Raw genomic sequence first — 230,686 nt, forward strand, 5'->3', positions numbered from 1 at the left:
CATTACAGCCAAGCAATTACTTAACAATCAAATTACCAAAGTTGGTCCTATGATGCTGCATGAAGCCGTTGATGCCAGTGACTTTATTAGCGATTTAGAACAAGCAGGAGTTGTTGCAAGCCTCACCCTCTCTGGATCAGACAAAACTGCTAAACAGGAGGCCGCATGAGCAAAAAAATCATCGTCTTAGGGGGCACTGGTGAGTCAGGCAGGCGCATCATTCATTTACTCAGTGCGCGTCATCCTGATCTAAAACTGAGCTGTGCAGCAAGGCGAACACCAAAGGCAGGAGTAATACCAGATCACATAGAATATGTCGCTTTTGATATTAACGACCAAGCCAAAAGTATTGAAACTTTGCAACAATTTAACTTAGCAGTCATTGCATTAGGCCCTATGGATAAATTTGCCATGCAAGCACATCAATTGTGCCTAAGCGCGAATATTGATGCTGTCGATATCAACGACAGTCTGCATGCAGCGGAGCAAGTGCTTACACTAAACACTGAGGCCAAGTCAAAGCAGCGCCTGCTGCTTACTGGCATGGGCTTCTCTCCAGGGATTTCTACATTATTATTGACTGAGCTTGCTCACAAAAAAGCGTCAGCTAAAGGACACTACCAGTGTCGTTTATATATGGGCGCCGCGTATGGTGGCGGTGAAACCAGCCCTCAGGCAATTTTAGCAAGTTAATACACCTTGGCAAGACGAACAACATCAGTTTGCCTTCCCTGCCCTGAAAAAGCCTGCGGACCTTATTCCATTTGCAACACCAGAAGTGGCTGGGCTTAGCTGTGAAGATGTTGCCGAAGACTTAGATATTAAGCACCTTGATAGCCGTTATCATATCCAGCACTTAACGCTTGGATTTGCGAAATTCATGAGTAAATATCGTCTTGGAGAGCGCAAGAATGCGTTTTTCTCGAATATGTTCTTTAATAACGGTCAAAAGCTTAAAACGAAAAAAGACTCCGACCCAGACACTTGCTTGTGGGTATACCCAGACAATGCTCCACAATCAGGATTGATATTACATGGCGTCGTTTCTTCTTACGAGCTTACAGCCAAAATGGCATGTGTGGCCGTCGAGTGCTGGCTAAATAACGCATTTTCTACAAGCTATGGTGTAACAGCAGTAGAGCACCTAACTTATGATACGCGTCAAGTATTGTTACAAACGCTTGCGCTTTATGGTGTAACAGCCAAACCAGCAAACGAACAGAACATCCATCAAGCGGATCAGCAGTTTGGTTGGGTAGACAGTGTTTCGTCAGACATAAATAGTCTAAGAAACTTAGGTTTAAACTGGTATACCGTGACCAAACAACACCCAAAAATGGCCAAGCGACAACAAGAGTATCTTTATAAATCACAGATTTGGCATGCACTCAAAGCAGCCACAAATACATTCAGTTTTACTCGGTTTGTGATCTCAACTTTGCTTGCCTGGCAACGTGATGGAAAGCGCCTACAGCATTGGCGAGATAAACATCCGGGTGAATACAGTGAGATATGGCAATCCATCACACGCGATATGAGCATGTTTACCTCCGGTTACGCCAATGCCAGAAAAGTATTAGGCAAAGAGCAAGCCTATCGGTTGTACCGCGAGATGTTTTTAGCAACAGGCAAAATGGAAATGCGCTGGCTATGGCCAAATCCTGAGTCCTTTAATATGTTCGCTCAAAAAGAAGATGCTATTTTAGAATACTGGCTAACTTGGCTACGAAATTACGCTAAACTTGGCCTATTTACGCTTAAAGAGTCAATAAATGGTTCGCAAGCGATTACCATTTCAATCACAGATTGTGCATATGCTGCAATGTTTAAAGAGCTGGGCTGCCCTGAGCTTGTAAACATGGTGAGAGAAATGGAGCAAGAAGCACTAACCTTTTTAGCAAGCCAGAGTAATTTAGATATTACTTGGAACATCAAAAGTGATGGCGCAGCAGACATAACCTTGAACAAAGCTAAAAAGCTCCAAGCCGTGAGCTAAGTTCCTACTCAATAAGGGTATGACTTTTATTCACGGTGAAGCGAGTAGTTTTAGCTATTTATCCAGAGTTCAGGTTATTTAGTATGCTTACTCTGACGATAACGACACGCCATTGCGGCTTGGTTCGCGATCAACCCAAAACAAGGCGTTGAGATTTAATGTGCATGGGCTCCTGAACCAAGTTCAGGCTCCCAAATGTGTAACTTCACGATCTCAGGAGCGCGATGTTTGTGCTAGTTGGTCAAATTAAATTGCCAACGATGGTAGGCGCCAAGTTTAGCCGAGCTTCCTTAGGAAGCACGTCAAACTGTTTTCTAAATGCCACGCTAAAATGACTAACATTGCTGTAACCCAACGAGATTGCCGTTTCAGTCACATTATTGTCCTTCAGTAAATTCATTGCTTTGTGCATTCTTTCTTCTTGGAAACAGCCGTACACGGTATTATTAAACAATGCCTTGAAACCTTTCTTAAGCTTGCACTGGTTTAACCCAACCGCCTTAGCCACATCTGAAATCGTCGGGGGGCTGCTCAAATCAGCAAGCAAAAAGTCTCTTGCTGCCATAAGCTGCTTTTTCTCTCGAAGTGGGATCTGGTTACTAATATCAACTGACTTAAGCGCGGTGAGATGCCAATATAAATAATCTAGAGTCGCAGAATGTAATAGAAGTGGTTTGCTTTCCTGCTCTTTTATCAGCTTATAGATGCGATTTGCACATGCACTGACTTTGCGACAAGGACCACTTTGCTTCACAAAGAACGACATATTCTTGCCAAGATCAATGCCACTGAGCTCTTCACCAGCAAGCTCAGCAAGTACTTCTGGCTTTATCATGATTTCTAGATTGCTAAAATCATTGCTGTGATATGCACAGAAACTCTCACCACTTGAAAAGCCAATATTGAAGTCTCCGCACTTACATTGTAAAAGTTTATTGCTTACTGTCGCTTCGAACTTCCCCGCCAGAACACTATTTAAATGAATATACTGGTCATCGCCAGGGAATACGTGTTTGGTATCGGCAGCCCCCATATCTTGTGCTGTAGATAAGCTGACTGAAAGACCGGGCATCAACTGTACAAAGTTATGTCCAACCGTACTTTCAATTTGCTGCTGTTCATTCACTATGTTTATTTCAATGTCACTGCAAAAAGTCATTTTAAAACCTTACCTATCCTTTGCCGTATCACCCTGACATATCTCTAATTAACACCTCCACATCCTTTGCAAGACCTTTGGAGGATACATATATTATCTAGAATCACCACAAATGAGACTATATCACAACATTATCGCAAATAAAAACAATTTTCATTTACAAGTATTGTACAGTAATCACCCATGAAAATGATATATTTGGCACCTAATGGCTATTTCGTTGCCGTGCCATCATGACATTCTAAAAGTCTTATGTGCCTTTACACTTTAAAACCACAGACTTGATTTAGTGTACTCGTTCATTGTTTTACAAACGGTTCGCGGATCCTTTGTAACCATTGAACATCTTGTTGTTCAACGGCTTTAATTGAGATAAAACAAACTATTGCTCTAAGTGACGCTTCAGCAATAGTCAGAGCATCATTAGCGTCATTTTTATTACCAATAAGAAAAGGTGGGGTGACTTTACATTATGGCTGAGCTTTTCAATTCAGCGTCCCACGGATTAACACCACTGAGAGAGATTTGGATACATATTCATCACATTACAAGAGATGTCCCCCCATCGCAGTTCCTGTTCATAAAAAGCACATGATCGGTGGTGTGGGGGCTGGAAGTTAGAGACCTCCGGCTACCCGATTATGTGATAGCTGCTCACTCTGGCAGCCCCTCGAATTCTGGCACAGAATCTAAACCTTTATCCCAAAAAGCTTTGCTAGATGCAAAGATGTGAGCTGTTGGTGACATAGAGACCTCTGTATCCAAACACCCGGCGGGAATGCTGAGCAGATGTAATGGTCTAATGAAACTGGACAGGTTTATAGCGTAAAATGAGCTAAACCCAAAAGGTATCACTATGACCAGAAAATCAAAAGTAACACTCAGTGCACAACAAAAACTTGAATATGCCAAATTAATGGTAGAAGAAGGTTATACCAATAAGCAAATTGAAGAGATGTCTGGCGCAGGAAAGTCAGCAGTATCACGTTGGAAGCAACAATATCTATCTGAGCTAGATGGTAAGAGCCCGGGAAATGTACAAGCACTCACACCAGAACAGCAACGTATTCAATTGCTAGAGAAGCAGCTACAGCGAGCTTTAAGGGATAATGATATATTAAAAAAAGCCACCGCTTTCTTCATTCGCGACAATCAAAATTTAAAGTAATTAAAGCGTTGAAGAAAGCGACCCCAAGCTATACGGTATCTGAGTTGTGTCGTGCTTTAGAAGTCAGTACAAGTAGTTATTACTATGCGCCCGTCGCGCCAAATAAGTCAGAGCAGGCACTGCTGGAGTTAATTAAATCTATCGCTGACGATTCTGGTTATACGTATGGTAGACGCAGAGTGAACGTTGAACTGAATGCGTTAAATCATACGATTGGAATATATAAAACAGCGGCACTGATGAAAAAGTTGAATATAAAAGCCATCAGGCCGAAGAAAAAACATTACTACCCTAACTCAGGTGATGAACATAAGTACGCACAGAACCTCTTAAAACGAGAGTTTAACCCTGATTCACATAACACGCATTGGGTCGGTGATATTACCTATAGTGTGCTCGGAGTTCAGCACTAGCAAGGATTGCTTTAATGAACTACAAGTCTATTTGAAATGCGTAAATTAAATAGCAGAAGCTAGCTAATTTGCGTCGCTACTTGGTTGTGCAAGTAGTTGAGTCTGGGCAGCGGTGACTCATTGTATGCTAATGAGGTGACGTAACCTGCTGACAACGGGAAGTGAGGCGAATTCGTTAAGCCAAGATGCTTCTCTAGACTGAGTATTGGACGGATGAAGAACATGAACCGATTAACCCGCATCTGTGGGCTGAAATGTCGCCACTGCCTACACGAATTAATAGGCAGTATGATACTAATAGAGTGTTATAGGTAGGTGCATTCTATTCGATTTAGTAGATGACAAATATGCATCTATTAATGGACAAAAGTTTACGTCACAATTTAAGCGTTTGAGTATCATCACCTTACAGCACGATAAGGTTAAAGACTGCGATCGGCATCCCCCCCAATATGTTTGAGTTCAAATAGGTGAACCGAGGAAGGCTTGCAGTGAATGTTAAGGGAGCAAGACCCCGATGACACGCAAGTTGGCGGAGCGTTCGTAGTAGTCCGAGATGGGGAAAGCCCATTACATGGCGAAGGGGCGCAGTTTAATTGATTTGCGTGAGCAAATTATCTGACCTTAATGGGGTGAAGACCTTTGATAATCAGTGAAATGCAACGTAAATTAGCAACATGGACAGCAACCGATAAAACGCATCGCGTTAATCGATTACTGCGCCTTATCAGTCACCCGCAATGGCTTTGCCAAGCGGCCGAGGTAACGCTTTCTTCAAAGGGGGCCAAAACACCTGGCATTGATGGGATAACGAAAATTCATTTACAGGCTAATCTGAATGACTACCTAGATGAAATCAGAGATGATTTACTCTCAGGTAATTATCAACCTATGCCTGCCAGAAGAATTTATATTCCTAAAGCCAATGGGAAGCAACGCCCTTTAGGTATACCAACCTTAAGAGACAGGATAGTGCAACGTGCCATGCTCATGGCGATGGAACCAATATGGGAAAATGACTTTCATTCATTATCTTATGGTTTTAGACCTGAGCGAAGCGTTCATCATGCCATTCGTACAGTTAAGCTACAGCTAACTGATGCAAATGAGTCGAGGGGACGTTGGGTAATTGAAGGAGATCTATCAAGTTACTTTGATACAGTTCACCATCAATTATTAATGAAATGTGTGCGAAAGCGTATTAGTTGCCAGAGATTCAATAAATTACTTTGGCGATTTATAAAGGCAGGTCACATTGAACGTAATTTATTCTGTGCTACAAGCGAAGGTGTACCACAAGGTGGTGTTATTTCTCCACTGCTATCAAATATCATGCTCAACGAGTTTGATCAGTATTTGGATAAATGTTACTTAGGCAAGAAAGCACGTAAAAATCGTTGGTACTGGAATCGTACTATTCAAGATAAGCGCAGTATTGCACTAAAGGAAAATAGACAATGGAACCCTGCGGTTGCTTATTGTCGTTATGCCGATGATTTTCTCGTGATTGTCAAAGGTAATAAACAACAAGCAGAAGCAATTCGTGATCAGTGTCGAAACTTCCTTGAAGGTAAGCTAAAACTTACGCTTAATATGGAGAAAACCCATATTACCCATGTAAATGATGGGTTTATCTTCCTTGGACATAGGATTATTCGAAAGCGTGGACCAAAAGGTAATATGCGTGTGGTGTCTGGTATTCCACATGGTAAAGCTAAAGCATTTTCTCATTCATTGAGCCAAGCTTTATCAGGAGATCATAGTTGTAGCAAGATAGACAAAGTTGAACAGCTCAATCGTAAACTTAAGGGCTGGTCACAATTTTATCGACACACTGATTATACCGCTAAAGTTTACAGTAAAATTGATCGTATTATTTTCTGGAAACTTGCTAAGTGGTTGGCGAGGAAATATCGCTGCTCTATTAAGTCATTAATGATGAAATGGATCAAACGGCCAACGCCAAATCAGGCAACGACATGGGTGTTGTTTGGTGAAAGTAATCGCGGTAATTTATGTGGTGCATCACTATTTAGGTTAGTGAGTAGTCCTAAATTACAATTTCGATGGCGATTACCCGAATCAAACCCATATCTTAGAGATGAAATTAGAAACACCGTCACGTCTCGCTATAACGATGTTGCAATGGCTGTTAGCCACAATTAAGCGGAGAGCCGTATGCGCTGAAAGGTGCACGTACGGTTCGGAGAGGAGAAGCAGAGAAATAGTTCGACTACGCTCTGCCTCTTACTCTACTTGAAAGAGGGCTGACTTCTACTCGGTGCTCAATTGCGAAATTTGAGTAATAAGACTTTTAATGAGGGAAAGCAAATGAAAGAAAAGGTGCAAACCAAATCTTGTGCGCCCACAACCAATGGGGGGTGGCACAGCATAGACTGGATGACTACCAACCGAAAGGTTAAGTCATTACAGGCAAGGATCGTAAAGGCTCAAAAGGAAGGCAGGTATGGTAAAGTTAAAGCTTTACAAAGACTGCTAACCCACTCTTATTCTGCCAAAACCTTGGCAGTAAAAAGAGTGACAGAAAACAAAGGTAAGAAAACATCTGGCGTTGACAAGGAAACTTGGAGCACACCAGAAGCTAAATGGAAAGCCACTCTATCATTAACCAATACAGGGTATAAGGCAAAACCGCTGCGCAGGGTCTCAATCCCTAAAGCAAATGGTAAGCTAAGACACCTAGGCATACCAACGATGCGTGACCGAGCTATGCAAGCACTTCACTTACTAGCCTTGGAACCAGTATCAGAGTGTATGGCTGATAAAAATTCATACGGCTTCAGACCTCAAAGAAGCTGTGCGGATGCCATTGCATACTGTCACGTAATTCTGAGCAGTAAACGATGCGCTCAATGGGTGTTGGAAGGTGATATAAAAGGATGTTTTGATCACATCGATCATGAATGGCTGCTCAACCAAATCCCAATGAATCAAAAGATTCTCAAGGAATGGTTAAAGGCAGGAGTAGTGGATGGTAACTTATTCTCTAACACAGACGAGGGAACACCACAGGGCGGAATTATCTCGCCCGTACTCGCCAACATTGCATTGGATGGAATGGAACACCTGATAGAAACTATATCAGGTGTAAAACATAGGGTCAGTGGAAAAACCAAACTTAAAACGAATCCTAACAAAGTTAATTTTGTGCGATACGCTGATGATTTTATCGTCACAGGGTCTTCCAAAGAACATCTGGAATCAACTGTGAAACCAGCACTAATCCAATTTCTCAAAGAAAGAGGTTTAGAACTATCTGAGGAAAAAACCAAAATCACACACATTGACGAGGGATTTGATTTTTTAGGTCAAAATGTACGTAAGTACAAAGGTAAACTGTTGATCAAACCATCCAAAAAGAATACCAAAAATTTTCTAACCAAAATTCGCTCAACTGTAATGGTCTAATGAAACTGGACAGGTTTATAGCGTAAAATGAGCTAAACCCAAAAGGTATCACTATGACCAGAAAATCAAAAGTAACACTCAGTGCACAACAAAAACTTGAATATGCCAAATTAATGGTAGAAGAAGGTTATACCAATAAGCAAATTGAAGAGATGTCTGGCGCAGGAAAGTCAGCAGTATCACGTTGGAAGCAACAATATCTATCTGAGCTAGATGGTAAGAGCCCGGGAAATGTACAAGCACTCACACCAGAACAGCAACGTATTCAATTGCTAGAGAAGCAGCTACAGCGAGCTTTAAGGGATAATGATATATTAAAAAAAGCCACCGCTTTCTTCATTCGCGACAATCAAAATTTAAAGTAATTAAAGCGTTGAAGAAAGCGACCCCAAGCTATACGGTATCTGAGTTGTGTCGTGCTTTAGAAGTCAGTACAAGTAGTTATTACTATGCGCCCGTCGCGCCAAATAAGTCAGAGCAGGCACTGCTGGAGTTAATTAAATCTATCGCTGACGATTCTGGTTATACGTATGGTAGACGCAGAGTGAACGTTGAACTGAATGCGTTAAATCATACGATTGGAATATATAAAACAGCGGCACTGATGAAAAAGTTGAATATAAAAGCCATCAGGCCGAAGAAAAAACATTACTACCCTAACTCAGGTGATGAACATAAGTACGCACAGAACCTCTTAAAACGAGAGTTTAACCCTGATTCACATAACACGCATTGGGTCGGTGATATTACCTATAGTGTGCTCGGAGTTCAGCACTAGCAAGGATTGCTTTAATGAACTACAAGTCTATTTGAAATGCGTAAATTAAATAGCAGAAGCTAGCTAATTTGCGTCGCTACTTGGTTGTGCAAGTAGTTGAGTCTGGGCAGCGGTGACTCATTGTATGCTAATGAGGTGACGTAACCTGCTGACAACGGGAAGTGAGGCGAATTCGTTAAGCCAAGATGCTTCTCTAGACTGAGTATTGGACGGATGAAGAACATGAACCGATTAACCCGCATCTGTGGGCTGAAATGTCGCCACTGCCTACACGAATTAATAGGCAGTATGATACTAATAGAGTGTTATAGGTAGGTGCATTCTATTCGATTTAGTAGATGACAAATATGCATCTATTAATGGACAAAAGTTTACGTCACAATTTAAGCGTTTGAGTATCATCACCTTACAGCACGATAAGGTTAAAGACTGCGATCGGCATCCCCCCCAATATGTTTGAGTTCAAATAGGTGAACCGAGGAAGGCTTGCAGTGAATGTTAAGGGAGCAAGACCCCGATGACACGCAAGTTGGCGGAGCGTTCGTAGTAGTCCGAGATGGGGAAAGCCCATTACATGGCGAAGGGGCGCAGTTTAATTGATTTGCGTGAGCAAATTATCTGACCTTAATGGGGTGAAGACCTTTGATAATCAGTGAAATGCAACGTAAATTAGCAACATGGACAGCAACCGATAAAACGCATCGCGTTAATCGATTACTGCGCCTTATCAGTCACCCGCAATGGCTTTGCCAAGCGGCCGAGGTAACGCTTTCTTCAAAGGGGGCCAAAACACCTGGCATTGATGGGATAACGAAAATTCATTTACAGGCTAATCTGAATGACTACCTAGATGAAATCAGAGATGATTTACTCTCAGGTAATTATCAACCTATGCCTGCCAGAAGAATTTATATTCCTAAAGCCAATGGGAAGCAACGCCCTTTAGGTATACCAACCTTAAGAGACAGGATAGTGCAACGTGCCATGCTCATGGCGATGGAACCAATATGGGAAAATGACTTTCATTCATTATCTTATGGTTTTAGACCTGAGCGAAGCGTTCATCATGCCATTCGTACAGTTAAGCTACAGCTAACTGATGCAAATGAGTCGAGGGGACGTTGGGTAATTGAAGGAGATCTATCAAGTTACTTTGATACAGTTCACCATCAATTATTAATGAAATGTGTGCGAAAGCGTATTAGTTGCCAGAGATTCAATAAATTACTTTGGCGATTTATAAAGGCAGGTCACATTGAACGTAATTTATTCTGTGCTACAAGCGAAGGTGTACCACAAGGTGGTGTTATTTCTCCACTGCTATCAAATATCATGCTCAACGAGTTTGATCAGTATTTGGATAAATGTTACTTAGGCAAGAAAGCACGTAAAAATCGTTGGTACTGGAATCGTACTATTCAAGATAAGCGCAGTATTGCACTAAAGGAAAATAGACAATGGAACCCTGCGGTTGCTTATTGTCGTTATGCCGATGATTTTCTCGTGATTGTCAAAGGTAATAAACAACAAGCAGAAGCAATTCGTGATCAGTGTCGAAACTTCCTTGAAGGTAAGCTAAAACTTACGCTTAATATGGAGAAAACCCATATTACCCATGTAAATGATGGGTTTATCTTCCTTGGACATAGGATTATTCGAAAGCGTGGACCAAAAGGTAATATGCGTGTGGTGTCTGGTATTCCACATGGTAAAGCTAAAGCATTTTCTCATTCATTGAGCCAAGCTTTATCAGGAGATCATAGTTGTAGCAAGATAGACAAAGTTGAACAGCTCAATCGTAAACTTAAGGGCTGGTCACAATTTTATCGACACACTGATTATACCGCTAAAGTTTACAGTAAAATTGATCGTATTATTTTCTGGAAACTTGCTAAGTGGTTGGCGAGGAAATATCGCTGCTCTATTAAGTCATTAATGATGAAATGGATCAAACGGCCAACGCCAAATCAGGCAACGACATGGGTGTTGTTTGGTGAAAGTAATCGCGGTAATTTATGTGGTGCATCACTATTTAGGTTAGTGAGTAGTCCTAAATTACAATTTCGATGGCGATTACCCGAATCAAACCCATATCTTAGAGATGAAATTAGAAACACCGTCACGTCTCGCTATAACGATGTTGCAATGGCTGTTAGCCACAATTAAGCGGAGAGCCGTATGCGCTGAAAGGTGCACGTACGGTTCGGAGAGGAGAAGCAGAGAAATAGTTCGACTACGCTCTGCCTCTTACTCTACTCAGGAACCATCAAGGGTGGAGCTACTTGGCCTGTGTGTTAGACTTATCAACGAGGGAAGTTGTAGGGTATGCCTTATCAACAAGCCCAAATGCTGAATTGGCTATAGCAGCATTGAATAATGCTATTAAGCGTCAACAGCCGGTTCTTAATCAACTGATGTTTCATTCCGATCAGGGGTGTCAGTATTCTGCGGCCTCGTTTAGAGCTCGGTTATCACAACTAACTATAACGCAAAGTATGAGTCGTCGAGGTAATTGTTGGGATAATGCAGTAATGGAGCGATTTTTTAGAAGTTTAAAAACAGAGCGACTGAATCGCCTGTCATTTATAAATCATCATTCAGTTATAAGTGAGGTGGACAATTATATTCAGTTTTACAATTACAAACGTAGGCATTCTACGCTTAATTATATGACGCCACATCAGAAATATAATGAATTAAAAAATGCCGCTTAGAATCTCTACAGAATTTGTTGACCATTACAAGACCTACCTCATGAATGCTTGGCATTGCGGAGCCGCAGAATTTACAAAAACTTTTCTTGTGACGAGTGCCTGGAAGCGTGAAGGTAGTCACAGAATCTGAGCCCGCCAACCAGGTCAACTTAGCTGACTTCGAAAATAAATTGGCCGTATGAGCAGACCCTGTATCCTTTTGGCAATGCTGACAATGACACAGGTAAAAACCGTCGAACTTCCCTTGCACTTCAAATTTTGCATTGCCACACAGACAAGAACCATAATAATCAGTCATCAAGCTTCCCTCTATTTTCTGTAACACAACGCTTTGGAGCGGCTGGAGCGCAGCGTAGCCATCCCAGCAGCGTTAGCGGCGACAATAGCGCCTTATTATGTTTCATTACGGCTACGCAGTAATTTACTAAGCTCTTGCTTAGATTGTTCTGGTGTTTTGCCAGCCGTGTCCAAAACAATATTAGCCGTATGCCATAATTGATATTCCCTTAAAATTACGCTTTCCCAGTTAGGAAGTACAAGATTTGGAATATCCGTTTTTCGGTTTTCTACTCTGATTCGATGTTCTGATGTATTTGAGCAGATGATTTCTATTTCTTTATAAGGTGCCTCAGCTTGTTTAGCTATGCTTATCCATGCTTGCCGAGACTCCCCAACTGGATTGGTAGAGTCAGCTACTACAGAGAGACCGTTTCGTAAATTGTCCAATGCTGTAGAAAACGCAATTTTATAGCCTTCATCGTAAAGATTTTTAAAACCTGCATTACGTAATTCTTGTTCAATGGTGTCGATGCGAATGTAAGCCGCACCGATAGACGACGCTAAATATTTAGAAAGTTCGCTCTTGCCTGTTCCAGGCAAGCCACCGAATATATACAGCATCGAAATCTCCGAATTTCACCTGAACCAACGCCCAGTTAATTTGTGAGTCAAATGCTGACGGGCGATTTGCTCCGCAAATGGTATGACAGTTTTGACGAATCAAAATTCAACAACTTGTTAGTTATCTGATATACCAACTATTTTACTACGTCTTTCCATAAGAACAACGTCACGCCAAATGTCATTCATTTTTCCAAGTTTTTCACGAACACCAAGCTGGCGAAAATCGTTATTCTCGTGGAGTTTTATACTACTTATATTTTCTGGAAAAATGGCAGCTTGTAACATCCACACATTATTTTTTTCGGACTCTAAAATTAGATGCGATAGTAATTTTTGACCTATACCTTTGCCTTGAGCACTAGCTGCGACATAGACACTAACCTCCGCAACTCCAGAGTAGACTTCGCGGCTTGAAATTGGCGAAAGTGCAGCCCAACCTAAAACATTATCATGCTCTACAGCTACAATACGAGAATGTTCCAGCATTGAAGCATTCCACTCATCCCAGCTTTTAGCAGTGAGTTGAAATGTAGCATTTCCAGTATCAATTCCTTGCTGATAGATAATTTTTACGAAGGGATAATCGATTCGATCAAATTTTCGGATAAACACAAAATGCTCCAATGGCAACTAGCGAGCCTGTAGAATAACTCGTTTTTAATTTATTTTTATTGATGGTTTAACCATAGCTGAGTTGCTATTTTGATTCAATCGTTTACTTCGATTTCACATAAAATATAAAAAGAAGGTTTGCTGTTGTTTTAATTGGCATTTTGGCAGGTGTTACAGGTGTCTGAGTGGCTTTTTTGAGGAGCTAAAAGTACCTTTACTAGTGTATCGTATTTTCACATACCAATTTTAGCCTTCAAGTTCATCCTCATTTACTTCTCATTCCCTTCTCTTTGTGCAAAAAAATTTAGTGAATTATTCACAAAGAGGTTGAGAGGCGCTGCGCTTTAGAGGGCAATAAGTAAATGCTGTGCTAATAACGTAAGGGTTTTTGCGGATCGCTCCCTATATGTTTTTGCCATAAGCTACTTGCTTAACTGGTGCATAGACAGACGAAGTCAACGAATTTGTTTATTGATTTAGAATTGACCGTCCATTTATAAAAACGGTCAAAAAGAACACGAGTGCCTATTGACAGAGTTAAGGCTCATATGTGTTAGGTGCTATCTGATCTAAATCGGATACTCAAATTCACCGATATAGATTAACTCAAACCCATCACCGCTAATTGATTTAGGGTTCTCTATTTCAGATTTTGACACAAACAATAGCACGTTAGCATCTGTTAAATTACATTCTGAAGCCACCTTTGCAACTGCTTCTGACCAATGTTCAGAATACGAATACGGACTGAAAAACTCCGCTACAGTAGCGCCATCATCTCTTGCGCCCATTTCCATAAAATCATGATCAATGAAAAGCTCATCTTGAGAACCACAAAACGCAGACAATGGCTCATCATCATCTTCTCCGTAGTGTTCCTCTAGAAATGCATTGTATTTCCAGTGATCCGAAACTCTCCCCAAATAAAAATGTGATACTTCAGTTTTACTCATAATTTAGTTCTCTGGTACACCAACGCCGCCATATGGGGCGCGAAAATGCTTGGCTATACTTTGCGACGAAGGAACGCAGCCAAGCGTTTTGCGTCCCTGCCATAATGACCTTGTTATTTGCCCGTGCTACAATCTGAACTTTGTAAATATTGATTTCGCAACCCAAAGCACAATGGTATAAATAAGCACTAAAGTAACAAGCATTCCCGACAACCCTAAAATGACAATATGAGTTGGTATTTCTCGCAATGGTTTATTAACGTCAACACCCAATACATTTCCCGTATAGTGAACTAAATACACGAATGAGAAAGTGGCTAAAAAAACTAGAAACGTATATACGAAATAACGAATTATTTTAGCCTTGAAATTGGGTGCTGCATCAAACCTGTAGTTAAATTTATTCAAGAATTCCGGAATCCTTGTAGGGCAACGAGCCTGTAGAATAACTCGTTTTTAATTTATTTTTATTGATGATTTAACCATAGCTGAGTTCCTATTTTGATTCAATTGGTTACTTCGATTTCACGTAAAATATAAAATAGGGCTTGGTGTTGTTTTAATTGGCTTTTTGGAGGTGTTTGAGTGGCTTATTTGAGGTGATAAGTGCCTACCCTTATTAGTGCAGTATGTTTTACGCATGCTAATATTAACCTTCAAGTTCATCCTCATTTACTTCTCATTTCCTTCTCTTTGTGCAAAAGATCTTTAATTGAATTATTCACAAAGAGTTAAGAGCCGCTGCGCTTTAGAGTAATACAGATTCTAGCCCCAAAAGTATTTGCGCGGCGGGGGACATTACTACCGAATAGCCAACGCTAATCTGCTAACGGTGGATTTAGATCTCTGGATCAGTCGTAGGATAAGTATGTGCTACTGGCGGCAATGGCGCTATTTATAAGAAATAGCACGCACTAAAGTGCGCAGTTTAATAAAACTGGGGGTCAGCGAACGACTCGCCATAGCATGTGGTATCACCAGTACCAAAAGTAGCGCTTGAAAGCGAAGGCCCTTGTAGAAGCTCAAAAACAAAAGGAATTAATATTGCGCTAGGCAATAACTACTTAGCTTCACAAGGTTTAGTGTCATTGAGAGATATTTGGATCAATATTCATTACGGGAGATGAACCGCCCATTGCACTTCCTGTTAATAAAAGCGCATGATCGGTGGTGTGGGGGCTGGAGGTTAGAGACCTCCGGCTACCCGATTATGAGTTAATTAGGTTTAGAGCGATGAAACTCTTTTCTAGGTGCTATTTGTGCTACACGAGAAGCAGTAACACCATATTTTTTTGCCACAGCATCTGAGCGTTCACCGCTTGCGACTTCTGCTTGGATAGCTTGATTTCGTAGACTCATTACTTGCTGTTCTAGCCTGGCAATATCTTGTCCTTGGCTTTCAATAATCTTGTCGTGAGTTTCAACTCTATTTTCTAATTCCTCTTGCGCCTTGGCGATGGACTCCAAGGCATTGAGTATATGATTTTTCTTTCTGGCCATGTGCAACTCTCTCTGACTTAAACTGATTTAATTGAGTGCCTAGATTAAATCAATTTAAGTGAGCGTGCAACAAATTAAATGGATTTAATTAAATTGGCTTAATTTTATGAATCTGGAGGGGGGGGAGGGAGACTCATAACATTTTAGTATTTATGCGACACGCAGTTTGTGTTGCATAATCGCTTGTTGGGCTGAGGCGCTACCTGCTCGGTGTGTCAGAGTTGGTGTTATTTATGCTATGGGTATTTGCTTTTTAGGACCTAAGCTATATCAAGCCAATTTAATTTGGCGTGCCTGTCGTATCTAAGCTGTCCCTGCGTTACTCAGCGTTTATTATGTATCCATTAAACCTAATGTTTAACCGTTAAGCAATTATATTTTTCGTACGCACAGTCGTTACTGACCTGACCTGAGCAGTTCAGCAGGTTAACGAGTTGATTTGATGCAGCAAGCAAGGCTGCTAACTCGTTCTAACTATTTCATTCGTCATTCGTCGCAATATCTAAATTTATCACACCAATAAATCGCAAGATGCCAATCTTGCATGTTTCCCGATCGTATCACTTGAGTAGTTGCGACTTACATAAACACAAACTTCAATGTCTGGTTATCACTCTTAGCCGAACTTCGTCAAAGTGGCAAAAGGCAAATTGAACCTCCTTTTTTAATTTTTATTCGCTGTTATTTTTTCGGCAATCGCATTCGTGTAAGCGTATTATCAGTTAAAACATAGTGGTGGAATAAGGCAGCGGCTGCATGTAGTCCAATCAAGTAATAGCCAATTTCCCCTGCAGTTTCATGCAGCCCTTTGATGGTTTTAGCTAAGTCTAAATCTTTACTGGCCAATGGCGGCAGCTCTAGACCAAAAAACGGAATTGGTTTGCCTGCCGTGCTCAAAATTAACCATCCAGCAATAGGCATAGCAAACATGAAACCATACAAAATAAGATGCACTAGTTTGGCCAGGTTATTTTGCCACTTAGCTGGCTCTGGTTTTATATCAGGAGCCGAACCATCTACTATGCGAGCAACTAGCCTAACGCTTACTAAGGCTAAAACCGATAAACCAAGCATAAAATGCCACATTTTAAAGGCATCTCGGATTGTAGTCCCTTTGTCGAATAATTCGCGCAGTTCAATGCTTGCGTACACAGCGACAATCAATATGAACATAAGCCAATGCAAAGCAATGGAGAGCGTATTGTAATGAGTTGTTGTGTTTTTTAAATTCATAATGCCTCTCGAAAAAATGTAGCGTCCTCATCAACCTAGCTCTTATGTTTTGGGAGCTTGAAAAGGTAGCCTCTCCCCTTGTACGTATTAAATACTCCACTATAAAGTAACCTATCGTTACTAAGTATTTAGTGATCTAAAACATAAATTTATATTTTAAAACTATGGTTAAATATGGTTGGTTAAGCGTAAACAGTGAAACTTAAAATAAACTTAAGTGATTGCATAACAAAATAACAACCGTTGGTTACCTTTCGAGAAGTATTTGCTAGTTAAACTAATAGCTTATGGCTTAGCACTTTACTAAAACCCCGACCAATGTGGTCAGGGCTATTAAAAGTGGTACCAGCGGCCGGACTTGAACCGGCACGCCTTGCGGCAGGGGATTTTGAATCCCCCATGTATACCAATTTCATCACGCTGGCATCATTTTTCTTTAACCTTCTAACATGAGAAGATAAAGAAAAACCACTTTAGAGCTAAGACTTATCAAACCGTCTTCGTCTCTATGGCAAGCATTATACAAACAATCAGAGGAGCAGCAAGCGTTTTTTACAAAACCCTGATCAACCGCTTAACAATTAAGCAACCATTAACATTCGCTCATTAAAGCGAGCTACGCTACAACTAGTATTTGTCTCGCTATTTGCTAAACTAGCGCGCAACTTAACTTTGTGAGTGTGTTTATGTCTGGTGAATTTCCACGTGCGGGCTTTTGGCGTCGCTTTGCTTCATTGATTTATGATTCTTTAGTCGTTATCTCATTATCTATGTTGACTGCCATTTTATATTTTGCGGCTATTCAGAGCTTAATTGCACTAGGCTTTATCCCACAAACTGAAGATCCTGCGGCCTTTATACAAGACTCTCCGTTGCTATATGGTATTCGTAGTGTCTTATTTGTTGGTGTAAATGTTGTATTTTTTGCTTATTTTTGGACTAAGAGCGGGCAAACGATTGGTATGCGGGCATGGCGTTTAAAAGTACAAACGCGTGATGGTGAGCTGATCAGCTGGTCACAAGCGGTTATTCGCAGCATGTCAGCCCTGCTTGGTTTGGGTAATTTAGTGGTGTTAGTTGATTTTAAAAACAAGCGTGCACTGCAAGATTATATTTCTAAAACCGAGGTTGTTGCGCTAACTAAAGAAGAAAACAAACGAATTTATCGCTCATTAGATTAAATTTTTTAGGAGCTAGCGATACATCTAGCTCCGTGCGTTATTAATTGCGCTTATTCAGCAAGTAAGTAGCAAAACCAATGAAGATAATACTCGGTAGAGTAGCACCGATAATTGCTGGAATTTGATAAACCATTACCACAGGGCCAAATATTTCATTGGTTAAGTGAAATACGATCCCCGTAACAACTCCCATCACAATCCTTGCCCCCATGGTTACTGTACGAAGTGGGCCAAATATAAACGACAGCGCTACCAGCAACATCACAGCAATTGATACTGGCTGCATTATTTTGCGCCACAGCGCTAACTCATAGGTACTGGTGTCTTGCTCATTTTGCTTTAAATAACCTAAATATGACCACAACCCTGTAAATGATAGTGACTCAGGCTTGACCGATACCACACCGAGCTTTTCAGCGGTCAGTTGTGAATCATAAAACTCTTCATCTTGCTGCTGAGTATTAATTTGCTCTTCGCCCAATTGCACTTTATTTACATCGCGCAATAGCCAACCATCTTTGCGACTTACGGCTTCTCGCGCTTTGGTGATTTGCGTAAGTTGCAATGATTTATCAAAGTGATACATATTTACGCCATGCAATACGCCGTTTTGGTCAACATCTTCAATATTAATAAAGTTATTACCATCTTTGGCCCATACGCCTTGTTGTGCATTAAACACATCACCACCATGAATAGCGTGGTTACGCATTTCTTTTGCTTTAAGCTGTGCAGCCGGTGCGCCCCACTCGCCCAGTGCCATCATGCAAAGCGCCATAAATATTGCAGTTTTCATTACTGAGATAATTATTTGCAAACGCGACATACCCGCGGCTTGCATCACCACCAACTCACTGTTTGAGGCAAGCGCTCCCAAGCCAGTTAAACCGCCGATGAGTGCAGCCATGGGGAAAAACACCACTAAGTCACCTGGCATGCTATACAAGGTATAAAGTAACGCGGTTGCGATATCGTAACTACCTCGACCAACTGATTTAAGCTGCTCAATAAATTTAATTAAGGTGCTTATCCCCACCAATACCATCAGCGCAAAACCAGTGGTTTGCAAAATACTACGGCCTAAGTACCAATCAAGCATTTTCATCATGCGCCTAACTCCCGCTTGGTGATGACAGCTTTAAGCCAAGCACCGAGTGGCCGTCCTTTGATAATCAAAAAACCTCCTATAAATAGTGCTGTAAAGTGGATCCACCATAAGCCAATCGACGGCGGGATCTTGCCATCTTCAACAGCAAATTTTGCTGCATTAAGTAAGATAAAATAACCTAAATATAAGCTGATTGCAGGGACTAATTTGGCAAATTTACCTTGGCGTGGATTAACCACACTCAAAGGTACCGCCAATAAAGTTAGCAAAGGAATAGAAAGTGGGATTGCAATGCGCCATTGCCACTGCGCTACAGCTTCAGAACCCTTCATAGCGAGTAAGTCGATAGTGGGGACGGCTTCAAGTTTTCGGCGTTGGTGTTCAATCTCTTGTTCGCGTATTTGTACGCTGTAGCCGTCAAACTCGGTTAAATTGAGTTCAGGGGTTTTGCCATCGGTTTCGTAACGCTTACCATCACTAAGCACTAATTGCTGCTCACCATTTTCTTGCTCTACCACCACTCCGCGCTCAGCATAAACTAAACGGGCTAAGTTGTCTTTTTCGCTGTCTGGTAGCTGGGCTACAAACACCTTATTTAATTCTTTACCGCCATTTTCAATGTTATGAATAAACACCACGGCTTTTTCATTGCCTGTTTGCTGGAATCGCCCCGCCCGTAATGCCGATAACCCAGCATCCGCTTTGGCTTGTTCTTTTAATTGATATTCTTGTTCACTCGCCCATGGTGCAACATATAACGTGAGTATGGCGGCTAATAATGCTAGTACCACACTTGAAATTAAAGTAACACGCACGACATACCACTCACTCACCCCGCAGGCTTTTAACACGGTCATTTCACTGTCGGCATAAATTCGACTATAGGCGAGAATGATCCCTAAAAAGATACTAAGCGGTAATATAAGTGACGCCAGTTGTGGTAACTTGAGTGCAATCATCGATAGCACTAGCTTAGCAGGAATGCCGCCTTCAGAGGCATCGCTTAAAATAACAACAAACTTTTGTGACAAAAAAATTGTCATCAAAGTTAAAAATACGGCGACCTGAGACTTTAAAACTTCAGTGGTCAAATAACGGAAAATTAGCAATGATCGCCCCTGTTAAACATGGTGTTTCACTTCAAGAGTAAGAAAATTTGAGTAAACTTAAGGTTTTATTATATGTCATCAGCATTATACCCAAACCACCTCAAGATGCGAGTTTCAGTTGGAATTAAAAGCGATTTAGGCAAGGCATTGATTGCAGGTAATAGTGGTTCTATTGTTAAAATCAATAACGCAGTATAAATCGCTTTTAAACCAACCCCCTGGGCGTTTCACAGACACTTACTCTCATCGTTGTTACTTCTTAAAAGGGACTGCCATTCTTGCAAAGTAACGCCTTGATATTAAGCCCCTGTGAAACGCTGAATTCTGCATCTTGAGGTAGCTTGGGTATAGATATCCTACCTAGCAACTCGATATATTGTCGCATTAGTGGTATTGATGGCTACAAAAGTATAAAGTTCAAATACACATAATGAGTCAGCATTTATAAGCTAATATTAATGTAAGTAACTGGGTTTTTATTATATTGCCCTTATTTAAGGGTTAAATGACTCAAAATTAGGAGTGACAATGGAATTTAGCGTAAAAAGTGGTAGTCCTGAAAAGCAACGTAGCGCATGTATAGTAGTTGGCGTTTATGAGCCACGTCGTTTATCCCCCATTGGTGAACAACTCGATAAAATCAGCGATGGTTATATCTCTAATTTATTACGCCGTGGTGATCTTGAAGGTAAACCAGGGCAAGTATTGTTATTGCATCATGTACCAAACGTACTAAGTGAGCGCATACTACTGGTTGGTTGTGGTAAAGAGCGTGAGCTTGATGATAAACAGTACAAACAAATTATTTCAAAAACCATTAATACCCTTAACGAAACAGGGTCAATGGAAGCGGTATGCTTTTTAACCGAGCAACATGTAAAAAGCCGCGATACGTATTGGAAAGTCCGCCAAGCAGTCGAAACCACCCAAGATTGCTTATATACCTTTAATCAATTAAAAAGTAAAAAAAGCGACCCGCGTCGCCCGCTACGTAAAATTGTGTTTAACGTACCCACTCGCCGCGAATTGACGATTGGTGAAAGCGCCATTGAACATGGTTTAGCCATCGCTGCGGGTAGTAAGTTATGTAAAGACGTAGCGAACATGCCACCAAATATCTGTAACCCAGCGTATTTAGGTGAACAAGCACAAGAGCTTGCCAGCAATTTCGATAACATCACTGTTGATATTATTGGTGAAGATAAAATGGCCGAACTGGGTATGAATTCATACTTAGCGGTGGGCCGTGGTAGTGATAACGAATCGGTTATGTCGGTTATCAACTACCAAGGTGGCGCGAAAGATCAAGCCCCTATTGTACTGGTTGGTAAAGGCTTAACATTTGACTCAGGCGGTATTTCACTCAAACCTGGCGAAGCCATGGACGAAATGAAATACGATATGGGCGGTGCAGCAGGGGTTATTGGTGCAATGCGTGCCTTAGCACAAATGCAATTACCGATTAACGTGATTGGCGTGCTGGCTGGCTGTGAAAACATGCCAAGCTCAAATGCTTACCGCCCAGGTGATATTTTAACAACTATGTCGGGGCAAACGGTTGAAGTACTCAATACTGACGCCGAAGGCCGTTTAGTGTTATGTGATGCATTGACCTATGTTGAACGTTTTGAACCTGAAACCGTGATTGACGTAGCCACATTGACCGGCGCTTGTATTGTGGCACTGGGCGCTCATGCAACCGGTTTGTTATCAAACCATAACCCGCTTGCTCATGATTTATTAAAAGCATCAGAGCAAAGTGGCGACCGCGCATGGCAATTGCCACTTTGGGATGATTACCAAGATCAACTGGAAAGTCCATTTGCTGATTTTACCAACTTAGGCGGGCGCGCAGCAGGTACAATTACCGCCGCATGTTTCTTATCTAAGTTTACTAAAAAGTATAATTGGGCGCATTTAGATGTTGCAGGTACAGCGTGGCGCAGCGGTAAAAATAAAGGGGCGACGGGTCGTCCTGTGCCGATGCTTACACAATATTTACTAAACCGTGCTGGCGTAAGCGAAACCAGCCAAGATTAAACATCGCGTTTAGCAATCTCTTCAACTCATTATAAGGCGCCCTCTGGCGCCTTATTTATTCTTCATTTATCGGTGTATTAATTGAAGCAAAACGCGTTATATGGCAAAATCCCTGCTTTGATTTAAGTATTATTTTCAATACTGTGGGAAGCCCCGATACAATGAGCATGAACGCCCAATTTTTCGTTCTAAAGCAACAAGATGAATCAACTGCTCAGGCAGATGTTCTCTTTAGCTTAGCTGCAGATATCGCAGGGCAACAATATCGCCTTGGTCATCGCATCTTTATTTATGTTGATGATATTGAAATTGCCCATGCCGTTGATGAAACTATTTGGTCATTCGACCCCGACAGTTTTGTGCCTCACAACCTGCAAGGTGAAGGTCCAAAAGGCGGAGCGCCCGTAGAAATTGGCACTACCCCACCGGTTGGTAATCGTAAAGTTTTAATAAATTTGGCCACACAGCTCCCGGATTTTATTCGTCGCTTTAACCAAGTTTTTGATTTTGTGCCCGTTGAAGCCACAGCAAAACAAGCCGCCCGTGAGCGCTTTAAAAAGCTGCGCCAACTCGGTGCCAACATCACCACGCAAGATATTAATAGCTAACATACCTTTTGTATAAATAGCTAACTAACTCATTTAAGTACTTATTTAAGGTTCTGTGTAATGGATAAAACCTACAATCCGCAAGATATTGAACAGTCGCTATACCAAGACTGGGAACAAAAAGGCTACTTTAAACCATCAGGTAAAGGCGATGCCTATTCAATTATGATCCCGCCACCCAATGTCACCGGTAGCTTACACATGGGCCACGCGTTTCAAGACACCATTATGGATACCTTAACGCGTTTTAAACGTATGCAAGGTAATAATACCTTATGGCAAGTAGGTACTGACCACGCAGGTATCGCCACACAAATGCTGGTTGAACGTAAACTTGCTGCCGAAGAAGGCAAAACACGTCATGACTTAGGTCGTGAAGCCTTCATTGATAAGATTTGGCAGTGGAAAGAGCAATCTGGCGGGACTATCACTAAACAACTTCGTCGCCTTGGCGCATCGGTTGATTGGGATCGTGAACGCTTCACTATGGATGACGGCTTATCAGAAGCCGTTAAAGAAGTATTTGTACGCTTACACAAAGAAGATTTGATTTACCGTGGTAAGCGCCTAGTAAACTGGGATCCAAAACTACACACCGCGATTTCTGATCTAGAAGTTGAAAACAAAGATAAACAAGGCCACATGTGGAACTTACGTTACCCATTGGCTGATGGTGTTAAAACCCAAGACGGTAAAGACTACATTGTCGTGGCAACCACCCGTCCAGAGACTATGCTTGGCGATTCAGGGGTTGCTGTCAACCCAGATGATGAGCGTTATCAAGACTTGATCGGTAAAGACATTTTATTACCGATTGTTAATCGTCGGATTAAAATCGTTGCTGATGAACATGCCGATAAAGACAAAGGCACAGGTTGTGTAAAAATCACTCCTGCTCATGACTTTAACGATAACGAAGTCGGTAAGCGTCATCACATGCCAATGATCAACATCTTCGATAAAGACGCGGCCATTTTAAGTCAAGGCGAAACCTACACCTTTGACGGTAAAGAGCTTGAGTTTGATGCACCAATTCCAGAGCGCTTACACGGTCTTGACCGCTTTGATGCTCGTAAAGTCATTGTGGCTGAGTTTGAACAGCTTGGGTTACTTGAGAAGATTGAAGATCACGCTTTAACCGTACCTTACGGCGACCGCTCAGGTGTGGTTATTGAACCACTGCTTACCGACCAATGGTATGTACGTGTTGCACCACTGGCTGAGCCTGCAAAAGACGCAGTGAAAAATGGCGATATTCAATTTGTACCTAAGCAATACGAGAACATGTATTTCTCGTGGATGAACGACGTACAAGATTGGTGTATTTCGCGCCAGTTGTGGTGGGGCCATCGTATTCCTGCTTGGTATGACAGTGAAGGTAACGTTTTTGTTGGTCGTGATGAAGCAGAAGTTCGCAGCGAAAACAGCATCGCCGCTGATGTAGTGCTCACACAAGACGAAGACGTACTGGATACCTGGTTCTCATCTGCACTGTGGACCTTCTCTACGCAAGGTTGGCCTGAGAATACTGATGATTTAAAAACCTTCCACCCGTCTGACGTGTTGGTAACCGGTTTTGATATTATCTTTTTCTGGGTGGCGCGTATGATCATGATGACTATGCACTTCATCAAAGATGACAACGGCAAGCCACAAGTGCCATTTAAAACTGTTTACGTTACGGGTCTTATTCGCGATGAAAATGGCGATAAAATGTCAAAATCAAAAGGTAACGTACTTGATCCAATCGACATGATTGACGGTATCGACCTTGAGAGCTTAGTAACCAAACGCACTAGTAATCTGATGCAAGAGAAAGTTGCTAAAAAAATCGAAAAAGATACTCGTAAAACCTTCGATAACGGTATTGAAGCACACGGTACTGATGCGCTGCGCTTTACGTTAGCTGCTATGGCATCTACGGGTCGTGATATCAACTGGGATATGAATCGCCTTGAAGGTTACCGCAACTTCTGTAATAAGTTATGGAACGCCAGCCGTTACGTGCTTATGAATACTGAAGAGCAAGATTGTGGTTTTGCAAACGATGCAGCAAAAGAATACTCACTGGCTGATCGTTGGATCTTAGGCCAATTCGAGTCAACAGTTAAAACCTATACTGAGCACTTAGACAACTACCGTTTTGACTTAGCAGCCAATACGCTTTATGAATTCACTTGGAACCAATTTTGTGATTGGTACTTAGAGCTTACTAAGCCAGTATTATTCAAAGGCAATGAAGCACAACAACGTGGTACGCGTCATACGCTTATTACTGTGCTTGAGAGCCTGCTGCGCTTAATGCACCCAATGATGCCATACATCACAGAAACTATTTGGCAACGTGTTGCGCCATTGGCTGGCCTTGAAACTGCAAACACTAGCATCATGGTTCAAGCCTTCCCTGTTTACACTGCAGCAAACGTTAATGCTAAAGCAATGGACGATTTAGAGTGGGTTAAACAATTCATTCTCGCCATTCGTAATATCCGTGGTGAAATGGATATCAGCCCGAGCAAGCCATTATCTGTACTACTTGCTAACGCATCAGATGAAGATAAACGCCGCATTGCAGAAAACGAAAGCTTCTTAGCTTCACTTGCTAAGATTGAAGCGTTTACTTTACTTGAAAATAAAGATGTGGCACCAGCTTGTGCAACATCGTATGTTGGCAATCTTGAGATTATGATCCCAATGGCGGGCTTAATTGACGTTGAAGCCGAGCTTGCACGAATTAACAAGCAACTTGAAAAAGCAGAAAAAGGGCTAGCCCAAGTGCAAAATAAACTCGCTAACGAAAAGTTTGTTAACAACGCACCTGAAGCGGTACTTGCTAAAGAAAATGAGAAGCTGGCAGAGTTCTCGGATGCGAAAGCAAAACTGCTTGAGCAAAAAGCGAAGATTGAAAGTCTATAATATTTATACAAAGCATTTAAAAAGCCGCGTTACTTTATAGTAACGCGGCTTTTTTGTGTTCTAGGTTCTAGGTTCTAGGTTCTAGGTTCTAGGTTCTAGGTTCTAGGTTCTAGGTTCTAGGTTCTAGGTTCTAGGTTCTAGGTTCTAGGTTCTAGTCAAATATTAAAACGTGTAGTTATACTGTGCACCAAATAAGTACGCATGGCCTTTTGATTCAAAGCCCCATTGCTGACCTTGGTCATCAGATTCAGTAAAGTTTTGTGTTTTACCACGTAAAATACTCATACCAATATCTAAGTTAGCTTGATCACTCATCGTGTAGTTAACACCAAATGAATACCAAAAACGGTCTGTATCTGGGATCGAAATCGACATATGATTTTTATCAGCAGGAGATTCATCATATGCAAGGCCTGCACGTAATAATACGGCTTCATTAAACTGGTAGTCTCCACCAATTGAATAACGCATTGCATTTGAGAAGTTCTCATTTTTTGAAAAACCTGGCTCATCACGCCCATCAACATCTGCTTGTAAATTTTGGAAACTACTCCAGCCAGTCCACATCACACTGTAATGTAGGCCTGCTTTTTCATCTAACTGGTGCGAGCCTGAAAACTCAGCAATTGCCGGCAACGTAATCTCAACACGACCAGGAAGGCTTGCCCCACCAGAGCCAACACCTAAGCCAACTGGAAGCTGACTTGAAAACTCGCCTTCAAAAGTAATATCTGTTTCGCTACGATAGTTAAAACCAAAACGACTATTTTCATCAAGCTGGTACATACCACCCACATTCCAACCAAACCCGTAGTCGTCCCCCTCTAAATGCACGGCCTCTGTTTGTGATGGAATAGCAAATCCTGGAGGTAACAAACCAGCTTGCGATAGTTGATCGAACTGAGCTTGAGTTTGTTCTGACGTAGCGCCAAAGTTACGAATGATTTTCGCATCTGCGTATACATAGTTAAGGCCAAGACCTACACTAAATTGCTCATTGATTTTATATGAACCACTTACGTTCATATTTACTGTCACGATCTCAGTTTCACCAGCAAGCTGACCTGCTGGGTAATCCGCATCAAATTCTGTCGCTAAACCAAAGTTTGAAAACGCACCAAAGCCCACTGCAAATTTGTCATCGATAGGCATTACAAAATAACCAGCTGGAACAAACGCTGCTGGCGCAATGCTACTGTCGTTAAGTTGTCCTGGGTTTACTGAGGCATTACTTGCTTCAGTGCCACGAAGGCTCACATCTGGAACAACTGCAATACCAGCAACACTTAATTGCTGCTCTTTAAATACCGACATTAATGCAGGGTTACGTGCAACCACTGACGCATCATCGGCCACTGCCGCTTCACCTGCGTATGCACGGCCAAGGCCTGAAGCATTTTGCTCAGCTAATTGAAAAGCCGCTGCAAACGTATCTGCAGACATAACAGCAAGTGATGCTGCGATTAAAGTTTTTGTAAATTTCATTATGTTACCTTAACCAAACTAAGCGCTTGGGTTCCCATGTGTTGTATCTAATTATTAGGAGTAAGTTACTTCAAAACCTTAGCACATTACCTTATTTTTTAATAAAAAACTGTAACAATTCGTTAAAAAACCCCACTTAAACAAGTTTTTAACAGCAATATAACAACATTTTAAAGCACATCGGACAAGATACACCAAAAACCCAATTGCAATTAATTATCATTTGTGTTGACTTGATTCTAAAGGGTAATTAGACTGAGCAACAAGATTCAGTTAAGGGAGTGAAGCTGTGGAAATAGCATTAATTATTGCTGCATTAGCTTTTTGTGGCGTCAGTGTGTATTGCTTTTGCAAGGCTAATTTTTGCGCCTGCACCAGAGCTGGCGACTGCGATAACCCTGTAAATCATTATTGGTTAGGCGCTATTATTTGTGCTTCGGCGGCATTATTGTGTTGTTGCGCTGCATTACATACAGAAAATGGTACTTTATTGTGGATGATCTTAATGACCAGTTGCTTTAGCGGGGCATTACTTTCAGCGAAACACTCTGCAAAAAATCGCTGCACTAAATCAATAACCAAACAGCCTAAACCAGCAGATGCTCTTTTAACAAACGAGCCAAATTAAGCTGGTAATCTAACGGTTTTATACTGGCGACGATTTTTAAATCATGCTCAGCCGAGGTTAAATCAACGTCTTTAGCAGTAACGTGGTGTTTATGCTTGGCATTATAAAAAACTTTTACTTTCGGTTGAATCGGGTTTTGATGATTGCCCTCTGTCACTAACGCCAACCGTTCATTGGTTAGTTTCACAATGGTGCCCACAGGGTGCACACCTAAGCATTTGATGAAACGCTGTACCAACTCACTATCAAACATCTGTTTATTCGCCAATAAATAACGCAACGCATTAATTGGCTCATCACCTAATTGGTGAGGTCTGTCAGCAGTCATCGCGTCATACACATCAACAATAGCCATAATACGCGCAGGTCGACTGAGTTTTTCTCCCTGTAAACCACGCGGATAACCACTGCCATCTAAGCGTTCATGATGATTGACTATCATATCAAGCATCAATGGCGTAATACCCTTCTCACCTTTAACTAATCCTAAGCTTTGCGCAACATGCTTTTTAATTGCTTGCATCTCAAGCTTATTTACCTTTTCGGGCTTGGAAAAAATCCCTTGCGGCAACTTGGCTTGACCTAAATCGTGCAGCAAAGCGCCCATGGCAAGCTCATGCACAATATTTTCTTTATAACCTAAATACTTAGCAAACACAGTAACAAAAATGGCGCAGTTGGTCATATGTCGCCAATTGTACATATGTTTATCTTTAAGACGGGTCAAAATAGTCATTGCGTTATGGTTACGAAATACCGAAGACACGATATCTTTGGCAATATCATCAAGCAATGCGATATTCATTTTTAAACCTGAAGTAACATCACCATATAAGCTTTGTAAATTACGATTATGTTGATCATAGCTGACGGTCGCTTTAGCAAACTCTTGCTCAACTGAGACAATTTTTTTTATTTTTGCTTTTTTGGGCTTAATGTCAGCTTTAGTAACAAGCTCAGCATCAGGTTTAAGCTGGTATTTGGTAGGAACACTTACATCACTTTGGGTAAAATCTATCAGCAGCTCTTGCACCCCTTCGGACATTAAGCGTTTGATAATCGATTTATCGCGAACTAAGCCACGAGTTTTGATTTTTATACTATCAACACCCTCAAATTGCTTGCTAACACTATCAACAAACATGCCTGGTACGAGTTCAGAAATTGGCAGGGTAATAAGCATATAAAGTGATTAATTCATTTCAAACAATAATAGTTACTGATTATCAACGATCCACTACAAATGTCTATAACAAAAGTAACGAATACGAAATAAGCACTAGGAAATGGCAAGTTGGCGAGTAGATCTAGATCCTAGCGGCTAGGACCTAGTAGCTAACACATTACTCTTGGAAGTAAGTACCCCAACCGTCGTATTCTACGTCGGTATCTATAGCGAGTTGCGCAAGTTTATCAACGTCTTCCATGATTACGTCAACATCAAGCTCAGCTTCAACAACAATGTCAAAACCCCAAATCTTACTACCATCCTCAAGCTCAAGTTCTGCCGGCTCTTCAACGTCATAGCCAAGTTTAAATGCAGCTAATGCAGCTTGTTCAAGCTTTACGAAGTCTTCGCAAACAAAGTGGTGTTCAACTTCATAAAGGATCTCTGGATCAGAGCCATCTTCTAATAACGAAGTTACGATGTCTTCACTAATTTCACGCCAATTTTCCATTACTTTTCTCTCACTTGAGCATCTAATTCAGTTATTCTAGCAGCCATTATGCTATGAATACGCGTTGCGTGTTCACGCGCCCCGATTGTTTTATCAAGCGGCTGTGGTGCTAACATGTCGATGTAGATTATACCATTGTCCCAACGATTTAGTTTAATGGTTTTATGTGTGGTGCTCATACAAACTGGCACTACAGGTACACCTGCATTTAATGCCGTATGAAATGCCCCTGTTTTAAATGGCAGTAAGCCACGGCCATAACTACGCGTTCCTTCAGGAAACATCCAGACCGATAGGCCTTTTTGCCTTATTTTATCGGCTGATTTAGAAATTGTGCCCGCCGCTTTCGAACGATTACCACGGTCAATTAAAATATTGCCCGATAACCAATATAACTGACCAAAAAACGGGATCCACTTGAGGCTTTTTTTACCTAAACTAACGCAATTTTTAGGTACTACGGCCGGTAAAGTAAAAATATCATAGTTATTTTGGTGGTTTGCAACATACACCGCTGGGCCACATTCTAATGCGTCCGGGTGGCGTGTAATGACAAGTTTTACCCCGAGCATGTTAGCCATTGAGCCAAACCAACTGGCTACAATATGTACATTATTTATATGAAAAGGTTTTACTAAACAAAGGAGTAAACCAAATATACAGCTTAGTAAAATAAATAGTGCCATGATCAAAATACGAATAATAGCTAACAAAAAACACACTCCAAAAATAATAACGCCAGCATTATAGCGTTATTTTAGTTGCTAAACGAGCGTTTAGCGCACACTTGTAAGCTTAAATTAATTTCTTACTTAAAAACAAACGGCCTGCAAAAGCAGGCCGTTTAATTTTAGTGACAAGTTAAATGTTACTCTGTTTCTGTTGGCTCAATCTCATCATCAATGACGGTTAGCTCAACCACCGCTTCATCAACGCGTTGTAAACCACGAGGCAGTTTATTACCACGACGGCCTCGTTCACCATGATAGTGCTCTAAATCGCTTGGTTTAAGGGTGAGCTTACGCTTGCCCGCATGCAAGGTCACACTCGTCCCCTCTGGCACCACCGCCAGCACTTTTACAAACTCTTCACGTGCTTGTACTTTAGCGCTTGGGATCGAGATAATCTTATTGCCCTTACCTTTACCAAGTTTAGGTAGATCACGTAATGGGAATAACAACATGCGCCCTTCGTTCGAAATAGCCATACAGTAATCGTTAGCTACGTCATTCACCCTGATCGGTGCCAATAAATGGCCACCTTTTGGTACACTGACTAATGCTTTGCCGTTTTTATTTTTGCTGACTAAATCAACAAAATCAGTAATAAAGCCGTAACCCGCATCCGATGCCATCAGCAACACTTGCTTATCTTCGCCCATCACGACATGCTCAAAATTAGCACCTGCGGTGAGGTTAAAGCGCCCTGTCATTGGCTCACCTTGGCTTCGCGCCGACGGCAAACTATGCGCATCGGTGGCAAACGCACGCCCTGCTGAATCTAAGAACACCGCTGGTTGATTACTCTTACCACGGGCAGAGGCTTTATAGGCATCACCTGCTCGATAACTAAGCCCTTCAACATCTAAGTCATGGCCTTTACCAACCCGCGCCCAGCCTTTTTCTGATAGCACCACGGTTACAGATTCTGATGGGATCAAATCTTTTTCGCTTAATGCTTTTGCTTCAAGACGCTCTACAATCGGAGAACGACGATCATCGCCATATAACTCAGCGGCTTCTTGAATTTCTTTTTTCAATAACGTCGACATACGACGATCAGAGCCTAACGTTTGCTGTAATTTATCACGCTCTTTGGCAAGCTCATCTTGCTCACCACGAATTTTAAACTCTTCTAACTTAGCTAAGTGACGTAGTTTTAATTCAAGGATTGCTTCGGCTTGGATATCGGTGATCCCAAAGCGCTCCATCAGCACAGGCTTTGGCTTGTCTTCACTACGAATAATTTCAATAACTTCGTCGATATTTAAAAAGGCTGCGAGTAAACCTTCTAAAATATGTAAACGAGCCAACACTTTATCTAAACGATATTGCAATCGGCGGCGTACTGTTTCACGGCGGAACACCAGCCACTCAGTTAAAATAGTGCGTAAATTTTTTACCTGCGGACGGCCATCAAGGCCAAGCATATTTATATTAACACGATAATTTTTTTCCAAGTCTGTAGTGGCAAATAAGTGCGCCATTAACGGCTCCACTTTAATGCGATTAGAACGAGGAATGATCACGATGCGGGTTGGATTTTCGTGATCTGATTCATCACGTAGATCAGCAACCATAGGCAGCTTTTTCGCATTCATTTGCGCCGCAATTTGCTCTAAAACTTTACCACCTGAACACTGATGTGGCAGCGCAGTGATAACGATATCGCCATGCTCTTCAGTATAGATAGCACGCATTTTTATCGAACCACGGCCGGTTTCATAAATTTTACGAATATCAGCTTTTGAGGTAATGATTTCCGCTTCTGTTGGGTAATCAGGCGCTTGTACATGCTCAAGCAATTGATCTAAATCAGCTTTAGGGCTATCTAGTAATAAGCAACAGGCACTGGCGACTTCGCGTACGTTATGAGGTGGAATGTCCGTTGCCATACCAACAGCGATACCTGTAATACCATTGAGTAAAATATGTGGTAAGCGTGAAGGCAGTACTTGTGGCTCGTCCATGGTGCCATCAAAGTTTGGCGTCCAATCAACGGTGCCTTGGCCAAGTTCTTTTAACAGTACTTCTGAGAACTTAGATAAACGCGCTTCGGTATAACGCATGGCTGCAAATGACTTTGGATCATCCGCCGCACCCCAGTTCCCTTGCCCATCGACTAATGGGTAGCGATAGGAAAATGGTTGCGCCATTAATACCATGGCTTCGTAACAGGCGCTATCACCATGTGGGTGATATTTACCTAATACATCACCGACAGTACGGGCCGATTTTTTATATTTAGCTGCCGCAGATAAACCCAGTTCACTCATCGCGTAAATAATACGACGTTGTACGGGTTTTAGGCCATCACCAATATGCGGCAATGCTCTATCCATGATCACATACATGGAATAGTTTAAATAGGCGTCTTCGGTAAAACGTCCCATTGTTTGTTGTTCAATTCCTTGCATTAGCAAGGTATCTGTATCACTCATCAAAGCCTACCTAATTTTTTTTATAGCTTACACGGTAGATCACATTGGCATAATCATCGGAGATCAATAAGCTGCCATCGGCAAGTTCTGCAAAAGCAACCGGACGACCCAATGTTTCTTCGTTTTTCATAAAGCCCGTAATAAACGGCGTGTATTTTATCACACGTCCTTGCTCAATGGTGGCAACTGCCACTTTATATCCAGATTTTTTACTGCGGTTCCACGAACCGTGCTCAGCCACAAAAAGTTGCTGTTTATAATTAGCCGGAAATTGCTTACCGTTATAAAAATGAATGCCAAGAGGCGCCACATGTGCGCCTAATGCTAAAGCTGGTGCACTGTAATCAGCAATATTCTTACCTTTACCAAATTCAGGGTCTAAAATCGCACCTGCATGTACGTACGGGAAACCAAAATGCTCGCCTTCCACCGTTAAACGGTTTAACTCATCAGGAGGTAAATCATCGCCCATCATATCTCGGCCATTGTCGCTAAACCACATTACCTGCGTACTTGGGTGGAAATCAAAGCCCACAGAGTTACGCACGCCTTGAGCTAACGTGGTCATTTGTTTGGTATTTACATCCAATGAAAAAATACGACCGAAGCGTTCATCTTCGCCGCAGATATTACAGGGTACACCGACAGGAATAATCAACTCACCGGTTGGTGAAAAACGCAAAAACTTCCAACCGTGGTGACGCTCACTAGGCAACGCATCGTATACCACTTCATATTTTGGTGCTTTTAATTGCGTATCAATGTTTTTAAACCGAATAATACGGTGCACTTCACCGACATATAAATCCCCCTCTTTAATCGCTAAACCCGATGGCATGGTTAAGCCACTGGCAACAAGTATTTGTTTATCTGCAATGCCATCACTATTGTGATCAATTAACGCATATACATTACCTGCTTTACGCGAGCCAACATACACAATGCCTTTTTTAGATACAGCTAGTTGTCGTGCATTTTCTACGTCACTGGCGAATATGTTTATTGAAAAACCATCTGGAACACTCAGTTCTTGAATGATTTCTTTTGCTGCTAAGGGAGTACTTAGCAACCCTACCGCTAGTAGTGATATTAGTAATTTATTCATCGGTTTCTACCCTATTTCGGCCACGCTCTTTTGCTGCATAGAGCGCTTTATCTGCGTTTTTTAATAAATCTTTAAATGAGTGTAATTGCGCTCTTTTTTGCGCTACACCAAAACTTGCGGTGATTTTAATAACATTTTCACCATCGTTTATTGGTGTTTTTTCTATATCACTTTTAATGCGATAAGCAATTTCCGTCGCTTCTACAAGGGGTGTATTATTTAGCACCACTAAAAACTCTTCGCCACCAATACGGCCAAGAATGTCATGTTCTCGAATTGCTCGCTGCGCTGTCTCTGTGATGCTTTTTAATACCAGATCCCCAGCAGGGTGGCCAAACTCATCATTGATACTTTTAAAGTGATCTAAGTCAAAAATTATCAAACAAAAGTTGTGATTATCGCTTTTTAGCTCTAACCACTGTGACTCGGCAAAATCCATAATTTTACGTCTATTTGCCACGCCAGTTAAAAAATCTGTATTCGCCAGCACACTAAACTTGCGTTTTAATCGATACTGTCGCCACGAAAACAATAACAACAATAAAAACAACAACAGCACGCTGAACATAATGGTATTTTGTAATGCGTGCTGCTGTTTAATTTCTTGTAAGGAAAACTCGTTTAGCTCTTTATCTTTTTTAAGTAACTGCTTTTCTAATTTAACTTGTTTAATATCAAATTCTACTTTATGGCGTGAACGAGCTATCTCTCGAACCTTATTATAGTGCTGTTCATTTAACGCGATAAAATCTTGTTGATACTTATAAGCTAACCGGTAATCATTTTGCTGTACAGCCAGCTCTGTCTGTAAATTGGCCAGTTTTAATAGCGACGTAATACTATTTTCTATCGGTATTTGCTCAGACAGCAACTGCGCTTTTGCTAACGTTTTTGCAGCTTGATCCGTTAAATTTTGCGCAAGCTCAATTGCCGCTTGAATATATAAGTGATTTGCAATGTTCGCGACATCTTCAAGCTTATCGAAATACTGGCTACTAAGTGAAAGATAATGATTTGCTTGCGCTATATCTTGCTCTAACAAATACGCTTCAGCCAAGATTATATAACCGTAGTACACTAAGTTTTCATTTGCTACTTGGCCGGCCATTGCGAGCATTTTTTGGCTGCTAGCAATGGCTTCTTGGCCACGTTTCATTTTTAAATATATTTTAGCTGAGTGGAAGTACGACACTAAGCTATCAAACATTAAGTCATTTTTTAAAAAATAGGCCAATGCCTTTAGTTGCAATTCCAGCGCTTTGTCGTAATCAAATAAATACTCATACGATTTAGCCATGGTTGATTCAATATAGGCTAAATCGAGTAAGTCACCGCTGCGTTTAATAATCTCATAGCTTTTATAAAAATAGTCTAATGCTTTAATATCATCATGATTATAAACATAAAAGCTTGCTAACGCGCCGTAAACTTTACTTTTTAGCTTTTCATTTTCTAGTTGTTCGACTTGCTGCTCAGCAGTATTTAAAATCGCTAACGATTTATCAGCCTGACCCGAATAGCTATAAATAGTGGATTTAATTAAATAGTAACGGATCAGTGATTCATTATTTAATACGGTCAGCTCATTGGCGAGCAGCCTCTCCAGCGCGATAGCTTTACTCAATTCCCCCAGTAATAAGTAATTATCGGCCAAATGAAGTTGCAATTCGCTGCGCTGTATGGCCGATAAGTGAGTACTGTGTTGTTTTATTAAATGCTCTAAAAATTCAGCGGCGTCGCCTGGGTCTTGAATACTTTTTTTATGAGCAAGCTCTAACTGTGTAGTTAACCATTTTGCATCCAGTACCGGCTGCTGTGCTGCGTTTAAAGTAGCGCAATATAAATACAAGCAGGCAAAAAAGCTGAGCAATGAAACACGCGAGTGTAAATAATTAAAACACCTTCCTTGTTGTATTTGCATATTTACACCCTGGTTTTATTACACTTGAGCACGATTTCCATGATCTTCTAACCATTGACGACGATCTGATGAACGCTTTTTCGCAAGCAACATATCCATCATTTCCATGGTTTCAACTTCATCTTCCAATGTTAGCTGTACTAAGCGACGAGTATTTGGGTCCATAGTCGTTTCACGCAATTGCAATGGGTTCATTTCACCCAAGCCTTTAAAGCGCTGTACATTCACTTTGCCACGTTTTTTCTCTGCTTCGATGCGCGCTAAAATGCCCAATTTTTCATCTTCATCCAGCGCATAATAAACGTCTTTACCAATGTCGATTCTAAATAATGGAGGCATAGCAACATACACATGCCCGCTTTTCACTAAAGTTGGAAAATGACGCACAAACAAGGCGCATAGTAAGGTTGCAATATGTAGCCCATCGGAGTCAGCATCCGCTAAGATACAAATTTTATTATAGCGTAAAGAAGAAATATCATCTGAATCAGGATCAATTCCCAGTGCCACTGAAATATCGTGCACTTCTTGTGATGCTAAAATTTGCCCTGATTCAACTTCCCAGGTATTCAAAATTTTACCACGTAGCGGCATTATGGCCTGAAACTCACGATCGCGAGCTTGTTTGGCTGAGCCACCCGCTGAGTCACCTTCCACTAAAAACAGTTCGGTGCGGTCATTATCAGCAGCACTACAATCGGTTAGTTTTCCAGGCAAGGCTGGACCTGCTGTAACTCGCTTACGCACCACTTTTTTAGCCGCACGTAAACGCTTTTGGGCATTTGATATACATAATTCAGAGAGTAACTCAGCAGTGTCGGTATGTTCGTTCAGCCATAAGCTAAATGAATCTTTCACAACCCCAGATACAAATGCTGAACACGAACGCGACGAGAGTTTTTCTTTGGTTTGACCGGCAAATTGTGGATCTTGCATTTTCACCGATAAAACATAGCTACAGCGTTCCCAAATATCATCTGGGGTGAGCTTAACGCCACGCGGCAATAAGTTACGAAACTCACAAAACTCACGCATTGCTTCAAGTAACCCTTGGCGCAGACCATTAACATGGGTACCACCTTGCGCTGTCGGTATTAAGTTCACATAACTTTCAGCGATAGATTCGCCGCCCTCTGGTAACCATACAACAGCCCAGTCAGCGCCTTCGGTTGAACTTGAAAATTCACCAGTAAAAGGGTCTTGTGGTAAAACTTCGTAGCCTTTAACGGCTTCGTTTAAGTAATCTTTTAAACCCGTTTCGTAATACCATTCTTGGGTTTCTTTGGTTTGCTTGTTGGTAAACTTAATACGTAAACCTGGGCATAATACAGCCTTGGCTTTAAGCAAATGATGCAGTTTCAGTAATGAAAAGTTAGCTGAATCAAAATAGCTGGCATCCGGCCAAAAACGTACGGTAGTACCGGTATTTCGCTTACCGACTGTGCCAATAACGTTTAAGTCTTCAACTTTATCGCCATTTTCAAATGCCATCATGTATTGCTGTGCATCACGGCGCACAACAACTTCAACCCGGGTGGATAATGCATTTACAACAGAGATACCAACTCCGTGCAAACCACCAGAAAACTGGTAATTTTTATTAGAGAATTTACCACCGGCATGCAGTTTAGTGAAAATTAGCTCAACCCCTGGAATACCTTCTTCAGGGTGAATATCGATGGGCATACCACGACCATCATCACTGACTTCAAGTGAGTTATCTTCATGTAAAATAACATCAATTTTTGTGGCATGACCAGCCATGGCTTCATCGACACTGTTATCAATAACCTCTTGTCCTAAATGATTAGGGCGAGTGGTGTCGGTGTACATGCCTGGACGGCGTTTAACAGGTTCTAACCCATTTAATACTTCAATGGCTTCGGCGTTATAATTTTGCTGACTCATAGTTTTTATCTTTTATGCGCTTAGCTATGTTTTACGTGATTTTAAGAAAATCTACAATACTAGCAATGGCGTCGTCAAAGCCAACAAAGCTATGATCACCACCAAATTCAATCCGTTGCTTGCATTGTGAATAATATTTAACGGCCTGCTGATAATCCAATACTTCATCGCCTGTTTGCTGTAGTAAATACAGTAATGATGGGCGCTTTAAGTAGGGTATCGACAGTGACTTTAACGCGTTAATATGACTATTATTGAGCTCGTAATGGCTATCCTGATAGGGATTATAGTTCGCCCCTAACAATGAACTCAATAACAAATAAGGCTTAACAGCAGGATTGATCAGCGCTGCTGGTAACTGATATTTTTGCGATAAATAAGTGGCGTAAAAACCACCTAAAGAACTGCCAAGTAATACCGTATTTGGCGTTAATAATTGTTCAATTTGAATTATCGCATGCAGCGGTTCATGACTTAATCGCGGCACACAATAATCAACGTCATAGTGTGCCATATACTCACCAAAGCGCACAGCTTTAAATGATTTTTCACTGCTATTAAAGCCATGAATATAAATTACTCGTTGAGCCATATTAGCTCCGAATCAACAGCCACTTCATCGCTTGACTTAGTTATCGTTAATAACCGATAGCCTGCGCCTAAATTTTGCTGCTGCCATTGCGCCGTGTTTTTAGTAAATTGCACTGAACTTGCAGGCGTTGCCACCACATCAATATTTCTGAATTGAAATTGGTAGTCATTATGAACATGACCGTGAAACAGATGCCTAACCTGCCCACTATTTTGTAATATGTTAAGCAATTGCGGGCCATTTTCAAGCATGTGTTTATCTAAATAGCCATTGATTGGCAATGGATTATGATGGCAAAAAACCACACTCGGTAGCGATGTGCTTACTAATAATGTAGTGATTTCATTTAAATGCGCTTCACTGACCCACCCTGCAGGCGTGGGTCCTTTGGAATTAATAAGTAACACTTCAAAGTCATTGGCAATTAACCGTTTAGCATTACTTATTTGCCCGCTTGAAATGTGTTGCAAGGCAGCTAGTTCATCGTGATTACCTGGCACCCAAAATACCTGACAGGTGAGCGCTGAATCAGCTATCAACTGAGCAAATAGTCGATATGATGCCATACTGTGATCTTGAGTTAGATCACCACCAAAGATCACGGCATCTAATGACTGCTCTGCCATGTGCGCCAACACACAAGAAAAGTGCTCTGCCGTATTAACCCCAAAATACTCCCCTTGTGGGTCGGCAAATAAATGGCAATCGGTTATATGCGCTAAACGTAGTTGACCGCTATTGAAAATAGCATATTGATCAAACCAAGCCATTATTCACATCCCAATTAAGGACCGCTCGGCCACTGTCAACACACGCCACTAACCAATCGTACAAGAATGCATTGAGTTGATATTTTTCGTCTTTTTGATGCATTTGCGGATTCGGGTAGCCATACGATGGTTTAATTCTTTGATGGTAGTCATGGTGAATTATTTCAGCCACTTTTGCATCATGATACAAACGCACGGTTAAAAATAACGGATTAAAACCTTTTAACATCCCCGTTAATTGCGTGATAGAAATATCCATAGTGTACTTTGCACAACCATCCACTTTAATTGCAAACTGATTATTGCCTAATTGCACTTGTCGAGTGCTACCTTGTTTGCGCTCATTAGGCAGCAACTTTAACGCGCGTAAGTAGTTATGCTCACATAACGTCAAGTATTTTGGAAGACTTTGAATATATCTTTGTTTCACTGCAAGTGCTGTCACGTTACCGCCATAAAATTAGAAGTTAAGGGTAGTCTATTTATTCATTATACGTTCGCGATTAAGCGCTAACCACTGTAATGAAATAACCGTAGCAGCATTATCTATTTCACCGCTTGCTAAACGTGCCATCGCCTCATTAAAACTGATGATATGTGTTTTTATATCTTCGCCTTCGGTTTCAAGCCCATAAACACCACTTTGCAGCTGGCTTAAATCCGTAACAGCAAGGTAAAGGTGCAGCCGTTCGGTAGTACCGCCAGGACTTGAAAGATACGATAACATAAATTCCAGCTCTTGCAGCTCTAGTCCAGCTTCCTCTAGTGCCTCGCGTTTGACGACGGCTTCATAATCAGTACAGCCATCCGTCATACCGGCTATACACTCTAACAACCATGGCGACTGTTTGCTCTTTATCGCACCGATGCGAATTTGTTCTATCAGTAACAAGTTATCTGAGTGAGGATCATACGGTAAAACTGCCACAGCGTCACCGCGCTCTAGTATCTCACGGCTTATCGTTGCGGATTGCCCACCGGCAAATAATGCATGCTCAAACTGATATAAATTTATTTTAAAGAAGCCGCTGTAAAGATTTTTTACTGGTGCAATGGTTACATCATTTTTGGTAAATTTAGCTATGACTTTGTCGGTCATTCATCTTCCTCATTTAGTTTTTTAACTCAAAAAGTTTGTGCTTTATTATATTCTGTTACACTTGTTTACGCTGTTTTACGCAATTTTTTTTTGTTATTAAGTAAAACAGGTTACCATGCTTTTAGAACGAAAATTGTCTAAGGACTGAACGAATAATGAAAAAGAACATCCTTGCTGCGCTGATCGGCTTATCTTGCGCATTAACTGCTACAGCATCAAATGCTGAAGACTTATTACAAGTTTATGAAATTGCAACAGCTAACGATCCGACTGTGTTAAAAGCAAAAGCGCAAGCCGACGCACAAGCTTATAACAGCGACCGCGCGATGAGTACATTATTACCACAAATCAATTTCTCTATGGGTTATGACAAAACCGACAGCTCATCATATACAGGTACTGATGCTGCGGGTTACGTTCATACTGACACAGATTCGGATTCATTTAATCGTGGACTGACACTAACTCAAACTCTTTTTGATTTAGGCGCATGGAATTCATTAGGCATCGCAGACAAACAAGCATTGCAAGCCACTGCTCAGTACGACTTTGCAAAACAAGATCTTATTGTTCGTGTTGCTGAAGGCTACTTCAATGTATTAAGCGCGATTGATAATTTAGAATTTGTACAATCTGAAAAACGTGCAATCGAGCGTCAACTTGAACAAACAAAGCAACGTTACGCTGTAGGCTTAACTGCAATTACCGACGTACATGAAGCACAGGCGCAGTACGATAACTCTGTAGCCCGTGAAATCGTGGCTAAAAATGGCGTTGAAACAGCCCGTGAACAGCTTCGCGAAATCACCGGTAAATACCACGCTAAGCTTGATATGTTAAATACTGAGACCTTCTCTACAGTAAAACCTTCTAAGCAATCTACTGATTACATTAAGCTTGCAGAAGAAAACAACTTAAATCTGCAAGTATCTAAAGTCACTGTTGATATCGCTAAAGATCAAATCGATTTAGCGCAAGCAGGTCATTATCCTAAGCTGACTTTAGACGCCAGTTATGGTGATACATTATCTGATACAAATAGAAACACAGCACGTCCACGTGGCGATACTACCAAGATTGGTATTAACTTTAGTGTGCCTATTTATTCTGGTGGTGCAACCACAGCAGCGACCGATCAAGCACGTGCGTTTTATGTAGCTGCAAGTGAAGACCTAGAAGCAAGCTTACGCGCTGTAACACGCAATACGATCACCTCTTATAATCAAGTGGTATCTGATATCGCTACTTTTAAAGCCCTTGAGCAAGCTGTGGTTTCTGCTGAAAGTGCATTAAAAGCCACTGAAGCAGGTTTTGAAGTGGGTACTCGTACTATTGTTGACGTCTTGATCAGCACACAAAACCTCTTTAATGCAAAACGTAACCTTGCAGATGTTCGCTATCGTTACGTCGTATCAACGCTTCGCTTAAAGCAAGCGGCGGGTACTTTAACTAGTGATGATTTACAAGCCATCAATCAAGGTTTAAAAGCAATCCAATAAAGATAAGCTTAACATTACTCATTTAAAAGCCAGCAACTTGCTGGCTTTTTTGTATTTTTTTATTCATCCAGTTAAACTAAGTTCTTTTCAAATATGAGATATTTCTGTGGTCAACTCTTCTGCATTTAAATGGTCTTTTCTAGGTCCGCGTTATTGGCTTACTTGGCTTGGTGTATTTATCTTATATACAGTGTCTTGGTTGCCGTCTAAGTTGCAATTATGGCTAGGTAAGCAGCTTGGTCGCTTAGTGCACCGCACTATGAAAAAACGTCGTCGCATTGCTGAGGTTAATATAAAACTATGCTTTCCTGATATGCCAGTTGAAAGGCAACGTGCACTAGTTAAACAGAATATGGAAAACACAGGTATTGCGACCCTTGAAACAGGTATGGCATGGTGGTGGCCAAATTGGCGAATAAAGCGCGTGTATGGTTCAGTGAAAGGGCTGGAACATTTTGCGCGGATCCAACAATCTGGGAAAGGCGTGCTATTGCTAGTTCCTCATATTCTACACCTAGAAATAGCCAGCCGTGTTATGGGCCTTAATCATCAAGGCATTGGCTTCTACCGCCCGCATAATAACCCGCTAATGGAGTTTTTTATGACCCGCGGTCGGTTGCGCTCGAATGAATATTTAATTGGCAAACGCGATGTAAAAGGCCTATTGAAGGCACTTAAAGCTAAAAAAGTCTGTTACTACTTGCCTGATCAAGACTATGGTCGAAAACGCTGTGAATTTGCGCCATTTTTTGCAGTCCCAGATGCGGCAACAACCACTGGCACCTTATTATTTTCAGCCAGCAAAAATTGCGAAACGGTCAGCTTAACCAGCCGTCGTGATGAACAAGGAAAATACCATTTAGAAGTACTGCCTGCACTGGAGAATTTCCCCAGCGGTGATAATAAAGCTGATGTCACCCGAGTTAACCAACGAATAGAGCAAGCAGTTAACGTTGCTCCCGAACAATACATGTGGCTGCACAGACGCTTTAAAACACGTCCAGATATCGATGCCCCCTCTTATTACAAGTGACAACGCCGCTGTAATATGCTTTTATTAACAAATATAAACACAAGAGTATGAGTCATGTGGTTTTGGGTTAAGCATTTATCACTAGCTGTCATTTTAATTGCTGCAGCACTTTATTTTTTATTAGGCCATGGCCCTGTCATGGATATGAAAGATACAAAAAATGCCGCAGCGCAAGGCTTATCACGCTTTTATTCTTCATTACGTAACCAAGTTAATAAAGATAATGAACGCGATAAATACGTACTGAAGCTCCCTGCTCCTGATTTAAATATTGATGCAGCATTAACCGAGCGCGCTAAAGTGGTTGAACCTTCGTCACCAAATTGGACTGGGAAATTTATCCCGAGACGTTTTGAAAACGGCTCCACTTTAAAAAAAGTGTTATCTGACTATGCACGCAATGAAGACATCGTATTGTATTGGTATTTAAGTAAAGATTATGTGGTAAAAGATCACTTTAGAGTGGATAGTGATTTCAACTCCACCCTTTACCAAGTCGGTCGCGCCATCAATGATGACTTTGAAAACGAGGTTTATACCTTCTTTTGCTTTAAGCAACGGGCAGCGGTGATCACTGAGCTGCCCTCTGAATATGTGCGCGAGAATTGCAAGCGACTAAGAAGTTAAGCAGTTAATTCAAAGACCTGCTGCCATGCATTGCTGACAAACCCGATATGTGTGGCAAACTCTTGTTTTGCAACACAACGTCCCTGCTGATCTAAGCTTAATACGTGGTAGCGAGAGCGATAGTCAATATAGGCTGCGATCAAGCCTTGCTTGGTTTCTTTACTAATACAACCAAGTCGAGCTGCATCGGTTAAAATTCTGACATTATCTGAATACGTTGTCAGCTCATCAAAGCGGTGCGCATTATTGAGCACTAAGTATTGCGTTAAAAACTCAATATCGGCAATGCCACCAGCATCTTGTTTTAAATCAAACTCAGTGTCATTGCCCTTCGCTAAGTGGGTGCGCATTTTTTCACGCATGGTGATCACATCTTCTTTGAGTTTTTGTGGATCACGCTGCTGGCACAAAATACCTAAGCGAATTTGCGCAAATCGCCGTTGCAATTCAGCTTGTCCAAAAATCATTCGTGAGCGAACCAGAGCCTGATGTTCCCACGTCCACGCTTGAGTTTGCTGGTAATGATTAAAGCTTTCTAAATTGATTGCCATTAACCCTGAAGCGCCTTCTGGGCGTAACCGAGTATCCAGTTCATATAAAATACCCGACGCAGTACGTATATTAAATAAATGCATTAACCGCTGCGCCAGTTTTAGATAAAACTGACGTGAATCAATCGCTTTGCTGCCATTAGTTTGCTCTGAACCATCACTGTTATGCACAAAAACTAAATCGAGATCAGAATCATACCCCACCTCAAAGCCACCGGTTTTACCATATGCGATTACTGCAAAGCCCTTATGCTCATCATCAGTATTCGGTGGAGTCCCAAAGCGCTGCGCCATTTGTTGCCACGCAAGGTTAACAGCTTGTTCTACAATTGCTTCGGCCAATGCGGTTAGATGATCGCTTACTTTCATCACATCTAACACACCCGTCGCATCAGCGGCAGCAATCCTTAGCTGATGGGTTTGTTTAAACTGACGCAATGCTTCCATTTGCTGTTCTAAGTCTGCGCTATCAATACGTAAAAAATACTGTCGTATTTCGTCTTTATACGCACTTAATGGTGTAGGCTTATACAGCACCGCAGGATCGATTAGCTCATCAAGTAAGATCGGGTAGCGGGAGATATGTTCGCCAATCCATTTACTATGACAGCACAATGAAACAAGCTGCTTTAATGCGCCAGGGTTTTCATACAATAATTCTAAATACGCCGTGCGTGAAATAACCTTGCTTAGTACTTGGCAAAGCATACTAAATACCTCGCCCGTTGCGTTGCTATCTGCAAGTTGCTTCAACATTAACGGCATCAATTTATCGAGGATATCGCGGCCACGGTGGCCAATTTTAGTTTTTGTTAATCGCGACCTAAAGTCTTCGAGCGGTATTTGCCAAGCATCATTTGGCTGCTCTAAGGCACTAATATCAGTATGCTCCCAGGCACTGATATACGCACTTTCACACGGATCGACAGGCTCACTTTCAAAACCAATAACTTGTTCAAACTCGCTATGTATGCCAGCCATTATGGTATTAATTGTGGTTAAAGTAGCGTTAAAGTCAGCTTGTGATAGTAAATAGTTTAATCGCTGTTGGTTGAGTTCATCATCTGGCAATGTTTGCGTTTGTTGATCGGCAAAAATCTGGAGATACTGCTCTACTCGTCTTAAAAATAAATAATTATGGCGGAGTAACTGCGCTTCATCTTCAGCAATAACTTGAATGTTCTCCAGCTCCGCCAGTGCTTTTAGCAACGACTGCGTTTGCAGATTGGCTTCTCGCCCGCCTCTTACCATTTGTAGTGCTTGCACCACAAATTCGACTTCACGGATCCCCCCAGCCCCTAATTTTATATTGTTAGTCAGGCGTTTACGGCGCACTTCTTGGGCAATCATTTGCTTCATTTTACGCAGCGATTCAATCACTGAAAAATCAATATAACGACGATACACAAACGGCTTTAAGAGCTGATAAAACTCATCACTATACTGAGTTTGCGGGCCAATTAACCGCCCTTTGAGCATGGCGTAACGCTCCCATTCCCGGCCTTGATCTTGATAATAATCTTCTATTGCGGTGAAGCTCATTACCAAAGGGCCGCTTTCGCCAAATGGCCGCAGTCGCATATCCACTCTAAATACTTGGCCATCAACAGTGACTTGATTAAGTGCGGCAATCAGCTTTTGCGCCACTTTAGTGTAAAACACTTGCGCTTCTAAAGAGCGACGTCCGCCTTGGGTTTTCACACTACGTGGATAAGAAAAAATTAAATCAATATCTGACGAATAGTTTAATTCTTGGCCGCCTAATTTACCCATACCTAGGATCATCATCGCAAGCGGTTGTTGCAGCTCATCCAATGGTTGACCATTAACGATTGCAACCTGAGCGAACGCCCAATTATTGGCACTATTAATTAACTGATCAGCAAGTGCTGAAATATAGCCAATGCTATCTGCTATGTCATTGCTATAACACAAATCTAAACACGCTACTTTTAACCAATAGCGCTCACGATAACGGCGTAAAATTTTATGACACTGCGCTTCATCCACCTCTGCCAAATTTAACCCTTGGAATGGATTTGGGCTATCACGCAAACTCATTTGTGTATCACAAAGTAACATCTCAATTAACTGCGGTTGAGATTGCAAACAACGCCATGCAAAGTCACTCAAGCCGATTAAATTAATAATTAACTCACTGGGTGATTGCTCTGGGTAGAGCTGCACAAAGCGCTCGCGGCCAAGGGTGTTTAGTACTGCTGGAAGTTGTTCGCCTAGTGTCATCAAATACTCTCTTTTATATCCGTCGTAACCGTACTAGAATGATTAACATAATAATAACCACTCTAGGTTCTCAATGTCATATTTATCTTTATCTAACACTAGTTTACTCGCGATTGCTATCTGTTTTACGGTTATTTGCCTAGCTGTTATTTGTTTGCGGGTAGTAAGTCAGATCAAGGCTAAACAGGCTTTAAAAGAAGAGTTAGCCCAGCACGATAACTTTGCAATGGGGATTAGTTTTGCGTCAGAGATCAGCGTGGTGATCGCCACTATGGCGTTCTTATTTGACGAAATCAATATTAGCGCAGCCCAATCAAATCCGCTTAAGATGGTTGTATTGATAGTGCTTTTATTCACTTTTATCAAAGTAGGGCATCTAATACACCGAAAATGGATTTTGCATCGTTTTAACGAAGAGGCCGCCATCTTAAAGAAAAATGTCTGTGCGGCTTTAGTTGACTCCGGTATGTTGATCGCTAACTGTATTATTACATTAGGGCTTTATAGCTGGTCCCATACTCAAGGGTTTAGCAATTTACTCATCGCGTTTGTTAGCTTCTTTTTGCTGCAAGGAATTTTTGCTCTAGAGAGCAAGCTACGCGAATATCGCTTTGCTCGCGCGAATCAAGGGGCTTCATTACAGAATAACTTTAATTTAGAAAACACCTCTATCGGCATCCGTTATGCGGGGAAGTCTATCGGCCTTGCATTAGCTATCTATGCAGGCCTTGCCAGTGCCACTTTTCATAGTGGCAAAATGGTAGAGAATTTATTCACATTAGCTTTACATTGCGGCACTATGTGGTTATTACTGTATCTATTAACGACTATAATCAAGTTCATTTCACTGCCAAACATTGATACTGCGCTTGAAATTGATCATCAAGATAATATTGGCGTAGCCTGCATTGAATTTGCTGTTTTCAGTGCAATAGGCTATTTACTAATAAGCATGTTTTCAATTTAAGCTTGGAAATGTTCGAATACGTGGGGCCTTATGCCGTTTGAAGTAAATAACTATCTACTGATCGACAATGACAGTGAATTCAGTCGGCAATTTACTGAGCACTACTTTGCTCGGCCACACGGAACCCGCCCCAGTACCCTAGTCGTAGCAGGTACGAATACCCGTCAGTTGGTGAAGTTAATGTTTGATGAGTTAATCAAAGATTATTGCTACTGCGACTTTAGCAATGAAATTAGCGTGTCAGAACTGGCAAGCTACTTACATGAACACCATGATATTGCTGGCGTGCTGTTTAATCAAACGGACTATTTGTTAGCTGATGATAAACAACGCTTTATATTCAACTCGTTACATTCTGTACGATTTTTAATTAAAGAAGCAGAAGATGGTTATCTGTTTGAGCCTGTCGCCGATATAGCACAAAACAACCACCTGTCATGCCAAACTGAAATAGCTGAAACCCCACAAGATTTAGCTGCATTGTGTGAAAAGCTTAATAACTAATCTTACAACTCACACAATTAGTATTTGCACCAATGAGATGACTTACATACCATAACGCCATTAGCTATTTTTGTTGAAGGTCAGCATGCGAGTTCCTCATATATATCAAGCAAGTTCCATTGTAATAGCCACTCCACTGCAGTTAGAGGATGATGCCGCAGGCCATATTGGTCGCGTATTACGGATGAAAGTTGGTGAGCATATTTCATTGTTCAATGGTGAAGGTGGCGAATACCTTTGCGAACTCATTGAAGTCGGTAAAAAATCAGTGGTGGCAATGCCGCTTAAATTTGATGACAAAGATGTTGAATCACCACTTAGCATCCACTTAGGGCAAGGTATTTCTCGCGGCGATAAAATGGACTTTACCATTCAAAAGTCGGTTGAATTAGGGATCACTGAAATCACGCCTATTTTTAGCCAGCGTTGTGGGGTTAAATTAAGCCCTGAGCGACTTGCCAAAAAACACCTACAATGGCAAAAAATAGCCATTGCTGCTGCCGAGCAATCAGGCCGCAATAGCATCACCACCATTCACCCACCGATTGATCTTAGCCAATGGCTTGCGCAAAAGAGTGATGAAATTAAACTCACCCTACACCCTCGCGCCGAGCACAGCATCAAAACAATCAAGGTGCCAAGTGCTGGCGTGCGCTTTTTAGTCGGTCCTGAGGGCGGCTTTACCGATGAAGAAATTGCCCAGACCAAACAGCAAGCGTTTGTTGATATTCGTATTGGGCCACGCGTACTACGCACAGAAACGGCCGCTTTAACGGTCTTAAGTGCATTACAGCTACAATTTGGCGATTTAGCTAATTGAAAATAGCTAAACCACCCTCATATCAATAGCAATATATTCAGTAAGGCAACGAACATGGCAATTAAGTTAGGTATAATTTCAGATCCGATCAGCGGATTTAACATCAAAAAAGACACCGGTTTTGCAATGATGATGCAAGCCCAAAGCCGTGGCTATGAAATTTACTATATGGAAATGAACGATCTTTCATTACGTAAAGGTAAAGCGTATGCCACAGCCGCCAAAGCAACCGTGTTCGACGATGAGCACCATTGGTATGAGCTTGAAGAAAAAGCCAGCATCGCACTTGCTGATTTAGATGTGATTTTAATGCGTAAAGATCCGCCATTTGATACTGAATACATTTACGCAACTTACATTTTAGAACGCGCCGAGCTTGAAGGTACACTTATTATTAATAAGCCACAGAGCCTACGTGATGCGAACGAAAAGTTATTCACCGCCTGGTTTAGTGAGCACACACCTGACACTTTAGTAACCCGCTGTAAGCACCAGATCCGCGCATTTTTGGCCGAGCATAAAGACATTATCCTAAAGCCTTTAGATGGCATGGGTGGTGCGTCTATCTTCCGCGTAAAAGAGGATGATGCCAATATTGGGGTTATTTGCGAAACCCTCACCGAGCACGGTAGCCGTTTTGCCATGGCACAGAATTATATCCCTGAAATCAAACAAGGCGATAAGCGCGTATTGGTAGTTGATGGTGAAGTGATCCCATATTGCCTTGCCCGTATCCCACAAAATGGTGAAACGCGCGGCAATTTAGCCGTTGGTGGCCGTGGTGAAGCACGACCAATCAGTGACTCAGACCGAAGAATAGCTGAAGCCGTGGCACCGACATTAAAAGCCAAAGGGCTAATTTTTGTTGGTCTGGATATTATTGGTGATAAGTTAACCGAAATTAACGTTACAGCACCTACGTGCGTGAAAGAAATTGAAGCCGCTTATGATATTTCAATTACAGGGCGCTTATTTGATGCCATTGAAAGAAAACTAAGCCATACTTAAATTTACTAACAATAAAGGGGTATCGTTATGCAATCATTAGAAAATCATTTTTTAATCGCAATGCCATCAATGCAAGACCCTTTTTTTAAACGTGCTGTCGCGTATATTTGTGAGCACAATGAAGACGGGGCTATGGGGCTGGTGATCAATCAGCCTATCAATATTACTGTCGGTGATTTACTCGACAAAATAGAGATTGATAACGACAAATCGACCCAAGCTGCCAGTGTGGCAGTGTTTGCTGGCGGGCCGGTAAAAACAGATCGTGGTTTTGTATTACATTCACCAAAATCCGGTTACAGCGCAAGCCAAGAACTCAGCAGCGAAATAATGATCACTACATCCAAAGATGTGCTGGCAAGTTTAACCACCGCTCAGGCGCCAGAACAGTTTATTATTACACTTGGCTATTCTGGTTGGGAACAAGGCCAACTTGAACAAGAATTACTGGAAAACGCTTGGCTAATTATAAAAGCCGACCCTGATATTATTTTTAACACACCGATCGAGCAGCGCTGGGAAAAAGCAGTCGCGACACTCGGTTTTGATATTAGCCAATTAAGTTCAGAAGCTGGCCACGCATAAGCGTGGTCAGCCACCTATTTAACGCACAGAGATAACATGACTAAAAAACAACTAAAGCCCAAAGGTGAGCGTACCGTGATGGGCTTTGATTTTGGCACCACCAGCATTGGTGTTGCGATTGGCCAAGAGTTAACAGGTACCGCATCAAGTCTCACTGCGATTAAAGCAAAAGATGGCATCCCAAATTGGGATTTTATTAAAAAGCATGTCGATGAATGGCAACCTGATTTACTCGTCGTCGGTTTACCGCTTAATATGGATGGCACCAACCAAGAAGTCACCTTTAAAGCTAAAAAGTTTGCCAACCGCTTACATAATCACTATGGGCTGCCTGTAGAGACCCAAGACGAACGTTTAACCACCGCAGATGCTAAAGCACGTTTATTTGAACAAGGCGGTTATCGTAGCTTAGGCAAAGGTAATGTGGATAATATGTCGGCCGTGATTATTTTAGAAAGCTTCTTTGAGCAAGCTTACGGGTAAGTGGTAAGTTAATGATCAACTTATCTGACAGCTGAGGTATAAACCCAGCTTGATAATTAAAAGTTCTATTAAAGCCACCTAAGTGCGAAGCTTGCTGCGCGATGATCATATCGACATCATCGCGTATATAAATGTAAATTGGTTTATTGACCTTTAGGCTCTAATCCGTCAATGGTCACTCCCTGTAAAAAACCAGCGCCTTGTTGTTCGTTGTTTCTGAGCTTAATCATCAAACGTAAATCATTTGGTGAATCAGCATGATGTAATGCATCAGCGTAGTTAATTCGCTGCTGTTTATAAAGCTCAAAGAGCGCCTGATCAAAGGTTTGCATACCCATATCTTTCGCTTTAGCCATGGCTTCTTTAATACCGCCAATATCCCCTTTTTTGATAAGCTCGCCAACAATCGGGGTGTTCAGCAAAATTTCAATTGCCGCGACCCGGCCATTACCATCAGCGGTAGGCACTAATTGCTGGGCAATAATCGCGCGTAGATTTAAAGATAGATCATATTTTAGCTTGTCGTGCTTTTCTTTTGGCACTAAATGCATGATACGGTCGATAGCTTGGTTGGCATTATTAGCATGTAACGTAGCTACACATAAATGCCCGGTTTCAGCAAAGCTCAAGGCGTATTCCATAGTCTCTTGCGAGCGAATTTCACCAATCAAAATGACATCAGGAGCTTGGCGTAGTGAGCTTTTAAGCGCTGACTCAAAACTTTCCGTATCTAAACCGACTTCACGCTGAGTGATAATACTTTTACGGTGTTCATGAACAAATTCAATCGGATCTTCAATAGTCAAGATATGGCCACGTTGATTACGGTTACGATAACCTAATAACGCCGCCAACGAGGTTGATTTACCAGTGCCTGTGCCCCCCACAAATAACACCAACCCCCGCTTTGCCATGATCACATCGGTCAGCGTTGAGGGTAGGCCAAGCTCAGTTACATCTGGAATTTTTGTAACAATACGGCGGATAACCATGCCGGCACAATCTCGTTGCCAAAATGCTGAGATCCTAAAGCGCCCTTCTTCGGTGGCAATAGCAAAGTTGCATTCTTTGGTATTATGAAACTCGGCTTTTTGTTTTTCACTCATCGCAGATTCAACTAGCTCAAGCGACTCTTCGTCTGATATTTTTTCGTCGCCTAATGCAATCAGCTCACCATTAATCTTTGCGCTGACCGGTAATTGACTTGAAACAAATAAATCAGAACCCTGCTTTTCAAGCATCAAATGTAAAAAGTAATCTAGAGAATGTGTCATTACTGCTCCTTAACCACCAAAGTTATTTTTATCTTGTGCTTTAGCACGCGCTTCAGCATTGGTAACTACACCGTGGTTTACTAAATTAGTTAAACATTGATCCATGGTTTGCATACCTTGCGATGCGCCAGTTTGAATCGACGAATACATTTGCGCAATTTTATCTTCGCGGATCAGGTTACGAATGGCCGGCACTGCAATCATAATTTCATGGGCTGCGACTCGTCCCCCACCAATTTTTTTCAGCAGGGTTTGTGAAATAACCGCCCGCAATGACTCAGAGAGCATTGAGCGGATCATGCTTTTTTCTTCACCTGGGAATACATCGATAATACGGTCAATGGTTTTTGGCGCTGAAGTTGTATGCAAAGTACCAAACACTAAATGACCGGTTTCAGCTGCGGTCATAGCTAGTCGAATAGTTTCTAAATCACGCAACTCACCCACCAAAATAACATCAGGGTCTTCACGTAAAGCACTGCGCAGTGCATTAGAAAAACTATGTGTATCACGATGCACTTCACGTTGGTTGATAAGTGATAATTTATTGTCGTGTACAAACTCAATGGGATCTTCGATAGTTAAAATATGATGATGTTTATGCTGATTAATATAATCGACCATCGCCGCCAAGGTCGTTGATTTACCTGAGCCAGTTGGGCCTGTTACCAACACCAGACCACGTGGCGTATCGGAAATAGTTTTAAAAATATCTGGCGCGCCTAAATCATCAAGTGTCAGGACTTCACTAGGAATTGTACGAAATACCGCGGCAGGGCCTCGGTTAGAGTTAAAGGCATTGACACGAAAACGTGCTAAATTTGGCACTTCAAACGAAAAATCCACTTCTAGGTTTTGTTCGTAGTCCTTGCGTTGATTATCGTTCATAATGTCGTAAACTAGGCTGTTCACATCTTTGTTTTCCAGCGCTGGTATATTAATACGTCGCACATCGCCATCAACACGGATCATTGGCGCAACCCCTGATGATAAGTGTAAATCGGATGCTTTGTGCTGCACACTAAAGGCCAATAATTCGGTAATATCCATTTATGACTCCACAACTAACTGATAATTATATGGTTACAATAGCAGAACGGCTTAAATCCGCCTATGCTAGAATTGCCCTCGCGGCAAAAAAACATCATCGTAACGAACGTGATGTCTGCTTGTTGGCAGTATCAAAAACCAAACCTGCTGATTTTATTTTAGCGGCTTATCAACAAGGTCACCGAGAATTTGGTGAATCATACGTGCAAGAAGCTGTTGATAAAATAACCCAACTAGCAAATTATAGCGATATTGTTTGGCATTTCATTGGCCCAATTCAATCAAATAAAACGGCAGCGGTAGCTGAACATTTTGATTGGGTGCAGAGCATCGAACGTGAAAAAATAGCAAAACGTTTAAACGAGCAAAGACCAACAGATAAAGCCCCGTTAAAAGTACTGATCCAAGTGAATATAAGTTTAGAAGCAGCTAAGTCAGGCTGCCACCCGGATCAACTTGATAGCTTAGCTGAATATATTCAGCATTGTCCAAATTTAGAATTACGTGGGGTAATGGCGATACCAGCCAAAACTGACGACAACCTGCAACAAATACAATATTTTGAGCAATTACGGGCTTGCTTTGATAGACTTAAAGCCCAATATCCTCAAATAGACACCTTGTCGATGGGGATGAGTGGCGATGTAGAGGCTGCAATTGCAGCAGGCTCAACCATGGTACGCATCGGCACGGATATTTTTGGCCAACGAAGTTAAGGTGATAACTAAGATATGTCAGATAAAACAATTGCATTCATAGGCACAGGTAATATGAGCTACGCCATTATTGGCGGCATGGTAAAAAAAGGATTTGCTGCATCAAATATTATTGCAACAAACCGTAACCCAGAAAAACTCGCTAAGGTAGCAGCAGATTTCGGGGTTAAAACCACCGCAGATAACAACGAAGCACTGCGTGATGCCGATCTTATTGTGTTATCTGTAAAGCCACAAATGATGGGCGATTTATGTCAATCATTTCAAGATTCAGGTATCGACTTTAGCGATAAGCTATTTATCTCTGTTGCAGCGGGTCTGACCGTTAAACGCTTACGTGAAATGCTTGGTCAAGACGTTAAAATGGTCCGTTGTATGCCAAACACGCCATCATTACTTGGCCGTGGTGTATCAGGCTTATTTGGCGCTGGCGAAACGGCGCAAGAGCACGAATTTGTACGGCAAGTATTTGAGTGTACGGGCATTGCTGTGTGGGTTGAGCAAGAATCCCAGATTAACGATGTTATTGCCGTAACGGGCTCATCACCGGCTTACTTTTTCTTATTTATGGAAGCCATAGAAGAAAAAGCCAAAGCATTGGGCTTTAGCGATGAAGACGCACGTCGCTTAGTGCAGCAAACCGCATTAGGTGCAGCTGAAATGGCAGTATCGCAGCCTGAAATTAGTATTTCACAATTGCGTGCTAACGTGACTTCTAAAGGCGGTACTACTCACGCGGCAGTTGAGCATTTAAAAGCACAGGGCCTAACGGGTACTGTAGCCGATGCCATGGATGCCTGTATTGCGCGTGCTGAGCAAATGGAACAAGAACTTTAAAAGCATCTCTAAGCTTTTAGCCCTATTTATGTTTAAGGTTTTTAATTAAGGTACGTTATGAACGCCATGCAATTTTTAATAAGCACATTATTCGATCTATTTTTAATGGTCGTTTTAATGCGCTTTTGGCTACAAGCCGCCAAAGCTGACTTTTACAATCCATTAAGTCAGTTTGTGGTTAAAGCCACTTCATTTGCTGTTAACCCACTGCGTAAAATTATTCCCGGTTTTGGTGGGCTAGACTTAGCCTCATTATTGCTGGCGTTCATTGTCGCTGTTGGGAAAATTACCGCACTGATCTTTTTAGTCGGCGCGACATGGGAAGTTGGCTTTGTATTATTCAATGCCCTAGTAACGGTAATTAAAGAAGGCTTAAACTTACTATTTTGGGTGTTGGTTATTCGCGCATTATTAAGCTGGGTAAGCCAAGGCAACAACCCAATCGAAGCAGTTTTCCATCAATTAACAGAGCCAATGCTAAGACCTATTCGTAAAGTATTACCTCCGTTGGGCGGCTTAGATTTATCAATTTTAGTGTTAATTATTGCACTGCAATTTGCCCAATTTTTGTTTATGGATTTAATTCGTTAAGCACATTATTCTCACCGAGGCCTATTTTTAGGCCTCTTACTTAAGAGCTTCCGATGAAAAAAATAGTCAGTATTTTATTCTTTGCATTAGCAGGTATTACATTCAGTGCCCACAGTGAACAAATGCAAGGTGCACAATATAAAGAGCTAGGCCCGTGGCAAGTTCACTACATTGCCTTCCCGTCGACCTTTATTCAACCACAAATAGCCAAAGCTTATGATCTTGAGCGCAGTGGTTATAAGGGCATTGTAAATATTTCAATTTTGAAAAATGATACTGATGCAACAGCGCAAACAGCCATCCTAAAAGGGACTGCGAGGAATTTACTCGGTAATAAACAAACCTTAGATTTTAAAGAAGTGATTGAAGGCGAGTCAATTTACTATCTTGCGCAAGTTAATTTTACCAACGAAGAGGTTCTTCGCTTTGACGTTGAAATACAGCAAGGTAACCAATTTCAAAAGCTGCAATTCCAGCAAAAATTTTATGTAGATTAAACCATGAAAAAAACCTTAGTATTAGCCACCGGTAACCAAGGCAAAGTCAACGAGTTAGCACAAATGCTAAGCCCGCTTGCAATCAACGTTGTGCCGCAAAGCGACTTTAACGTGCCAGAAGTGCCCGAAACAGGCACCACCTTTGTTGAAAATGCCATCATTAAAGCTCGCCATGCGGCAAAAATCACTGGCCTGCCAGCTATAGCCGATGACTCAGGTTTAGAGGTTGATGGATTAAACGGCGCACCGGGTGTTTACTCAGCACGTTATGCAGGCGAGCACGCCAGCGATCAAGATAATATTGATAAGCTATTAGTTGAGCTTGCTGATAATCCTAACCGCAGTGCACGGTTTTGGTGTGTGTTAGTGCTTATGCGCCACGCCGATGACCCTACCCCACTGATTTGCAGTGCTAGCTGGGAAGGGCAAATTACGCAAAGCCAAGATGGTCAAGGTGGCTTTGGTTATGACCCGGTTTTTTATGTACCAGACCTTAACTGTACTAGCGCGCAATTAACTAAACAGCAAAAGAACGCTGTAAGCCATCGCGGAACAGCATTAAAACAGTTACTGTCAGGGCTTAAGCTCAAAGGCGGCCTGTGAATTTACCGCCGCTAAGTTTATATGTGCACGTGCCGTGGTGCGTGCAAAAATGCCCTTACTGTGATTTTAATAGTCATGGTCAAAAAGGCGATATTCCTGAAAAAGGATATGTGCAGCATTTAATTGATGATTTAAAAACTGACTTACACTTAGTGCAAGGACGTAAAATTCACTCCATCTTTATTGGTGGCGGCACGCCTAGCCTGTTAACCGGTGAGGCCTACGTTAATTTATTAACGGCGGTGGATTCATTAATTGGCCTGAGTGAAAACTGCGAGATCACCCTAGAAGCCAACCCGGGCACTGTTGAAACCGGGCGTTTTAAAGAATACGTAGCCGCTGGCATTAATCGCATTTCGATTGGCGTGCAAAGCATGCAAAATGACAAGCTAAAAGCACTGGGCCGTATTCATGGTGCCGATGAAGCGACTTATGCCGCGGAGCAAGCCCATGAAGCTGGTTTAAACAGCTTCAACCTTGATTTAATGCACGGTTTACCAGGGCAATCTGTTGAAGATGCACTCAGTGACTTGAAAAAAGTGATCGCTCTTAATCCACCGCACATATCTTGGTATCAATTAACAATTGAAGCCAATACGCAATTTGCTTCTAAACCGCCAGTTTTGCCAGCAGATGACACTTTATGGGATATTCAAGAGCAAGGCCAAGCACTATTAGCCGATGCTGGCTATCAGCAATATGAGATATCTGGCTATGCAAAACCAGGCTACCAATGCCAACACAACCTAAATTATTGGCGCTTCGGCGACTATTTAGGTATTGGCTGTGGTGCCCATGCTAAGGTAACGGATGCTAAAACAGGTATCATTACCCGTACTGAAAAAGTGAAACATCCACGTGGATACATGGATTTAGCAAAGCCCTATTTATTTAAACAGTGGCAAGTAGAACAACATGACTTACCGTTTGAATTCTTTATGAATCGCTTACGGTTATTTGAAGCATGCCCAATTAGTGATTTTACGGCGTTAACACAATTACCGCTGCAAAGTCAGGCTGATGCATTACAACAAGCAGTCGCAAAGGGTTTGCTTGAGCAAACGGAGAGTCATTGGCAGGTAAGCCAAAAAGGTCATCGTTTTTTAAATGATCTGCTAGAGTTATTTGTGTAATTACCAAACAGGTAATTACTGATTTTAATAATAATTAATAACCATTAATGGTTTCTAACAACAAAAGGGAAAACATGCGTAAACTTACCTTTATCGCCGCCGCAGTGGGTATTGCACTGTTAGGTGGTTGCCAGCAAACACCTGAGCAATCAAGCACACCCGTTGTACAAACACAGCCTGTGCAAAGTGAAATAGACAAAGCCAATGCATTTTTCGAAGATACCTTTAACCGTGATGTGATGAGCAGTCCGGTTTACCAAACCTATATGGGTATCAAAAAAGATTACGATAAATGGGACGACGGCAGCGAAGCTCGCGTGCAAAAAGATCATCAACAAACCAAAGATGATTTAGTTGCTTTAAATGCGATTAACCGTGACTTGCTAGATGACACCACAAAAGTTAGCTATGACTTAAAAAAACAAGACCTTGAAGAGAGCATCGCGGACTTTAAATGGCGTTACCACAACTACCCGGTAAACCAAATGTTTGGTACTCACTCGATGATCCCAGCATTTTTAATCAATCAACACCAGATTTCTGATGTTGCCGATGCCAAAGCCTATATCTCACGTTTAAATGGCGTAACGACTGTTATTGACCAACTGATCAAAGACTTAGAAGTACGTGCTGATAAAGGCATTATCGCCCCTAAGTTTGTGTTCCCACATGTCATTGATTCAAGCAAAAATATCATTCACGGTGCGCCGTTTGAACAAGGTGAAGACTCAACTTTACTTGCTGACTTTAAACGCAAAGTAACGGCACTTGAAATCGCTCAAGCTGATAAAGACGCGCTAATTACAGACGCAGAAAAAGCCCTAAAAGCTGCTGTTAAGCCATCTTACTCTAAGCTAATTAATTATTTAGCACAGCTTGAAAAACGTGCAGATGATCGCGATGGGGCATGGAAGTTCCCTGACGGCGAAGCGTTTTACAATAATGCGTTAGCGCGTACCACAACCACAGATTTAACCGCGAAAGAAATTCATAGCATTGGTTTAGCTGAGGTTTCACGTATTCATGATGAAATGCGCGAAATCAAAGAAAAAGTCGGCTTTAAAGGCGATTTAAAAGCGTTTATGCAGTTTATGAAAACCGATAAGCAGTTTTACTTACCAAACACTGAAGCTGGTAAGCAACAATACCTCGATGAAGCGACGGCACTTATCGACAATATGAAATCACGCTTAGATGAACTATTTATTGTTAAACCTAAAGCTGACATGATTGTAAAACGTGTTGAAGCATTCCGTGAAAAAGCAGCGGGTAAAGCATTTTATCAACAACCTGCACCGGATGGCTCACGCCCAGGCATTTACTACGCCAACCTTTACGATATGGAAGCAATGCCAACTTACCAAATGGAAGCGCTGGCTTACCACGAAGGTATTCCTGGTCACCACATGCAAATTGCTATTTCGCAAGAACTTGAAGGTGTGCCTAAGTTCCGTAAATTTGGTGGCTACACAGCCTACATTGAAGGTTGGGGTTTATACTCTGAATTACTACCAAAAGAAATGGGGCTATATGAAGACCCTTATTCTGACTTTGGTCGCTTATCAATGGAGTTATGGCGCGCATGCCGTTTAGTGGTTGATACTGGTATCCATGAAATGAAATGGACTCGCCAACAAGGTATCGATTACTACGTAAATAATACGCCTAACGCGACGTCTGACGGTGTGAAAATGGTTGAGCGTCACATTGTAATGCCTTCACAAGCAACGGCTTACAAAGTAGGTATGTTGAAGATTTTAGAGCTTCGTGAAGCTGCGAAAGTTAAACTGGGTGACAAGTTTGATATTCGCCAATTCCACGATGTAGTACTTAAAAATGGTGCTGTGCCACTAAACGTACTTGAGAGCTTTGTTGATCAATGGGTTGCAGACAAACTAGCAGCTTAAGCATGATTGCTTGATAACATCTACAAAGGCCGTATCTGCGGCCTTTTTTATTGTCTGAATTATTGTCTGAATGATAGATAAACACTTGACCAGTGAAGGAGTTAGGCTAGGATAGGTTGATAAAACGAAGAAGAGAGCAACAATGGACGCCTGTATTAACCAACTAAACGCACAAATGCAACAGCATCAGTTACCAGCCATTGTTGATTCATTTGTGCGTTTAACTGATGCGCAGCAAACACTGCAATTACTGCATTTGTATGAAAGTGCCCAGCGAATGAGCGTAAAATATGCTTATTTGCAAAACATTGCGAGTAAAATATTATCCCAACATGTGTTGCCCAAAGAGCTAATAGCCAATATTCAGAGCTTAGACAAGCTGAGCTTTTTCACCCCCGGTTTAAAATTTAACAATAACTTTGCCCAGCAAAATACCCAGCAACAAAATGTATTACATAGCCTGTTTAGTAATTGTTCTGGCAGCAATTTACCTTTTAATTATGTTCGCTCATTAATGTTATTTGAAAGCAATGAAAGCTTGTTACAGGCTGTTCAGCAAGTGGATCAAAATGGCCTCACCGCCGTTGCAAGTTATATCGCCAAAAATCCAACCGAGCATAACTTACCTAAGCATGAGTTCTCAGCTCTTTTGGCACTAATGGAAGTTGAATTTAAACAAACTCAGGGCAATATCAACACTGCCGCCTTCTTAAAAGCGTTACTCACATTATGCCAAGCAAGCCCAACTAAATCGCTTAGTGACTATAAAATATTACTCAGTGGTGCGTATTTACGCTGTAAAACAGAGCAAATTGATCGCTACCTTGCACAACATAAATAATATTAGTCAGATAAATAATATTAGTCAGATAAATAATATTAGTCAGATAAATAATATTCAACACTGGTTACAACGCGTACTTTTTTAATTTGTGGCGTGTTTGAATCGCGGTCGATAATGCTAAACTGGCCTTGTCTTGCGGTGCGGATTTTACCAAGTTTTGACTGTGAGTCTTTGGCAAACTTAAGAGCAACTTCACGGGCTTTCTCAGTGGCCTCTTGCACCATTGCTGGCTTGATATCATTTAGCCCAGTAAACATGTACTCAACGCGGGTTTCATAGTTATCCTGCACGATAGCAATTCCTTGCTTGGCCAACTGCCCCACCTTTGTTAAAGCATTTTGTACTTTATCGGGTTGCTGTGAATACACAGTGATATTAGCACGGGCAATATATCGAAATTGCTGATTTTCAGCACCGTATTCGCGCGCCTGTTTATCAACAATTGATTGTTTGCTTAAGCTTATTTCTTGCTCATCAAAACCATGCAACTTTAAAAAAGCGACCACCGCAGAGCTTTTTTGCTCAACCCGCTCGACTAATTTTTCTAAATTATTATCAGCGTCGCTAAATTGCACCGGCCAAATAACGGTATCGGCAACAACTTCACGCTCGGCAAGGCCTTTGACTTCAACGGTGCGCTCCATATTTTTTACATCAAGTGCCGCAGATTTTAAAATCCATCCGCAACCTAAAATAGCAACACTTAATACCGCGGCTCCCAGTAACTGGTAATATCCATTTGGCTTATTCATTTAGATTCCTTTGATAATTATCAATGTAAATTGGTTTGATGCTCGAAAAATCAACCTAAACAGGTTACATTGAGCAGTATAGTTTAGCAAAAAGATTCTCTGCATCACTTGCCAAGAAAACACATAACCCGCAAGGAAAAGCCATGAGCGTAAAACGCATTAGTCAGTTTTTTAACCCGACATCGGTTGCCGTGATTGGTGCCTCAAATAATGTTTCTCGGGCAGGGTTTGTGGTGATGCGTAACTTATTGCAGGGCGGATTTAACGGCCCAATAATGCCAGTAAGCCCAACGCACAGCGCCGTGCATGGCGTGTTAGCATACCCTTCAATTGCAGCACTGCCGAAAATTCCAGATCTTGCAGTGATCTGCACCAACAAACACACATTGCTGACAATTATTGCCGAATTAGGTGAGTTTGGCTGTAAAAATGCTGTGGTGATCGCAGCGGGACTCAATCATCAGCAAAAAACAGCACTGCAAGAAGCCGCTAAACAAGCCAAAGTGTCATTACTTGGCCCTAATTGTTTGGGTTTATTGATCCCCCATATTGGCCTCAATGCGAGTTTTTCTCACACCGTTGCCAGCGAAGGTAAAATAGCCTTTGTCTCACAGTCAGCGGCTGTTTGCTCCACCATTTTAGATTGGGCTAAAAATAAAGAAATTGGCTTTTCCTATTTTGTTTCTGTGGGGGACTGCTTAGATATTGATTTTGCAGAGCTGCTGGACTTTTTAGGTCGCGATGCGAAAACCAAAGCCATTTTATTATATATCGATAATATCGAAAACATTCGTAGTTTTATCTCCGCCGCTCGCGCTGCTGCGTTTAGTAAACCGGTGATCGCCATTAAAACCGGAAAAACGGCCGCAGGGGCACTCGCCGCAGAAATTCACACCGGCGGAAAGCAAAGCTCTGATGCCGTATATGATGCTTTGTTCCAACGCGCCGGTATGTTGCGGGTAAATGATCTCACTGAGCTGTTTGCTGCCACACAAACCTTGGCTATGCATCCTAAGTTATTAAAAGTCGAACAACTGACCATTTTAACCAACGGCGGTGGCCCTGGTGTGATGGCCGTTGATAGTTTATTACAAAGTTCCGGTAAGCTTGCACAATTGAGTGAAGAAACCCGATGTGCGTTAAACAAGGTGATCCCACAATCAGATATGACGTCAAACCCGGTAGATATTTTTGGCGATTCAGCCCCGGCCCGTTATCAGCAAGCACTGGAAATTTTATTACATGCAAAAGAAGTTAAAAACTTACTGATCATCCACACGCCATCGGCATTAGCCCCCAGTGAAGACTATGCGTTGATCATTGCGCAAACGCTCAATAAGCTGCCGAAAATGGCCCGTCCTTATGTGATCACAAACTTTATGGGTGAAGATGCCGCCTACGCCGCGCGTCGCTTATGCAGCAACTACGGCATTCCTACCTACCGTACCCCTGAGGGTGCTGTACGTGCATTTATGCACTTAGTCAGTTATCGCCGTAACCAAAAGCACTTAACACAAACCCCTGAGTCAAACACCGATGATGCAACAATCAATAAACAAGCTGCAAAAGCCATCGTTAATGAATTTTTAGCAGAGCAGCAAAGCTATTTATCCACCCATCAAGCCAGCCAAATATTGGCTCATTATGGGGTTGAATGTATTCAAACCGAGGTGGCCTACACGCCAACAGAAGCTAAAGAGCAAGCCATAGAACTAGGCTTTCCTGTGGCACTGAAACTGATAAGCCCTAGCATTCCATCAAAATCAGAAGTCGGTGGCGTAGTTCTTAACTTAAACGATGCGCAAGAAGTTGAGCAAACCGCCTTTGCAATGCTACTAAGAATAAAAAACACCTACCCAGATGCGATTATTGAAGGCTTTTCACTACAAAAAATGGCGCCGCGTGCAGGCGCAAATGAACTGCGTATCGCAATTAAAACTGAAGCTAACTTTGGCCCGGTTATTTTACTTGGAGAAGCCGGCACCGGTCTGGAATTTGCTCAAGCCGCAGTAGCTCTCCCCCCTTTAAACATGAACTTAGCTAAATATTTAATTGCCGCAGCTCATGATAAGGGCGTGCTTAAAGATCGCGTATTACCAGAAAAAGTAGATAAGTATCGCCTTTGCGCACTGCTTACCCGCATTTCTCAGCTAGTGATTGATCAACCCGATATCACATCTGTAGAGCTAAACCCAATCTTAGCCAGTAACGGCCAATTTTTAGTACTCGATGCCACCATGACCTTAAGTCGATATCAAGTACAATCGCATCGTAAGCGCTTATCAATCCGCCCCTACCCGATTGAGCTGGTACAACAGGTTACTTTAAAAAATAATAGCCAAGCAATACTGCGTCCGATCAAACCCGAAGATGAGCAAGCACACCAAGAGTTTGATCAGTCACTTAGTAAAGAAGATCGCTACAAACGCTTCTTTGGTGAACTGCCGCAATTTAACCACGATCAACTGGCGAAAATGACGCAAATTGATTACGACCGAGAGATGGCATTTATTATCACTCAAGACAACGCAACACTTGGTGTATCTCGGGTATTAATGGACCCTGATAAAGTGCATGCCGAATTTGCCATTGTGGTACGCTCAAACAGCCAAGGGCTTGGCTTAGGAGGCTTGTTGATGCGAGCTGCCATTGAATATTGCCAAAGCCAAGGTGTACAATTTATTGAAGGTATCACCCTGCCAGAAAATACTGGCATGATTGAATTAGCCCGCAAACTAGGCTTTAAGATCAGTCGTGACTTTGAAGAAGGCAGTATCAACATGGTGCTTGCTTTAACGCCAATAAATAAACACGGATAAGCATTTGAAAAATTTACGACAACAAACCGCCTTGTTACTTGAAGGTAATGGTGAATATCGCAAAATCGGCCACATTATTGATGTATTTTTAATAACCCTAATAATGATTAATGTGGTTGCCATTGTACTTGAATCTGTCGTTAGCCTAGCCCAACACTACAAGCACGCATTTTTAATGCTAGAGATTGGCTCCGTTAGTATATTTGCTATCGAATATTTATTACGCTTTTGGTCATGCGTTGACCGCGTAGAATATAAAAGCCTAGAATGTAGTAACTTTAAACGCCGCTTAAAATACTTATGCTCGCCATTAGCGGTGATAGATTTACTAGCTATCCTACCTACCCTATTGATGATGTTTATCACCTTTGATTTACGCTTCTTGAGAGTGTTTAGGTTGCTTAGGATCTTTAAGTTAACCCGATATTCACGGGCTATGCAGCTACTATTACAGTCATTTCGTGATGAAAGCGGCTCACTGATTGCCGCCTTTTTTATTATGGCTGTGGTGCTCATTTTAGCCTCTTGTGGCATTTACTTAATCGAACATGATATACAACCAGATAAATTTGGCTCCATTCCAGCAGCAATGTGGTGGGCAATGGCAACTCTCACAACGGTAGGCTACGGTGATGTTGTCCCCGTCACACCGCTGGGCCGAATTTTTGGTGGCGTTATTACATTACTGAGTATGGGAATGGTGGCTATTCCGACGGGTTTATTGGCTTCTAGCTTTTCAGAACAATTACGCAAACGTCGGGTACTTTTTAGTGATGCCGTGCATGAATGCCTACATGGCGGCAAGCTAGATGATGATCAGCTAGAGCATCTAGAGAATTTGCGCTGTAAGCTTGGTCTCAGTAAGCAAGAAGCAAACAAAGCCATTAAATCTCAACTGAGCCAACGCACTAAACACCTTTATTGTCGTCACTGCGGTGAACGCCAAGACTAGCTATTAGTCCTCGTTCAACAACGACTGCCAGTCTTTATGTAATAGTGCGCTTACATCATCCCCAGGGATTGGTTTACTGAATAAATAGCCCTGAAATAAATTACAGCCTAAGTTACGCAAAAAGGCCAGCTGTTGCTTAGTTTCTACGCCTTCTGCGACGCATTCTTTACCTAAGCTTTTCGCCAATGCCAAGGTTGACTGAATAATCGCTTCATCATCACTATCTAAACCAATATCGGTTACAAAACTACGGTCAATTTTGAGCACATCAATGGGAAAGCGCTTTAAATATGTTAAAGAAGCATAGCCTGTACCAAAGTCATCCAAATATAAACGACAACCTAACGCCTTCAATTTCGACATACTAGCCAGCGCTTGCGACGAATCGTGCATCAATACAGACTCTGTAATTTCAAACACCACGGAGGAAGCAGCCACATCGGCGTAGGCCAATGCAGAGCTGATCTCTTCAACTAAAGATTTATATTCAAAATCTAAAGCAGACAAGTTAATAGATATATATAAATCAGGTCGTTGTTGTTGCCACTGCTTAAGCTCTATCAGTGCTCTGGCTAAGGTTTGCAGCATAATTTTGGTGATCAGCCCAACACTCTCAGCCGCAAGCGCAAACTCTTGTGGTTTATAAGTGGTGTTTTCTGGCCAACGTAACAATACTTCAAGTCCATCGGACTGATGAGTTTTTGCATTAACAATCACTTGATAATAATTGCAAAATTCGTAATTTTGATAGGCCTGATTTAATTGCGATTCTAAGTGCAGTGCGCGTTGAACATGCTGATTCATGTATTGCTTATAAAATTGATAACACCCTTCCAAGCTCTTTTTAGAGTGGTAAAGTGCTATGTCAGCAGCTTTAATTAAGCCTTTTGCATTTAGAGCATCATCAGGAGAAATGGCAACACCAATACTTAAACTGATACTTATAGCCTGTTCATTAACAATAATATTGTCATTCATGCTGGCCATTAATTTAACGCACAATAAAACCACTTCTTCTATTTGCTGAATACCTTCAACTAACAACATGAATTCGTCGCCACTAAAACGAGCAACACTATCTTTGGCTTGTAAACGTGATTTTAACCGCAGTGCCACGGCTTTGATGATCTCATCGGCAGCTTCATGTCCTAACGAATCATTAAAATATTTAAAGCGTTTAATATTGATATTGAGAAGTGCTGTTTTTGAGTTTTGCGCTTTTGCTTGTTCTAGTGCATGCTCAACTCGGTCATTAAATAAAGTGCGATTTGGTAACCCCGTTAAGCTGTCGTAATTTGCCAATACAAACAACTCATTTTCAGCCAGCTTTTGTGCGTTAATGTCGGTCAGGATCACAACATAGCTCTCTAAGCGTTGCTCAGTATCAGCCACAGCACTGACCTTGATTAATACATGACGAGGTTCACCACTGGCTAGGTAGACGGTATCTTCTGCAGAAAAATGTTCACCAGCTTGTAGCTCTTTCATAACACGCAGATAATTCACTCTGACACTACGGCTTAAACCTAGATGTAATGAACAGCTAGAGCGATGCTCTACAGGGAAATCAAATGCACTTTGCAGTGCTTTGTTAGTGGCTAGAATTCGTAAACTTTTATCTAAAATAAACACCCAATCGCGGGTTTGCTCAAAAGCAGCACCAAATAAGCGCGCATGCTCTTCAAACACTAATTCACGGGTCATATTAGTGTATGTGCCCGCAACTTTATCTGGCGTACTACCTTGCCATGCCACCACTTTGCCAAAGTCTTTGTACCAACGCCAATGCCCTGACTTGTGGCGCAATCGGTAAGTACAGTTAAAGTAGCCCTTTTCGGTAGATAAAAACTCTAGCCACTCAATGCGGAAGTTTTGTTTATCTATCGGGTGAATTTTTGCTAAATAGTCATCCAGATTTACCGATTCAACATCATAGCCTAATTCATTTTTAAGCCGTGGTTGATAGATGATGGGACTTGATGATTGCCAGTCCCACACCCCTGAGCGGCTTCCTTCTAATGCTAATTTTAGCCGCGCTTCACTTTCTTGGCTTTCTTTATGCGCTGCTAATAACAATTGCTGTATTCGATTACGACGCATTATCCAACTGGCAATTAATACGATAAACACGACTGCGTAAAGTGCTATAAACTGCGGCGCTCGCCATAGTGGGTATTTAACTACAATATCCAGTACTGCTGGTTGCGTATAGTCACCTGTCAGTGGATCTTTAGCCCAGATTTTTAATTGATACTCGCCAGGATTAAGTTTTGGAAATAACACGCGATTATTATTACGAGTATACGATTTTTGCCCATCAGAGAGTTGGTACTCATAAATAATACGTTCTTGATAATTAAATGCCATGGCCGAAAAAGCCACTTCTAGCCCTATATCATCATGTTCTAAGGTTATTTTTTTGATTGGCTGCTTAAGATCTGTAGATAATTCACGGGACATTAAATCAATGCTAGTGATATTAACGTGGTCAATTAAACCATGCTTGGGATGATTATCATTTGGGTAAAAGTAGCTAAACCCCTTTAACGTGCCATATACTATTTGTCCCGTTTTTAAACGGGTAAATGCACCACTATTAAACTCAGTAGAGATCAACCCTTCTGATGTAGTAAATTGTTGAAAGTGTTTATTCTCTGGGTTTAGTCGCCAAATACCTTTATGACTGCTCATCCAGATCATACCAGTATCATCTAGCACCATATTGTACATTAAAGTGCCAAGCTTATTTTTATCTAAGTCAATGGTATAAAGTAATTTATAGGTCGTTGCATCCAGACCAATCAAACCAAAATTGGATAAGCTGATCCACAGCACATTGTTATTATCTACGATATAGGACATCACGTTAACTGCAACGTTTTCATGTTGTTCTGGCACAGTATAAATTTTTGTTAAAGCAAATGAATTCGGATCGACCAGATAAAGTACCCCTGCATTATAAAACAGCGGTGAATCAGGTTTGCTAGATAGTGGAGGAAAAAAACCATACGCTAAAAACGGCTCAAAGCTTTCAAATTCACCGCCTAAAGGGGTTATTTTTTGGCTATCAATATTATAAACAAATATGCCATGATCGGAATGAACATAAAACAAGTCTCCATTAGGCATCAACATAGAGCCATGTACCCAACCAGCTATTAAATGCTGTTGACTAGGATCCGCTGTTTTGGCAGGAGAAATTTCATGGCTATGTGGATCAAAACTAAACATGCCGCGATTAGTCCGCAGCCACAACTTATTTTTATACGGAGTTATCTCGTAAATATTAAATTCAGTGGTAAATAAATCGGCTTGGTAGTCTTTTAAAAAGACTTCTCCGTGCTTGGTTTTTAAATCAACGGCAGTTAAACCGTTATGGGTCGCTAACCAAAGTTTATTTTCAAACTCAGTTATTCCCCAAATTGAAGGGTGAGACAAGCCATCACCTGAGAGCATAGTGGCATTAACATTTTCAAAGTGGTAATTATCATAAGGCAAATAAAACGCCCCATCACTTTTAGTGGCAGCCCACATTGCACCGTTTTTATCTTTAACTATATCTATAATACTTGGATCGACCAGTGAGTATTTACTTTCTTCTAATCGGTTATTTTTAGTCAATTCGCCTGTAGCTAGATCTAACTTGAACAAGCCCTTATCAGTTCCCAGGTCAAGTACACCATGTTCATTGATTATTTTCCAAACATTTAGATCATCGAATAGCGTTTTATTTTTAAACGGGATATCTGGGCGCTCAAACATACTCGGTAAATCGCTGATATCCACTTGATATAGACCGCGTACAGCACCCACTAACAGTTGCTCATTTTCACCTATTGCAAACGACTTTATGTAATTTTGATAAACATGATCAGGCTCTGCGCTTAAGTGTTCTAACTTTCGGTATTGCCCTGTCTCTATATGATAAACATAAGCGCCACTACTCGCAGCGATAAAAATATAGCCTTTATAATGCAATAAATCGCGGATCATACTTCTGCGAGTGCGATCTGGTAATTCAAAAACAGTTTCAATTTGCCCCGTGGCTAAATCAAGACGAGCAAAATCCCAGCCACGGCCAATCCATAATGATTTCTCATCCGTTGCAACCATAGTAAATACAGACTGACTTAAGATTTGTTCTTCACTGACGGGCTTTGATAAAAACTGCTGATAACTATCGGTACTTGGGTCATACCGAAATAGCCCAGCCACTAATGAAGCAATCCAAATATAACCGGCAGGGTCTTGATAAATAACATCAATAATCGCTTCATTTAACTCGCCATTAGGCCCTGCTACATGGACTACTTGATAACCATCGTAACGATTTAAGCCACCTTCAGTCGCCAACCATAAATAACCACTGTTATCTATTAACATGGTACTTACATAGCTTTGTGATAAACCTTCACTGGGCGATAAACGTTTTACCTGCGCAATAGCAACTTGGCTTGCAACAATAGATGCGACTAAGCAAAATAAAATACAAGCCTTAAACCATTTACCCATCTAAATTTCCACGTCTTTGTTTTAACAAATTAATACTGCATGGCTACTATATTGCGTTGTTGATAGACAGCAAATAGTGTATCCAAAGCTGATGGTAATGTTAGCACAAAGTTAAACCCGATTGATTTATAAAAATCAGTTAACTCTGCATAAGCAAACGTATAAACATGCGAGTTTTGCTCAACTAAGGCATACTTTAGTAGCTGTTTTGCAAGCCCTTGACGACGTCTAGTTGGTGCCACCAACACGGTAGATAAAAATAAATAGTCACTGCGATTTTGAATTCTGCATGCCGCGACAATAGCAAAGTCATGATAAGCAACCCAGACTTGATCGTGTTTGGTCGCTCGACCACGAGCATTATGTTGACTGTAAAACTTATTAACTAAAGGTGTTTTAATCGCTGCTAAACGCTCAAAACGTAGTGTGTTCATCAGCTTTGCATCGTTGCTAGATATTGCTCAAACTGTTGTTTCAAAAACATTTGTTCTGCCACTGGCCGGCTATGAATAGTATTGTATATTTGCTCACGAGTACTCTTGCCACGCTTAATTTGATAAGCCCAGAACGATGCTTCGTAATCTAATTGTATTTGATATTTTTGTTCACGTGGTAGTAAGCATAAGTTAAACGACATAAATTACCTGTTTTTACTAATCATAATGATGTGAGTATACCATCGGAGTCACGGCTAAACTTGCGCTTTTTGGCTTTTAAACGTAGATTGGTGGCGTTTTTGCCCTACTATGGAAACGCTGTGATTAAATACATTCTTCAATGCATAGTGCTTTGTGCTTTACTGACGCCATTTTGCACTTTAGCAAAAAACCAACATATGCTCTTTAATCGCCCAGCAGATACCCCACAAGCTCGCTATGTTATTGAATTGATGACCTTAGCCTATAACGAGCTTGGTTATGATTTACATATCATTGATTTTAATCACCAAAGTGCGTTATCCGCAGCCAATAATGGTACCCTTGACGGTCAACTAGGGCGTATTTCAACTATTAGCCAGCAGTATACAAATCTACATGCAGTTAACTTTCCACTGTTTGAGTTTAACCTTGTACTATTAAAAAATTGCCAACAATGTACCTTTGAACAAATTGACAGTATTGCCATACAAGTTGGTTACCCAGCAGCACAAAGTTACTTAAATGAGCATCCATTTATTGGCGATGTAATTAACGTAAAAAGCGTGACTGCCCAGCTCAATTTACTCACCCAACAAAAAGTGCAAGGGGTATTATTACTCGACTTTTTATTATCGACTAAGCACCCTCACTTTGATGTTAATCAATTTCAAATGGAAGTACTTGCACCGATCAAGAGCTTTCACTTTCTAAACTCCCGCCATAAAGCATTAATACCGAAACTTGAACAGCAACTGCATAAACTCAATGAAAACGGCACGATACGTTTACTCAGAGCTAAGTATAACCTTGATTAAAAACCAAAATCATCCTGCTTAGGTGAAACTGGCTGTTCAGTATTTGCTTTGTGTTTTTGTAAGTAACGCTTATAGCGTTGTTGGCATAAACTGATTACCTGCTTTTTTTCAACATTTGAAAATGAATTCCAACCAAAGCGTTCTTCACGACTGCGATAACAGCCTTTACAATAGCCTCGGTTATTGACCTCACAAATACCTTTGCAGGGACTAGGAATCTCAAAAATTTCAATTTGTTGCATAGCCAGCATCAGTCAATAAAGAATGCTTTGAGTATAGCCCGTTTTTTAAGCGAAAAAAAACCGTAACTTATTATACGGTTTTTAAAACTGTGTTGTTTTTATACGGCTTTTATAACTATGCTGCTTTGTTATTGCTCGTGTTCGCTACTATAAAACTCAGCTTTGCGATGAAAAGGCTTTGCATACATCGCTAATACAAGAGGTTTAAGTTCCTCAGGCACGTTTGCCATGCGTTGCTCAAATGCTTTTGCGTCACTTTTATCAATCACGGCTTGCTTACAACCACCAGCAATATAATTGCCAGGATGTAAGAAAAACGAATCAACTATTTGCTGATCAATCGTCTTTGCTAATCGCTCTGGCGAATCACAATCTGCATCAATGGGTTGTCCAAACGCTAAATGTACATGTCCTTTAGCTGCACTGAAGCCCTCAACAATGCTGGCAATATCTTCGCCAGCCGATTTAACATATTTACCGTGATGTTGCTTATGATAAAGCTCTTTCGCTTTTGCTATGGCACAAGGCTCATATTGATAAGAGATGGATACTGGAACAATTTTTAGCTCACGAACATATTCAGAAAATTCTTTCTTTTGCTTACGACCATTTAATTGCAACATTTTCAGTAACGCCGGATCGGTTTGATCAAAACCATCTTTCGCACGACCTTCTTTTTGGGCAATCCAAATTGAATCACCACCAGCAAGTGAATCATAAATATAGGCTGAGAGCTGCGACAGAGCTTTTAGCATCTCTTTCGGCGCTTTAGCTGAACGCTTCACTATAAAACTTTTATTAAGGCGCATTAGCTCAGTAATATATGGGATCTGCAGTAAGTTATCACCAATAGCGATGCGCACAGTTTTCATATTATGGCTAAACAAACCCCAGTTAACTAATGCAGGATCAAGCACGATATCGCGATGGTTAGAGATAAATAAATAGGCTTGCTTGGGATCCAGTTGATCTAAACCAGAAAAGGTAACTTCTGAGGTCGTGCGCTTAACCAATAAAGCTAAATATTTCGCGACTTCTTGCTGTACTTGCTCAACAGAGTTAACACCGCCCCATTTTTTTTGTAATTGGTGGCGAACTAAAAAACGCGCTAAAAATGGCACTGAGGATATAAAGCGCGGCAAATTATATTTTGCTAATACATCAATAAATGCGTTATCTGCAATCAAACGAGTAACTGAGGCAGCTACTTCGTCGTCGTTGTAAGGTCTTATATCGGCGTACTTATCCACTAATTCACTCATTACTGCATCTATAAAGTTAAAAAAACGGCACGTAAAATACGTACCGTTTATATTATTGGTTCGATTATAACTCAGGCAAACTAAAATGCGAACTAAGTCACACTATTGCATTTTCATGCAAACTCATATGCGCTCTTAAAAGTACTTATAGAACATTCAATTAAGCAATGCTCTTACCAGTTACCTTTAGCTTTGCTTGCGATGCTATGACAACTAAACGCAGGATAAGTGCCATTAAAATTACACCACAAACAACGCTTAGCCAATGTGGCAGGACTTGATGCTCTTCACCTAGTAGTGGGGTAACGACAAAGCCAAACTCCGTTACTAAATAATCCGTTAAAAAACCAAAAATTAACGCCACACCAATAACCCCTATTAAATAGGCGGCTACAGCACGCTTACCAAGCTCATTTGCCACAACGCCTAATGTAGCGATATTTGTTGCTGGCCCTACGAGCATAAACACTAACACCGCCCCCGGCGATACTCCGCTCAATAACAAACCTGCAGCAATAGGCGTAGACGCGGTGGCACAAATATACATTGGAATACTAATCAAAATCACCACCAGCATAGCTAAAATGCCACTGCCCCACTGGGTTAAAAATGACTCTGGCACATAGGTTTGGACCAGTGCAGCAAAGAATAAACCAATCATTAACCAGACCATGGTATCTGATAGTAGTTTGTTGCAGCTAAAACTTATCGCTTGTCGCATCTTCTGCCATTGACTTTGTGGTGCCGCGTTTGGTGTATCACAACAACTGGTTTTAACTTCAGGCTCCGCCGATTTAGGCGCACAGCAACTGGTTTTAGCTTCAGGCTCCGCTGGTTTAGCCGCACAACAACTGGTTTTAGCTTCAGGCTCCGCCGGTTTAGCCGCACAACAACTGGTTTTAATGTCAGCTCCCGCAGCGGGTTTTACTTGCTGTTTATCGTCATCACGCCCAACTAGTACACCTGCAACAATAGCACTGCAAATCGCAGCTATGGGACGAATAATCGCCATAAAGGGGCCTAATAACACATACGACACAGACACTGAATCAACACCCGTTTCAGGCGTCGACACTAAAAACGCTGTAGTCGCACTTTTTGAAGCACCTGCACGTCTTAAGCCTATCGCAGCAGGGATAACACCACATGAACACAACGGCATTGGTGCACCAATTAATGCCGCTTTCACTGTGGTCCAAAACCCCTCTTTGCCTAAATGTTTATTTAAAAAATTGGCTGGTAAATACACATTTAATAAGCCAGCAATCAGTAAACCAAGCATTAACCAAGGGGCAGATAATAAAAATAACTGCCAAAAATTATTGAGTAAGTCCATCGATGTCCTCCAAAGTGGTTAATATTGAACAGTTATCAGCGGGCTCTTGTCCACCACAGCATTTATCAGCAAGTACCGATAGTGATTGATGAAAACGTGTTAGTTCAGCAATACGTTCTGCAACTAGATCACGTTTTTGTATCGTTAAATCTTTTACTTCATGGCACGAATGCTGGTGTTTTTTAAATTTAATTTGCAGCAACTCTTTGATCTCTGCCAAGCTAAAACCAACATTTTTAGCACGCAAAATAAACTTCATTTGCTTCAGTGTAGCCTCCCCATAATCGCGATAACCGGCCTCGGTTCGACTTGATGGCGTTAACAAATTGTGTTTTTCATAGTATCTTAGGGTATCTGTTGAGACACCTAACTGATTAGCAAACTCACCTATTTTCATTTGTGTCTCCAATGAGTGTATTATCAACTGATTCCAACTATAAACCTTAGAGTACACACCAAGGTCAAGTATTAAAATTATTTTATTTAATAAGGACAGCGCATGAATATCACCCTTCTCGATACGGCCACATTAGCTGGCACATCACTTGAGCCTTTTCAATCACTTGGCAATTTCACCAGCTACCCGCTAACCAGCCCAGAGCAAGTAATAGCACACAGTGCTGATGCTGATGTATTGATCACCAATAAAGTAGTCCTTAATCGCGAAACATTGACAAAACTCCCTGCATTAAAGCTCATTTGTGTTGCCGCAACTGGCACTAATAATGTTGATTTAGTCGCCGCTAAAGAGCTTGGCATTGCCGTTACCAATGTTGCAGGCTATTCAACACCTTCTGTAGTCCAACACACCTTTGCTTTAATCACTAACTTACTCGGTAATACCCACCGCTATATTGCTGATTGCCAACAAGGCTTATGGCAACAAAGTAAGATGTTTTGTCGCCTTGATTATCGTTTTAATGATATTGGCGGTAAAACCTTAGCAATTATCGGTTATGGTGCGCTTGGTAAAGCGGTTGCAGATGTTGCAAAAGCATTTGGTGCAAATGTGATCATCAGTGAGCGTAAAGGCCACAGCCCAAGAGCAGGCCGCACTGAATTTTTTCAAGCGATTAAATGTGCCGATATCATTAGCATTCACTGCCCATTAACGGATGAAAGCCGCGATTTAATTAGCAGCGAAGAGCTGGCAATGATGAAACCCAGCGCCATTTTAATTAACACCGCGCGCGGTGGTATTGTTAATGAAGCACAGTTAGCGCAGGCATTAGCGAATAAACAAATCGCAGGGGCTGGGTTTGATGTGTTAACCAAAGAACCAGCGGCAGATAATAATCCATTAGCCATTTACGATGGCGATAACTTAATTTTAACCCCACATATTGCTTGGGCGAGCGAGGAGTCAATCATTCGCTTGGTTAAACAAGTGAGCCTGAATATCAGTGCATTTAGCCAAGGCGAAAGTTTAAACAGATTGGTGTAATAAACTAAATTTTAGCTTTATACACGATACAAGGTGGTGAAATACAATTTACCACCTTGCAAATAAAATACTAAACATATGATTTTTAAATAATAAAAACATTGGCAGACTCTTTGCTATGAATAAGCAAATTAATAATCACTATTTAGTATCAGGATAAAACAATGAAAAAAGTACTTTTAATTGCCGCCCTTACAGCCCCACTTCTTACTGGTTGTGTAATTGCCGTATCAGACGGTGAAGCAGAAACGCATTGGGCAGGTAATAATTCAAGCTGGGAAAAGCACCATCAATCTAATCGTGAAACTATTGCATCATTAGGGCTAGATACCAGCTATCAAAGTGTTTTAAATCAACTTAAAACCCCTGATTTTACTGAGCTACTAAAAAAAGACGGCGATGTATATCAAGTACTATTTTATGCCACTCAAAGCATTCACTCAGATAGTAAAACAACAAAAGATGAATGTACACCGTTGGTATTTAAAAATGATAAATTAGTTGGTATTGGTGCCTCAGCACTGCAAATGCTGACAAACTAAGTAACTACAGCATTTATTGGGCGCTAATTTGATTGCGCCCTAACTTTTTCGCATTATACAAACCGGAGTCAGCTTCTTCTAACAATGCTTTTTCAGTGTAAGCTTGGCTACTCTCACTAGAAGCAATACCGATGCTAATGGTGACGTGTGTAGCGTTTAAAGACGCATTATGTTCAATATTCAAATCATTAACGGCGTTACGTACCTTGTTGGCAAAAGCGATTGCACCTTGCTGATTGGTTTCTGGTAATACGGCCACAAATTCTTCACCGCCGTAACGCGCAATAAAATCACCGCTACGCTCACATTGCGCGGCTAACGTTTTTGCCACTGTTTTTAAACATTCGTCTCCAGCTCGGTGGCCATAGTAGTCGTTATAACGTTTAAAATGATCAATATCTATGAGTAAAACGCACAAAGGAGAGTTGTTACGCTTACTTCTACGCCACTCTCTTTCTAAGTTCTCATCAAAATAACGTCTATTGGGTATTTCTGTTAAGCCATCAATAGAGGCAAGTATTTCTAGCAAATCATTTTTTTGCTTAATTAATAACTGGTTCCGCACTCTAACTTTCACAATAGCGGCACTAAATGGCTTACCAATATAATCCATTGCGCCGAGCTCTAGCCCCTTTACCTCATCTTCATGACGGTTGTTTGCAGAGATAAAAATAATAGGAATAGCCTGGCTTATACTGTTCTCTTTTAGCTGTACGAGTACTTCATAACCATTCATACTAGGCATCATGATATCTAAAATGATTAAGTCTACTTGCGTGTGTTTAACAAACGCCAGCGCGTCTTCACCGCTTGTCACTAAGTAAACATCATGCTCATCGCTTAAGGTTTTTTCTAAAATGATTCGGTTAAGCGCATCGTCATCTACAATTAATATTTTTGCTTTCTTCAACATTTACTGAGCCTTGTATTTGAATATATCTATTTACCTGTGCTAATTCGAACACCAGCTGAGTCAGGTATGATTGCTCAACGTGTTGCGACTTTCTAAGTCTACTTTCTAATTGCTGAGCGGCAGCACAAAGGCGATTAAATCCTAGGTTTCCTGACACCCCTTTAATACTATGCACTAATCGTTCCAAACCATTTTCCAACGTTGAAACATGTAATTGCTGTAGATGACTATCACACAATTGTGCAAACTTTTCTAACATAACTTGCAATAAAGTATTATCGTCAGAGAATTGAGATAATGCAAAAGTACGATCAAAAAACGGACTTTTCGTAATTTCCAGCTCATTGATTGCAGTTAATAAAGTCGCTGCAACGACAGGTTTGGTGAGATGTTTGTTCATTCCCGCAGCAAATGAACGCTGCTCATCGGCCAGCTCACTGTGTGCAGTAAGCGCAAAAATAGGTAATTGTTGATGTGTATACTGTTGTCGCAATAAAGCCGCAGCTTGTAAGCCATCAACTTCTGGCATCTGAATATCCATCAAAACCAGATCCGGCTTTACTTGTGCTACTAAATCAATCCCTGCCATCGCCGAATTTGCAGTCATAACATTAATATTTGCTTGGCTTAAAATATTGCTAATAATATCTAAATTAAGTTGATTATCGTCAACCACTAACACCAGTGCACCAGCAACCTCAATGCTAGGCATTTCCATTGCAATATCAAGTTTATCACCGCCCTTGAACGGTGTTGCCTGCTGTTCAATAGTGAAGGTGATTGTGAAGAAGAACTCACTGCCTTGGCCTTTCTCACTCACCACGTTAATTTCTGATCCCATTAACGCCACTTCATGTTTTACTATAGCAAGTCCTAAACCGACACCTTGGTGGGTACGCGTGAGCGATTCATCACCTTGGGTAAATGCATCAAATAATCGACTCTGGTCGGTTTTATCAATCCCTACCCCCGTATCTTTCACCGTAAAACACAGTGTTTGCTGGGCATGAGTAATATCAAGGGCTGTTATTTTAAGTGTAATAGTACCTTGATCGGTAAATTTCACCGCGTTGGTTAGTAAATTACCGAGTACTTGTTGCAAGCGAATATAATCACCAACAAGGTGAGGGGCTATTAACGGGTCCACTTCAATATTAAACGCAAGCCCTTTTTGCTGACAAAGCCCGATCAATAGACTCTCACAGCTATCTAGCAGCGCGACTAGCTCAAAATTAACCAGGTTAAGTTGCGCTTGATTGTTCTCACTTCGTGCAAAATCAAGCATCCGATTGAGCATGGTTAATAAGCTTTGCGCAGCCGTTTTTGCCTGCAAAGCATGTTGTTGCTGTTGCGTTGTTAAACCTTGTTGGATAACCATATCAATCAAGCCCGTCACTCCATTAAGCGGGGTACGGATTTCATGGCTTAAATTTGCAATAAAACGGCTTTTTGCCTCGGTTGCCCGCTCTGCATCTTGCTTAGCCTGAGTGAGTGCACTGATATCTTGAATATGAATAACATAATAATAAGGTGCTTGCTGCTCATCCCATACTAAAGAAACACTCAGCTGCCACCAAAGATTAAACTCCTCTTGCCCTAAGGTCAGGTGATACACCTTCTTTTTCTCAGTCAGTAATAAGGCTAATATCGAGGCTATTTCTTGCCATTGTTGTTGTGAAAATAACTGTTCTAATAATAAGTTAGGCGCTGCTTTATCGATATCAAAAATCTTGCGCGCAGTCCTGTTAAGCTGTAGCACAGTATGCTCAAGTGACAATAAGATCACCCCATTGGCAGCATATTCAATGGCACTGCGAAATTTAGACTCAGAAGCTGTTAATGCCAACAAGGCATGCTGTTGCGCAGTGATGTCGCGGCCAATTCCCATCGAGCCTAATAACTGATTTTGCTCGTTATAAAATGGCGCTATGGTTAATTGAAATGTTTGTAGTTGGGTTTCAAGGCGTTGCTCAGCTTTCGTTTTGGTTGTTAATACCTGTTGCTCCAACTCACTAAGCTTGCCACTATCATCACTAATATCACATAACTGCTGGCCCACTAGCTGCCCTTGTTCAACCCCAATGTATTGCTCATAAGCACGGTTGCAACCTAAAAATGAACCATCAATATTTTTAAAGTAAATTAAATCAGGCACACTATTTAGCATGCTATTAAGTAAGGCTAAATGTCGCTCTTTAGCTTCATAACTGCGTGCCAACTCTCGGGTTTTAATTTTAACTTGGTCATCGAGTTCGCTGTTAGCTTGTTGTAAAGAATCAACAAGCTGCTGATTTTTATTAAGCACCCACTTGATCCGGCTAAACCATGGCTGCCAGTTAACTGGTATTTGATAATTGCCGCGAGCTTTATAATGTGCCTCATTTTGTTCAAGGTACGCCATTAAGTAAGTCATAGGTTTGACAAAAATACGTTGACTCAACCATAGTAAGGTGGCGAACATCATCACTAAAAATAGACATAGAAAAACAAATTCAATGACGACATAGGTAACTATCGGTGTGATTAACTCGCTGTGAGACTCAAAGTACGCAGCATAAATGGGGAGTTGTTTTTGCGCCTGAATGAGAGTGATATTATCAACCCCTTGAGCACGTTCATCAGCAAGACTTGCCGAGGGCCAATGCTGCACTAAAGGCACAGCCGTTTTAATCTCATTTAGCGAACTAGCAATAACCTTTTGCTGATCGTTTAAAAAGATATATTCACCACTGCTGGGGGATATTTTTTGTAGCCAATTGGAAACGGCGGCCAAGTCATAAATCAAAATAATGTAATCTTCACTACCCTGCTCACGCGCATGGCCAATCGAAAAGTAATTTTTACCCGCTATTTCGATAATCGCACTCGATGCTAACGAGTTTCCAACAAGCATAGGCCGAAGGTGACCATCAAGCACTTGAGTTAACATTATGCTATCGCCATCGAAACGGCGCTTGATATATACGAAACCTTGCTCATTAACGTACGCAACCGCAGCTAAAGATTGAATTAACGATAATGCGGTATTAAAAGCCGGTCCAAGGGCGATAACTTGCTGCCATTGTGCAATTGCATTCGCCGTGGAAGAAAATTTGCCCTGACCGACAATTTCACCACCACCGCCGGGAATTTCCCGGTAGTAATAATCATCTTGCTGATTAATCCCCTCAAGCCACTGTTGCTCAAATTGATAAGAAAGGGGTTGTTCATATTGCGCAAACAAGGTGCGGATCAAGCCATCAGCCCCCTTCATAGCATGCTCAACTTGCGCTGCTAAATTGGCAAAATCGGCTTCACGTTTATCAACAGCACGCTCCAACTTAATTTTGTATAAATGTAGGCACAATAAAAAAGCCACTAGCAATGGCACAATAAGTGCCACTGCTAGTGAGCGGTAGTAATGTTTTAAAGGTAGAAAGTTCAATCTACAGTCCGTTGCTCGGCGCTAAACTTGTGAACAAGGTTAGCGAGCCAAGCGAGACTGCGCAAGCTATAAATTTTCCTCCGCAAACGAAGCTAATCGACTTCTTACTACGCCATTTAAATTCACCGTGGCACTGCCTTCAAAATCTTTAAAGCGCTCCACAATATAGGTTAATCCAGATGTCACTGGGGTTAAATAGTTACTGTCTATTTGCGCAAGGTTACCCGAGCAAATCAACTTTGTGCCTTCGCCACAACGGGTAATAATGGTTTTTAGCTGCGAGGCGGTTAAGTTTTGGCTTTCATCTAAAATCACCACCGCATTTTGAATGCTGCGACCACGCATAAAGTTCACCGATTTAAACTGTATGTTGGCCTTTTCCATAATATAGTTACGGCTTGAAATAGGATTTTCGTCGCCTTTGTGTAATACCTCTAAGGTATCGGTGATCGCCGCTAACCACGGCGCCATTTTTTCCTCTTCGGTACCTGGTAAAAAACCAATTGATTCAGCTATTTCAGGGGTGTTTCGGGTGACGATTACCTTATCGTAAATGCCTTTTTCAACCACCATTTCTAGGGCGCAGGCAAGCGCGAGTAATGTTTTACCACAGCCTGCGGGGCCAGTTAAAATAACTAATTCAATGCCGGTATCAAGTAACGCATCCATTGCCATGCCTTGGTAGATATTTTTTGGTTTTACTCCCCATGCAGATTGATGCATAAGCCGTTCAACGCCGATATCTTTGAGCATAATATGTTGCTCATCATACGACTTTACTCTTGCCGCAAAGTGGCCGCTGTCGTCCAGTAAATATTCGTTACTAAATACATCGGGGATCAAGCTCTTTGCCACTTTATGAAACGTATCACGGCCATGTTGCTCGGTCTCGCATTCCCCTACATGTTGCCAAAAGTCACCCTCTATTTTTTTATAGCCGCTACTAAGTAACGCAATATCATCGATTAATTGATCAGTACGATAATCTTCAACAAACTTAAGTCCTGCGCCTTTTGCTTTTAAACGCATGTTGATGTCTTTAGTTACTAGCACGACCTTGCAGTGCGGGTGTTGCTTTTGTAAATGTACGGCGCAGTTAATAATACGGTGGTCGTTTTCATTACCCGGTAAACCAGAAATTGAATCAGCGAATAAATGATCGTTAACAATGATTAAAGTGCCTGCGGATGACGCTTTAGCCTTTTTATTACTAGGTAATGCTACCCCTTGCAGCATTTGTTCAGGGCTAGCGTCTTTGAGTACTTCATCCAAACCACGAATAGCCACACGGGCATCGCGGCTGACATCGTGTTTTCGGTCTTTAATATGATCCAGTTCCTCTAAAACTGTCATAGGGATCACTACGTCGTGTTCTTGGAAAGATAAATAAGCGAGGGGCTCGTGGAGTAATACATTGGTATCTAGCACATACATTTTACTATCAAGGTTCGAAGCTTTTTCCATAGCACTTTCCTTACGTTTTATGATTTTTATGCTATACCCAACTAATTAAATAAAACGGGTGTGTATTCCACCCTGAAAAATTTAATTGCTAAGGTATATTCTAAGTTTAGCTTAGATGTCATAAAAGTCTGTTTTATGACAAACCTTTTTTTGTTTTGAATTAATCCCCTGAAGCCTGCGCTTAAATAGGAATAATTCACAGTTGCTAAATTAATTAAAAGTGAGCTAGTTCGCACCTTGCAGTGGTGTTAGCTAACAGGTAACATAGCCGCCTTTTTCTTCATAGACGAGACATACATGAATTTTTCCTTAGGTCAGCGTTGGATCAGTGATACAGAGTCAGATTTAGGATTAGGCACAGTGGTTGCCCTTGAAGGCCGTCAGGTCAGCATTTTATTTCCCGCCAGTGGCGAAAACCGTGTTTATTCAATGCTAGAAGCACCGGTTACTCGTGTGGCATTTAATCCAGGCGATGTGATCAAAAGCGTTGAAGAATGGGAACTTACAGTCGAGTCAATTGAAACGATAGGCGAACTTCTTTGTTATCATGGCACCCGTGTTGATAACGGCGAACAAGCACAACTAAAAGAAACCTTTTTAGATCACTTTATTAAATTTAATAAACCACAAGACCGCTTATTTGCCGGCCAAGTAGATCGTTTTGACCGCTACACCTTACGCTATCAAACATGGCAACATCAATTTGAACGTCAGCAATCGCCAATTAAAGGCTTGATTGGTCAGCGCGCAAGTTTAATTCCGCATCAGCTTTATATTGCGCAAGAAGTGGGTAAACGTTTTGCGCCACGCGTATTACTTTCTGATGAAGTAGGCCTTGGTAAAACCATTGAAGCGGGGATGATTTTACATCAACAAATTATCAGTGGCCGTGCCAGTCGTGTACTGATTGTGGTGCCTGAAAATCTTCAGCACCAATGGTTAGTAGAAATGCTGCGTCGCTTTAATTTACACTTCTCAATTTTTGATGAAGAGCGCTGCGATGAAGCCTTTGCTGATTCACCTAATGTGTTCGACACCGAACAATTAGTGCTTACCAGCCTTGAGTTTTTGACCAAGAAAAAACGCTGGTTTGAGCAAGCCACCATGGCTGAGTGGGACTTGCTGATTGTTGATGAAGCGCATCATTTAAGTATCAATAACGGCAAACCAAGCACTGAATATCAACGCATGGCTGAACTGAGCCAAGATATTCCAGGCCTAATATTACTTACTGCAACGCCTGATCAACTTGGTCACCGTAGTCACTTTGCACGCCTACAATTACTCGACCCTGATCGCTTTTACGATTACGACGCCTTTGTGGCAGAAGAAAGTAATTATAAGCATGTGGCAGAGGCGGCCAATCAATTACTGCAACAGCAAGCACTGGATGACAACGCCAAAACCACGCTGATTGAGCTATTAAAAGAAACCGATATCACCACAGTGCTTGAACAAGCACAAAATGGCGATACTGCGGCCCGTAAAGAAATCTTAGCCATGTTATTAGATCGCCATGGCACAGGTCGTATTTTATTTAGAAATAGCCGTAGCGGCATTGATGGCTACCCTAGCCGCAAATTACATGCTTACCCTATGGCAATGCCAAAGCAATATAAAACAGCCATTTCAGTGTTAGGTAATATCAGCGGCATTCAAAATGCAGAGCTGAGCGCGCAACGTGCTCTATTCCCTGAAAAGATTTTCCAAGAATTTGAAGGCGAAAGCGCCAGTTGGGGACAATTTGATCCGCGTGTTGATTGGTTGATCGACACCCTAAAAACTCTAAAACGCGAAAAAGTACTGCTGATCTGTGCCAAAGCAGAAACCGCAATCAGCCTTGAGCAAATCTTACGTGAGCGTGAAGCAATTAAAGCGTCTGTTTTCCACGAAGGAATGACGATTATTGAACGAGACCGTGCAGCTGCGTTTTTTGCTGACGAGTACGACAACGCACAAATATTACTGTGCTCTGAAATTGGCTCTGAGGGTCGTAACTTCCAGTTTGCGCATCACTTAGTGTTATTTGATTTACCATTGAACCCTGATTTACTTGAACAACGTATTGGCCGCCTTGACCGTATTGGCCAAACTCAAGATATCAATATTCATGTGCCGTACTTTGAAAACAACGCCCAAGAAGTGTTACTACGTTGGTATAACGAAGGCTTAGACGCCTTTGAAACCACCTCTAGTACCGGCCAATTATTATATAAAGAGTTCAAAGATGAGCTGCTTGAGTTTATTGCTGCGCATAACTGTGATGAAGACGAGTTAGAGCCATTACTAGAGCAAGTTGCCAAACAAAACGCCGTACTGCGTAAGCAAATGGAAAGTGGGCGTGACCGATTACTTGAATTACACTCATCGGGCCAAGGCGCAGCTGACTCGCTGGTTGTCGATATTGAAAAATTAGACAACCAGTTTGAACTGCCAAGCTATATGATCAACGTGTTTGACACCTTCGGTGTTAGCCAAGAAGATAAAGGTGAAAATACCATTATCTTAAAACCGACTGAGCATATGTTAAACCCATCATTCCCAAGCTTAAAAGACGACGGTATGACAGTCACGTTTGACCGTGATACAGCGCTTGCCCAAGAAGATGTTCATTTTATTAGCTGGGATCACCCTATGGTGCAAGGCACTTTAGACATGATTTGCGATGATGATTTTGGAACCGCCTCGGTCGCACTGCTTAAAAACAAAAAGTTACCGCCGGGTACCTTCTTTGTTGAGCTAATTTACGTAGCGGCAGCCATGGCACCAAAAGCATTGCAAGTAGGCCGCTTTTTACCACCGACGCCAATTCGTATTTTATTAGATAAAGCCAGCAACAACTTAGCTGATAACGTCGGATTTGATGGCTTTAACCAGCAGCTTTCAGCGGTAGGCCGTCAAACAGCAAGTAAACTAGCAGGCGCATTACAAAGTGCGATTCATCCAATGCTTAAAACAGCCCAAGATATGGCACAAACTAAGCTAGAGGTGATTAGAGCCGCAGCACTTGAGCAAATGCAACAATCACTCAGTGAAGAGCAAGCGCGTTTAGCGGCGTTGAAACAGATCAATCCTAATATTCGTGAAGAAGAGCTAACCTTCTACGACAAGCAACGCACCGAGCTGACAAGTTATATCGGCAAAGCACAGTTGCAGTTAGATGCCATTCGCTTAATTGTGGTATCGCATTAAGCACATCCTGTAGCAGCGATTTTATATCGCGACAGAAGTTGTGCCGTGGCTGAATTTTATCCCGTGCTTACATTTTACATTTGCGCGGGGTAAACCCGCGCCTACAAGGTATAACACATTCGTAGCAGCGATTATATCGCGACAGCGAGCCGTTCTGTGGCTGAATTTTATCTTGTATTTACATTTTACATTTGCGCGGGGTAAACCCGTGCCTACAAGGTATAACACATTCGTAGCAGCGATTTTATATCGCGACCGGAGCTTTGCCGTGGCTGAATCTTATCCCGTGCTTACATTTTACATTTGCGCGGGGTAAACCCGCGCCTACAAGGTATAACACATTCGTAGCAGCGATTTTATATCGCGACAGCGAGCCGTTCTGTGGCTGAATTTTATCTTGTATTTACATTTTACATTTGCGCGGGGTAAACCCGTGCCTACAAGATATAACACATTCGTAGCAGCGATTTTATATCGCGACCGGAGCTTTGCCGTGGCTGAATCTTATCCCGTGCTTATATTTTGCATTTGCGCGGGATAAACCCGCGCCTACAAGGTATAACACATTCGTAGCAGCGATTTTATATCGCGACAGAAGTTATGCCGTGGCTGAATTTTATCCCGTGCTTACATTTTACATTTGCGCGGGGTAAACCCGCGCCTACAAGGTATTGCAAATTCGTAGCAGCGATTTTATATCGCGACAGGAGCTATGCCGTGGCTGAATTTTATCCCGTGCTTACATTTTTACATTTGCGAGGATAAACCCGCGCCTACAAGGTATTACAAATTCGTAGCAGCGATTTTATATCGCGACATGGGCAGTTCCGTGGCTGAATTATATCCCGTGCTTACATTTTTACATTTGCGAGGGTTAACCCGCGCCTACGAAATATTACACATTCGTAGCAGCGATTTTATATCGCGACCGGAGCTTTGCCGTGGCTGAATCTTATCCCGTGCTTATATTTTGCATTTGCGCGGGATAAACCCGCGCCTACAAGGTATTACAAATTCGTAGCAGCGATTTTATATCGCGACAGGGGCTTAAACATAAACACAATCCCAATATGGATAATCAGCTACATTTTTAACCAAGCCAGCTCTTAGTGGATTCGCGATTATATAACGCGCATTATTAATCAAATCATCCTCATCTCGAATTAAATGGTCGTAATATCCTTTTTGCCATAACTTATAAATACCAAATTCACGGCATACAACCGCTGTTCGTCCTTTAAAGCAACGGATTATTTGTGGTAAAAGGGTGTTATTTAGCAACTGGAATTGCCAATGGATATGATTTGGCATAATACTAAAGGCATTAGATTTTAGGTGTTTTTGTACTTCCAATAACTGCATTTGTTTTATAATTTGGCGATTAAAATCCAAACTTACAAAGTAATTACTGCGATTATGTGTAACGAGGGTAATTGCATAAAAATGATTTGATAAAGAAACCCGTCCCTTTCTTAAATTTTGAGATTTATACATCTACCAATCCTTGTAGGTAAAGTATAAAAGTAGAACAAAATTCAAACGTTGTTAAATTTGCAGCTCATTTAACTTGATACTGCGCGGGGTAAACCCGCGCCTACAAGGTATTGCAAATTCGTAGCAGCGATTTTATATCGCGACAGGAGCTATGCCGTGGCTGAATTTTATCTCGTATTTACACTACCATATTTGTGCGGGGTAAACCCGCGCCTACGAGATATTGCACATCTCGTAGCAGCGATTTTATATCGCGACAGCGAGCCGTTCTGTGGCTGAATTTTATCTTGTATTTACATTTTACATTTGCGCGGGGTAAACCCGTGCCTACAAGGTATAACACATCTCGTAGCAGCGATTTTATATCGCGACAGAAGTTGTGCCGTGGCTGAATTTTATCCCGTGCTTACATTTTACATTTGCGCGGGGTAAACCCGCGCCTACAAGGTATTACAAATTCGTAGCAGCGATTTTATATCGCGACAGAAGTTGTGCCGTGGCTGAATTTTATCCCGTGCTTACATTTTTACATTTGCGAGGGTTAACCCGCGCCTACGAAATATTACACATTCGTAGCAGCGATTTTATATCGCGACAGAAGTTGTGCCGTGGCTGAATTTTATCCCGTGCTTATATTTTGCATTTGCGCGGGATAAACCCGCGCCTACAAGGTATAACACATTCGTAGCAGCGATTTTATATCGCGACAGGGGCTTAAACATAAACACAATCCCAATATGGATAATCAGCTACATTTTTAACCAAGCCAGCTCTTAGTGGATTCGCGATTATATAACGCGCATTATTAATCAAATCATCCTCATCTCGAATTAAATGGTCGTAATATCCTTTTTGCCATAACTTATAAATACCAAATTCACGGCATACAACCGCTGTTCGTCCTTTAAAGCAACGGATTATTTGTGGTAAAAGGGTGTTATTTAGCAACTGGAATTGCCAATGGATATGATTTGGCATAATACTAAAGGCATTAGATTTTAGGTGTTTTTGTACTTCCAATAACTGCATTTGTTTTATAATTTGGCGATTAAAATCCAAACTTACAAAGTAATTACTGCGATTATGTGTAACGAGGGTAATTGCATAAAAATGATTTGATAAAGAAACCCGTCCCTTTCTTAAATTTTGAGATTTATACATCTACCAATCCTTGTAGGTAAAGTATAAAAGTAGAACAAAATTCAAACGTTGTTAAATTTGCAGCTCATTTAACTTGATACTGCGCGGGGTAAACCCGCGCCTACAAGGTATTGCAAATTCGTAGCAGCGATTTTATATCGCGACAGGAGCTATGCCGTGGCTGAATTTTATCTCGTATTTACACTACCATATTTGTGCGGGGTAAACCCGCGCCTACGAGATATTGCACATCTCGTAGCAGCGATTTTATATCGCGACAGAAGTTGTTCCGTGGCTGAATTATATCCCGTGCTTACATTTTTACATTTGCGAGGGTTAACCCGCGCCTACGAAATATTACACATTCGTAGCAGCGATTTTATATCGCGACAGAAGTTATGCCGTGGCTGAATTTTATCTCGTATTTACACTACCATATTTGTGCGGGGTAAACCCGCGCCTACGAGATATTGCACATCTCGTAGCAGCGATTTTATATCGCGACAGAAGTTGTGCCGTGGCTGAATTTTATCCCGTGCTTACATTTTACATTTGCGCGGGGTAAACCCGTGCCTACAAGGTATAACACATTCGTAGCAGCGATTTTATATCGCGACAGAAGTTGTGCCGTGGCTGAATTTTATCCCGTGCTTACATTTTACATTTGCGCGGGGTAAACCCGCGCCTACAAAGGCCTGCCTTTGTTGCGCTTGCCTAATAAATACGCATCGCGAAATTTCATAAAATGCTGCTCAAGCTTTGTTGCAGCATCATCCTCCCCAGCTAATGCTAACACCATAATAGCCACTTCAGCCGTACCAAGTTGATGAGCATGAGGGGCAATTCGCAAACGATAATCTGAGAGTTTTTCAGCGGTGATCGACAGCACTGGCAAACTATCAAGATAAGGACTTTTGCGGATCATTTTTTTCGCTTCACGCCATGTGCCATCTAAAAAGATAAACAAGGGGCGTTTATTTGGCTGGGTTTGCACTTCGGTTATTACACGCGTGGCATCTTCAACATCCGTGGCAGGAAAAATCACCATAGGCTGATATTGTGGGTCGCTCAATAACGCTAATAGCTTTGCATCAGGCTCGGTTCTGTCCCAGCGAAAAGCATAGTTGTTAGGGACTATTTCAGCAATCAACCGCCCGGTATTAGAAGGTTTAAAGCTTTCGTTATGATACATCAGCATACAAACCGCAGCATCACATTGTGCCTGCTCTACACCGTCACAAATACAATAATGTTTTGCAATTAAGCATTGCTCACAGCGATCCATTTTTCCGCCACGGGCATTAAACTCTCGGCGAGATTCGCTAATTTGCTGAGCGCGCAAGGCAAGTACTGAATTAGCAGAGCGGTTAGTCACGTGGTTTATCACCTAAAAAAGTACCTAAATTTGTTCGGCGGATATTATAACACATTTGCGCAGGGTAAACCCACGCCTACGTATTGGTAGCAGCGAGTTTACCTCGCGATAAAGCCCATTATTTACCACTGAGGGCACAAAGGCGCTGCGCGCTACACAGAGAAACCAAATTAAAAAATCACTTATTTCTTCTCTGTGTTCTCGGTGGTGAATTAATCACTAAACGAACTTTAATCTAATTGCGCGGGGTAAACCCGCGCCTACAAGGTATTACATATTACACACCCGCGCCTACAAAACAAAAAACCCAAGCCTAGGCTTGGGTTTTTTAAACAATTAACTAAAAGAACTTACTTCTTCTTTTTAACTGCTTTTTTGTTTGGTAAATCAGTGATCGAACCTTCAAAGATTTCAGCTGCAAGGCCGATTGATTCGTTCAATGTTGGGTGAGCGTGAATAGTAAGTGCTAAATCTTCGCCATCTGCGCCCATTTCAACCGCTAGACCGATTTCACCCAGCATTTCGCCTGCGTTGATACCAACCATAGCGCCACCGATAACACGGCCACTTTCTTTATCAAAGATAAGTTTAGTTTGACCTTCAGTACGAGCAGATGCAATGGCACGACCTGATGCAGCCCACGGGAATACCGCAGTTTCGATGCTTAAGCCTTGCTCTTTTGCTTCTTTCTCAGTTACACCAACCCAAGCGATTTCTGGATCAGTATACGCGATTGAAGGAATGCATTTAGGGTCAAAGAAGTGTTTTTGACCTGAGATAACTTCAGCAGCAACGTGTGCTTCATGAACCGCTTTGTGTGCAAGCATAGGTTGACCAACAATGTCACCGATCGCGAAGATATGATCAATATTTGTTTTAAGTTGCTTATCAACATTGATAAAGCCACGCTCATCAACGTTAACGCCCGCTTTGTCTGCATCAAGCAGTTTACCGTTTGGTGTACGACCAACAGCAACTAGTACTTTGTCATAACGTACTGGTTCAGCCGGGGCATTTTTACCTTCAAACGTTACATATAGGCCGTCGTCTTTTGCTTCAACGCCTGTCACTTTAGTAGAAAGCATTACATTGAACTTTTTGCTCACGTACTTTTGGTAAATCTTGATAACGTCTTTATCAGCCGCTGGTACTAGTTGGTCAGCAAATTCAACTACGTCGATTGCAGAACCAAGCGCACGGTACACAGTACCCATCTCAAGACCGATAATACCACCACCTAATACAAGTAGTTTTTCTGGTACGTCTTTAAGCTCAAGCGCGCCAGTTGAGTCAATTACACGGTCATCTTCTGGGATGAAAGGTAAGTTAACTGGTTGCGAACCTGCTGCGATAATAGCGTTATCAAAGGTAATGGTTGTTTTACCATCTGCGCCTTCAACATCAAGGGTGTTGCTGCCAGTAAATTTACCATAACCGTAAACCACTTTAACTTTACGCATTTTAGCCATGCCGTCTAGGCCGCCAGTTAACTGACCAATGACAGACTCTTTCCATGAACGGATTTTGTCTAAGTCAATTTGTGGGGCGCCAAAAGTAACACCATGAGATGACATTTCAGCAGCGTCATCAATTACTTTAGCTACGTGTAAAAGTGCTTTTGAAGGGATACAACCCACATTAAGACATACACCGCCTAATGTGTCGCGAGATTCTACTAGTGTAACTTCTAAGCCCAAGTCAGCAGCACGGAAAGCCGCAGAATAACCACCAGGACCACCGCCTAGTATAACAACTTGAGTTTTTAATTCGTTGCTCATGCTTTTACCTTAATTGTTTGAACGGGACACTGCCCTAAAGTTTAACTGCCATGTTTCTGCAAGGCAGAAAGGGAGAGCAGATCAAAAATTTATGCAAGATAGACAAAGATTGTATCATTGCAAATGGTAAAAATCCCAGCAAAAAACAACTGGCTGGGATTTGATTCTATTTATTTAGTTAGATGCATCAATTAGTGCATTACATTACTAACTGGCGTATATCGCTCATGTAACTTGCAAGCGTTACAGTAAAGCGTGCCGCTAGTGCACCGTCAATCACCCTATGGTCGTATGACATTGAAAGTGGCACCATTAATTTAGGTTCAAATTCTTTGCCGTTCCATTTCGGTTTCATTTCAGATTTAGATACACCTAAAATTGCAACTTCTGGCGCGTTTACGATTGGCGTAAAGGCCGTACCACCGATACCACCAAGGCTTGAGATAGTAAAACAGCCACCTTGCATATCAGACGATGTTAGCTTGCCGTCACGCGCTTTAACCGATACTTCCATCAGTTCACGTGATAATTCAATGATGCCTTTCTTATCTACATCCTTAAACACTGGTACAACTAAACCGTTTGGCGTATCAACTGCAACACCGATATTGATGTACTTTTTAAGGATTAAGCTTTCACCATCTGCAGATAACGACGAGTTAAATGTTGGGAACTCAGCTAATGCTTTTGCAGCTGCTTTCATTACAAATACAAGTGGCGTAATTTTAACACCTAGCTTTTTCTTCTCGCTAAGGGCATTTTGCTCTTTGCGGAACTCTTCAAGCGTGGTGATATCAGCTTCATCAAACTGGGTAACGTGAGGGATTTGCACCCAGTTACGGTGTAAGTTTTTACCTGATAGCTTTTGAATGCGAGACAGTTTCTTCTCTTCGATTTCACCAAACTTAGCAAAATCAACTTTTGGCCATGGAATTAATCCAAGCTCACCGCCTCCAGCATTGCCGTTACCAGCAGATAACTGACCAGACTCAACTTGCTTAACTAAGTTCTTCACATAGTTTTGCACGTCTTCTTTAACAACACGGTTTTTACGCCCTGAACCTTTAACGTTTGCAAGGTTAATACCAAACTCACGGGCTAAACGGCGCACAACAGGCGATGCATGAGCATACGCACTGTTGTTCTCAAAGCTTTCATTACTTGCTTTTTCAGGTGCTGCTTGTGGTGCTGGAGCAGATTCTGCTTTAGCCGCAGGTGCTGATGCCGGTGCCGGTGCCGCTTTTTCAGAAGCAGCAGGTGCACTGCCTGCAACTTCAAATACAAAGATAAGTGAACCGGTCGATACTTTATCGCCCGCGGCTACTTTAATCTCTTTTACTGTGCCTGCAAACGGCGCTGGTACTTCCATTGCCGCTTTATCGCCTTCAACGTTTAAGATTGATTGATCTTCTTCAACCTTATCGCCTACAGCAACCATCACTTCAGTGACTTCAACTTCATCACCGCCGATATCTGGCACGTTAACTTCTTTACTGCTCGGCGCAGCACTTTGTGCAGGCGCAGATTCAGCAGCTGGAGCGGCCTCAGCTTTAGCTGGCGCAGACTCACCACCGGCAACTTCAAAAACAAACACTAAAGAGCCTGTTTTTACTTTATCGCCAGTGGCAACTTTGATTTCTTTAACAGTCCCTGCAAACGGCGCTGGTACTTCCATTGCCGCTTTGTCGCCTTCAACGTTTAAGATAGATTGCTCTTCTGTAACGCTGTCACCAACTGCAACCATCACTTCGGTCACTTCAACTTCATCATCGCCGATATCCGGTACAGTAACTTCTTTCGTTGATGAACCTGAAGAGGCAGCGGGTGCTGCGTCTTCAGATTTAGCCGCAGCTTCTGGCGCTTTTTCTTCGCCAGCGCTTTCACCTTCGAATAAGAATACTAAAGAGCCCGTAGTAACCGTGTCACCCACGTTTACTTTGATTTCTTTAACAGTACCTGCTTGCGCAGCTGGTACTTCCATTGATGCTTTGTCGCCTTCAACGGTTAGTAGTGATTGGTCAACTTCAACTTTGTCACCAACGCTTACTAAGATTTCGGTTACTTCGACTTCATCGCCACCGATATCTGGTACATTAATTTCAATACTCATTGCAAACCTCTTATGCGTACAGTGGATTAAGTTTGTTAGTGTCGATGTTGAACTTTTTAAGTGCTTCAACCACAACTGACTTCTCAACCTCACCACGTTTAGCAAGTTCAGATAACGTAGCAACTACAACATAGCCTGCGTTAACTTCAAAGTGACGACGTAAGTTTTCACGGCTATCAGAACGACCGTAACCATCGGTACCTAATACTTTGTAGTTGCTGCTTGGAATGAATGAACGCGCTTGTTCTGCGTAGTTTTTCATGTAATCCGTTGCGGCAACAGTCACTGAGTCATTCAGTACACTGGTGATGTAGGCAGTCTTCTGTTCGCTTTCAGGGTTAAGCATATTGAAACGCTCAACATCTTGCCCTTCACGAGTTAATTCGTTGAACGACGTTACTGAATACACATCAGATGCAATACCGTAATCTTCACTTAAGATAGCTGCCGCTTTACGTACTTCAGTCATGATAGTACCTGAGCTCAATAGCTGCACGTTGGCTTTTTTGCCTGCGTAGCTTTCAAGCTTGTAGATACCTTTACGAATACCTTCTTCAGCACCTTCTGGCATTGCAGGTTGCGCGTAGTTTTCGTTCATAAGCGTTAGGTAGTAGTAAATATTTTCTTGGTCTTCACCGTACATACGACGAATACCGTCTTGCATAATTACCGCTACTTCGTAAGCATAAGTTGGATCGTAAGAAATACAGTTAGGTACTGTGTTGGCAAGAATATGGCTGTGACCATCTTCGTGCTGTAGACCTTCACCATTTAGCGTGGTACGACCCGCTGTTGCACCTAATAAGAAACCACGTGCTTGTTGGTCACCTGCCATCCATGCCATGTCACCAACACGTTGGAAACCGAACATTGAATAGTAGATGTAGAATGGGATCATTGGTAAATCGTTAGTGCTGTATGATGTTGCCGCAGCAACCCATGAAGACATTGCACCTAACTCATTGATACCTTCTTGCAATACTTGGCCTGATGTTGCTTCTTTGTAGTAAGAAACGATATCACGGTCTTGTGGTGTGTAGTTTTGACCATGCGGGTTATAAATACCGATTTGACGGAATAAACCTTCCATACCAAAGGTACGTGCTTCATCAGCAATAATTGGTACGATGTTTTTACCAATGCCTTTATCTTTTAATAAGATATTCAGTGCACGAACAAAGCCCATAGTGGTAGAGATATCACGCTTTTGCTCTTCAAGTAGTGGCTTAAATGCTTCTACTTCTGGTAACTGTAACTTTTCAGAGAACTTAGCAATACGGGTTGGCGTGTAACCTTTCAGGTCATCACGACGAGCGTGTAGGTATTTATACTCTGGAGAACCTTCTTCAAGGGTCAGGTATGGTAGCTCTTTGATTTCTTCATCAGACACTAAATCTTGTAAACCTAAACGTGAACGTAAATGAGCCACATGAGTCATGTCCATTTTTTTCACTTGGTGCGCGATGTTTTTACCTTCAGCCGCTTCACCCATGCCGTAACCTTTTACAGTTTTAGCTAGAATAACAGTTGGGCGATCTTTAGTTTCTTCCGCTTTTTTAAATGCAGCGTATAGTTTTGATGGCTCATGACCACCACGCTTAAGGGCAAAGATTTCGTCATCTGTCATATCAGCCACAAGTGCTGCTGTTTCAGGGTAACGACCAAAGAAATGCTCACGTACGTACGCGCCATCTTTCGCTTTATAAGTTTGGTAGTCACCATCGATGGTTTCGTTCATCAATTGTAGTAGCTTACCTGTGGTATCTTTAGCAAGTAAGATATCCCAGCCGCTGCCCCAAACTACTTTAATTACATTCCAGCCAGCGCCTTTAAATAGACCTTCAAGTTCTTGAATGATCTTACCGTTACCCATTACTGGGCCGTCTAAGCGTTGTAGGTTACAGTTGATCAGGTAGCAAAGGTTGTCTAGCTTTTCACGGGCAGCAAACGAGATAGCACCGCGTGATTCTGGCTCATCCATTTCACCATCACCAAGGAAAGCATATACGCGTTGGTTTTTGGTGTCTTTTAAGCCACGGCCATCTAAGTACTTTAAGAAACGCGCTTGGTAAATAGACGCGATAGGACCAAGGCCCATAGATACCGTAGGGAACTGCCAGAACTCAGGCATTAACTTAGGATGCGGGTATGAAGGTAGACCATTACCATCAACTTCTTGGCGGAAGTTATCTAACTGCGCAGCAGATAAACGACCTTCAACAAATGCACGCGCATAAATACCAGGAGAAATATGCCCTTGGTAATAAACTAAGTCACCGCCGTCTACTTCGTTTGGTGCTTTAAAGAAGTGGTTAAAACACACTTCATAAAATGCAGCAGACGACTGGTAAGACGCCATATGGCCGCCTAAGTCGAGATCTTTTTTCGATGCACGCAATACAATCATGATTGCGTTCCAACGAATAATAGAACGAATGCGGCGCTCAAGGTTTACATCCCCAGGGTATGCAGGCTCTTGATCTACCGGGATCGTATTAACGTAGTTAGTATTGATACCGGTTGGCATATCAACACCGTCTAAACGGGCTTGCTCTAATACTTGCTCAAGTAAAAACTGAGCACGTTCAACACCTTCTTCACGCACAACTGATTCAAGAGCTTGTAACCACTCTTGTGTTTCTAGCGCGTCTACGTCAATTTTATTGACTTCAGACATATGGAGGTTTCCTTATGTTTAAAATACGAATGTTCTTAATTAGTACTGTGGTAATCATTGTTGCCATATGCAGTACTTGCTTAAATTATTGATCTTTTACTGTGTTTGTTAATTTTGTTTGGTGCGTCTTAAACTACGTTCAATTCGCGAATGCTCTTTACCAGCTTCCAATAATGCTTCTTCAATGAAAGCTAAGTGAGCATTACTGGCAAGTCGCGCCTGCTCGGGATTCCCTTCAATCACTGCATCCATTAATAAACGGCGATGCTCAGCTAAGCGCGAACTGATATGCGGCTTTTCTAACAATACCGTTAAATTCTGTAAAACATTTTGTTCAAGTAATGCCTGCATACCACGCACTAAATGCAGTAGCACTACATTATGTGACGCTTCTGCAACACTAAAGTGAAACGCATTAATTGCTTTGGCTTTTTGCTGTAAATTATCATGTGCTACGGCAATACAATCAAAGCTTTGCTTCACTTTATCAAAGTCCGTACTAGTGCCGCGCAGCGCGGCATAATAAGCGGCAATCCCTTCTAATGCATGACGAAACTCTAATAAATCAAATTGCGATTCAGGATGCTTACTGATCAAATCAAAAAGCGGATCAGTGAGCCCTTCTTCGAGCTGATTTTTTACAAATGTCCCGCCACCTTGGCGACGTGTTACTAAGCCTTTTGCCTCTAGCTTTTGAATCGCTTCGCGCAGTGAAGGACGAGACACTTCAAATTGCTTGGCTAATTCACGCTCTGGCGGCAGTTTCTCTCCGGGAGCTAATGAGCCCTCAAGAATCATATTCTCAAGTTGCTGTAAAATAACATCCGATAGTTTTGCTGCTTTAATCTTTAAAGACATTAATCAACGTCCGCATTGTAGTGGGAATATAGCCTGAATAATTCAAACTTGTGCCCATTGCCTAAACCAAAAGGTAAATTGGTCATACCAAATTTGAGCCATACGTTATCAAAAAGCAAGTTTGCTGTCAATTTACCGAAGCCAGCTGTCGATAATCCAGCCTAACGCATTTAGCACAAAGATTAAACAGTATGAGATAAAGCCAGAGTTTGGGAAGGGTTTAAACAGAAAAAACAAATGGTCTGACCAGGCAATTAAAACCTAAAGAAGAACTAACGCCACGGGCTTCGAGCTGCGAATACACCCAAACACCTAGCCACTACTTTTATAGTTACTTCTCTAAAGCGCAGCGCCTCTTAACCTCTTTGTGAATAAATCACTTAAAACCATTTTGCACAAAGAGAAGTGAATGAGAGCAAATGAGAAAAACGCCACAGACTTCGAACAACAGGCTACAGCATCTTTCACCTTTGTAGGAGAGCGCTTTAGCGCCGATTAACTTTTACACAATTCATAAACAATCACGGCTAAAGCCTGTTCCCACAAAATAAAGTACACCTAGCACCTAGTCACTTCCCTAGTACCTTTTATTACTTCTCTAAAGCGCAGCGCCTCTTAACCTCTTTGTGAATAAATTTTAATTGCGCGGGTAGCAGCGAGTTCACCTCGCGACAATGGAATGCCATTCACGGTGGCAAGTCACTCGCCTACAAATAATGCCCACCGCGATCCTGTAGGTCGTCATTTATAGCGACAAGAATATTTCACCACCGAGGGCTGGAGGCGCTGCGCGCTACACCGAGAAGACAAAAGTAAAATTAATTACTTAAAACCATTTTGCACAAAGCGCAGCGCCTCATAACCTCTTTGTGAATAAATTTTAATTACGCGGGGTAAACCCGCGCCTACGCCGGTAGCAGCGAGTTTACCTCGCGACAATTACTTCCCTAAAACCTAGCAGCTGTTTATTTACGCTAACCCACCAAATAAAGTGAGCAAGGCAATCAGCACTAAATAAAACAATACATTGCGTTTTACTAGCTTCATCATACAGGTTGCTTCATACGCGCAGCCAAAGTGCTGTTGTTCTATTTGCTCTGCAGCAAGCGCGGTATTAGTTACCACCTTACGATTACTCACTGAAAAATCGAACACATACTGCAACCAACAACTGGTGCCTTTATTGAAATTACCAATTACTAAGTAACCAAAACTTGCGATCCTGGCCGGTAGCCAATCAAGCCAAAATAATAATGTATGAATTAGTTTAAAGCGATTCGCATAGGCAACTTTATGGTCGTCACGCACTAAATCAGCAAAAGTACGTACCAAGGCATATAACACTGCACCAGGCACACCTAAAACAACAAACCAAAAAATCACCGCGCAATAAAAACGAAAGTTTACCCAAGCCAAGGTTTGGCCAAAGGTTTCTCCACCTATTTCATCTTCGGTTTTCTTTTGCCCCATCTGCAATGCATATAAGGTAGCGGCTTGCAGATCGTCACGGGTTAACGCATTGAGGTACGACTTATATAAAGCACGTTGTTTAGCACAACCAAAGCAAACTAGCAGCACTGCAACATTAATAGCTAACTGCCACAATACAAAATCAGATAAGGTAAAAATAACGGCAATCAGTAATACAGGCAAAAATAACCAGATCATAAAACCGGCGGGTGAATTAAATAAACCTTGTTCGCTTAATTGTTTTTTCGAGTGCGTTAAATAGCCTTGTGCGTAATAACTTATTTGCCAATAATCAGAACGAGCACCTAAACGTTCTAAAATTAGAGCAATTATTATAGAAATTAAGATCATATTTTTTCATTCCAAATTGGCGCTAGTTAAAGCTGATTAAAATATAGTTATAGTGCAGCAAAATAATGGTTCCAATCAAAACTGTCACCTGGGTCAGTTTTTCGCCCAGGCGCAATGTGACAATGCCCTACAATACGCGAGCGAGTGATTGCAGGATATTTATTTATCAACGCCTTAGTCAAAGATTGTAATGCATTATATTGATTTTGGGTATACGCCGTTGTGTCTGTGCCTTCCAGCTCAATACCAATACTAAAGTCATTACATTGGTTGCGCCCCAAAAATTCAGAGCGCCCAGCATGCCAAGCACGTTTACTAAAAGGCACGTATTGCACTATTTCACCACTGCGTTTAATAAAGCAATGCGCCGACACTCTCAGCCCCGCTAAATCTGCAAAGCTCGGGTGTGCTTGGCAATCAATGCATCCCATAAATAAATCATCAACAAACGGCGTGGCGAACTGCCCTGCTGGCAAAGAAATATTGTGAATGACTAATAAAGAAATATCGTCATCATTCGGACGCTCATCAAAATGCGTGCATGGTCGTTGTATCGCCGTATCAACGACGCCAAAAGAGTTTATTTTCATAATGAGTCTGTAAACAAATACATAGTCAGATGCTAATAGATTTCCAAACAGAATAACAGCAAAGCAATAAAACGCAGCAACGGGCTGACCCGCGCCTCTCTTATTTTTAATTTTACCCCAAGACAATGACGATTTTACTACCAAAATTTGGTCGTTGTAGGTCATGCTTTAGCGCGTCAATATCAAAATAATTAAAGAACTTTTATTTAATTACGCGGGGTAAACCCGCGCCTACGTCGGCCGGTAGCAGCGAGTTTACCTCGCGACTGTTTTTACATTTACACAGATACACTATTTCACCACCGAGGCGCTTTGCTACACCGAGAAGACAAAAGTAAAGTTAATCACTATTACCTATTGGTTTTTCCTCTGTGAGCTCGGTGCTCTCTGTGGTGAATAAATCACTAAAAGACTTTTGCACAAAGAGAAGTGAATGAGCGTAAATGAGAAAAAGCGCCACGAGCTTCGAACAACGATTTTCGAATACACCTAGTCACTTCCTAAAACCTAGAACCTCACTCTCTAGAACCTAATCAAACTTATAGCTTCAGCCTTCTCTTTCACTTTCAAACCATGTAAAATTTGTGCAATTTCTTAATTATAATGAGCTTTTATAATGTCTATCCCACACAGCCTATTAAGCCAACTTGTTAAACTTGCCCTTGATGAAGATTTAAACTATCAAACGGCCGAGCAAGGCGATATCACCGCACAATTAATTCCCGCGGCGCAACAAGCCAACGCTAAAGTGATCACCCGTGAAGATTGCGTGTTTTGCGGTAAAGACATTATCTTAGAAGTATTTAAACAAGTAGACCCAAGTGTTGTAGTAAATGTACTGGTTAATGATGGCGATGCAGTAAAAGCAAACGATACCTTATTTACCGCAACAGGTTCTGCCCGCGCTATTTTAACCGCTGAACGTACCGCACTTAATTTTGTACAAACCTTGTCAGGTACTGCAACTACCACAGCGCATTATGTAAAAGAGCTTAGCGGCACCACCACGCAACTACTCGATACCCGTAAAACCATACCAGGGCTTAGAGCACTGCAAAAATACGCAGTAAAATGTGGCGGTGGTGCAAATCATCGCATTGGCTTATTTGATGCGTTTTTAATAAAAGAAAACCACATCGCTGCCTGTGGCGGTATTGATAACGCAGTAGCGCAAGCAAAACTTAATCACCCAAGCAAACCAGTAGAAGTGGAAGTTGAATCACTTAATGAGCTAGATCAAGCCATTACAGCGGGTGCTGATATTATAATGCTGGATAATTTTAGTGTTAAGCAAATTCAGCAAGCGGTAGAGCTTACCAATAAGCGCGCTAAGCTTGAAGTGTCAGGCAATATGACCTTAGAAACACTGCGCACTTACTCACAAGCGGGCGTTGATTTTATCTCCAGCGGCGCGCTTACAAAAAATTTACAATCAATTGATTTGTCTATGCGTTTTGAGTAATTATTCTTTTGTATTAGAATTTTATATTTACCTAATCCGTTGACAATTTGAGCAAAAAAGCATTAAATACGCCGAAAGGCTTATTCTGTAACAAACTGTTAATTTTAGTACCTCAGATACTAAAAAATAGTGTTAACATAAGCCTCTAGGATTAATTAAATTACATAAAACTAATCCTAAAGAGTTGTTTTTAGCTGTTGTTTTACTTTGCACTGCTTTTTTAGATAAAAGCCCCGAGTAAAATCACCCGCACTGAACACAAGTATCAAGTGTAAAAATTTTTAAATTTCGATGAAATGCAGCTAACGCCGCTTTCAATCAGCAGTTTTAGTGCTAAAGTAGTTCTAACACATTAATTTTAATAAATGCTAAAACTTATCTGCAACTTTCTAGTTAGGGGTTAGTAATTTAGCGATTAAAAAAACCGTAAGATAAAAAAGTTACAGTAGTTCACGTGGCACCCCACGCTAGTTACTAAAATAGTTTTTAACTTACAAAAACACTATCCTTTAGGAGAGGAACATGGAAAAAATGACACAACAAAGTCAAAAGGGTTTTACCCTAATTGAATTAATGATTGTAGTAGCAATCATCGGTATTTTAGCAGCTATTGCATTACCACAATACCAAGATTACACAGCTAAAGCTCAAGCTACAGCCTGTTATCAAGAGATCACACCACGGCTAGCGCATTTTAATCCCAGATTCTAACAGGGTTGAGCGATAATCATCGTCTAGCCCTGCCATTTTCTTTTTTCTCGCCATACTGGCTGTTTTAGTTGTATCTTGTTTAAATAACGCCATGGCTATTTTTCTCATTACGTTAAAAACAAGGGGTCCTTGCTTCTTACGGATTCTTGATTCATCTTCCCTAAAGTTCATATCCAACATCCAATGCATACTTTCAACCTGCCAGTGGCTTCGTACCGCATTAAGTGCTTGCTCCGCACCTAACGCTAACGAACTAATATACCAACGCGTTTCTATCGTGTCTGTACCTGATGATTTATCGTGAACCTCAGCGGTTACTTGAATAACACTCTTTAAGCCAGACCATTGGTAGATTTTATCTAACCAGCTTTTATCAATAAGCAATTGCTGACAAACCCTTGTTTCAATGCGCCCATGCCCTGAGCTTATTTCGGTATGTTTATCATAGTTGCTATTGGTCAATCCTTCGCGCTCACTCTTGTGCCACCAAGCTTCTAATTCACTCTGCATACCTGAATGGTTACCTTTGAGCGCTAGGATATAATCAGCTTTTTGTTTAATTATTTGTTTCGCTATTTCTTGCTGGCAGCCCATAGCATCAAGTGTAATGATGCTATTTTCAATATCTAGCATGGTGAGTAACTCAGGTATGGCTGTGATTTCATTTGTTTTGCTATCAACGGCTGTTTGCCCTAAAACTAACTGGTGTTGGCAGCTCCATGCACTGACGGTATGTAAAGCACTTTTTCTATCTTTGGTTGTAAATGAACGACGTGCAGTTTTTCCATCCATAGCAATAATATCAGCACCCGTGGTTTCAATAAGTGAAGATATCCAAGATTGAAATGCATGCTCTATTTCATCTGATTTTAACCGACAAATGACACGGGCTATGGTGTCGTGTCTTGGAATACCCGCGTTGAAAGCGCCATATCTTTTTAACCAATCAAGTTTTAGATGCCCAAAGTCTTCAATATCCTCCCATCCTTGTGCACCGGAGATTACTGCACTAATGGCTAAAAGGAGAATATCGATAAGCTCATGCTTTTTACAGCGTTCAATGCGAGGATCGGTAATTGAATTAAAGTGTTTCAGAAAAGTAGCGCTCATATTTTACGTGACCAAGGTGATTATTATGCCTTGATCTGATCACTACATATTCTATAAGTTCAATTTATAATGATCTTGCCGTGGAGATCACACCAGGTAAAACTCAATTTGAGATTTTAACACTTGAAGGAGCAACTATAACTGACACTACAGATATTGGTTTAGGTGCTCCAAGTGCTTGTGAAGATCACACCATTGCAGCTAGTTCAATATCTGCAAAATTAAAAGGTAGCGCACCTATAGATTCAGGTTCCTTGACACTTTCAAGAAACACAACTACAGGCGCTTGGACATGTACCTATAAAGACGTGTCTGATGACGATAAAGACCTACTACCTGCTGACTGCAGAGTAGAAGGCTCATAACATTAAGAACTAGCCATCCAGTAGGATGGCTTTTTGATTTTAGTGGATATTTTTGTATTGTAAAAAAGTTAAAATAATTCTGAATGCTCTTTAATTTTACAAAGTATGTATATCGATAATAAATTGAGTTTTTAATGTCAAAAAAACACACTCCTAACGATACCTCAACCTTTCAATGGGTTGGAGTTAGTGCTCGAGGGAAAAAGCTTGAAGGTGAATTAACTGGCTCTAGTGTAGCCCTTGTCAAAGCCCAACTACGAAAACAAGGCATCACCCCATCTAAAGTAAAGCGTAAAGCCAAGCCTTTGTTCGGCGTGCGCATGCAGGCTATTACCCCCAAAGATATTGCTTTAGTGACGCGGCAAATTGCCACTATGCTAATGGCGGGCGTCCCGTTGATTCAATCAATAGAAATGATTGGCACCGGCGCTACTAATAAAAGTGTTAGTAAACTGATGGCAACTATTGGCGATGAAGTTAAAGCCGGTCAACCGCTATCATTAGCGCTTAGAAAGCACCCCCGTTATTTTGATGATTTATATTGCGACTTAGTGGCCTCGGGCGAGCAATCTGGCGCACTGGATAAAATATTCGATCGCGTTGCGCTTTATAAAGAAAAATCAGAAGCGCTGAAATCAAAAATTAAAAAAGCCATGTTTTACCCTATAGCGGTATTGGTAGTGGCTCTGATTGTTACCTCAATTCTACTTATATTTGTAGTACCACAATTCCAAGATATTTTTGCTGGTTTTGGTGCTGAACTTCCCGCATTTACTTTAATGGTGATTGCCATCTCTGAGTTTATGCAAGAATATTGGTGGATGATGCTAATTGCCATTGTTGGCTTTGGCTGGGCTTACAAAGAAGCACTACTAAAAAGTAAAAAGCTGCGCGATGCTACCGATCGCGCAATTTTGAAGCTGCCTGTGATTGGTATGATTTTAAATAAAGCCGCGGTGGCACGTTATGCCCGTACACTTTCGACCACTTTTGCCGCAGGTGTGCCATTAGTTGATGCCCTCGATTCTGCAGCTGGCGCCTCTGGTAACGCGGTTTACCGTTATGCTATTTTAGATATTAAAGCTGAAGTAAGCTCAGGTAACCAAATGAACTGGGCGATGCGCAATTCTAAAATATTCCCCGATATGGTAATACAAATGGTGGCCATTGGTGAAGAATCAGGCTCTTTGGATGATATGCTGGCAAAAGTTGCGACGATTTATGAGCAAGAAGTTGATGATGCAGTAGATGGTTTATCAAGCCTTTTAGAGCCGCTTATCATGGCTGTGCTTGGTGTATTAGTAGGTGGTTTGATCATCGCTATGTACTTACCTATCTTCCAACTTGGGTCGGTTATATAAAAGGCCCTAGGTTCTAGGGAAGTGACTAGGTGCTAGGTGTACTTTATTTTGTGGGAACTGGCTTTAGCCGTGATAGTGTTTGAGGTTATGTGTTAAAGCCAATCGGCGCTAAAGCGCTCTCCTACGGTTGTGAAAGTATATACAGTCGCGAGGTAAACTCGCTGCTACCAATGCGTAGGCGCGGGTTTACCCCGCGCAATTAAAATTTATTCACAAAGAGGTTAAGAGGCGCTGTGCTTTAGAGAAGTAATAAAAGGTACTAGGGAAGTGACTAGGTTAAAGGTTACTTTATTTTGTGGGAACAGGCTTTAGCCGTGATAATGTTTGAGGTTATGTGTTAAAGCCAATCGGCGCTAAAGCGCTCTCCTACGATTGTGAAAGTATAAACAGTCGCGAGGTAAACTCGCTGCTACCAATGCGTAGGCGCGGGTTTACCCCGCGCAATTAAAATTTATTCACAAAGAGGTTAAGAGGCGCTGCGCTTTAGAGAGCTAATAAAAGGTTCTGGGGAAGTGACTAGCTGCTAGGTGTACTTTATTTTGTGGGAACAGGCTTTAGCCGTGATTATTTTTGAATTGTGTTAAAGCCAATCGGCGCTAAAGCGCTCTCCTACGATTGTGAAAATATAAACAGTCGCGAGGTAAACTCGCTGCTACCAATGCGTAGGCGCGGGTTTACCCCGCGCAATTAAAATTTATTCACAAAGAGGTTAAGAGGCGCTGTGCTTTAGAGAAGTAATAAAAGGTACTAGGGAAGTGACTAGGTTAAAGGTTACTTTATTTTGTGGGAACAGGCTTTAGCCGTGATTATTTTTGAATTGTGTTAAAGCCAATCGGCGCTAAAGCGCTCTCCTACAAAGGTGAAAGTATATACAGTCGCGAGGTAAACTCGCTGCTACCAATGCGTAGGCGCGGGTTTACCCCGCGCAATTAAAATTTATTCACAAAGAGGTTAAGAGGCGCTGTGCTTTAGAGAAGTAATAAAAGGTACTAGGGAAGTGACTAGGTTAAAGGTTACTTTATTTTGTGGGAACAGGCTTTAGCCGTGATAATGTTTGAGGTTATGTGTTAAAGCCAATCGGCGCTAAAGCGCTCTCCTACGGTTGTGAAAGTATATACAGTCGCGAGGTAAACTCGCTGCTACCAATGCGTAGGCGCGGGTTTACCCCGCGCAATTAAAATTTATTCACAAAGAGGTTAAGAGGCGCTGCGCTTTAGAGAAGTAATAAAAGGTACTAGGGAAGTGACTAGGTTAAAGGTTACTTTATTTTGTGGGAACAGGCTTTAGCCGTGATTATTTTTGAATTGTGTTAAAGCCAATCGGCGCTAAAGCGCTCTCCTACAAAGGTGAAAGATGCTGTAGCCCGTTGTTCGAAGTCTGTGGCGTTTTTCTCATTTGCTCTCATTCACTTCTCTTTGTGAAAAATGGTTTTAAGCGACTGATTCAAAAAGAGAATAAGAGGCGCTTAGCTTTAGAGAAGTAATTGTAAAAATAGCGGTTAGGTTCTGGTTGTAGGAAGTGGCTAGGTGTATTGATAACCCGTAACCCGTAGCCCGTGGCTTTCTCTTCTCTGTGTAGCGCGCAGCGCCTCCTGCCCTCGGTGGTAAAATAGGTTTGTTTGTGTAAATGTATAAACAGTCGCGAGGTAAACTCGCTGCTACATACACGTAAGCGCGGGCTTTTAGTAGTTTTTAGATTTTAGGTTTTAGCGAATGCAAAATTTCTTTCTCGATATAATCACAGTAATGCAAAGCCAACTGTGGTTTTATTTACTCACAGTTGGCTTAGTTAGCCTATGTGTTGGCAGTTTTTTGAATGTAGTGATTTATCGACTGCCACTGATGATGCAGCGCGAATGGCAAACAGAATGCCGTGTTTTATTAGCTGATGATTTAAAGCCGACCAAAGCAGCTAATACAGAGGCTGCATTCAATCTAGTAAAGCCCAACTCGACCTGCCCTAAATGCAAAACGGCAATTAAGCCATGGCAAAATATTCCTGTTATTAGCTGGTTATTATTAAAAGGCCGCTGCGCTAGTTGCAGTAACCCAATTTCGATTCGTTACCCCATAGTGGAAATGCTCACTGCTATTTTAAGTTTAATAGTCGCCTATATCTTTGGCGCGACAGAGCAAGCACTACTGTATATTTTAATTACTTGGGTATTAGTCGCGCTGACCTTTATTGATATTGACCACATGCTGCTACCCGATCAACTTACCCTACCACTCGTTTGGCTAGCACTGATTGCAGCTGTAATGGGTATTACAATTTCACCTACTGATGCGATTATTGGTGCAGCGTGTGGTTACTTAAGTTTATGGAGCGTATTTTGGCTATTTAAACTGATCACCGGCAAAGAAGGCATGGGTTATGGTGATTTTAAATTATTAGCTGTATTCGGTGCCTTACTGGGTTGGCAATCTCTACTCACTATTGTTTTATTATCGAGTGTGGTGGGCGCCATTATCGGCATTGCACTACTAACTATTCAGGGTAAAGACAAAGCCACACCTATTCCGTTTGGCCCTTATCTCGCCATTGCTGGCTGGGTTACCTTATTATGGGGCACACAAATCCAAGCATTCTATTTTAATTGGTTAGGTTATTAATATGGTAGTTGCTGCTAACAAACCAATTAAAAATTGGGTTTTAGGACTGACTGGCGGTATTGGCTGTGGTAAAAGTGCCGTAAGCGCTATGTTTGAACAGCTTGGCATTACTGTTGTAGATGCTGATATTATCGCTCGCCAAGTTGTTGCGCCAAATAGCAATGGACTAGCAGCCATTAGCGAGCATTTTGGCACAACGGTATTAAACCCCGATGGCAGTTTAAATCGCGCTAAGTTACGAGAAATTATTTTTGCCGATAACGCACAAAAAACCTGGCTTAATAATTTACTGCACCCACTTATTCGTGAAAAAACACTTAATGATTTAAGCACAGCTAACAGCGCTTATGTTGTACTTGTTGCCCCCCTATTATTTGAAAATGGCCTTGATCAATATTGCGATCGCACGTTAATAATTGATGTGCCTGTAGAAATACAGATTTCACGCACTATCGAACGCGATAACATTGACCGCCAGCAAGCGCTCAGTATTATTGCCGCGCAAATGTCGCGCGAGGATAAACTCCACCGCGCTGACGATGTGGTTGATAATAATCAACCGTTGGCTTTAGTCGCCATTGTGATACAACAATTGCATACGCAGTATTTAACACTGGCTGCGAAAAAATAAACTAAATACCTAGATAAACAAAAACTTTTCAGCTTTTTGTTGGCAAATTACCTTAAATCGACAAGACTAATGTTATACCATTCTTTTTTCTGATAAATTGCAGGCTATAAAAGGATCTAACCAAGGTGCGCAATGAATATTAATTCACCATTACTTAGAAAGTTTATTACGCTTGGCCGTATTGACGCAGAAACAGTCAAACTCAAACAACGTGAGTATGCCTCAACAGCTGAGCTGATCGCTAAATGCAGCGGTATTGATGGCCATGAACTTGCCGAGCAATGCATTGATTTATTCCGAGTTCCCTATTTTGACCTGCGTGATTTTAATGTAGAACTGATCCCAAAAGAGTTAGTTAAAGAAAAACTGATCAAAGAACATCACATTCTCCCTCTCGTTAAAAAAGGTCGTAAGCTTTATATTGCCGCCTCTGATCCGACTGATTACGGCGCCTTTGAGAATTTTGAATTTAGTACTGGGCTTTCGTGTGAAGTCGTGGTGGTTGATTATCGTCAGCTCGAAGCAAAAATTGAGCAACTACTTGATGCCTCAGGCAGCTTGCACTTAAGCGATGAAGAATTTAAAGAATTCAGTGATCTAGATGCCGATGGCCCACGCGAGCAGCAAAACAACGGTGAAGATGAAAAAGACGATGCGCCAATTATTGTCTACATCAATAAAATTTTGATGGATGCAATTAAAAAAGGCGCCTCAGATTTACACTTTGAACCCTATGAGCATAAATACCGCGTACGTTTTCGTATTGATGGTATTTTGCATGAAATGGCCAGCCCGCCAAACAGCTTAGCTACGCGTTTATCGGCACGTATAAAAGTAATGGCACGTTTAGATATCGCTGAAAAACGTAAACCACAAGATGGCCGTATCAAGTTAAAAATCACCGAACGTAAAAGCATTGATTTCCGGGTAAGTACCCTGCCGACCTTATGGGGCGAAAAAATCGTAATGCGTATCCTTGATTCATCAAGTGCAATGTTAGGCATCGATGTACTTGGTTATGAACCTGAGCAGAAAAAGCTCTATATGGATGCGCTGCAACAACCACAAGGCATGATCTTAGTTACCGGCCCTACGGGCTCTGGTAAAACGGTTTCGCTTTACACGGGTTTGAATATTCTTAACCAGCCGGAACGCAATATTAGTACCGCAGAAGATCCGGTTGAAATCAACCTCGAAGGGATAAATCAAGTACAAATTAACCCGCGCGCCGAGATGACCTTTGCCAATGCGCTAAAAGCCTTCTTACGTCAAGATCCTGATGTGGTGATGGTGGGTGAGATCCGAGACCTTGAAACTGCTGAAATTTCAATAAAAGCGGCGCAAACGGGTCACTTGGTAATGTCTACCTTGCATACCAACTCAGCACCAGAAACCCTAACGCGTTTACTTAATATGGGCGTGCCTGCGTATAACGTGGCCAGCTCAATTAGCTTGATCATCGCACAGCGTTTAGCCCGTCGTTTATGCCCAAAATGTAAAGCACCTGAAACGTTGCCAAGTGAAGAGTTACAACGCCAGGGCTTTAGCCCAGAACAAATAAGCGAACTCACTTTATTTGCTCCCAAAGGCTGTGACAGCTGCACCGATGGCTATAAAGGCCGGGTAGGTATTTATGAAGTAATGCAAATTACCCCTGAAATTGCGCAAATTATTATGCGTGGTGGTAACTCATTAGAAATAGCCGAGGTATCATTGAAGGCTGGTTTTAATAATTTACGCTTATCAGGCCTACGTAAAGCCGCCGCCGGTATGACCTCGCTTGCAGAAATAAACCGCGTTACTAGTTTTTAAGAACTCAGGTTCCTAGGCTTTAGGTTCTAGGAATCGCAAACAATATATATGAGAAGATGTTATGCCAACAGTTGTAAGCTGCCCAACGTGTAAAGCCCAAGTAGAATGGTCAGAAAAAAGTCCGCACCGCCCTTTTTGCTCGAAACGCTGTCAGTTAATTGATTTAGGCGAATGGTCGTTTGAAAACAATAAAATCTCCGCGCCAATTACCTCAGCGGATGATTTAAGCCAAGATATGATTGAAGATATTGAAGCTATGCTTGCTAAAAACGACGATGATTTTTTCAAGTAAGCAATTGAAAAATAGGGACTAGGTTCTAGGGAAGTGACTAGGTTAAAGGTTACTTTATTTTGTGGGAACAGGCTTTAGCCGTGATAGTGTTTGAGGTTATGTGTTAAAGCCAATCGGCGCTAAAGCGCTCTCCTACGATTGTGAAAATATAAACAGTCGCGAGGTAAACTCGCTGCTACCAATGCGTAGCCGCGGGTTTACCCCGCGCAATTAAAATTTATTCACAAAGAGGTCAAGAGGCGCTGCGCTTTAGAGAAGTAATAAAGGTTCTAGGGAAGTGACTAGGTTAAAGGTTACTTTATTTTGTGGGAACAGGCTTTAGCCGTGATAGTGTTTGAGGTTATGTGTTAAAACCAATCGGCGCTAAAGCGCTCTCCTACGATTGTGAAAATATAAACAGTCGCGAGGTAAACTCGCTGCTACCAATGCGTAGCCGCGGGTTTACCCCGCGCAATTAAAATTTATTCACAAAGAGGTTAAGAGGCGCTGCGCTTTAGAGAAGTAATAAAGGTTCTAGGGAAGTGACTAGGTTAAAGGTTACTTTATTTTGTGGGAACAGGCTTTAGCCGTGATAGTGTTTGAGGTTATGTGTTAAAACCAATCGGCGCTAAAGCGCTCTCCTACAAAGGTGAAAGATACTGTAGCCCGTTGTTCGAAGTCTGTGGCGTTTTTCTCATTTACGCTCATTATCTTCTCTTTGTGCAAAAATCTTTTAATGGCTTATTCACAAAGAGGTCAAGAGGCGCTGCGCTTTAGAAAAGTAATTATAAAAGTAGCGGCTAGGTTCTAGAAACTGACTAAGTGCTAAGTGTATTTATCCCACAGCTCGAAGCCCGTGTTTTTTCTCATTTACTCTCATTCACTTCTCTGTGTAGCGCGCAGCGCCTCCTGCCCTCGGTGGTAAAATAGGTTTATCATGTAAATGTATAAACAGTCGCGAGGTAAACTCGCTGCTACAAATACGTAGGCGCGGGTTTACCCCGCGCACATTGCAGCTAAGCATCTTACCTTTGTAAGTTAACCAAGCTGCCAAACTAAAAACACCAACGCAAAGCCAACTAAATAGATCAGCCCGAGCCAGCTCAAACCGCGTATCGCTGTAGAATGTTGAATGCTTGGCTCTGAGCGTACTAAACTAAAATTCAACCATGCAAAAATAGGTGTAGTCACAAATGCGAGTGTCATGGCAAAAGTGAGCATCGGGCCAAGGGCTGATTTAAAAAACAAGATCACCGCCATACCGGCAAGTGACTGTAAAATTAGCCAAATATTTAGGCTGTGCTTGCTTTGCTTACAACCAAGCAGTTTATGAGATTCGTTAAGTGTTCGTGCGTAACCATCCAGCACTGTAAGGGTAGTACCAAACATACATAAAAATGCAATTACCGACACCAGCGGTCGTGCCCACTCGCCGATAGTCAGGGCGTACATATCAATCAGCTGCTTAGCAAACGCCACACCACCAAGCTCTATTTTAGTACTTTGCCCATATTGCACTAATACACCAAGAGAGAAAAACACTAACGCTAATATTGCGGTTAGCCAGTAACCCAAATTAAAATCAAATAACCCCTGCGCTCTCGTTACCGTTTGTTGGCTTTGCTTTTCTTTTAGCCACAATGAGCTTAAAGCTGAAATTTCAATCGGGGCAGGCATCCAACCCATTAGTGCCACCATAAAACCAAGCATGGCAAGCTCGTAAGGTGATGGGCCAATATAATCAACAGGCGCCATTGGGCCGTTACTAAATGCAATAACAAGGGCAATCACTGTGGCAAGTGTTAATAACGCCATAATCGCTTTGGCAACGTTATCTAGCGCTTTAAAATGCCCGAGTAATAAAATAACTAAGCACACAGCTAATATTAACCAACATAATAAGGTCACTGAAATAGTGATCGGCAACGCATAATGCAGCAGGCTTGCGGTGAGCAATAAAACCCCAGCGGTATTGACCACCGCGGCAATGATATTCAAACCGATAAAGCTGTAAAAAAACCACGGTCCTTTACTTTGATACCCTTCGACTAAGCTTTTTTTGGTGGCTAGCGTGTACTCAATACCAAAGCGGAAAAACGGATACTTAAGTACGTTTACCACTACAATAAGCCAAAATAGTTGCCAGCCAAAAATGGCGCCAGCTTGGGTTGATGCGACTAGATGTGAACCGCCAATGGCAGCGGTGGCCATTAAAATACCTGGGCCTAATGCGTTTAAACGAGTTTGCCAAGTTGATACTGCTGCTTGCATGTGTGTGCTTACTACATTGTTTTTATTAATAAGTAAGTTACAGCGTTTTAGTGTGGATTGAAAGTGAGAAAATTAGTGGAAGATGAAACGGTTTGCTAGATCCTAGTTACCTAGAACCTAGCGTATTTATTAATTAACGTAGGTCCATTTCTTGAATAATTTCGTGAGCAATTTCAGGTGTTGTACTCACTGGTTTCTGGTGTAAATTGGCTTTAATTTGTCCTTTTCGATGCTTTAGTGCCGCATCGAGTTTTTTAGCCGCGTTTGCAATTGCTGGGTAAAGAACGTCGTTCTCGCCTTTTACAGATAAACGCGCGCCTTCGTATATGGTGCTAATTTCTGCTTGGAGCTTGTGGTGCTCTTTTGAAAGAATGATATCGAGTGCGATCAGAGATGGAAAATGGCTCGCAATTTTTGAAAACTTTTCGTTGATGTGTTCTCTAATAGAGTCAGTAACGTCAACATGGTGACCAGAAAGATTAATTTTCATAGGGTATCCTTTTTTTTGTTACCTCATAACTAGTATTGGGGGCTATTTAGATTAACACAAGGAAGAAAAGCATAAATATGAAATTTATTTGTTATTAAAGATGATGCAGATCAATTTGGTCGCATTAAATATGCAAAAGCCCGCGCGAGGCGGGCTTTGTAGCCTAGTCACTTAATTTGTACATTAAGTGTACGAACAACAATAATCGGCAAAGTCAGTCACTTTTACTTGGAAAGTTACGTTAGCATCAACATTAAACGACTCCCCCGCTGACATGGTTTGCCACTCACTTTCACCTGGCAGTAATACTTGCCACTGACCGCCGTTAAGCTCCATTAATTCTTTTTTACTGGTTGCGAATTCAAATTCACCCGGCTGCATAAAGCCTAATGTTTTCGTGCTGCCATCTGCAAAAATTACCGTACGGCTTGATACCTTACCGTCAAAATACACGTTCGCTGTTTTAACCACACTTACATTATCAAACTGAGACATCCTCACTCCTGTTTATTTAAGTTTATAATTTTAATTAATGACACAGTGCCTGATACTTAAAAAGCTTGCAAGAGAAGAGTCATAGTAATGAAAAATACTCACTTGAAACACAATTATGAAGTGAAAAGTATAAGGTTTTAGGAGCTAGCAACTAAACTAAATAGCTTCGAGCGACGGGCTGCGTGTTTCGAGCTGGTTGGTGGTAGTTGTAAATTTGTTGGTGTGACTGAAACTTCGGCGTTGCTAGAATAAGCGGTGGTGAACACAATTATCAAAATTGGGGCCACCTACAAAACCACGGTAAAACGCTTTGGCTAAGTTAAATATGCTTTAAATTATCAGTAATTAAGTTATCGAGGTCAGGAGGTAAATCACAGAGCTTAATTGATTCCATAATCCGCTGTTGTGATTCGAGCGCATGTTTATCCCATTTTTTATGCTTATGAGAAAGATCAACACGATGGTTAAACTCAACCTCTAAAAAAGCATGTTCACTTAATGGCAAACAATAAAAATCTTGACGAGAGAAAATATTATTCCTTTTTACTTGATAAAACACCCATTGGCGATTATTAATCTTAACCTCTTTAGCTGCCGGTAATGGTGGATACCCCCGAGTCTCAATACGCCCTAAAATTTCTTCTTCGAGTGCTCCACCCTGCCAAGGGTTTGCTCTTTTACTCGATTCTAACGTGGTATCATTTTTAACTGCGGTATTTCTGCCATCAGGCCCCCAATGGAAGTTATCATATGATTCAATAACAAAATGTTTTAATTGTCTGATATCAAGTACATTTATTTCTGATGTTTGTTTAATCCGTAACTGGCAACTAAGCATGCCATACTCACTACTTGGCAGATAACTTATTGGTGGCAAGTACATCCAGTTTTTAGTAAGCATATGTACATATACGTGGTGTAAATAATCTTGCTTATGCTGATTAAACCAACTTTTTGAATTATAAGGAAACGATATATCAATGGTAGACGGTACAGCAGCAACATTACTGCTAGGCACATCAAGGGTTAACAGCTTATCTTCTAAAATGAAGCGATAGTGGATACAGTTGTCGAAACTGGGCCCACCTACAAAGCCACGGTAAAAAGCTTTGGCTAATTTGATCATAATCGCGCATCCGTTGCTGGTAAGGTTTTAATAAACGTTCTCACAATATCGGCCTTGTCATTATAACCCAGCATTTGTAATTGGTCGGCATAGGTCGCTAGGCCTAAAAACGGCAAAGTATGGGGGCTGGCACCAACATCGCCACCTGTAACTAGGCCTTTAAATTTCATCGAACGCACCAAACTGCTGGATGATATTTTACTGCGGTCAGCTAAGTTAGGCACTAAATCATAAGGGTTGTTACGCACCGCGACTACTTTTAATCCGGTACTATGGGCAATGCGTTTTAAGCGCTCGATATTTGACCCAGAGCCATGTACAGCTAACTCCTGACCTGTAAGTGGTTTACCGTAATGAATACGATAATGCTCCAACGCTGCGCAAAAAATTATTGCCCCTTGACTGTGCGCCAGCCATTTTACCTGTTTACCTTGTTGGTTATTTTGTGCCAGCACAGCCGCTAAATGCTGAGCATTATGGGATTTAGTGCCTGAGCGTTTATCAAACGCGCACTCAATTAAGTCAAGCTTTGCATAGTCAGTGGGATTATGAAATAGCGTATAGGCTTTTATACCATCCCCCTCATAAGCTCTATCAAGGTGGGTACCCATTAACCACATCGCTTTGGTTAGCTCATTTTGCATACCATTGACCGCCGCATGCTGTGTTTTTATTTGTGTAGTAGGAGTTGGAATTGGTTCCCAAGCACCTTGTACTTTCTTTATTCCCTCATCGTTCATTGCTTTATCGTAAGTATCATTGCTACGCCTTTTCACCTCATAAAGCATAGTGCGTTCTGCAGCAAAGTTATTTTTAGCTCCCTCTAATTGTTTATCGAAAAGTACATCTTCTAAATTGATAAAGTTATTTTTAAGTGAGTATTCTATTAAAAAATGATAATTACGAAATGGGTATTGTGTTCGCCATAAACGGCGCAGTGGGTTACGGCTATGCTTGATTGAGTTTTTCGCGTTCGGATTAGCGCATATTTGAATGATATCGGCACTGACCATTTTTAAGTCATAGTCATTGAGCTGCGATAACATAGCCAATGCTTGGCAAGTAAATTTAACTTTAGTAAACGGGAAATTAACTGGGAACTTAACACCGAAATCACGACAGTTAAGGGCATCAAGTGGAATAACAGAATGAGCATTAATGGTTTTATTGAGTTTAGACCAAGACATATTTCTTCCTTGTAAATGAGTCTGTGCCTAAAATAATACTTCAAATGACTTGTTAGAGCAAAAATTATTTAATCCAGTACTCTACGTTAACTCGTGCTTTTTCAGTCTCAGCGTACATTTTTGAATGTTAATTTGTTAGATTAAAAACCAGCTCCTCAGTGGTGAATTATATATTAAACCTAGGACCGACTTTAGTCGGGAATCTCATAATGAAACATTCATAGCTGAAGCCATTTCCTACAGGACTTTATATTCTAGAAAACACAAAAAAACCCGCGCTGCGTTTAACACAGTGCGGGCTTTTAAATTTCAATCGTAAAGCTTAAAACAATTCGTTGGCTTTGTTTACGATGTTTTCTACCGTGAAGCCAAAGTGCTCAAACAGCTCATTAGCTGGGGCTGATTCACCAAAGGTGGTCATCCCCACTACTGCGCCGTTTAGGCCTACGTATTTATACCAGTAATCAGCAATGCCTGCCTCTACTGCTACGCGGCGTGAAACTGCAGCTGGTAATACGCTTTCTTTGTATGCAGCATCTTGTGCATCAAATACATCGGTAGATGGCATTGATACAACACGTACTTTTTTACCTTGCTTACGCAGTTCAGCGGCTGAATCTTGTGCTAATTGCACCTCAGAGCCAGTTGCGATTAAGATAAGCTCAGGCTCACCATCACAGCTCAGTACATAACCACCTTTTTTCACATCGCTTAATTGCTGTGCTGAGCGAGTTTGCTGCTCAAGGCCTTGGCGAGTAAAGATAAGTGATGTTGGGCCGTCTTTACGTTCAATGGCTTGTTGCCATGCAATTGCAGACTCAACTTGGTCACACGGGCGCCAGTTAACAAGGTTTGGCGTTAAACGCATGCTAGCAATTTGCTCTACTGGTTGGTGAGTTGGGCCATCTTCACCTAAACCAATTGAATCGTGCGTGTATACAAAAATACTTGGCACTTTCATCAACGCAGCCATACGTACTGCATTACGTGCGTATTCCATGAACATTAAGAAAGTAGCGCCGTAAGGAATAAAGCCTTTATGCAGTGCAATACCATTCATAATCGCTGACATACCAAACTCACGTACGCCGTAATAGATGTAGTTACCGCTTGCGTCATTCGCTTCAAGGCCTTTCGAGCCTTTCCAAATTGTTAGGTTAGAACCGGCTAAATCTGCAGAGCCGCCCATAAATTCAGGTAATAACGGGCCAAATGCGTTTAGTGCATCTTGCGACGCTTTACGCGATGCAGGATTTGCTGGGTTTGCGTCTAGTTGCTCAATATACGCTTGTGATTTTTCAGCCCAATCAGCTGGTAGCTCTGAGCTTGTGCGGCGTTTAAATTCGGCGGCTAATTCTGGGTGTGCAGCGGCGTATGCGGCAAATTTCTCATCCCAGCTAGCTTCAAGTTGCTTACCTTTTTCTTTGCCATCCCACTCGCTGTATATATCAGCTGGGATTTCAAATGCCTCGCCAGTCCAACCAAGGAACTCACGAGCAGCTTTAATTTCGTCTTCACCTAGTGGTGCGCCGTGACAATCATGGCTACCTGATTTATTTGGTGAACCGTAACCAATTACTGTTTTACAACAAATAAGCGTTGGCTTGTCAGTCACACTGCGTGCTTCTTCGATGGCTGCGCGAATTGCATCTGAATCATGGCCGTCAACATTACTTACTACATGCCAACCGTAAGCTTTAAAGCGTGCTGGGGTATCATCACTAAACCAGCCTTCCACTTCACCATCGATTGAAATACCGTTGTCATCCCAAAACGCCACTAACTTACCAAGGCCTAATGTGCCGGCAAGTGAACAGGCTTCATGAGAAATACCTTCCATTAAGCAACCATCGCCTAAGAACGTATATGTGTGGTGATCAACAATCTCATGGCCTTCACGGTTAAATTGTGCCGCTAATGCTTTTTCAGCAATCGCCATACCGACTGCATTTGTGATCCCTTGACCAAGTGGGCCCGTAGTGGTTTCAATCCCTGGTGCATAACCGTACTCTGGGTGACCAGGTGTTTTTGAATGCATTTGACGGAAGTTTTTAATTTCCTCAATTGGCAAATCATAACCACTTAAGTGCAATAGAGAATAAATAAGCATTGAACCGTGGCCGTTTGAGAGTATAAATCGATCTCTGTCTACCCACTCTGGATTTGTTGGATTATGATTTAGATAATCGCGCCATAGTACTTCTGCGATATCAGCCATGCCCATAGGGGCTCCAGGGTGGCCTGATTTGGCCTGTTGTACTGCGTCCATTGATAAGACGCGAATAGCATTTGCAAGTTCTTTGCGAGACGGCATGAATTCTCCTACCTTTAACTGTATTTGCGCTGGTTGTTGTGTGTTTTTCAAGAACACCCATTCTTACTTATTGTGGGGGCTGTGTGCAATTAAAAACCCTGATTAAATTGGCTATTATGAAAATTTTTTAAGAACAAAAAGTTATTAGTAATTTTATTTAGACGTCTAGGCGTAAAAACACTATGCAACTATGGTTGTTTTAGATAAAATACGCCCCTTAATTTTTTAGCGCTCTTACCGACGTTTGTGAAGCGCAATATTTGTGAGCAGAAAGACAATGGCAAAACATTTATTTACTTCTGAATCTGTTTCTGAAGGTCATCCGGATAAAATCGCGGACCAAATCTCTGACGCGGTACTTGATGCCATCTTAGAACAAGATTCTCATGCCCGTGTTGCGTGTGAAACTTACGTTAAGACTGGTATGGTTATGGTTGGTGGTGAAATCACTACTAGCGCATGGGTTGATATTGAAGAAATCACTCGTAAAACTGTACGTGAAATTGGCTACACGCATTCAGACATGGGTTTTGATGCTGATTCTTGTGCAATTTTAAACACTATCGGTAAGCAATCACCTGATATCAACCAAGGTGTTGACCGTACTAGCCCTGAAGAACAAGGCGCTGGTGACCAAGGTTTAATGTTTGGTTATGCATGTAACGAAACTGAAGTATTAATGCCTGCACCTATCACTTACTCACACCGTTTAGTACAGCGTCAAGCGCAAGTACGTAAAAGCGGCGAGCTAAACTGGTTACGCCCAGATGCAAAATCACAAGTTACATTTGCATACGAAAATGGCAAGCCTGTAAGCATTGATGCTGTGGTACTTTCTACTCAACACAGTGAAGACATTTCACAAAAAGATTTAGTCGAAGCCGTGATGGAAACTATCATCAAGCCAGTATTGCCTGCAGAGCTTATCTCTAAAGCAACTAAGTTCTTTATCAACCCGACTGGCCGTTTTGTTATCGGTGGCCCTATGGGTGACTGTGGTCTTACTGGTCGTAAAATCATCGTTGATACTTACGGCGGTATGGCTCGTCACGGTGGCGGTGCTTTCTCTGGTAAGGATCCATCAAAAGTTGACCGCTCAGCTGCATACGCTGCACGTTACGTTGCTAAAAACGTGGTTGCTGCTGGCCTTGCTGATAAGTGTGAGCTACAAGTGTCTTACGCAATTGGTGTTGCAGAGCCTACCTCAATCAGTGTTGAAACCTTTGGTACAAGTAAATTAGAAGAAGCTCGTTTAATCGAACTTATTCGTGAACACTTTGACTTACGCCCATACGGCCTAATCCAAATGCTTGATCTTGAGCGCCCAATTTATCAACCAACAGCGGCTTACGGCCACTTTGGTCGCGATGAATTCCCTTGGGAGCGTACTGACAAAGCAGACGCACTTCGCGCAGCCGCTGGTCTTTAATACCAGCCTCTGGGTGAATGCAGAAAAAGCGCCAATTGGCGCTTTTTTTATGCCTGCTGATTATGTGCTTTAAGTAATTTATTCACAAAGAGGTTATGAGGCGCTGCGCTTTAGAGAAGTAATTGAAAAAATAGCGGCTAGGTTTTAGGAAGTGGCTAGCTACTAGAGGGTATTCGAAGCCAGTGGCGTTTTTTCTCATTTGCTCTCATTCACTTCTCTTTGTGCAAAAAGGTTTTTGACGCTGAGTATTATTTGTAGGCGAGTGGCTTGCCACCGCGAAGGATAAAATGTTTGTCGCGAGGTAAACTCGCTGCTACCTAACGTAGGCGCGGGTTTACCCCGCGCAATTAAATAAAGTTATTAATATCTTCTCTTCTCGGTGTAGCGCGCAGCGCCTCCTGCCCTCAGTGGTAAATCGCTTGTCGCCATAAATGGCGACCTACACAAGCGGGCTGGATGTTACTTGTAGGCGAGGGGCTCGTCGCACGTAGCCCGTAACCTAACTCCCTAACCTATCAATGTAAGTATTTTTTCATACCCTGCAACACCCCACACTATTAGCAAAACGAGTAGCGCTAGGCTAACTGCTGCTGAAGCAATATCTTTAGCGCGCCCAGAAAGCACATGGTATTCAACGCCAACGCGATCTGTTAGTGCTTCAATAGCCGAGTTAAGTAATTCAACAATCAATAAAAATAAAAAGCTAACAACCAGCATCACCCAATGTTGCAATGATTGTGCAAGCCAAAATGATAATGGCAGTAACACAGCACCTAGCACCAGTTCTGTACGAAAAGCCGACTCTTCCTGATAAGCTGCTTTAAACCCCTTGATAGAGCATTGTGTTGCCTTAAAAATACGGCCTAAGCCGATACCGTTGGGCTTATTAACTAAATTAATGTTTGGTTTGTTCATGTTTAGTATCTTTACAGCTCATTAGGAATTATTTTTTGCCTTGAGTTAACAAATGCCACGCTTGCGCCATGTATTGATTATACGCTTGCTCTGTTTCAGCATCGATCTCTTTAAACGCTTGTGTTTGTGTTGGCATTAGCTGTATTTTATCAAGGGAGTTTACAGCATAGTACTCATATAATGCGCTTAAATCACCTCGCCATAACTGCTTATTATTACGAACAGTTTGAAAGCCAAACACAGTACGCTCGGCTGTCGGTGAAAACAGTGACTGCCCTACGCTATAAAATGCTGTATTGGCGGGCGCTATTAAATTTAGCAATGTTGGTGCTATATCCATGTGACTAGCTATTTTTTGAGCGTTCAGCATGCTCGATTTAACCCCATTACCATAAATAACTAAAGGAACATGAGTCAACTCATATAAATTAGGACGTGGATGTAAATAACGCCGACTATAGTGGTCACCAGTAATAATGAATAACGCATCCGGGTAGCGCTGCTGCATTTTACGTACAAATGACCCTAACATTTTATCGCTATACCATAAGTGTCCAAGCACATAAGGATCAAGTAGTTGTGTCTCTAACTCTTGAATTGCTGAAGGGTAATCTGCAGCAGATTTAAACGGGTAATCATACTGAGTTAGATCTAAATTAAAGGGTCCATGATAGCTGCCACTCATGATCACATTAAAGCTTTTTGCTTGAGTTTTCTCTGCAACTAAATCAAATAACTGGCCATCATCAATCCCCCAAACCCCGGCACTGCCTTTACCGCCAGCATCTGTGGCAGAGTATACCTTATCAGCGCCTTGGGAGAGGACATATTGGCCGACATTTTGCCATGACAACAAACCGCCATAAAAAAATTGGCTGGTATAGCCCAGCTGTTCCAACTGATTGAATAACGATAATTTACTAGCTGGTTGCTGTGGACCAATAAGGCTCATATTGACTCCCGCATAGGGGATCCCAGATAGAAGGCTAGATAACGAGTTCATGGTACTACTTGCTGCTGGCAACACGTTATCTAAATAAATACCTTTACTAGCTAGGCTTTTTAGCTCATTAGTTAAATTTAGTGACGCGTATTTGTGTTGTAACGGCCACGAATCGTAACTTTCCATCACTATAAAAAATACCTGTGAAGGTGCAGCCAACAGCGGCTCGCTGGTGTGTTGCTCTAATCCTGCTAATATACATCTTGAGCAATTGTTACATTGTTCTTTAAGTACGGATTTGCCCCTTCTAAACCATGGTTTTGTAGCTCACTATAATCTTTTATTGCGTATACAAAACTGCGAAATGGGTTGATAACTAAATTATTTAAAAATGGGTCATGGGTCACTGCAGACCATTTTCGCGTGGCAGGGCGAGACTCGAACGAACCGCGAATAGCACAAACAAATAACACCACAATCAAAACGATTAAAAATGTTCGTTTCCACTTACAATTAGTAAATATACGCTCTAAGAAACCATTCGATTGCTTATCAATGATGTGACATAACTTAAATGCAACCGCTAACAATAGCAATAAACTCAGTAGACTCCCCCATGGTTGATACTGCTCAATTGCAGTTAGAGCAATTGCTTGCTGGTCATCGTGTAGCCCTTCAAACATAAAATAATTAAATTGGCTGCCGTATTCTGTAATGTAGGTAATGCTGGTTATGCAGAGTAGAATTGCAACCGCAAAAAAGAGTTTCGCTGTCAATATACGCACAGCTCTGACCCAGTGTCCTAGCCGCAGCGGTTGTAAAATACAATTGAGTAGAAAAGGAATACTAAAACACACGCCACTGGCGGCGGAGTCAAATGCAAACCCTGTTTTTAACGCATTTAAAACAGTGTCTACATCTAACGAGGCAGTGATCCGGTTATGAAAATAAACTAAAAAGAACACCCGAAAGCTCATAAACAGCAAAACACCTGCAAACCACAGTGTCGCAATACGCCAACTTTCGTTAACAAATAAAAACCATCTGCTTGATTTAAATACTGATGATGCCAACACTTTCAATGTCCCTAAAATAGATTTATCCCAAAAGGAATTATTACCTACTTTAGTTACACAGACAATGTTGACTTTGTAATATTTTGTAATAAAACTGTTTAATTACAATGCATTAACAAAATCACTAGTGTCCTATTTTTAAGCACTATCGAGTTATTAATGATTGCTGGCTACAATCACCCAGCTCTATTTTTTGCTCATTTGGTTGATAAGTTTTTTCAAGCAAACGTTGTTTTAACGCTAATAAAGTATGCATCGCACTTTTAAGCCCAATTTTGTTACTGAGCCAATGAGGGATCGCCCCTGCTGGGTCCGCGTAAACAACATGGCGAATAGTCAATTGCGACTCCCCTTGCTCACTGGTTTCAGTTAACAACCAGCTTGCGTTAAGGTCAGTGATGCGGATCACCCCTTTAGACTTTTCAAGAAAATCTGTAACAGCAGTGATCATTAACTCAGTTTGGGTGTGATTAACTCGTCGGTAGCATGAATAGCTCACCATATCGCGGTCTGCAACCGGCCATGGTGAATCAAATTGGCTGTGAACAATAGTTTCAGAGGGACTTAAGCGCCTTAATGCTTGCACATGCGTAACATTTTCAATCCATAACGGGGCGCTATCGGTATCACTTAGCAAAGCCATAAAATCGTTTGCAGTGACACCCGTAACCGCAATCTCGGCCTGCACTTCAAAAATGCCATTTTCATGTTTTTTGTAGTGTACACTCGTACCATCGCGTTGCTTCCATAACTGCCATTCGCTAGGCTGGGCCATAACCTTGACACTAAAAAGCAACGCTAAAAATAACACTCGCTGCAGCATACATACTCCCTCATGTACTGAACAATTATTATTGCCAGTATGGCGCTATTTTATAAGACGCTAAACGACTTTGTTCCATTGCACTAACCAAAAACTCTGATTTTTTTTCTAGCCAGCTTTGAATTTTTGCCAGTTCTTCGTCATCTTGTCCGGCACATAGCTGCTTTAAATACTCAAGCGTACTAAGCTCATACATACCGTGTGAAATATCTAACCACGGAATACGAAACTCACTGCGTTCATCTTTTTCAAATAATGCACCTAAACAATTACCACTAAGCAAACTATTTTCAAGCCGGGTACGTAAATCTAAATAATCTTTAAATGTCAGTGTTTTTTGCTCTGGCAATAATTGATGAAGATCTTGCCAGTCTTTTTCAAATAATCGATTGGCGATCTCTGCTACAGGTTGCTCGGCAGCTTTAAATTGCACTTGCCCCCAACTTTTACGCCATTGTTTATCCACCAGCCACGTGGTCAACGATAACAATAGACGGTTATAACGGGCACTGTGAAATAATTTATTAATATCATCAATGCTCGGCTGTAGCTCTTTTAAGTCGTTGATGACTTGTGTTAACTCTGGCGCACTGTTAATTTTTTTATAATAGGCATGGCGCTTAGAGGTATAAGTTTTCAACTGAATGGCATTTTCAACCCAAGCTAATTCACTAAGTAACCATTTGAGTTCTGTACGCAATGCTTCGGTGGTACTTTTGTCAACAATATCATCAAATAACCAAAACGTATGGCGAATTAAACTAATACCATCGGTGACACGCTTAAGTGTTTTTAAACTTGGTTTGTCAAAATAACACTGCTCATGCTTTTGTACAAAACGGATACCAAAGCCAATAGCCGCTATGAGTGCTTGCTCTTGCGTGGCATTATTAGGAAGTGATACAAAACCGATTGATTTACTTGGCTTGAGCGGTTTATTGTCTGCTAAGCGATAGCCACGAGCCGCTTTCGAGTAGAGCCCTAAACGAACATTATTTTGACTAACAAGTTTATCCGCTAAAGTGAATAATTCATCGCGGCTACCTTCTATAAGCTCGATTTCTAGCTCACAAATAGGCTCCATTAAGCCAGACGCTGAGACTTCACCTTTATCTTGCACCACTTCAATTTTGGCGCCGTTTTCTGTTTCAATCAGCCAAGTGCGACGAATAAAGTTAGTACTAAAGATAGGATAAAGATTGGCGGCAATTGCATTCACTTGCATGCCATGCGGCCAAATACTGGCATCAAATGCAGTTATATTTGGTCGGCTACTTTCAAGTGGTAAGTTATATTCAGGGCGTTGATGTAACCCGCCTATGACTTCCCCTGCAAGCTTGATGGTTTGCTCACATTGATTATCCGCACAACGGGTTCGAAAACCGATATCAAGTGCTCTTAATTCACGGCTTGGCGTATCAAAATAAGCATTTTGCAAACTTCGAGAAGGCTTATTTGTAACGGTTTTTGCAAATTGAGTTATTAACGCGGGGATCAGTGGAATAACGGCGTCTGACACCAAAAACTTCAGTTCTATCTCAGTATCCATTAGGCTTGAGGATTACCTTTAAAATAAATAAGAGCTCAAAATAAACAAAGCGGCCCGACATTGCAAATTTTTTTAGCTTATTTGAATCAGCAAACAGCAGCAGCGATTACAATATCAACCTTGCTATTAGCGCGCTAAATCCATACTATCTCAAGACTTAACTATGAATAATACGATTGCTGTCCCACAGACGGTTACATTAACAGGGTAGATTGATGTTAAAACATTCTTTATTAGCTTTGCTATTTGCAGCGGCCACATTTATGAGCCACGCTGAAGAAACTGATACAGCTAGCGACGCAAACACCGCATATATAATCGATAATCTTTATACATTCATGCATTCAGGCGCGAGTAAAAATTACCGCATTATTGGCTCTGTTGATGCTGGCACTAAATTGACGCAATTATCTGCTGAAGAAAATGGCTTTATTAAAGTGCTTGATGACAAAGAGCGTGAAGGCTGGGTTGAGTCTAAATTTGTAACTAAATCGGCAGGTATTCATCAACAATACCGTACACTGAGTGCAGAAATGGCATCGATGCAAGAGCAACTTCGCCAAGCACAAATTGAATTGCCGCAACTACAAGAACAAAACCAAACGTTAACAGACCAAAACACGGCGCTGTCAGAGCAAATTACTAAATTAAAAAATACCTTAGACGCAGAGCGTACACAAAAACAACAAGCAGGTGCGAAAGAAAAACGTCAACTACTAACCTATGGTGGTGCGATTGCATTTATTGGCTTGTTTTTAGGTATTATTTTAACCATCGTATTATCACGTCGTAAGCGTTATGACGGCTGGGCGTAAACAATAACCAGATATATTTGATACTAAAAAAGCACCCTAGGGTGCTTTTTTGTGCGCGGGGTAAACCCGCGCCTACGCCGGTAGCAGCGAGTTTACCTCGCGACTGTTTATACATTTACGCCGATAAACCTATTTTACCACCGAAAGCACAAAGATGACGCTTCGCGCTACACAGATAAATCTAACTAAAAGTAATCACTGTCACTAATTTATTCTCGGTGAACTCGCTGCTCGGTGGTGAATGAATCATTAAAATTTTTTTGCACAAAGAGAAATGAATGAGAGCAAATGAGAAGAGAAAAATGCTACAGGCTTCGAGCGACAAGCTCTGAATACACCCTAGCACCTAGTCACTTCCTAGAACCTAGTCCCTATTTTTACCTCTAAAGCGCAGCGTCTCTTAACCTCTTTGTGAATAAATAACCAAAGCGCGGGGTAAACCCGCGCCTACGCACCACGCTCCTGTAGGTCGTGCTTTAGCGCGTCAACAGCAGTATAAAATTATTTTTGCGCTAAAAAGTGAATTACAGTATTATTTCGGGCACAGACTCATTTACAAGGAAGAAATATGTCTTGGTCTAAACTCAATAAAACCATTAATGCTCACTCTGTTATCCCACTTGATGCACTTAGCTGTCGTGATTTTGGTGTTAATCTCCCTGTTAATTTCCCATTTAATAAAGCTAAATTTACTTGCCAAGCTCTCGCTATGCTATCGCAGCTCAATGATTATGACTTAAAAATGGTGTGCGCCGATATCATTCAAATATGCGCTAACCCGAACGCGCAAAACTCAATCAAGCATAGCCGTAACCCGCTACGGCGCTTATGGCGAACAAAATACCCATTTCGTAATTATCATTTTTTAATTGAATACTCACTTAAAAATAATTTTATCAATTTGGAAGATATACTTTTCGATAGGCAATTGCAGGGAGCTAAAAGCAACTTTGCTGCAGAGCGCACCATGCTTTATGAAGTAAAAAGGCTTAGTAATCATACTTATAATAAAGCCATGAAGAGGGAAGAGATAGAAGAAATACAAGGAGCGTGGGATGAAGACGTTACTCCAACGACTCGAGTCAATACACAACATGCAGCGGTCAATGGTATGCAAAATGAGCTTACCAAAGCCACATGGTTAATGGGCACCCACCTTGATAGAGCCTATGAGGGTGACGGTATAAAAGCCTATACACTCTTTCATAACCCAACAGATAGGCCAAAGCTGGACTTAGTGGAGTGCGCGTTTGATAAACGCTTAGGCACTAAATCCCATAACGCCCAACATTTAGCAGCTGTGCTGGCACAAAATAACCAGCAAGGCAAACAGGTCAAATGGGTCGCGCACAGTCAAGGGGCGATAATTTTTTGCGCGGCATTAGAGCATTATCGTATTTACTATGGTAAGCCACTTACAGGGCAGCAACTCGCGGTGCATGGCTCCGGTTCAAATATCGAGCGTTTAAAACGCATTGCCCATAGTACCGGATTAAAAGTAATAGCAGTGCGTAACAACCCCTATGACTTAGTGCCAAATTTAGCGGGTCGTAATGACTTATCGTCAAGCAGTCTTGTCCGTTCGATGAAATTTAAAGGCTTAGTTACAGGAGATGATGCTGGTGCCAGCCCTCATACTTTGCCATTTTTAGGTCTAGTCACTTACGCTGACCAACTGCAAATGCTTGGCTATAATGATAAAGCCGATGTAGTAAGAAAGTTTATTAAAACTCTACCGCCGACGGATGCGCGATTATGATCAAGTTAGCTAAGGCGTTTTATCGTGGTTTTATTGGCGGGCCCAATTTTGAAAATTGTGTTCACCATCGCCTGATTCTAGAAGACAAACTACTCACTCTCGATGTGCCGGATAGCAATGTCGCAGCTGTACCGTCTACCATCGATATCTCATTTCCTTACAATTCAACAAGCTGGTTTAACCAACATAAAAAAAACTATTTACATCATGAATACGTGCATATGCTCACTGAAAATTGGATGTATTTACCACCAGTTAGTTATTTGCCTAGTAGTGAGTATGGCATGCTCAGTTGTCAGTTACGGATTAAACAAACCAATAAAATCAATGTGCTTGATATCAGCCAATTAAAACATTTTGTAATTGATGAGTACGATGACTTTCATTGGGCCCCAGATGGAAAAAACACTAAAATCAAAAATGATACCACCTTAGAATCGAGTAAAAGAGCAAATCCTTGGCAGGGGGAAGCTTTAAAAGAAGAAATTATAGGTCGTATTGAATCTTATGGAAAGCCGCCATTACCTGCCCCTAAAGAGGTTATGATTAATAATCGCCAATGGGTATTTTATCAAATCAAAAAATCAAATAGACGCTCTCGCCATGATTTTTATTGTTTGCCATTAAGTGAGCATGCTTTTTTAGAAGTAAAGTTTAACCATCGTGTTGACCGCTCAGATAAGCATAAAAAATGGGATAAACATGCGCTCGAATCGCAACAGCGGATTATGGAATCAATTAAGCTCAGTGAGCTACCCCCTGACCACGATAATTTAATTACTGATAATTCCAATAATGCTTAATTTAGCCAAAGCGTTTTACCGCGGCTTTATCGGTGGCCCCAGTTTCGACAACTGTATCCACCATCGCCTAATATTAGAAGATAAGCTACTTACAATTGATGTACCCAGCAGTAACGTTGCTGCTGTTCAGAAACCTATGGATGTTTCATTTCCATATAATTCAAAGACTTGGTTTGATCAACATAAAAAAAATTATTTATACCATGAATACGTGCATATGCTCACTAAAAACTGGATGTATTTACCACCAGTAAGCTATTTACCAAGTAGTGAGTATGGCATGCTCAGTTGTCAGTTACGGATTAAACAAACCAATAAAATTAATGTGCTTGATACCGCACAATTAAAACATTTTGTTATTGAATCATATGATAAATTTCATTGGGGACCTGATGGCAGAAATACCGAAGTTAAAAATGATACCACGTTAGAATCGAGTAAAAGAGCAAACCCTTGGCAAGGTGAGGCACTCAAAGAAGAAATTATAGGTCGTATTGAAGTTTATGGTCAACCGCCATTGCCTGCGGCTCAAGAGATAATTATTAATAATCGCCACTGGGTGTTTTACCAAGAGTGCAGGGGGAATGTTCTTTCTCGGCATGACTTTTATTGTTTGTCGTTAAGTGAGCATGCTTTTTTAGAGGTAAAGTTTAACCATCGTGTTGACCGCTCTGATAAGCATAAAAAATGGGATAAACATGCATTAGAATCACAACAGCGTATTATGGAATCAATTAAATTCAGTGATTTACCCCCCGATCACGATAATTTAATTACTGATAATTCTAAGAATGATTAATTTAGCCAAGGCTTTTTACCGTGGTTTTATCGGTGGCCCTAGTTTCGACAACTGTATCCACCATCGCCTAATATTAGAAGATAAGCTACTCACTCTCGATGTACCGGATAGCAATGTTGCAGCTGTACCATCTACTATTGATATCTCATTTCCGTATAATTCAACCAGCTGGTTCAATCAGCATAAGGAAGATTATTTATATCATGAATACGTGCATATGCTCACTGAAAACTGGATGTATTTGCCACCAGTTAGTTATTTGCCCAGTAGTGAGTATGGCATGCTCAGTTGCCAATTACGGATTAAACAAACCTCAGAAATAAATGCACAAGACAAAAACCAATTAAAGCGCTTTGTTATTGAATTATATGATAGATTTCATTGGGCGGCTGATGGGAAAAATACAGAGATAACTGAAAAAATCAAATTACAAAAGAGTAAAAGCTCAGTAACGTGGACTGAAGCTGAAATTAAGGAAGAGATTGAAGAATACATTAAGCTACATGGTTATCCACCACTACCGGCGGCCAAGGAAGTTATATTTAATAATCGCCAGTGGGTGTTTTACCAAGTAAAAAGAAATAATAGCCTCTCTCGCCAAGATTTTTATTGTTTACCATTAAGTGAGCATGCATTTTTAGAGGTTGAATTTAATCATCGTGTTGACCGCTCTGATAAGCATAAAAAATGGGCTAAGCATGCGCTCGAATCGCAACAGCGGATTATGGAATCAATTAAACTCAGTGATTTACCTCCTGACCTCGATAACTTAATTACTGATAATTCGAATAATGTTTAATTTAGCCAAAGCTTTTTACCGTGGTTTTATTGGCGGGCCCAGTTTTGATAACTGTATTCACTATCGCTTCATTTTAGAAGATAAGCTGTTAACCCTTGATGTGCCTAGCAGTAATGTTGCTGCTGTACCGTCTACCATTGATGTGTCATTTCCGTATAATTCAACCAGCTGGTTTAATCAGCATAAGCAAGATTATTTACACCACGTATATGTACATATGCTTACTAAAAACTGGTTGTATTTACCGCCAGTAAGCTACTTGCCAAGCAGCGAGTATGGCATGCTTAGTTGCCAGTTACGGATTAAACAAACCTCAGAAATAAATGCACTTGATACCGCACAATTAAAACGCTTTGTGATTGATGAGTACGATAACTTTCATTGGGGGCCTGATGGTAGAAATACCGCAGTTAAAAATGATACCACGTTAGAATCAAGTAAAATGGCCGTTCCCTTTGAGCCAAGTGAATTAAAAGAGGAAATTTTAGGGCGTATTGAGACTCGGGGGTATCCACCATTACCGGCGGCTAAAGAAGTTATGATTAATAATCGCCAGTGGGTGTTTTACCAAGTAAAAAGAAATAATAGCCTCTCTCGCCATGATTTTTATTGTTTGCCACTGAGTGAGCATGCTTTTTTAGAGGTAAAGTTTAATCATCGTGTTGACCTTTCCCATAAGCATAAAAAATGGGAGAAACATGCGCTCGAATCGCAACAGCGTATTATGGAATCAATTAAACTCTGTGACTTACCGCCTGATCACGATAATTTAATTACTGATAACTCGCAGAATGCTTAATCTACTTAAAGCTTTTTACCGTGGCTTTGTGGGAGGGCCTAGTTTCGACAACTGTATCCACCATCGCCTAATATTAGAAGATAAGCTACTCACTCTCGATGTACCGGATAGCAATGTCGCAGCTGCGCCATCTACAATTGATATTTCGTTTCCTTATAATTCAATCAGTTGGTTTAATCAAAACAAAAAAAAATATTTACATCACCAATATGTACATATGTTCACTGAAAACTGGATGTATTTACCACCAATAAGTTATTTACCAAGTAGTGAGTATGGCATGCTCAGTTGTCAGTTACGGATTAAACAAACCAATAAAATTAATGCACTGGATATCACACAATTAAAACTTTTTGTTATTGAATCATACGATAGCTTCCATTGGGGACCTGATGGCAGAAATACCGAAATTAAAAATGATACTACGTTAGAATCTAGTAAAATGGCCGTCCCCTTTGAGCCAGATGAGTTAGAGGAAGAAATTTTAGGTCGTATTGAATCTTATGGAAAGCCGCCATTACCTGCCGCCAAAGAGATTATACTTAATGACCGCCAGTGGGTGTTTTACCAAGTAAAAAGAAATAATAGCCTCTCTCGCCATGATTTTTATTGTTTGCCACTGAGTGAGCATGCTTTTTTAGAGGTAAAGTTTAATCATCGTGTTGACCTTTCCCATAAGCATAAAAAATGGGAGCAACATGCGCTCGAATCGCAACAGCGTATTATGGAATCAATTAAACTCTGTGACTTACCGCCTGATCACGATAATTTAATTACTGATAACTCGCAGAATGCTTAATCTACTTAAAGCTTTTTACCATGGCTTTGTGGGATGTGGGAGGCCCAATTTTGAAAATTGCATCCACCACAGGCTTATTTTTAGAGATAAACTACTCACTCTCGATGTGACACATAACCTAGCACCTAGTCACTTCCTAGAACCTAGTCCCTATTTAATTACGCGGGGTAAACCCGCGTCTACGTCGGCTAGCAGCGAGTTTTAATTTAAGTATCTAATCTCAGGCCTGTATCCTGTTTGATCTTTTCTATCACCATATAAGTGTGATGTGTGCCCACTCCTGGTATATCGACTAAATCCCCTAACACTTGGCGATACTCATCCATGTCGCAAACTCGAATTTTTAATAAATAATCGTAGCCGCCAGCAACCATGTCACACTCAACTACTTGTTTTATTTTTAAAATATGTTCGCGAAACACTTTAAAAACCGCAGTGTTCGACGTCACTAACGACACTTGCACATGGGCAACTAAGCTCTGATTAAGCTTTGCTTCGCTAAGCTTAGCAAAGTAGCCTTCTATATAGCCTTCTTGTTCAAGCCGTTTAACCCGATCAAGACAAGGGCTGGGGCTCAAATTAACCTGCTTTGCGAGGTTAACATTAGAAATTCTGCCGTTTTTTTGCAGAACGTCTAAAATTGCTAAATCGATGCGATCTAGCATACGTAATCTATTCGGACTTGTCATAACAGAATTTTATGCGGATAAGTTTAAGGTATGCCCTGTAAATTATCGTAAAACGCTAAATTTAACCAGCATATTCTGCTGGAATTTAATTAGAATGCACGCATTACACAGATGAAAATCAGGCAGCAAAATTTTTTGCTGCAAGACTCCACACACCAGAGGGTTGCTTATGTTATTCGACGGCGATTTGACAACAACGTGTCCAATTCGACAAAAAATCCGTGACTTTTACCGCATCGATGAAAATGCCGTAATTGATCATATTTTACCGCTTGCTGAGGTAGGCGTAAAAGCCCGCAGCCGTGCTTGGGAACGTGCTCGTCAAATAGTTCACAATATTCGCCGTGACCAAGATGGTCAAAGCGGTGTTGATGCACTTTTAAATGAGTTCTCACTTTCAAGTGAAGAAGGTGTGGTATTGATGTGTTTAGCCGAAGCCCTGCTTCGTGTGCCAGATAAAGCCACTCAAGATACCCTAATTCGCGATAAGTTAGCCAAAGGCGATTGGAGCTCTCACTTAGGTAGCAGTGACTCTTTATTTGTAAATGCATCATCTTGGGGCTTATTAGTAACCGGTAAAATGGTTAACTACACAGATAAAACCAAAGAGCAGCAATTTGGCGTATTGAAAAAAACCATTGGTCGCTTAGGTGAACCGGTTATTCGTAAGTCAGTAAACTTTGCCATGAAGATCATGGGTAAGCAGTTTGTAATGGGTCGCACCATTGACGAAGCAATTGAGCGCGCTGCTGAAAAAGAACAAAAAGGCTATGTGTATTCATACGATATGCTAGGCGAAGGCGCTCGCACCATGAAAGATGCTGACCGTTACTTCAATAGCTACATGAATGCGATTCATGCAATTGGTAAAGCGGCAAACGGCCGTGGCCCAATTAAGAGCCCAGGTATTTCAGTGAAGCTGTCTGCGATCCACCCTCGTTATGAGTTTACTCACAAAGAACGTGTGATGAGCGAGATTGTGCCTAAGCTTAAAGAGCTAGCCATGGCAGCAAAAAGCTACGATATCGGTTTTACTGTTGATGCTGAAGAAGCGGACCGTTTAGATATCTCGCTTGATGTGATTGAAGCAGTATTTAGTGACGATGACCTAGCTGGTTGGCATGGTTTTGGTTTAGCCGTGCAAGCGTATCAAAAACGCGCCATTTTTGTGATTGAATGGTTAACTGAGCTTGCTGGGCGTGTAGGCCGTAAAATGATGGTGCGTTTAGTTAAAGGCGCCTACTGGGATACAGAAATCAAAACTACTCAACAAGATGGTTTAGAGCATTTCCCAGTATTTACTCGTAAAGCGACTACCGATGTATCGTACAAAGCCTGCGCAATCAAAATGCTAGAAGCGCGCGATGTACTTTACCCGCAATTTGCAACGCATAATGCCTACACTGCCGCGACTATTTTAGAAGTAGCTAAAGGTGATAACCAAGGTTTTGAATTCCAACGTCTGCACGGTATGGGTGAATCATTATTCGACCAAATCGTAACTGAAGAAAAAATTCAGTGTCGTGTGTATGCCCCTGTTGGTCAACACGAAGACTTATTGGCTTACTTAGTACGTCGTTTACTTGAAAACGGTGCGAACTCATCGTTTGTCAATGCCATTGTTGATACCACTAAACCCGTAGAATCATTATTACCTGATCCGGTAGAAACACTGCAAGGGTTACGTAATAAATACAACACGCAAATCAAAATGCCAATTGATTTATACGGCGCTGAACGTGCTAATTCAAAAGGCATGGATTTAACCGATATCAATGTGATCACGCCATTCAAAGCAAATCTTGATAACTGGTTTGCAGAGCACCGCATTAGTGAAAGCGATATTCCTGAAGGGTCTATTGCAGTTAAAAACCCTGCAAACCATAAAGAAATCATCGGCCATGTTAAATTACAAAACAGCGATGATATGCTTGCCCTATTAGCAAACGCAGAAACGGCTTTTGAATCATGGTCACAAACGCCAGTTAAAGAGCGCGCAAATCTATTACGCCGTATTGCTGACATCCTAGAGCGTCATCACGATGAGCTTGTGGCTATCTGTATCAAAGAAGCTGGTAAAGTGGCACAAGATGGCATTGACGAAGTACGTGAAGCGGTTGATTTTTGTCGTTACTACGCAGCCCGTGCCGAAGAACTAAGTGAAGATGAGCGTTTTGAAGCCCGTGGTGTGATCTTATGTATCAGCCCGTGGAACTTCCCATTAGCAATTTTCTTAGGTCAAGTCGCTGCTGCGATCGTAACTGGTAATACAGTTATCGCCAAACCAGCTGAACAAACAAGCTACATCGCACTGCGTACGATTGAGCTAATGTTATCGGTTGGCTTACCTGAACACGTAGTACAACCTGTTATCGCTCGCGGTAGTGAAGTAGGTAAAACCATTGTTCCTGATGAGCGTATTCAGGCGGTTATGTTCACCGGTTCAACCGAAACGGGCACGCTTATTTCGCAAACATTGGCGGCTCGTAACGATATTCAAGTGCCACTAATCGCCGAAACCGGTGGTCAAAACTGTATGATCGTCGATTCAACAGCACTGCCTGAGCAAGTTGTTGATGATGTGATCAGCTCTGGCTTCCAAAGTGCCGGTCAACGTTGTTCAGCGCTACGTGTTTTATTCTTACAAGAAGACATTGCTGATGGCGTGATTGAAATGCTCAAAGGCGCGTTAAAAGAGCTACACGTTGGCGATCCATCATTGCTATCAACCGATATTGGTCCGGTCATCGATGAAAAAGCACTGAAGAACTTAAACGAACACGTTGAGTACTTAAAAGGCAACGCAACACTGCATTATGAGTGTAAAATTCCTGATAACAGTGAAAACGGGGCTTACTTCTTTGCGCCACGTTTATATGAGATCAAAGATTTATCAGTACTAAAACGCGAAGTATTTGGCCCATGTGTACACGTTATTCGCTTTAAAGGCTCAGAGCTTGATAACGTGATTGACCAAATCAATAACACTGGCTTTGGTTTAACTATGGGCATTCACTCTCGTATTGAAGAGCGTTGTGAATACCTAGCTAAAATGTCACGTGCCGGTAACGTCTACGTTAACCGTAACATGATTGGTGCAATTGTTGGTGTGCAACCGTTTGGTGGCCGTGGTTTATCTGGTACTGGCCCTAAAGCCGGTGGCCCTAACTACTTAACTCGTTTAGTTAAAGAAAAAGCATCGCCAGAAAACGTACAAATGACTAACTTAACGCCTGATGAGCTTGATACTCACCACTACTCTGGTGCTGCAGAGCAAGTTGAAAAGTTAATGGCTAACTCAATGCGCGATGAAAAAATCTGGCGTGCAACACCACTGAACGACCGTGTTTCTGCGGTACGTCAGTTACTTGCTAAAGTAGCAACGGTTGATATCATCGATGAGCTGGCGGACGATTTAGCACTGACACTTGCCGATGCACGTGCGCAGCTTAATCGCCTAGAAAAGCACATGCGTAAGTTTACTACTTTGCCTGGGCCTACAGGTGAATCAAATACCCTGCATCTTGAAGCACGTGGTTGTGTAGTATGTTATGCAGATAAAAGCACCTCGTTTAACTTCTGGGCTATTTCGATCATCACCGCACTTGCTGCGGGTAATACCGTGATCACCGTAGCGTCTGAGTTATTCTATGAGGAAGCTGTCGCGTTTAAAGATAAGTTTATCTCAACAGGCATTGCTGAAGGGGTATTCCAAGTAGCTAAACCAAACCAGTTACAAGCTATTTTGGCCCACCCGCATTTAGCAGGTGCGGTAGTTGCAGCACGTTCTTCTCGCTTAGGTTATTTCAGCCAACAGCTAGCACAACGTAAAGGCGCAATTTTGCCAGTGATCAGTGCAGAGTACTACGATACGCTAATCAAGCGTTTATTAACCGAAAAGACTATTAGTATTGATACTACCGCATCAGGTGGTAATACATCACTAATGACTTTAGTTGAAGACGACGAGTAACGTTTAAGTAGATATAAAAAGGGCGCTAATTAGCGCCCTTTTTGCTACTTATGTTGCGCAAAGCCCGCCGGTCGCTACCGAAACTGTAAAAGTTGTCCCACCAAAACACCGTGATCCATGGCACACAACACACAGTGTTGAAAAAGAGATGGATAAAGCGTTAAAACTCTACACCGAAGCAAAGCAATTACAAAGCAAGGCATTCACCGACATAAAAGCCGGTAACACTATAGATATCGCGCCATTTAAAGAGCTTGCAAGTGGCTTTATTGATTCTGTATTTCGTAACCAAGATGCCCTTGCCTGCATAACCCGAATGCGTGAAAAGGATACTTACCTGCTAGAGCATTCGATTAATGTATCTATTTTGCTCAGCATTTTTGCCAAACACTTAGGCTTTGATAAAGCACTGATTGAAGAGCTTGCCACCGGTGCGCTATTACATGATATTGGTAAAATTCAGATCCCTGACGAAATTCTTAATAAGCCAGGCAAACTGACTGATGATGAATATAAAATCATGCAAAATCATGCCCTGTTTAGTAAGCAAATTTTAGAAAAATCAGGTCTTAAAGGTATTGCCGTCGACATCGCCGGGTATCATCACGAACGATTAGATGGCACAGGTTACCCGTTTGCAAAGCAAGCCGATGAAATTAGTCAATATGTGAGAATGGCATCGATTGTTGATGTATACGATGCCCTAACCGCTGAGCGTGTTTATAAAGCGGGCATGGAGCCAATCAAAGCCTTTAAAATCTTAAAGGATGGTTGCCCTGATAGCTTTGATGGCGAGCTATTAACTAAGTTTATTCAGTGCATTGGTATTCATCCAGTTGGCACGCTAGTTAAGCTATCCAGTCAAAAAGTCGGTTTAGTGACCAAAAGTAACCCTAGTAGCCCGCTAAAGCCGGTGGTAAAGACCTTTTATAATGCAAAACACGCTCATTACACCGAAGTAACCGATATTGATCTGGCGCATAATCGTGCTCAAGATAGTTTAGAAGCAGCCGTGAAGCCTGCCGATTTTAATATTGATTTAATTCGTTTTTTTAAGCATTCAATTTTACCGTAATTATCACCGAAAACGAAATTAGCCTGCGCGAAGTAGCTATATAATCTTCACTCGGGCCAATCTTGCAGCGCTTTTAAACTAAATTCATAGTCATCAAAACTAAGTACCGTTTGCTCTGGGGTGATCTCCAATACTCGTAAATCACCAATGCTATCGCCTTCATATAACTCACGGTTATTAAGTTTCACCCAACGCTTATCTTGCGATGATGAATAAATATGAGCTTGGTATTTAATATCTGGGATTATCGCCAGCAAGGCATCCGGCAATAACTCAATTGGCTGCGCATAAGATGAGTTTTTAGTGCCTTGGGTTATTTGGTGCGGCCTTGTATCTTGGGTGTCTTCGATGGCACGGGCAAAGGCATCTTTTAGTGCTGTTGGTACTGTTTCGAGTTCCTCATCACTTGCTGTTGCTGGTTTTGCCTTCTCACTAGCAGGCTCACCGATAGGTTTACCTAATACCTTGTATTTACTCATATCGATATTATTGGCACTAGTATTAATGGTTGGCTGCATTTGCATTGTATTCGGATTGTATTGCTGTTGCGGTGCTGCATACACTTGCTGATAGCCATTAGGCGTTTGCACTAGCATAGGCTGACCTTGCGGGTAACTAGGCATATTGTTTACTGGCACTTGCACCCATTGATATTGCCCTGCAGCTTGTTGATATTGCTGAGGCTGAACAAACTGCTGCTGTGGTATAGGCTGCGTGCTGGCAACTTGCGTTGGACTCGTTTGTGTTGGATTAACTTGTGCGGGATTGGTTGGCGCAGGTGTAGATTGCTCAGGCTCGACAGTAGTTGGGGCTTTTTCAGCTGGTTCTACTGCTTGCTTATCAACAGTCGTTGCCACTTGTTCAGGGGCATTTAAATGATTTGTTTGTAACCATTTACCAATTGAAAATCCCGCCATCAAGGTCAGTAAAAAAGCAACTAACAAACCAAGCGAAATCGCAATAAAACGATAGCGTTGCAACTCTTGCTGTTGTTTTAATTGCTCAGCGTTTCTATCATGCACAGACGCTTCGTCATGTTGTTCGGATTGTTTTAAGGCGTCTAATAAATACGACATATATGACCATTAATTAAAAAATAAACGACAAACCAATACCCATACTGAGCACGGTTAAAAATGCCAACGGGTAGAGCCAATTAAACGACGACTGCGGCGCTAAACTAACCGCACTTAACGCACTCGGCGGTAACGCTTCTTGTGCAGAGCGCATCACTATATCACTATCAATCATGGTTAGCTGCTTAGAAAAGGCCCCCATTAAACAGCGCTCACATAATAAATTCACTAAACGCGGGATACCCGCCGTCACTAAGTGAATTGTTTTTAATGCATCATTCGAGAATAACCCGCGATCGCAGCCTGCAACATATAAACGATGTTTAACATAAGCAAAGGTTTGCCCCTCGGTTAATGGTAATAAATGGTAACGTGCGGTGATCCGTTGTGCTAACTGGCGTAACTCATTACGTTTCAGTAAGGCTTGTAACTCAGGTTGGCCAACTAACACGATCTGCAATAATTTTTTATGATTGGTTTCGATGTTAGTGAGTAATCGCAACTGTTCAAGTACATCAGGCGCAAGTAGCTGCGCTTCATCAATAATTAAAATAGTGTGACCACCAGCTTGATGGTTCGCTTCAAGGTGCTTTTTGATTGCATCAGTTAAGGTTTTTAAAGTGGCATTTTGCTGATCATAAGCAATGCTAAATTCATCGCAAATACTAGCCAAGAGCTCCAACTGCGACAAAGCAGGGTTATGGATCAAAGCCACTTGGGTATTCTCTGGCAATTGCTCTTGCAAGCTACGGGTAAGGGTAGTTTTTCCTGTGCCCACTTCGCCAGTAAGTAATACAAAGCCTCCCGCTTCACCTAAACCATAGGTTAGGTGAGCCAAAGCCTCTTTATGACGTTCGCTTAAAAACAAATACTGTGGGTTTGGCGCGATTGAAAATGGTTTTTCTGACAAGCCAAAATAGCTTAAATACACCCTGAATTTCCTTGCTGAGTAAATCAGCGTCTATAATGGCAAAAAAATGCGCTAAGTGAAAACCTTGTTAGCGTTTTATTAGTTAAATAACGTAAAATAGTTTGCACAGTTACTATTCAGGGTGAGTTATGCAAATTTATTTGGTAGGTGGCGCGGTTCGCGATGAACTACTTGGGCGAGTTATTAAAGAGCGCGACTACGTAGTTGTAGGAGCAACACCAGAACAATTACTGAAACAAGGCTATCAGCAAGTCGGTAAAGACTTTCCGGTATTTCTACACCCACAAAGCAAAGACGAATACGCCCTCGCCCGTACTGAACGCAAACAAGGCCAAGGGTATACTGGGTTTGTCTGCGAATTTTCAGCGGATGTCACCTTAGAAGATGATTTACATCGTCGCGATTTAACGGTCAATGCCATTGCTAAAGCGGATGATGGCAGCTTAATCGACCCTTACGGTGGCAAACAAGATTTAGAGAATCGTATTCTGCGCCATGTATCCGAGGCGTTTAGTGAAGATCCGCTGCGTATCTTACGTGTTGCACGATTTGCCGCACGCTACCACTATTTAGGCTTTACCATTGCCGATGAAACTAAAGCGTTATTAACTCAGATGATCAACCGTGGCGAGCTAAAGACACTGACCGCAGAACGTATTTGGTTAGAGTGTGAAAAGTCCCTCGCTGATGGTGCATTTGCTGAATTTCTAAATATTTTAGCGCAATTAGGCGCACTCAGTGCGATTAGCCCAGCTTTAGCGAGTAACTGGAACGATGAATTATATCAACAACTAAAAACCCGTTACGCATACGCACAAAGCCAAAATATAACAACACAGGCATTATTGTTTGCACAAGCCACCAGCTCGTTAACCGCCGATGATATCAAAGCCATTAGTGAAACGATTCGTTTACCTAATGACGTACGTGATCTCGCATTACAACTTAATGCCCATCAAGCAATCTTAACTAGCCCAACAATCACCGCTGAGCAATTACTCAACTGTTGTAATCAACTCGATTTATGGCGCCGCCCAGAGCGATTTGAGGCTGTACTTAAAGCTATTGAGATTAATCAAGCCGCCCTTCTTACAAACCAACAACAATTTTTAGCGGCAACCAACGCAGCAAGAGCAATCAACCCGCAACAATTTATTGCCCAAGGAATTAAAGGCGCGCAAATAAAAACCGCGCTAGAGCAAGCGCGGTTAGAGGTATTTCAGCAGTATTTAAGCTAAATGACGGCGTTACTTTTCATAGCGTACAAGGCGTAAATACACAAACGAGGTTTTAGCATGTAAGCTGTTAAGGCCTCTATCAAAGGTATATACCCAGGCCGCGGTTTTATCAGCAATAGCTGATGTACTAGTCCAATAGTTTTCACTTAGGTTGCCCAAAAATACGCTTTCATTAATGCTAGGTGTTACACAACTGTGCTCTAAAATACTGGCAAGCTCTTTATTATTAGGTACTTGCCAATCTTTATAAGCTCCTGTGCGGTCGTTTACCGCGGCTCTTAATGCTTCTTGCCAAGTAACTTTGACAATGCTGTTTAAACAGCTATTGGTTGTTACATCATAGCTTTGCCCATAACTACATGTTTGCCACATAAGTCCGGTGATACTGTCGCTAACCGTACCATCTGTGTGTAGTGTAAAACGCGCTGTAGGCGTTGTTTGTGTTACACCGTCATAGCAGCTTTGTACTGCCATTGCGGCAGGGCTCAGTAACAATAAGCCAATTAATAATGATTTCATTGTGCTGCTCCTGCGGTTCTAACTAAACGAACAAAGGCGGTGTTACTTTTTGGATAAGCCAAATCGTTCCCGTCGCTCATATCAAATATATACGCTTGCGATAAACTGGTGCCATCGACTGCGGTTTGTGAGGTCCAATAAATGAGTCCATCCGCGAGTAAGTTACTATTAGGCGTATTGGGAAAGTAGTTTTCATCAAGCAATATTGATTGCCCATGCTTGCCATAATTAAGTAACGTTAATAGTTCAGTGTAAGTTGGCACTCGCCAGTTAGTACCGCCACAGTAATCAAGAGCATTAACTTCATTAACATACTCTTGCAGATTACAATTACCGTTATTAGAGCAAGTACTATTAGCTGTTCCGAGCTCACTCTCCGGTTGTACACCATCTTCACTATTTAAATACCAGGTATAATGATTTTGCCCTTCGCGAAGTTGCGTGTTAGGTAAAGTGCCAGTATTAGGACTTTTTACTTCCCAAATCAAACCAGTCACGTTATCGCGAATACAACTAAAATTAGCAGCGCTATCTAATAACTCATCGGCAAACTGATTTAGTTTTGTAAAATCAAAAGCCTGCTCACCTTTACCCACTTTTTCAATATGCGAGCCAACCCCACTATCACGCCCTACAGAAGCATCTTGGCGAGGAAAATCAGGACTGCTGCACGCTATTTCTTGGGTATTGTTATAGCATTTACTCATCCCAGTATCATTGATAAGACCCAGCGCTTTAGAGTTAACTACAATATCCACACTGTCTTTATCAGTACGGCCTTTACTGTCGGTCACTGTTACTTCAAAAGTATGCGTGTTAATCGCTTCGGTTGCCGGTGCAGTGAAAGAAGTAATACATTGCTGTTGGTTATCAAGCACCGCTGTGCCTGCAGTTTGCTGCCAAAAACACTTAAATGTTTCTGTTACAGTTTCTGAAGCGGTGGCATCTAAGGTCACTGTTTCCAGCTCAATAACATTCTGATCGGTACCCGCATTGGCAATAATGACTTCACTGGTTTTATTTAAGGTATGTGAATACTCGGAGCTTGACTCTCCCCCTTCATCATCCACTACTGTTACTAACCACGTAATTAAAGTATTAGCATCGAGCAGCGGATGCACAAAACTAATTGTCGCATTGCTGCTACTGTCTACAGCAAGGGTTGGGCCTGCAATTTGTTGCCAGTTGTAACTGTTAATTTGGCCGTTTTCATCAGGATCTATTGAGCCTGCTGCGCTAAGGGTAATTATATCTTTATAATCAGAAGGTAAGGTTGCTGGTGCGGTTTGAGTAATAATAACTTGCGGAAGCTGATTATTTGATTCTATTTTAATTAGTAAATCATCACTGACTAATTGACCATCAGTGGTTTGATAGCTAACACGCAGTAATAATTCGCTGTCGGCTTTAATGTCTGGGGCGGTTACGGTTTGTAGTGCACCATCAAGCGGGAAGCCGTCAATTATGGGGCCACTGACTCGCTGCCAAGTAAAAGTGCCATCGGCAGGAGAGCCTTTGGCTTCAATGGTAAACTCACTTTTTTCAATAATTTGCTGATCATTGCCTGCAAATACGGAGGCGGCCACAACCGGGTTATCATTTCCCCCTCCACCGCCACCACATGCGGCTAATAAAGTTAAAAGTGGGGCAATTATCAAGCGAGATTTCATCCACTGCTTCCTCATTAAATTCGAAATTACATAACAGTAAACGCTATGCCAATAAGTTTATGAAGCAATTACAGTGCCATTTGAGAGAAAAATATTATAAATAACTATCTTGGTGAATGCGGACAAATAACTTAGTCCCTATTTTACTGTAATCTATCTTGTATTCACGGCCATCCAGAGCCTGAATAAACAGTAAACGCTTTTCTTCGCCAAACACATCAACACTGCTAACATAAACAACTTCTAAATAACGTTCTTTAGCTTCACGGCGGTTTTTTGGCAGCTCTTCTTTAAATGGCTCTAAACCATGCTGAGTTACTTTGATTTTTGGGTGTATTTCAGAGTTCACGATCACTAAATCGAGTTTTTTATCTTTGTGGATAATGGTGTTTCTGCCACTTTTAATAAAAGATCTTTCTTGGCTCATCGCTTCATCCTACTAACTAACGCCTATCATCAAGCGTCTTTCTCTCTAATTGAGATTCTATAAATACTTTTGGGTTATTGCGCCACGCATTTAAGTTACGGCTAAAGTCCCAAATACTACTATCTAATACACTTGCAGGTAACAACAAATCATATCCGGTTAATTGTTGTAAGTGCCGCATCCTGTTGGCAAACATGGCTATCAGGCCATTAAAGCTGCGCCCATGCACTGAAGTGTAATGATTATCTTCAACTAGCCATTCTGATGGGCAATTACCATTTTTGCAATGTTTTTGAATTACTTGCATAAATAAATGTCGCTGCTCTATCAGTAATTTACCCGCTATTCTTGGCGCTAATTGTGATAAAAATTCATCTGTATTATTTAGTTTAATACCTACCGCATTTAACTCAAGCTTTTCAAACTGTTGCTCTACTGTAGGGATCCCACTGTGATGGAAATTTTCTTGCTTAACAGACCAATAACCATATTTGTGCTGATAAATAAGCTCTTGTTCTGTAATAACTAAACTATAAAATGGCTCTTGAGTTTTTAAAAAACCAACAAAAATTGCCGCTAAACATAAACTTACCAAAAAGATTTCTAAAATACTAATTTCACCGGGGCGCAATAAATTAAACAGCATAATAAATATAAGCCCTATTGCCCCAACGGTAAGAATCTCAATGCCATTGCGCGCGCCTTGTGCGCGTAGTTTCAACACAGCTAGCTTACGTTTAACCATAGCGATAAAAAAATATATAAAAAGCGTACATAACTATAGCCCAAATAATCAATTTACGTATTTTCAAACAATGTGAACATTTGCTCGTTAACTTCATAACTCCCTCATTTATAATTACAAAACAGGAACAAATTGATAAATACTTTAACTTTTACGCCTAACCGACAGATTTATGAGATACGCGACAGCTATTCCACGCTGTTATTTTGTACACTAGAGGCAATTAATTTTCCGGTATTTTAAAAAATGTATTCAAAGCAATCTGGCAAAGCGCTATTTCCATTTATTATTACTGTACTTATTGGCCTGTGTGTTTACCTTTACTTGCCAAGTAGTCAAGGTGAACAATCTGATTTTACGGCAAGTGTAACCCAAGTTACCGCGCACACTGTATCAAGTGAAGAAAATGCTGTGCTAATTGAGGCTATCGGCAGCGCGCGTGCGAATCAAGCGATTTATATCAAAAGCGCACAAAATGATTACGTTACTGACATTTATTTCAAAGACGGTGACTTAGTTAGCAAAGGCCAAAAACTAGTACAGTTACAATCATTGCAAGAAGAACTGACAGTAAAAGAGCTGGCAATCAACTTACGTGAAGAAAAACGTCAACTTGAACGCTTAACAGAGCTATCTCGCTCACAGGCCACCGCAAAATCATTATTGGAAGAACAACTTTCTCGCGTTGATGCCACCGAAGCGCAGTTAGAAAATGCCAAAACAAAACTCTCAGAAATGACCATTACTGCGCCATTCTCAGGTATTTTAGGGAAACGCCAGATTTCAATTGGTGCCTATGTAAATAACAGCACTATAATTACCAGCTTAGATGATATCAGCATCATCAAGGTAGATTTTAAAGTGCCTGAAAAATACCTCGCGCAATTAAACGTAGGTATGAAGGTCATGACTCAAAATGACGCTTACCCAGAAAAAACATTTACCGGTAAAGTCACCCACGTTAGCGCTCGCATCGATGCAATTACCCGCAGTGTTGAAGTAACCGCAAGTTTTTCAAATTGAAGACGGTATAGCCACCAAAGTAGAAGTTAATGTTGCTGGTCGTCACAACGGCTGGGTAGCCATTGATGAAGGCATTAGTAATGGTCAACTAATTGTTACAGAAGGAATTATTAAAATTCGTTCTGGTAGCAAAGTGTCTGTGAAGGGGTAAACCGTGAAAATTACTGATACCAGTGTTAAACGCCCCGTTTTTGCGATTGTAATAAACTTATTGCTACTCACTTTTGGTTTAGTGGCATTTTCCATGTTACCACTGCGCGAATATCCTGATATTGAATCACCCATTGTCAGTGTTAGCACTGAATATACCGGTGCTTCAGCCGAAATTATTGAAACCAAAATCACTCAAGTGCTCGAAAACCGTATTTCCGGTATTGAAGGCATTAAAAGCATTAACTCATCAAGTCGTAATGGTCGCTCTAATATCACCATCGAATTTAATATAAGCCGTGATATTGATGCCGCATCAAACGATGTACGTGAGCGTGTGGCACGTGCTCTTGACAGTTTACCTGAGCAAGTACGCCCGCCTGAAGTGTCAAAATCTAACAGTGATGAAAGTCCAATCGCTTGGTTCTTACTCAACAGTGACACTATGGACTCCTTACAGCTTTCTGATTATGCGCAGCGCTTTATTGTCGACCGCTTAGCCGTTGTTGATGGCGTATCGAATGTACGTGTGGGCGGCGAGCGTAAATATGCCATGAAAATTTGGCTCAACCGCCAAGCTATGGCAGCGCGCGGTATCACCAGTAGTGACATAGAAAACACCTTACGCACTGAAAATGTTGAATTACCGGCTGGTGAAATAGAATCTATCGACCGTGATTTTACCGTGCGCACTGCGCGTAGCTATAAAGAACAACGTGATTTTCAAAATTTAGTCATCAAACGTGGTGATGATGGCTACTTAGTTCGTCTTGGTGAAGTGGCTGACGTACATTTAGAAGCTGCAGATGATGAAAGCTTATTCCGTGGTAACGGCCGTAACATGGTGGGCTTAGGGATTGTAAAACAAGCGAAAGCCAATACACTTACGGTGGTTGATAACGCCCGAGCAGAACTTGAAAAAATCAAACGTAACTTACCAGAAGGCACAACCATTCAAGACAGCTATGACTCATCAATCTTTATTAAAGAGTCGATAAACGAGGTATACAGCACGCTCGCCATCTCAATGGCTTTAGTAGTGTTAATTATTTTCTTATTTTTAGGCAATATTCGCGCTACCTTGATCCCCGCAGTGACTGTTCCGGTTGCGTTAGTCGGCAGCTTTATGTTCTTACTGGCAATGGGTTACTCTATTAACTTATTAACGCTACTGGCGCTGGTGCTGGCAATTGGTTTAGTGGTTGACGATGCCATTGTAATGCTAGAAAACATTCACCGTCGTATTGAATTAGGCGAACCAGCCCTACTGGCTGCCTATCGCGGCGCCCGCGAAGTTGGCTTTGCCATCATTGCCACCACCTTAGTATTGATCTCGGTGTTTGTACCTTTAGTCTTTATGGATGGCCGTATAGGCGCTTTATTTACTGAATTTGCCATGGCGGTAAGTGCCGCAGTGTTTTTCTCGAGTATTACCGCATTAACACTCTCTCCTGCGCTGTGTTCATTAATCCTTAAGCCCTCGTCAAAAGAAGGCAAGTTTAGCCAATGGATGGACCGCATTTTTGACAAAATTGAACAAAGTTATAAGAATGCGTTAACTTCAAATATGACCCGCTCAGGAGGCTTAGCAATAACCTTATTGCTCGCTGGTTTTGTTAGTTATGCATTGTTCCAACAAATTCCGTCAGAGCTGACTCCTAAAGAAGATCGCGGTACTTTCTTCTTAATGATGAGTGGCCCTGAAGGTGCAAGTTATGAAAATAACGCGGCAAATATGGCTAAAATTGAAGAGCGCTTAATGCCATATTCTGAATCAGGCGAACTAAGCCGTGTGTTAGTGCGAGTGCCTGGTTGGGGCGGCACTGGCGGTGTTGCCATTGTTGGCATGGCAGATTGGAGTGACCGAAAACGCTCAACCTGGCAAGTAATGGATGAGATCAGTGGCAAAATGGCTGAAGTGACCGATGTGCGAACGTTTGCCATTATGCGTAGCGGTATTGGCGGCGGTGGCTCATCTCGTCCTATTGAGTTTGTACTACAAGGTAACGATTACGACCAGCTTGCTGATTGGCGCGACCGCATTATTAAACGTGCCGAGGAAAATCCAGGCTTAGTACGAATCGATCACGACTATAAAGAAACATTCCCGCAATTTTTGATCAGTATCGATAAAAATAAAGCAGCGGATTTAGGCGTGTCGGTGTCTGATGTGGGTCGTACTCTTGAAACTATGCTTGGCCAACGCCGTGTTACCACTTTTATAGATCGCGGTGAAGAATACGATGTGATTTTAAAAGGTACCAAAGCAGATTTTAAAGATCCAACTGATATTTCAAATATCTATCTAAAATCACGCAGTGGTGAATTAGTCCCACTAGATAGCTTGATCAGCCTGAAAGAAGAAGCTACGGCATCTCGTTTGAATAGGTATAACCGTATGCGTGCTATCACCCTTAGCGCCAACCTTGCAGATGGTTATACACTCGAACAAGCGCTTAACTTTTTGAATGAAGTAGCCGCGCAAGAGAACGATATAGAGGGTGCGGTTGATTACAAAGGTGAGTCACAATTATTCTACGAAGGTGCTTCAGCTATGACCTACGTGTTTATTCTAGCGCTTACCGTTACCTTCTTGGTGTTAGCAGCGCAATTTGAAAGCTTTGTGCACCCGTTTGTTATTATGCTTACAGTACCACTTGGGTTAATGGGTGCCATGTTTGGTTTATGGTCTACGGGGCTTACTTTAAATATTTACAGCCAGATCGGGATTGTAATGTTAATCGGCCTCAGCGCTAAAAATGGTATCTTAATTGTTGAGTTTACCAACCAGCTGCGCGACCAAGGCATTGAATTTAGTGAAGCAATATTACAAGCAGCAACCATGCGACTACGCCCTATTATTATGACCTCATTAACCACGGTAATGAGTGCCGTGCCGTTAGTGTTGGCATCTGGCCCTGGCGCTGAAAGCCGTATGGTAATTGGTGTGGTGGTATTTACTGGTGTTATTGTCGCAACCATACTGACGCTATTTGTAGTGCCTGCGGCCTATTATGCGCTGGCTAGAAACACGCAATCACCTGAGTTTTTACAACAAAAGCTTAACCAACAAGAAGCTGAAAAGCCGCTTAAAGAACTATAAGCAAAAGCGTTGCTGCGCCCGCAGCAACGCTTCCCTATACCAACTTAAAATTCATGAAATAAAACCCTGCTATTGCCGTTCTTCTGATAGGCTAGAACATGTTCGCAACTTAACGTTTTCGGGAGTAACTAATGAGCAAAACAATGGCAACAGCAACCTTTGGCGGTGGCTGTTTTTGGTGTATCGATGCCGCATTTAGACGTGTGAGAGGCGTTTTACAAGTAAGCTCTGGCTACACAGGTGGCGAAACAACGGATCCAACCTATAAACAAATTTGCACAGGGCTGACAGGCCATGCCGAAGTAGTTAATATCGAGTTTGATAGCAACCAGATAAGCTTTGACACCTTACTCGCAATGTTTTTTACGTTGCACGACGCCACACAACTTAATCGCCAAGGCAATGATGTAGGCACGCAGTATCGCAGCGTTGTTTACTATCACAGCGCAGAGCAACAAGCCCAAACGACTGACTACATTGCTAAGTTACAAAGCCAAATACGCGAAGATATCGTCACCGAAGTAAGTCCTGCAACTACGTATTACCCAGCAGAGCAATATCATCAAGATTATTACAACGAAAACCCTGAGCAGCGCTATTGCAGTTTATTGATTGCACCTAAACTGCAAAAATTTGCGAAAGACTATAAACAGTTTTTAGGGGATTAAGTAAAGTCCAAGGTTAAATAAACATTTATATCTCACTATAAAAAAGCCCATCACGCAAATGTGTTGGGCTTTTAATTTGAGCTAAAATTTTAAATTTACTTAGAACTGGTAGCTGGCGCCAACAAAGAACTGTCGTCCTGCAGCATTGTAGCCTAGTAGTTCACCATTTGTAGCAGTCCCGACAGCAGCAGTAAAATATTTTTTATCAGTAATATTCTCAACACGAGCTTGCAGCGATAAATCATCCATCAGTTGATAATTAGCCGATAAATTAAACATAGTAAATGCAGCAAGATCACGATCATAAATTGAAGGGCGCGACGAACGATATTGCATTACTAAGTTGACATCAAAATCGCCCCAGCTTTTGCCAAGCGTATAATTGAACATTTCAGAGGGTCTGCGCGGTAAATCAGTATTGGTTGTTTCATCTTTGGCATCTAATAAGCTCAAATTAACATTATGTTGAAAGCCAAAACCTTCAAACTCGGCTGATAATTCAATCCCCTGCATAGACACTTTATCAATATTAGTTGCTACCCATTTACCTGTGTCTGCATCATATTCGTTAGTAATTAAGTTATCGATCTTGTTGTCAAAAATGGCAATATCATAACGACCCCATTGCGTATCTATAGTAACGCCAAATTCATTATTAACTGACTCTTCCGGTTTAATATCACTATTAGGGGCATACCATTGGCTATCAGTGACAAATGCATTGATCAATGATGGTGCTCTAAAGGCTGTACCATGACTTAACCGTAGCGTTACGTATTTATTTGCTCGATAGCCTAAAGCTGTTGTGTAAGTATTTGCACGACCATGAAAGTCATAATCATCGGTTCTTACTACTGCGTTTCCTAACCAAGTATCATCGTCATAAAATACGCCAACGAAGAGTGCTGTGTTATCACGCTGTTCTTCAGATGATTTTGCCGAAGAGTCTGATAAGTCTTCATTTAGAAAGTTAACACCGCCTGTAATATCAACGGTATTAGTTAGCGTATATAAACCACTGTACTCAAATTCAACTCGATTTGTGCTGTAAACTTGCTGCTCTTCTGTCCCTGTTTGAATATTCTCTTCTTGAGAAATACTCACAGAGGCGCTTTGAGTATAAATTGCGGAGCTTTTTTTCCAGCCTAATTTAGCGGTGTAGTTTTCAAAGTCATAGGCGTCATTACCCCATGCATTGTCATACTGACCTTGGCCTTCGCTATACTGGCTTAGCAAACTAAATACTCCGGCATTTTCAGTTTGATATGCTAAGTTAAAGCCAATATTTTTATTGGTATAGCCGTCGTCATCGTGATCTTTTGTTACTGGCTGTGATGGATCTTTACCTGTTACATCATAGCCGTCAGTATTTTCATAGCCTAAGTTATAATTAAAAGTAACAGCATCTTTTACAATTCCGCCTGCTAACTGGTAGTTTTCATAGCTATCAGTACCCAATGTAGCAGATAGTGTATTATTAGTTGCTTGACGAGTAATAATATTGATCACACCAGCGACAGCATCAGAGCCATAAATTGCAGCTCTGGCGCCTTTTACAATCTCAACTCGCTCAATGCTATTAACGGGAATATTTGTTAGCGATACACTGCCAGAACTTGCATCACTAACACGTACACCATCAACTAGCACCAAGGTATACTTTGCTGTGGCGCCACGCACAAATACATCAGCATTTTGACCAAAGCCACCGTTGCGCACAATATCAACACCTGCAATGTTGCTTAGTATTGATGGTAAGTCTCGATAGTTATTTTTCTCAATATCACTGCGCTCAATAACAGTAACACTGGCAAGAACATCAGTAATTGATTGCTCAAATTTATTGGCTGTGACGGTAAGATGCTCAATTGATTGCTCTGCAGACACAGAAAAAGATAACGCAGCAGCAATTGCTACGCCTAGAGTAGATTTGTTTAACATGACTTCCCCTGACCCGCGCCCACCGCACAAGTGATAGTAAATTGACTTCAAGGCCGGTCTCCGGACTTAACATAGTTACTTGCGTATATTATGTATCACCGTTGCGGGGGCAGTGTTGGATTGTATTTGTATCCTACAAATAGCACCAACTTCCCGATTATCTTGCTGTACCTATCAACAACCTTGAAAAGTAACTACAAGCACCTTAAAAATAGGTGGTTATTGTGATTATTTTAGGGGGAAAAGTCAATGGACGGCTATACATCTAAATGTACTAGGTTTTAGGAATCATCATAAGTTCTAAACTAAAAAAGCCAAACTACATTGCTGCAATTTGGCTTTTTCTAGCACTTAGAAACCTAGCACATAGCTTTCTAATCTCTAAAGTTTTTAAACTGGAACGGTTGCCCTAAATCGGCACTACGCACAACTTGCATGGCTTCTTGTAGGTCATCACGCTTTTTGCCAGTAACGCGTACTTCCTCACCTTGAATAGCGGCTTGTACTTTTACTTTAGAATCTTTAATGGCTTTAACTACTTTTTTAGCCATGTCTTTTTCGATACCTTGCTTTAGTGCAACATTACGAAATACATTTTTACCAGCACGAGAAATGTCTTGTAGCTCTAAACTTGATACGTCCATACCACGCTTTGAGATTTTGCTGGCAAGAATGTCAAATAACTGCATAACTTGTGAGTCAGCTTCGGCTTTTAACTTTATTGTTTTATCGTTAAGTTCAATCGACGCATCAACACCTCTAAAATCAAAACGGGTTTCTAATTCACGGTTTGCATTATCTACAGCATTTTTTGCTTCGTTCATTTCGACTTCTGAAACAATATCAAATGAAGGCATAAGTCTCTCCTAACAAGATTTTTTAAAATTAATATGAGGGGATTATAACGCCTATTTTATAAATCTTTACATTTTTATGCGCTTTGTTCAGGTGCTATACGAAATTTGTTTGATATACTGCGGCTCTATTTTTAAACGATTCTAGGACTTATCGTGACTCGGCGTGTTTATCAAACTCTATTTTTAATTAGTATGCTGGTGTTTACCTTCTTATTTGCCCGTGATTTTAGGGGCGTTGGCGTGTCCTCCTTGCCTCATTTAGATAAATTAGTGCATTTTGCAATTTTCTTTATTTTAGCGGCTTTCATGGTCAGAGCATTTAAGCTGCCCGTTTATATACATCTAACATTATTGGCGTTTTATGGTATTGCCATCGAGCTTATGCAAAGTACAATTCCTTATCGTAGCGCATCCATTGCAGATGTGATTGCTGACTTTAGCGGTGCTGCCTGCTTCTTCTTGTTATATGGCCTATATTCACACTTTAAAAAGAATCAAAATGGCTAATATATTTATTGTTGGCGATGGTGCGATTGGGCTGCTCTACAGCTACTATTTAGCTCAGCAGCACTCAGTAACACTCATCAGTAAGCAAACGCAGTGTAAGCCTCGTTTTTACCAGCAACATCACACCAAACAAGCGATTAATTGCCAAGTGATAAACCTTGTACAATTAACCGCAAGCACCCAAATCGACACCGTTATTTTTGCTGTCAAAGCACACCAAGTCGCCAGTGCATTTAGTCAGCTAAAGCCATTTTTAAGCACTCAGTGCCAAGTGATTTTATCTCACAATGGCATGGGCAATGTTGATGAACTCAATGCCGAGCTGACGCAAAAGCAAGGGCTGTACTTTTTAACAACTCGCTTGGCGGGTTATAAAAATACGCCTTTTAGTGTATTACATACTGGTATGGGTGACAGTGTTTTAGGTGATTGCAACTCTTCAGCCAAAGTAAAACTGCCTGACGTTAAACATCTATTAGCTAACATACCGGCATTAACAACGACTAACAACATACAGCAGTTACGCTTTGAAAAACTATTAGTTAACATTGCTATTAACCCGCTCAGTGCCCTAAATAATGTAAAAAATGGTGAATTACGTGCGCCTAAGTTTAGTAGACAAATCATGAATTTATTAGCTGAGGCATGCAACATTGCCAAAGCACTTGGCATTAACGTAGATTTAGCACAAGCCCTTAATAGCGCCTATCAAGTGATGGCTCACACCCAAGCTAATTACTCTTCCATGCATCAAGATTTTCATCATCAACGCGAAACAGAAGTGATGGCGATTTGTGGCTATATTTGTCAGCAAGGACAAAAACTCAATATTGATACGCCGTATAACGGTGCTTTATTAACTGCAATTTTCGACACAAAAAAGCGCGATTAAAATCGCGCTTTTTTGAACGACTACCAGCCTTATGGGCGATAAACTTTCACGTTAGCAAAGCCGCTGTCATGTAAAATAAGCGCTTGCAGTTGACTCATTACACCTTTGGCACAGTATAAGTAATAATCTTTGTCTTGTGGCAAATCACCAAATTTAGTCGCTAGGCGGAAGAACGGTAAGTGCACAACCTCAATCCCGTCGATTTCCAGTGGGTTGGTGTCTTCTTCTTCCGGTGAACGAATATCAACAACAACAGCTCCTGCCGGTAAATCAGACACTGACTCAGCCTCTTTAAGCTCCTGTTTTGCTTCAACATCGATATCACGCACATCCATAATACGGGCATTTTCAACCACAGTATTGAGCACATCAAAGTCAAACTTTTGCTCTTCAGCTTCTACAACGGCAATTTTAGCTTTTACCGTTGGCTTTTTAGAGATAACACCACAATATTCAGGCATGGTTTCTGCCATTTCAGCAGTACCAATTTTACGTGCGATATTTATAATTTCTTGTTTATCGTGCTGGATGAGCGGGCGTAAAATAAGTGTTTCAGTAACACGGTCAATCACACTTAAGTTTGCTAAAGTTTGGCTTGAAACTTGACCAAGACTTTCACCAGTAACTAATGCTTGTATCCCCATTTTTTCAGCAATTTGGCTTCCTGCGCGCATCATCATGCGCTTTAAGATCACACCCATTTGACTGTTTTCAACATTTTCTAAGATTTCAGCAACAACTGGTTCAAAGTCAACGCTGATAAATTTAACTTTATGGGTTGAGCTAAACTGTTTCCAGATATAGTAACTGGCTTGTTTAACGCCGATTTCGTGGGCCGCACCACCTAGATTAAAGAACAAAAAGTGGGTACGAGCGCCTTTACGGATCATTTGATAACTAGCAACGCCTGAGTCAAAACCACCTGACATTAACGACAATACATCTTCTTGGGTTGGTAATGGGAAACCAGCCATGCCATGATGAGTGTGCGTTACGATATACGCTTTATCATCTTTAATTTCGAGACGAATAGTTACTTCAGGGTTTTTCAATCTGACGCTGGCACCATCTACGTGCTGATTTAAACCACCACCGACATAACGCTCTACATCTGTTGATGTGAAATCGTGCTTGCCTTGGCGTTTACAACGCACACAGAAGGTTTTGCCCACTACAGTTGGGCCAACCATATCTAACGCTTTTTCATATATATCGTGGAGGTTTTCGTAACTGGTTTCGGTTACTTCAATAAACTGCACAATACCAGGGATGCGTTGTAAGCCATCGATAAAATCAAGGCGCATTTGCGCGTCATCTGATTTAGTCACAACCGATATATTATCCCAGTTATTTTGTACTTGTACTTTTTCGTCAAGCTTACGTAATACAATTTTAATGTTGTTTTCTAACAACTTAGTAAAACGTTTACGCACAGAGCGGCTTTTAATGGCTATTTCAGGATGGAGTTTGACGATAAATTTAAGCATAGTTTACTCGTTAGACAATATTTAGGATTCACGCACCCACGTGTTGGGCGCGCGATTATAGCAAAAAATCTAACGTCTAGGAAATAAACAAAAGCTCTATGCTTAGCTGGCTGGTTCAGCTTGTGCAGCGAGCGCACTATATTTTTCGCGTAATAAGTTAATTTGCGGAATACTTTGCTCTGTAGCAAAAGCTTTAAAAAGCGCTAATACTTTTAAAATACCGTTATAAATATCTTGCTGCATGAGTTCGCCGCTTAAACGTCTGGCTTTAATATAAGGAGTCCAAAAACTGACGGTGATTTTTAACATATGAGCAAGTTCAATGGCATCTTCATCGTCGATGGTGATCATGCCACCTTCGCGCAGACCAATTACCAGTTCGCGCACTTGGCTTAGTAAAGCGGCTTGAAATTCAATGTAGTCTTTTTTCAATACTTCATCGCGAGATAAAATATCCCCCAAATTGTCATAGAAAAAATGAAACCGCCACATCAATTCAAACAAAGCATCAAGGTATCCAGTTAAGTGCGTGAATGCTTCATCATGCTTTGCCATTGGCACAAATTGTGTGTGTAAATGCTGGCTGTATAATGCGAAAATATGCCGAATGATGTCTTCTTTATTTTTAAAGTGATAATAAAGATTACCGGGGCTGATCCCCATATGAGAAGCGATATGGTTAGTCGTTATTGCACGCTCACCATGTTGATTAAATAGCATAATGCTAGTTTTAATTATTTTATCCTTGGTACTCATATCCTGCTACTCTAGTTGTTTTTATTTAAGTAAATGCTCAGAATTTACTCAGTATTAGTAGCCGCGCAGTATATACAAATCTAAGCCAATAAAATACTAACTTGAAAATTTCTAACCCATAATTCTTAGTTATTACTTCTTAATGAAATAAACTCATTTACCTATAACATCACACAGTCTCAATTTGCGGGCTGATCTGGGCAACAAAGACTGCTAATATAGCAGCCAAAATAACACTAAGCCGATATTTTATGAAAGTCACCGCAATTTACCCAGGTACCTTTGATCCATTAACTAATGGCCACACAGATTTGATCCAGCGGGCAGCAAAAATGTTCGATACTGTGATTGTTGCAATTGCCCACAATCCTAGTAAAAAACCGTGCTTCAGCTTAGATGAACGTGTAGCACTTGCCAATAGTTTACTCACTCACATAGATAACGTTAGTGTTATTGGCTTTTCAGGCTTACTGGCTGATTTAGCGCGAGATCATAATGCAAATGTGTTGATCCGCGGAATTAGAGCGGTGTCTGATTTTGATTATGAGTTTCAGCTAGCTAATATGAATCGTCGTCTTAATCCTGATTTGGAAAGTGTATTTTTAACGCCGGCTGAAAAAAATTCATTCATTTCTTCAACATTAGTGAAAGAAGTTGCTCGTCATAAAGGTGATGTGAATGAATTTGTACACCCTATTGTCGTAAAAGCATTACAGGAAAAATTACACGGATGAAGTTAAATGCGTATTTAAGTGCTTTATTGGTGATAGCGACACCTACATTTGCCAGTCCTTGGATTGAAAGTGATGATCCATTACTGCGTGCATCAATTGAAATGTTGTTTAACCAAGGGGTAATCAAACAACCAGTTAATAGCTATCCCTTGATGTGGCAAGGTATCGCTAGAGATTTAAATGCGCTTGAAGCCAGTTCTTTATCGGCGCAAAGTCTGTTTGCTTATCAGCATGTAAAGCATGCATTAGCAAATGCGAAGCAAAGCTCAAGCTCAGGTGTCAGAGTTACTTACAATAGTAAACCTGCATTACAACAAAGCTTTGGCAGTCGCGATCAACAAAAAAGTGGTATTAATAGTTATGGCTCTATTACTGGCAATCGCGTTAGTGCAAAAGTAAGTGTAAATTATGCCGATGGTGCACTTGATGATAAATACACCAACTTTTATGGCAGTTATTTAGCGGTATTAATGGGTAATTGGTCTGTCAGTGCCGAGCAAGTAAGCCATTGGTGGGGGCCAAGCAACGATAATGCATTACTGCTTTCGAATAATGCATCGCCAATGAAAGGTCTGCGAGTCAACCGTGCTAACACACAATACGTAGGGCCAAGCTGGCTATCATTTATTGGAAACTGGCAATTAACCGGCATTTACGCAAAACAAAAACCACATTTAAATATCAGTGAAAAAGGTAATTATTGGGCAGTGCGCTTTGCCAGCACTCCACTTGCGGGGCTTGAGATTGCATTTAGCTCAGCGGGCTCGGACTATTTAACCAGCACAGAAATAGACCCCAATTCGCTTGAACTGAGAACAACTAAGCAACGCTTAACCAGTTTAGATGCTAAGTACTCAACCAGCATCGCCAATCAACCGATTGCTTTTTATACTGAGCTAATGGGTAAAAATGACAGTGGTATTGCGCCCAGTGATCCTTTTTATACAGTGGGTGTAGAAAGTTTTTTTGGTGATCAAAAACAGTTATTAAAAACCTATTTTGAATATTCAAATACCCAACAAGATTGTACAGCGCAACTTAGCTGTAATGAAGCTAATGAGAGCTTTACTAATTATGACCAAGCTTATATCCATAAAGGTCACTTAATTGGCTCTGCAACGCCGCTGCAAAGTAAATCAGCCGTATTAGGTGCTCATTATCATACTATGAACGGTTACGCCGGTTATGCCAAATTACGCTGGTCGCAAAGCGAAATGCTAGACCTAACTCAAACACCCGAGACTTTCGAACGTTTACAATTAGAGCTTGGTTATCAGCAAGCAATTTTTAGTGGTTTATGGAAGATCAGTGGCTCTGTGTATAAAGACGAATTTGCTAACGAGTCTGAAAGTAATAGCGCATTAAAAACCAGTTGGGAATATCGGTTTTAATTATTAGGCGAGGCTTCTAGTTTTTTAAGCCTCGCAATCGGTTATAACCACGCACTAAACCTAAAAAATCTTTATTGCAAAATAAAGCAATAATCATCATCACATCCATCACATTAACCGTGACAGAATAAAAAGACCAAAACCACCAAAGTTCATAATGCTCAAAAAGTGCTATGTCTGCATACATAGCAAGAAACAGCAGCATGTTAACAATAATACCAACTACTATATAAAGCTTAGCTGGGTAGCTTCGTATCGACTTCCTGCCAGTAAAAAATAGAATTATAACTAATGTAATAAAATCCAAGAAAGCCCAAACTAAATAACCTGTAAAGTTAGACGTTATCTCAATCCCCAGTGAAAGATTGAGCAAAGGATCACCGAGTAAGTAAGAGAAAAATATTATAAATGATAACCACATAATTGTGGCATCATTATTTGGTTTCGAAGATTTCTTTACTAAATTATATAAAAAAGCCATCAAAAAGCCCCACATGATCAGTGAAGCAAAATAAACATTAAAATATTGCTCTAATAGCTCCATAGCTTACTCTACTTCATGACGCTCATGTAAATACGGCTTATTAACTTTATTAAGAGCTATTCGCAGAAATAAAAAGTCTTTTTCAGTAACCAGTGCAAATATCATTAATAAATCAACAATATTTACTCCATACGAATAAACAGTCCACAACCACCATGGCTCAAGGTTGTGCAAAATATAAATATCATAATGAGTTACAAGCATCAGAAGAGCATTAAGTATCAAGCCAAGTAAAATATAATATAACGCGGTGAATCGCTGTCTTTTACAATATATAAACCATACAAATATTACAGCGATGGTGAGTAAGTCATAGATAAGCCAATTTAGGTAATTTGAGTAGGATAAACGATAAAAATCACTAACCATGTAGGAAAAGGCCATCAGAAAAGATAGCTGAACAACTGCTTTGTCAGGATTATTAAGTCTAGAGACAAGGTTGAATAGGAAGGTCATTAAAAACCCCCACTCGATAAACACACCAATATAAGGGCCGATAGTATCGTTAATAAACATAACAGCTAAGCAGTATGCTTTACTTGTTGTCCTTTAAATAACGCTTTAATTCCATTTTTAAGCTTAATCAATCCTAAAATGTCACGATCGACAATTAAGGCCACTATCATTGTAAAATCAACAATGTTTACACCAAAAGAATATATATCCCAAAGGATCCATGGGTTTGTATTTTCAATGATATGAAGATCATAGTACATGAAGAAGAAAAGAAATGTATTCGCTAAAAGGCCGATGACTACATATACAAAGGCAGGACTTTTTAAGCTAGCCTTTACTATAAATGCCCCCGCTAATATTAAGCTTAAAGTTGCTATATCATACAGAGCCCACTGTAGATATATTCCTGAATTTTCAAACCAAGTGAATAGGTGATCACTAACAAAATAAGAAATGAAAGTAACAAAAGATGTAATTAACAGTACTTTATCTCGCTTTAGATCAGCAAACCATAAAAATAAATTAAAAAAGAAAGCCATCATGAAGCCCCAAACTACTAAGGCTCCTAATGATAAACCAAAATGCTCTGTTAAATACATCTGTCACTCATAGGAATCTATCTAGGGCGTTTATCTGGGTCTAATACAATAATCCCACCACCACGTTGAATTTCAGCTTCGCCTTTTGATGCTAGCAAAGCTTCATTAGATATAGACACTGTATCAGATTGTAGGGTTTTATTACTAGCGCTTTGTTCAAGTGCTGGCTTTGATTGTTGCATAGAGTTGTATGCTTGCATTTGCAGTTGGTTGTTAGCAGTAATTTGCATGAGATTGATCCTTTCAAAAATGTTGAATTAATAACTTGTTAAACAAGCTATCGTTGCTTTAGCGCTCTGATTATTTATTGGCGCTTTTAAGATGAACTCACACTGAGCCATCGTACACTTTATAGGTAGCAATTACCGATCCAACATTTAAAAAAAACGATCTTTTTTTGATCTTGATAATAAGCAGGTAGAACAACAGGTCATACCAGACGTGTTTAGACATAAAAAAACGCACAGGGGTAACCGTACGTCTTTTACATCCAGGGATTTCTAGGCCACGTTTTTACACGGGATCTCCGTATTACTACTTAGCTTCAAAATAAATTCCATTGCGACTTCGTCACAATTGTCTCTGCGCAAACACAGTTCACAATCTTTCATTACCTTTTCCGGTAAGCTGTCTTTAGTACAGAATGTGAAACCTTGTTTCTCAAAGAAATCAAGTACTCGCGTCAAAACAATGATGCGATTCAGTGCCAATTTTTTGGCTTTAACTAATAAGTGCTCAACTAACTGGCGACCTTGTCCGGTAATACCGGTTTCGGGATCTATACCGAGTGAGCGAATTTCAGCAAGACCAGTATCATAAATATACAGTGACGCACAGCCCGAAACTTTTCCAGCAACTTCCGTTACCGCAAACTCATTAATTGAGTGCACCATGTCACTTTTAGCACGCGGCAGATTTTCACCTACAGTCGCCCAATGCTGGATCAGCTTTGCAATTGACTCAACATCATCAAGATTAGCGTCACGAACCGTTATTTGCTGTTTTTTTTTAGCATCTTTAACAGCAATGCTTACTTGCTCTAAAGATGTGCCACCAAGTGCTTGGCGCGCTTTAATACATGCGTCTATTTCTAATACAGCATATACATCCTGCTCAAAAATACTATGCACAGATTGGAATTGTTCTAAACTTAAATCTTCTAAGTTATTCCCTTGTGCGATAGCCATTTGCACCAGTACACCAACAATATGATGACCCTCTCTAAACGGGATGCCTTTGGCTACTAAATAATCAGCTAACTCAGTCGCATTTGAATGGCCACCTTTTGCAGCAGCCAGCGTTCGTTCACCATTTACTTTTATACCTTTAATACACGCTTGCGCCATATGAATACAGGCAAGCCAGGTTGGCATCGCATCAAACAAGCCTTCTTTGTCTTCTTGCATATCTTTGTTATAGGCAAGCGGCAAAGCTTTTAACGTCATCATCATGGCACTAAATGCCCCAAAGACACGGCCAGTTTTACCACGGATAAGCTCTAATGCATCTGGGTTTTTCTTTTGTGGCATAAGTGACGAACCAGAAGTGACATTATCAGCCAACTCAATAAAACCCGCCTCGCCCGAGTTGTAGAAGATCAGATCTTCTGACATACGCGATAAATGGATCATAGAGATTGACGCACAGCTCAATAGTTCAACCACAAAGTCACGGTCTGATACAGCATCTAAACTATTTTTAGTCGCAGCGGTAAAACCTAACCCAGTGGCAAGTGCTTGCCGATCAATTGGGTACGCAGTACCGGCAAGTGCCCCACTGCCTAATGGACAAAAGTTCATTCGAGCTTTAGCGTCACTTAAACGGCTTTCATCACGTTCGAGCATTTCAACATACGCCATACACCAGTGACTAAACAAGAGTGGTTGTGCGCGTTGTAAATGGGTATAACCAGGTAAAATAGTACCCAGCTCACGTTCAGCCAACGCAATAAACTCACCTTTTAACTGACCAAGCGCTGCAAGTAAGTGATCTGCGGTATCACGACACCATAAACGAAAATCAGTGGCAACTTGGTCGTTACGGCTACGTCCGGTGTGTAACTTTTTAGCTAAATCACCTACTTTTTCGATTAAAGCAGCTTCAACATGTGAGTGAATATCTTCAGCACCCGATGTTGCCACCGCTTGCGGATCCGCTTTTACTTCGTCGAGTAGTTCGTATAGTGCAGCTACTAGTGATTGATGCTCGCTACTACTTAGTACATCAACTTGCTTTAAGGCACCAGCCCATGCAACAGAGCCGACAATATCCTGCTCCGCTAGTTGATAATCGAAGGGAAGTGAGTCGTTAAATTGTTTAAACGCCTCATCTGGACCCGTAGAAAAACGTCCGCCCCATAATGCCATGAAATCTCTCCAAACCCTGAAATTGCCCCGTTTTAGTTACGGGGCTGTAGTAAAATTACTTCTTCGCTAGTGCTGAAATTCTGCTTGAAAGCGAGAATAAACGAATAAAACCTTCAGCATGCGATTGGTCGTACACATCATCTGCACCAAATGTTGCAAAATCTTCGCTGTATAAGCTATTTGGTGATTTTTTCTGAACCGCAGTCACCTGGCCTTTGTAAAGCTTAAGTACAACTTCACCCGTTGCCACGGTTGATAGCGCTTCAGCACCCGCTAAAATTGAATCTTTAAGCGGCGTGAACCAGCGGCCGTCATACACTAAGTGCGAAAACTCACCGCCCAGTACTTCTTTCCATTTGCGGCTTGCTTTATCAAGTACCAGTTCATCAATTGCTTGTAATGCCGCCATGATCACTGTGCCACCTGGTGTTTCATAACAACCACGTGATTTCATACCTACTAAACGGTTTTCAACGATATCAACGCGACCAACACCATGAGGCGACGCTATCTCATTTAATTTAACTAAACAGTCATACGGTTTAAGTTGCTCACCATTTACCGCAACAACTTCACCTTCAACTACATTTAAAGTAACAAATTCAGGCTCATTCGGTGCTTGCTCCGGAGAATTAGTCCAAGTCCAGACTTGCTCACTTGGTTGACACCACGGATCTTCAAGCTCACCACCTTCGTGAGAAATGTGCCACGCGTTTGCATCACGGCTGTAGATTTTAGTCGCTGATGCTGAACATGGAATATTACGCTCAGCTAAGTAATCAAGTAACGACTCACGGCTTGATAAGTCCCACTCACGCCACGGTGCAATCACTTGCAGATCAGGGGCAAGGGCGGCAAAACACGACTCAAAACGTACTTGGTCGTTACCTTTACCTGTGCAACCATGAGAAAGTGCATCTGCACCAACTTTACGAGCAATTTCAACTTGCGCTTTAGCAATAATAGGCCGTGCCATTGATGTACCTAGTAAATAAGTACCTTCGTAGATTGACCCTGTTTTAAGTGTTGGATAAATATAATCACTTACCATCTCATCTTTTAAGTCAACTACATAACACTCAGATGCACCAGAGGCGATCGCTTTAGCTTCAACGCCTTCAAGCTCCTCTGCGCCTTGACCTACATCGGCCACAAATGCAATAACTTCACAACCGTAGTTTTCTTTTAACCATGGCACGATGGCCGACGTATCTAAACCACCAGAATAGGCTAATACAACTTTTTTAATAGAACTCATTGGTGATACCTTACACAAAATTTGGATTTAATAATGAAACAAGCAATGCGTTTTGCGCATGCATACGGTTTTCTGCTTGTTGTATAATTTTTGACGCCGGGCCGTCCATTACTTCTGAGGTAATTTCAAACTCACGGTGTGCAGGCTGGCAATGTAATACAGTGTCAGCCCCTGTTTGTTCAAGTAATGCAGTATTTAATTGATACGGCATATACTTTTCTTTTACTTGTTCAAGCGGTGTATCGTCGCCCATTGATACCCACGTATCGGCATACACAGCATTTGCACCAACCGCTGCTTCAACACGATCGCTGACCATTACCGATGCACCATTCATTGCCGCAATTTGCTCAGCTTGCTTAAGAATTTGTGAATCTGGTGAACTGCCTTTCGGGCATACTGCAACAAAATCAGTCCCTAAGGTTGCAGCCAGTAACATCAGTGAATGTGTAACGTTGTTACCTTCACCTAAATAAGCAAGTTTTAGCTGGCTCACATCACCGTATACTTCTTGTAATGTTAAAAAGTCAGCCAACGCTTGGCATGGGTGATATAAATCACACAGGCTGTTGACCACAGGCACGCTGGAAAATTCAGCAAGCGTAGTTAAGGTTTTATGCTGATACACACGTGCAACAATGCCATCTGCCCAACTTGCAATATTCAAAGCAAAATCTTTTACTGATTCACGGGCGCCCATGGCACCATTTTGTGAATCAAGATACACAGCATGACCACCTAACTTATTGATGCCAATATCAAATGATAAACGCGTACGTAAGCTTGGTTTTTCAAATAAAGTAACCACTGATTTACCAGCCAGTGCTTGGCTAAAATCAGCAGGGTTTGCTTTAATTTTTTGCGCAAGCTTAAGTAATTTAAGTGCGCCTTGCTGGTCTAGTTCAAGACCTGATAAAAAATGATTAAACATATAAAACCTATGGTGTAATTTTTGTTCCGACGTGCTCACCCGCAAGTAGAGCTACTAAGTTTCCTGGCTTTTGCCAACTCGAGATATAAACGCCACGTCGTAAGTGCTGGGCAGCAAGAAGGCTGGTCTTAACTTTGACCTCCATCCCACCCAAAATTACTCCTTCTGCAATTAAAGTATTGATCTGATTTGTGTCAAGTTGATGTAACGGCTGTTTATCTGCATCAAGCACGGCTTCTACATCGGTCATAAAAATAATTTCTGCATTGAGTTCTTTGGCAATCGCCGCCGCAGCTTCATCGGCATTCACGTTATACCAAAGGCCATCGTCACCAAAACCGATTGAACTAACTAAAGGTAGACGCCCAAGTTTTAATAACTCAGGTATCACACTTTGTACGCCACTATCACACTGACCAACTTGACCAAGTGCTTTAAGCTTCTGCGACGAAATAATGCCAGCCTCGTATAGACTAAGCCCAACAGGTTTGTGCCCTGCTACGATTGCTTGACTCATTAATTGCTTATTTGCACAACCTGCCAATGCCCCAACAATGTACGGCATTTGCTCTTTTGGACTGATCCGTAAGCCCTGGTGTTTCGCGCTGGCAAAACCGGCTTCTTTTAGCCAACTATCAACTAACGCCCCACCACCGTGAACAATCACAAACTGTGCTTGGGTTTGTGAAGCTAGCACTTCAAATAACGCTTTTGCCGCGTCTTCTGTGTTGAGTACTGCACCACCGAGTTTGATGACCCATGTTTGCATTACTGTTACCCTTTTAAACCTGTGCTATGAGGTAAGTCCATAGCTAAATTAATACATTGCAGTGCTTGGCCTGCCGCACCTTTTAATAAGTTATCAATCGCTGCCATCACAATCAGTTGACTACCTTGTTGTTGCCAAGCGATGTCCACAAACGGCTGCTTAGCCACCCCTTTAATTGAAGGTATTTTATTACCAAGCAATCTGATCAACGGCTCATCGGCAAGTACTTGATAAGCTTGCGTGACTTGCTCTGGAGTAACATCGGCTTTTAATTGCACATAAATAGTTTCTAAAATGCCACGAGGGAAATTGCCTAAATGTGGCGTGAATAACACTTTATGGCCTAAGTGCTGTTCAATCTCAGGGCTATGTCTGTGGTTAAATAACCCGTATGGTGCAAGCGATACTTCACAAAAATGCGTGCCTACACTGGCTTTACGCCCGGCACCGGTTACTCCCGATACCGCATTAATAATCACTGGCTGATCAGCCAATAAACCGGCTTGCTGCAATGGCTTTAACGCATTTAATGCCGCAGTTGGGTAGCAGCCCGCTACGGCAACTAGTTGCGCTTTAGCGATTGCGTCACTATTCCATTCAGCCAAGCCATACGCAGCTTGTTTAAGTAATTCAGTATGTTGATGCTCAAAACCATAATAAGTTTGATAATCTTCATTACTGCTTAAGCGGTAGCCACCTGATAAATCAAAAACTTTTTTACCCATCTTCAAAAAACGTGGCGCTAAATCAACACTCACTTTATGATCAGTACATAAACACACAAAATCAGCTGAGCTTTCGATATCGTTATATGCACTTTCGCTAAGCGGCAATAAGGGAGAATCAAGCAAACCAACATGCTCAGGATATAAGTCGCTTAATAGCTTGCCTTTATCTAAGCTTTGCTCAGATACATAACACGCTGCTAAAGTTAACTGCGGATGCTTTACGACTAAACTTGCTAATTCTGCGCCGCTATAACCACTTGCGCCAATAATCACTACTTTCATTCGTTACTCTTTTTGGGTTTTACTACTATATTTACATTCAAATCGGGTTAGACAGTGCATAAACACACTGTTTTGGGAATGAAACTGGATTATCGTCGTTTTATATTCATTGCGTCGCTTTAATATATTTATGCTTAAAAAGTGAATTGATATTCATCATAAATACTTTTATATTGTTATGCAATTAGATTGAATAATTATTTTGGATTTTTTTATGCCTTTACCGTCTTTTTTGTCCATGTATCAGCAGTTGATTGCCGCCCCTTCCATTAGTGCTATGGATGAATCGTTAGCCATGAGTAATAAAGGCGTCATTGAGCTACTTGCCAATTGGTGTAGCAGCTTAGGTTTTGAATGCGAAATTACAGAGTTATCAGGCCCTAAAGGTCGCTTTAATTTGCTCGCCAAACGCGGCCAAGGCGATGGCGGTTTAATGCTTGCCGGTCACACCGATACGGTTCCTTTTGATGATAGTCGCTGGAATTATGATCCGTTTAAATTAAGCGAATATGACAATAAACTATATGGTTTAGGCAGTATCGATATGAAAGGCTTTTTTGCTTTTGTACTGCAAGCAATTAGTGAACTCGATGAAACCACACAAACTCAACCCATTTTAATTTTAGCCACCGCCGATGAAGAAACTACTATGGCTGGTGCACAGCAAATTTGTCAGCACAAAAATTTAAAACCAGCGCGTTGCATTATTGGTGAACCTACTGATATGACACCGGTATTTACTCACAAAGGTCATATGAGTACGGCTATTCGCGTAGTCGGTCGCTCAGGTCATAGCTCTGATCCTGAACGTGGTTTAAACGCCATTGAAGTGATGCATAAAGTAATTGCAAAATTGTTACTTTTAAAAGATGAATTAAAGAATAAATATTCAGTAGATCACTTTATTATTCCCTACCCAACATTAAACCTAGGGCATATTCACGGTGGCGATAACGCCAATCGTATTTGTGGCTGCTGTGAAATGCATATTGATATGCGCCCATTACCAGGTTTAAGTGTGCAAGAACTGCAAATGATGTTGTTAAAAATAGCGGCTGAAATAAATAATCAATATCCAGATGCAGTGAGTGTGATGGATATGCACGAGCCTATTCCAGCCTTTACCGGCAGTACCGACACGGCATTAGTACAATTAGCAGAAAAAATATCGGGGGAGCAAGCCGTTGCCGTAAATTACTGCACCGAAGCGCCGTTTATTCAGCAACTTGGCTGCGAGACTATCGTAATGGGGCCGGGCTCTATTAACCAAGCCCACCAACCGGATGAGTTTTTAGCGATGGAAAAAATAAAGCCATCACAACATATTATTAGTGAAATGATTAAAGCAAGCTGCTTTAATTAAACTCAGTTGCATTTGCTCAGATGTCGAGTTCTTAAATACATAGAACTCGTCTAAGCTTTAAACAACTCAATCAGTCTCGCGACTTTGCTCTTATCAAGCTCGCCCATTTGTTCGCTGTTACTGAGGGCATAAATTACGCCTTCTACAGCACTGTAGTCGATATCAGATCTAGATTCTATAACATTCGCCCACATCTCTAGGTCGTCTAAGTCTATCTCATCTGCTTGGCAGCGAGTGAGCACATCAAGTACCGTTATCAGCGTCAATACGTAAATTGGACCTTGGTTATTTATTGTTGATGTAACAATGATACTTATGGCCTCGTCTTTTTGTTTACCAAAACTGGCGAATTCTGCTAACGCTTGTGCTCTGTTCATAGTTGCTTATCTGTTATTCTATGGGTTATTAAAAATTAAACGTATATCAAATGACTATTTTAGCCTGCTCACAATGCCACACCACTGTGTCATGTAATGTCGAGGATATTAACGCTTGTTGGTGCAATGAGCTGCCGGCTATTTTACCGCTTGATAACACAACCACCAGTTGTTTATGTCGAAATTGTACTTTAGCGAAAATGAATCAGTTTCTAAGTACCCTTTATCAACGACCCCTCAAAGAGCAACTTGCTTTCGCAAAGCCTTTTCATGGTAACGATAATTTAATCGAAAACCTCGATTATGAAATGCAAAACGGCTACATGGTATTTAGTCGTTGGTTTTTCTTAAAACGTGGAAAGTGCTGTAAAAACAACTGTAAAAACTGTCCTTATAAAAAATAAAACACCAAAAACAAACAAAAGAAACACTAGGTAAACACCAAACTTACAACAAAAATAATTTAAAAATATTTATATTCAAAATATAGCGTAAAAAGACGTTAAAATTGTGTTTTAGTGAATAATATACCTATATAATTGAATATTAATTTCAGCACCAATTTCAACATCCTGTTTATCTTTTTGTAACATGCTTTCTTAATAACCTACAACAACCAGATAAACAAAAACAGGATAATAAATGAAACAGTTCAAGCCAAGTATTGTCGCTTGCGCAATAGCCGCCCAACTTTTTACTGTCGATCATGCTTTTGCAGCGGATCAACAAGTTGTAACCGAAAAAACAATTGAAACAATTCAAATTACCGCGACTCGTCGTGCAGGCTCTGTGCAAGAAGCTCCTCTTAATATTACCGCTCTTGATGGTGATGTTATAAAAGATCAAAACATTGGTGATCTTGAAGATGTGGCCCGCTGGGTACCTGGTTTAACTATTTCTGATCAAGGTGGCCGTGAGGGCTCACCTATTATTGTTCGTGGTTTAAATACCAATACTTCTGATCGTATTTCTGATGGCGGTACGGTAGCCACTTACGTGGGCGAAATTCCACTAAACATAGATTTACGCTTAACTGACGTTGATCGTGTTGAAGTGCTTATTGGCCCACAGGGTACTTTATACGGAGCTGGCACATTAGGCGGCGCTATTCGTTACTTATTAAAGCAACCGCAGCTTGATATTACCGAAGGCCAAGTTACTGGTGATGTATTTAGCTTAAATGAAAGCGACGGCACCGGTGGTGAATTTGGCTTAGTGTTTAATACGCCGTTAATTGATGATGTATTGGCTATTCGCGCTAGTGTCAATTATTACACCAACCCTGGTTATATCGATTATAACTACGTGATGCAAAACCCTGGCGTATCAAACCCAAATCCTGATTTTACCAACCCACAAGATGTCAGTGCTAACTTGCGTAATGTCAGTGACGTAAATGATGAACAAATTACTACAGGGCGTGTGTCACTGCGTTGGCAAGCCAGCGAAGCTATCGATGCAACGCTAAACTATTTTTATCAAAAACAAGAAAATGGCGGTAATTCTACATCGCAATATAATTCATTAAGTGACAGCAGTGCCTTTCACGGCATGGTGGGTCAATACGAAAATGCAGCCCGCATACTAGAGCCAGGTGAAGAAGAAAACGACTTATTGAGCTTAGAAATTAAAGCGGATCTAGGCTTTGCTGAACTTGTATCAGCATCTGGTTGGTCAAGCTATGAGCAATCTGGGCAACGCGACCAAACAGACCTGCTTTACGATATATATTCAGGCTACGCTGAATTTCCAGCATTTGTAGCGCAAGCACGAGACACCTCTAAACGCGATAACTTCACCCAAGAAATTCGTTTAGTCTCAACTACAGACAGCGCTTTTAACTGGATAGTCGGCGCCTATTATAACAAACTGGAAAGTGACTCAGACGATAGAGAATACACACCCGGTTTAACTGAGTTTTGGGGCGATGATATTCCAAATCTGCAACAAGACCTCGAATATATTTTAGTCAGTGACTCTGAAACCACTGAAACGGCCCTTTTTGGTGAAGTTGGCTATGCGTTTACCGATCAATTCAATGTGACGCTTGGTGCGCGTTTTTACGAGTACGATGTATCCACTACATCAGGCTCAGCAACACCATTGTATTCGGGTGATTTCGCGTCTCTTGATGACTTAGTAATGGAAAATGTCAGTGCTAGCGACAACGGTAATCTGTTTAAATTTAATGCCAGCTACACTTTCGATTCTGGTGTACTTGCTTACTTTACTGTAAGTGAAGGCTTTAGGATTGGTGGTGGTAACGGTATTGCACCTTGCCCAGATGTATTGCCAGATCAACAAATTGTTTGTGCATACCCAGATGAAGAAGATTATAAACCAGATACCACAGTAAACTATGAACTGGGTTTTAAATCGAGCTGGTTTAAAAACCGCCTACACTTTAATGCGGCATTGTTTAATGTTGATTGGAAAGATGCGCAAGTTGGTACTGCAACGGTAAATGGTCAAGAGCTAATTACCTCTAATGCTGGGGCAGCTAATTCAAAAGGCGTGGAAATTTCATCTCGCGCTATGATTGCCGATAACTGGACGGCCTACGCCACCTACGCCTATGCCAAAGCTGAGTTAACCGAAGATGCTCCAGGTTTATTAGGCACATTAGATAAAAAGTATACACAGTATCAAGCATACTACGATGGTGCTGACGGCGACCGCTTACCAGGCGCGCCTGAGCATCAGCTTTCATTCGGCCTGCGTTATGAGCAAGATGTACTCGATGATAAGTTACTGAGCATTAACTACGGTATGACAGCGCAAAGTGATGTGATCACTAAAGTTGGCTTAAAAGCCGATGGTGAAACGCTTGCAGGCTATGCACTGAGTAACTTATCTGCCAAGTTAACCGGTGATATGTGGTCGGCAACCATTTACGTTGATAACTTATTCGATAAGTACGCCTTTACCTCGGTACGCCGCGATAAATCATGGGCAGGTATGGCTAAATATGAAGAGCTCAATAAAGAGCTGCCTGAGCTGCAACGTGTGTATGGTCACTACACTACAGCGCCGCGCACTATCGGTATGAAGTTTACCTATAATTTTGAACTGTAATAACGGTTAACCATAAACTAAAAAGCCTTGGCGTTTTACACCAAGGCTTTTATGCTTATAGCCATGCTGACATCGACACAAAAACACCTGCAACAACAAATTGAACTTGCTATTAATCATGGCAAGCTTAACGATGCGCACTTATTACTGGTCAGTAATATTAAAAATACCGCAGATGATCACTTTAGCTATTTTTTACTGGCGCAAGTAAATGTTGCAGCAAACGATATTAGCAAAGCAAATAAACTGCTCGCTACAGCAATTAGTATTACGCCACTACCTTTATATTTTGCTCACTCGGCTAAACTCGCCGTACTCAATGGGCAGTTGTTAGATGCGCAGCAACATATAACTGAAGCAATAAAATACCTACAGTATGAAGCGATTGAATGCGATTTAATCGCTAATGTATTAACTCGCCTAGGACATTATAAACTCGCGCTAGAGTGGCAATTACGTGCTCACCAACATGCCCCTACAAACCCACAGCTCAGTTATAACTTAGCAGTGGCATATAAAATAATGGGGCAATTTAATGATGCGCAACAACTATTGCACACATTAACACAACAGCAGCCGCAGTATTTTCAAGCTCACTATTCACTTGCTGAACTTAATAATAACAAGCAGGCTAAACAGCATTTACAACAGCTGTTAACTTTAACCGAATACGCTACAGCGCCAATGCAGCAGCAATTTCTGCACCATGCGATTGCACTAAACTATGAACACTGTACTGATTATAAGCATGCCTTTGCGCACTTTAGTGCCAGTAAGCAAGCAATCTCTCAGCATATAAAATATGATGCAAAAACCCACCGTAAATTTTGCGAGCAGCTGATAGCACTGAGTAATGATTATAAGCCGCGCACAAGCGACAGCGACTTTACCCCGTTATTTGTGGTTGGCATGCCACGCTCAGGCACAACCTTGCTAGAGAAAATAATTAACCAAGCAACACAAGTACAAGGAGTTGGCGAACTTAATGATATTGCCCAGCTTTGCCAAGACAGTCATGCTCAAGTACTAAATAATGCAGTGCTCAATGGGGTATATAAAAATACAGCATTAACAGCGCAGCTAAACCAATATCAACAACGTATTAATCAGCTTGTGACCGCAGATCTGCGTAGTTGCGATCAACAACCATTTAATTTTTACTATATCGATTTAATATTAGCGGCTTTCCCAAAGGCTAAAATCATTTGCATGCAACGAGGCAAAGAAGCCAGCTGTATTGCTAACTACCGCCAACTATACAGCCCAGCTAGTGCGTTTCATCACTATAGCTATAAGCTGCAAGATATTGATAGTTTTTATCAAGACTACAGCGATTTGATCACTCATTTTGCAACAAAGCACCCTGCGAATGTAATGATCATGCAATACGAAACCTTAGTCTCAGAGCCAATAACAAGCACACAGCAACTCTATGATTTTTGTGATTTACCTTGGCAGGCTCAGTGCCTTGATTTTTATCAGCAACACAGTCCGTCAGCAACGGCGAGCAAAGTACAAGTGCGCCAGCCTCTTAATAGCAAAGGGATTAATTACTGGCAGCATTACGCGTTTGCACTTTAACGTGTAGGGCAAGGGCCAGTTTCGATAGGTAGCTCATCACGGCCACCCCACTCGCTCCAAGAGCCATCATAAACGTGCAAGTTTTGATAGCCACATTCATCAGCAAATAACGCTAAAATGCAGGCGGTAACGCCAGAGCCACAACTAAACTGCAAGGTTGTTTCAAGCGTTGCTTGATCACCTAGGACCGAGTCGAATGCAGCTTTAATATCTGTTAATGGTTTTGCTTCGCCATCATCCAATAATTCAACAAAAGGCAAAGCGCGGCTATTAGGAATATGACCACTGCGCATACCCGCTCTTGGTTCTGCCATCTCTCCTAAATAACGCTGATAACCCCGCGCATCAAGCAGTACGGTGTGCTCATCATCAATACCATTAAAAACCGCAGCGGCATCAATAAAATATCCGGCTCTTGGCTTAGCCGCAAAATCACCCTGGTGATGATTGTAGCTATATTCAATTTGGGTAAGATACCCGAGCGATTGCCATTTAGCTAAGCCACCACTGAGTACTTTAACATTATCAAAGCCCATGGCTTTAAACATCCACCAGCCTCGTGCGGCACTAAATAAGCCTTGGTCTTCATAAATAATTACTAACGAATCTTTATCAACCACCATTAACTGCATTTGCTGAGTAAACTGCTCTGCACTACACATGCTATGCGGCAACGGATTGTCTAGATCAGCTAATTGTTTTTTAAAATCAAAGCGCTGCGCATTAGGTAACTTAGCTTCTGGTTTATACTCACCCGGTTTACCGGGGCGCACCATACCGGCATCAAAAATAATCAGCTTGGGGTCGTTTAAGTGCGCGTTTAACCATTGGCAAGTTACGATGTTTTTCATTGTTATCCTTTACTTCACTAATTTGCTGAGAGAAAACATCCAACCCTAATAGACGTTTTTCAACAGCTTCTACATGCTCTTTTGAGCAATCTTGCCACCTTCCTTGCACACTGTAAACATGCTTTATATAATTGAAAAATTGGTTTCTAAGTTGCGTATTGAACTGCCAACCTTGGCTCATTTGCGATATTCGTTCACTTAACTCTTCATTATTGCGCGCATGTAAAACCAATTCGTCAATGTTATAGCAAGCCAGTCCTAACGTAATAACTCGGCGGCCAACCAATAACGCCTCTAGTCCGACTGTGGAATTAATCGTGATCACAGCCTCTGCGCTATCAATTAAATCAGCCGTCACATTACCGTTAGCAAAGACGGCCTGAGGGTGTTTTTTATATAAATGAGAATAATGTTTATGCCAAGAAGGATGTTCTTTAAATACCACTTTTAATTCTGGGTCATTGAGTTTTTCAATAGCGGTCATTACTTCTGTAAATAACATCTCCATTGAATGGATCCAAGGCGAATAACATACTATCTGCGTATCATGTGGAACCTGAAATGGCACAAAAATATAGCGCTTAGGTAACTTGCTTTGTACAAATGCTTTGCGTTTTTTATGATTTACTCTAGCTGTTAATTCTGATGCTTCACAAATTGCATTTTTTGAAGGTGCAATGTCAAGGTAAAAGCCTTTTTCACGCTGAATTGAAGATGCATAATTAACGCCTTTTGGATCCAAACAGGTTGTATTAGGTAGTAAGCCGTTTTCATAGTATATGATGCTAATTCTTAGCTTTTCAGCAGCTTTCACGACTGTAATATTAGGCAATTTATGGCCGTTCCAAATAACTAAATGGGTGGCCTGCTCCTTTGTAAGTAATGCTAAATATTTAGCATACCGACAACGCTCAACTATTTTTATTAAAAAAGAGTAAACTAATATTAATAAGTAGCTACACCAAATTGCGTGTTTGGCTTGTTTACGCTTTAATTGTGTTGCAATAACCTCATCAAAAGATACTTTAAATGCTTGGGGTAAATACTTTACAGCGCTGAGCATTGGCCTGCCAAAAATATGCAAACTTGCCCTCAAATTTAGTTGAGTAATTAGCTTTTTATAATATCGAGCATGTATATTACGACGAGTAACAAAGAGGAAATGCATAGTATGATTACACCCATTAAACTTCCTAGGTGACAATATTAAGCTGTAAATATGACTAATTTATGAACGAAGCAGCAACAATGCTTTTACGCTGTAGTTGCACATTATTTTGTTTTAAAGTAATAAAACTGTATTATAGGCAACTAATTCTGGTAAATAGAATCTTTACCAATGCCTTCGAAATATATTTTATTACCAATTTAAAGTCGAAAAGTGACTTCTCATGCCTAAACATTATTTATTCTATGTAGAACAACCCTATAGCTTCGCTATTTTGCGTCCTATTCAAGCTGCAATCAAAGCCAACGGGGATAAAGCTTGCTGGTTTATTACAAAAAAAAGCGGTATTACCAACAGCTTGCTAGAGGGCGAGCAACAACTTCATACTATTGAAGATGTTAAAGACTTTAACCCTTGTGCCGTATTTGTGCCTGGCAATGTTGTGCCAGATTTTTTTCCTGGTGTAAAAGTACAAGTGTTTCATGGCTTAGAATATAAAAAGAAAGGTCACTTTGCGATTCGAGGTTTTTTTGATTTGTACTGTACTCATGGCCCTCTTACAACAGAACCATTTACACGGTTAGCAGAAAAAAACGGTTATTTTAGAGTGATAGAAACTGGCTGGCCAAAACTCGACCCTTATTTTAATTACCAAAAAAAGAAAAATCTAAAGCCAGTTATTTTATATGCACCAACATTTTCACCAAACTTATCTTCGCTTGAAGCCTTATTTGAGCAAATCAGGGAGCTTGCAAAAAGTGGTGATTACGCTATTAAACTCAAGTTTCACCCAAAGACTAAACAGCAGTGGCAGCAATTATATCAACCACTTACAGAATTAGAACATTTTGAAATTTGCCAAAGTGATAACTTAATGCCTTTAATTCAACACGCCGACGTGGTTATTTCAGATACATCTAGTGCCGTTGATGAATCATTATTATTAGGCAAACCGGTGATCACTTTTAATAACGCTCAGCCACAAGATGCTTTAATAAATATCACCAAACCGGAGCAATTAGGTGGTGCATTAGCACAAGCACTCACTTTAAGCGATGAGCAGCAACTAAAAATTAATCAGTATATAACCCAAGTACATCCATTTACTGATGGCAATAGTGCTCAACGCGTACTGGCTGCAACCGAACACGTTATTGAAGCGGGAGTTATGCAAAAGCCACTTAATCTACTGCGCCGATACAAAATCCGAAAAGCGCTCAACTATATGAAGTTAAAGTAAGTCGAAGGTGGGCTAGGTCCACCTTAATCGTTTATTGAGATAATGGATTACGTACCACTTCAATAATTTCAGTGGTTGAAATTGAAGGGGTACGAGTAAGGTATTTCACATCACACAAACTTTTAAATTCATCAAAACGTCCAGCCCAGTCATCACCCATTACTAATAAGTCAGCTTTATGTTCAGAAATGTATGCGCCTTTAAGCTCTAATGAATGCTCAATAAATACCTCATCAACACAGCGTAATGAACTAATGATCCTTACTCTATCGGCTTCACTGTAGACTGGATTGCGGCCTTTTTTTGACATATTGAGCGCATCTGAAGACACGCCTACAATCAGATAATCACCCAATGCTTTAGCACGCTCTAATATATTGATGTGGCCAACATGGAAAATATCAAACGTTCCAAAGGTAATTACTCGTTTCATTTATTTTCCCCTAAATAGTTAGCAATTTGCCCAACAGATAAGCGATCCATTTTACCAGCGAGCGGTTTGAAAACACTAGCCCTATTTTCGACTCAACTTATTCGCTAGAGCAAAGGTGTAAACTAGGGACTTAACATAGAAGCCTAAAGTATCCCCAAAATTAGCCTTTATATATCAATGAACTAATAGTGTTAAAAAATATGGGTAGTGAGGGAACATTCATGGTGTTTTGTGATCTTATGAATCGCTTAAAAACAACAGAACTAAACACCATGAATGCGTCTACTATTTTGCACAATATGCTCCGCGCTGTCACCCCTAACTCTATTCATAAAGCCAGATTTAATACTCTAGTCGCTGCCGTTAAATCTCTTTTGCACTGTCAGCAATGCACCTTGACATCTATTGGTCGCAATTTGGATTCAAAAACAACTGAAAAACATGATATTAAACGTATTGATCGACTACTCAATAACCACGAGCTTTTGCGTGAGTCGACATCGGTTTATGTTCGCTTAAGCCGTTTTGTGGTCACTGAAAAGCATCCCGTCATTTTGGTTGATTGGAGTCATGCAGATACACAAACCAAATACTGTATTCTGCGTGCCAGCATTGCCAGTGAAGGTCGTTCTTTGACCCTGTATCAGGAAAGTGCATTCAGTTTTCAGTATCATTGCCCAAAAGTTCAAAAACGGTTCTTAAAGATGCTCAAACTGATTTTGCCGGGTGACTGCCGGCCCGTAATTGTGACGGATGCGGGCTTTAAAGTTCCTTGGCTCAAAGCCGTGCGAAACAATGGCTGGCATTATATTAGCCGTGTTCGAGGTACGGCACATTTGAAAACGCAGGGCAGCGATGAGTTTGTTCCATGCCAGTCACTATTCAAGAGCAATCAACGTAAGAGCCAGTATCTTGGCGCGACCGAGTTGACCAAAAGTGCAAAATATCAAACTCATGCAGTGCTGGTTGGCAAGGGACATAAGTTATTAAAAAGAGATAAAAAACGTGGTTATAAGGAGCCTTGGCTACTCGTTTCTTCTCTTCCAAAGAGGCACCACTTTCTCGAAAAAGTACTCAAATTATATGGTATGAGAATGCAGATAGAAGCAGGATTTCGAGATCAAAAAAGTGTTAGGTTCGGCTTAGGCTCAGATCTGCACAGGACAAACAAACTCTATCGATTAGACATACTGTTGCTGCTTGCCACACTGGCTCATTGGTTCTCAATGATGCTGGGGGCAGTGATAGACAAAGCAGGAAAGACAGGCGCTTTTCAAGCTAATTCAACCAAAAAAAGACGAGTAGTGTCATGGGCATTTGTTGGGCTGCGATACTTCAAAAAACAGTCCATTAAACTGCGACGGCGAGATTATTTGGCAGGACTAGCCTATTTCGTACAGGTGGTAGTGCAACTCGATTGGAAAAATATGGATGTGAGTGATGTAATTGAAACTTAATGATTATTTCTGGGGATCCCTTAGCATAGAAGCAATATATTTAGTTAACAAAATAATTTTATTATCCCGCAAACCAATTTAAATGTTAAAATGTTCTTACTGTAATTTTTTTAACTTTAAAATTATGTCTATTCCACTTTATATTATTAATATGCAAGGCTGTGAAGAGCGCTGGTATACAACGCAAACACGATTAAACAGTATAGGCATGGAAGCTGAACGTTTTAGCGCAACAGTAGGTAAACAGCAGGGCGGGATCGCACTTTAAATAAAAATATGATCTAATAGAGAAAATTCACTTATAGCATTCAATTTTGAGCATCTTAGACCACCTTACTGTTATTGAAGAAACACGTTCTGATATCAACCTTGAATTCAAGTATTAAGTGCAATCATTATGCAGCCACCAGAACTTCTGATTGCCCCGTAAATAATTCATGAGGGGTTTTATACCCTCTTGTTTTTCTTGGCCGATGGTTGAGCTTATCAACTGCCGCCTGTATCTCTGCTTCACTTAGCGCCATAAAGTCAGTTCCCTTGGGGAAGAAGCGTCTAAGTAAGCCGTTGGTATTCTCATTTATGCCCCGCTCCCATGATGAATAGGGATGAGCGAAATACACATCAGCTTCTAATTTTTGTGCAACATGCTCATGGTGAGCAAACTCTTTTCCATTATCTAACGTCACGGTAATAACCTTACCTTTATATGGTGTCATACACGTGATCAGCGCATCGGCTGTTATTTTCGCATGCTTGCTTTCAATTCTGTGAACGACTGTATATAACGTTTTACGTTCAACCATTGTGACAAGCGCATTTTTACGCCCTTTACCTATCACTGTATCGCCCTCCCAATCACCAATCCTAGACTTTGAATCCACAATACTTGGGCGTTCATCAATGCTGACTCGATTAACTATCTGTCCACGTTTATCATAGCTTCCATAGCGTTTTTTATACTTTTTACATGCACGAGTGAGTGTCTTATGTAGCTTGCCACCACGAGCCTTGTCTCTGTAAATATATTGATAAATTGTTTCATGATGTAAAACGACCTGTTTCTCTAAAGCTAAGCGGCCTGCCACTTGCTCAGGGGAAAGTCCGTCATGCAACAATTTATTAATCCAGTGAGTGACGTCCTCTGTTAACTTACTTGCTTTGAAAGATGACTTACGTCTTTGTTCAGCAAAGTTATTGGCTTGGTTAGGCCGATAGCCTTTAAGTCCTTTATTGCGTTTTAGCTCTCTAGAAATAGATGACGGTGAACGAGTTAGTTCTTCAGCTATCTGCTTTTGGTTATTTCCTGCTTTTATTAACGCGTAAATCTGGTATCTTTCTTCTTGTGTCAGCTGTTTATATTTCATTAAAGCAATTTCCTTTGGCGAGAAAATGGCCGAATTATAACAGCTGGCCATCTAATCTGAGAAATTGCACTTATTATCCGAATTTAGGAACCAAAAACATAATCTAATTGATGTTATGTTCTTGATAATTACAGCCATATCCTCAGGATGTGAGGGATGGCAAGATATTGAAATTTATGGTGATGAAAAGCTATCATGGCTCAGACAGTACCGAGCTTTCAGACATGGTATCCCTCGGCGGCATACGATAGCACGTATACTACGCAGTGTTGTTGCGGAATCCTTATTAGAAGCTTTAGCCTTGTGGTTAAATGAACAGCGCCAGTCATTAAATAAACCCATTATTGCCTTTGATGGCAAGGTGCTACGCGGCTCTTATCGAAATGATAGAAAAACAGCACTGCAATTAGTAACGGCGTACGATACTGAGCGAGGGTTAGTATTGAGTCAAAAACCGACAAAAACAAAAAACGGCGAAATAAGTGTTGTTCGTCAAATGCTTGATATACTTGATGTAAAAGGAAGTGTCATCACGATGGATGCACTTCATTGCCAACGTGAAACACTCGAAATAATTTCAGATAAAAAGGCACATGTAGTTGTTCAGGTTAAGAAAAATCAACCCAAACTGTTTGATGCTGTATCGAATTCATTTCAAGCAGTATTTGATGCAAATAAAGAAAAAGTCGTCACACACATTAAGCAAGAGATCCATGGTCGCAAAGAAGAGCGCTACGTCTATCAATTAAAAGCGAACCTGCCGACAGAGCTTGCACAGAAGTGGCCAACAATAAGAAGTATAATCGCAGTTGAACGCCACAGAACAGTAAAGAATAAGTGCAGTATAGACACGTCGTATTACATAAGTTCAATGTCACCTAAACACAAAATGCTAGGGCATTATATACGGCAACATTGGCGTATTGAAAATAGCCAGCATTATGTTTTAGATGTTGTTTTCAAAGAAGATGATTCAAGAATAGCGTTAGAGGGTGCAGTTGAAAACATCGCTTTATTTAGGCGCTTTGTAATGAACATTTTGAGGCAATGCGGATGCGGGGCCCCAAGTCAACGTAGCAAAATCAAAAAGGCAAGCTGGAGTGATGATTATCGGGCGAGAATATTTTTTGGATTATAAATTAATCAAAGTATGCTCCCGCCCTGAGGTAAACAGCTCAGCGAAACAGAGCTGCAAACTTGGTATTGCCCAAGTAAAAATAAAAAGTACTATCATCGAGACTTAACAAAAGGTGAGATTGGTTGCTATGTTAGCCATATGCGTATTTGGCAAAAAATGGTCGACGAAAATATTGCTGTTTGCGTGATACTCGAGGATGATTTATTTATCCAACCTCACTTAAAAAATGTCATAGAAGCGACTCTTGAATTACAACACTGGGATTTAATTAAACTCTCAGATAACCGTGATTTTCCATTCATCGATACGGCAACACTACAAGACGGCTTAACTTTGGGTAATTATAAAAAAGCGCCCAATGGCACACAGGGCTACATTATAAGCTTAGCTGGTGCTAAAAAGCTGTTAACTCGTAAGCCATTTTACAGACCTGTTGATGTAGATATCCAATTTCATGGTGAAGTTGGACTACAGATGGTGGGCATCAAACCATACCCTTTAGCAGAAGACAGAAACTTTGAAAGTGAGATCACAAATGCCAATACAGGCTCTCATTCTAATCGCAGTACATTGTTAAGAAATTTAAAACATAGGATCCGCCTCTATATACAGCGAAGAGATAAAACAGCAGTTCTAGCGAAGATAACGGCCGATAAAAGCCATTAAGTATTTAAAAATTAGCCATGTTACCCAAGCCACCTTCCGTTGAGCACCAATTTTGGTGGCATCTATTTGCTAAATCTTAATAATCTCAGAGCGTAACGGTGCCATTTTCGCGAGTATTTTATTTTGTACTGAATGAGCAATATTTTGCTCATTCATGGCATTAATAAGTAAATCGACTACATGATTAAAGTCCGCTTCGGTAATATTCATTCCGGTATGGATCTCCACCATACTATCGCGCGTGTACTCACAAGGGCCATTAGTTAGCACACACAAATGATTGATAAAACCCTCTCGAAAATGGCTAATATTGGCGTGCTCAAAGTAGTGAATTATCTGCTCATCATTGCCGATTTGATTAATAAAGCTGTCGACTAATCTTTCTAGCCCAGCTTTTCCATCGAGTTGTTGATACAAGGTTAAGTTAGCCATATTTGAACAAGCACTGAGTAGCATAGTAAAAATTATTATTGTTATAAATTTTAACATCACCAATATCCTGTTACCGATAAATACCAACCGGTTTGATCTGGCGCCCCCGCGATACTGCCTAAATCAAGGTATGCTGCGGTAACGCTAACATATTTATTAGGCATCCAAGCGACAAACAAATCTTGCCAATCTTGCTCACCTAGCCCTAAGTTATTTGATTTTTGTCGATATTCAACACCCACTGCAATTTCTCGACTTAAGAAAATAGCGGTACTACCTTCAAATAATAACTTTTCGCTGCCATTGGCTCCACCGTAGCCAAGTAAACCTAGCTGATTTGCTTCGCTATAGCGCGTGGTTATGTTCCAGAACCAGTTATAACCTGCGATAGCACCTAAATGTAATTTACTCGCCGCTAAGTAAATATCGGTACCAGAGGTATCCTCAGCGCCGACAAGTGTAGCAACGGTGCCATCATCAAGAGACTTATGCTGCGCACCGAGTGTTAGCTGTGGCCAATAACTATAGACAATATCGCCATAGAGCCTAACTTTAACACCTGTAACTGCTTGTTCTATTTCAGTATCAAGTGCTGGTACCGCAAAGTTTTGCTGTGCATAGCTAAGCTCAACACGATTAAATAAATTAATTTGCGCACCGCATACATCAAGGCTGTAATCAGTCACATCTGCACGACTGCAAAAGCCATTGACAGCAAATTCATCTTCGCTGGCATAACCGGCAAGCTGTGCCCAAGGTACAATGCCGCCGCCTCCGCTGCCCTCTATTTGCGATACCCCAGGCGTTGCTAACAACTTACCTTGCGACGCAAAAGAATCAAAAACAGCGAATGTGGTAACGCAGACCAATAATAATTTAAGCCTGTTCATTGTATTGCTACGGGTTTGCACTTTAACGTGCTGGGCTAGAGCCGGTTTCGATAGGCAACTCATCACGGCCGCCCCACTCACTCCATGAACCGTCGTATACATGTAAGTTTTCGTAGCCACATTCATCAGCAAACAATGCCAATATGCACGCTGTTACGCCCGACCCACAACTAAACTGTAAGATACTTTGGCCATCTATTACCGCCTCAAACGCCGCTTTTATTTGTGTCAGTGGCTTAGCTTCCCCGTCATTGAGTAATGCTGCAAACGGTAATGAACAACTATTAGGAATATGCCCACTGCGCATACCTTCGCGAGGCTCTGCCATTTCGCCAGTGAAACGCTTATAGCTTCGTGCATCAAGCAAAAGTACATCATCGTCATCAATACCATTAAACACGGCTGCTGTATCGATAAAGTACCCTACACGCGCTCTTGCTTTAAAATTACCCTTGTGGTGATTTTGGCTGTATTCAACTTGAGTGAGGTAACCGAGTGATTGCCATTTAGCTAAACCGCCACTGAGAACCTTAACGTTGTCAAAGCCCATTGCTTTAAACATCCACCAGCCACGCGCGGCACTAAATAGTCCGCCATCTTCATAAATAACAACAAGTGAATCATTATCAACACCCAGCAATTGCATTTGCTCGGTAAACTGCTCAGGGCTACACATAGTATGCGATAAGCCGCTGGATAAATCCGCTAACTGCTTTTTAAAATCAAAGCGCAAAGCATTGGGTAGCTTAGCGTGAGGCTGATATTGCCCAGGTAAACCAGGACGCACCATTCCTGCATCAAAAATAACGAGTTTAGGGTCGGTTAGATGTTCATTTAACCACGTGGCGGTTACTAAATTTTTCATACTTTATATGTTGCTGCCTACAATATTTACTGACAATATCAGCGGGTAATAATGCTAAAAATACAAACAAACCAAAAATAGGTTTATTTTTTTTGCTTTTTATTTTGTTCATATAACTTTGCTTCTTTCAAAAAAGCATAATGAGCGGTCATCATTGATTTTATAAACCCTCGATTACCAAACAGAAAAAATCGACAGAATATATACTCTTTAATAAATGTAATAGGAAAAACAAGCAATAATTTCAAAATAGAATAGCGCTTACCTTGTATAATTTTTTCTTTTGCTCTTAAGGTTGAGTAGGTATTATTTTTGGCTGTTAAGGTGTCGATATCGTTATAACCATAATGTAAAAAATACTCTTTAGCATAAAGCTCTTTACCTTCTACAGTGGCACTTTCATGAACCAATTTTTTGGCGTTAAAACATGCATCACTTTTTTTGTAGAACCTGACATTATTTGGCTTTTTAACCCAACCAGTTGGAAACTTATTAATAAAGCGATCAATACGTTTTAAACGTACTGCGGTATATTTATCTTCCTCCATAGCATTACATAAGACCTGTAATGCAGAAGGCGTTAGTTCTTCATCACCATCTAAATTCAAAACCCAATCAAAGCTACAATGCTCCATCGCTATTTGCTTTTGCTTCGCATAACCCTCCCATGGATGGTAAATTACCTTTGCACCTAGCTCTGTAGCTATCTCAACCGTGCCATCAGTACTGCCTGAATCAATAACAATAACTTCAGCACATTCGCTGACACTTTTAAGTGTATTTTCAATATGTTCAGCTTCATTCAATGTGACGATGAAAACACTGATTGGCGCTTTATTTTCTCTATTCTTTTTACTTTCCGACATATTTTTCACTTTAAAACTCTTTTGATAACCTAAACTAACAGCAATCGATAAAGCACTGTTTAAATTTCAATAATCTCAGCTCGTAATGGAGCCATTTTTGCTAACACTTTATTTTGCACTGTATGATTGATATTCAGTTCATTCATCGCATTAATAAGTAACTCAACAACATGATTGAAGTCAGTCTCATTAATATTCATACCAGTATGAATCGCGACCATGTCATCGCCGATGTATTCACAAGGCCCGTCAGTTAAAGCGCATAAGTGGTTAATAAACCCATCACGAAAATGCGTGATGTTTGCATCTTCAAAATAGTGAATTATTTTCTCATCGCGCGCAATCTGATTAATAAAGCTATCAATTAACCTTTCAATTCCTGCTTTACCATCTAGCTGCTGATACAACGTTGGACCACCAGTGGATTTACAGCCCCCCAGCATCAGCAATAACGCGACTATTATTAGTGTGCTTTTCATTACCAATACCCTGTTACTGATAAATACCAACCCGTTTGATCATCTGCGCCAGCTATACTGCCCAAGTCGAGCCAAGCAGCCGTAACGCTGACATACTTATTAGGCATCCAAGCGACAAATACATCACGCCAATCTTCTTCACCCAAACCTAAATTGTTTGATTTTTGGCGATATTCAATACCTACTGCAATATCACGGCTTAGAAAGATAGCCGTACTGCCTTCAAATAATAATTTTTGACGACTATTAGCACCACCGTAGCCAAGCAACCCTAACTGATTCGCATCACTGTAGCGCGTAGTCATATTCCAAAACCAGTTGTAGCCCGCCAAAGCGCCTAAATGAAGTTTACTTGCTGCAAGGTAAATGTCTGTACCGCTTGTTTTTTCTGCGCCGACAAGTGTTGCTACGGCGCCATCGCGTAGTGATTTATGTTGCACGCCTAAACTTAATTGTGGCCATTGGCTATACACTATATCGCCGTATAAACGGATTTTAGCACCGGTGATTGACTGCTCTATTTTTGTGTTTAATGCTGGCACATCAAAGTGTTGCTCTGCATAACTGAATTCAACACGATTAAACGAATTGATCTGCGCACCACAAACATCAAGGGTATAATCACTTACGTCTGCGCGACTGCAAAACCCATTGATTGCAAACTCATCGTCTGTTGCATAACCTGCTAATTGCGCCCAAGGGACTAAACCTCCACCCGCGCTACCTTCAACTTGCGATACGCCAGGCGTTGCTAATAATTTCCCTTGCCCTGCAAAGTTACTAAATGATAATAAACAAGCAATAAATCCCAAAAAAAACTTAAGCATGCTCATTGTTAAACTCTTTTAACCATTGTTCAAAAACATCCGCTTTTAAAGGTCGGCTCAAATAATACCCTTGCACATGATCGCATTTCATACTTTTTAACAACTCAAGTGACCCTGCGGTTTCCACCCCTTCTGCAACAACTGAAAACCCTAACTGGTGGCCAAGCGTGATCGTGGATTCTACAATAAATTGATCTTTTTCTGATTCATCAAGTTTTAAAATAAAGCACTTATCCAGTTTAAGCTCGTCGATAGGTAACATTTTCAAGCGCCCCAGCGATGTCTGTCCTACACCATAATCATCGAGTGAAATTTTCACCCCTATTGCTTTAAGATTTTCAAGCGCTTGAATGCCTTTCTCTTCATTTTCGATCATATCGCGCTCAGTCAGCTCTATTGTGATCAAGGCAGGCGCGACCGAATAATTTTTTAATGTGCTCACTAAATTAGAATGAAATCCAGGGTATGCAATATCTTGCGCTGAAACGTTAATTGCAGCTTGCATATAAATGCCATTTTTCTGCCATTGTTCAACCTGCTTAATCACCGTTTTTATAACCCACTCGGTCAGCTCGACGATCAAACCTGACTGCTCAGCTAAATCAATAAATAGCTCCGGCGAAATCCAACGGCCATCTTTTTGCTGCCAACGGATCAAAGATTCAACTTTATCAATTTTTTGTGAAGCAATATTTAATTTAGGCTGGTAAGTCATAAATAATTGGCCGTCGTCATCTGCGATAGCCTGCTTAAGCTCATCAATCATTACTAAGCGCTCTAGATGCTCCTCATCTTCACCCGCTTGATAATAATGAATACTCTCATGGGCATTTTCACCGTTATCAACAGCGATTAATACGCGACGGATTAAGTCATCCGCTTTTAGGCCTTGAGCAGGATATTGCACAACTCCGGTACTAAAACGCAGGTTAATTTTTAATTTCTGAATGGTGTAGCAAGCCTGTAACTGCGCCATTAAACCTACAATGTCATTTTTAAAGTTCTGGCTACCATCACTTGGAAATACAGTTAAAAACTCATCACCACCAATACGTGCATGCAAGCCACCAAACTCATCAGAAAACTCGGCTATACGACCTGCAACTGCTTTTAAGCAATCATCGCCAATGCGTGGTCCTAACTTATCGTTGATATGACGCAAGCCGCGGATATCGATAGCCACCAGTGTATATTCACGGTCTTTATTTAACTGCTCATTGAGTACTTCTAGCATTGCTGAACGATTATAAAAGCCTGTAAGGGTATCATGTTTAGCTGCAAAACTAATTTGCTGCTCACGCTCTTGAATATCGTTACCCATGTTTTTAAATGCATCAATGAGTGTTGAAATTTCACTGCTTTGCTTTTTACTCATCGCATCAACGCTATAATTACCGCGCGCAAATTGACGCGCTAAACTGGCTAACTGCGATAACGGCATAGTCAAATTTTTTGCAAGTAAGCTACTGGTAAAAATACCTATTACTATCGTAATTGCGGCCAAAAACATTAATGTAAAAAATAGTCGCTCAAATTCACTGTAGCTTTGTGTTAGATCAGCACTGAGCATCACATTCACTGAATGCTGGTTAAGTGACGGTAGAGAAAGATCGCGATTGCGATATACAAGCTGCTCGCCAAAAATACGTGAGGTGGTTTTTTTATGGAAGTACTCTGTTGGTATAAATGGAACTGGTCGCTCTAATAAGGAGCTTCGTACTAAATCATCTCCTTTGGCAATAAAACTAACATCTAAACCGGTTAAGTTTTTAAGCTCCAGCACAACACTTTCATCAATTTTAAAACCCACCAAGCTATATGCTACGGTGCGCGGCGCCTTGATCGGTAGTAAAATAACCTGATATAGCTCATTATTTAGCACAACAAAGCTAGACTGCTCGGTATTATTAAGCAACTCATTCATCAAGACTTGTGAATTATCATCAAAATCTTGTTGTCGATTAGTTGATACTAACTTACCTGATAGGTCCAATAACAACATAAGATCAGCATTAATACGTTGGCTATGATTGTATAATACACTGCTTATTGTATTGGCGTCTCTGGTAGCAACCGCCTGCTTAAAGCCAAAGTCAGCGGTCAACACCTTCGCTGCGGTGAGCAATAAGCTTTCTTTTGAAGTCAAATATTGCTTATAGACATTTTCAGCCACATTAATATCTTGTGTTACTTTTTTTTCATTAAATTGACTAGTCGACCACCAAAAACTAAATAAGCTGACTATAGTCGTTAATAACACCAAGCCGACACATAAAATAGTAATGCGATTCTTTAAGCTGTTAGTCATTCCCGCCCTTAAACTTACTACCAAAAGTATTGCGTGGTTTAGGCTCTGTTGTTTGCATTATTACTTGTAAACTACGAGGTGAATTTACAGTTAGTGCAAGAGGCTGTTTCTCTTCTAAGGCATTTTGCTGCAGTGAGTGCCAAAGACTAAGTTGCACAGGCAGTGTTAAGCCACTCAGCTGTACATTTCCCTGCTCATCACTTTGATAAACATGAGAACTTCTAGCGACATAAATATACCCTACCATTGAATCATGAATATTACAGCCAAGTACCACCACGCCTTGATTCTCAAACGTAATTGGGCTTTCTGGTTGTCCTGAATAAAGTTTCAACTGAAATGGTTTAGCTGAAGAAAAAGAGTACACATGATGACGAATATTATCGCTATTCGGAAAGTTGACCTGCTGCCCCTGTTGAGCAATTAACAATGTGGGTGAAAACTGCTTATCGACTTGATCCATAATAAGCACAGATAGCTGCTGTGATGACTTATCATCAGCTTCACTCACAAGTTCTATTACTACATTTTTAAGTGGTTGCCCATGTTGATCAACTACATTAAGCGTAACATCTTGTGCAAAGGCGGCATATGAAAACGCCACTGTTAAAAAAGTCACAATGCTCTGAGCTGCCAGTTTTTGCAGTTTCATTTAGTCATCCTCGGTAGTGTGAACACTAACCTGTGAGTATTTCTAATTAATCTTTGGTTAAGTTAATTAGAGACTGACTCCAAATGCAAGAATAAAAGCCCAGTTACACTAAATAATAGTAAAACTTGAGGCTTTTAAACAACAGCAAGCAATTTACTAGTAATTAAGCCTTAGAAACCAAGCCGTATTGCTGATCTAAAATCGTAATAACCTCTGCGCGAGGATCAGCAGGAATTGCGATATCATAACCCACTATTTTACTGGCAATACCAACATAGGTTTCTGACACAGCTAACATCACAGACTCTGGTAGGATGTAATCTTTAGCTAATTGCTCTCGCTCAGGCATACGGTCTTTATTCAGTAGCACATCGCTATCTGGCACATTGCTAATTAATAACTGGCGAAACCCTTCTTTAGAGTTCTCAACAATTTTGCCATCCCTATAAGCAGCACCATCCCAAATACGTGATGAGTCAGGTGTGCCTACTTCATCGATGTAGATCAGTTTATCGGTGCCATCAATATCTTCTACATAGCCAAACTCAAACTTAGTATCAACGAAGATTTGATCCAGTTTAGCCAGTTCAGCACTAATTAAACCAAAGCCTTCAACAAGCAGTTTTTCGTATTGTGCAACATCACCTTCAGACTTAAAGTTAAATACACTTAAGTTATTAGTGATATTGCCACGGGTGATATTTACATCATCTACTGCAGGAATATCTGCAACACCGGTAATGATACCTTTCGTTGATGGCGTAATTAAAACCTCATCTAACTTTTGATTAGCCGTTAAGCCTTCAGGTAACTCTAAGCCACAAAAGTTACGCACCCCTTTAGTGTAATCACGCCACATGCTGCCAGTAATATACTGACGAGCAATAGCTTCTACTTTTACGGTACTGGCTTTACGCACAATCCATACATACGGATGTGGAATATCAACAATGTGATTCCCAGCAAGACCTGCTTGATCAAATAACTTAAACCAATGTGATGCAACAGTGTTTAACGCCATACCTTTACCTGGCACACCATTTAGGCCGTTTTCACCTTGCCAAATACAATCAAATGCAGAGATACGATCGGAGATTACCATAATAGCCAACTCAGTACCTCTGGGTACTTGATAGCCTTTTTCGCTGATCAAACGTGCGCTGTCTTCGTCTGTTAACCAATAAACTGAGCGTACTTTGCCACTGTGAACAGGGCCCTTAGTGCGGATTGGTAAATCATCGTTTACGTCTAAAACTTTATAGCTAGTCATGCTATCTCCGGATGTATGGCATGCCTATTACAGGCACAGGTATGGAATTGGGGTTATAAGCCGCTAATAATAATCGAGACCGAAGGAAATCACAATTAAAGCACTATGTGATTTAACGCAGTTTAGTTGGTATTTTGTTATTCAAGTTATAAGATAACATCAAAATCCAGCAACAATTTATGTAATGATAAATATAAAGCAGCTAAGTTTTAAATGGCAAAAACAACAAAGTAACCCAACCCTCGCGATTGCAGCGCTTGAGATTGCTAAAGGTGAACATGTATTTTTACATGGCCCCAGCGGCTGCGGTAAGTCCACGTTCTTATCATTGCTTGCGGGGATAAATCGGCCAACATCGGGTAGTTTAAATATTTTTGGCTGTGAACTAAGCAAGCTAACTAACAGTAAGCGTGATGTTTTTCGTGCTGATCATATTGGCTATATTTTTCAAAACTTTAATTTATTGCCCTATTTATCGCCGCTTGAAAACGTGACATTAGGGTGCCAATTTTCAAAGCAGCGGCAAAAAAAAGCCCTTGTAAATAGTATGACTCTCAATCAAGAAGCTGCACGGTTATTAAATGCACTTGGCTTAAGCGAGCAATTCCACCTGCAAAATGTCGCTAATTTAAGTATCGGGCAACAACAACGTGTCGCAGCCGCGCGAGCTTTTATTGGTAGCCCTGAGCTTATCATTGCCGATGAGCCAACCTCTGCACTTGATACCGGTAATCGCCAAGCATTTATTAAATTATTATTCGAACAAGCTCAAGCTGCTAACAGTACCCTCATTTTTGTCAGTCACGATGAGAGCTTACAGCCGTTATTTAATCGCAATATTGATTTAATCGCGTTACAGGAGCAGCTTTCATGATCTTAATAAAGCTTGCCATAAGCAGCCTTTATAACCGCCGAGCAAGTGCACTATTGACCCTATTCACTATTGCTATCAGCGTCATGCTGCTATTGAGTATTGAACGTGTGCGAGTTGATGCTAAAAGCAGTTTTAGTAATACCATTTCTGGTACTGATCTCATTGTCGGCGCCCGCACTGGCGATATACAGTTATTGCTCTCCTCGGTGTTCCGTATTGGTCACGCTAATAACGGCGTAAGTTGGCAAAGCTATCAATACATAAAACAACAACGCGGCGTCAAATGGACCATCCCATTATCACTGGGCGATAGTCATAAAGGCCAAGCTGTACTAGGTACTTCTGACGATTATTTCACCCATTATCAATATGCTAAAAAACAATCCCTTAGTTTTAGCCAAGGCCAGCCTTTCCGCCATTTAAATGAGGTAGTGCTAGGCGCTCAAGTTGCAGAGAACTTAGGCTATTCACTTGGCGATAGTATTGTTATTTCCCATGGTATGGGTAATACCAGTTTTCATCATCATGATGATAACCCTTTTACTGTTGTCGGTATTTTAAATGCCACTGGCACCCCTGTTGATAAAACCCTGCATATTCCATTAGCAGCTATTGAACAAATCCACGCCACTAACCACACTGAGCATGAGCATGAGCATGAGCAGCCTATAGACCTCATTGGCGAACCAAAACAAATTACTGCGTTTTTAATTGGTTTTGACTCACCACTGTATACTCTGCAAGTACGTCGCAACATTAATCAGTTTAAAGATGAAGCATTACTCGCCATTATGCCCGGTGTTACGTTACGTGAATTATGGGAAATGCTCACTATTGTGGAAAAAATCTTACTAATGTTTTCTATGGTGGTGGTATTAGTGAGCCTGCTTGGTATGCTTACCACTTTATTAGCGAGTCTCAATCAGCGCCGCCGAGAATTAGCTATTTTACGCTCAGTTGGTGCGAGGCCTTGGCATCTGTTCGCTTTGATCAGCATTGAATCATTACTAACAACATTTTTAGGTTGCCTAGCAGGTTGCGGGTTATTTTATTTGCTCATGTCTCTCGCAGCAGGTTACTTGCAAAGCCATGCTGGGATCACAATCACTATTGCTATGCTATCGGGCTATGAACTCATGCTGATCGGCGCTATTATGGCGGCTGGTTTTATCGTTGGTTTGATACCAGCTACCCGTGCCTATTTTTACTCACTGTCTGATGGCATGAGCATTAAAATTTAAGAGGAACACCATGCAGTATTTGCAAAAACTCACTGTCGTTTACTTAGTTATTTTTAGTTTTTTTTCCAGCTTTAGCAGCTTTGCCAACCAACCCAAAGAGATTTTTTGGGAAGATTTAATTCCTCAAGGGCATGTGCAAATAGACACCCAAGATCAAGTCAGCCATGAAGGGACAGAACAAAATTGGGTGCAACCAGATTTAGATGCCCCCGTTGTAAAAGAGCTAAATGGCCAATCAGTCAGTTTACCGGGGTTTGTTGTACCACTTGAGGGTGACAGCGAAGTGATCACTGAGTTTTTACTGGTGCCATACTTTGGTGCTTGTATCCATGTGCCGCCACCGCCACCAAATCAAATTGTTCACGTGACAATTAAAGGCGGCGTACCAATTGAAAGCCTATACGATGCTATCGTAGTGACCGGTATTATTAGCACAGAAACCTGGAGTGGCGAGATAGCCCAAGTGGGTTATAAAATGACAGCCGTTGGCGTCGCACCGTTTGAACTGTAACTCAGATACCTCGAGCGTGTTGTTCACTGTGCTATAAATACCAGCTCACAAATGCAACACGCTTTAGATTATTTCTGACACTGACTACAAAATACCGTACTGCGTTGTCCTAAACGAATTTCAGTTAATATTTTTTTACACACCATACACGGCTCGCCCTTACGACCGTAGACTAAAAGTTGTTGAGCAAAGTAGCCTGGCTTACCATCACTTTGTGCAAAATCTTTAAGCGTTGTACCACCTTGGGTGATAGCTGCAGCGAGTGTATCTTTAATAATAGGCACTAATTGCTGATAACGCGCCAGTGATACTTTACCGGCTTCGCGCTTTGGGTGAATACCCGCTTTAAAAAGTGATTCATTGGCGTAAATATTACCCACCCCAACCACCACAGCGTTATCCATAATAAATTGTTTAACCGGCACCTTTTTATTCCGCGACTGCTCATATACCCGCTTAGCAGTAAACTCTTCAGTAAGTGGTTCTGGCCCCAACTTACTCAATAAGCTATGACACTCCCCAGGAGCTTGCCATAAACAACACCCAAAACGGCGTGGATCATTCAGTCTCAGTGCTTTATCGTTGGAAAATATAAATTCGATATGATCATGCTTTTTTAATGCTTCGTCTTTATCAACAACCCGTAAATTACCCGACATACCCAAATGTAAAATGACACTCCCTAACTCAAACTTCAGCAGTAAATATTTAGCTCTGCGCTGCACATCTAATACAACTAAGTTAGTAATTTGATAAACATCATCTGGTACCGGCCAGCGCATATTCGGATTATGAATATTCACCTTAGTGACACTTTGCTGCAAAATATGTGGGGTGATCCCCATTCGGCTAACTTCAACCTCTGGTAATTCAGGCATTCGATTTGGGCTCTTTGTGTGAAAAATTAAAACTTGGAAATAACCGCTGCGCAGTCTGCTGATCAAGCAATAACACCCGTTGATTACTTTTATCTAATAAATAGTAACCCTGTGGTGCGCGGTATAATTGATACAGCCAAGGCAGTTGCTCGCCTGCAAGCCATACAGTGGCAACAGTTAGCGCCGGGGTATTATGAAATGCTTGCTGCTTCTCTGCGACCGATAGCTGCATGCTTTGCCACTCATTGACCAATGCAACAAGATTAACGGTTGTTGTTTGCCATAAACTTACTGGCGCATTTTTTACTAATGCTGTCGCGCGCCAAGACGTACCAATGCGCTCTATTTTTTGATCAGGAAACTCGAGCGCTAAAATAAAACTTTGCGCAGGTAACACAGTTTGCACCCTAGGCTGCTCAGGGCCACTATTTAGCTTTGTGTGTAATCCATTAAAAAAGAAAATCATTAACAGCATGGAAAAAATAACAACATTGTTCCAGCCCTTGCGGCCTAACTGCATGTGAGTTCTTCCTAAAAGATTCAATTAGTTAAAGTGTAACTAAAAATATGTAAAAATGGCAGCCGAAATTTGTTATGCAATATTACTAAAATTCACCAGTGGTAATGTGCCAAAGTTAGATTACTTTGCTAATATACGGCAAAATTTAAGGAGTTCCGTCATGTCAATGTATGTAGTGGGTCATAAAATCCCAGATTCAGATTCTATTTGTGGTGCAATTGCACTGGCTTATTTGAAAAACCAAATTGAAGAGCCAGCAATTCCAACCCGTCTTGGTGAAGTTTCACCGGAGACACAATTTATTCTTGATAAGTTTGGCTTTGAAGCGCCTGAGCTTAAATTAAGCTACGCCGGTGAAGACGTATACATCGTTGACCACACAGAAAAAACCCAAGCACCTGATGATATCGACCAAGCACGCGTAGTCGGTGTAGTTGATCACCATAAACTAGGGGACTTAACCAGCTCTACACCTCTTGAATGTTGGATCCGCCCAGTGGGTTGCTCAAACACTATCATCAAAATGATGTATGATTTTTACAATGTTGAAATTCCAAAAGACATTGCTGGCATCATGATGTGCGCTATTTTAAGTGACACGGTTATTTTCAAATCACCAACCTGTACCACTGCTGATATTAAATGTGTAGAAGCGCTTGCTGAAATTGCTGGTGTTGAAGACTTTAAAGAATTAGGTATGGATATGTTCCGCGTTAAATCTGCGGTTGAAGACACCCCTGCGCGTGATTTAGTAATGCGTGATTTTAAAGACTTCAATATGAACGGTAAACTTGTAGGCATCGGCCAATTAGAAGTTATCGACCTTGCAGTATTTGATGATATTAAAGCAGATCTTGAAGCTGATATTGCCAAGCTTAAAGAAGAAGGCGGACGCCACTCTGTGTTCTTATTACTTACCGACATTATGAAAGAAGGCTCACAAATGTTAATCGTCTCTGACGATGCACACATTGTAGAGCAAGCTTATGGTGAAACACCAAAAGACGGTAAAGTATGGCTAGACGGTGTACTGAGCCGTAAAAAGCAAGTAGTACCACCACTACAAGATGCGTTTGCAAAACTGTAAGTCCGCTTAGTGATCATTAGTCGAGTTCTTTATCACGGTATTGGACTCGACTAACACCATCAACGTGAAGAAGTCCCCATCCCACATCGCTTTTGATCCGATACGCGCTATTAGCTTGGTAATTTACCCAAGCCACCTCAAGATGCAGTTTGGGTATATACCAATTATGCTAGTTTATTAATCCATGTACTTAGATAAAAACTTTTTAAACACAGGATCTGTTTTCGCCAGCGCTTTTTGCTCTGCCAGTATTTCTTGAAGAATGTGTTCAGAAGTAAGTGGATTGGCAAGTACCACTCTAAAGACCACGGTAGGTTGATGATCGTACTGAGCGGGTGTCAATCGCGTACGCGATACAAATGAACGACCAGCTTCACGTTGACGTTTTTGCATGCTCGCAGTAAAACGGTTTAGTGAGGCAAAAATATCCAAACGGGTTTGTTCATCTGCTTGCGCTATTTTTTGTTTAATTTGCTTTGGCACATAGCGGTAGGTAAGCAAGCATAACTCTGGCTCTGAGATCAATTCAAAATCATCATCAGCCTTCACTAAATCAGCAAAGTAGCGTGCTTTTTCAATCCCTTTATCTATCAGTATTTCATAGCCTTTACGGCCAATAACACGTAAGCAAGCATGCACTAACATTGCCATACCCGGGCGGCTACCTTCAAGGGTGTGACTACCTAAATCTTTTGAGCCTTTACGTAATATATACTCAGCATGATGCTCAATGGCATCTGTAGCTGCGGGGTCTTTAAATAACACCAACCCTGCTCCCATCGGCACATACATTTGCTTATGTGCATCAATGGTGATTGAGTCTGCTCGCTCTATACCTTTGAGTAAAGGACGATAAGTATCAGAAAGTAACGTAGCTCCTCCCCACGCAGCATCGACATGAAAATGACATTTAAGCTCTTGGCTTAAATCTGCCATTTCATCAAGCGGGTCTATATTGCCGGTTTCAGTCGTTCCCGCCACACCAACAATCGCCATCACCTTAATACCTTGCGCTTCAAGCTCATGAGCTTTAGCACGCATAGCGTCAACATCAACTTTATTGTTATCGGCTGTTTTTATAGCAATAAAATTATCACGGCCAATTCCTAATAAATCGGCTGACTTTCCTAACGAGTAATGGCCCCGCTCTGAAATCAATACAGCTAAGCCTTTATAACCATAGTGCAGCATTGCACTGACCAAACCTTGTGAACCAATCCCTTTAAACTCACCGTCCGCTTTGAGCAAACGGTTACGGGCAATCCACAATGCGGTAATATTCGCAACGGTACCACCAGAACAAAAAGCACCTAATGAAGTTTTTGCACTGTGCATCCATTTACTATAAAAAGCATCATCTTGGCCATAGGCTAAATGATGCATCATGCCCAGCACTTGGCGTTCAAGTGGCGTAAATGCTTTGGAGGTTTCAATCTTAACTAAGTTTTGATTAAGGCCAACCATCAACTTGGAAAGTGGTAATACAAAATGCGGTAATGCTGACGTCATATGACCAATAAAGCTTGGCGCAGCAGTATGCACAGAATGAGCAACCAGTTGCTCCATAATGTCTTGCGCATAGGCTGAAACAAAGGTCGGATCTTCTGGGATCACTGCAGATTGAAAATCTTTTTCAATTTCATGCAATGGCTTTTCAATCGCCGCGATGTTCTCATTCAAAAAACCTGCTAAGTTGCTCGAGATCTCAAGTTCGATTTTACTCAAAGTTGAGTCTGGTGCTTCAGGCACTGTAAATATACGCATCAGAGTTTCTTTAGAGGCGACGGCACAACGCTTTTGATCCATCTTTATACCCAATAAATGTAGTTTTATTTAGCTAAAGCGCCTACGTAAGGGGCTTAATTACCAATAACGTCAACTACAATGATTCTACGAAATGCGTCAACTTTACTGCAATACAGCAGAAATGTCTCGCATTAAGCCATAAAAGCAGTCAATTGCATGACAGATTGATGATAAATTGATTAATATTTGTCACTTCAAGCTAACTATATTTTTATAGGCGATGCGTGCTTTTTTTGTATAATACAAGGGATAATCAATAAAGGATGAGCATGATAAATACAAATTTACGGACGAATTGGATAATCGCTGGTTTCATGCTGTTTTTTATCAGCTTATTAGGCTACATCTATCACACCTATAACAGCACCCGTAACGATATTATGCGAAGCGTTGATACTCGCTTACTTGATGCTGCATTAAGCGTGAAACATATGCTAGGAGATGACTACCATCAAAAAATTAATGCAGGCCTTCGTATATCCCCCTCCGAATATCAGCATAAAAGCCGTCAATTATCAGAATTTGCCAATGCCTTAAACATCGCTTACGTTTATGCCATGGTCTTAAAAGACGGTAATGTGTATTTCAGCGCGTCAAGTTACACGCAAAACGATCAAAACAGTGGCAAAGTTACTCAATTCCTCGATTTATACCCCGAAGCCACTGCGGCCAATATAGGTGCGTTTTACTCAACCGAGCCGGTATTTGAAATTTCAAAAGATCAATGGGGTCATTTTAAAACAATTTTTGTGCCCTTTGTTGACGCTAACGGTGTAACCTATTTAACAGGCGCTGATATTACTATATACGACCTCAATCAACGGTTAGCTGAAAGTGTCTCAAAAGCGGCAGCCATGGCGGTGTTTTTCTTTTTTATTGCTCTGCTAGTTGCAGGCATTTATGTGTATTTATTAAAGCGTGCAATTTCTACCGATACCAGCAGTGGTTTCGCCAATCATATTGCGCTGGAATACTATATTAAAAAGTCTCCTAATCATCATATGCAGCTGGTTGTTATTTGGGTAAATGAATTAGAAGATATCAGTAGTTTTTATGGTACTGAAGTAAGTGATCGGGTGATGAAAAGCCTGTTGCAGCACTTTAAAAAGAATCGCCCTGCTACAAGTCAGATATTTCGCTTAGCAACCAATAAAATAGTGCTGATAGCCCCTTTCAAAGACGATGACATGAGCTTTAACGATGTGATCCAAGCCTATAATTACAGTACGCCATTACTGACTGATCCCTTTATTTACGTCACTTTGTGCGCAGGTATTGCCAGCGGCAATAAATCTATGTTACTTGAAAACGCACATATTGCGGCTTTGCAAGCGAAACAAGGCCGCCATACTGTCGTTAATTACTCAAGTGCCCTGCATGATGTAAAAAATCAATATCAATACAATGTGGCCATGGCTAAAGAAGTACGTGAAGCATTTGAAAATAATAGAATTGTTCCTTACTTTCAAGCTATCTATGACAGTGAAACTAACACCATTATTCAGTATGAATGTTTAGCTCGGATGATTACCTGCCATGGTGAAATTCTTAAACCAGACTCTTTTTTAGACATAGTGAATCGCTCTAGAATGGATGGTATGCTAACCCGAACTATGCTCACCCAATGCTTTGCCCGCTTTAGAAAAACCAGTATCTGTTGGAGCATAAATATTACCGCTCAAGATATGCTTGATCCAAGCCTCACTGAATTTTTGGAAGACGAACTTAAACGTTATCCCCTACCAAGTAATATCACGTTAGAACTTTTAGAAACCGAAGCCATTGCTAACTTTTCTGAAGTAAAAGCGTTTATCTCTATGGTAAAAAATCGGGGGGTGCGCGTGGTCATTGATGATTTTGGTACAGGTTATTCAAATATATCTAATGTACTGAAGTTAGAAGTAGATGGTATTAAACTTGATGGCACTTTAATTCGTCAAGTCATCAACGACCAAGATATTTATTTATATATTGAACACATTGCCAGTTTCGCAAAACAACTTAATTTACAACTAATAGCAGAGAATGTGGAAAGCCGTCCCATCGTAAATGCGCTACGTAAAGCGAATGTGACGCTGATGCAAGGTAATCACTTTAGTGCTGCAGCGCCACAAGTAAATCAAATCGTTAAGAACGCGATTCCAGTGGGATCACTAGCCGGTGACTCTGTTGACCACTCGCCCAATATTTACGTTCGAACGGAGTAATGGCAATATCACTTTCGTATTGCTCAACCTCACAATGGTGTCCAGCCAAATGGAGTGCTTGAGCAAATTCTTTAACATAGATATCCCAGTTACTACGCACTTCTAAACGACCACCAAGTTTTACTATATATGGGAAGATAGCCGCACCATGCCAACGACGTTGAAGATGCTTCGCTTTAGGCCAAGGATTTGGATACAACAAATAATGATGCGTCGGCTGCCAATTGGCAGCCACTGCTAAACGCCAAAAATCATTGAGATCCGCTTGCACTAAAATATACTGGCCTGAGTCAGTTTGTTTATATTCAATATCGTGCTTATCTAAGCGATGTGATGACTTATCAATACCAATAACCAGCGCATCAGGGTGGCGCTTTGCTAAGTTAGCTGTGCTCTCACCCACACCACAGCATGAATCTAAAATAACTGGCCCAGCAAATGCCTGTACCTTTGCATTCACTTCATCAAACGCCGCTTGCGTATGTGCTGCAATCGGCTTTTTAAACTCGGCAGTTAAATGCTTAGTGACTATCTCATCGAGCTTTTCATGCAAGCCTGGTTGATTCGATACAATACTACGTGAATTTGCATCACTCATTAGTGTCTTAACCCCACGCCTTTTTTAATTAGTGTTAAAGCTAACGTAAATAAGGCTGTAATAAATAATAACAGCACACCAAATGCGACTGTTAAATCAACATCCGACACACCTAAGAAACCATACCTAAACGCATTCACCATATAAATAATAGGATTAACCTGCGATACCCCCTGCCAGAATTCTGGTAATAAGGTGATTGAGTAAAATACGCCGCCTAAGTAAGTCAGCGGTGTTAATACAAAGGTCGGAATTATACTTATATCATCAAAGCTGTTCGCATAGATTGCATTGATCAAACCACCTAATGCAAATACCGCAGAAGTTAAAATAACCGTTGCGATGATCACAAAAATATTGTGAATTTGAATATCAACAAACAACAAAGATACGCAGGTAACAATTAACCCTACCAACATACCTCGTGTCATACCGCCCCCCATGTAACCAAGTACGATTATGTAATTTGGTACTGGCGCGACTAGCAATTCTTCGATGCTTTTTTGAAACTTGGTTGAATAAAAACTGGATGCAACATTGGAATAAGAGTTAGTGATCACCGACATCATAATCAGGCCAGGTACAATGAATTCCATATAACTAAAGCCGCCCATATCACCAATTCGAGAGCCTATTAAGTTACCAAAAATCACAAAATACAAACTCATGGTGATTGCCGGTGGTACTAACGTTTGTATCCAAATACGCAAAAAGCGAATGCATTCTTTGATCCATAAACTTTTTAAGGCTACGCCATATTTAAACATCTACTTGCCCCGCCCTTGTTCTAATAAACCAACAAACAACTCTTCTAATCGGTTTGCTTTATTACGCATACTGAGCACGGTATTGCCTTGCTCTGTTAATGCTGAAAATACTGCATTTAAGCCTTGCGACTTTGCGACTTCAACTTCAATGGTATGATCATCTGCCATCGTAAACTTATAACCACCAAGCGTTACAGGTTGTACTGGCTGTTTTAAATCAAGAATAAAGGTTTCTTTATCTAATTTAGCCAATAAAGCCTTAATGGTGGTGTTTTCAACAATAATACCGGAATCTATAATGGCGATATTTTTACACAGTAATTCTGCTTCTTCTAAGTAATGGGTGGTGAGAATAATTGTCACACCTTGCTCATTAATTTGCCTTAAAAAATCCCACATTGAACGACGCAGTTCAATATCAACCCCAGCAGTTGGTTCATCTAAAATAAGTAGCTTTGGTTCATGCATTAACGCGCGGGCAATCATTAAACGACGCTTCATTCCACCAGACAGAGTACGTGCTTGTTTATCTTTCTTTTCCAACAAACCTAACTGCGCTAAATATTTATCAGCACGCTGATGGGCTATTTTACGGGGCACACCATAGTAACCAGCTTGATTAACCAGTATCTGAGTTAACGTTTCAAACTGGCTGAAATTAAACTCTTGTGGTACTAAACCTAGCTCTGATTTTGCAGCCTCTAAGTCGGTGTCTATATTATGACCAAACACTTCAACGTGACCTGCGGTCTTATTTACCAGTGACGAAATAACCCCGATGGTGGTTGATTTACCCGCACCATTTGGCCCAAGTAACGCAAAAAAATCGCCTTGCTGTACTTGCAGATCAATATTCTTTACGGCCTCAACGCCATTCTTATAAACCTTTTTCAGGCCTTTAATATCTAATGCAATTGTACTTTTACTCACTTTTTACCTTCCCCATAACCCCAGCGCTTAGTGAGATTATGTTCAATGTTTAAATGATCCAAAATTCGTGCAACCATAAAATCCACTAAATCATTAATGGTTTGCGGTTGATGATAAAACCCTGGCGCAGCTGGCATAATGGTTACGCCTAATTTTGCTAACTTAAGCATGTTTTCAAGGTGAATTTCACTGAACGGGGTTTCTCGTGGCACTAAAATTAGTTGGCCACGCTCTTTGATGACCACATCTGCTGCACGCTCTAATAAATTATCCGATGCGCCCACCGCAATAGCAGAAACAGAGCCTGCACTACAAGGACACACAATCATTTTTTTCGGCGCGGCGGAGCCCGATGCCACTGGGCTGAACCAATTGTCTTTGCCAAACACCTGAAGTTGGCCGTCAGCCGCATTAAAAAGCGCACTGAGTTGCTCAGTCGCTTTGTCTTCATTGCCTGAAAGCTTGATATTGGATTCAGTATCTAACACCACCCGAGCGGCACTGGAGATCAATACATACACACGAAAGTGCTGCGCAAGTAATACTTCAAGTAATCGTAAGCCATATGGCGCGCCTGACGCACCACTAAAGGCAAGCGTAATAGTTTCTTTATATTGCACAGTCGCTCCGGTTTATTACTGAGTAAATTTATGCTGTAAAGCTGTGATTAACTTATCATGAAGGCCATTAAAGCCGCCGTTACTCATAATGAGTATATGCTGCTGCGGCTGGGCGTTTGCAACTACCTGTTCGATTATCTTATCAGTATTGGTCAAGCACTGCATACCAGCGAGTTCGGCTTGTTCATGCAATGACCAACTTAGGTTATCAGGTTCAAATAAATAAACCTGATTAGCAGCAACTAAAGACGCTAATAATGTATGTTGATGCACACCCATTTTCATGGTGTTCGAGCGTGGCTCTAAAATCGCAATAATTTGTTCATCGCCCACTTTCGCGCGAAGCCCTGCAAGGGTTGTTTTAATAGCCGTTGGATGATGAGCAAAGTCGTCATAGACATTGATATTAGCTATGCTTGCTTTAAGCTCCATACGTCTTTTTGGGCTAATAAACTCAGCTAATGCCGCAATACTGTGCTCTATAGCAATACCCACATGGCGCGCCGCAGCAATCGCCATAATCGCATTTTTAACATTGTGCTCACCAATGGCTTGCCATTTCACAGTACCAACAGGTATTTCATTAAGTAACACTATAAATTCGCTGCCATCACTTTTATGTAAGTCGTAGCGCCAATCACCACCAAGCGTTTCGCTTTCGCTCCAACACCCTTGCTCAATAACCTCACTCAATGCTGATTCGCTAGTTGGCCAAATAACCTTGCCACTGCTCGGTAGTGTACGCATCAAATGATGAAATTGTTTTTTAATTGCGTTTAAATCGTCAAAAATATCCGCATGATCAAATTCAAGATTATTTAAAATTAAGGTACGGGGTAAGTAATGAACAAATTTACTGCGCTTATCAAAAAATGCAGTATCGTATTCATCCGCCTCAATAACAAAAAATGGCGTTTCGCCAACTCGAGCTGACAGACCAAAATTTTGTACGATACCACCAATTAAAAAGCCAGGCTTTAGCCCCGCGTATTCTAAAATCCATGCCAGCATACTCGCAGTCGTGGTTTTACCGTGTGTTCCGGCAACCGCCAGCACCCAAGAATTTTGCAGCAAATTATGCTTTAACCACTCAGGGCCTGATGTATAAGGCAGGCCTTTGTCCAATACATATTCAACGCACGGATTGCCGCGGCTCATTGCATTGCCTATCACCACTATATCTGGCGCGGGTTCTAACTGAGAGACATCATAGCCTTGGGTTAATTTAATCCCTAACTGTTCGAGTTGAGTACTCATTGGCGGATACACGTTTAGATCTGAACCAGTTACAGTATGACCTAACGATTTTGCTATCGCTGCAATCCCCCCCATAAAAGTGCCACAGATACCAAGAATATGAATATGCATATACTTTCCTTTAAAATAGTCGCCAGCTTTACATACTTGTAAAAGATTAAGACGCTATGATGCCAAACTTTGCTTTTAGTTACCATTGCATAGCAGCATTTCACTTTTGCCAAAAAGGTGCCAATAAGGCAACTTCGTTTAGTAATGTTATTTATAGTAAGTAACGTTAGATGGGTGATCTATTTAGTTTGGATGAAGAAATAAACTAAATAGACATGTGTATGTAGTGAGATGTCGATATAATTCAATAAGCCGAAGCTAGGTAGCATTTTTAACCTGAACTTCAGAGCATAAAGTTCAGGTTAAACCAAGGTTCAAATTAGAGCATCAAAAATACAATTAAACCAACGCCTAATAATAACCGGTAAATAACAAATGGCATCATGCCCATCCGCTCAATTATTTTTAAGAAGAAGAAGATACATGCATAAGCCGAGATAAAAGATAACCCAGCACCTAAAATTAACGTAGTCCAATCAACAATATGATCACCTAATGCCAGCTCTATCGTGTAATAAAGACCCATCATTGAAATGACAGGTATAGCCAGTAAAAATGAAAAACGTGCAGCGCTTTGCTTATTCATGCCAAGCATTAAACCTGCCGTCATGGTGATCCCAGAGCGCGATGTACCAGGGATCATTGCCATCGCCTGTGCCATGCCAATCATCAACGCTGATTTCCAGTTTAATTGATAGATAGTTTTAGTTTGTTTACCTTTTACGTCGGCATACCAAAGCAGAAGGCCAAAAAGAATCGTTGTTACGGCGATTACCCATGCACTGCGTAAGTAAAGCTCAATCAAATCTTTAAAAATTAGCCCTAGAACTGCAGCTGGAATAGTCCCTAAAATAATCCACCAGCCAAGCTTACTATCGTCTGTAGCACCTTGTGCACCAAATGACTTAAACCACGCGCCGAGTATTTCAACGACTTCTTTGCGGAAATAAATCACCACCGCAATCAAGGTACCAACATGCACAGCGACATCAAAGGCAAGGCCTTGATCTTGCCAACCGAGAATTTGTGAAGGGAGAATAAGGTGCGCTGAGCTAGATATTGGTAAAAACTCAGTCAATCCTTGGATCAGGGCTAAAACGATAATTTCGATAATACTCATAGGTTAGTAAACTCCACTTTCCATAGTTTTTGCTTGGGGTTGTTGTAAGCATTCCACAACTGAGCGATTGTTTGCTTGGCTGTAGGATGATAAAAATCGGGGGCTATTTCAGCTAATGGTTGTAGTACAAAAGCATTTTTGGTTATTTCATCACGGGGCAACTGCGCAGGTGTGTCGCAGATCACATCGTCATAAAATAATAAATCGAGATCTAGTGTACGGGGGCTAAATTTTTTGTCGTTATCGGTGCGACCATTATCACGTTCGATCTGTTTTAATAACTGACAAAGCTCAGTAAGTGGTATCTGTGTTTGCGCCCCCACTACTGAGTTATAAAAGTTATTACCAGCAAAACCTACAGCTTCACTTTCAAATACACTGGAATGTTCGAACTCTATAAGATGAGCTTTAAGGGCGATTAGCGCTTGGCGAAGATAATATTCTTTATTAACATTGGAGCCAAGGCTAATGTAAATTTGCGCCATCTTAACAAGCCTTGCGTCGAGTTATTTCAACACCAACGGTGTTTGCTTGCGTAACAGCTGCGGGTTTACTTATTCGGATGGTCACTTGTGTCGTCGTAAACTCAGTCAAAATAATTGCTGCGAGTTGCTCCGCTAAAGTCTCTAATAACTCAACTGGTTTTGCTGTAGTGTGAGCAATAACACGCTCACTTACTTTTGCGTAATCAAGTGCTAAAGCAATATCATCAGTTTTTGCTGCTGGCTTAATATCACACAGCATTTCGATATCAAAATACAAACTCTGCTTAGTTTCCTTTTCAAAATCGTACACGCCTATGATAGTGTCAACATGTAGTTGCGATATAAAAACCTTATCCATAACTGCTCCAACTGGCAAAACTTAATCTCATTAATTTGAGCTGAGTTAGGCTATAATTTGTATTTATAGCCCTTATACACGTTAAGTGTGTTTTATTATGTAAAAATTCCCCATACAATAGCGTATAGGTACAGTATGTACTTGCTATTTCATTTACAAAAAGTATGAATGCAATTTTTGCGGCCAATGATAGCCGAAAAAGTGCGATATAAAAATAAGGAAGCGCGTGATAGCCGTTTTAATGTTAGTTTTAGCCTACTTACTAGGGTCGATTTCATCGGCTATTCTAGTGTCGCGGCTGTTTAAACTACCCGATCCACGCAGTAATGGCTCAAATAACCCCGGGGCTACCAATGTTTATCGCCTTGGTGGTACTTTTCCTGCGTGCTTAGTATTAGTGTTTGATATTCTCAAAGGGACAATACCAGTTTGGGGCGCATACTTTTTACAGCTTGATCCACTGATGTTAGGACTGGTTGGGGTCGCCGCCTGTTTAGGGCATATGTTCCCACTATTTTTTCACTTTAAAGGCGGTAAAGCTGTAGCCACTGCTTTTGGTACATTGTTACCTATTGGTTTATCACTGGGTGGGTTATTAATTTCAACATGGGTCGTGGTGGTTGCAATTACTCGCTATTCGTCACTTGGTGCCTTGATCGCTGTTTCATTAGCACCGCTGTATACTTGGTGGATCAAACCGCTATATACATTGCCTGTTACTTTTTTAACTATCTTGATAATCTTTCGTCACAACGCAAATATCAAACGTTTATTTAGTGGTAAAGAGCCTAAAGTTGGCGACAAAAAAAAGCCGCCAACTGAAGATAAATAACAATTAGATTGCTTCTAAACTATCGATAGGCCAACGTGGTTTAGTTTTCATATCTAGGCTGGCAAATTGTCCAGCCTTTAGGCGCTGCATACCCGCATAGGCAATCATTGCGCCATTATCTGTACAAAACTCTGTGCGCGGGTAATATACTTGCCCTTTCATACCTTGCATAACCCGCTCTAGCTGAGCACGTAGCTGTACATTAGCACTAACACCACCGGCAATAACTAAACGATTAATACCGGTTTGTTTTAAAGCACGTTTACATTTGATCACTAAGGTATTAATCACTGCTGTTTGAAATGCGTGGGCTATATCGGCTTTAGTTTGCTCGTCATCGTCATTATCACGAATAGTGATTGCTGCTGCTGTTTTTAAGCCACTAAAACTAAAATCAAGCCCAGGTTTATCTGTCATTGGCCGCGGGAAGATAAAACGCTTAGGCACACCTTGCTCTGCAAGCTTAGCCAAACGCGGCCCTCCAGGGTAATCTAAGCCAAGTAACTTAGCTGTTTTATCAAACGCTTCACCAGCTGCATCATCTACTGACTCGCCTAATACTTGGTATTGACCAATACCAGCGACTTTAACCATCATAGTATGACCACCTGAAACTAATAAGGCGATAAAGGGGAATTCTGGGGTATTTTCCTCAAGCATTGGGGCCAATAAGTGCCCTTCCATATGATGCACAGCCACTGCCGGAATATTCCAACCATAGGCTAGTGAGCGACCAATTGAAGTGCCCACTAATAATGCACCCACTAGTCCTGGACCTGCGGTGTAAGCAATACCATCGATGTCCTCAGGTCCGCAACCAGCCTGTACAAAGGCAGCATCAATCAATGGCAACGTTTTGCGTACATGATCGCGAGATGCAAGCTCAGGCACTACGCCACCATAGTCCGCATGCACTTTTACTTGACTGTATAATTGATGAGCTAATAAACCTTGCTCATCATCATAAATTGCAATTCCAGTTTCATCACATGACGATTCAATGCCTAAAATTCGCACTGCAGTTTTCTCCCATGCCTGTTGGCACTTTTTAAAATAGTGAAGTAATTAAAGCGTAATACCAATGTTTGTTTGTCCATCAGCGATAGCATGCTGTTTGAGCGCTTTAATATTTTCAGCCGTTACTCTGCCCATCTGCTCAACAAAATCAATAAGTTCACCTAAAACGTCGATTTCATATTGCATTAATGGGTGCTCACGTACCGCTGTATTATCTGCCAACTCACCTTCCACTGTTAATTGATATTCAATGAAACGCGCAACGGTTGCCTGCGATATTTTACTAATGCTGATAAATTCTTGCTCATCTTTAGCAATTAAACCGTGCATTAAACCTAACAAAGCCGTGGCGGCATCGATCGCAGGATACGTACCAAACATATCGAAATCAGCAAGTTCTGGAACGTTTGGTTCAATTTTTTCAATTTGCTTTTCAAGGCTTATTTTACTTTTCGGCAGTAATATTTTTTCCCAACAAAGATTAAGTGCACTGCGTAAAATAGCGTCGTCACCAAACCCTGTTGCCTCACTAAATAAACCGTAATTAGGTAACATGCGCTCAATCAATGCCGCTGCAAGTACCGCTTGTTGCAAATAGTTAAGCTCTCGGATACGCTGAAAGTTATTCGCTTTAGTCATTATGTGGTGTCCTACAGGACCAACAAAAATCGAATGTCGGCCCATTATGCTCATTACAATTGGGACATACCCAATCAGGAGCGGATTGTTGTACTTGTGTGTAGTTTACCAATATTTGCCGCGCCTGGCGCTCTTTAATCGCAAAAACCTGCACTCTAACTTGAGTTTGCTCCAAAGGGATTTCCCCTACCGCGCCTTGTAAAGATTCACCAAGTAACTGGCAGTCAATATTATTGTTAAGAAAGAGTCCTTTCACAATATTTGCTTCTACAGCATTCGCAGCACAATAGATTGTTAACCATTCAAATGGTGCTTGGTCGGCATTGTTATGAATTTTATTTTGCACTAACAACCTCTTTTACTTTGTGAATGAATTACCCTAAGCTACTCTAAGCAAAGTAATTGTTATATAGGAAATAATCATGACCCTCACAACTCCTGGACTGCTATTCCCTGCAATCTCTTTGTTGTTATTAGCGTATACCAACCGCTTTTTAGTTCTCGCGCAATTAATTCGTGAACTCAATGCCCGCGAAGGCGATACTATACGACCTTTAGTTGTCGCACAAATCACTAATTTAAGAAAGCGCATTAAGTTAATAAGAACCATGCAAGTGTATGGCGTTGCGTCTTTTCTAATGTGTACGGTTTCGATGTTTGCGCTATTTATCGAGTTTAAAACCACCGGGGTGATTTTATTTGGTGTGAGTTTAGCGTGTCTTGCATTGTCCTTATTAACGTCTTTGTATGAGATACATATCTCATGTGATGCGATTGAAATTGAACTTAAAAACATTGAAAAAAAACCACTGAGCAGTAAGACAGACTAAAAAACAAGCACTATACTCTTTAGCAAGATGGTAAAACTAAAGGTGTGTAAATGTGAACGACTTTTTATTTTCAGAAGATGCCATTGAAGAATCTGACGCTCAAGCACCACACGCATTCTGGAATATCCTCGTTGTTGATGATGAAGATGATATTCATCAAGTCACTAAACTCGTGTTATCTGGCTTTACCTTTGAAGGTAAAACGTTACGTTTTCATCATGCTTACTCTGCTCAAGCAGCAAAAGAGTTATTACGCCAAAACCTAGATTTTTCAGTGGGTTTAATAGATGTTGTTATGGAAACCAGCCACGCGGGTTTAGAACTGATAAAGTTTATTCGCGATGATATTAATAACCACGATATCCGCCTTATACTGCGAACAGGTCAACCCGGAGAGGCTCCTGAAGAATCTGTGATCCGCGAATATGATATTAACGATTACAAAAATAAGACTGAACTGACCGCAATAAAAATGAAAACCTTATTGTACTCAGCACTGCGTGCACATCGCGATATTCAAATCATTGAGCGCCACAAAAAAGGCCTAGAAAAAATAATCAACGCTTCAAGCTCATTTTTAAAATGTGATAGCGTGCATGAATTTGCATCTACAATTTTATCTCATGTAACCAATGTTATGGGCTTAGATGACACTGAAATTTATTGTGCTGCGGCGGTTAATCAACAAACCTCACCAGCCACTGATTTTAAGTTGCTGGCAGCGTCAAGCGTGGAACCTGAGTCAAATACCAACATACTTCCTGATGATGTTAGGCAACTATTTGTTGAAGCTCATAATCGAAAATCATCACAAAAAACGACTCGTGATTATATTGGTTACTCTCCCACTCAAGCAGGTCTTGAAACCATGCTTTATGTCCGTAAAGGTTCATTTTTAGAAGCAACGGACTACCAACTTTTAGAGTTTTTTGCCAATAATATTGCCCTCGCTTACGATAACCTTAAGTTACGTGAAATGATGAAAGAATCACAAAAAGAGTTGTCGTATATTCTCGGCGAAGCCGTTGAAAAACGTTCAAAAGAAACGGGTTCTCATGTTAAAAGAGTAGCCCATTATAGTGAACTGCTGGGCAAGCTATATGGTTTAAATAGCTTTGAATGTGAAGTTATCAAACTTGCCTCACCATTGCATGACATTGGCAAAATAAGTATTCCTGATCACATTCTCAATAAACCTGGCAAACTCGATGAACACGAGTGGGCGATTATGCAAACCCATGCCGAAATTGGTTACGACATTTTGAAAAATTCAAATAACGAAATCTTAAAATGTGGTTCGATGATTGCCTATCTACATCATGAAAAGTGGGATGGCACTGGCTATCCAAATCAACTGGCTGGCGAAGACATTCATATTGTTGGACGCATTACAGCACTTGCAGATGTATTTGATGCATTAGGGAGCGATCGTTGCTACAAAAAAGCATGGCCTCTTGAAGATGTACTGGATTTGATCAAAAGCCAAAGTGGCAAACAGTTTGAACCTAAACTCGTGGATATATTTATTAACAATTTAGTCCTTTTTTTGGAGATAAAAGAGCGTTATCCTAACTGATAGTTGTAACATTTGTGTAAAATGCACTTTTCAAATTAGGTACAATGAATTACTATCTATTAAGTTAAAATCAATTATGTTCGCCACAGTGCGGCTTACTTATACAAAGGACTATAAAAGTGAGATTTGAACAATTAGAGCAGTTTGTAGCATTGGGTCAGCTACGCCATTTCCGCCAAGCGGCCGAAACAACCAAAATCAGCACCTCAGCATTAACTCGCAGCATTCAAACCTTAGAAGACGAAGTTGGTTATGAACTTGTCAAACGTTCAACTCGTTCTGTAAAACTAACAACGGAAGGCGAGCTTTTTTTAGAATATGCCCAAGACACGCTCACCAAGCTAGAAGACACTAAAAAACGTTTATTCCAATCGCTTAATGGCTGTTCAAGTGAAAAGCTTGTTATTGGTTACACCAATCATGCCAGTGCAATTGTGCCTATTTCATGTGGCCAATTTTTAGCACAATACCCTCATGTAAAAATTGAAATGCAATTACAAGAGCAAAGCGAGCTAATGCGTAAACTGCAGTTAGGTGAAATTGATATTAGCGTCTGCTCACAAGCCGTAAATAGCTTTGGCAATGACATACACTTACCTGATCAATTGATTTTATTTGTTGCAAAAAACCACCCTCTTGCTAATAAACATGATCTCTGTAAACAAGATTTAGCTGACTACCCTATGTATAGTTGTTTTTCACAGTCAAAACAAATTCAAACTATGCTTAATGAAGCTGTCGATAGCTTAAACAAAAGCAGCAGTATTAAAGTAGGCAGTATTGAGCAAGTAATGGAAGGGTTATGCAAATCAAACCATGTTGCTATTAGCAGTATTGAACATGCCAGCTCAGTTGCCGAAAATAGCAATTTACTCCAGTTAAAGACCAATAAAAGCTTAGCCCACGAGCAATTGATCGTTCAAACCAGCCAACACGTTGCTGCTGGTGAGCCAATAAATCAGTTACTGTCACTAATAGAAAAGACAGCGCTATCAATAAACTCTTAAATACGTTTTAGGTAAACCAAGCTGAAAGCACTTTTTAGCTTGGTTTGAAAATCTACAGTAGTACCTTCTGTTGTTTTTAAGCTAAACTACGCCCCTTCACTGCTATATAGTACAATTAATGAGCCTCAACCTGATCCCTGGACGTTATTTAACTGACATAGAAACGCGTGGCTACGCCGTGATCGAAAATATGTTTGATACAACACTGACTAATGCATTGATGCAAGATTGTTATCGTATTAACCCCAACTTTAAATTAGCAGGCATTGGCCGTCAGCAAGACTTACAAATAGATAAAAGCATTCGTACTGATAAAACATTTTGGTTTGATGGCACCAGCCAAGCCCAAATTGATTACCAAGCAGCGCTGGAAGACATTAGAATAAATTTGAATAGATATTTCTTTTTGGGTTTATTTGACTATGAATGTCACTACGCAAAATATCAACTGGGTGACTTTTACAAAAAGCACTATGACGCATTTAAAGGGCGCTCTAACCGTGTGTTTACGACGGTATTTTATTTAAATACTGTGCAATCAGGTGGTGAGCTTGTGATTTATAAGCCAAAAAGTAAAGACATTGAAATCACTATTCGACCAACAGCCGGTACGTTGGTGATGTTTGAGAGCGAGCGCTTTATGCATGAAGTATTACCTACAGTCGATAATCGTTATTCTGTCGCAGGCTGGTTTAGGAAAAACACTTCAATTAGTGGTGTTATTGATCCACCTCGCTAAATTTATAAGTTAAATGGCAAGGATGCCACTAAACCAATAAATACCACCATACCGACATAGTGATTGTTTAAAAAAGCCTTAAAACAGTGTTCTCTATTGCGATTATGGATCAGCAATTGTTGATAAACTAAAAACCCACTCGCTGCGCATAGACCTAACCAATACGGCAGTGCTAGTTGGCTCATGTATCCAATTACAGCTAATAGACCGACAAAGATACCATTTAACACAAAAATAATGATGCGATCGGCGTTGCCAAACAATATTGCCGTTGATTTTACCCCAATCTTCAAGTCATCATCTCTATCGACCATGGCGTACATAGTATCGTAAGCAACAGTCCAGGCAATATTTGCCGTAAACAGCAGCCAAGCAAGTAAAGGCGTGGCGCCTGTCACCGCCATAAATGCCATTGGAATAGCCCACCCGAATGCAGCCCCCAATACGACTTGCGGTAATTGAGTGTAACGCTTCATAAATGGGTAACTGAACGCCAATAACAGTGCCCCAAATGAGAGTAAAATAGTTTGCCAACCTAAAAATAACACCAATATAAATGCAATAAGGATCAGTAACAAAAATAAGCTCAGGGCTTCACCACTGCTGACCAATCCTGCAGCGAGAGGTCTTTGTGCGGTACGCTTTACCGCGCCATCAATTTTACGGTCAGCAAAGTCATTGATTACACACCCTGCACTGCGCATTACAAATACACCCAAACTAAACACCACGAAGTGCAGCAAACTTGGCATGCCATCACTTGCCAGCCACAGAGCCCAATAAGTCGGCCACAATAACAGTAAGGTACCAATGGGCTTATCTGTGCGCATTAATTGCTTATAATAAGGTAAATGGGCGGTATGTAAGGCGGCTAATTTCATAAGTATAGATAAGCTTCTGGTAAAAAAATCTCAGCGACTAAAAAACGACTTTGTGCTAATGAGAATACACTGCGACGTCCCCATAACGGCTTTATTACCTCTGAATATTGGCTGACAAGCTGCTGCACAGGATGCTGGCAATCAAACTGCGCAACTTCTATTTCGGTACGTTTAAGTTCTGGATGTTGAAAAATCACATCACCTAACGGCTTGTCTCCCAGCGCCAATAATTGTTGCTGCTGCATATCTTCTGTTACTGGTAGCCAACTTTGTGCATAAACCATAGGTTTTGCGTCACAAAGCAATAAAACTTCACGATTAATACCTAAAGGTTGAGAGCATGCTAATAGCTGTTGTTGCGCAGGGGTTAGTGAAAAGGTTTTTTCATTCAATACTTGAACGGAAAATTCGCTGCAATGTTGCTTTAATTTAGCCGTCAATGAGTTAGGTTCAAGTAACCAGTCTTGCTCATTGCCCGACAAAGAATTGATTGATGTGCCTAGCTGCCAATTTGCAGCTACAGAAACAGGAAAAGTGATCACGATAACTCTATTTAATAACAACCTTGTAAATGATACCACTGCCCGCGCTTAGGAAAAAGCGATGATTAATGAATATAATAGCTTCACCAGCCTGTATCTTAGCTATTATTACGTATAGACTAATAACTATTAATTGCAGGGCTTATTACTGAATATGAAAAAAACGCTATACGCAGGTATATTAATTAGCACGTTGTTTATTAGCTTATTTAGCAGCTTTATAAGCCGTGCAGAATCGACTGTCGGCTACTTTGGTTTTGAACCCGATATTATTACTAACTATATTGGCCAAAATAATAAAAAGTTAGGATATGTGCGTATTACTGTAGATCTAATGCTCAGCGATATGTCAACGATTGCTATTGTTGAACATCACACCCCGTTACTTAGAGATGCCTTAGTAGAAATTCTATCCAAAGAGTCTGAAGAAAAAATTAAATCACTGACTGGCCGTGAAGAGATCAGAAAGCGCTGCGCGGAAAAACTCAAAACCCTGCTAAAACAAGAAACAGGGCAAGAGATCATCCGCGAAGTATTATTTACTAAATACCTTTATCATTGAGGTTTAACGGTATTTTTAGTAAATAACTGAGCGGTAAACGCATAAGCCATACCGCTTAATAAGCCACCTAAGTGTGCCCAGTTAGCCATACTTACAAACAGCATATCGGCAAAGCCAAGTACTAACCAAATTAACATAAAACCGATAATACCATTGGTTACTAAAGCCGGTTGTTGTGGGTTCAATACCCGATGGATCCAGCAAAAGCCAAGTAAACCATATACAACACCACTTAAGCCGCCAAAGTTAGGGCCAACCATAATAAACTCAGCCCAATTACTAAATAGCGCGGCCACTAAAAATAGCCCTATTAAAGTACTTTTACCACTGAGTTTTTCAATACCATCGCCGAGCATGATCCACCACATAATATTAAACACTAAATGCACCGCACTAAAATGGACAATTGCTGGTGTCAGCCAAGTTAATGGTTGATCGGGTTTAAACTGTAATACGCTATAAATTGACTCAAAGCCACCGAGTAAGAAGGCAATGTAAATACCCACACATAATAAAGTGACCGTTTGATTTAACCAGCTGAGTGCTTTAAAGCGTGCTTTTAAATTCAATCCTTGGCCTTGGTAAGTCAATGACGATTCAGTACTGCCAACTTGCCATGATGCCTCTTGGTAGCGTGCATGGTTTGGGTTTTCAACAAATGCTTGCCATAATGATTGCGCTTGATGAAAGTGCTCAGGGGCAACACAAATAATTACCGTGGTGCCATCTGCTGAGCGTAACTCACCTTGTATCCCTTGGCTTTTTATATAATCAATAAAACCTTGCGCAGCACGGGGGTTATTTATACTACCAAGCTCTATCATCGCTCAACCTGCTCTGGTAGTTGTGCTTCCCACTGGGTAAAGCCGCCATCCATACTGTACACATCTTCAAAGCCTTGCTCCGATAGGTAATTAGCCGCACCTTGTGAACTCATTCCGTGATAACACACTATAATAATTGGCTGATCGAATTCTTTGTTCATCATAAATTCGCCAATATTAGCATTTGATAAATGCTCTGAACCCGGAATATGCCCTGCCTGATAAGAATTAGGATCACGAATATCAGCAATCACAACATCATCTTTGTTAAGTAGCGCTTGAGTTTCGGTAATTGAAATATGCTTAAATGCCATAGTACTCTCTTATAATTACAAAAAAGGCGACAAATGCCGCCTTTAATTTTCTTAACAAGTGGATAATTAATCCCAGTTAAGAATTACTTTACCCGATTGGCCTGAAATCATCATATCAAAGCCAGCTTGGAAGTCATCTATTGAATATTGATGAGTGATGATTGGGTTTAGATCAAGCCCTGACTGAATAAGACTGGCCATTTTGTACCAAGTCTCAAACATTTCACGGCCATAAATCCCTTTGATCACCAAGCCTTTAAAAATCACTTGATTCCAATCAACCGCCATATCAGACGGTGGAATACCGAGCATGGCAATTTTACCACCGTGATTCATGTTATTTAACATACCATTAAATGCAACTGGCACGCCTGACATTTCAAGCCCTATATCAAAGCCTTCGGTCATACCCAGCTCTTTAATCACATCTTCAAGTTTCTCATTAGCCACGTTAACTGCGCGAGTCGCGCCCATTTTACGGGCTAAATCTAGGCGGTATTCATTAACGTCAGTAATTACTACATGACGTGCGCCAACATGTTTTGCAACTGCGGCGGCCATGATACCAATTGGCCCTGCACCTGTGATCAACACATCTTCGCCCACCAAATCAAACGACAGCGCAGTGTGTACTGCATTACCAAATGGGTCAAAAATTGATGCTAATTCATCGCTGATGTTGTCAGGAATTTTAAATGCATTAAATGCTGGGATCACTAAATACTCAGCAAATGCCCCTTCGCGGTTAACGCCTACACCGGTTGTATTGCGGCATAGGTGGACTCGCCCAGCGCGACAGTTACGGCAATGACCACAGGTAATATGACCTTCGCCTGAAACTCTATCACCAACGTTAAAACCACGGACTTCTTGGCCCATATCAACCACTTCACCTACATATTCGTGGCCTACAACCATAGGAGTAGGAATAGTGTTTTGCGCCCATTCATCCCACTTGTAAATATGCACGTCAGTACCACAGATAGCGGTTTTGCGAATTTTGATTAATAAATCGTTATGCCCAACTTCAGGTTTTGGCGCATCCGTCATCCAAATGCCTGGTTCTGCTTTTAATTTAGATAATGCTTTCATGAATCACACTCAATAAAAAAACCGCAGCCAAGGCGACGGTTTAAAATAAATTAATTAGATAATGCCCATTTCTTTGCCAATACGGGTAAAGGCGTCAATTGCTGTATCTAATTGCTCAATACTGTGCGCAGCAGAAATTTGTGTACGAATACGTGCTTGGCCTTTTGGTACAACAGGGAAAGAAAAACCAGTCACGTAAATACCTTCTGCTAATAACTTATCAGCCATTGCAGACGCAACTTTAGCATCACCTAACATCACAGGAATGATGGCGTGATCTTTACCGGCACAGGTAAAACCAGCCGCTTCCATTTGTTCACGGAAGTATTTTGCGTTTGACCATAACTTGGCACGTAGCTCACTGCCATTTTCCAGCATTTCCAGTACTTTGATTGATGCTGTAACAATTGAAGGCGCTAGTGAGTTTGAGAATAAATACGGACGAGAGCGCTGGCGTAACCATTCAACAATTTCTTTTTTACCCGATGTATAACCACCTGATGCACCGCCAAGGGCTTTACCTAAGGTACCGGTAATAATATCAACGCGATCTAATACGTTGCAGTACTCAGGTGTGCCTTTACCATTTTCGCCAACAAAACCAACGGCATGTGAGTCATCAACCATCACTAGGGCATTATATTTATCAGCCAAGTCACAGACGGCTTCTAAATTACAGATAACGCCATCCATTGAGAACACACCATCAGTGGCGATAAGTTTTGTTTTGGCACCCGCTTCATCAGCTGCAATCAACTGCTTTTCCAAATCCGCCATATCGTTATTCGCATAACGGAAACGTTTAGCTTTACATAAACGCACGCCATCGATGATAGATGCATGATTTAACGAATCAGAGATAATCGCATCATCAGCGCCTAAGATAGTTTCAAATAACCCAGTGTTAGCATCAAAGCATGATGAATATAAAATAGTGTCTTCAGTTTCTAAAAAGGCACTAATTTTTTGCTCTAAGGTTTTATGAATATCTTGCGTACCACAGATAAAACGAACAGAAGCAACGCCAAAACCATGGTCATTTAAGCCGTTTTGTGCAGCTTGAATAAGCTCGGGGCTATTTGCCAAACCTAAATAATTATTAGCACAAAAATTAATAACCTTGTCACCAGAAGCCACTTGGATTTGAGCTTGCTGCTGTGAAGTGATCACTCGCTCATTTTTGTACAAACCTTCAGCTTTTACTTCATCAATTTGCTGCTGAAGCTGGCTAAAAAACGCAGATGCTCTCATCTGAAATCTCCAATTTATTGAACGGGGCGAGCGAACATGAATTAACACGGCTCATCTTTGCCGCTATTGTAAAAGTTTAGTCAAACAAATGCACTGTTTGTAGTTCATCGCATAAATAAGGACTGACAACTTTTGCTGCCAGTTGTTTGTGAATGAAAATTATTTTAAAAGTATTTCTGCTAAATCAGCAAGGGAGTCACACACATGATGCGCATTAGCGATCGCAGTCTCATCAAAGCTTTGCCCTGAGCGCACTAACACACACGTGGCTATATTGGCAGCTGTTGCCGCTTGCATATCGCTGAGTTTATCTCCGACCATAATACTTTGCGTTGGATCTATATGATACTCAGCGATGCCTTGCAGTAACATTCCTGGCGCTGGTTTACGACAATCACACTCTTTGAGGTATTCGGGTAATGCTTTTTTCGGGTGGTGCGGGCAAAAATAAACATCTGTCACCGTTACTTGATGCGCAGCAAATTGGGCAATCATCCACTGTGTTAAAGCGTGAAAATCCGCCTCTGAATAGTAACCACGGCCAATCCCCGATTGATTAGTTACTATGATCAGTTTGAAGCCCGCATCAACAAACGCCTTACATGCAGTAAATACGCCTGGTACAAATTCAAACTTGTCCGACTCATAAACATAACCATGATCAATATTAACCACGCCATCACGGTCTAAAAACAGGGCCTTATTCATATTGCTCCCCCTCTGTTTGCAGCAGTTGCTCTTTCTCAACCACAAGGTCAAACATCAAAGTTACTTCATCAACACTTATTTGGCTCATTAGGTCACTGCCTTTAACCCGCACGCCCCATGGCAATTGTTCAGCGGTTTTACCAGTTTGCTTAAGCAAGTTTTGATGATAAACCTCGACGACATAATTTTGATATAAATAAGGGCCAGTACGCTTTGGATTCGAGTGGGCATATAAACCAATAACCGGAGTGCCTACGGTAACTGCCATATGCGCAGGGCCAGTATCCGGTGCTAATACCAATGCCGCTCGCTTTAATACACATAACAGCTCTTTAAGCTTGGTTTTACCCACTAAATTAAGGATAGGCGTTGTCGTGGCTGCAATAATCTCATCACTCAGCGTCACTTCAAGGGGAGTTGGGCCACCCGTGATCACCACATGAAACCCTTGCTTGTGGGCATGCTCTGCAAGCTTAGCATAGCGTTCAGCCAGCCAATTGCGCTCTTTTTTACTGGCAGCAGGGGAAATCACAAAAATTCGCCCAGCTAACCGCTCCGTCCCTAGTAACTCATCTGCATTGCTTTGATCCTGTTCGCTGAATGGCATTTGCCAGTTAGGCTGATAATCTGCTACACCTATCGCTTGCGCAAAACCTTTAAAGCCTTCTAACACATGCGCTTGTTGCTGTGGTGCTATGCGTTTATTAATAAATAAACTATGTAATTCTTTTGAGCGCGCCCAATCAAAGCCAATTTTAACTTTAGCAGGGATACAACGCGCCACTAAGTTAGCCCGAAGCGCCACTTGCATATGCAGTAGCACATCAAACTTACGGCCTTTAAATTGTTGTTTTAGCTGCTGATAGGCAGCCTTACCTTGCTTTTTATCAAACACCACCAGCTCAACACCTGGTAGATCAGCCAGTAGCATGGCTTCAACTTTGCCGACCACCCAGGTGATTTTTGCACTAGGGTGCGCTTTTTGAATGGCTTGCACCGCAGAGACGCCATGGCAAACATCACCAATAGCTGAAAGTCTTAAAATACAAATATCTGAATAAGTGATTGAGTCAGTCACAGAAGTCCTTAGCGTATGCTTGGTAATTGTGATGATCTTAAATTAACCGCTCGCTATTGCAAGCACTTATACTAGGCTTTAAAACAGGTTAAGATACCGTTATCGCCTGTAATTAAGTAAATACATTATGTTTAATCAACAAACCATCAATGAGCACATCATTTTAAGCCACCCAGAGTACAGCGCTCAAGTTAGCTTAAATTGGTTTGATAATGAATATTGGCAGCAGCAAGAAAAGATCGTCGGCACAAAAAAAGGCCGCGCCACGGCTTGGTTTTTTTGTCACCACGACTTAACAGCCGTACTTAGGCATTATTGGCGTGGTGGTTTAGTGGGTAAAGTATTAAGCGATCAATACCTTTACAGAGGCATTAAAAACACCCGTGTTTACCAAGAGTTTGCGCTGATGATGCAACTAATTGAACTCGGTTTAAACGTGCCGATGCCGATTGCAGCAAAGATCAGTGTACAAGGTTTAATATACCGCGGCGATATTATTACCCAAGCGATTACTGGCGCGCAAAGTGTGCTGGATGTACTAAAAACTCGCCCTTTAACGAAACAAGAGCTTGAGCAAATTGCTCATACTATTGCGGATTTTCATAATCATGGCGTGTATCACGCTGATTTGAATATTAACAACATTCTCTTTGATGAAACGGGCGAGGTATATATTATTGACTTTGACCGCGGTGAACTAAAACCCCCTGCCAGTCATTGGCAGCAAGCTAATATGACTCGCCTTGCTCGTTCATTTCATAAAGAGCAAGGCAGAAATCAAGTCATGCATTGGCAACCAAGCGACTGGCAGCAGTTACACACAGCATACCAGTCCACTCTAAAAATATAGCCGTTAAGCCTTTATTTTACTGATCACTTTAGACGTAGAGCAGCCATTTAGAAATTCAAGGACTTCTACTTTTCCACCATGGCGAAGTACATGTTCAGCACCGGCAATTTGCTCAACCGTGTAATCGCCTCCCTTTACTAAGATATCAGGGCTGATCAGTTCAATTAATTTAGCGGGTGTATCGTTTTCTTCAACTGCACCAAATGGAATAACCCAATCAACTGATGCCAAAGCGCTCAGCACCATGGCCCGCTCATCAAGTGGGTTAATTGGACGCTCAGGGCCTTTTAAACGCGTGATTGATTCATCGTTATTTAAGCCAACCACTAAACGGTCACCACGTGCTTTAGCTTGCGCTAAATAGCGTACATGCCCTGCATGAAGAATATCAAAACAGCCATTGGTAAACACGATAGTTTCACCATTTTGTTTTGCAAACTCAATGTGTTTCAACACATCATCAAATGGAGTTTGATAATGCTCACCGGTTTTTTGTAAATATTGACCTAGTTTACGGCTTAGCTCTTCAGGCGATACGGTCGCAGCACCTAATTTACTGACTGCAATACCTGCAGCAAGGTTAGCAATTTCAACCGCATCTTTTGGCTGCATGCCAGCACCTAACATCACCGCCAAAGTTGCAATAACTGTATCTCCAGCACCAGTAACATCACTGACTTCAAGCTGTTGCGCTGAAAAATCGTGTTTTTCATCAGCACTGATCAGCGACATGCCTTGCTCTGAGCGCGTTAACAGCATAGCTGCAACACCAGCATCTTTAATTAATGCCCGCGCGCTATCAGTTAAGCTTTGCTCTGAACCCGTTTTACCACCGGCGAGTTTAAACTCATTTAAATTAGGGGTGATATAGTCAGCGCCCCGATATAAATTCAAATCGGCTGATTTAGGGTCAATTAATACTGTTTTTCCAGCATTTTTTGCTAATGTAATCATTTGTTGGATCAGGCTTAATGAGCCTTTATTGTAATCAGAAAACAATACAAAATCGTAATCATCAACAACTAATTGCAGACGATTTAACAGCAATTGGCTGTGTTGCTCAGTAAACATCTCTTCTAAATCAAGGCGGACAACTTGCTGATGACGGCTAATTACGCGCATTTTTGAAATCGTTGGTAACTCACACACACTCACTAATTGTGAATCAATTCGCTCTTCAGCCAGGATATTCTCTAAAATTTGCCCGCTTTCATCCTCACCAATAAGACCAAGTAAACCAACTTTACCATCTAGCCGAGCAATATTTTTTGCCACGTTGGCTGCGCCACCCGCTTTGTCTTCAAACTTACTGACTTTGACAATAGGCACCGGTGCTTCTGGAGATATACGCCCTGAGTCACCATGCCAATAGCGGTCAAGCATCACATCTCCAACCACTAATATCTTTGCGTTTGACAGGTTCTTAAATAACCCTAAATCCATTAATTTTGCCCCGCTACGACCATATCGATGGCTTCACATAGCCAATGACCAATAAACATATGCGCTTCTTGAATACGCGCTGTTTCATCATTTTTAATAATAATCGGTAATTTCGCGATATCTTTAACCTTACCACCATCACGGCCAGTAAACGCAACTGTATAAGCGCCAATTTCATTTGCCGCCGCAAGCGCCAGATTGATATTAGCGCTAGTACCAGAGGTAGTTAAACCAATCACTAAATCCTCAGGCTTACATAATGCAAGAACCTGACGCTCAAAAACCGTATCAAAGTGATAGTCGTTACTGTGTGCGGTTAAGATTGATGTATCGGTTGTCAATGCCATTGATGCCAACGGACCACGTTCTAATTTGTAACGTACAACAAACTCCGCGGCTAAATGCTGGGCATCTGCTGCGCTGCCACCATTACCAAACCAAATCACTTTACCACCGGCTTGCAAAGTACTATGGCACACCTCAAGCAATTGCATTACTTGCGGATGATAGGTTTCCATCGTCTCAAACAATAGTTGGTGACGGGTTAAACTTTCAAGGTAGCTGCTCGCTACAGAATCAATATTAGACATGGGTAATCCTCTTAAAATAAGTCTGACTAGCTACTACCAAAAAAGTGCCACAGATAGCCACGTATAGTTTTCACCAAATACATCTTCACCATAGGTCAACGTAGTTTCAATATTATATTCTTGCCATTTTCGGTTATTGCTTAGCTGTAATTCAATCGCTTGCTCGTAATCATCACCCAACTGCCCTAGTTCATTCAAGTAATTACTAGTATTGTCAACTAAAGTAAATTTAGCACGCCATAAAGAATGTAAGTTCTCATTATATGCCATTTCAATAACATGGATATCACTAGGCGCGGCATCACCAAAGGTACGCTGATCCCCTGCAAAATGACCAAAAACAAAACCGTCTTTTGTGTTTCCATAGGTTGGATAAATAGCATTCACATACCATAAGCTTTCCATTTTGGTATATTCGTAACGCAATGCAATATTGGGTGTAAGTGTTGGTAAAAACAGCCCTGCACTGGTGGCCAAGTTACCAAGTTGCCAATTATTATGATTATTGGTATCTTCACCGCCATATTCAAAGTATAGCTCGGCTGGCATTCCCCAGTTAAAGTTAAAGCTCGAGGTTATAGAGGCCCATTGATCCCCTAATTCATTATCTCGGCCACCTTCAACCATACCTGCATTATCATTACCAGCGGGGTCAAAAAAAGCCTTAACTACATCACTAAAACCAACCTCTCGAGGCCCTCCGCCAAACTGCATCATGCGATTTAAGCCAATCTTCCAGCCAGATACAGGCTCAATGCTGATATGAGTTCCGGCTAAACGTGGTGTGCCGTCATGTAGTTCATCTTGATATAAAATACCCTTTTCAACATGTTCAAGTTCAGAGTAATAAAGCTCAAAATCAAAGTTCCACCAATTGTGCGCAGGTGCCACCATGCCTAATGAAATCGATGGTGAAGTTCGTGCATTAGTCGAAATAATTTGTGCTGATTGTTTAAATGGTGAAAACCAATGCTCTTTATAGCCAATATTCAGCTGTAAATCATCGCCAGCAAAACTAACAAAACTATTATAGTTAACTAATTTATTTTGTTTGGCACGATAATCAGCACCTACTTGCACTAAACTGTAATCATTAGGGCGCCAAATACCTTCAAAAAATACCTGACCCCACTCATCAGAGCTAACCCCCCGTTGATTTGCAAGTTTAGTTGATTGATTCCCATCAGCTCTAAGCTTTACACCAACACGTGTAATATTGTCACTACCTTGATAAGGCTTTATTTTCGCACGTATTGCTGACACTAAACTTGGTTGTGAGTTTTGCAATTTATTAAGCGCCGCTTCAACTTCCGTTAAGCGATAAGGCTTGGCCATCGGCGTGCCAGAAGTAAGCGCAAATAAAGTATCGAGCTGATGATCAAGCTGTGCATCCATGCCTATCGGTAAGTATGCAGTAGGTGTTGCAAATGCAGAGAATGCGCAACTTATAAAACTGGTTAATACCGCGGCTTTTATCAATTTGAATTTCATAACGACTATATTTTTCATAAAGGTAGAGAAATATTACCAAATTAGCTGCAACTAAACACTCAAAACTAGCTGTTGTAACGATTTTTAACAATTTCGCATTTTGCTTAACGGGTATCCGCGTTATCATTGACCTTTATACTTTGAGGCTAGAAAATGGCACGCTTTTTTTACTCACTTACTCTTTATCTGCTAAGCCCAGTTATAGGCTTTTATTTATATGTACTAAGAGGCAAAAAAAATGCAGGTTATCGTGCCCACTTCGCGGAGCGATTCGGCTTCATTCGCACGCACAACCCGCAAAGTAAAAAGCCAACAATTATGATTCACTGTGCGTCAGTTGGTGAAGTACTTGCGGCAACACCTTTAATTAAAGAATTGCAAAATCAGCAGCCTGACTATTCGATTACGCTCACCTGCAACACCCCTACCGGACGCGAGCAGATTCACGCCAATTTTAAAGATTCAGTGCGATGTGTCTATTTACCGCTTGATTTCCCCTGTGCCACTGCGCGTTTTTTTAAAAGTCTCCAACCATCATTATTATGCATTTTAGAAACCGAACTTTGGCCAAACCTGCTTGCGCAAAGTAAACAGCGTAATATTCCTGTTCTAGTACTCAATGCGCGATTATCGGCTAAATCCCAGCAGGGTTACCAAAAAGTAGCACCGCTAACACGTACACTGATGAATTCTATTTCCGCATTGGCGAGCCACAATCAAGACGACGCCACTCGCTTTATCGAACTTGGCCTCAAACCAGAAAAAGTACAAGTAACGGGGTCGATTAAGTTTGATATCAAACCAGGCGCTGAACAATTATTAAAAGTTGCGACTTTAAAAAGCCAATACAACAAGCAACGTTTTATTTGGGTTGCCGGTTCCACACACCCTATTGAGCATGAATTAATCTTAACTGCACATCAGCGTCTTTTAGAAGTTGCGCCAGATGCGTTACTAGTCATAGCCCCACGCCACCCTGAGCAGTTCGATAAGGTAGCAGCCTTGCTTGCCAGTTCAACATTAAGCTTCAGCCGGCGCAGCCACAACAACTACCAAAATGAACACGTACTGCTTGGCGATACCTTAGGTGAGCTGCAATGTTTATATGGCATGGCTAACATTAGTTATATTGGAGGGAGTTTAATTGAGCGCGGTGGTCACAACCCTCTAGAATCTGCGGCTTTTTCTGTGGGGGTCTTAAGCGGCCCACATACCTATAATTTTAACCATGTTTATCCTGAGCTTATTAAGCTTGGGGGTTGTATCCTAGTAAGCGATGTCACAAGCTTAACAGAGCAGTTAATAAAGCTTTACCAGCAACCTGTATTTTGCCAACAGTTAGGCTTACAAGCTGCGCAATGTGTTGCAAATAATCAAGGCGCCATAGCCAAAACCATCAATATCATTAACAAATATTTAGAGCCTCACAATGACTAAACTCATAAATACCACATTAGCAGAGCAGCAAACCCGCCTTTGGGTATCGAATGTCATTGTTAAATATAACTTTTGCCCTTTCGCTCGCAAAGAAGTTGAGAATAATTGTATTCATTATCAAACAAGTCTTGCTACCAGTATTGATGACGCGGTTATGGAAATGATTGAGCAGTGTATAGAACTTGAAAGACAACCAGCACGTGAAACAACATTACTAATGTTTGAGCAGGGCTTTGCTGATTTTGAAGCGTTTTTAGATTTAGTGGATTTAGCCAATGCACTGTTAGTAGCACAAGGCTTTGAAAGCAAATACCAAATAGCAAACTTCCACCCAGATTATGTATTTGCTGATAGCGATGATAGTGATGCAGCTAACTATACCAACCGCGCACCTTTTCCCACCTTACATTTAATTCGCGAAGCCAGTATGAGCGCTGCATTAGATGAATACGACGAGCCTGAATCTATCCCTGAGCACAATATCAACTTAGCCCGCCGTAAAGGCATTGATTTTTGGCAGCAGCTACTTGCAGGGTGTAAAAAACCTAGCGCCTAAGCGCTAGGTTAAGCATTTCGTTATTTTTTAACCCATTCGCCGTTCACTTCAATAAAGTGACCGGATTGAGTTTTTTCAATCGTCTTTGCCGCCGCTAATGCTTCAACCTGAGCAAGCGACAAATTGTTCTTTTTCGCAAGCTTTAAATATTGTGCTTTACGTTTTGCGTTAATTTCATCAACAACTGCTTTAGCCTCTGCATTTTGTACCACAAGACCTAAATAACCCGAGCTGTCTTCGCCTACTAAACCTTGGTTTTTGGCATCATCTAAACTAATAGCCCACGCCGAAAACGACAAACAAACGGCGCTCAATAACGTGATTATGTTTAGTTTTTTATTTTTTACTCTGCTCATAATGGTTCCTTAGAATAATTCGCTATCATCACTAAATAAATTGTCGAGTTCTTTGTCAACTTTTACACGGATCTCATGATCAACTTTCACATTCAAGTTAATCGTGATCGGCTCTTTTGCTGCCACCTCAACACGATGTGTGCATGCACTGAGTAATCCCAATACTGTTAATATCACTAACCATTTAGTCATTATTACTTCCTTCTGTTGAATACTGTTGTTCAACTTTTTGCGTAATTTCATCACTTAAGCGTAATGCACGTAATAGCGTAAACACATTTTCTTCATGATTGTAGTTAAAGTTAACTTGCTGCGCCTGCGGTTTATTATAACCTTGTAAATTAACGCCTAAGGTCATCCAACCATCGGGCTTTAAATTAACACTACTTTTAATACTCTGAATATCTAAATCTTCAAGTAGCCCTAATATAGGGCCTAACTCTTGCTGCTGCGCTTTGACCGCATTAAAAGCGGCATTATTAGTGATCAGTAACTTAGCCGCTCCTTGATTAGTGAGCTGACCATCCTTCACCTCAATACCTGAGTCAGTAAAATACACCGGTAACGTACCCGCAACTCGCCCCGTTAAACTGACTCCTGATTTTTCATCAAGGGAGATTACCTTACTGGCATCAATATTTTTAAATGTAAGCAGTGCTTGCTGAGCTTGCTCTGTTACTCGGTACTTATCGAGTATAAAACTGCCGCCCATCACTTCCCCGTTAAGTGTTGTTAGCACAGCTTCATTATCTTGCAGTTGCAAAAAACCCGTTATATTTTCAACAATCGCACCGGCACGTAGTTCATTGATATCAAATTTAGTCGGCTTAACATTAAGCTGCCCTGAATCATACCGCCCTACCAATTGGCTATTAAAGCCATTGATCAGGTAATCTGTATACAAGCCATTTACGCCCGTTAGCTGTACAGTAAGATCAGCCGCGAGTAAATTAATATCCCCTTTGAGCTGCGCCGTAACAGCACCATCGGTTAATGTCGCCAGCGGAGCAAACTGATGTAAGATGGGATTAAATCGCGCTATCGATTGCTCCGGAATAATCACTTCAACAGGGTGCGCTGTGCTACTCATATGATGCGTAACTATCACTTCAATATCATCAATCATCACTTGGTGTGAAGCTTCTAATGCACGGCTTTGCATGCCTCGAGAGCTTACCTTGATATTGTTAAGATCAATTAACTCACTTTGTAGTGCTGCTAAACTAGTTTCACTGGTTATATCAATAAACAGTTCCCCCGCCCCTAGGTCGCCAGAAGCATTCAAGTTATTTTTTAATTGCGTTAATTTATAATCACTGACATTAATTGTATCAACTTGGCTTACAAGTGCTGCGGTTGTATAACGTTGCTCATTAATTTTTGCTGTTAATGTTCCTTGATACTTGTTTACCGTTAGCTCATCAACAGCCAGCTTACCAATTGCTAACTTTGCAGACAGTCGCCCATACGCCGCAGTTAAAAAGTCTTTTACAGTAAATTCGCCGTTACTGGCTAGGTTTTTTGCATCCACGGCTATAAAGTCAGGCAACTGCACTAAATCTAATTGATACGTGCCTACAGCGTCATGATTAGCCACATGAGTGGTTAAACTAAACTTTTTAATGTCATCATTTTGCAGCGAAAAAGCAAGCCCAGCTTTTAAGCTGTTGGGCAAATCATTAATATTTACATTGAGGTTATTTACTCTTAACTCGCTTGTAGCAGCAACAAGATTAACGGTATCTAGTTGTAGGCTATTATCCTGCCATACTATATGTGCTGGTAATTGCAGTTGCCAATGAAGTGGTATTTGCTTGGCAATAAATTGCTGTTGCTTTGTATCTGCTGTTAATTGTGCAATTTGCTGCAAACAGTGCGCTTGTGCGTCAAGTGAGCTTGTTAATTGCTGCGCAGCCAAAGTTAACCGCTGAGAGTTTAAGTCATACTGGCTACTCACATTACCGTTAACCTGTAATGTAATTGCGCAGTTTTCAAGCTCAGCGATGTATTGAGCATCAATCTGTGAATCAAGCGCTAAACTCAAACCATCAAAACTAAAATGATTTTGGCTATTCATACTCAACTGAGCAATATGCATCATTTTACTAACTAGCTCATCATCAAGTTTTACTTGCCCGGTTACGCGATTTGTAAATAGCGACGCGCTAGCCGTTATATCGCCACTAACATCAAATTGATTTATATTGGCTTCATGGACACTAATAGCCAGTGGCTTTGCTAATTGCGAATGTGAAATCACTAGTCGCTTTACCGTCAAAAGTGGCCTGCTTTCAATCAGTGTTAATGCTAATTTTTTTGCCTTAGATGATTCAGCTGATGCAGCAGGTGTAACTAACCTAAGGTTGGCACGGTTGATAATTACCTGTTTGGTATTAACGGTAATATCTGCAAGTTCTAGTTGTTGACCTTGGTAACCAATACACGCACGCTCTACATGCAGATCTAGATTGCTCGTTAGCGACCAATCCAAACAATGCAGTTCAACACCTGAATTCTGTAAAGAAGGAGCCACAAAATGCAAAGTGATCGGCATGCGAAAAACATAACCAAGTGTAAGTACACTTAGCAATAGAATTAATAACCCCCAAGCTACACGTTTAAACATATCATCCTTAAAATAATTTTGACCTTTGACCTTTGACCTTTGACCTTTGACCTTTGACCTTTGACCAGCATAAACAAAAAAGGCTGCACATTGCAGCCTTTTATTTTACAACTAGATCATGAATCCAGTGTGTATAAATGAAGTTTAACCGACATTTTTACGTGCGTTACGGAACATACGCATCCATGGGCTATCTTCACGCCACTCATCTGGGTGCCAAGAGTTAGCAACCGCACGGAATACACGTTCAGGGTGTGGCATCATTACAGTAGCACGACCATCAGCTGACGTTATACCTGTGATACCTTCTGGCGAGCCGTTCGGGTTAGCAGGGTATTGTGTTGTCGGGTTACCGTAGTTATCAACAAACTTAACCGCTACAGTACCTGACTCAAGCGCTGCTTTCACTGCTGCATCATTTGCAAACTCAGCATGACCTTCACCGTGAGATACAGCGATAGGCATACGAGATCCCGCCATACCGTTGAAGAATACTGATGGATTTTCTTGTACTTCAACTAAGCTAAAGCGTGCTTCAAAACGCTCAGACTTGTTCGTAACAAAACGTGGCCAATGCTCAGTACCAGGGATCAACTCTTTTAATGTTGATAACATCTGACAGCCGTTACACACACCTAAACTGAATGAGTCTTGACGCTCAAAGAAGCTTTGGAACTGATCACGTGCCATATCATTAAACAAGATTGATTTAGCCCAACCTTCACCAGCACCTAATACGTCACCGTAAGAGAAGCCACCACAGGCTACTAAGCCTTTAAATTCTTCAAGGCTTAAACGCCCTTCCAGAATATCGCTCATGTGTACATCAACCGCAGCAAAACCTGCACGGTTAAATGCCGCAGCCATTTCTAGATGCGAGTTAACACCTTGCTCACGCAAAATAGCCATTTTAGGCTTAGCGCCTGTAGCAATATAAGGTGCAGCGACATCTTCGTTTAAGTCAAAGTTTAGTTTAACGTTCAGACCAGGGTCTTTAGCATCAAACTTGGCATCAAACTCTTGCTTAGCACAATCAGGGTTATCACGACGTGCTTGCATTTGGTACGTAGTCTCAGCCCAAATAGTACGAAGCTCAGTACGTGTATTGCTAAGAACAGTGTTACCTGCACGATTAAATACCACTGTGTCATCGCTATTTAATGTACCAATTGCATGGCTAATTGCTGCAATGCCGTGCTCAGCAAACACAGCGTTTACAGCGTCTAAATCGCTATTAGCAACTTGAATTACAGCGCCAAGCTCTTCGTTATAAAGTACTTCAATATCTGAACCAGTCAAACCATCAAGGTCAATGGTTACACCGGTATGACCTGCAAAAGCCATTTCAGCAACTGCAGTGAACAAACCACCGTCTGAACGGTCGTGATAAGCGAGTAACTTGTTATCAGCAACTAACGCTTGCATCGCGTTGTAGAAGCCTTTTAGTAATTCAGGGCTATCAACATCAGGGGTTACATCACCTAGCTGCTTATAAACTTGCGCTAAGCTTGATGCACCCATACGGTTTTTGCCAGCACCTAAATCAACCAAGATCAGTGATGTTTCACCTTTATCTGTACGTAACTGAGGGGTAACTGTTTTGCGCACATCTTCAACTCGGCCAAATGCAGTGATGATTAATGAAAGCGGTGCAGTAACAGATTTCTGTTCGCCATTTTCATCCCATTGGGTTTTCATCGACATAGAGTCTTTACCCACTGGAACTGTTAAACCTAATGCAGGACAAAGCTCTTCACCAACGGCTTTAACCGCTTCGTAAAGACCAGCATCTTCACCTGGGTGACCCGCTGCTGCCATCCAGTTAGCTGATAACTTAATGTTTTCTAAGCCGCCAATATTTGCACAGGCAATATTAGTTAACGACTCAGCCACAGCTAAACGAGCAGAAGCACCATAATTAAGTAGTGCCGCAGGCGTACGTTCACCCAGTGACATTGCTTCACCATGGTAAGTATCATAAGTTGCAGCTGTTACTGCACAGTTAGCAACTGGCACCTGCCAAGGACCAACCATTTGGTCGCGCGCAACTAAACCGGTTACAGAGCGGTCACCAATGGTGATCAAGAAGGTTTTTTCAGCGATTGTAGGCAAACGTAATAAACGCTCTGCAGCTTCTGCGATATCAATTTTTGTTGTATCTAGCGCGTCGCTATTAGCTTTTAAAGAATACGCTTCGCGGTGCATTTTCGGTGCTTTACCTAATAATACATCCAGAGGTAAATCAACTGGGTTATTATCAAAATGGCTATCAGCAACTGTTAAGTGGCGCTCTTCTGTAGCTTCACCAATTACCGCATATTGCGCACGCTCACGCTTACAAATTGCTTCAAAGCGGTCAAAATCTTCTACGGCGACTGCAAGTACATAACGCTCTTGTGATTCGTTACACCAAATCTCATGAGGCGCCATACCTGGTTCATCGTTAGGAATATCGCGCAGTTGGAACTTACCACCACGACCACCATCATTAACAAGCTCAGGGAAAGCATTTGATAAACCACCTGCACCCACATCGTGGATAAACGCGATTGGGTTAGCATCACCTAACTGCCAACATTTATCGATTACTTCCTGGCAACGACGTTCCATTTCAGGGTTCTCACGTTGTACCGAAGCAAAATCTAAATCTTCATTTGATTGACCCGATGCCATTGATGAAGCGGCGCCGCCACCTAAACCAATGTTCATTGCAGGGCCACCCAGTGCAATCAGCTTAGCGCCAACGGGAATATCACCCTTTTGTACATGATCAGTACGAATATTACCTAAGCCACCGGCAAGCATGATCGGCTTATGGTAACCACGAACTTCAACACCATTATGACTATTTACTTGTTCTTCATAAGTACGGAAATAGCCTAACAAGTTAGGACGACCAAACTCATTGTTAAATGCTGCGCCGCCTAGTGGGCCATCGATCATAATATCAAGTGCGTTAACAATACGGCCTGGTTTTCCAAAATCAGTTTCCCATGGTTGCTCGTAGCCTGGAATACGTAGATTCGATACAGTAAAACCAACTAAACCCGCTTTTGGCTTAGAGCCACGGCCCGTTGCACCTTCATCACGAATTTCACCACCAGAACCGGTTGCCGCACCAGAGAATGGCGCAATTGCAGTTGGGTGATTATGGGTTTCAACTTTCATCAGGATTTCAATGTTCTCTTGATGATAAGCGTATTCGCCTTCAGCATTTGGGAAGAAACGACCTGCTTTAGAGCCTTTCATTACCGCTGCGTTATCTTTATAAGCTGATAACACATTCTCAGGGTTTAGCTCATAGGTATTTTTTATCATTTTGAACAGAGATTTAGGCTGTTCAATTCCGTCAATTGTCCAATCAGCATTAAAGATTTTATGGCGACAATGTTCAGAGTTTGCTTGTGCAAACATAAATAATTCGATGTCGTTCGGGTTGCGCCCTAACTTTTGGAAGTTTTCTACCAAGTAATCAATTTCGTCATCCGCCAGTGCAAAGCCTTGCTCAACGTTTGCTGTAGCGAGAGCTTCTCGACCACCACCTAAAATATCAACAGATGACATTTTGCCTGGAGCGTCAGTGCGGAATAACTTGCCAGCATCGTCCATTGTGCTGTGTGTCGCTTCGGTCATACGGTCATGTAATAAAGCAGCAACTTCAGTTAATTGCTCGGCGCTTAAGTCACCTTCAACGTAGTAAGCAATACCACGCTCTACACGGTGCACTTGTGCTAAGCCACAGTTATGAGCAATATCCGTCGCCTTTGAAGCCCATGGTGAAATAGTGCCAGGGCGTGGCGTTACTAACACTAAAGTGCCTGCAGGTGTATGTTCGGCAATCGTTGGACCATAGGTAAGTAACTTCTCAAGCTTAGTTTGCTCGTCACTTGACAGCTGTGCTGTTAAATCAGCAAAGTGCGCATACTCAGCGTATACGTTAGTAACTGGAAGTTGCGCCTGTTGGCAACGGGCTAAAATTTTCTGAACTCTAAAATCGGAAAGTGCTGGTGCACCACGAAGGATCAACATAGGTATTTTCATCCGGGGTTAGGGATTGAACGATATTTTAGGCGCGTATTATATACTCAAGTAACTCGGAAATACAGGATCGGGGGGGAATTAAAATTGTTTAAAGCCAACAGTTAGTTAAGATGTTTGCTGTTTACAGTGGCTTAAGTTGTCGTGACAAAACAGCACTTAAAACCAATCGCCAAGTGACGGCGTCGAAAAGTTTTGATATAAGGGAGTAGTAGCATTCAAGGGGCGCAGTATGTTTAAACAAAAGCTAATAACAATCATTACGTTAGTAATGCTTTTATGTGCCTGCGATATGCAGCAACAACAATCTCAACTGAGTCATATTAAAGCTCAAAATAAAATAAGAGTAGGTACTTTAGCTGGCGCGAGTAATTATTATCAAGCGGTGCAAGGCGAGCAAGGTTTTGAATATGAGCTAGCGCAAGAGTTTGCCGATCACTTAGGTGTTGAGCTTGAAATGGTGCCGTTTTTTAACTTATCCGATATGTTTTCACGTTTAGACAACGGTGATTTAGACTTAATTGCATCTGGCCTAACCTATAATAAAGCCCGAGCACAAAATTATCGATTTGGTCCGACTTACCGCACTATTAGTCAAAAGTTGGTTTATAAACAAGGTAGAGTTAGACCACGTGATTTTGATGATCTAACAGATAATCTCACCGTATTGGCCAAAAGTAGTCACTCACTAGCCCTACAACAGCTAAAGCAAACTCACCCTGATTTAACTTGGCACGAAACAGAAGATTTAGATGAAGAAGAGCTATTACAAGCAGTGATCGATGGCGAAATTGATTACACCCTAGCAGACTCCCATACACTATCTTTATTTCGTCGTTATCACCCCAATCTAAGCATCGGCTTTTCAGTCACACGCAACGACCCTATCGCATGGTTACTTCGTAAAGATGGCGATGATTCGCTCTATGCGCTAATGGTGCCATTTTTCGGTGAAGTAAAACAAAGTAACCAACTCTACGTACTTGAAGAAAAGTACTTTGGTCATGTACGTCAGTTTAATTACGTAAATACCCTTGCCTATATTGAAGCAATTAAAGAAACCTTACCAAAATACCAACCTTGGTTTGAGCAATATGCTGGTAGCCTAGATTGGCGACTACTTGCAGCTTTAAGTTATCAAGAATCAATGTGGAATCCACGAGCAAAATCGCCAACTGGCGTACGTGGTATTATGATGCTCACTCTCGATACAGCCAAGCAAGTAGGTGTCACTAACCGTTTAGCGCCAGAGCAGAACATCAAAGGCGGCGCTGAATATTTAATGAAACTAGAAAAGCGTATTCCTGATCGTGTGCCACAGCCGGATCGCACTT

At 41.2% G+C, this 230,686-nt stretch carries 199 protein-coding genes, 1 tRNA gene, 8 pseudogenes and 1 riboswitch (2 of these 209 running past the window's edge); of the genes and pseudogenes, 88 read left to right on the forward strand and 120 right to left on the reverse strand.

Features of this window, described 5'->3' with window-relative positions:
• The 3 genes from NDQ71_RS08060 to NDQ71_RS08070 form a co-directional block, all read left to right on the forward strand.
• On the forward strand, positions 1 to 169 hold the 3' portion of the coding sequence (locus NDQ71_RS08060; RefSeq protein ID WP_192542152.1) for a saccharopine dehydrogenase NADP-binding domain-containing protein. The gene continues 968 nt to the left of window position 1, outside the view; only the last 169 of its 1,137 coding nucleotides appear in the window; its start codon lies off the left edge, out of view; it ends in the stop codon at positions 167 to 169.
• Positions 166 to 693, forward strand: coding sequence for a saccharopine dehydrogenase NADP-binding domain-containing protein (locus NDQ71_RS08065; protein WP_301562547.1), 528 nt, complete (start codon positions 166 to 168; stop codon positions 691 to 693). The genes NDQ71_RS08060 and NDQ71_RS08065 overlap by 4 nt, the downstream gene beginning before the upstream one ends.
• An 85-nt stretch (positions 694 to 778) precedes the next feature.
• A complete protein-coding gene (locus tag NDQ71_RS08070; protein ID WP_301562548.1) occupies positions 779 to 1,996 on the forward strand; it encodes a hypothetical protein in 1,218 nt (405 codons plus the stop codon).
• Positions 1,997 to 2,237: 241 nt separating this feature from the next.
• On the opposite strand, the gene NDQ71_RS08075 is transcribed toward NDQ71_RS08070, so the two are convergent.
• Positions 2,238 to 3,155 carry a helix-turn-helix transcriptional regulator gene (locus NDQ71_RS08075; protein ID WP_192542150.1) on the reverse strand — a complete coding sequence of 306 codons (918 nt, stop codon included), beginning with the start codon at positions 3,153 to 3,155 and terminating at the stop codon, positions 2,238 to 2,240.
• 856 nt (positions 3,156 to 4,011) lie between these two features.
• Here NDQ71_RS08075 and NDQ71_RS08080 point away from each other — a divergent pair.
• The 6 genes and pseudogenes from NDQ71_RS08080 to NDQ71_RS08105 form a co-directional block, all read left to right on the forward strand.
• A pseudogene (locus NDQ71_RS08080) lies at positions 4,012 to 4,712 on the forward strand (IS3 family transposase); the annotation flags it as partial.
• Between the two features lie 666 nt (positions 4,713 to 5,378).
• A complete protein-coding gene (ltrA, locus tag NDQ71_RS08085; RefSeq protein ID WP_192543234.1) occupies positions 5,379 to 6,902 on the forward strand; it encodes a group II intron reverse transcriptase/maturase in 1,524 nt (507 codons plus the stop codon).
• Between the two features lie 165 nt (positions 6,903 to 7,067).
• Positions 7,068 to 8,147 (forward strand): annotated as a pseudogene (gene ltrA, locus NDQ71_RS08090) (group II intron reverse transcriptase/maturase); the annotation flags it as partial.
• Between the two features lie 71 nt (positions 8,148 to 8,218).
• A pseudogene (locus NDQ71_RS08095) lies at positions 8,219 to 8,919 on the forward strand (IS3 family transposase); the annotation flags it as partial.
• Positions 8,920 to 9,585: 666 nt separating this feature from the next.
• On the forward strand, positions 9,586 to 11,109 hold the full coding sequence (gene ltrA, locus NDQ71_RS08100; protein ID WP_192543234.1) for a group II intron reverse transcriptase/maturase: 1,524 nt from the start codon (positions 9,586 to 9,588) through the stop codon (positions 11,107 to 11,109).
• A gap of 80 nt (positions 11,110 to 11,189) precedes the next feature.
• Positions 11,190 to 11,657: pseudogene (locus tag NDQ71_RS08105) on the forward strand (IS3 family transposase); the annotation flags it as partial.
• Here the strand turns inward: NDQ71_RS08105 and NDQ71_RS08110 are convergent.
• From NDQ71_RS08110 to NDQ71_RS08125, 4 genes are all read right to left on the reverse strand, one after another.
• The gene (locus NDQ71_RS08110) at positions 11,605 to 11,955 is read right to left on the reverse strand and encodes a GFA family protein (protein WP_263973448.1); all 351 of its coding nucleotides are present in this window, start codon (positions 11,953 to 11,955) and stop codon (positions 11,605 to 11,607) included. The pseudogene NDQ71_RS08105 and the gene NDQ71_RS08110 overlap by 53 nt on opposite strands.
• A gap of 95 nt (positions 11,956 to 12,050) precedes the next feature.
• Complete coding sequence (locus NDQ71_RS08115; protein WP_192542910.1) at positions 12,051 to 12,557, reverse strand: AAA family ATPase; 507 nt, start codon at positions 12,555 to 12,557, stop codon at positions 12,051 to 12,053.
• A gap of 117 nt (positions 12,558 to 12,674) precedes the next feature.
• Positions 12,675 to 13,172, reverse strand: coding sequence for a GNAT family N-acetyltransferase (locus NDQ71_RS08120; RefSeq protein WP_192542911.1), 498 nt, complete (start codon positions 13,170 to 13,172; stop codon positions 12,675 to 12,677).
• A 569-nt stretch (positions 13,173 to 13,741) separates the two neighbouring features.
• Entirely contained in the window at positions 13,742 to 14,125 is a 384-nt protein-coding gene (locus tag NDQ71_RS08125) for an immunity 22 family protein (RefSeq protein ID WP_192542912.1), read from the reverse strand.
• Positions 14,126 to 14,906: 781 nt separating this feature from the next.
• Here NDQ71_RS08125 and NDQ71_RS08130 point away from each other — a divergent pair.
• On the forward strand, positions 14,907 to 15,026 hold the full coding sequence (locus tag NDQ71_RS08130; protein ID WP_225736754.1) for a group II intron maturase-specific domain-containing protein: 120 nt from the start codon (positions 14,907 to 14,909) through the stop codon (positions 15,024 to 15,026).
• Between the two features lie 314 nt (positions 15,027 to 15,340).
• Here the strand turns inward: NDQ71_RS08130 and NDQ71_RS08135 are convergent, their stop codons facing one another.
• The 3 genes from NDQ71_RS08135 to NDQ71_RS08145 all read right to left on the reverse strand — a co-directional run bounded on the left by NDQ71_RS08135 (position 15,341) and on the right by NDQ71_RS08145 (position 17,283).
• Entirely contained in the window at positions 15,341 to 15,625 is a 285-nt protein-coding gene (locus tag NDQ71_RS08135; protein ID WP_192542913.1) for a hypothetical protein, read from the reverse strand.
• Between the two features lie 681 nt (positions 15,626 to 16,306).
• Positions 16,307 to 16,858: a cytochrome b gene (locus NDQ71_RS08140; protein ID WP_301562549.1), complete on the reverse strand. Its 552-nt coding sequence runs from the start codon at positions 16,856 to 16,858 to the stop codon at positions 16,307 to 16,309.
• Between the two features lie 340 nt (positions 16,859 to 17,198).
• Positions 17,199 to 17,283, reverse strand: a tRNA-Leu gene (locus NDQ71_RS08145).
• A gap of 261 nt (positions 17,284 to 17,544) precedes the next feature.
• Here NDQ71_RS08145 and NDQ71_RS08150 point away from each other — a divergent pair.
• On the forward strand, positions 17,545 to 18,039 hold the full coding sequence (locus tag NDQ71_RS08150) for an RDD family protein (RefSeq protein ID WP_192542915.1): 495 nt from the start codon (positions 17,545 to 17,547) through the stop codon (positions 18,037 to 18,039).
• 40 nt (positions 18,040 to 18,079) lie between these two features.
• On the opposite strand, the gene lptG is transcribed toward NDQ71_RS08150, so the two are convergent.
• Both lptG and lptF read right to left on the reverse strand, forming a co-directional pair.
• Positions 18,080 to 19,147, reverse strand: coding sequence for an LPS export ABC transporter permease LptG (lptG, locus tag NDQ71_RS08155; protein WP_192542916.1), 1,068 nt, complete (start codon positions 19,145 to 19,147; stop codon positions 18,080 to 18,082).
• A complete protein-coding gene (lptF, locus tag NDQ71_RS08160; protein ID WP_192542917.1) occupies positions 19,144 to 20,256 on the reverse strand; it encodes an LPS export ABC transporter permease LptF in 1,113 nt (370 codons plus the stop codon). Before lptF ends, lptG begins: the two co-directional genes overlap by 4 nt.
• 528 nt (positions 20,257 to 20,784) lie before the next feature.
• Between lptF and pepA the strand changes: the two genes are divergently transcribed.
• The 3 genes from pepA to NDQ71_RS08175 all read left to right on the forward strand — a co-directional run bounded on the left by pepA (position 20,785) and on the right by NDQ71_RS08175 (position 25,820).
• On the forward strand, positions 20,785 to 22,296 hold the full coding sequence (gene pepA / locus NDQ71_RS08165; RefSeq protein WP_301562550.1) for a leucyl aminopeptidase: 1,512 nt from the start codon (positions 20,785 to 20,787) through the stop codon (positions 22,294 to 22,296).
• A 161-nt stretch (positions 22,297 to 22,457) separates the two neighbouring features.
• Entirely contained in the window at positions 22,458 to 22,904 is a 447-nt protein-coding gene (locus NDQ71_RS08170) for a DNA polymerase III subunit chi (RefSeq protein ID WP_192542918.1), read from the forward strand.
• Between the two features lie 60 nt (positions 22,905 to 22,964).
• Complete coding sequence (locus tag NDQ71_RS08175) at positions 22,965 to 25,820, forward strand: valine--tRNA ligase (protein WP_301562551.1); 2,856 nt, start codon at positions 22,965 to 22,967, stop codon at positions 25,818 to 25,820.
• Positions 25,821 to 25,982: 162 nt separating this feature from the next.
• Here the strand turns inward: NDQ71_RS08175 and NDQ71_RS08180 are convergent, their stop codons facing one another.
• Complete coding sequence (locus NDQ71_RS08180) at positions 25,983 to 27,305, reverse strand: outer membrane protein transport protein (protein ID WP_301562552.1); 1,323 nt, start codon at positions 27,303 to 27,305, stop codon at positions 25,983 to 25,985.
• A 289-nt stretch (positions 27,306 to 27,594) separates the two neighbouring features.
• On the opposite strand from NDQ71_RS08180, the gene NDQ71_RS08185 reads away from it, so the two are divergent.
• A complete protein-coding gene (locus NDQ71_RS08185) occupies positions 27,595 to 27,933 on the forward strand; it encodes a hypothetical protein (RefSeq protein WP_301562553.1) in 339 nt (112 codons plus the stop codon).
• Here NDQ71_RS08185 and NDQ71_RS08190 read toward each other — a convergent pair.
• The 11 genes from NDQ71_RS08190 to NDQ71_RS08240 all read right to left on the reverse strand — a co-directional run bounded on the left by NDQ71_RS08190 (position 27,893) and on the right by NDQ71_RS08240 (position 40,167).
• A complete protein-coding gene (locus tag NDQ71_RS08190) occupies positions 27,893 to 29,116 on the reverse strand; it encodes an HD-GYP domain-containing protein (RefSeq protein WP_192541727.1) in 1,224 nt (407 codons plus the stop codon). The genes NDQ71_RS08185 and NDQ71_RS08190 overlap by 41 nt on opposite strands.
• A gap of 160 nt (positions 29,117 to 29,276) precedes the next feature.
• A complete protein-coding gene (gene rraB / locus NDQ71_RS08195) occupies positions 29,277 to 29,612 on the reverse strand; it encodes a ribonuclease E inhibitor RraB (RefSeq protein WP_064667208.1) in 336 nt (111 codons plus the stop codon).
• Positions 29,612 to 30,325: a 1-acylglycerol-3-phosphate O-acyltransferase gene (locus NDQ71_RS08200; protein ID WP_192541726.1), complete on the reverse strand. Its 714-nt coding sequence runs from the start codon at positions 30,323 to 30,325 to the stop codon at positions 29,612 to 29,614. The genes rraB and NDQ71_RS08200 overlap by 1 nt, the downstream gene beginning before the upstream one ends.
• A gap of 155 nt (positions 30,326 to 30,480) precedes the next feature.
• Positions 30,481 to 32,772 carry a DNA topoisomerase IV subunit A gene (gene parC / locus NDQ71_RS08205; RefSeq protein WP_301562554.1) on the reverse strand — a complete coding sequence of 764 codons (2,292 nt, stop codon included), beginning with the start codon at positions 32,770 to 32,772 and terminating at the stop codon, positions 30,481 to 30,483.
• Between the two features lie 10 nt (positions 32,773 to 32,782).
• Positions 32,783 to 33,877, reverse strand: coding sequence for a sorbosone dehydrogenase family protein (locus NDQ71_RS08210; RefSeq protein WP_192541724.1), 1,095 nt, complete (start codon positions 33,875 to 33,877; stop codon positions 32,783 to 32,785).
• A complete protein-coding gene (locus tag NDQ71_RS08215) occupies positions 33,870 to 35,798 on the reverse strand; it encodes a diguanylate cyclase (RefSeq protein WP_192541723.1) in 1,929 nt (642 codons plus the stop codon). Before NDQ71_RS08215 ends, NDQ71_RS08210 begins: the two co-directional genes overlap by 8 nt.
• 18 nt (positions 35,799 to 35,816) lie before the next feature.
• Positions 35,817 to 37,706 (reverse strand): DNA topoisomerase IV subunit B, encoded by a 1,890-nt coding sequence (parE, locus tag NDQ71_RS08220; protein ID WP_192541722.1) that lies wholly within the window; start codon positions 37,704 to 37,706, stop codon positions 35,817 to 35,819.
• A gap of 31 nt (positions 37,707 to 37,737) precedes the next feature.
• Positions 37,738 to 38,298 carry a YqiA/YcfP family alpha/beta fold hydrolase gene (locus tag NDQ71_RS08225; protein ID WP_064667202.1) on the reverse strand — a complete coding sequence of 187 codons (561 nt, stop codon included), beginning with the start codon at positions 38,296 to 38,298 and terminating at the stop codon, positions 37,738 to 37,740.
• Positions 38,283 to 39,068: a metallophosphoesterase gene (locus tag NDQ71_RS08230; RefSeq protein ID WP_064667201.1), complete on the reverse strand. Its 786-nt coding sequence runs from the start codon at positions 39,066 to 39,068 to the stop codon at positions 38,283 to 38,285. The genes NDQ71_RS08225 and NDQ71_RS08230 overlap by 16 nt, the downstream gene beginning before the upstream one ends.
• The gene (locus tag NDQ71_RS08235) at positions 39,055 to 39,513 is read right to left on the reverse strand and encodes a DUF1249 domain-containing protein (protein WP_064667200.1); all 459 of its coding nucleotides are present in this window, start codon (positions 39,511 to 39,513) and stop codon (positions 39,055 to 39,057) included. The genes NDQ71_RS08230 and NDQ71_RS08235 overlap by 14 nt, the downstream gene beginning before the upstream one ends.
• 33 nt (positions 39,514 to 39,546) lie before the next feature.
• Positions 39,547 to 40,167, reverse strand: coding sequence for an NUDIX domain-containing protein (locus NDQ71_RS08240; protein ID WP_064667199.1), 621 nt, complete (start codon positions 40,165 to 40,167; stop codon positions 39,547 to 39,549).
• 155 nt (positions 40,168 to 40,322) lie between these two features.
• Between NDQ71_RS08240 and tolC the strand changes: the two genes are divergently transcribed.
• The 3 genes from tolC (at position 40,323) to NDQ71_RS08255 (ending at position 43,326) form a co-directional block, all read left to right on the forward strand.
• Positions 40,323 to 41,666, forward strand: coding sequence for an outer membrane channel protein TolC (gene tolC, locus NDQ71_RS08245; RefSeq protein WP_064667198.1), 1,344 nt, complete (start codon positions 40,323 to 40,325; stop codon positions 41,664 to 41,666).
• Positions 41,667 to 41,772: 106 nt separating this feature from the next.
• On the forward strand, positions 41,773 to 42,699 hold the full coding sequence (gene lpxL / locus NDQ71_RS08250) for an LpxL/LpxP family Kdo(2)-lipid IV(A) lauroyl/palmitoleoyl acyltransferase (protein WP_192541720.1): 927 nt from the start codon (positions 41,773 to 41,775) through the stop codon (positions 42,697 to 42,699).
• A 54-nt stretch (positions 42,700 to 42,753) separates the two neighbouring features.
• On the forward strand, positions 42,754 to 43,326 hold the full coding sequence (locus NDQ71_RS08255) for a TcpQ domain-containing protein (RefSeq protein WP_064667196.1): 573 nt from the start codon (positions 42,754 to 42,756) through the stop codon (positions 43,324 to 43,326).
• On the opposite strand, the gene glnE is transcribed toward NDQ71_RS08255, so the two are convergent.
• Positions 43,323 to 46,121: a bifunctional [glutamate--ammonia ligase]-adenylyl-L-tyrosine phosphorylase/[glutamate--ammonia-ligase] adenylyltransferase gene (gene glnE, locus NDQ71_RS08260; RefSeq protein ID WP_301562555.1), complete on the reverse strand. Its 2,799-nt coding sequence runs from the start codon at positions 46,119 to 46,121 to the stop codon at positions 43,323 to 43,325. The genes NDQ71_RS08255 and glnE overlap by 4 nt on opposite strands.
• A 73-nt stretch (positions 46,122 to 46,194) precedes the next feature.
• Here glnE and NDQ71_RS08265 point away from each other — a divergent pair, with 73 nt between their 5' ends.
• The 6 genes from NDQ71_RS08265 (at position 46,195) to ruvX (ending at position 50,488) form a co-directional block, all read left to right on the forward strand.
• Positions 46,195 to 47,088 (forward strand): hypothetical protein, encoded by an 894-nt coding sequence (locus tag NDQ71_RS08265; protein WP_301562556.1) that lies wholly within the window; start codon positions 46,195 to 46,197, stop codon positions 47,086 to 47,088.
• A 30-nt stretch (positions 47,089 to 47,118) separates the two neighbouring features.
• Entirely contained in the window at positions 47,119 to 47,592 is a 474-nt protein-coding gene (locus NDQ71_RS08270) for a hypothetical protein (protein ID WP_301562557.1), read from the forward strand.
• 85 nt (positions 47,593 to 47,677) lie between these two features.
• Positions 47,678 to 48,412, forward strand: a complete 735-nt coding sequence (gene rsmE, locus NDQ71_RS08275; protein WP_301562558.1) for a 16S rRNA (uracil(1498)-N(3))-methyltransferase — start codon at positions 47,678 to 47,680, stop codon at positions 48,410 to 48,412.
• Positions 48,413 to 48,466: 54 nt separating this feature from the next.
• Positions 48,467 to 49,420 carry a glutathione synthase gene (gene gshB, locus NDQ71_RS08280; protein ID WP_301562559.1) on the forward strand — a complete coding sequence of 318 codons (954 nt, stop codon included), beginning with the start codon at positions 48,467 to 48,469 and terminating at the stop codon, positions 49,418 to 49,420.
• Between the two features lie 27 nt (positions 49,421 to 49,447).
• Positions 49,448 to 50,005 carry a YqgE/AlgH family protein gene (locus NDQ71_RS08285; protein ID WP_064667190.1) on the forward strand — a complete coding sequence of 186 codons (558 nt, stop codon included), beginning with the start codon at positions 49,448 to 49,450 and terminating at the stop codon, positions 50,003 to 50,005.
• 36 nt (positions 50,006 to 50,041) lie between these two features.
• Complete coding sequence (gene ruvX / locus NDQ71_RS08290) at positions 50,042 to 50,488, forward strand: Holliday junction resolvase RuvX (RefSeq protein ID WP_064667189.1); 447 nt, start codon at positions 50,042 to 50,044, stop codon at positions 50,486 to 50,488.
• A gap of 143 nt (positions 50,489 to 50,631) precedes the next feature.
• On the opposite strand, the gene NDQ71_RS08295 is transcribed toward ruvX, so the two are convergent.
• Both NDQ71_RS08295 and NDQ71_RS08300 read right to left on the reverse strand, forming a co-directional pair.
• On the reverse strand, positions 50,632 to 51,762 hold the full coding sequence (locus NDQ71_RS08295) for a PilT/PilU family type 4a pilus ATPase (protein ID WP_064667188.1): 1,131 nt from the start codon (positions 51,760 to 51,762) through the stop codon (positions 50,632 to 50,634).
• Positions 51,763 to 51,771: 9 nt separating this feature from the next.
• Positions 51,772 to 52,812, reverse strand: a complete 1,041-nt coding sequence (locus NDQ71_RS08300; protein ID WP_064667187.1) for a type IV pilus twitching motility protein PilT — start codon at positions 52,810 to 52,812, stop codon at positions 51,772 to 51,774.
• A 2-nt stretch (positions 52,813 to 52,814) separates the two neighbouring features.
• Here NDQ71_RS08300 and NDQ71_RS08305 point away from each other — a divergent pair, with 2 nt between their 5' ends.
• The 8 genes from NDQ71_RS08305 to NDQ71_RS08340 all read left to right on the forward strand — a co-directional run bounded on the left by NDQ71_RS08305 (position 52,815) and on the right by NDQ71_RS08340 (position 59,937).
• Positions 52,815 to 53,528, forward strand: coding sequence for a YggS family pyridoxal phosphate-dependent enzyme (locus tag NDQ71_RS08305; RefSeq protein ID WP_064667186.1), 714 nt, complete (start codon positions 52,815 to 52,817; stop codon positions 53,526 to 53,528).
• A 15-nt stretch (positions 53,529 to 53,543) separates the two neighbouring features.
• Positions 53,544 to 54,365 (forward strand): pyrroline-5-carboxylate reductase, encoded by an 822-nt coding sequence (gene proC, locus NDQ71_RS08310; RefSeq protein ID WP_301562560.1) that lies wholly within the window; start codon positions 53,544 to 53,546, stop codon positions 54,363 to 54,365.
• A 57-nt stretch (positions 54,366 to 54,422) separates the two neighbouring features.
• Positions 54,423 to 54,956 (forward strand): YggT family protein, encoded by a 534-nt coding sequence (locus tag NDQ71_RS08315; protein WP_064667184.1) that lies wholly within the window; start codon positions 54,423 to 54,425, stop codon positions 54,954 to 54,956.
• Positions 54,957 to 55,009: 53 nt separating this feature from the next.
• The gene (locus NDQ71_RS08320) at positions 55,010 to 55,453 is read left to right on the forward strand and encodes a DUF4426 domain-containing protein (RefSeq protein WP_301562561.1); all 444 of its coding nucleotides are present in this window, start codon (positions 55,010 to 55,012) and stop codon (positions 55,451 to 55,453) included.
• A gap of 3 nt (positions 55,454 to 55,456) precedes the next feature.
• Entirely contained in the window at positions 55,457 to 56,056 is a 600-nt protein-coding gene (locus NDQ71_RS08325; protein WP_301562562.1) for an XTP/dITP diphosphatase, read from the forward strand.
• Entirely contained in the window at positions 56,053 to 57,189 is a 1,137-nt protein-coding gene (gene hemW / locus NDQ71_RS08330) for a radical SAM family heme chaperone HemW (protein WP_192541711.1), read from the forward strand. The genes NDQ71_RS08325 and hemW overlap by 4 nt, the downstream gene beginning before the upstream one ends.
• A gap of 74 nt (positions 57,190 to 57,263) precedes the next feature.
• Positions 57,264 to 59,096 carry a DUF885 family protein gene (locus tag NDQ71_RS08335; protein ID WP_192541710.1) on the forward strand — a complete coding sequence of 611 codons (1,833 nt, stop codon included), beginning with the start codon at positions 57,264 to 57,266 and terminating at the stop codon, positions 59,094 to 59,096.
• A gap of 142 nt (positions 59,097 to 59,238) precedes the next feature.
• Positions 59,239 to 59,937, forward strand: a complete 699-nt coding sequence (locus NDQ71_RS08340; protein ID WP_192541709.1) for a hypothetical protein — start codon at positions 59,239 to 59,241, stop codon at positions 59,935 to 59,937.
• Positions 59,938 to 59,975: 38 nt separating this feature from the next.
• On the opposite strand, the gene NDQ71_RS08345 is transcribed toward NDQ71_RS08340, so the two are convergent.
• Positions 59,976 to 60,692, reverse strand: a complete 717-nt coding sequence (locus NDQ71_RS08345) for an SIMPL domain-containing protein (protein WP_064667178.1) — start codon at positions 60,690 to 60,692, stop codon at positions 59,976 to 59,978.
• Between the two features lie 143 nt (positions 60,693 to 60,835).
• Here NDQ71_RS08345 and NDQ71_RS08350 point away from each other — a divergent pair, with 143 nt between their 5' ends.
• Both NDQ71_RS08350 and NDQ71_RS08355 read left to right on the forward strand, forming a co-directional pair.
• A complete protein-coding gene (locus NDQ71_RS08350; RefSeq protein ID WP_301562563.1) occupies positions 60,836 to 63,511 on the forward strand; it encodes a bifunctional acetate--CoA ligase family protein/GNAT family N-acetyltransferase in 2,676 nt (891 codons plus the stop codon).
• A gap of 4 nt (positions 63,512 to 63,515) precedes the next feature.
• Positions 63,516 to 64,463 (forward strand): ion transporter, encoded by a 948-nt coding sequence (locus NDQ71_RS08355; protein ID WP_301562564.1) that lies wholly within the window; start codon positions 63,516 to 63,518, stop codon positions 64,461 to 64,463.
• 3 nt (positions 64,464 to 64,466) lie between these two features.
• On the opposite strand, the gene NDQ71_RS08360 is transcribed toward NDQ71_RS08355, so the two are convergent.
• Genes NDQ71_RS08360 through NDQ71_RS08370 form a run of 3 tightly spaced genes read right to left on the reverse strand, consistent with a single transcriptional unit; the run spans position 64,467 to position 69,612 of the window.
• Positions 64,467 to 68,975 (reverse strand): EAL domain-containing protein, encoded by a 4,509-nt coding sequence (locus tag NDQ71_RS08360; RefSeq protein ID WP_301562565.1) that lies wholly within the window; start codon positions 68,973 to 68,975, stop codon positions 64,467 to 64,469.
• Positions 68,976 to 69,004: 29 nt separating this feature from the next.
• Positions 69,005 to 69,409, reverse strand: coding sequence for a GNAT family N-acetyltransferase (locus NDQ71_RS08365; RefSeq protein WP_192541706.1), 405 nt, complete (start codon positions 69,407 to 69,409; stop codon positions 69,005 to 69,007).
• Positions 69,409 to 69,612, reverse strand: a complete 204-nt coding sequence (locus NDQ71_RS08370) for a DUF3283 family protein (protein WP_064667173.1) — start codon at positions 69,610 to 69,612, stop codon at positions 69,409 to 69,411. Before NDQ71_RS08370 ends, NDQ71_RS08365 begins: the two co-directional genes overlap by 1 nt.
• A 120-nt stretch (positions 69,613 to 69,732) precedes the next feature.
• On the opposite strand from NDQ71_RS08370, the gene NDQ71_RS08375 reads away from it, so the two are divergent.
• A complete protein-coding gene (locus NDQ71_RS08375; protein WP_301562566.1) occupies positions 69,733 to 70,428 on the forward strand; it encodes a transporter substrate-binding domain-containing protein in 696 nt (231 codons plus the stop codon).
• Here the strand turns inward: NDQ71_RS08375 and NDQ71_RS08380 are convergent.
• From NDQ71_RS08380 to zntR, 4 genes are all read right to left on the reverse strand, one after another.
• Positions 70,425 to 70,670, reverse strand: a complete 246-nt coding sequence (locus NDQ71_RS08380; RefSeq protein ID WP_192541705.1) for a DUF1289 domain-containing protein — start codon at positions 70,668 to 70,670, stop codon at positions 70,425 to 70,427. The two genes, NDQ71_RS08375 and NDQ71_RS08380, sit on opposite strands and share 4 nt — an antisense overlap.
• 128 nt (positions 70,671 to 70,798) lie before the next feature.
• Positions 70,799 to 71,932 (reverse strand): 1-acyl-sn-glycerol-3-phosphate acyltransferase, encoded by a 1,134-nt coding sequence (locus NDQ71_RS08385; protein ID WP_283710139.1) that lies wholly within the window; start codon positions 71,930 to 71,932, stop codon positions 70,799 to 70,801.
• Positions 71,933 to 72,092: 160 nt separating this feature from the next.
• A complete protein-coding gene (locus NDQ71_RS08390) occupies positions 72,093 to 73,268 on the reverse strand; it encodes an SO_0444 family Cu/Zn efflux transporter (protein ID WP_301562567.1) in 1,176 nt (391 codons plus the stop codon).
• Positions 73,252 to 73,665 carry a Zn(2+)-responsive transcriptional regulator gene (zntR, locus tag NDQ71_RS08395; protein ID WP_064667170.1) on the reverse strand — a complete coding sequence of 138 codons (414 nt, stop codon included), beginning with the start codon at positions 73,663 to 73,665 and terminating at the stop codon, positions 73,252 to 73,254. Before zntR ends, NDQ71_RS08390 begins: the two co-directional genes overlap by 17 nt.
• Positions 73,666 to 73,767: 102 nt before the next feature.
• Here zntR and NDQ71_RS08400 point away from each other — a divergent pair, with 102 nt between their 5' ends.
• Both NDQ71_RS08400 and NDQ71_RS08405 read left to right on the forward strand, forming a co-directional pair.
• Complete coding sequence (locus tag NDQ71_RS08400) at positions 73,768 to 74,712, forward strand: D-2-hydroxyacid dehydrogenase (RefSeq protein ID WP_301562568.1); 945 nt, start codon at positions 73,768 to 73,770, stop codon at positions 74,710 to 74,712.
• Positions 74,713 to 74,876: 164 nt separating this feature from the next.
• Positions 74,877 to 75,254, forward strand: a complete 378-nt coding sequence (locus tag NDQ71_RS08405; RefSeq protein WP_301562569.1) for a DUF3192 domain-containing protein — start codon at positions 74,877 to 74,879, stop codon at positions 75,252 to 75,254.
• A 13-nt stretch (positions 75,255 to 75,267) separates the two neighbouring features.
• Here the strand turns inward: NDQ71_RS08405 and NDQ71_RS08410 are convergent, their stop codons facing one another.
• The 3 genes from NDQ71_RS08410 to NDQ71_RS08420 all read right to left on the reverse strand — a co-directional run bounded on the left by NDQ71_RS08410 (position 75,268) and on the right by NDQ71_RS08420 (position 81,055).
• On the reverse strand, positions 75,268 to 76,167 hold the full coding sequence (locus NDQ71_RS08410) for a diguanylate cyclase (protein ID WP_301562570.1): 900 nt from the start codon (positions 76,165 to 76,167) through the stop codon (positions 75,268 to 75,270).
• Entirely contained in the window at positions 76,133 to 79,591 is a 3,459-nt protein-coding gene (locus tag NDQ71_RS08415; RefSeq protein WP_301562571.1) for an ATP-binding protein, read from the reverse strand. Before NDQ71_RS08415 ends, NDQ71_RS08410 begins: the two co-directional genes overlap by 35 nt.
• Before the next feature lie 66 nt (positions 79,592 to 79,657).
• Positions 79,658 to 81,055 (reverse strand): PhoH family protein, encoded by a 1,398-nt coding sequence (locus NDQ71_RS08420; RefSeq protein WP_064667165.1) that lies wholly within the window; start codon positions 81,053 to 81,055, stop codon positions 79,658 to 79,660.
• A 297-nt stretch (positions 81,056 to 81,352) separates the two neighbouring features.
• On the opposite strand from NDQ71_RS08420, the gene rapA reads away from it, so the two are divergent.
• On the forward strand, positions 81,353 to 84,247 hold the full coding sequence (rapA, locus tag NDQ71_RS08425) for an RNA polymerase-associated protein RapA (protein ID WP_301562572.1): 2,895 nt from the start codon (positions 81,353 to 81,355) through the stop codon (positions 84,245 to 84,247).
• Positions 84,248 to 85,294: 1,047 nt separating this feature from the next.
• Here the strand turns inward: rapA and NDQ71_RS08430 are convergent.
• The 9 genes from NDQ71_RS08430 to ampD form a co-directional block, all read right to left on the reverse strand.
• Positions 85,295 to 85,741, reverse strand: a complete 447-nt coding sequence (locus NDQ71_RS08430) for a transposase (RefSeq protein ID WP_192543277.1) — start codon at positions 85,739 to 85,741, stop codon at positions 85,295 to 85,297.
• Positions 85,742 to 86,455: 714 nt separating this feature from the next.
• Positions 86,456 to 86,902, reverse strand: a complete 447-nt coding sequence (locus tag NDQ71_RS08435; RefSeq protein ID WP_192543277.1) for a transposase — start codon at positions 86,900 to 86,902, stop codon at positions 86,456 to 86,458.
• A 664-nt stretch (positions 86,903 to 87,566) separates the two neighbouring features.
• Positions 87,567 to 88,256, reverse strand: a complete 690-nt coding sequence (locus NDQ71_RS08440) for a tRNA-uridine aminocarboxypropyltransferase (protein WP_301562573.1) — start codon at positions 88,254 to 88,256, stop codon at positions 87,567 to 87,569.
• Between the two features lie 350 nt (positions 88,257 to 88,606).
• Positions 88,607 to 90,034 (reverse strand): dihydrolipoyl dehydrogenase, encoded by a 1,428-nt coding sequence (gene lpdA / locus NDQ71_RS08445; RefSeq protein ID WP_301562574.1) that lies wholly within the window; start codon positions 90,032 to 90,034, stop codon positions 88,607 to 88,609.
• 199 nt (positions 90,035 to 90,233) lie between these two features.
• Positions 90,234 to 92,144: a pyruvate dehydrogenase complex dihydrolipoyllysine-residue acetyltransferase gene (gene aceF, locus NDQ71_RS08450; protein ID WP_301562575.1), complete on the reverse strand. Its 1,911-nt coding sequence runs from the start codon at positions 92,142 to 92,144 to the stop codon at positions 90,234 to 90,236.
• Between the two features lie 10 nt (positions 92,145 to 92,154).
• A complete protein-coding gene (gene aceE / locus NDQ71_RS08455; RefSeq protein WP_301562576.1) occupies positions 92,155 to 94,821 on the reverse strand; it encodes a pyruvate dehydrogenase (acetyl-transferring), homodimeric type in 2,667 nt (888 codons plus the stop codon).
• Between the two features lie 108 nt (positions 94,822 to 94,929).
• Positions 94,930 to 95,679, reverse strand: a complete 750-nt coding sequence (gene pdhR / locus NDQ71_RS08460) for a pyruvate dehydrogenase complex transcriptional repressor PdhR (protein WP_064667159.1) — start codon at positions 95,677 to 95,679, stop codon at positions 94,930 to 94,932.
• Between the two features lie 969 nt (positions 95,680 to 96,648).
• Entirely contained in the window at positions 96,649 to 97,500 is an 852-nt protein-coding gene (gene ampE / locus NDQ71_RS08465) for a beta-lactamase regulator AmpE (RefSeq protein WP_301562577.1), read from the reverse strand.
• Between the two features lie 47 nt (positions 97,501 to 97,547).
• The gene (gene ampD / locus NDQ71_RS08470) at positions 97,548 to 98,090 is read right to left on the reverse strand and encodes a 1,6-anhydro-N-acetylmuramyl-L-alanine amidase AmpD (RefSeq protein ID WP_192542932.1); all 543 of its coding nucleotides are present in this window, start codon (positions 98,088 to 98,090) and stop codon (positions 97,548 to 97,550) included.
• Between the two features lie 616 nt (positions 98,091 to 98,706).
• Between ampD and nadC the strand changes: the two genes are divergently transcribed.
• Entirely contained in the window at positions 98,707 to 99,552 is an 846-nt protein-coding gene (nadC, locus tag NDQ71_RS08475) for a carboxylating nicotinate-nucleotide diphosphorylase (protein WP_301562578.1), read from the forward strand.
• Positions 99,553 to 100,074: 522 nt separating this feature from the next.
• A pseudogene (locus NDQ71_RS08480) lies at positions 100,075 to 100,209 on the forward strand (prepilin-type N-terminal cleavage/methylation domain-containing protein); the annotation flags it as partial.
• Positions 100,210 to 100,236: 27 nt separating this feature from the next.
• Here the strand turns inward: NDQ71_RS08480 and NDQ71_RS08485 are convergent.
• Positions 100,237 to 101,373 (reverse strand): ISAs1 family transposase, encoded by a 1,137-nt coding sequence (locus NDQ71_RS08485; protein ID WP_024602346.1) that lies wholly within the window; start codon positions 101,371 to 101,373, stop codon positions 100,237 to 100,239.
• Positions 101,374 to 101,453: 80 nt separating this feature from the next.
• Here NDQ71_RS08485 and NDQ71_RS08490 point away from each other — a divergent pair, with 80 nt between their 5' ends.
• The 6 genes from NDQ71_RS08490 to yacG all read left to right on the forward strand — a co-directional run bounded on the left by NDQ71_RS08490 (position 101,454) and on the right by yacG (position 108,446).
• On the forward strand, positions 101,454 to 101,738 hold the full coding sequence (locus tag NDQ71_RS08490) for a pilin (RefSeq protein WP_301562579.1): 285 nt from the start codon (positions 101,454 to 101,456) through the stop codon (positions 101,736 to 101,738).
• A gap of 134 nt (positions 101,739 to 101,872) precedes the next feature.
• Positions 101,873 to 103,099 carry a type II secretion system F family protein gene (locus NDQ71_RS08495; RefSeq protein ID WP_301562580.1) on the forward strand — a complete coding sequence of 409 codons (1,227 nt, stop codon included), beginning with the start codon at positions 101,873 to 101,875 and terminating at the stop codon, positions 103,097 to 103,099.
• A 1,712-nt stretch (positions 103,100 to 104,811) separates the two neighbouring features.
• Positions 104,812 to 105,711 (forward strand): A24 family peptidase, encoded by a 900-nt coding sequence (locus tag NDQ71_RS08500; RefSeq protein ID WP_301562581.1) that lies wholly within the window; start codon positions 104,812 to 104,814, stop codon positions 105,709 to 105,711.
• A gap of 1 nt (position 105,712) precedes the next feature.
• Positions 105,713 to 106,342 carry a dephospho-CoA kinase gene (coaE, locus tag NDQ71_RS08505; RefSeq protein ID WP_301562582.1) on the forward strand — a complete coding sequence of 210 codons (630 nt, stop codon included), beginning with the start codon at positions 105,713 to 105,715 and terminating at the stop codon, positions 106,340 to 106,342.
• A gap of 132 nt (positions 106,343 to 106,474) precedes the next feature.
• Complete coding sequence (gene pilB, locus NDQ71_RS08510; protein ID WP_283710120.1) at positions 106,475 to 108,154, forward strand: type IV-A pilus assembly ATPase PilB; 1,680 nt, start codon at positions 106,475 to 106,477, stop codon at positions 108,152 to 108,154.
• Positions 108,155 to 108,215: 61 nt separating this feature from the next.
• Positions 108,216 to 108,446 (forward strand): DNA gyrase inhibitor YacG, encoded by a 231-nt coding sequence (yacG, locus tag NDQ71_RS08515; protein ID WP_064667149.1) that lies wholly within the window; start codon positions 108,216 to 108,218, stop codon positions 108,444 to 108,446.
• A gap of 1,017 nt (positions 108,447 to 109,463) precedes the next feature.
• On the opposite strand, the gene NDQ71_RS08520 is transcribed toward yacG, so the two are convergent.
• From NDQ71_RS08520 to tkt, 6 genes are all read right to left on the reverse strand, one after another.
• On the reverse strand, positions 109,464 to 110,696 hold the full coding sequence (locus NDQ71_RS08520) for an NRAMP family divalent metal transporter (RefSeq protein WP_301562583.1): 1,233 nt from the start codon (positions 110,694 to 110,696) through the stop codon (positions 109,464 to 109,466).
• A 133-nt stretch (positions 110,697 to 110,829) separates the two neighbouring features.
• Positions 110,830 to 111,186 carry a ribosome-associated translation inhibitor RaiA gene (gene raiA, locus NDQ71_RS08525; protein ID WP_301562584.1) on the reverse strand — a complete coding sequence of 119 codons (357 nt, stop codon included), beginning with the start codon at positions 111,184 to 111,186 and terminating at the stop codon, positions 110,830 to 110,832.
• A gap of 183 nt (positions 111,187 to 111,369) precedes the next feature.
• The gene (locus NDQ71_RS08530; RefSeq protein WP_192541405.1) at positions 111,370 to 111,681 is read right to left on the reverse strand and encodes a pyrimidine/purine nucleoside phosphorylase; all 312 of its coding nucleotides are present in this window, start codon (positions 111,679 to 111,681) and stop codon (positions 111,370 to 111,372) included.
• A 319-nt stretch (positions 111,682 to 112,000) separates the two neighbouring features.
• Entirely contained in the window at positions 112,001 to 112,807 is an 807-nt protein-coding gene (locus tag NDQ71_RS08535) for a hypothetical protein (RefSeq protein ID WP_192541406.1), read from the reverse strand.
• A complete protein-coding gene (locus tag NDQ71_RS08540) occupies positions 112,804 to 113,994 on the reverse strand; it encodes a hypothetical protein (RefSeq protein WP_301562585.1) in 1,191 nt (396 codons plus the stop codon). The genes NDQ71_RS08535 and NDQ71_RS08540 overlap by 4 nt, the downstream gene beginning before the upstream one ends.
• Positions 113,995 to 114,316: 322 nt before the next feature.
• The gene (tkt, locus tag NDQ71_RS08545) at positions 114,317 to 116,308 is read right to left on the reverse strand and encodes a transketolase (RefSeq protein ID WP_283710118.1); all 1,992 of its coding nucleotides are present in this window, start codon (positions 116,306 to 116,308) and stop codon (positions 114,317 to 114,319) included.
• 277 nt (positions 116,309 to 116,585) lie between these two features.
• Here tkt and metK point away from each other — a divergent pair, with 277 nt between their 5' ends.
• Positions 116,586 to 117,737 carry a methionine adenosyltransferase gene (gene metK / locus NDQ71_RS08550; protein ID WP_301562586.1) on the forward strand — a complete coding sequence of 384 codons (1,152 nt, stop codon included), beginning with the start codon at positions 116,586 to 116,588 and terminating at the stop codon, positions 117,735 to 117,737.
• Between the two features lie 507 nt (positions 117,738 to 118,244).
• Here metK and NDQ71_RS08555 read toward each other — a convergent pair.
• The 5 genes from NDQ71_RS08555 to NDQ71_RS08575 all read right to left on the reverse strand — a co-directional run bounded on the left by NDQ71_RS08555 (position 118,245) and on the right by NDQ71_RS08575 (position 123,043).
• Positions 118,245 to 118,637 carry a diacylglycerol kinase gene (locus tag NDQ71_RS08555; RefSeq protein ID WP_192541447.1) on the reverse strand — a complete coding sequence of 131 codons (393 nt, stop codon included), beginning with the start codon at positions 118,635 to 118,637 and terminating at the stop codon, positions 118,245 to 118,247.
• Between the two features lie 43 nt (positions 118,638 to 118,680).
• Positions 118,681 to 119,814, reverse strand: a complete 1,134-nt coding sequence (locus NDQ71_RS08560) for an LTA synthase family protein (RefSeq protein WP_301562587.1) — start codon at positions 119,812 to 119,814, stop codon at positions 118,681 to 118,683.
• 32 nt (positions 119,815 to 119,846) lie between these two features.
• Positions 119,847 to 120,671 carry a hypothetical protein gene (locus tag NDQ71_RS08565; RefSeq protein ID WP_301562588.1) on the reverse strand — a complete coding sequence of 275 codons (825 nt, stop codon included), beginning with the start codon at positions 120,669 to 120,671 and terminating at the stop codon, positions 119,847 to 119,849.
• Between the two features lie 145 nt (positions 120,672 to 120,816).
• Complete coding sequence (locus tag NDQ71_RS08570; protein ID WP_301562589.1) at positions 120,817 to 121,494, reverse strand: START domain-containing protein; 678 nt, start codon at positions 121,492 to 121,494, stop codon at positions 120,817 to 120,819.
• A gap of 28 nt (positions 121,495 to 121,522) precedes the next feature.
• Positions 121,523 to 123,043 carry a CYTH and CHAD domain-containing protein gene (locus NDQ71_RS08575; protein ID WP_301562590.1) on the reverse strand — a complete coding sequence of 507 codons (1,521 nt, stop codon included), beginning with the start codon at positions 123,041 to 123,043 and terminating at the stop codon, positions 121,523 to 121,525.
• 215 nt (positions 123,044 to 123,258) lie between these two features.
• Between NDQ71_RS08575 and NDQ71_RS08580 the strand changes: the two genes are divergently transcribed.
• From NDQ71_RS08580 to NDQ71_RS08610, 7 genes are all read left to right on the forward strand, one after another.
• On the forward strand, positions 123,259 to 123,858 hold the full coding sequence (locus tag NDQ71_RS08580) for a TIGR04211 family SH3 domain-containing protein (protein WP_192541412.1): 600 nt from the start codon (positions 123,259 to 123,261) through the stop codon (positions 123,856 to 123,858).
• Between the two features lie 568 nt (positions 123,859 to 124,426).
• Positions 124,427 to 125,617, forward strand: coding sequence for a hypothetical protein (locus tag NDQ71_RS08585; protein ID WP_301562591.1), 1,191 nt, complete (start codon positions 124,427 to 124,429; stop codon positions 125,615 to 125,617).
• Positions 125,614 to 126,420, forward strand: coding sequence for a hypothetical protein (locus NDQ71_RS08590; protein WP_301562592.1), 807 nt, complete (start codon positions 125,614 to 125,616; stop codon positions 126,418 to 126,420). The genes NDQ71_RS08585 and NDQ71_RS08590 overlap by 4 nt, the downstream gene beginning before the upstream one ends.
• On the forward strand, positions 126,413 to 127,219 hold the full coding sequence (locus NDQ71_RS08595; protein WP_301562593.1) for a hypothetical protein: 807 nt from the start codon (positions 126,413 to 126,415) through the stop codon (positions 127,217 to 127,219). Before NDQ71_RS08590 ends, NDQ71_RS08595 begins: the two co-directional genes overlap by 8 nt.
• Positions 127,212 to 128,018: a hypothetical protein gene (locus tag NDQ71_RS08600; protein WP_301562594.1), complete on the forward strand. Its 807-nt coding sequence runs from the start codon at positions 127,212 to 127,214 to the stop codon at positions 128,016 to 128,018. The genes NDQ71_RS08595 and NDQ71_RS08600 overlap by 8 nt, the downstream gene beginning before the upstream one ends.
• A complete protein-coding gene (locus NDQ71_RS08605; RefSeq protein WP_192541415.1) occupies positions 128,011 to 128,817 on the forward strand; it encodes a hypothetical protein in 807 nt (268 codons plus the stop codon). The genes NDQ71_RS08600 and NDQ71_RS08605 overlap by 8 nt, the downstream gene beginning before the upstream one ends.
• On the forward strand, positions 128,810 to 129,616 hold the full coding sequence (locus tag NDQ71_RS08610; RefSeq protein ID WP_192541416.1) for a hypothetical protein: 807 nt from the start codon (positions 128,810 to 128,812) through the stop codon (positions 129,614 to 129,616). The genes NDQ71_RS08605 and NDQ71_RS08610 overlap by 8 nt, the downstream gene beginning before the upstream one ends.
• Before the next feature lie 206 nt (positions 129,617 to 129,822).
• On the opposite strand, the gene NDQ71_RS08615 is transcribed toward NDQ71_RS08610, so the two are convergent.
• A complete protein-coding gene (locus NDQ71_RS08615; RefSeq protein WP_064667946.1) occupies positions 129,823 to 130,305 on the reverse strand; it encodes a winged helix-turn-helix transcriptional regulator in 483 nt (160 codons plus the stop codon).
• Between the two features lie 169 nt (positions 130,306 to 130,474).
• Here NDQ71_RS08615 and putA point away from each other — a divergent pair, with 169 nt between their 5' ends.
• On the forward strand, positions 130,475 to 134,278 hold the full coding sequence (gene putA / locus NDQ71_RS08620; protein ID WP_192541417.1) for a bifunctional proline dehydrogenase/L-glutamate gamma-semialdehyde dehydrogenase PutA: 3,804 nt from the start codon (positions 130,475 to 130,477) through the stop codon (positions 134,276 to 134,278).
• A 109-nt stretch (positions 134,279 to 134,387) separates the two neighbouring features.
• Positions 134,388 to 135,353, forward strand: a pseudogene (locus tag NDQ71_RS08625) (HD-GYP domain-containing protein); the annotation flags it as partial.
• A gap of 47 nt (positions 135,354 to 135,400) precedes the next feature.
• Here NDQ71_RS08625 and NDQ71_RS08630 read toward each other — a convergent pair.
• Together NDQ71_RS08630 and NDQ71_RS08635 are read right to left on the reverse strand one after the other, a co-directional pair.
• A complete protein-coding gene (locus tag NDQ71_RS08630; RefSeq protein ID WP_301562595.1) occupies positions 135,401 to 136,429 on the reverse strand; it encodes a general secretion pathway protein GspB in 1,029 nt (342 codons plus the stop codon).
• A gap of 13 nt (positions 136,430 to 136,442) precedes the next feature.
• Positions 136,443 to 137,360, reverse strand: a complete 918-nt coding sequence (locus NDQ71_RS08635; RefSeq protein ID WP_192541419.1) for an ExeA family protein — start codon at positions 137,358 to 137,360, stop codon at positions 136,443 to 136,445.
• A gap of 128 nt (positions 137,361 to 137,488) precedes the next feature.
• Here NDQ71_RS08635 and NDQ71_RS08640 point away from each other — a divergent pair, with 128 nt between their 5' ends.
• The gene (locus NDQ71_RS08640; RefSeq protein ID WP_301562596.1) at positions 137,489 to 138,598 is read left to right on the forward strand and encodes a tRNA nucleotidyltransferase; all 1,110 of its coding nucleotides are present in this window, start codon (positions 137,489 to 137,491) and stop codon (positions 138,596 to 138,598) included.
• Positions 138,599 to 138,607: 9 nt separating this feature from the next.
• On the opposite strand, the gene NDQ71_RS08645 is transcribed toward NDQ71_RS08640, so the two are convergent.
• From NDQ71_RS08645 to NDQ71_RS08660, 4 genes are all read right to left on the reverse strand, one after another.
• Positions 138,608 to 139,117, reverse strand: coding sequence for a DUF1566 domain-containing protein (locus NDQ71_RS08645; RefSeq protein WP_192541421.1), 510 nt, complete (start codon positions 139,115 to 139,117; stop codon positions 138,608 to 138,610).
• Positions 139,114 to 140,787 carry a DUF1566 domain-containing protein gene (locus NDQ71_RS08650; protein ID WP_301562597.1) on the reverse strand — a complete coding sequence of 558 codons (1,674 nt, stop codon included), beginning with the start codon at positions 140,785 to 140,787 and terminating at the stop codon, positions 139,114 to 139,116. The genes NDQ71_RS08645 and NDQ71_RS08650 overlap by 4 nt, the downstream gene beginning before the upstream one ends.
• Positions 140,788 to 140,881: 94 nt before the next feature.
• Positions 140,882 to 141,214 carry a hypothetical protein gene (locus tag NDQ71_RS08655; RefSeq protein ID WP_192541423.1) on the reverse strand — a complete coding sequence of 111 codons (333 nt, stop codon included), beginning with the start codon at positions 141,212 to 141,214 and terminating at the stop codon, positions 140,882 to 140,884.
• A 16-nt stretch (positions 141,215 to 141,230) separates the two neighbouring features.
• Positions 141,231 to 141,959 (reverse strand): DUF2982 domain-containing protein, encoded by a 729-nt coding sequence (locus tag NDQ71_RS08660; RefSeq protein ID WP_301562598.1) that lies wholly within the window; start codon positions 141,957 to 141,959, stop codon positions 141,231 to 141,233.
• Between the two features lie 246 nt (positions 141,960 to 142,205).
• On the opposite strand from NDQ71_RS08660, the pseudogene NDQ71_RS08665 reads away from it, so the two are divergent.
• From NDQ71_RS08665 to msrA, 3 genes and pseudogenes are all read left to right on the forward strand, one after another.
• Positions 142,206 to 143,133: pseudogene (locus NDQ71_RS08665) on the forward strand (efflux RND transporter periplasmic adaptor subunit).
• A gap of 3 nt (positions 143,134 to 143,136) precedes the next feature.
• The gene (locus NDQ71_RS08670) at positions 143,137 to 146,235 is read left to right on the forward strand and encodes an efflux RND transporter permease subunit (protein WP_301562599.1); all 3,099 of its coding nucleotides are present in this window, start codon (positions 143,137 to 143,139) and stop codon (positions 146,233 to 146,235) included.
• Between the two features lie 131 nt (positions 146,236 to 146,366).
• Positions 146,367 to 146,903 carry a peptide-methionine (S)-S-oxide reductase MsrA gene (gene msrA, locus NDQ71_RS08675; protein ID WP_301562600.1) on the forward strand — a complete coding sequence of 179 codons (537 nt, stop codon included), beginning with the start codon at positions 146,367 to 146,369 and terminating at the stop codon, positions 146,901 to 146,903.
• 99 nt (positions 146,904 to 147,002) lie between these two features.
• Here the strand turns inward: msrA and NDQ71_RS08680 are convergent, their stop codons facing one another.
• Together NDQ71_RS08680 and NDQ71_RS08685 are read right to left on the reverse strand one after the other, a co-directional pair.
• The gene (locus NDQ71_RS08680) at positions 147,003 to 148,844 is read right to left on the reverse strand and encodes a TonB-dependent receptor (protein ID WP_301562601.1); all 1,842 of its coding nucleotides are present in this window, start codon (positions 148,842 to 148,844) and stop codon (positions 147,003 to 147,005) included.
• Positions 148,845 to 148,877: 33 nt separating this feature from the next.
• Positions 148,878 to 149,045, reverse strand: a riboswitch (cobalamin riboswitch).
• Between the two features lie 173 nt (positions 149,046 to 149,218).
• Positions 149,219 to 149,701 carry a YajQ family cyclic di-GMP-binding protein gene (locus NDQ71_RS08685; protein WP_149981372.1) on the reverse strand — a complete coding sequence of 161 codons (483 nt, stop codon included), beginning with the start codon at positions 149,699 to 149,701 and terminating at the stop codon, positions 149,219 to 149,221.
• Positions 149,702 to 149,854: 153 nt separating this feature from the next.
• On the opposite strand from NDQ71_RS08685, the gene NDQ71_RS08690 reads away from it, so the two are divergent.
• Together NDQ71_RS08690 and NDQ71_RS08695 are read left to right on the forward strand one after the other, a co-directional pair.
• Positions 149,855 to 150,208 carry a VanZ family protein gene (locus NDQ71_RS08690; RefSeq protein WP_301562602.1) on the forward strand — a complete coding sequence of 118 codons (354 nt, stop codon included), beginning with the start codon at positions 149,855 to 149,857 and terminating at the stop codon, positions 150,206 to 150,208.
• Positions 150,201 to 151,100: a ketopantoate reductase family protein gene (locus NDQ71_RS08695; RefSeq protein WP_301562603.1), complete on the forward strand. Its 900-nt coding sequence runs from the start codon at positions 150,201 to 150,203 to the stop codon at positions 151,098 to 151,100. Before NDQ71_RS08690 ends, NDQ71_RS08695 begins: the two co-directional genes overlap by 8 nt.
• Before the next feature lie 29 nt (positions 151,101 to 151,129).
• Here the strand turns inward: NDQ71_RS08695 and thiI are convergent, their stop codons facing one another.
• Both thiI and NDQ71_RS08705 read right to left on the reverse strand, forming a co-directional pair.
• Positions 151,130 to 152,587: a tRNA uracil 4-sulfurtransferase ThiI gene (gene thiI / locus NDQ71_RS08700; protein WP_283710101.1), complete on the reverse strand. Its 1,458-nt coding sequence runs from the start codon at positions 152,585 to 152,587 to the stop codon at positions 151,130 to 151,132.
• Between the two features lie 102 nt (positions 152,588 to 152,689).
• Positions 152,690 to 153,343, reverse strand: coding sequence for a TetR/AcrR family transcriptional regulator (locus NDQ71_RS08705; RefSeq protein WP_064667970.1), 654 nt, complete (start codon positions 153,341 to 153,343; stop codon positions 152,690 to 152,692).
• A 251-nt stretch (positions 153,344 to 153,594) separates the two neighbouring features.
• Between NDQ71_RS08705 and coaD the strand changes: the two genes are divergently transcribed.
• Positions 153,595 to 154,077 (forward strand): pantetheine-phosphate adenylyltransferase, encoded by a 483-nt coding sequence (gene coaD, locus NDQ71_RS08710; RefSeq protein WP_301562604.1) that lies wholly within the window; start codon positions 153,595 to 153,597, stop codon positions 154,075 to 154,077.
• Positions 154,074 to 155,468, forward strand: coding sequence for a capsule assembly Wzi family protein (locus tag NDQ71_RS08715; RefSeq protein WP_301562605.1), 1,395 nt, complete (start codon positions 154,074 to 154,076; stop codon positions 155,466 to 155,468). The genes coaD and NDQ71_RS08715 overlap by 4 nt, the downstream gene beginning before the upstream one ends.
• 16 nt (positions 155,469 to 155,484) lie before the next feature.
• On the opposite strand, the gene NDQ71_RS08720 is transcribed toward NDQ71_RS08715, so the two are convergent.
• From NDQ71_RS08720 to argC, 9 genes are all read right to left on the reverse strand, one after another.
• Entirely contained in the window at positions 155,485 to 156,012 is a 528-nt protein-coding gene (locus tag NDQ71_RS08720; protein ID WP_301562606.1) for a hypothetical protein, read from the reverse strand.
• 3 nt (positions 156,013 to 156,015) lie between these two features.
• On the reverse strand, positions 156,016 to 156,528 hold the full coding sequence (locus tag NDQ71_RS08725; protein WP_301562607.1) for a hypothetical protein: 513 nt from the start codon (positions 156,526 to 156,528) through the stop codon (positions 156,016 to 156,018).
• A gap of 5 nt (positions 156,529 to 156,533) precedes the next feature.
• Complete coding sequence (locus tag NDQ71_RS08730) at positions 156,534 to 157,067, reverse strand: hypothetical protein (RefSeq protein ID WP_192541435.1); 534 nt, start codon at positions 157,065 to 157,067, stop codon at positions 156,534 to 156,536.
• A 17-nt stretch (positions 157,068 to 157,084) separates the two neighbouring features.
• Complete coding sequence (locus NDQ71_RS08735) at positions 157,085 to 157,297, reverse strand: hypothetical protein (RefSeq protein ID WP_192541436.1); 213 nt, start codon at positions 157,295 to 157,297, stop codon at positions 157,085 to 157,087.
• A gap of 270 nt (positions 157,298 to 157,567) precedes the next feature.
• The gene (gene argH / locus NDQ71_RS08740; RefSeq protein WP_301562608.1) at positions 157,568 to 159,433 is read right to left on the reverse strand and encodes an argininosuccinate lyase; all 1,866 of its coding nucleotides are present in this window, start codon (positions 159,431 to 159,433) and stop codon (positions 157,568 to 157,570) included.
• A 55-nt stretch (positions 159,434 to 159,488) separates the two neighbouring features.
• Positions 159,489 to 160,691, reverse strand: coding sequence for an argininosuccinate synthase (locus tag NDQ71_RS08745; RefSeq protein WP_301562609.1), 1,203 nt, complete (start codon positions 160,689 to 160,691; stop codon positions 159,489 to 159,491).
• Between the two features lie 10 nt (positions 160,692 to 160,701).
• Entirely contained in the window at positions 160,702 to 161,622 is a 921-nt protein-coding gene (locus NDQ71_RS08750; protein ID WP_064667978.1) for an ornithine carbamoyltransferase, read from the reverse strand.
• A gap of 7 nt (positions 161,623 to 161,629) precedes the next feature.
• Positions 161,630 to 162,391: an acetylglutamate kinase gene (argB, locus tag NDQ71_RS08755; protein WP_301562610.1), complete on the reverse strand. Its 762-nt coding sequence runs from the start codon at positions 162,389 to 162,391 to the stop codon at positions 161,630 to 161,632.
• A 5-nt stretch (positions 162,392 to 162,396) separates the two neighbouring features.
• On the reverse strand, positions 162,397 to 163,401 hold the full coding sequence (gene argC, locus NDQ71_RS08760; protein ID WP_301562611.1) for an N-acetyl-gamma-glutamyl-phosphate reductase: 1,005 nt from the start codon (positions 163,399 to 163,401) through the stop codon (positions 162,397 to 162,399).
• Positions 163,402 to 163,615: 214 nt separating this feature from the next.
• Here argC and argE point away from each other — a divergent pair, with 214 nt between their 5' ends.
• Positions 163,616 to 164,764, forward strand: coding sequence for an acetylornithine deacetylase (gene argE, locus NDQ71_RS08765; protein ID WP_301562612.1), 1,149 nt, complete (start codon positions 163,616 to 163,618; stop codon positions 164,762 to 164,764).
• A gap of 50 nt (positions 164,765 to 164,814) precedes the next feature.
• Here the strand turns inward: argE and NDQ71_RS08770 are convergent, their stop codons facing one another.
• The gene (locus tag NDQ71_RS08770; protein WP_301562613.1) at positions 164,815 to 165,141 is read right to left on the reverse strand and encodes a hypothetical protein; all 327 of its coding nucleotides are present in this window, start codon (positions 165,139 to 165,141) and stop codon (positions 164,815 to 164,817) included.
• Positions 165,142 to 165,191: 50 nt separating this feature from the next.
• Between NDQ71_RS08770 and NDQ71_RS08775 the strand changes: the two genes are divergently transcribed.
• The 3 genes from NDQ71_RS08775 to NDQ71_RS08785 all read left to right on the forward strand — a co-directional run bounded on the left by NDQ71_RS08775 (position 165,192) and on the right by NDQ71_RS08785 (position 169,797).
• Positions 165,192 to 165,545, forward strand: a complete 354-nt coding sequence (locus NDQ71_RS08775) for a DUF5522 domain-containing protein (RefSeq protein WP_192541442.1) — start codon at positions 165,192 to 165,194, stop codon at positions 165,543 to 165,545.
• Between the two features lie 238 nt (positions 165,546 to 165,783).
• The gene (locus NDQ71_RS08780) at positions 165,784 to 168,216 is read left to right on the forward strand and encodes a TonB-dependent receptor (RefSeq protein ID WP_301562614.1); all 2,433 of its coding nucleotides are present in this window, start codon (positions 165,784 to 165,786) and stop codon (positions 168,214 to 168,216) included.
• Positions 168,217 to 168,279: 63 nt separating this feature from the next.
• Entirely contained in the window at positions 168,280 to 169,797 is a 1,518-nt protein-coding gene (locus tag NDQ71_RS08785; RefSeq protein ID WP_301562615.1) for a sulfotransferase, read from the forward strand.
• Here the strand turns inward: NDQ71_RS08785 and NDQ71_RS08790 are convergent.
• The gene (locus NDQ71_RS08790; protein ID WP_301562616.1) at positions 169,794 to 170,648 is read right to left on the reverse strand and encodes a sulfurtransferase; all 855 of its coding nucleotides are present in this window, start codon (positions 170,646 to 170,648) and stop codon (positions 169,794 to 169,796) included. The genes NDQ71_RS08785 and NDQ71_RS08790 overlap by 4 nt on opposite strands.
• Entirely contained in the window at positions 170,581 to 171,711 is a 1,131-nt protein-coding gene (locus tag NDQ71_RS08795; protein ID WP_367318009.1) for a capsular biosynthesis protein, read from the reverse strand. Before NDQ71_RS08795 ends, NDQ71_RS08790 begins: the two co-directional genes overlap by 68 nt.
• A 328-nt stretch (positions 171,712 to 172,039) precedes the next feature.
• On the opposite strand from NDQ71_RS08795, the gene NDQ71_RS08800 reads away from it, so the two are divergent.
• A complete protein-coding gene (locus tag NDQ71_RS08800) occupies positions 172,040 to 173,056 on the forward strand; it encodes a CDP-glycerol glycerophosphotransferase family protein (protein WP_301562618.1) in 1,017 nt (338 codons plus the stop codon).
• 31 nt (positions 173,057 to 173,087) lie between these two features.
• Here NDQ71_RS08800 and NDQ71_RS08805 read toward each other — a convergent pair whose 3' ends face one another.
• Entirely contained in the window at positions 173,088 to 173,489 is a 402-nt protein-coding gene (locus tag NDQ71_RS08805) for an adenylyltransferase/cytidyltransferase family protein (protein ID WP_301562619.1), read from the reverse strand.
• Between the two features lie 239 nt (positions 173,490 to 173,728).
• Between NDQ71_RS08805 and NDQ71_RS08810 the strand changes: the two genes are divergently transcribed.
• Complete coding sequence (locus tag NDQ71_RS08810; RefSeq protein WP_301562640.1) at positions 173,729 to 174,946, forward strand: IS4 family transposase; 1,218 nt, start codon at positions 173,729 to 173,731, stop codon at positions 174,944 to 174,946.
• A 124-nt stretch (positions 174,947 to 175,070) separates the two neighbouring features.
• Entirely contained in the window at positions 175,071 to 175,214 is a 144-nt protein-coding gene (locus tag NDQ71_RS08815) for a hypothetical protein (RefSeq protein WP_301562620.1), read from the forward strand.
• A gap of 127 nt (positions 175,215 to 175,341) precedes the next feature.
• Here NDQ71_RS08815 and NDQ71_RS08820 read toward each other — a convergent pair whose 3' ends face one another.
• Positions 175,342 to 176,310 (reverse strand): IS30 family transposase, encoded by a 969-nt coding sequence (locus NDQ71_RS08820; RefSeq protein ID WP_086959932.1) that lies wholly within the window; start codon positions 176,308 to 176,310, stop codon positions 175,342 to 175,344.
• Positions 176,311 to 176,374: 64 nt separating this feature from the next.
• Here NDQ71_RS08820 and NDQ71_RS08825 point away from each other — a divergent pair, with 64 nt between their 5' ends.
• The gene (locus NDQ71_RS08825; protein ID WP_301562621.1) at positions 176,375 to 177,448 is read left to right on the forward strand and encodes an ISAs1 family transposase; all 1,074 of its coding nucleotides are present in this window, start codon (positions 176,375 to 176,377) and stop codon (positions 177,446 to 177,448) included.
• A gap of 42 nt (positions 177,449 to 177,490) precedes the next feature.
• A pseudogene (locus NDQ71_RS08830) lies at positions 177,491 to 178,114 on the forward strand (glycosyltransferase family 25 protein); the annotation flags it as partial.
• Positions 178,115 to 178,183: 69 nt separating this feature from the next.
• On the opposite strand, the gene NDQ71_RS08835 reads toward NDQ71_RS08830, so the two are convergent.
• From NDQ71_RS08835 to NDQ71_RS08875, 9 genes are all read right to left on the reverse strand, one after another.
• A complete protein-coding gene (locus NDQ71_RS08835; RefSeq protein ID WP_301562622.1) occupies positions 178,184 to 178,603 on the reverse strand; it encodes a group 1 truncated hemoglobin in 420 nt (139 codons plus the stop codon).
• Positions 178,603 to 179,436, reverse strand: a complete 834-nt coding sequence (locus NDQ71_RS08840) for a DUF3034 family protein (protein ID WP_192543228.1) — start codon at positions 179,434 to 179,436, stop codon at positions 178,603 to 178,605. The genes NDQ71_RS08835 and NDQ71_RS08840 overlap by 1 nt, the downstream gene beginning before the upstream one ends.
• A gap of 22 nt (positions 179,437 to 179,458) precedes the next feature.
• Positions 179,459 to 180,301 carry a sulfurtransferase gene (locus NDQ71_RS08845; RefSeq protein WP_054203026.1) on the reverse strand — a complete coding sequence of 281 codons (843 nt, stop codon included), beginning with the start codon at positions 180,299 to 180,301 and terminating at the stop codon, positions 179,459 to 179,461.
• Between the two features lie 83 nt (positions 180,302 to 180,384).
• Positions 180,385 to 181,167 (reverse strand): glycosyltransferase family 2 protein, encoded by a 783-nt coding sequence (locus NDQ71_RS08850; RefSeq protein ID WP_054455890.1) that lies wholly within the window; start codon positions 181,165 to 181,167, stop codon positions 180,385 to 180,387.
• Between the two features lie 59 nt (positions 181,168 to 181,226).
• Positions 181,227 to 181,646: a group 1 truncated hemoglobin gene (locus NDQ71_RS08855; protein ID WP_054203024.1), complete on the reverse strand. Its 420-nt coding sequence runs from the start codon at positions 181,644 to 181,646 to the stop codon at positions 181,227 to 181,229.
• Positions 181,646 to 182,479 carry a DUF3034 family protein gene (locus NDQ71_RS08860; RefSeq protein ID WP_301562623.1) on the reverse strand — a complete coding sequence of 278 codons (834 nt, stop codon included), beginning with the start codon at positions 182,477 to 182,479 and terminating at the stop codon, positions 181,646 to 181,648. The genes NDQ71_RS08855 and NDQ71_RS08860 overlap by 1 nt, the downstream gene beginning before the upstream one ends.
• Positions 182,466 to 184,781 (reverse strand): EAL domain-containing protein, encoded by a 2,316-nt coding sequence (locus NDQ71_RS08865; RefSeq protein ID WP_192541837.1) that lies wholly within the window; start codon positions 184,779 to 184,781, stop codon positions 182,466 to 182,468. The genes NDQ71_RS08860 and NDQ71_RS08865 overlap by 14 nt, the downstream gene beginning before the upstream one ends.
• Complete coding sequence (locus NDQ71_RS08870; protein WP_301562624.1) at positions 184,774 to 185,433, reverse strand: methylamine utilization protein; 660 nt, start codon at positions 185,431 to 185,433, stop codon at positions 184,774 to 184,776. The genes NDQ71_RS08865 and NDQ71_RS08870 overlap by 8 nt, the downstream gene beginning before the upstream one ends.
• A 163-nt stretch (positions 185,434 to 185,596) precedes the next feature.
• Positions 185,597 to 186,703, reverse strand: a complete 1,107-nt coding sequence (locus NDQ71_RS08875) for a phosphoribosylaminoimidazolesuccinocarboxamide synthase (protein ID WP_301562625.1) — start codon at positions 186,701 to 186,703, stop codon at positions 185,597 to 185,599.
• Between the two features lie 184 nt (positions 186,704 to 186,887).
• Here NDQ71_RS08875 and NDQ71_RS08880 point away from each other — a divergent pair, with 184 nt between their 5' ends.
• From NDQ71_RS08880 to NDQ71_RS08890, 3 genes are read left to right on the forward strand one after another with little or no spacing between them, the layout of a single operon-like run.
• On the forward strand, positions 186,888 to 187,577 hold the full coding sequence (locus tag NDQ71_RS08880; RefSeq protein WP_192541834.1) for an ABC transporter ATP-binding protein: 690 nt from the start codon (positions 186,888 to 186,890) through the stop codon (positions 187,575 to 187,577).
• Positions 187,574 to 188,818 carry an ABC transporter permease gene (locus tag NDQ71_RS08885; RefSeq protein ID WP_301562626.1) on the forward strand — a complete coding sequence of 415 codons (1,245 nt, stop codon included), beginning with the start codon at positions 187,574 to 187,576 and terminating at the stop codon, positions 188,816 to 188,818. Before NDQ71_RS08880 ends, NDQ71_RS08885 begins: the two co-directional genes overlap by 4 nt.
• Before the next feature lie 10 nt (positions 188,819 to 188,828).
• Entirely contained in the window at positions 188,829 to 189,329 is a 501-nt protein-coding gene (locus tag NDQ71_RS08890) for a DUF3299 domain-containing protein (protein ID WP_192541832.1), read from the forward strand.
• Positions 189,330 to 189,397: 68 nt separating this feature from the next.
• On the opposite strand, the gene mutM is transcribed toward NDQ71_RS08890, so the two are convergent.
• The gene (gene mutM, locus NDQ71_RS08895; protein ID WP_192541831.1) at positions 189,398 to 190,207 is read right to left on the reverse strand and encodes a bifunctional DNA-formamidopyrimidine glycosylase/DNA-(apurinic or apyrimidinic site) lyase; all 810 of its coding nucleotides are present in this window, start codon (positions 190,205 to 190,207) and stop codon (positions 189,398 to 189,400) included.
• Complete coding sequence (locus NDQ71_RS08900) at positions 190,200 to 190,727, reverse strand: hypothetical protein (protein ID WP_192541830.1); 528 nt, start codon at positions 190,725 to 190,727, stop codon at positions 190,200 to 190,202. Before NDQ71_RS08900 ends, mutM begins: the two co-directional genes overlap by 8 nt.
• Positions 190,728 to 190,887: 160 nt before the next feature.
• Here NDQ71_RS08900 and NDQ71_RS08905 point away from each other — a divergent pair, with 160 nt between their 5' ends.
• Entirely contained in the window at positions 190,888 to 191,814 is a 927-nt protein-coding gene (locus NDQ71_RS08905) for a manganese-dependent inorganic pyrophosphatase (protein WP_064667999.1), read from the forward strand.
• 177 nt (positions 191,815 to 191,991) lie between these two features.
• On the opposite strand, the gene panP is transcribed toward NDQ71_RS08905, so the two are convergent.
• A complete protein-coding gene (gene panP, locus NDQ71_RS08910; RefSeq protein WP_301562627.1) occupies positions 191,992 to 193,620 on the reverse strand; it encodes a pyridoxal-dependent aspartate 1-decarboxylase PanP in 1,629 nt (542 codons plus the stop codon).
• A gap of 269 nt (positions 193,621 to 193,889) precedes the next feature.
• Between panP and NDQ71_RS08915 the strand changes: the two genes are divergently transcribed.
• Positions 193,890 to 195,827 (forward strand): bifunctional diguanylate cyclase/phosphodiesterase, encoded by a 1,938-nt coding sequence (locus NDQ71_RS08915; RefSeq protein ID WP_064668001.1) that lies wholly within the window; start codon positions 193,890 to 193,892, stop codon positions 195,825 to 195,827.
• Here the strand turns inward: NDQ71_RS08915 and NDQ71_RS08920 are convergent.
• The 8 genes from NDQ71_RS08920 to folB all read right to left on the reverse strand — a co-directional run bounded on the left by NDQ71_RS08920 (position 195,748) and on the right by folB (position 202,073).
• Positions 195,748 to 196,425 carry a tRNA (guanosine(46)-N(7))-methyltransferase TrmB gene (locus NDQ71_RS08920; RefSeq protein ID WP_064668002.1) on the reverse strand — a complete coding sequence of 226 codons (678 nt, stop codon included), beginning with the start codon at positions 196,423 to 196,425 and terminating at the stop codon, positions 195,748 to 195,750. The genes NDQ71_RS08915 and NDQ71_RS08920 overlap by 80 nt on opposite strands.
• Positions 196,425 to 197,192, reverse strand: coding sequence for an ABC transporter permease (locus tag NDQ71_RS08925; protein WP_064668003.1), 768 nt, complete (start codon positions 197,190 to 197,192; stop codon positions 196,425 to 196,427). Before NDQ71_RS08925 ends, NDQ71_RS08920 begins: the two co-directional genes overlap by 1 nt.
• On the reverse strand, positions 197,193 to 198,122 hold the full coding sequence (locus tag NDQ71_RS08930; protein ID WP_064668004.1) for an ABC transporter ATP-binding protein: 930 nt from the start codon (positions 198,120 to 198,122) through the stop codon (positions 197,193 to 197,195).
• Positions 198,119 to 198,742: a flavin prenyltransferase UbiX gene (locus tag NDQ71_RS08935; RefSeq protein ID WP_064668005.1), complete on the reverse strand. Its 624-nt coding sequence runs from the start codon at positions 198,740 to 198,742 to the stop codon at positions 198,119 to 198,121. The genes NDQ71_RS08930 and NDQ71_RS08935 overlap by 4 nt, the downstream gene beginning before the upstream one ends.
• 15 nt (positions 198,743 to 198,757) lie before the next feature.
• Positions 198,758 to 200,110: a UDP-N-acetylmuramate:L-alanyl-gamma-D-glutamyl-meso-diaminopimelate ligase gene (gene mpl, locus NDQ71_RS08940; RefSeq protein ID WP_301562628.1), complete on the reverse strand. Its 1,353-nt coding sequence runs from the start codon at positions 200,108 to 200,110 to the stop codon at positions 198,758 to 198,760.
• Positions 200,111 to 200,429: 319 nt separating this feature from the next.
• On the reverse strand, positions 200,430 to 201,230 hold the full coding sequence (locus NDQ71_RS08945) for an undecaprenyl-diphosphate phosphatase (protein ID WP_064668008.1): 801 nt from the start codon (positions 201,228 to 201,230) through the stop codon (positions 200,430 to 200,432).
• Positions 201,227 to 201,715 (reverse strand): 2-amino-4-hydroxy-6-hydroxymethyldihydropteridine diphosphokinase, encoded by a 489-nt coding sequence (gene folK / locus NDQ71_RS08950; protein WP_192541827.1) that lies wholly within the window; start codon positions 201,713 to 201,715, stop codon positions 201,227 to 201,229. Before folK ends, NDQ71_RS08945 begins: the two co-directional genes overlap by 4 nt.
• Position 201,716: 1 nt before the next feature.
• The gene (gene folB / locus NDQ71_RS08955) at positions 201,717 to 202,073 is read right to left on the reverse strand and encodes a dihydroneopterin aldolase (RefSeq protein WP_064668010.1); all 357 of its coding nucleotides are present in this window, start codon (positions 202,071 to 202,073) and stop codon (positions 201,717 to 201,719) included.
• Between the two features lie 226 nt (positions 202,074 to 202,299).
• On the opposite strand from folB, the gene plsY reads away from it, so the two are divergent.
• Positions 202,300 to 202,905 (forward strand): glycerol-3-phosphate 1-O-acyltransferase PlsY, encoded by a 606-nt coding sequence (gene plsY, locus NDQ71_RS08960; RefSeq protein ID WP_064668011.1) that lies wholly within the window; start codon positions 202,300 to 202,302, stop codon positions 202,903 to 202,905.
• 3 nt (positions 202,906 to 202,908) lie between these two features.
• Here the strand turns inward: plsY and tsaD are convergent, their stop codons facing one another.
• Genes tsaD through NDQ71_RS08975 form a run of 3 tightly spaced genes read right to left on the reverse strand, consistent with a single transcriptional unit; the run spans position 202,909 to position 204,907 of the window.
• The gene (gene tsaD / locus NDQ71_RS08965; RefSeq protein ID WP_192541826.1) at positions 202,909 to 203,922 is read right to left on the reverse strand and encodes a tRNA (adenosine(37)-N6)-threonylcarbamoyltransferase complex transferase subunit TsaD; all 1,014 of its coding nucleotides are present in this window, start codon (positions 203,920 to 203,922) and stop codon (positions 202,909 to 202,911) included.
• 48 nt (positions 203,923 to 203,970) lie between these two features.
• A complete protein-coding gene (locus tag NDQ71_RS08970; protein WP_192541825.1) occupies positions 203,971 to 204,561 on the reverse strand; it encodes a YjaG family protein in 591 nt (196 codons plus the stop codon).
• Positions 204,554 to 204,907 carry a DUF2007 domain-containing protein gene (locus NDQ71_RS08975; protein ID WP_192541824.1) on the reverse strand — a complete coding sequence of 118 codons (354 nt, stop codon included), beginning with the start codon at positions 204,905 to 204,907 and terminating at the stop codon, positions 204,554 to 204,556. The genes NDQ71_RS08970 and NDQ71_RS08975 overlap by 8 nt, the downstream gene beginning before the upstream one ends.
• A gap of 76 nt (positions 204,908 to 204,983) precedes the next feature.
• Here NDQ71_RS08975 and NDQ71_RS08980 point away from each other — a divergent pair, with 76 nt between their 5' ends.
• From NDQ71_RS08980 to NDQ71_RS08995, 4 genes are all read left to right on the forward strand, one after another.
• Complete coding sequence (locus NDQ71_RS08980) at positions 204,984 to 205,391, forward strand: DUF2721 domain-containing protein (RefSeq protein WP_064668015.1); 408 nt, start codon at positions 204,984 to 204,986, stop codon at positions 205,389 to 205,391.
• Positions 205,392 to 205,443: 52 nt separating this feature from the next.
• Positions 205,444 to 206,967 (forward strand): DUF3369 domain-containing protein, encoded by a 1,524-nt coding sequence (locus NDQ71_RS08985; protein ID WP_192541823.1) that lies wholly within the window; start codon positions 205,444 to 205,446, stop codon positions 206,965 to 206,967.
• A gap of 119 nt (positions 206,968 to 207,086) precedes the next feature.
• Positions 207,087 to 207,974, forward strand: coding sequence for a LysR family transcriptional regulator (locus tag NDQ71_RS08990; protein ID WP_064668017.1), 888 nt, complete (start codon positions 207,087 to 207,089; stop codon positions 207,972 to 207,974).
• Positions 207,975 to 208,092: 118 nt separating this feature from the next.
• Positions 208,093 to 208,713 (forward strand): 2OG-Fe(II) oxygenase, encoded by a 621-nt coding sequence (locus NDQ71_RS08995; protein ID WP_064668018.1) that lies wholly within the window; start codon positions 208,093 to 208,095, stop codon positions 208,711 to 208,713.
• Positions 208,714 to 208,715: 2 nt separating this feature from the next.
• Here NDQ71_RS08995 and ubiA read toward each other — a convergent pair whose 3' ends face one another.
• Together ubiA and NDQ71_RS09005 are read right to left on the reverse strand one after the other, a co-directional pair.
• Positions 208,716 to 209,594: a 4-hydroxybenzoate octaprenyltransferase gene (ubiA, locus tag NDQ71_RS09000; RefSeq protein WP_192541822.1), complete on the reverse strand. Its 879-nt coding sequence runs from the start codon at positions 209,592 to 209,594 to the stop codon at positions 208,716 to 208,718.
• Positions 209,591 to 210,136, reverse strand: a complete 546-nt coding sequence (locus tag NDQ71_RS09005; RefSeq protein ID WP_064668020.1) for a chorismate lyase — start codon at positions 210,134 to 210,136, stop codon at positions 209,591 to 209,593. Before NDQ71_RS09005 ends, ubiA begins: the two co-directional genes overlap by 4 nt.
• A 154-nt stretch (positions 210,137 to 210,290) precedes the next feature.
• Here NDQ71_RS09005 and NDQ71_RS09010 point away from each other — a divergent pair, with 154 nt between their 5' ends.
• Entirely contained in the window at positions 210,291 to 210,698 is a 408-nt protein-coding gene (locus NDQ71_RS09010) for a flagellar basal body-associated protein FliL (protein WP_064668021.1), read from the forward strand.
• Here the strand turns inward: NDQ71_RS09010 and glpG are convergent.
• The 6 genes from glpG to NDQ71_RS09040 form a co-directional block, all read right to left on the reverse strand.
• Positions 210,692 to 211,522, reverse strand: a complete 831-nt coding sequence (gene glpG / locus NDQ71_RS09015) for a rhomboid family intramembrane serine protease GlpG (RefSeq protein WP_192541821.1) — start codon at positions 211,520 to 211,522, stop codon at positions 210,692 to 210,694. The genes NDQ71_RS09010 and glpG overlap by 7 nt on opposite strands.
• Entirely contained in the window at positions 211,519 to 211,836 is a 318-nt protein-coding gene (glpE, locus tag NDQ71_RS09020) for a thiosulfate sulfurtransferase GlpE (RefSeq protein ID WP_064668023.1), read from the reverse strand. The genes glpG and glpE overlap by 4 nt, the downstream gene beginning before the upstream one ends.
• Positions 211,837 to 211,902: 66 nt before the next feature.
• Complete coding sequence (gene tdh, locus NDQ71_RS09025; protein WP_192541820.1) at positions 211,903 to 212,928, reverse strand: L-threonine 3-dehydrogenase; 1,026 nt, start codon at positions 212,926 to 212,928, stop codon at positions 211,903 to 211,905.
• A 54-nt stretch (positions 212,929 to 212,982) separates the two neighbouring features.
• Entirely contained in the window at positions 212,983 to 214,179 is a 1,197-nt protein-coding gene (locus NDQ71_RS09030) for a glycine C-acetyltransferase (RefSeq protein WP_064668024.1), read from the reverse strand.
• A 159-nt stretch (positions 214,180 to 214,338) separates the two neighbouring features.
• Positions 214,339 to 214,887, reverse strand: coding sequence for a D-glycero-beta-D-manno-heptose 1,7-bisphosphate 7-phosphatase (gene gmhB / locus NDQ71_RS09035; RefSeq protein WP_301562629.1), 549 nt, complete (start codon positions 214,885 to 214,887; stop codon positions 214,339 to 214,341).
• Complete coding sequence (locus tag NDQ71_RS09040) at positions 214,880 to 215,965, reverse strand: glycosyltransferase family 9 protein (RefSeq protein WP_301562630.1); 1,086 nt, start codon at positions 215,963 to 215,965, stop codon at positions 214,880 to 214,882. The genes gmhB and NDQ71_RS09040 overlap by 8 nt, the downstream gene beginning before the upstream one ends.
• A 127-nt stretch (positions 215,966 to 216,092) precedes the next feature.
• Between NDQ71_RS09040 and NDQ71_RS09045 the strand changes: the two genes are divergently transcribed.
• A complete protein-coding gene (locus NDQ71_RS09045; RefSeq protein ID WP_192541817.1) occupies positions 216,093 to 216,815 on the forward strand; it encodes a 3-deoxy-D-manno-octulosonic acid kinase in 723 nt (240 codons plus the stop codon).
• A gap of 3 nt (positions 216,816 to 216,818) precedes the next feature.
• On the opposite strand, the gene hldE is transcribed toward NDQ71_RS09045, so the two are convergent.
• From hldE to NDQ71_RS09060, 3 genes are read right to left on the reverse strand one after another with little or no spacing between them, the layout of a single operon-like run.
• A complete protein-coding gene (gene hldE / locus NDQ71_RS09050) occupies positions 216,819 to 218,258 on the reverse strand; it encodes a bifunctional D-glycero-beta-D-manno-heptose-7-phosphate kinase/D-glycero-beta-D-manno-heptose 1-phosphate adenylyltransferase HldE (RefSeq protein ID WP_192541816.1) in 1,440 nt (479 codons plus the stop codon).
• A complete protein-coding gene (locus tag NDQ71_RS09055) occupies positions 218,258 to 218,848 on the reverse strand; it encodes an SIS domain-containing protein (RefSeq protein WP_192541815.1) in 591 nt (196 codons plus the stop codon). The genes hldE and NDQ71_RS09055 overlap by 1 nt, the downstream gene beginning before the upstream one ends.
• 33 nt (positions 218,849 to 218,881) lie before the next feature.
• Positions 218,882 to 220,339: a capsule assembly Wzi family protein gene (locus NDQ71_RS09060; RefSeq protein WP_192541814.1), complete on the reverse strand. Its 1,458-nt coding sequence runs from the start codon at positions 220,337 to 220,339 to the stop codon at positions 218,882 to 218,884.
• A 153-nt stretch (positions 220,340 to 220,492) separates the two neighbouring features.
• Between NDQ71_RS09060 and waaA the strand changes: the two genes are divergently transcribed.
• Both waaA and NDQ71_RS09070 read left to right on the forward strand, forming a co-directional pair.
• Positions 220,493 to 221,776, forward strand: a complete 1,284-nt coding sequence (gene waaA / locus NDQ71_RS09065) for a lipid IV(A) 3-deoxy-D-manno-octulosonic acid transferase (RefSeq protein WP_192541813.1) — start codon at positions 220,493 to 220,495, stop codon at positions 221,774 to 221,776.
• Positions 221,769 to 222,332, forward strand: a complete 564-nt coding sequence (locus NDQ71_RS09070; protein ID WP_192541812.1) for a DUF1415 domain-containing protein — start codon at positions 221,769 to 221,771, stop codon at positions 222,330 to 222,332. The genes waaA and NDQ71_RS09070 overlap by 8 nt, the downstream gene beginning before the upstream one ends.
• 20 nt (positions 222,333 to 222,352) lie before the next feature.
• On the opposite strand, the gene NDQ71_RS09075 is transcribed toward NDQ71_RS09070, so the two are convergent.
• The 4 genes from NDQ71_RS09075 to purL form a co-directional block, all read right to left on the reverse strand.
• Positions 222,353 to 222,688 carry a YdbL family protein gene (locus tag NDQ71_RS09075; protein WP_064668033.1) on the reverse strand — a complete coding sequence of 112 codons (336 nt, stop codon included), beginning with the start codon at positions 222,686 to 222,688 and terminating at the stop codon, positions 222,353 to 222,355.
• A gap of 9 nt (positions 222,689 to 222,697) precedes the next feature.
• Entirely contained in the window at positions 222,698 to 222,880 is a 183-nt protein-coding gene (locus tag NDQ71_RS09080; protein ID WP_064668034.1) for a YnbE family lipoprotein, read from the reverse strand.
• Positions 222,873 to 225,314 (reverse strand): YdbH domain-containing protein, encoded by a 2,442-nt coding sequence (locus tag NDQ71_RS09085; RefSeq protein ID WP_301562631.1) that lies wholly within the window; start codon positions 225,312 to 225,314, stop codon positions 222,873 to 222,875. The genes NDQ71_RS09080 and NDQ71_RS09085 overlap by 8 nt, the downstream gene beginning before the upstream one ends.
• Positions 225,315 to 225,458: 144 nt before the next feature.
• The gene (purL, locus tag NDQ71_RS09090; RefSeq protein WP_301562632.1) at positions 225,459 to 229,343 is read right to left on the reverse strand and encodes a phosphoribosylformylglycinamidine synthase; all 3,885 of its coding nucleotides are present in this window, start codon (positions 229,341 to 229,343) and stop codon (positions 225,459 to 225,461) included.
• A 241-nt stretch (positions 229,344 to 229,584) separates the two neighbouring features.
• Here purL and mltF point away from each other — a divergent pair, with 241 nt between their 5' ends.
• On the forward strand, positions 229,585 to 230,686 hold the 5' portion of the coding sequence (gene mltF / locus NDQ71_RS09095; protein ID WP_064668036.1) for a membrane-bound lytic murein transglycosylase MltF. It continues 419 nt past the right edge of the window; only the first 1,102 of its 1,521 coding nucleotides appear in the window; the start codon lies at positions 229,585 to 229,587; its stop codon lies off the right edge, out of view.

The organism is Pseudoalteromonas sp. KG3 (genome assembly GCF_030436385.1).
Lineage (GTDB): Bacteria > Pseudomonadota > Gammaproteobacteria > Enterobacterales > Alteromonadaceae > Pseudoalteromonas > Pseudoalteromonas prydzensis.

Bases quoted from the DNA above. Each gene is read 5' to 3' on its own strand.
- NDQ71_RS08065 (WP_301562547.1), top strand. From the start codon at position 166: ATGAGCAAAAAAATCATCGTCTTAGGGGGCACTGGTGAGTCAGGCAGG.
- NDQ71_RS08075 (WP_192542150.1), bottom strand. From the start codon at position 3,155: ATGACTTTTTGCAGTGACATTGAAATAAACATAGTGAATGAACAGCAG.
- NDQ71_RS08110 (WP_263973448.1), bottom strand. From the start codon at position 11,955: ATGACTGATTATTATGGTTCTTGTCTGTGTGGCAATGCAAAATTTGAA.
- NDQ71_RS08115 (WP_192542910.1), bottom strand. From the start codon at position 12,557: ATGCTGTATATATTCGGTGGCTTGCCTGGAACAGGCAAGAGCGAACTT.
- NDQ71_RS08125 (WP_192542912.1), bottom strand. From the start codon at position 14,125: ATGAGTAAAACTGAAGTATCACATTTTTATTTGGGGAGAGTTTCGGAT.
- NDQ71_RS08135 (WP_192542913.1), bottom strand. From the start codon at position 15,625: ATGGCCAGAAAGAAAAATCATATACTCAATGCCTTGGAGTCCATCGCC.
- NDQ71_RS08140 (WP_301562549.1), bottom strand. From the start codon at position 16,858: ATGAATTTAAAAAACACAACAACTCATTACAATACGCTCTCCATTGCT.
- NDQ71_RS08150 (WP_192542915.1), top strand. From the start codon at position 17,545: ATGTCTGGTGAATTTCCACGTGCGGGCTTTTGGCGTCGCTTTGCTTCA.
- lptG (WP_192542916.1), bottom strand. From the start codon at position 19,147: ATGATGAAAATGCTTGATTGGTACTTAGGCCGTAGTATTTTGCAAACC.
- pepA (WP_301562550.1), top strand. From the start codon at position 20,785: ATGGAATTTAGCGTAAAAAGTGGTAGTCCTGAAAAGCAACGTAGCGCA.
- NDQ71_RS08170 (WP_192542918.1), top strand. From the start codon at position 22,458: ATGAGCATGAACGCCCAATTTTTCGTTCTAAAGCAACAAGATGAATCA.
- NDQ71_RS08175 (WP_301562551.1), top strand. From the start codon at position 22,965: ATGGATAAAACCTACAATCCGCAAGATATTGAACAGTCGCTATACCAA.
- NDQ71_RS08180 (WP_301562552.1), bottom strand. From the start codon at position 27,305: ATGAAATTTACAAAAACTTTAATCGCAGCATCACTTGCTGTTATGTCT.
- NDQ71_RS08190 (WP_192541727.1), bottom strand. From the start codon at position 29,116: ATGCTTATTACCCTGCCAATTTCTGAACTCGTACCAGGCATGTTTGTT.
- rraB (WP_064667208.1), bottom strand. From the start codon at position 29,612: ATGGAAAATTGGCGTGAAATTAGTGAAGACATCGTAACTTCGTTATTA.
- parC (WP_301562554.1), bottom strand. From the start codon at position 32,772: ATGAGTGATACAGATACCTTGCTAATGCAAGGAATTGAACAACAAACA.
- NDQ71_RS08210 (WP_192541724.1), bottom strand. From the start codon at position 33,877: ATGAATAAATTACTAATATCACTACTAGCGGTAGGGTTGCTAAGTACT.
- NDQ71_RS08215 (WP_192541723.1), bottom strand. From the start codon at position 35,798: ATGCAAATACAACAAGGAAGGTGTTTTAATTATTTACACTCGCGTGTT.
- parE (WP_192541722.1), bottom strand. From the start codon at position 37,706: ATGAGTCAGCAAAATTATAACGCCGAAGCCATTGAAGTATTAAATGGG.
- NDQ71_RS08225 (WP_064667202.1), bottom strand. From the start codon at position 38,298: ATGGCTCAACGAGTAATTTATATTCATGGCTTTAATAGCAGTGAAAAA.
- NDQ71_RS08230 (WP_064667201.1), bottom strand. From the start codon at position 39,068: ATGGCTTGGTTTGATCAATATGCTATTTTCAATAGCGGTCAACTACGT.
- NDQ71_RS08240 (WP_064667199.1), bottom strand. From the start codon at position 40,167: ATGACCGACAAAGTCATAGCTAAATTTACCAAAAATGATGTAACCATT.
- tolC (WP_064667198.1), top strand. From the start codon at position 40,323: ATGAAAAAGAACATCCTTGCTGCGCTGATCGGCTTATCTTGCGCATTA.
- NDQ71_RS08255 (WP_064667196.1), top strand. From the start codon at position 42,754: ATGTGGTTTTGGGTTAAGCATTTATCACTAGCTGTCATTTTAATTGCT.
- glnE (WP_301562555.1), bottom strand. From the start codon at position 46,121: ATGACACTAGGCGAACAACTTCCAGCAGTACTAAACACCCTTGGCCGC.
- NDQ71_RS08265 (WP_301562556.1), top strand. From the start codon at position 46,195: ATGTCATATTTATCTTTATCTAACACTAGTTTACTCGCGATTGCTATC.
- NDQ71_RS08270 (WP_301562557.1), top strand. From the start codon at position 47,119: ATGCCGTTTGAAGTAAATAACTATCTACTGATCGACAATGACAGTGAA.
- rsmE (WP_301562558.1), top strand. From the start codon at position 47,678: ATGCGAGTTCCTCATATATATCAAGCAAGTTCCATTGTAATAGCCACT.
- gshB (WP_301562559.1), top strand. From the start codon at position 48,467: ATGGCAATTAAGTTAGGTATAATTTCAGATCCGATCAGCGGATTTAAC.
- NDQ71_RS08285 (WP_064667190.1), top strand. From the start codon at position 49,448: ATGCAATCATTAGAAAATCATTTTTTAATCGCAATGCCATCAATGCAA.
- ruvX (WP_064667189.1), top strand. From the start codon at position 50,042: ATGACTAAAAAACAACTAAAGCCCAAAGGTGAGCGTACCGTGATGGGC.
- NDQ71_RS08295 (WP_064667188.1), bottom strand. From the start codon at position 51,762: ATGACACATTCTCTAGATTACTTTTTACATTTGATGCTTGAAAAGCAG.
- NDQ71_RS08300 (WP_064667187.1), bottom strand. From the start codon at position 52,812: ATGGATATTACCGAATTATTGGCCTTTAGTGTGCAGCACAAAGCATCC.
- NDQ71_RS08305 (WP_064667186.1), top strand. From the start codon at position 52,815: ATGACTCCACAACTAACTGATAATTATATGGTTACAATAGCAGAACGG.
- proC (WP_301562560.1), top strand. From the start codon at position 53,544: ATGTCAGATAAAACAATTGCATTCATAGGCACAGGTAATATGAGCTAC.
- NDQ71_RS08315 (WP_064667184.1), top strand. From the start codon at position 54,423: ATGAACGCCATGCAATTTTTAATAAGCACATTATTCGATCTATTTTTA.
- NDQ71_RS08320 (WP_301562561.1), top strand. From the start codon at position 55,010: ATGAAAAAAATAGTCAGTATTTTATTCTTTGCATTAGCAGGTATTACA.
- NDQ71_RS08325 (WP_301562562.1), top strand. From the start codon at position 55,457: ATGAAAAAAACCTTAGTATTAGCCACCGGTAACCAAGGCAAAGTCAAC.
- NDQ71_RS08335 (WP_192541710.1), top strand. From the start codon at position 57,264: ATGCGTAAACTTACCTTTATCGCCGCCGCAGTGGGTATTGCACTGTTA.
- NDQ71_RS08340 (WP_192541709.1), top strand. From the start codon at position 59,239: ATGGACGCCTGTATTAACCAACTAAACGCACAAATGCAACAGCATCAG.
- NDQ71_RS08345 (WP_064667178.1), bottom strand. From the start codon at position 60,692: ATGAATAAGCCAAATGGATATTACCAGTTACTGGGAGCCGCGGTATTA.
- NDQ71_RS08350 (WP_301562563.1), top strand. From the start codon at position 60,836: ATGAGCGTAAAACGCATTAGTCAGTTTTTTAACCCGACATCGGTTGCC.
- NDQ71_RS08360 (WP_301562565.1), bottom strand. From the start codon at position 68,975: ATGGGTAAATGGTTTAAGGCTTGTATTTTATTTTGCTTAGTCGCATCT.
- NDQ71_RS08365 (WP_192541706.1), bottom strand. From the start codon at position 69,409: ATGAACACACTACGTTTTGAGCGTTTAGCAGCGATTAAAACACCTTTA.
- NDQ71_RS08370 (WP_064667173.1), bottom strand. From the start codon at position 69,612: ATGTCGTTTAACTTATGCTTACTACCACGTGAACAAAAATATCAAATA.
- NDQ71_RS08380 (WP_192541705.1), bottom strand. From the start codon at position 70,670: ATGCAACAAATTGAAATTTTTGAGATTCCTAGTCCCTGCAAAGGTATT.
- NDQ71_RS08385 (WP_283710139.1), bottom strand. From the start codon at position 71,932: ATGAGTGAATTAGTGGATAAGTACGCCGATATAAGACCTTACAACGAC.
- NDQ71_RS08390 (WP_301562567.1), bottom strand. From the start codon at position 73,268: ATGGACTTACTCAATAATTTTTGGCAGTTATTTTTATTATCTGCCCCT.
- zntR (WP_064667170.1), bottom strand. From the start codon at position 73,665: ATGAAAATAGGTGAGTTTGCTAATCAGTTAGGTGTCTCAACAGATACC.
- NDQ71_RS08400 (WP_301562568.1), top strand. From the start codon at position 73,768: ATGAATATCACCCTTCTCGATACGGCCACATTAGCTGGCACATCACTT.
- NDQ71_RS08405 (WP_301562569.1), top strand. From the start codon at position 74,877: ATGAAAAAAGTACTTTTAATTGCCGCCCTTACAGCCCCACTTCTTACT.
- NDQ71_RS08410 (WP_301562570.1), bottom strand. From the start codon at position 76,167: ATGTTGAAGAAAGCAAAAATATTAATTGTAGATGACGATGCGCTTAAC.
- NDQ71_RS08420 (WP_064667165.1), bottom strand. From the start codon at position 81,055: ATGGAAAAAGCTTCGAACCTTGATAGTAAAATGTATGTGCTAGATACC.
- rapA (WP_301562572.1), top strand. From the start codon at position 81,353: ATGAATTTTTCCTTAGGTCAGCGTTGGATCAGTGATACAGAGTCAGAT.
- NDQ71_RS08430 (WP_192543277.1), bottom strand. From the start codon at position 85,741: ATGTATAAATCTCAAAATTTAAGAAAGGGACGGGTTTCTTTATCAAAT.
- NDQ71_RS08435 (WP_192543277.1), bottom strand. From the start codon at position 86,902: ATGTATAAATCTCAAAATTTAAGAAAGGGACGGGTTTCTTTATCAAAT.
- lpdA (WP_301562574.1), bottom strand. From the start codon at position 90,034: ATGAGCAACGAATTAAAAACTCAAGTTGTTATACTAGGCGGTGGTCCT.
- aceF (WP_301562575.1), bottom strand. From the start codon at position 92,144: ATGAGTATTGAAATTAATGTACCAGATATCGGTGGCGATGAAGTCGAA.
- aceE (WP_301562576.1), bottom strand. From the start codon at position 94,821: ATGTCTGAAGTCAATAAAATTGACGTAGACGCGCTAGAAACACAAGAG.
- pdhR (WP_064667159.1), bottom strand. From the start codon at position 95,679: ATGTCTTTAAAGATTAAAGCAGCAAAACTATCGGATGTTATTTTACAG.
- ampE (WP_301562577.1), bottom strand. From the start codon at position 97,500: ATGATCTTAATTTCTATAATAATTGCTCTAATTTTAGAACGTTTAGGT.
- ampD (WP_192542932.1), bottom strand. From the start codon at position 98,090: ATGAAAATAAACTCTTTTGGCGTCGTTGATACGGCGATACAACGACCA.
- nadC (WP_301562578.1), top strand. From the start codon at position 98,707: ATGTCTATCCCACACAGCCTATTAAGCCAACTTGTTAAACTTGCCCTT.
- NDQ71_RS08485 (WP_024602346.1), bottom strand. From the start codon at position 101,373: ATGAGCGCTACTTTTCTGAAACACTTTAATTCAATTACCGATCCTCGC.
- NDQ71_RS08495 (WP_301562580.1), top strand. From the start codon at position 101,873: ATGTCAAAAAAACACACTCCTAACGATACCTCAACCTTTCAATGGGTT.
- NDQ71_RS08500 (WP_301562581.1), top strand. From the start codon at position 104,812: ATGCAAAATTTCTTTCTCGATATAATCACAGTAATGCAAAGCCAACTG.
- coaE (WP_301562582.1), top strand. From the start codon at position 105,713: ATGGTAGTTGCTGCTAACAAACCAATTAAAAATTGGGTTTTAGGACTG.
- pilB (WP_283710120.1), top strand. From the start codon at position 106,475: ATGAATATTAATTCACCATTACTTAGAAAGTTTATTACGCTTGGCCGT.
- yacG (WP_064667149.1), top strand. From the start codon at position 108,216: ATGCCAACAGTTGTAAGCTGCCCAACGTGTAAAGCCCAAGTAGAATGG.
- NDQ71_RS08520 (WP_301562583.1), bottom strand. From the start codon at position 110,696: ATGCAAGCAGCAGTATCAACTTGGCAAACTCGTTTAAACGCATTAGGC.
- raiA (WP_301562584.1), bottom strand. From the start codon at position 111,186: ATGAAAATTAATCTTTCTGGTCACCATGTTGACGTTACTGACTCTATT.
- NDQ71_RS08530 (WP_192541405.1), bottom strand. From the start codon at position 111,681: ATGTCTCAGTTTGATAATGTAAGTGTGGTTAAAACAGCGAACGTGTAT.
- NDQ71_RS08535 (WP_192541406.1), bottom strand. From the start codon at position 112,807: ATGATCAAATTAGCCAAAGCTTTTTACCGTGGCTTTGTAGGTGGGCCC.
- NDQ71_RS08540 (WP_301562585.1), bottom strand. From the start codon at position 113,994: ATGTCTTGGTCTAAACTCAATAAAACCATTAATGCTCATTCTGTTATT.
- tkt (WP_283710118.1), bottom strand. From the start codon at position 116,308: ATGCCGTCTCGCAAAGAACTTGCAAATGCTATTCGCGTCTTATCAATG.
- metK (WP_301562586.1), top strand. From the start codon at position 116,586: ATGGCAAAACATTTATTTACTTCTGAATCTGTTTCTGAAGGTCATCCG.
- NDQ71_RS08570 (WP_301562589.1), bottom strand. From the start codon at position 121,494: ATGCTGCAGCGAGTGTTATTTTTAGCGTTGCTTTTTAGTGTCAAGGTT.
- NDQ71_RS08575 (WP_301562590.1), bottom strand. From the start codon at position 123,043: ATGGATACTGAGATAGAACTGAAGTTTTTGGTGTCAGACGCCGTTATT.
- NDQ71_RS08580 (WP_192541412.1), top strand. From the start codon at position 123,259: ATGTTAAAACATTCTTTATTAGCTTTGCTATTTGCAGCGGCCACATTT.
- NDQ71_RS08585 (WP_301562591.1), top strand. From the start codon at position 124,427: ATGTCTTGGTCTAAACTCAATAAAACCATTAATGCTCACTCTGTTATC.
- NDQ71_RS08590 (WP_301562592.1), top strand. From the start codon at position 125,614: ATGATCAAGTTAGCTAAGGCGTTTTATCGTGGTTTTATTGGCGGGCCC.
- NDQ71_RS08595 (WP_301562593.1), top strand. From the start codon at position 126,413: ATGCTTAATTTAGCCAAAGCGTTTTACCGCGGCTTTATCGGTGGCCCC.
- NDQ71_RS08600 (WP_301562594.1), top strand. From the start codon at position 127,212: ATGATTAATTTAGCCAAGGCTTTTTACCGTGGTTTTATCGGTGGCCCT.
- NDQ71_RS08605 (WP_192541415.1), top strand. From the start codon at position 128,011: ATGTTTAATTTAGCCAAAGCTTTTTACCGTGGTTTTATTGGCGGGCCC.
- NDQ71_RS08610 (WP_192541416.1), top strand. From the start codon at position 128,810: ATGCTTAATCTACTTAAAGCTTTTTACCGTGGCTTTGTGGGAGGGCCT.
- NDQ71_RS08615 (WP_064667946.1), bottom strand. From the start codon at position 130,305: ATGACAAGTCCGAATAGATTACGTATGCTAGATCGCATCGATTTAGCA.
- putA (WP_192541417.1), top strand. From the start codon at position 130,475: ATGTTATTCGACGGCGATTTGACAACAACGTGTCCAATTCGACAAAAA.
- NDQ71_RS08630 (WP_301562595.1), bottom strand. From the start codon at position 136,429: ATGTCGTATTTATTAGACGCCTTAAAACAATCCGAACAACATGACGAA.
- NDQ71_RS08640 (WP_301562596.1), top strand. From the start codon at position 137,489: ATGCAAATTTATTTGGTAGGTGGCGCGGTTCGCGATGAACTACTTGGG.
- NDQ71_RS08645 (WP_192541421.1), bottom strand. From the start codon at position 139,117: ATGAAATCATTATTAATTGGCTTATTGTTACTGAGCCCTGCCGCAATG.
- NDQ71_RS08650 (WP_301562597.1), bottom strand. From the start codon at position 140,787: ATGAAATCTCGCTTGATAATTGCCCCACTTTTAACTTTATTAGCCGCA.
- NDQ71_RS08655 (WP_192541423.1), bottom strand. From the start codon at position 141,214: ATGAGCCAAGAAAGATCTTTTATTAAAAGTGGCAGAAACACCATTATC.
- NDQ71_RS08660 (WP_301562598.1), bottom strand. From the start codon at position 141,959: ATGGTTAAACGTAAGCTAGCTGTGTTGAAACTACGCGCACAAGGCGCG.
- msrA (WP_301562600.1), top strand. From the start codon at position 146,367: ATGAGCAAAACAATGGCAACAGCAACCTTTGGCGGTGGCTGTTTTTGG.
- NDQ71_RS08680 (WP_301562601.1), bottom strand. From the start codon at position 148,844: ATGTTAAACAAATCTACTCTAGGCGTAGCAATTGCTGCTGCGTTATCT.
- NDQ71_RS08685 (WP_149981372.1), bottom strand. From the start codon at position 149,701: ATGCCTTCATTTGATATTGTTTCAGAAGTCGAAATGAACGAAGCAAAA.
- NDQ71_RS08695 (WP_301562603.1), top strand. From the start codon at position 150,201: ATGGCTAATATATTTATTGTTGGCGATGGTGCGATTGGGCTGCTCTAC.
- thiI (WP_283710101.1), bottom strand. From the start codon at position 152,587: ATGCTTAAATTTATCGTCAAACTCCATCCTGAAATAGCCATTAAAAGC.
- NDQ71_RS08705 (WP_064667970.1), bottom strand. From the start codon at position 153,343: ATGAGTACCAAGGATAAAATAATTAAAACTAGCATTATGCTATTTAAT.
- coaD (WP_301562604.1), top strand. From the start codon at position 153,595: ATGAAAGTCACCGCAATTTACCCAGGTACCTTTGATCCATTAACTAAT.
- NDQ71_RS08715 (WP_301562605.1), top strand. From the start codon at position 154,074: ATGAAGTTAAATGCGTATTTAAGTGCTTTATTGGTGATAGCGACACCT.
- NDQ71_RS08720 (WP_301562606.1), bottom strand. From the start codon at position 156,012: ATGGAGCTATTAGAGCAATATTTTAATGTTTATTTTGCTTCACTGATC.
- NDQ71_RS08725 (WP_301562607.1), bottom strand. From the start codon at position 156,528: ATGTTTATTAACGATACTATCGGCCCTTATATTGGTGTGTTTATCGAG.
- NDQ71_RS08730 (WP_192541435.1), bottom strand. From the start codon at position 157,067: ATGTATTTAACAGAGCATTTTGGTTTATCATTAGGAGCCTTAGTAGTT.
- NDQ71_RS08735 (WP_192541436.1), bottom strand. From the start codon at position 157,297: ATGCAAATTACTGCTAACAACCAACTGCAAATGCAAGCATACAACTCT.
- argH (WP_301562608.1), bottom strand. From the start codon at position 159,433: ATGGCATTATGGGGCGGACGTTTTTCTACGGGTCCAGATGAGGCGTTT.
- NDQ71_RS08745 (WP_301562609.1), bottom strand. From the start codon at position 160,691: ATGAGTTCTATTAAAAAAGTTGTATTAGCCTATTCTGGTGGTTTAGAT.
- NDQ71_RS08750 (WP_064667978.1), bottom strand. From the start codon at position 161,622: ATGTTTAATCATTTTTTATCAGGTCTTGAACTAGACCAGCAAGGCGCA.
- argB (WP_301562610.1), bottom strand. From the start codon at position 162,391: ATGCAAACATGGGTCATCAAACTCGGTGGTGCAGTACTCAACACAGAA.
- argC (WP_301562611.1), bottom strand. From the start codon at position 163,401: ATGAAAGTAGTGATTATTGGCGCAAGTGGTTATAGCGGCGCAGAATTA.
- argE (WP_301562612.1), top strand. From the start codon at position 163,616: ATGCCTTTACCGTCTTTTTTGTCCATGTATCAGCAGTTGATTGCCGCC.
- NDQ71_RS08770 (WP_301562613.1), bottom strand. From the start codon at position 165,141: ATGAACAGAGCACAAGCGTTAGCAGAATTCGCCAGTTTTGGTAAACAA.
- NDQ71_RS08775 (WP_192541442.1), top strand. From the start codon at position 165,192: ATGACTATTTTAGCCTGCTCACAATGCCACACCACTGTGTCATGTAAT.
- NDQ71_RS08780 (WP_301562614.1), top strand. From the start codon at position 165,784: ATGAAACAGTTCAAGCCAAGTATTGTCGCTTGCGCAATAGCCGCCCAA.
- NDQ71_RS08785 (WP_301562615.1), top strand. From the start codon at position 168,280: ATGCTGACATCGACACAAAAACACCTGCAACAACAAATTGAACTTGCT.
- NDQ71_RS08790 (WP_301562616.1), bottom strand. From the start codon at position 170,648: ATGAAAAACATCGTAACTTGCCAATGGTTAAACGCGCACTTAAACGAC.
- NDQ71_RS08795 (WP_367318009.1), bottom strand. From the start codon at position 171,711: ATGCTCAGCGCTGTAAAGTATTTACCCCAAGCATTTAAAGTATCTTTT.
- NDQ71_RS08800 (WP_301562618.1), top strand. From the start codon at position 172,040: ATGCCTAAACATTATTTATTCTATGTAGAACAACCCTATAGCTTCGCT.
- NDQ71_RS08805 (WP_301562619.1), bottom strand. From the start codon at position 173,489: ATGAAACGAGTAATTACCTTTGGAACGTTTGATATTTTCCATGTTGGC.
- NDQ71_RS08810 (WP_301562640.1), top strand. From the start codon at position 173,729: ATGAATCGCTTAAAAACAACAGAACTAAACACCATGAATGCGTCTACT.
- NDQ71_RS08815 (WP_301562620.1), top strand. From the start codon at position 175,071: ATGTCTATTCCACTTTATATTATTAATATGCAAGGCTGTGAAGAGCGC.
- NDQ71_RS08820 (WP_086959932.1), bottom strand. From the start codon at position 176,310: ATGAAATATAAACAGCTGACACAAGAAGAAAGATACCAGATTTACGCG.
- NDQ71_RS08835 (WP_301562622.1), bottom strand. From the start codon at position 178,603: ATGTTAAAATTTATAACAATAATAATTTTTACTATGCTACTCAGTGCT.
- NDQ71_RS08840 (WP_192543228.1), bottom strand. From the start codon at position 179,436: ATGAACAGGCTTAAATTATTATTGGTCTGCGTTACCACATTCGCTGTT.
- NDQ71_RS08845 (WP_054203026.1), bottom strand. From the start codon at position 180,301: ATGAAAAATTTAGTAACCGCCACGTGGTTAAATGAACATCTAACCGAC.
- NDQ71_RS08850 (WP_054455890.1), bottom strand. From the start codon at position 181,167: ATGTCGGAAAGTAAAAAGAATAGAGAAAATAAAGCGCCAATCAGTGTT.
- NDQ71_RS08855 (WP_054203024.1), bottom strand. From the start codon at position 181,646: ATGAAAAGCACACTAATAATAGTCGCGTTATTGCTGATGCTGGGGGGC.
- NDQ71_RS08860 (WP_301562623.1), bottom strand. From the start codon at position 182,479: ATGAGCATGCTTAAGTTTTTTTTGGGATTTATTGCTTGTTTATTATCA.
- NDQ71_RS08865 (WP_192541837.1), bottom strand. From the start codon at position 184,781: ATGACTAACAGCTTAAAGAATCGCATTACTATTTTATGTGTCGGCTTG.
- NDQ71_RS08870 (WP_301562624.1), bottom strand. From the start codon at position 185,433: ATGAAACTGCAAAAACTGGCAGCTCAGAGCATTGTGACTTTTTTAACA.
- NDQ71_RS08875 (WP_301562625.1), bottom strand. From the start codon at position 186,703: ATGACTAGCTATAAAGTTTTAGACGTAAACGATGATTTACCAATCCGC.
- NDQ71_RS08880 (WP_192541834.1), top strand. From the start codon at position 186,888: ATGATAAATATAAAGCAGCTAAGTTTTAAATGGCAAAAACAACAAAGT.
- NDQ71_RS08885 (WP_301562626.1), top strand. From the start codon at position 187,574: ATGATCTTAATAAAGCTTGCCATAAGCAGCCTTTATAACCGCCGAGCA.
- NDQ71_RS08890 (WP_192541832.1), top strand. From the start codon at position 188,829: ATGCAGTATTTGCAAAAACTCACTGTCGTTTACTTAGTTATTTTTAGT.
- mutM (WP_192541831.1), bottom strand. From the start codon at position 190,207: ATGCCTGAATTACCAGAGGTTGAAGTTAGCCGAATGGGGATCACCCCA.
- NDQ71_RS08900 (WP_192541830.1), bottom strand. From the start codon at position 190,727: ATGCAGTTAGGCCGCAAGGGCTGGAACAATGTTGTTATTTTTTCCATG.
- NDQ71_RS08905 (WP_064667999.1), top strand. From the start codon at position 190,888: ATGTCAATGTATGTAGTGGGTCATAAAATCCCAGATTCAGATTCTATT.
- panP (WP_301562627.1), bottom strand. From the start codon at position 193,620: ATGGATCAAAAGCGTTGTGCCGTCGCCTCTAAAGAAACTCTGATGCGT.
- NDQ71_RS08915 (WP_064668001.1), top strand. From the start codon at position 193,890: ATGATAAATACAAATTTACGGACGAATTGGATAATCGCTGGTTTCATG.
- NDQ71_RS08920 (WP_064668002.1), bottom strand. From the start codon at position 196,425: ATGAGTGATGCAAATTCACGTAGTATTGTATCGAATCAACCAGGCTTG.
- NDQ71_RS08925 (WP_064668003.1), bottom strand. From the start codon at position 197,192: ATGTTTAAATATGGCGTAGCCTTAAAAAGTTTATGGATCAAAGAATGC.
- mpl (WP_301562628.1), bottom strand. From the start codon at position 200,110: ATGCATATTCATATTCTTGGTATCTGTGGCACTTTTATGGGGGGGATT.
- NDQ71_RS08945 (WP_064668008.1), bottom strand. From the start codon at position 201,230: ATGAGTATTATCGAAATTATCGTTTTAGCCCTGATCCAAGGATTGACT.
- folK (WP_192541827.1), bottom strand. From the start codon at position 201,715: ATGGCGCAAATTTACATTAGCCTTGGCTCCAATGTTAATAAAGAATAT.
- folB (WP_064668010.1), bottom strand. From the start codon at position 202,073: ATGGATAAGGTTTTTATATCGCAACTACATGTTGACACTATCATAGGC.
- NDQ71_RS08970 (WP_192541825.1), bottom strand. From the start codon at position 204,561: ATGACTAAAGCGAATAACTTTCAGCGTATCCGAGAGCTTAACTATTTG.
- NDQ71_RS08980 (WP_064668015.1), top strand. From the start codon at position 204,984: ATGACCCTCACAACTCCTGGACTGCTATTCCCTGCAATCTCTTTGTTG.
- NDQ71_RS08995 (WP_064668018.1), top strand. From the start codon at position 208,093: ATGAGCCTCAACCTGATCCCTGGACGTTATTTAACTGACATAGAAACG.
- ubiA (WP_192541822.1), bottom strand. From the start codon at position 209,594: ATGAAATTAGCCGCCTTACATACCGCCCATTTACCTTATTATAAGCAA.
- NDQ71_RS09010 (WP_064668021.1), top strand. From the start codon at position 210,291: ATGAAAAAAACGCTATACGCAGGTATATTAATTAGCACGTTGTTTATT.
- glpG (WP_192541821.1), bottom strand. From the start codon at position 211,522: ATGATAGAGCTTGGTAGTATAAATAACCCCCGTGCTGCGCAAGGTTTT.
- glpE (WP_064668023.1), bottom strand. From the start codon at position 211,836: ATGGCATTTAAGCATATTTCAATTACCGAAACTCAAGCGCTACTTAAC.
- tdh (WP_192541820.1), bottom strand. From the start codon at position 212,928: ATGAAAGCATTATCTAAATTAAAAGCAGAACCAGGCATTTGGATGACG.
- NDQ71_RS09030 (WP_064668024.1), bottom strand. From the start codon at position 214,179: ATGAGAGCATCTGCGTTTTTTAGCCAGCTTCAGCAGCAAATTGATGAA.
- gmhB (WP_301562629.1), bottom strand. From the start codon at position 214,887: ATGAATAAGGCCCTGTTTTTAGACCGTGATGGCGTGGTTAATATTGAT.
- NDQ71_RS09045 (WP_192541817.1), top strand. From the start codon at position 216,093: ATGTTTAATCAACAAACCATCAATGAGCACATCATTTTAAGCCACCCA.
- hldE (WP_192541816.1), bottom strand. From the start codon at position 218,258: ATGGATTTAGGGTTATTTAAGAACCTGTCAAACGCAAAGATATTAGTG.
- NDQ71_RS09055 (WP_192541815.1), bottom strand. From the start codon at position 218,848: ATGTCTAATATTGATTCTGTAGCGAGCAGCTACCTTGAAAGTTTAACC.
- NDQ71_RS09060 (WP_192541814.1), bottom strand. From the start codon at position 220,339: ATGAAATTCAAATTGATAAAAGCCGCGGTATTAACCAGTTTTATAAGT.
- waaA (WP_192541813.1), top strand. From the start codon at position 220,493: ATGGCACGCTTTTTTTACTCACTTACTCTTTATCTGCTAAGCCCAGTT.
- NDQ71_RS09070 (WP_192541812.1), top strand. From the start codon at position 221,769: ATGACTAAACTCATAAATACCACATTAGCAGAGCAGCAAACCCGCCTT.
- NDQ71_RS09075 (WP_064668033.1), bottom strand. From the start codon at position 222,688: ATGAGCAGAGTAAAAAATAAAAAACTAAACATAATCACGTTATTGAGC.
- NDQ71_RS09080 (WP_064668034.1), bottom strand. From the start codon at position 222,880: ATGACTAAATGGTTAGTGATATTAACAGTATTGGGATTACTCAGTGCA.
- NDQ71_RS09085 (WP_301562631.1), bottom strand. From the start codon at position 225,314: ATGTTTAAACGTGTAGCTTGGGGGTTATTAATTCTATTGCTAAGTGTA.
- purL (WP_301562632.1), bottom strand. From the start codon at position 229,343: ATGTTGATCCTTCGTGGTGCACCAGCACTTTCCGATTTTAGAGTTCAG.